This is a genomic window from Enterobacter cloacae complex sp. HYC074_NIDB, from assembly GCF_056673345.1.
Genome location: NZ_CP114214.1, coordinates 4,237,334 through 4,467,236 on the forward strand (window position 1 = coordinate 4,237,334; position 229,903 = coordinate 4,467,236).

The 229,903-nt window shown below is 55.6% G+C and carries 229 protein-coding genes, 2 tRNA genes and 4 rRNA genes (2 of these 235 cut by a window edge); 81 read left to right on the plus strand and 154 right to left on the minus strand.

Features of this window, described 5'->3' with window-relative positions; genetic code table 11:
• A protein-coding gene (locus O1724_RS20600; protein WP_022651917.1) for a dihydroxyacetone kinase subunit DhaK crosses the window boundary here: on the minus strand, positions 1-47 show its 5' portion. It extends 1,600 nt beyond the left edge of the window; the window shows 47 of its 1,647 coding nt (coding positions 1-47); its start codon is at positions 45-47; the stop codon falls past the left edge of the window.
• 137 nt (positions 48-184) lie between these two features.
• Between O1724_RS20600 and O1724_RS20605 the strand changes: the two genes are divergently transcribed.
• Positions 185-1,687: a helicase HerA-like C-terminal domain-containing protein gene (locus O1724_RS20605; protein WP_022651918.1), complete on the plus strand. Its 1,503-nt coding sequence runs from the start codon at positions 185-187 to the stop codon at positions 1,685-1,687.
• Here O1724_RS20605 and mnmL read toward each other — a convergent pair.
• Positions 1,667-2,608, minus strand: coding sequence for a tRNA modification radical SAM protein MnmL/YtqA (gene mnmL, locus O1724_RS20610; RefSeq protein WP_096888951.1), 942 nt, complete (start codon positions 2,606-2,608; stop codon positions 1,667-1,669). The two genes, O1724_RS20605 and mnmL, sit on opposite strands and share 21 nt — an antisense overlap.
• Positions 2,609-3,295: 687 nt before the next feature.
• Here mnmL and gltB point away from each other — a divergent pair.
• Together gltB and gltD are read left to right on the plus strand one after the other, a co-directional pair.
• Positions 3,296-7,756 carry a glutamate synthase large subunit gene (gene gltB, locus O1724_RS20615; RefSeq protein WP_003860454.1) on the plus strand — a complete coding sequence of 1,487 codons (4,461 nt, stop codon included), beginning with the start codon at positions 3,296-3,298 and terminating at the stop codon, positions 7,754-7,756.
• Between the two features lie 9 nt (positions 7,757-7,765).
• Positions 7,766-9,184 carry a glutamate synthase subunit GltD gene (gltD, locus tag O1724_RS20620; protein WP_017382721.1) on the plus strand — a complete coding sequence of 473 codons (1,419 nt, stop codon included), beginning with the start codon at positions 7,766-7,768 and terminating at the stop codon, positions 9,182-9,184.
• Between the two features lie 34 nt (positions 9,185-9,218).
• Here the strand turns inward: gltD and nanQ are convergent, their stop codons facing one another.
• The 10 genes from nanQ to zapE all read right to left on the minus strand — a co-directional run bounded on the left by nanQ (position 9,219) and on the right by zapE (position 17,805).
• On the minus strand, positions 9,219-9,686 hold the full coding sequence (nanQ, locus tag O1724_RS20625) for an N-acetylneuraminate anomerase (RefSeq protein ID WP_047054290.1): 468 nt from the start codon (positions 9,684-9,686) through the stop codon (positions 9,219-9,221).
• Positions 9,683-10,552, minus strand: a complete 870-nt coding sequence (gene nanK, locus O1724_RS20630) for an N-acetylmannosamine kinase (protein WP_126297094.1) — start codon at positions 10,550-10,552, stop codon at positions 9,683-9,685. The genes nanQ and nanK overlap by 4 nt, the downstream gene beginning before the upstream one ends.
• 46 nt (positions 10,553-10,598) lie before the next feature.
• Positions 10,599-12,089 (minus strand): MFS transporter, encoded by a 1,491-nt coding sequence (locus O1724_RS20635; RefSeq protein WP_022651922.1) that lies wholly within the window; start codon positions 12,087-12,089, stop codon positions 10,599-10,601.
• Between the two features lie 112 nt (positions 12,090-12,201).
• Positions 12,202-13,095 carry an N-acetylneuraminate lyase gene (gene nanA, locus O1724_RS20640; RefSeq protein ID WP_022651923.1) on the minus strand — a complete coding sequence of 298 codons (894 nt, stop codon included), beginning with the start codon at positions 13,093-13,095 and terminating at the stop codon, positions 12,202-12,204.
• A 122-nt stretch (positions 13,096-13,217) separates the two neighbouring features.
• Complete coding sequence (gene nanR / locus O1724_RS20645; protein WP_022651924.1) at positions 13,218-14,000, minus strand: transcriptional regulator NanR; 783 nt, start codon at positions 13,998-14,000, stop codon at positions 13,218-13,220.
• Positions 14,001-14,102: 102 nt separating this feature from the next.
• The gene (sspB, locus tag O1724_RS20650) at positions 14,103-14,600 is read right to left on the minus strand and encodes a ClpXP protease specificity-enhancing factor (protein WP_026080566.1); all 498 of its coding nucleotides are present in this window, start codon (positions 14,598-14,600) and stop codon (positions 14,103-14,105) included.
• Between the two features lie 5 nt (positions 14,601-14,605).
• Positions 14,606-15,244 carry a stringent starvation protein SspA gene (sspA, locus tag O1724_RS20655; protein ID WP_003860438.1) on the minus strand — a complete coding sequence of 213 codons (639 nt, stop codon included), beginning with the start codon at positions 15,242-15,244 and terminating at the stop codon, positions 14,606-14,608.
• 307 nt (positions 15,245-15,551) lie between these two features.
• Entirely contained in the window at positions 15,552-15,944 is a 393-nt protein-coding gene (gene rpsI / locus O1724_RS20660; RefSeq protein ID WP_003860436.1) for a 30S ribosomal protein S9, read from the minus strand.
• Between the two features lie 15 nt (positions 15,945-15,959).
• Positions 15,960-16,388 carry a 50S ribosomal protein L13 gene (gene rplM, locus O1724_RS20665; protein ID WP_003860434.1) on the minus strand — a complete coding sequence of 143 codons (429 nt, stop codon included), beginning with the start codon at positions 16,386-16,388 and terminating at the stop codon, positions 15,960-15,962.
• A 292-nt stretch (positions 16,389-16,680) separates the two neighbouring features.
• Positions 16,681-17,805 carry a cell division protein ZapE gene (gene zapE / locus O1724_RS20670; protein WP_022651925.1) on the minus strand — a complete coding sequence of 375 codons (1,125 nt, stop codon included), beginning with the start codon at positions 17,803-17,805 and terminating at the stop codon, positions 16,681-16,683.
• Between the two features lie 189 nt (positions 17,806-17,994).
• Here zapE and zapG point away from each other — a divergent pair, with 189 nt between their 5' ends.
• The 3 genes from zapG to degS all read left to right on the plus strand — a co-directional run bounded on the left by zapG (position 17,995) and on the right by degS (position 21,091).
• Positions 17,995-18,393, plus strand: coding sequence for a Z-ring associated protein ZapG (zapG, locus tag O1724_RS20675; RefSeq protein WP_003860432.1), 399 nt, complete (start codon positions 17,995-17,997; stop codon positions 18,391-18,393).
• Positions 18,394-18,563: 170 nt separating this feature from the next.
• Entirely contained in the window at positions 18,564-19,931 is a 1,368-nt protein-coding gene (gene degQ / locus O1724_RS20680) for a serine endoprotease DegQ (protein WP_006812158.1), read from the plus strand.
• Positions 19,932-20,023: 92 nt separating this feature from the next.
• Positions 20,024-21,091: an outer membrane-stress sensor serine endopeptidase DegS gene (degS, locus tag O1724_RS20685; protein ID WP_003860430.1), complete on the plus strand. Its 1,068-nt coding sequence runs from the start codon at positions 20,024-20,026 to the stop codon at positions 21,089-21,091.
• Positions 21,092-21,142: 51 nt separating this feature from the next.
• Here the strand turns inward: degS and mdh are convergent, their stop codons facing one another.
• Positions 21,143-22,081 carry a malate dehydrogenase gene (gene mdh, locus O1724_RS20690; RefSeq protein ID WP_003860429.1) on the minus strand — a complete coding sequence of 313 codons (939 nt, stop codon included), beginning with the start codon at positions 22,079-22,081 and terminating at the stop codon, positions 21,143-21,145.
• A 397-nt stretch (positions 22,082-22,478) separates the two neighbouring features.
• Between mdh and argR the strand changes: the two genes are divergently transcribed.
• Together argR and yhcN are read left to right on the plus strand one after the other, a co-directional pair.
• On the plus strand, positions 22,479-22,949 hold the full coding sequence (gene argR, locus O1724_RS20695) for a transcriptional regulator ArgR (protein ID WP_003860428.1): 471 nt from the start codon (positions 22,479-22,481) through the stop codon (positions 22,947-22,949).
• 378 nt (positions 22,950-23,327) lie between these two features.
• Positions 23,328-23,591, plus strand: coding sequence for a peroxide/acid stress response protein YhcN (gene yhcN / locus O1724_RS20700; RefSeq protein WP_003860426.1), 264 nt, complete (start codon positions 23,328-23,330; stop codon positions 23,589-23,591).
• 59 nt (positions 23,592-23,650) lie between these two features.
• Here the strand turns inward: yhcN and O1724_RS20705 are convergent, their stop codons facing one another.
• The 5 genes from O1724_RS20705 to aaeX all read right to left on the minus strand — a co-directional run bounded on the left by O1724_RS20705 (position 23,651) and on the right by aaeX (position 28,626).
• Entirely contained in the window at positions 23,651-23,923 is a 273-nt protein-coding gene (locus O1724_RS20705) for a barstar family protein (protein ID WP_003860424.1), read from the minus strand.
• 45 nt (positions 23,924-23,968) lie between these two features.
• The gene (locus O1724_RS20710) at positions 23,969-25,423 is read right to left on the minus strand and encodes an NAD-dependent succinate-semialdehyde dehydrogenase (protein ID WP_003860422.1); all 1,455 of its coding nucleotides are present in this window, start codon (positions 25,421-25,423) and stop codon (positions 23,969-23,971) included.
• An 86-nt stretch (positions 25,424-25,509) separates the two neighbouring features.
• Positions 25,510-27,477 (minus strand): p-hydroxybenzoic acid efflux pump subunit AaeB, encoded by a 1,968-nt coding sequence (gene aaeB, locus O1724_RS20715; protein ID WP_003860418.1) that lies wholly within the window; start codon positions 27,475-27,477, stop codon positions 25,510-25,512.
• Positions 27,478-27,482: 5 nt separating this feature from the next.
• On the minus strand, positions 27,483-28,415 hold the full coding sequence (gene aaeA / locus O1724_RS20720) for a p-hydroxybenzoic acid efflux pump subunit AaeA (RefSeq protein WP_003860417.1): 933 nt from the start codon (positions 28,413-28,415) through the stop codon (positions 27,483-27,485).
• Positions 28,416-28,422: 7 nt separating this feature from the next.
• Positions 28,423-28,626, minus strand: coding sequence for a p-hydroxybenzoic acid efflux pump operon protein AaeX (gene aaeX, locus O1724_RS20725; RefSeq protein ID WP_003860416.1), 204 nt, complete (start codon positions 28,624-28,626; stop codon positions 28,423-28,425).
• 179 nt (positions 28,627-28,805) lie between these two features.
• On the opposite strand from aaeX, the gene aaeR reads away from it, so the two are divergent.
• The gene (aaeR, locus tag O1724_RS20730) at positions 28,806-29,732 is read left to right on the plus strand and encodes an HTH-type transcriptional activator AaeR (RefSeq protein WP_126297093.1); all 927 of its coding nucleotides are present in this window, start codon (positions 28,806-28,808) and stop codon (positions 29,730-29,732) included.
• Positions 29,733-29,781: 49 nt separating this feature from the next.
• Here the strand turns inward: aaeR and tldD are convergent, their stop codons facing one another.
• The 8 genes from tldD to csrD form a co-directional block, all read right to left on the minus strand.
• Positions 29,782-31,227, minus strand: a complete 1,446-nt coding sequence (gene tldD, locus O1724_RS20735; RefSeq protein WP_126297092.1) for a metalloprotease TldD — start codon at positions 31,225-31,227, stop codon at positions 29,782-29,784.
• Between the two features lie 83 nt (positions 31,228-31,310).
• Positions 31,311-35,117, minus strand: coding sequence for an AsmA2 domain-containing protein YhdP (yhdP, locus tag O1724_RS20740; protein ID WP_126297091.1), 3,807 nt, complete (start codon positions 35,115-35,117; stop codon positions 31,311-31,313).
• Positions 35,118-35,159: 42 nt separating this feature from the next.
• The gene (rng, locus tag O1724_RS20745) at positions 35,160-36,629 is read right to left on the minus strand and encodes a ribonuclease G (RefSeq protein WP_003860405.1); all 1,470 of its coding nucleotides are present in this window, start codon (positions 36,627-36,629) and stop codon (positions 35,160-35,162) included.
• On the minus strand, positions 36,619-37,212 hold the full coding sequence (locus O1724_RS20750) for a Maf family protein (RefSeq protein ID WP_003860403.1): 594 nt from the start codon (positions 37,210-37,212) through the stop codon (positions 36,619-36,621). Before O1724_RS20750 ends, rng begins: the two co-directional genes overlap by 11 nt.
• Positions 37,213-37,221: 9 nt before the next feature.
• A complete protein-coding gene (gene mreD, locus O1724_RS20755; RefSeq protein WP_003860402.1) occupies positions 37,222-37,710 on the minus strand; it encodes a rod shape-determining protein MreD in 489 nt (162 codons plus the stop codon).
• Positions 37,710-38,726, minus strand: coding sequence for a rod shape-determining protein MreC (mreC, locus tag O1724_RS20760; protein ID WP_003860400.1), 1,017 nt, complete (start codon positions 38,724-38,726; stop codon positions 37,710-37,712). Before mreC ends, mreD begins: the two co-directional genes overlap by 1 nt.
• 62 nt (positions 38,727-38,788) lie before the next feature.
• A complete protein-coding gene (gene mreB, locus O1724_RS20765) occupies positions 38,789-39,832 on the minus strand; it encodes a rod shape-determining protein MreB (protein ID WP_000913396.1) in 1,044 nt (347 codons plus the stop codon).
• A 282-nt stretch (positions 39,833-40,114) separates the two neighbouring features.
• Positions 40,115-42,055, minus strand: a complete 1,941-nt coding sequence (gene csrD, locus O1724_RS20770) for an RNase E specificity factor CsrD (protein WP_003860399.1) — start codon at positions 42,053-42,055, stop codon at positions 40,115-40,117.
• A gap of 183 nt (positions 42,056-42,238) precedes the next feature.
• On the opposite strand from csrD, the gene acuI reads away from it, so the two are divergent.
• The 14 genes from acuI to O1724_RS20840 all read left to right on the plus strand — a co-directional run bounded on the left by acuI (position 42,239) and on the right by O1724_RS20840 (position 55,171).
• Positions 42,239-43,213, plus strand: a complete 975-nt coding sequence (gene acuI, locus O1724_RS20775) for an acrylyl-CoA reductase (NADPH) (protein WP_063944812.1) — start codon at positions 42,239-42,241, stop codon at positions 43,211-43,213.
• Positions 43,214-43,290: 77 nt separating this feature from the next.
• Positions 43,291-44,292, plus strand: coding sequence for a protein-methionine-sulfoxide reductase catalytic subunit MsrP (gene msrP / locus O1724_RS20780; RefSeq protein ID WP_003860395.1), 1,002 nt, complete (start codon positions 43,291-43,293; stop codon positions 44,290-44,292).
• A complete protein-coding gene (gene msrQ / locus O1724_RS20785; protein ID WP_126297090.1) occupies positions 44,293-44,892 on the plus strand; it encodes a protein-methionine-sulfoxide reductase heme-binding subunit MsrQ in 600 nt (199 codons plus the stop codon). It begins immediately after the preceding gene.
• Positions 44,893-45,126: 234 nt separating this feature from the next.
• Entirely contained in the window at positions 45,127-45,579 is a 453-nt protein-coding gene (aroQ, locus tag O1724_RS20790) for a type II 3-dehydroquinate dehydratase (RefSeq protein ID WP_003860391.1), read from the plus strand.
• A gap of 21 nt (positions 45,580-45,600) precedes the next feature.
• On the plus strand, positions 45,601-46,065 hold the full coding sequence (accB, locus tag O1724_RS20795; RefSeq protein WP_003860389.1) for an acetyl-CoA carboxylase biotin carboxyl carrier protein: 465 nt from the start codon (positions 45,601-45,603) through the stop codon (positions 46,063-46,065).
• Positions 46,066-46,075: 10 nt separating this feature from the next.
• Positions 46,076-47,425, plus strand: a complete 1,350-nt coding sequence (accC, locus tag O1724_RS20800) for an acetyl-CoA carboxylase biotin carboxylase subunit (RefSeq protein ID WP_003860388.1) — start codon at positions 46,076-46,078, stop codon at positions 47,423-47,425.
• Between the two features lie 108 nt (positions 47,426-47,533).
• A complete protein-coding gene (locus O1724_RS20805; protein ID WP_022651933.1) occupies positions 47,534-47,776 on the plus strand; it encodes a YhdT family protein in 243 nt (80 codons plus the stop codon).
• A complete protein-coding gene (gene panF / locus O1724_RS20810) occupies positions 47,766-49,217 on the plus strand; it encodes a sodium/pantothenate symporter (RefSeq protein ID WP_023323805.1) in 1,452 nt (483 codons plus the stop codon). The genes O1724_RS20805 and panF overlap by 11 nt, the downstream gene beginning before the upstream one ends.
• Positions 49,218-49,228: 11 nt before the next feature.
• Positions 49,229-50,110 carry a 50S ribosomal protein L11 methyltransferase gene (prmA, locus tag O1724_RS20815; protein ID WP_017382703.1) on the plus strand — a complete coding sequence of 294 codons (882 nt, stop codon included), beginning with the start codon at positions 49,229-49,231 and terminating at the stop codon, positions 50,108-50,110.
• A 137-nt stretch (positions 50,111-50,247) separates the two neighbouring features.
• Positions 50,248-50,988: a carbonic anhydrase gene (locus O1724_RS20820; RefSeq protein WP_126297107.1), complete on the plus strand. Its 741-nt coding sequence runs from the start codon at positions 50,248-50,250 to the stop codon at positions 50,986-50,988.
• Positions 50,989-51,317: 329 nt separating this feature from the next.
• Positions 51,318-52,283 (plus strand): tRNA dihydrouridine synthase DusB, encoded by a 966-nt coding sequence (dusB, locus tag O1724_RS20825; protein WP_022651936.1) that lies wholly within the window; start codon positions 51,318-51,320, stop codon positions 52,281-52,283.
• 23 nt (positions 52,284-52,306) lie between these two features.
• A complete protein-coding gene (gene fis, locus O1724_RS20830; protein WP_000462905.1) occupies positions 52,307-52,603 on the plus strand; it encodes a DNA-binding transcriptional regulator Fis in 297 nt (98 codons plus the stop codon).
• 178 nt (positions 52,604-52,781) lie between these two features.
• Positions 52,782-52,946, plus strand: a complete 165-nt coding sequence (locus O1724_RS20835; RefSeq protein WP_003860373.1) for a DUF2556 family protein — start codon at positions 52,782-52,784, stop codon at positions 52,944-52,946.
• Positions 52,947-53,086: 140 nt separating this feature from the next.
• A complete protein-coding gene (locus O1724_RS20840) occupies positions 53,087-55,171 on the plus strand; it encodes a putative bifunctional diguanylate cyclase/phosphodiesterase (RefSeq protein ID WP_126297087.1) in 2,085 nt (694 codons plus the stop codon).
• Here the strand turns inward: O1724_RS20840 and envR are convergent.
• Complete coding sequence (envR, locus tag O1724_RS20845; RefSeq protein ID WP_023314924.1) at positions 55,166-55,813, minus strand: acrEF/envCD operon transcriptional regulator; 648 nt, start codon at positions 55,811-55,813, stop codon at positions 55,166-55,168. The two genes, O1724_RS20840 and envR, sit on opposite strands and share 6 nt — an antisense overlap.
• Before the next feature lie 398 nt (positions 55,814-56,211).
• Here envR and O1724_RS20850 point away from each other — a divergent pair, with 398 nt between their 5' ends.
• The 3 genes from O1724_RS20850 (at position 56,212) to O1724_RS20860 (ending at position 60,946) form a co-directional block, all read left to right on the plus strand.
• Complete coding sequence (locus O1724_RS20850; RefSeq protein ID WP_032660585.1) at positions 56,212-57,351, plus strand: efflux RND transporter periplasmic adaptor subunit; 1,140 nt, start codon at positions 56,212-56,214, stop codon at positions 57,349-57,351.
• Positions 57,352-57,362: 11 nt separating this feature from the next.
• Positions 57,363-60,476: an efflux RND transporter permease subunit gene (locus O1724_RS20855; protein ID WP_023314926.1), complete on the plus strand. Its 3,114-nt coding sequence runs from the start codon at positions 57,363-57,365 to the stop codon at positions 60,474-60,476.
• Positions 60,477-60,724: 248 nt separating this feature from the next.
• Positions 60,725-60,946 carry a lipoprotein gene (locus tag O1724_RS20860; protein ID WP_003860364.1) on the plus strand — a complete coding sequence of 74 codons (222 nt, stop codon included), beginning with the start codon at positions 60,725-60,727 and terminating at the stop codon, positions 60,944-60,946.
• Between the two features lie 340 nt (positions 60,947-61,286).
• Here O1724_RS20860 and rrf (O1724_RS20865) read toward each other — a convergent pair.
• The 6 genes from rrf (O1724_RS20865) to O1724_RS20890 form a co-directional block, all read right to left on the minus strand.
• A 5S ribosomal RNA gene (gene rrf, locus O1724_RS20865) occupies positions 61,287-61,402 on the minus strand.
• A gap of 43 nt (positions 61,403-61,445) precedes the next feature.
• A tRNA-Thr gene (locus O1724_RS20870) sits at positions 61,446-61,521 on the minus strand.
• 14 nt (positions 61,522-61,535) lie between these two features.
• A 5S ribosomal RNA gene (gene rrf, locus O1724_RS20875) occupies positions 61,536-61,651 on the minus strand.
• A gap of 69 nt (positions 61,652-61,720) precedes the next feature.
• Positions 61,721-64,623: ribosomal RNA gene (locus O1724_RS20880) — 23S ribosomal RNA — on the minus strand.
• Between the two features lie 182 nt (positions 64,624-64,805).
• Positions 64,806-64,881: transfer RNA gene (locus O1724_RS20885), tRNA-Glu, on the minus strand.
• Positions 64,882-64,965: 84 nt separating this feature from the next.
• A 16S ribosomal RNA gene (locus tag O1724_RS20890) occupies positions 64,966-66,507 on the minus strand.
• The 16S, 23S and 5S rRNA genes sit together here with 2 tRNA genes alongside, the layout of an rRNA operon.
• Positions 66,508-66,984: 477 nt before the next feature.
• Between O1724_RS20890 and O1724_RS20895 the strand changes: the two genes are divergently transcribed.
• Positions 66,985-67,539: a gamma carbonic anhydrase family protein gene (locus O1724_RS20895; RefSeq protein ID WP_003863357.1), complete on the plus strand. Its 555-nt coding sequence runs from the start codon at positions 66,985-66,987 to the stop codon at positions 67,537-67,539.
• Here the strand turns inward: O1724_RS20895 and O1724_RS20900 are convergent.
• The 6 genes from O1724_RS20900 to dprA are packed head-to-tail and all read right to left on the minus strand — an operon-like array spanning position 67,515 to position 71,298.
• On the minus strand, positions 67,515-67,763 hold the full coding sequence (locus tag O1724_RS20900) for a DUF1488 family protein (RefSeq protein WP_126297434.1): 249 nt from the start codon (positions 67,761-67,763) through the stop codon (positions 67,515-67,517). The two genes, O1724_RS20895 and O1724_RS20900, sit on opposite strands and share 25 nt — an antisense overlap.
• Complete coding sequence (gene aroE, locus O1724_RS20905; RefSeq protein WP_022651938.1) at positions 67,760-68,578, minus strand: shikimate dehydrogenase; 819 nt, start codon at positions 68,576-68,578, stop codon at positions 67,760-67,762. Before aroE ends, O1724_RS20900 begins: the two co-directional genes overlap by 4 nt.
• 4 nt (positions 68,579-68,582) lie before the next feature.
• Positions 68,583-69,155: an L-threonylcarbamoyladenylate synthase type 1 TsaC gene (gene tsaC, locus O1724_RS20910; protein ID WP_003863353.1), complete on the minus strand. Its 573-nt coding sequence runs from the start codon at positions 69,153-69,155 to the stop codon at positions 68,583-68,585.
• Positions 69,148-69,702, minus strand: coding sequence for a DNA topoisomerase family protein (locus tag O1724_RS20915; RefSeq protein ID WP_126297435.1), 555 nt, complete (start codon positions 69,700-69,702; stop codon positions 69,148-69,150). The genes tsaC and O1724_RS20915 overlap by 8 nt, the downstream gene beginning before the upstream one ends.
• Before the next feature lie 26 nt (positions 69,703-69,728).
• Entirely contained in the window at positions 69,729-70,202 is a 474-nt protein-coding gene (gene smg / locus O1724_RS20920; protein ID WP_000460665.1) for a DUF494 family protein Smg, read from the minus strand.
• The gene (gene dprA, locus O1724_RS20925) at positions 70,174-71,298 is read right to left on the minus strand and encodes a DNA-protecting protein DprA (RefSeq protein WP_126297436.1); all 1,125 of its coding nucleotides are present in this window, start codon (positions 71,296-71,298) and stop codon (positions 70,174-70,176) included. The genes smg and dprA overlap by 29 nt, the downstream gene beginning before the upstream one ends.
• A gap of 127 nt (positions 71,299-71,425) precedes the next feature.
• Between dprA and def the strand changes: the two genes are divergently transcribed.
• The 5 genes from def to mscL all read left to right on the plus strand — a co-directional run bounded on the left by def (position 71,426) and on the right by mscL (position 76,204).
• Complete coding sequence (gene def / locus O1724_RS20930) at positions 71,426-71,935, plus strand: peptide deformylase (RefSeq protein ID WP_006812188.1); 510 nt, start codon at positions 71,426-71,428, stop codon at positions 71,933-71,935.
• A gap of 24 nt (positions 71,936-71,959) precedes the next feature.
• Positions 71,960-72,907 carry a methionyl-tRNA formyltransferase gene (gene fmt / locus O1724_RS20935; protein WP_022651942.1) on the plus strand — a complete coding sequence of 316 codons (948 nt, stop codon included), beginning with the start codon at positions 71,960-71,962 and terminating at the stop codon, positions 72,905-72,907.
• Between the two features lie 52 nt (positions 72,908-72,959).
• Complete coding sequence (gene rsmB / locus O1724_RS20940) at positions 72,960-74,246, plus strand: 16S rRNA (cytosine(967)-C(5))-methyltransferase RsmB (protein ID WP_032645971.1); 1,287 nt, start codon at positions 72,960-72,962, stop codon at positions 74,244-74,246.
• 22 nt (positions 74,247-74,268) lie between these two features.
• Positions 74,269-75,645, plus strand: a complete 1,377-nt coding sequence (gene trkA / locus O1724_RS20945; protein ID WP_126297437.1) for a Trk system potassium transporter TrkA — start codon at positions 74,269-74,271, stop codon at positions 75,643-75,645.
• 145 nt (positions 75,646-75,790) lie between these two features.
• Positions 75,791-76,204, plus strand: coding sequence for a large-conductance mechanosensitive channel protein MscL (mscL, locus tag O1724_RS20950; RefSeq protein ID WP_003863335.1), 414 nt, complete (start codon positions 75,791-75,793; stop codon positions 76,202-76,204).
• Here the strand turns inward: mscL and O1724_RS20955 are convergent, their stop codons facing one another.
• The 31 genes from O1724_RS20955 to rpsJ form a co-directional block, all read right to left on the minus strand.
• Complete coding sequence (locus tag O1724_RS20955; RefSeq protein WP_003863329.1) at positions 76,205-76,420, minus strand: alternative ribosome-rescue factor A; 216 nt, start codon at positions 76,418-76,420, stop codon at positions 76,205-76,207.
• A 57-nt stretch (positions 76,421-76,477) separates the two neighbouring features.
• Positions 76,478-76,903 carry a Zn(2+)-responsive transcriptional regulator gene (zntR, locus tag O1724_RS20960; protein WP_003863328.1) on the minus strand — a complete coding sequence of 142 codons (426 nt, stop codon included), beginning with the start codon at positions 76,901-76,903 and terminating at the stop codon, positions 76,478-76,480.
• 2 nt (positions 76,904-76,905) lie between these two features.
• On the minus strand, positions 76,906-77,274 hold the full coding sequence (locus O1724_RS20965) for a DnaJ family domain-containing protein (protein ID WP_063855865.1): 369 nt from the start codon (positions 77,272-77,274) through the stop codon (positions 76,906-76,908).
• Positions 77,275-77,381: 107 nt separating this feature from the next.
• The gene (rplQ, locus tag O1724_RS20970) at positions 77,382-77,765 is read right to left on the minus strand and encodes a 50S ribosomal protein L17 (protein WP_001216368.1); all 384 of its coding nucleotides are present in this window, start codon (positions 77,763-77,765) and stop codon (positions 77,382-77,384) included.
• A 40-nt stretch (positions 77,766-77,805) separates the two neighbouring features.
• Positions 77,806-78,795: a DNA-directed RNA polymerase subunit alpha gene (locus O1724_RS20975; RefSeq protein WP_121909172.1), complete on the minus strand. Its 990-nt coding sequence runs from the start codon at positions 78,793-78,795 to the stop codon at positions 77,806-77,808.
• A 25-nt stretch (positions 78,796-78,820) separates the two neighbouring features.
• Positions 78,821-79,441 (minus strand): 30S ribosomal protein S4, encoded by a 621-nt coding sequence (gene rpsD / locus O1724_RS20980; protein ID WP_003863314.1) that lies wholly within the window; start codon positions 79,439-79,441, stop codon positions 78,821-78,823.
• A 32-nt stretch (positions 79,442-79,473) separates the two neighbouring features.
• A complete protein-coding gene (gene rpsK, locus O1724_RS20985; RefSeq protein ID WP_003863312.1) occupies positions 79,474-79,863 on the minus strand; it encodes a 30S ribosomal protein S11 in 390 nt (129 codons plus the stop codon).
• 16 nt (positions 79,864-79,879) lie between these two features.
• Positions 79,880-80,236: a 30S ribosomal protein S13 gene (gene rpsM / locus O1724_RS20990; protein WP_003863308.1), complete on the minus strand. Its 357-nt coding sequence runs from the start codon at positions 80,234-80,236 to the stop codon at positions 79,880-79,882.
• A 146-nt stretch (positions 80,237-80,382) separates the two neighbouring features.
• Positions 80,383-80,499, minus strand: coding sequence for a 50S ribosomal protein L36 (rpmJ, locus tag O1724_RS20995; RefSeq protein ID WP_000868187.1), 117 nt, complete (start codon positions 80,497-80,499; stop codon positions 80,383-80,385).
• A 31-nt stretch (positions 80,500-80,530) separates the two neighbouring features.
• A complete protein-coding gene (secY, locus tag O1724_RS21000) occupies positions 80,531-81,862 on the minus strand; it encodes a preprotein translocase subunit SecY (protein WP_003863305.1) in 1,332 nt (443 codons plus the stop codon).
• 7 nt (positions 81,863-81,869) lie between these two features.
• Positions 81,870-82,304 (minus strand): 50S ribosomal protein L15, encoded by a 435-nt coding sequence (gene rplO, locus O1724_RS21005; RefSeq protein ID WP_003863304.1) that lies wholly within the window; start codon positions 82,302-82,304, stop codon positions 81,870-81,872.
• Between the two features lie 3 nt (positions 82,305-82,307).
• Positions 82,308-82,487: a 50S ribosomal protein L30 gene (gene rpmD, locus O1724_RS21010; protein WP_003863301.1), complete on the minus strand. Its 180-nt coding sequence runs from the start codon at positions 82,485-82,487 to the stop codon at positions 82,308-82,310.
• A 6-nt stretch (positions 82,488-82,493) separates the two neighbouring features.
• Positions 82,494-82,994, minus strand: a complete 501-nt coding sequence (gene rpsE, locus O1724_RS21015; protein WP_003863299.1) for a 30S ribosomal protein S5 — start codon at positions 82,992-82,994, stop codon at positions 82,494-82,496.
• Positions 82,995-83,008: 14 nt separating this feature from the next.
• The gene (rplR, locus tag O1724_RS21020) at positions 83,009-83,362 is read right to left on the minus strand and encodes a 50S ribosomal protein L18 (protein WP_003863297.1); all 354 of its coding nucleotides are present in this window, start codon (positions 83,360-83,362) and stop codon (positions 83,009-83,011) included.
• Positions 83,363-83,371: 9 nt separating this feature from the next.
• Positions 83,372-83,905, minus strand: coding sequence for a 50S ribosomal protein L6 (rplF, locus tag O1724_RS21025; protein WP_003863296.1), 534 nt, complete (start codon positions 83,903-83,905; stop codon positions 83,372-83,374).
• A gap of 12 nt (positions 83,906-83,917) precedes the next feature.
• Positions 83,918-84,310: a 30S ribosomal protein S8 gene (gene rpsH / locus O1724_RS21030; RefSeq protein WP_006178918.1), complete on the minus strand. Its 393-nt coding sequence runs from the start codon at positions 84,308-84,310 to the stop codon at positions 83,918-83,920.
• 30 nt (positions 84,311-84,340) lie between these two features.
• On the minus strand, positions 84,341-84,646 hold the full coding sequence (gene rpsN, locus O1724_RS21035) for a 30S ribosomal protein S14 (protein ID WP_003863291.1): 306 nt from the start codon (positions 84,644-84,646) through the stop codon (positions 84,341-84,343).
• 14 nt (positions 84,647-84,660) lie between these two features.
• Positions 84,661-85,200, minus strand: a complete 540-nt coding sequence (rplE, locus tag O1724_RS21040) for a 50S ribosomal protein L5 (protein WP_003863290.1) — start codon at positions 85,198-85,200, stop codon at positions 84,661-84,663.
• 14 nt (positions 85,201-85,214) lie between these two features.
• Positions 85,215-85,529: a 50S ribosomal protein L24 gene (gene rplX / locus O1724_RS21045; protein WP_003863287.1), complete on the minus strand. Its 315-nt coding sequence runs from the start codon at positions 85,527-85,529 to the stop codon at positions 85,215-85,217.
• 10 nt (positions 85,530-85,539) lie between these two features.
• The gene (rplN, locus tag O1724_RS21050) at positions 85,540-85,911 is read right to left on the minus strand and encodes a 50S ribosomal protein L14 (RefSeq protein WP_002919748.1); all 372 of its coding nucleotides are present in this window, start codon (positions 85,909-85,911) and stop codon (positions 85,540-85,542) included.
• A gap of 166 nt (positions 85,912-86,077) precedes the next feature.
• Positions 86,078-86,332: a 30S ribosomal protein S17 gene (gene rpsQ, locus O1724_RS21055; RefSeq protein WP_002438707.1), complete on the minus strand. Its 255-nt coding sequence runs from the start codon at positions 86,330-86,332 to the stop codon at positions 86,078-86,080.
• Positions 86,332-86,523 carry a 50S ribosomal protein L29 gene (gene rpmC / locus O1724_RS21060; RefSeq protein WP_003863282.1) on the minus strand — a complete coding sequence of 64 codons (192 nt, stop codon included), beginning with the start codon at positions 86,521-86,523 and terminating at the stop codon, positions 86,332-86,334. Before rpmC ends, rpsQ begins: the two co-directional genes overlap by 1 nt.
• Entirely contained in the window at positions 86,523-86,933 is a 411-nt protein-coding gene (gene rplP / locus O1724_RS21065; RefSeq protein WP_002919759.1) for a 50S ribosomal protein L16, read from the minus strand. The genes rpmC and rplP overlap by 1 nt, the downstream gene beginning before the upstream one ends.
• Before the next feature lie 12 nt (positions 86,934-86,945).
• A complete protein-coding gene (gene rpsC / locus O1724_RS21070) occupies positions 86,946-87,647 on the minus strand; it encodes a 30S ribosomal protein S3 (RefSeq protein WP_000529945.1) in 702 nt (233 codons plus the stop codon).
• A 17-nt stretch (positions 87,648-87,664) separates the two neighbouring features.
• The gene (gene rplV, locus O1724_RS21075; RefSeq protein WP_002919773.1) at positions 87,665-87,997 is read right to left on the minus strand and encodes a 50S ribosomal protein L22; all 333 of its coding nucleotides are present in this window, start codon (positions 87,995-87,997) and stop codon (positions 87,665-87,667) included.
• 14 nt (positions 87,998-88,011) lie between these two features.
• Entirely contained in the window at positions 88,012-88,290 is a 279-nt protein-coding gene (gene rpsS, locus O1724_RS21080) for a 30S ribosomal protein S19 (protein WP_001138117.1), read from the minus strand.
• Positions 88,291-88,306: 16 nt separating this feature from the next.
• The gene (rplB, locus tag O1724_RS21085) at positions 88,307-89,128 is read right to left on the minus strand and encodes a 50S ribosomal protein L2 (RefSeq protein WP_000301859.1); all 822 of its coding nucleotides are present in this window, start codon (positions 89,126-89,128) and stop codon (positions 88,307-88,309) included.
• Between the two features lie 17 nt (positions 89,129-89,145).
• Positions 89,146-89,448, minus strand: a complete 303-nt coding sequence (gene rplW / locus O1724_RS21090) for a 50S ribosomal protein L23 (protein WP_000617546.1) — start codon at positions 89,446-89,448, stop codon at positions 89,146-89,148.
• Positions 89,445-90,050 (minus strand): 50S ribosomal protein L4, encoded by a 606-nt coding sequence (gene rplD, locus O1724_RS21095; RefSeq protein WP_000424395.1) that lies wholly within the window; start codon positions 90,048-90,050, stop codon positions 89,445-89,447. Before rplD ends, rplW begins: the two co-directional genes overlap by 4 nt.
• A 10-nt stretch (positions 90,051-90,060) precedes the next feature.
• Complete coding sequence (gene rplC, locus O1724_RS21100; RefSeq protein WP_003863274.1) at positions 90,061-90,690, minus strand: 50S ribosomal protein L3; 630 nt, start codon at positions 90,688-90,690, stop codon at positions 90,061-90,063.
• A 32-nt stretch (positions 90,691-90,722) separates the two neighbouring features.
• Positions 90,723-91,034: a 30S ribosomal protein S10 gene (gene rpsJ / locus O1724_RS21105; protein WP_001181005.1), complete on the minus strand. Its 312-nt coding sequence runs from the start codon at positions 91,032-91,034 to the stop codon at positions 90,723-90,725.
• 380 nt (positions 91,035-91,414) lie between these two features.
• Here rpsJ and O1724_RS21110 point away from each other — a divergent pair, with 380 nt between their 5' ends.
• Positions 91,415-91,888, plus strand: a complete 474-nt coding sequence (locus tag O1724_RS21110; RefSeq protein WP_023323812.1) for a prepilin peptidase — start codon at positions 91,415-91,417, stop codon at positions 91,886-91,888.
• Here the strand turns inward: O1724_RS21110 and bfr are convergent.
• From bfr to fkpA, 11 genes are all read right to left on the minus strand, one after another.
• Positions 91,872-92,348, minus strand: a complete 477-nt coding sequence (gene bfr, locus O1724_RS21115; protein WP_003863270.1) for a bacterioferritin — start codon at positions 92,346-92,348, stop codon at positions 91,872-91,874. The two genes, O1724_RS21110 and bfr, sit on opposite strands and share 17 nt — an antisense overlap.
• Positions 92,349-92,420: 72 nt before the next feature.
• Positions 92,421-92,615, minus strand: coding sequence for a bacterioferritin-associated ferredoxin (bfd, locus tag O1724_RS21120; protein WP_003863268.1), 195 nt, complete (start codon positions 92,613-92,615; stop codon positions 92,421-92,423).
• A 178-nt stretch (positions 92,616-92,793) separates the two neighbouring features.
• Positions 92,794-93,978, minus strand: coding sequence for an elongation factor Tu (tuf, locus tag O1724_RS21125; protein ID WP_022651945.1), 1,185 nt, complete (start codon positions 93,976-93,978; stop codon positions 92,794-92,796).
• A gap of 69 nt (positions 93,979-94,047) precedes the next feature.
• Positions 94,048-96,162, minus strand: coding sequence for an elongation factor G (gene fusA, locus O1724_RS21130; RefSeq protein WP_022651946.1), 2,115 nt, complete (start codon positions 96,160-96,162; stop codon positions 94,048-94,050).
• A gap of 96 nt (positions 96,163-96,258) precedes the next feature.
• Positions 96,259-96,729, minus strand: a complete 471-nt coding sequence (gene rpsG / locus O1724_RS21135) for a 30S ribosomal protein S7 (protein WP_003861706.1) — start codon at positions 96,727-96,729, stop codon at positions 96,259-96,261.
• 96 nt (positions 96,730-96,825) lie between these two features.
• On the minus strand, positions 96,826-97,200 hold the full coding sequence (gene rpsL / locus O1724_RS21140; protein WP_000246815.1) for a 30S ribosomal protein S12: 375 nt from the start codon (positions 97,198-97,200) through the stop codon (positions 96,826-96,828).
• 124 nt (positions 97,201-97,324) lie between these two features.
• A complete protein-coding gene (gene tusB, locus O1724_RS21145) occupies positions 97,325-97,612 on the minus strand; it encodes a sulfurtransferase complex subunit TusB (protein WP_126297455.1) in 288 nt (95 codons plus the stop codon).
• Positions 97,613-97,619: 7 nt separating this feature from the next.
• Positions 97,620-97,979, minus strand: coding sequence for a sulfurtransferase complex subunit TusC (gene tusC, locus O1724_RS21150; RefSeq protein WP_126297454.1), 360 nt, complete (start codon positions 97,977-97,979; stop codon positions 97,620-97,622).
• Entirely contained in the window at positions 97,979-98,365 is a 387-nt protein-coding gene (tusD, locus tag O1724_RS21155) for a sulfurtransferase complex subunit TusD (RefSeq protein ID WP_126297453.1), read from the minus strand. The genes tusC and tusD overlap by 1 nt, the downstream gene beginning before the upstream one ends.
• Positions 98,365-99,087 carry a helix-turn-helix transcriptional regulator gene (locus tag O1724_RS21160; protein ID WP_003861697.1) on the minus strand — a complete coding sequence of 241 codons (723 nt, stop codon included), beginning with the start codon at positions 99,085-99,087 and terminating at the stop codon, positions 98,365-98,367. Before O1724_RS21160 ends, tusD begins: the two co-directional genes overlap by 1 nt.
• Positions 99,088-99,254: 167 nt before the next feature.
• Complete coding sequence (gene fkpA, locus O1724_RS21165) at positions 99,255-100,073, minus strand: FKBP-type peptidyl-prolyl cis-trans isomerase (RefSeq protein WP_003861695.1); 819 nt, start codon at positions 100,071-100,073, stop codon at positions 99,255-99,257.
• Between the two features lie 238 nt (positions 100,074-100,311).
• Between fkpA and O1724_RS21170 the strand changes: the two genes are divergently transcribed.
• On the plus strand, positions 100,312-100,530 hold the full coding sequence (locus tag O1724_RS21170; RefSeq protein WP_003861693.1) for a protein SlyX: 219 nt from the start codon (positions 100,312-100,314) through the stop codon (positions 100,528-100,530).
• A 51-nt stretch (positions 100,531-100,581) separates the two neighbouring features.
• On the opposite strand, the gene slyD is transcribed toward O1724_RS21170, so the two are convergent.
• The 4 genes from slyD to kefG all read right to left on the minus strand — a co-directional run bounded on the left by slyD (position 100,582) and on the right by kefG (position 103,840).
• The gene (slyD, locus tag O1724_RS21175; protein ID WP_003861691.1) at positions 100,582-101,172 is read right to left on the minus strand and encodes a peptidylprolyl isomerase; all 591 of its coding nucleotides are present in this window, start codon (positions 101,170-101,172) and stop codon (positions 100,582-100,584) included.
• A gap of 94 nt (positions 101,173-101,266) precedes the next feature.
• The gene (locus O1724_RS21180; RefSeq protein WP_003861689.1) at positions 101,267-101,467 is read right to left on the minus strand and encodes a YheV family putative zinc ribbon protein; all 201 of its coding nucleotides are present in this window, start codon (positions 101,465-101,467) and stop codon (positions 101,267-101,269) included.
• Positions 101,468-101,480: 13 nt separating this feature from the next.
• Positions 101,481-103,286 carry a glutathione-regulated potassium-efflux system protein KefB gene (gene kefB, locus O1724_RS21185; RefSeq protein WP_126297452.1) on the minus strand — a complete coding sequence of 602 codons (1,806 nt, stop codon included), beginning with the start codon at positions 103,284-103,286 and terminating at the stop codon, positions 101,481-101,483.
• A complete protein-coding gene (gene kefG / locus O1724_RS21190; RefSeq protein WP_059288194.1) occupies positions 103,286-103,840 on the minus strand; it encodes a glutathione-regulated potassium-efflux system ancillary protein KefG in 555 nt (184 codons plus the stop codon). The genes kefB and kefG overlap by 1 nt, the downstream gene beginning before the upstream one ends.
• Positions 103,841-103,969: 129 nt before the next feature.
• On the opposite strand from kefG, the gene O1724_RS21195 reads away from it, so the two are divergent.
• A complete protein-coding gene (locus tag O1724_RS21195) occupies positions 103,970-105,874 on the plus strand; it encodes an ABC transporter ATP-binding protein (protein ID WP_048241731.1) in 1,905 nt (634 codons plus the stop codon).
• Positions 105,875-105,889: 15 nt separating this feature from the next.
• Positions 105,890-106,822 (plus strand): LysR substrate-binding domain-containing protein, encoded by a 933-nt coding sequence (locus O1724_RS21200; protein ID WP_023323815.1) that lies wholly within the window; start codon positions 105,890-105,892, stop codon positions 106,820-106,822.
• Between the two features lie 39 nt (positions 106,823-106,861).
• On the opposite strand, the gene mdcH is transcribed toward O1724_RS21200, so the two are convergent.
• The 8 genes from mdcH to mdcA form a co-directional block, all read right to left on the minus strand.
• A complete protein-coding gene (gene mdcH, locus O1724_RS21205) occupies positions 106,862-107,758 on the minus strand; it encodes a malonate decarboxylase subunit epsilon (protein WP_126297451.1) in 897 nt (298 codons plus the stop codon).
• A complete protein-coding gene (locus O1724_RS21210) occupies positions 107,758-108,375 on the minus strand; it encodes a malonate decarboxylase holo-ACP synthase (RefSeq protein ID WP_126297450.1) in 618 nt (205 codons plus the stop codon). The genes mdcH and O1724_RS21210 overlap by 1 nt, the downstream gene beginning before the upstream one ends.
• Before the next feature lie 2 nt (positions 108,376-108,377).
• Positions 108,378-109,337 carry an AEC family transporter gene (locus tag O1724_RS21215; RefSeq protein WP_032660605.1) on the minus strand — a complete coding sequence of 320 codons (960 nt, stop codon included), beginning with the start codon at positions 109,335-109,337 and terminating at the stop codon, positions 108,378-108,380.
• Positions 109,338-109,460: 123 nt separating this feature from the next.
• Positions 109,461-110,261, minus strand: a complete 801-nt coding sequence (gene mdcE, locus O1724_RS21220) for a biotin-independent malonate decarboxylase subunit gamma (protein WP_003861675.1) — start codon at positions 110,259-110,261, stop codon at positions 109,461-109,463.
• On the minus strand, positions 110,261-111,094 hold the full coding sequence (locus O1724_RS21225) for a biotin-independent malonate decarboxylase subunit beta (RefSeq protein ID WP_003861672.1): 834 nt from the start codon (positions 111,092-111,094) through the stop codon (positions 110,261-110,263). The genes mdcE and O1724_RS21225 overlap by 1 nt, the downstream gene beginning before the upstream one ends.
• Positions 111,087-111,386, minus strand: coding sequence for a malonate decarboxylase acyl carrier protein (mdcC, locus tag O1724_RS21230; protein WP_000411786.1), 300 nt, complete (start codon positions 111,384-111,386; stop codon positions 111,087-111,089). The genes O1724_RS21225 and mdcC overlap by 8 nt, the downstream gene beginning before the upstream one ends.
• Positions 111,387-111,395: 9 nt before the next feature.
• Positions 111,396-112,253: a triphosphoribosyl-dephospho-CoA synthase gene (locus O1724_RS21235; protein ID WP_003861671.1), complete on the minus strand. Its 858-nt coding sequence runs from the start codon at positions 112,251-112,253 to the stop codon at positions 111,396-111,398.
• On the minus strand, positions 112,253-113,908 hold the full coding sequence (gene mdcA, locus O1724_RS21240; RefSeq protein WP_126297449.1) for a malonate decarboxylase subunit alpha: 1,656 nt from the start codon (positions 113,906-113,908) through the stop codon (positions 112,253-112,255). Before mdcA ends, O1724_RS21235 begins: the two co-directional genes overlap by 1 nt.
• 228 nt (positions 113,909-114,136) lie before the next feature.
• Here mdcA and O1724_RS21245 point away from each other — a divergent pair, with 228 nt between their 5' ends.
• From O1724_RS21245 to O1724_RS21260, 4 genes are all read left to right on the plus strand, one after another.
• Positions 114,137-115,159, plus strand: coding sequence for a hydrolase (locus tag O1724_RS21245; protein ID WP_045330091.1), 1,023 nt, complete (start codon positions 114,137-114,139; stop codon positions 115,157-115,159).
• On the plus strand, positions 115,156-115,374 hold the full coding sequence (locus tag O1724_RS21250) for a YheU family protein (RefSeq protein WP_014171926.1): 219 nt from the start codon (positions 115,156-115,158) through the stop codon (positions 115,372-115,374). Before O1724_RS21245 ends, O1724_RS21250 begins: the two co-directional genes overlap by 4 nt.
• Before the next feature lie 30 nt (positions 115,375-115,404).
• Complete coding sequence (locus O1724_RS21255; RefSeq protein WP_003861663.1) at positions 115,405-116,274, plus strand: phosphoribulokinase; 870 nt, start codon at positions 115,405-115,407, stop codon at positions 116,272-116,274.
• A 186-nt stretch (positions 116,275-116,460) separates the two neighbouring features.
• Positions 116,461-117,552, plus strand: coding sequence for an IS4 family transposase (locus tag O1724_RS21260; protein WP_227661289.1), 1,092 nt, complete (start codon positions 116,461-116,463; stop codon positions 117,550-117,552).
• A 76-nt stretch (positions 117,553-117,628) separates the two neighbouring features.
• Here O1724_RS21260 and O1724_RS21265 read toward each other — a convergent pair whose 3' ends face one another.
• Positions 117,629-118,033, minus strand: coding sequence for an OsmC family protein (locus tag O1724_RS21265; protein ID WP_045345632.1), 405 nt, complete (start codon positions 118,031-118,033; stop codon positions 117,629-117,631).
• A 310-nt stretch (positions 118,034-118,343) separates the two neighbouring features.
• Between O1724_RS21265 and crp the strand changes: the two genes are divergently transcribed.
• Positions 118,344-118,976 carry a cAMP-activated global transcriptional regulator CRP gene (gene crp / locus O1724_RS21270; RefSeq protein ID WP_000242758.1) on the plus strand — a complete coding sequence of 211 codons (633 nt, stop codon included), beginning with the start codon at positions 118,344-118,346 and terminating at the stop codon, positions 118,974-118,976.
• Between the two features lie 57 nt (positions 118,977-119,033).
• Positions 119,034-121,121, plus strand: a complete 2,088-nt coding sequence (locus O1724_RS21275) for a YccS/YhfK family putative transporter (protein WP_045345633.1) — start codon at positions 119,034-119,036, stop codon at positions 121,119-121,121.
• Here O1724_RS21275 and argD read toward each other — a convergent pair.
• The 4 genes from argD to ppiA all read right to left on the minus strand — a co-directional run bounded on the left by argD (position 121,118) and on the right by ppiA (position 124,282).
• Positions 121,118-122,338 (minus strand): bifunctional acetylornithine/succinyldiaminopimelate transaminase, encoded by a 1,221-nt coding sequence (gene argD / locus O1724_RS21280; RefSeq protein ID WP_176691014.1) that lies wholly within the window; start codon positions 122,336-122,338, stop codon positions 121,118-121,120. The genes O1724_RS21275 and argD overlap by 4 nt on opposite strands.
• A gap of 87 nt (positions 122,339-122,425) precedes the next feature.
• The gene (pabA, locus tag O1724_RS21285) at positions 122,426-122,989 is read right to left on the minus strand and encodes an aminodeoxychorismate synthase component 2 (protein WP_003861654.1); all 564 of its coding nucleotides are present in this window, start codon (positions 122,987-122,989) and stop codon (positions 122,426-122,428) included.
• A 30-nt stretch (positions 122,990-123,019) separates the two neighbouring features.
• A complete protein-coding gene (locus O1724_RS21290; RefSeq protein WP_003861652.1) occupies positions 123,020-123,604 on the minus strand; it encodes a putative adenosine monophosphate-protein transferase Fic in 585 nt (194 codons plus the stop codon).
• A gap of 105 nt (positions 123,605-123,709) precedes the next feature.
• Positions 123,710-124,282, minus strand: a complete 573-nt coding sequence (gene ppiA / locus O1724_RS21295; RefSeq protein WP_003861649.1) for a peptidylprolyl isomerase A — start codon at positions 124,280-124,282, stop codon at positions 123,710-123,712.
• A gap of 278 nt (positions 124,283-124,560) precedes the next feature.
• Here ppiA and tsgA point away from each other — a divergent pair, with 278 nt between their 5' ends.
• The 5 genes from tsgA (at position 124,561) to O1724_RS21320 (ending at position 130,696) form a co-directional block, all read left to right on the plus strand.
• Entirely contained in the window at positions 124,561-125,745 is a 1,185-nt protein-coding gene (gene tsgA, locus O1724_RS21300) for an MFS transporter TsgA (protein WP_023314943.1), read from the plus strand.
• A gap of 259 nt (positions 125,746-126,004) precedes the next feature.
• Positions 126,005-128,548, plus strand: coding sequence for a nitrite reductase large subunit NirB (gene nirB / locus O1724_RS21305; protein WP_045349836.1), 2,544 nt, complete (start codon positions 126,005-126,007; stop codon positions 128,546-128,548).
• Positions 128,545-128,871: a nitrite reductase small subunit NirD gene (nirD, locus tag O1724_RS21310; RefSeq protein ID WP_015571429.1), complete on the plus strand. Its 327-nt coding sequence runs from the start codon at positions 128,545-128,547 to the stop codon at positions 128,869-128,871. The genes nirB and nirD overlap by 4 nt, the downstream gene beginning before the upstream one ends.
• Before the next feature lie 134 nt (positions 128,872-129,005).
• A complete protein-coding gene (cysG, locus tag O1724_RS21315; RefSeq protein WP_040118178.1) occupies positions 129,006-130,379 on the plus strand; it encodes a siroheme synthase CysG in 1,374 nt (457 codons plus the stop codon).
• Between the two features lie 146 nt (positions 130,380-130,525).
• Entirely contained in the window at positions 130,526-130,696 is a 171-nt protein-coding gene (locus O1724_RS21320; RefSeq protein ID WP_003861638.1) for a YhfL family protein, read from the plus strand.
• 72 nt (positions 130,697-130,768) lie between these two features.
• Here O1724_RS21320 and trpS read toward each other — a convergent pair whose 3' ends face one another.
• The 12 genes from trpS to O1724_RS21380 all read right to left on the minus strand — a co-directional run bounded on the left by trpS (position 130,769) and on the right by O1724_RS21380 (position 140,732).
• Positions 130,769-131,773 carry a tryptophan--tRNA ligase gene (gene trpS / locus O1724_RS21325; protein WP_022651949.1) on the minus strand — a complete coding sequence of 335 codons (1,005 nt, stop codon included), beginning with the start codon at positions 131,771-131,773 and terminating at the stop codon, positions 130,769-130,771.
• Positions 131,766-132,527, minus strand: a complete 762-nt coding sequence (gph, locus tag O1724_RS21330; RefSeq protein ID WP_045345636.1) for a phosphoglycolate phosphatase — start codon at positions 132,525-132,527, stop codon at positions 131,766-131,768. Before gph ends, trpS begins: the two co-directional genes overlap by 8 nt.
• On the minus strand, positions 132,520-133,197 hold the full coding sequence (gene rpe / locus O1724_RS21335) for a ribulose-phosphate 3-epimerase (protein ID WP_003861634.1): 678 nt from the start codon (positions 133,195-133,197) through the stop codon (positions 132,520-132,522). Before rpe ends, gph begins: the two co-directional genes overlap by 8 nt.
• Before the next feature lie 39 nt (positions 133,198-133,236).
• Positions 133,237-134,049, minus strand: coding sequence for an adenine-specific DNA-methyltransferase (gene dam / locus O1724_RS21340; RefSeq protein ID WP_003861633.1), 813 nt, complete (start codon positions 134,047-134,049; stop codon positions 133,237-133,239).
• Positions 134,050-134,116: 67 nt separating this feature from the next.
• Positions 134,117-135,421 carry a cell division protein DamX gene (gene damX / locus O1724_RS21345; RefSeq protein WP_045349841.1) on the minus strand — a complete coding sequence of 435 codons (1,305 nt, stop codon included), beginning with the start codon at positions 135,419-135,421 and terminating at the stop codon, positions 134,117-134,119.
• 92 nt (positions 135,422-135,513) lie between these two features.
• On the minus strand, positions 135,514-136,602 hold the full coding sequence (aroB, locus tag O1724_RS21350) for a 3-dehydroquinate synthase (protein WP_003861631.1): 1,089 nt from the start codon (positions 136,600-136,602) through the stop codon (positions 135,514-135,516).
• Between the two features lie 57 nt (positions 136,603-136,659).
• Complete coding sequence (aroK, locus tag O1724_RS21355; protein WP_003861630.1) at positions 136,660-137,181, minus strand: shikimate kinase AroK; 522 nt, start codon at positions 137,179-137,181, stop codon at positions 136,660-136,662.
• Between the two features lie 286 nt (positions 137,182-137,467).
• Complete coding sequence (hofQ, locus tag O1724_RS21360) at positions 137,468-138,706, minus strand: DNA uptake porin HofQ (RefSeq protein ID WP_126297143.1); 1,239 nt, start codon at positions 138,704-138,706, stop codon at positions 137,468-137,470.
• On the minus strand, positions 138,618-139,022 hold the full coding sequence (locus O1724_RS21365) for a HofP DNA utilization family protein (protein WP_003861627.1): 405 nt from the start codon (positions 139,020-139,022) through the stop codon (positions 138,618-138,620). Before O1724_RS21365 ends, hofQ begins: the two co-directional genes overlap by 89 nt.
• The gene (locus O1724_RS21370) at positions 139,012-139,464 is read right to left on the minus strand and encodes a HofO family protein (protein WP_023314950.1); all 453 of its coding nucleotides are present in this window, start codon (positions 139,462-139,464) and stop codon (positions 139,012-139,014) included. The genes O1724_RS21365 and O1724_RS21370 overlap by 11 nt, the downstream gene beginning before the upstream one ends.
• 3 nt (positions 139,465-139,467) lie before the next feature.
• Positions 139,468-139,959: a PilN domain-containing protein gene (locus O1724_RS21375; RefSeq protein ID WP_072140025.1), complete on the minus strand. Its 492-nt coding sequence runs from the start codon at positions 139,957-139,959 to the stop codon at positions 139,468-139,470.
• Entirely contained in the window at positions 139,959-140,732 is a 774-nt protein-coding gene (locus O1724_RS21380; protein WP_126297144.1) for a type IV pilus biogenesis protein PilM, read from the minus strand. The genes O1724_RS21375 and O1724_RS21380 overlap by 1 nt, the downstream gene beginning before the upstream one ends.
• 120 nt (positions 140,733-140,852) lie before the next feature.
• Between O1724_RS21380 and mrcA the strand changes: the two genes are divergently transcribed.
• Complete coding sequence (gene mrcA, locus O1724_RS21385) at positions 140,853-143,405, plus strand: peptidoglycan glycosyltransferase/peptidoglycan DD-transpeptidase MrcA (RefSeq protein WP_023314953.1); 2,553 nt, start codon at positions 140,853-140,855, stop codon at positions 143,403-143,405.
• Between the two features lie 94 nt (positions 143,406-143,499).
• On the opposite strand, the gene nudE is transcribed toward mrcA, so the two are convergent.
• Entirely contained in the window at positions 143,500-144,060 is a 561-nt protein-coding gene (gene nudE / locus O1724_RS21390) for an ADP compounds hydrolase NudE (RefSeq protein WP_058659679.1), read from the minus strand.
• A 327-nt stretch (positions 144,061-144,387) separates the two neighbouring features.
• On the opposite strand from nudE, the gene O1724_RS21395 reads away from it, so the two are divergent.
• The 4 genes from O1724_RS21395 to hslO all read left to right on the plus strand — a co-directional run bounded on the left by O1724_RS21395 (position 144,388) and on the right by hslO (position 148,575).
• Positions 144,388-146,526, plus strand: coding sequence for an intracellular growth attenuator family protein (locus O1724_RS21395; protein ID WP_003861620.1), 2,139 nt, complete (start codon positions 144,388-144,390; stop codon positions 146,524-146,526).
• 64 nt (positions 146,527-146,590) lie between these two features.
• Entirely contained in the window at positions 146,591-147,274 is a 684-nt protein-coding gene (yrfG, locus tag O1724_RS21400) for a GMP/IMP nucleotidase (protein ID WP_126297146.1), read from the plus strand.
• Positions 147,271-147,672, plus strand: coding sequence for a ribosome-associated heat shock protein Hsp15 (gene hslR, locus O1724_RS21405; RefSeq protein ID WP_003861618.1), 402 nt, complete (start codon positions 147,271-147,273; stop codon positions 147,670-147,672). Before yrfG ends, hslR begins: the two co-directional genes overlap by 4 nt.
• A 24-nt stretch (positions 147,673-147,696) precedes the next feature.
• The gene (gene hslO, locus O1724_RS21410) at positions 147,697-148,575 is read left to right on the plus strand and encodes an Hsp33 family molecular chaperone HslO (RefSeq protein WP_023304550.1); all 879 of its coding nucleotides are present in this window, start codon (positions 147,697-147,699) and stop codon (positions 148,573-148,575) included.
• A 122-nt stretch (positions 148,576-148,697) separates the two neighbouring features.
• On the opposite strand, the gene O1724_RS21415 is transcribed toward hslO, so the two are convergent.
• Entirely contained in the window at positions 148,698-150,455 is a 1,758-nt protein-coding gene (locus tag O1724_RS21415; protein WP_126297147.1) for a DUF4153 domain-containing protein, read from the minus strand.
• Between the two features lie 376 nt (positions 150,456-150,831).
• Here O1724_RS21415 and pckA point away from each other — a divergent pair, with 376 nt between their 5' ends.
• Positions 150,832-152,451 (plus strand): phosphoenolpyruvate carboxykinase (ATP), encoded by a 1,620-nt coding sequence (gene pckA / locus O1724_RS21420; RefSeq protein ID WP_479983906.1) that lies wholly within the window; start codon positions 150,832-150,834, stop codon positions 152,449-152,451.
• Positions 152,452-152,548: 97 nt separating this feature from the next.
• On the opposite strand, the gene envZ is transcribed toward pckA, so the two are convergent.
• Complete coding sequence (gene envZ, locus O1724_RS21425; RefSeq protein WP_003861615.1) at positions 152,549-153,895, minus strand: two-component system sensor histidine kinase EnvZ; 1,347 nt, start codon at positions 153,893-153,895, stop codon at positions 152,549-152,551.
• Positions 153,892-154,611 carry an osmolarity response regulator transcription factor OmpR gene (gene ompR, locus O1724_RS21430; RefSeq protein ID WP_001157751.1) on the minus strand — a complete coding sequence of 240 codons (720 nt, stop codon included), beginning with the start codon at positions 154,609-154,611 and terminating at the stop codon, positions 153,892-153,894. Before ompR ends, envZ begins: the two co-directional genes overlap by 4 nt.
• Before the next feature lie 228 nt (positions 154,612-154,839).
• Here ompR and greB point away from each other — a divergent pair, with 228 nt between their 5' ends.
• From greB to feoC, 5 genes are all read left to right on the plus strand, one after another.
• On the plus strand, positions 154,840-155,313 hold the full coding sequence (greB, locus tag O1724_RS21435) for a transcription elongation factor GreB (RefSeq protein ID WP_045330063.1): 474 nt from the start codon (positions 154,840-154,842) through the stop codon (positions 155,311-155,313).
• 87 nt (positions 155,314-155,400) lie between these two features.
• Positions 155,401-157,731, plus strand: coding sequence for a Tex family protein (locus tag O1724_RS21440; protein ID WP_022651955.1), 2,331 nt, complete (start codon positions 155,401-155,403; stop codon positions 157,729-157,731).
• A gap of 319 nt (positions 157,732-158,050) precedes the next feature.
• Positions 158,051-158,278, plus strand: coding sequence for a ferrous iron transporter A (gene feoA / locus O1724_RS21445; protein ID WP_003861611.1), 228 nt, complete (start codon positions 158,051-158,053; stop codon positions 158,276-158,278).
• A 30-nt stretch (positions 158,279-158,308) separates the two neighbouring features.
• Positions 158,309-160,627, plus strand: a complete 2,319-nt coding sequence (gene feoB, locus O1724_RS21450; protein WP_003861609.1) for a Fe(2+) transporter permease subunit FeoB — start codon at positions 158,309-158,311, stop codon at positions 160,625-160,627.
• A 10-nt stretch (positions 160,628-160,637) separates the two neighbouring features.
• On the plus strand, positions 160,638-160,874 hold the full coding sequence (feoC, locus tag O1724_RS21455; protein ID WP_017384148.1) for a [Fe-S]-dependent transcriptional repressor FeoC: 237 nt from the start codon (positions 160,638-160,640) through the stop codon (positions 160,872-160,874).
• Here feoC and bioH read toward each other — a convergent pair.
• Positions 160,849-161,631: a pimeloyl-ACP methyl ester esterase BioH gene (gene bioH / locus O1724_RS21460; protein ID WP_003861604.1), complete on the minus strand. Its 783-nt coding sequence runs from the start codon at positions 161,629-161,631 to the stop codon at positions 160,849-160,851. The two genes, feoC and bioH, sit on opposite strands and share 26 nt — an antisense overlap.
• A gap of 36 nt (positions 161,632-161,667) precedes the next feature.
• Between bioH and gntX the strand changes: the two genes are divergently transcribed.
• From gntX to gntT, 3 genes are all read left to right on the plus strand, one after another.
• On the plus strand, positions 161,668-162,348 hold the full coding sequence (gene gntX, locus O1724_RS21465) for a DNA utilization protein GntX (RefSeq protein ID WP_126297148.1): 681 nt from the start codon (positions 161,668-161,670) through the stop codon (positions 162,346-162,348).
• Positions 162,349-162,409: 61 nt separating this feature from the next.
• A complete protein-coding gene (nfuA, locus tag O1724_RS21470) occupies positions 162,410-162,985 on the plus strand; it encodes a Fe-S biogenesis protein NfuA (protein WP_003861601.1) in 576 nt (191 codons plus the stop codon).
• Positions 162,986-163,290: 305 nt separating this feature from the next.
• On the plus strand, positions 163,291-164,607 hold the full coding sequence (gntT, locus tag O1724_RS21475; RefSeq protein WP_003861600.1) for a gluconate transporter: 1,317 nt from the start codon (positions 163,291-163,293) through the stop codon (positions 164,605-164,607).
• Positions 164,608-164,693: 86 nt separating this feature from the next.
• On the opposite strand, the gene malQ is transcribed toward gntT, so the two are convergent.
• Positions 164,694-166,775, minus strand: a complete 2,082-nt coding sequence (malQ, locus tag O1724_RS21480; protein WP_023323831.1) for a 4-alpha-glucanotransferase — start codon at positions 166,773-166,775, stop codon at positions 164,694-164,696.
• Between the two features lie 9 nt (positions 166,776-166,784).
• Positions 166,785-169,178: a maltodextrin phosphorylase gene (gene malP, locus O1724_RS21485; protein ID WP_045336140.1), complete on the minus strand. Its 2,394-nt coding sequence runs from the start codon at positions 169,176-169,178 to the stop codon at positions 166,785-166,787.
• A 571-nt stretch (positions 169,179-169,749) separates the two neighbouring features.
• On the opposite strand from malP, the gene malT reads away from it, so the two are divergent.
• Positions 169,750-172,455, plus strand: coding sequence for an HTH-type transcriptional regulator MalT (malT, locus tag O1724_RS21490; RefSeq protein WP_003861595.1), 2,706 nt, complete (start codon positions 169,750-169,752; stop codon positions 172,453-172,455).
• A gap of 68 nt (positions 172,456-172,523) precedes the next feature.
• Here the strand turns inward: malT and O1724_RS21495 are convergent, their stop codons facing one another.
• The 4 genes from O1724_RS21495 to glpE all read right to left on the minus strand — a co-directional run bounded on the left by O1724_RS21495 (position 172,524) and on the right by glpE (position 175,791).
• A complete protein-coding gene (locus O1724_RS21495) occupies positions 172,524-173,615 on the minus strand; it encodes an IS4 family transposase (protein ID WP_411320431.1) in 1,092 nt (363 codons plus the stop codon).
• Between the two features lie 190 nt (positions 173,616-173,805).
• The gene (locus tag O1724_RS21500; protein WP_003861593.1) at positions 173,806-174,564 is read right to left on the minus strand and encodes a DeoR/GlpR family transcriptional regulator; all 759 of its coding nucleotides are present in this window, start codon (positions 174,562-174,564) and stop codon (positions 173,806-173,808) included.
• Positions 174,565-174,580: 16 nt separating this feature from the next.
• On the minus strand, positions 174,581-175,411 hold the full coding sequence (gene glpG, locus O1724_RS21505; RefSeq protein WP_003861592.1) for a rhomboid family intramembrane serine protease GlpG: 831 nt from the start codon (positions 175,409-175,411) through the stop codon (positions 174,581-174,583).
• A 47-nt stretch (positions 175,412-175,458) separates the two neighbouring features.
• On the minus strand, positions 175,459-175,791 hold the full coding sequence (glpE, locus tag O1724_RS21510; protein WP_003861590.1) for a thiosulfate sulfurtransferase GlpE: 333 nt from the start codon (positions 175,789-175,791) through the stop codon (positions 175,459-175,461).
• A 254-nt stretch (positions 175,792-176,045) separates the two neighbouring features.
• Here glpE and glpD point away from each other — a divergent pair, with 254 nt between their 5' ends.
• Positions 176,046-177,554, plus strand: coding sequence for a glycerol-3-phosphate dehydrogenase (glpD, locus tag O1724_RS21515; RefSeq protein WP_023314965.1), 1,509 nt, complete (start codon positions 176,046-176,048; stop codon positions 177,552-177,554).
• A gap of 87 nt (positions 177,555-177,641) precedes the next feature.
• Here the strand turns inward: glpD and glgP are convergent, their stop codons facing one another.
• The 6 genes from glgP to asd form a co-directional block, all read right to left on the minus strand.
• Positions 177,642-180,089, minus strand: coding sequence for a glycogen phosphorylase (gene glgP / locus O1724_RS21520; RefSeq protein ID WP_023314966.1), 2,448 nt, complete (start codon positions 180,087-180,089; stop codon positions 177,642-177,644).
• Positions 180,090-180,107: 18 nt separating this feature from the next.
• Positions 180,108-181,541: a glycogen synthase GlgA gene (glgA, locus tag O1724_RS21525; RefSeq protein ID WP_022649646.1), complete on the minus strand. Its 1,434-nt coding sequence runs from the start codon at positions 181,539-181,541 to the stop codon at positions 180,108-180,110.
• Positions 181,541-182,836 carry a glucose-1-phosphate adenylyltransferase gene (gene glgC, locus O1724_RS21530; protein WP_003861582.1) on the minus strand — a complete coding sequence of 432 codons (1,296 nt, stop codon included), beginning with the start codon at positions 182,834-182,836 and terminating at the stop codon, positions 181,541-181,543. Before glgC ends, glgA begins: the two co-directional genes overlap by 1 nt.
• Before the next feature lie 17 nt (positions 182,837-182,853).
• The gene (glgX, locus tag O1724_RS21535) at positions 182,854-184,827 is read right to left on the minus strand and encodes a glycogen debranching protein GlgX (RefSeq protein ID WP_023323833.1); all 1,974 of its coding nucleotides are present in this window, start codon (positions 184,825-184,827) and stop codon (positions 182,854-182,856) included.
• Positions 184,824-187,010 carry a 1,4-alpha-glucan branching enzyme gene (gene glgB / locus O1724_RS21540; RefSeq protein ID WP_100154389.1) on the minus strand — a complete coding sequence of 729 codons (2,187 nt, stop codon included), beginning with the start codon at positions 187,008-187,010 and terminating at the stop codon, positions 184,824-184,826. Before glgB ends, glgX begins: the two co-directional genes overlap by 4 nt.
• A gap of 239 nt (positions 187,011-187,249) precedes the next feature.
• Positions 187,250-188,353, minus strand: coding sequence for an aspartate-semialdehyde dehydrogenase (gene asd, locus O1724_RS21545; protein ID WP_003861575.1), 1,104 nt, complete (start codon positions 188,351-188,353; stop codon positions 187,250-187,252).
• Between the two features lie 178 nt (positions 188,354-188,531).
• Here asd and yhgN point away from each other — a divergent pair, with 178 nt between their 5' ends.
• Positions 188,532-189,125, plus strand: coding sequence for an NAAT family transporter YhgN (gene yhgN, locus O1724_RS21550; protein ID WP_003861574.1), 594 nt, complete (start codon positions 188,532-188,534; stop codon positions 189,123-189,125).
• A gap of 79 nt (positions 189,126-189,204) precedes the next feature.
• Here yhgN and gntU read toward each other — a convergent pair whose 3' ends face one another.
• From gntU to O1724_RS21575, 5 genes are all read right to left on the minus strand, one after another.
• Positions 189,205-190,545, minus strand: a complete 1,341-nt coding sequence (gntU, locus tag O1724_RS21555; protein ID WP_003861572.1) for a gluconate transporter — start codon at positions 190,543-190,545, stop codon at positions 189,205-189,207.
• A 3-nt stretch (positions 190,546-190,548) separates the two neighbouring features.
• A complete protein-coding gene (gntK, locus tag O1724_RS21560; protein WP_003861569.1) occupies positions 190,549-191,076 on the minus strand; it encodes a gluconokinase in 528 nt (175 codons plus the stop codon).
• 126 nt (positions 191,077-191,202) lie between these two features.
• Entirely contained in the window at positions 191,203-192,198 is a 996-nt protein-coding gene (gene gntR, locus O1724_RS21565) for a gluconate operon transcriptional repressor GntR (RefSeq protein WP_003861567.1), read from the minus strand.
• A gap of 91 nt (positions 192,199-192,289) precedes the next feature.
• On the minus strand, positions 192,290-192,985 hold the full coding sequence (locus O1724_RS21570) for a pirin family protein (RefSeq protein WP_003861565.1): 696 nt from the start codon (positions 192,983-192,985) through the stop codon (positions 192,290-192,292).
• 123 nt (positions 192,986-193,108) lie between these two features.
• Entirely contained in the window at positions 193,109-194,146 is a 1,038-nt protein-coding gene (locus O1724_RS21575) for an oxidoreductase (RefSeq protein WP_045349861.1), read from the minus strand.
• Between the two features lie 258 nt (positions 194,147-194,404).
• Between O1724_RS21575 and yhhY the strand changes: the two genes are divergently transcribed.
• Positions 194,405-194,893 carry an N-acetyltransferase gene (gene yhhY, locus O1724_RS21580; RefSeq protein ID WP_003861561.1) on the plus strand — a complete coding sequence of 163 codons (489 nt, stop codon included), beginning with the start codon at positions 194,405-194,407 and terminating at the stop codon, positions 194,891-194,893.
• Positions 194,894-194,980: 87 nt separating this feature from the next.
• On the opposite strand, the gene ggt is transcribed toward yhhY, so the two are convergent.
• Entirely contained in the window at positions 194,981-196,726 is a 1,746-nt protein-coding gene (gene ggt / locus O1724_RS21585) for a gamma-glutamyltransferase (RefSeq protein WP_479983907.1), read from the minus strand.
• Positions 196,727-196,848: 122 nt separating this feature from the next.
• Here ggt and O1724_RS21590 point away from each other — a divergent pair, with 122 nt between their 5' ends.
• Entirely contained in the window at positions 196,849-197,220 is a 372-nt protein-coding gene (locus O1724_RS21590; RefSeq protein WP_022651960.1) for a DUF2756 family protein, read from the plus strand.
• On the opposite strand, the gene ugpQ is transcribed toward O1724_RS21590, so the two are convergent.
• The 10 genes from ugpQ to livK all read right to left on the minus strand — a co-directional run bounded on the left by ugpQ (position 197,210) and on the right by livK (position 207,221).
• Positions 197,210-197,950 carry a glycerophosphodiester phosphodiesterase gene (gene ugpQ, locus O1724_RS21595; RefSeq protein WP_045336146.1) on the minus strand — a complete coding sequence of 247 codons (741 nt, stop codon included), beginning with the start codon at positions 197,948-197,950 and terminating at the stop codon, positions 197,210-197,212. The genes O1724_RS21590 and ugpQ overlap by 11 nt on opposite strands.
• Positions 197,947-199,017 carry a sn-glycerol-3-phosphate import ATP-binding protein UgpC gene (locus O1724_RS21600; RefSeq protein WP_414539579.1) on the minus strand — a complete coding sequence of 357 codons (1,071 nt, stop codon included), beginning with the start codon at positions 199,015-199,017 and terminating at the stop codon, positions 197,947-197,949. Before O1724_RS21600 ends, ugpQ begins: the two co-directional genes overlap by 4 nt.
• Before the next feature lies 1 nt (position 199,018).
• The gene (ugpE, locus tag O1724_RS21605) at positions 199,019-199,864 is read right to left on the minus strand and encodes a sn-glycerol-3-phosphate ABC transporter permease UgpE (protein WP_479983908.1); all 846 of its coding nucleotides are present in this window, start codon (positions 199,862-199,864) and stop codon (positions 199,019-199,021) included.
• On the minus strand, positions 199,861-200,748 hold the full coding sequence (gene ugpA / locus O1724_RS21610) for a sn-glycerol-3-phosphate ABC transporter permease UgpA (protein ID WP_126297150.1): 888 nt from the start codon (positions 200,746-200,748) through the stop codon (positions 199,861-199,863). The genes ugpE and ugpA overlap by 4 nt, the downstream gene beginning before the upstream one ends.
• Before the next feature lie 72 nt (positions 200,749-200,820).
• Positions 200,821-202,137, minus strand: coding sequence for a sn-glycerol-3-phosphate ABC transporter substrate-binding protein UgpB (ugpB, locus tag O1724_RS21615; RefSeq protein ID WP_022651963.1), 1,317 nt, complete (start codon positions 202,135-202,137; stop codon positions 200,821-200,823).
• 251 nt (positions 202,138-202,388) lie between these two features.
• On the minus strand, positions 202,389-203,102 hold the full coding sequence (gene livF / locus O1724_RS21620) for a high-affinity branched-chain amino acid ABC transporter ATP-binding protein LivF (protein ID WP_022651964.1): 714 nt from the start codon (positions 203,100-203,102) through the stop codon (positions 202,389-202,391).
• A 1-nt stretch (position 203,103) separates the two neighbouring features.
• Positions 203,104-203,868, minus strand: a complete 765-nt coding sequence (gene livG / locus O1724_RS21625) for a high-affinity branched-chain amino acid ABC transporter ATP-binding protein LivG (protein ID WP_003861544.1) — start codon at positions 203,866-203,868, stop codon at positions 203,104-203,106.
• Positions 203,865-205,142 (minus strand): high-affinity branched-chain amino acid ABC transporter permease LivM, encoded by a 1,278-nt coding sequence (locus tag O1724_RS21630; RefSeq protein ID WP_003861542.1) that lies wholly within the window; start codon positions 205,140-205,142, stop codon positions 203,865-203,867. Before O1724_RS21630 ends, livG begins: the two co-directional genes overlap by 4 nt.
• Positions 205,139-206,065, minus strand: coding sequence for a high-affinity branched-chain amino acid ABC transporter permease LivH (gene livH / locus O1724_RS21635; RefSeq protein ID WP_003861540.1), 927 nt, complete (start codon positions 206,063-206,065; stop codon positions 205,139-205,141). The genes O1724_RS21630 and livH overlap by 4 nt, the downstream gene beginning before the upstream one ends.
• Positions 206,066-206,111: 46 nt before the next feature.
• Complete coding sequence (gene livK / locus O1724_RS21640; RefSeq protein ID WP_414539582.1) at positions 206,112-207,221, minus strand: high-affinity branched-chain amino acid ABC transporter substrate-binding protein LivK; 1,110 nt, start codon at positions 207,219-207,221, stop codon at positions 206,112-206,114.
• A 424-nt stretch (positions 207,222-207,645) separates the two neighbouring features.
• On the opposite strand from livK, the gene panM reads away from it, so the two are divergent.
• Positions 207,646-208,029, plus strand: a complete 384-nt coding sequence (gene panM, locus O1724_RS21645) for an aspartate 1-decarboxylase autocleavage activator PanM (RefSeq protein ID WP_023314973.1) — start codon at positions 207,646-207,648, stop codon at positions 208,027-208,029.
• Positions 208,030-208,146: 117 nt separating this feature from the next.
• Here the strand turns inward: panM and livJ are convergent, their stop codons facing one another.
• The 6 genes from livJ to ftsY form a co-directional block, all read right to left on the minus strand.
• Complete coding sequence (gene livJ / locus O1724_RS21650) at positions 208,147-209,247, minus strand: branched chain amino acid ABC transporter substrate-binding protein LivJ (protein ID WP_003861530.1); 1,101 nt, start codon at positions 209,245-209,247, stop codon at positions 208,147-208,149.
• A gap of 197 nt (positions 209,248-209,444) precedes the next feature.
• The gene (locus tag O1724_RS21655) at positions 209,445-210,710 is read right to left on the minus strand and encodes a 4-aminobutyrate--2-oxoglutarate transaminase (protein ID WP_022651967.1); all 1,266 of its coding nucleotides are present in this window, start codon (positions 210,708-210,710) and stop codon (positions 209,445-209,447) included.
• A 136-nt stretch (positions 210,711-210,846) separates the two neighbouring features.
• Positions 210,847-211,704 carry an RNA polymerase sigma factor RpoH gene (gene rpoH / locus O1724_RS21660; RefSeq protein ID WP_000159624.1) on the minus strand — a complete coding sequence of 286 codons (858 nt, stop codon included), beginning with the start codon at positions 211,702-211,704 and terminating at the stop codon, positions 210,847-210,849.
• Positions 211,705-211,954: 250 nt separating this feature from the next.
• The gene (ftsX, locus tag O1724_RS21665; RefSeq protein ID WP_003861527.1) at positions 211,955-213,010 is read right to left on the minus strand and encodes a permease-like cell division protein FtsX; all 1,056 of its coding nucleotides are present in this window, start codon (positions 213,008-213,010) and stop codon (positions 211,955-211,957) included.
• Positions 212,997-213,668: a cell division ATP-binding protein FtsE gene (gene ftsE / locus O1724_RS21670; RefSeq protein ID WP_003861525.1), complete on the minus strand. Its 672-nt coding sequence runs from the start codon at positions 213,666-213,668 to the stop codon at positions 212,997-212,999. The genes ftsX and ftsE overlap by 14 nt, the downstream gene beginning before the upstream one ends.
• A 2-nt stretch (positions 213,669-213,670) precedes the next feature.
• Positions 213,671-215,131 (minus strand): signal recognition particle-docking protein FtsY, encoded by a 1,461-nt coding sequence (gene ftsY / locus O1724_RS21675; RefSeq protein ID WP_214595488.1) that lies wholly within the window; start codon positions 215,129-215,131, stop codon positions 213,671-213,673.
• A 127-nt stretch (positions 215,132-215,258) separates the two neighbouring features.
• On the opposite strand from ftsY, the gene rsmD reads away from it, so the two are divergent.
• Positions 215,259-215,861 (plus strand): 16S rRNA (guanine(966)-N(2))-methyltransferase, encoded by a 603-nt coding sequence (gene rsmD, locus O1724_RS21680; RefSeq protein WP_003861523.1) that lies wholly within the window; start codon positions 215,259-215,261, stop codon positions 215,859-215,861.
• Positions 215,845-216,126 (plus strand): DUF1145 family protein, encoded by a 282-nt coding sequence (locus O1724_RS21685; protein WP_022649670.1) that lies wholly within the window; start codon positions 215,845-215,847, stop codon positions 216,124-216,126. Before rsmD ends, O1724_RS21685 begins: the two co-directional genes overlap by 17 nt.
• A gap of 60 nt (positions 216,127-216,186) precedes the next feature.
• Here the strand turns inward: O1724_RS21685 and O1724_RS21690 are convergent, their stop codons facing one another.
• Positions 216,187-216,543 carry a DUF2500 domain-containing protein gene (locus O1724_RS21690; protein ID WP_003861518.1) on the minus strand — a complete coding sequence of 119 codons (357 nt, stop codon included), beginning with the start codon at positions 216,541-216,543 and terminating at the stop codon, positions 216,187-216,189.
• 129 nt (positions 216,544-216,672) lie between these two features.
• Here O1724_RS21690 and O1724_RS21695 point away from each other — a divergent pair, with 129 nt between their 5' ends.
• On the plus strand, positions 216,673-217,299 hold the full coding sequence (locus tag O1724_RS21695; protein ID WP_003861515.1) for a lysoplasmalogenase: 627 nt from the start codon (positions 216,673-216,675) through the stop codon (positions 217,297-217,299).
• 76 nt (positions 217,300-217,375) lie between these two features.
• Complete coding sequence (gene zntA / locus O1724_RS21700) at positions 217,376-219,547, plus strand: Zn(II)/Cd(II)/Pb(II) translocating P-type ATPase ZntA (protein WP_126297152.1); 2,172 nt, start codon at positions 217,376-217,378, stop codon at positions 219,545-219,547.
• Between the two features lie 89 nt (positions 219,548-219,636).
• On the opposite strand, the gene O1724_RS21705 is transcribed toward zntA, so the two are convergent.
• The 4 genes from O1724_RS21705 to tusA form a co-directional block, all read right to left on the minus strand.
• Complete coding sequence (locus O1724_RS21705; RefSeq protein WP_126297153.1) at positions 219,637-220,923, minus strand: TRAP transporter large permease; 1,287 nt, start codon at positions 220,921-220,923, stop codon at positions 219,637-219,639.
• 10 nt (positions 220,924-220,933) lie between these two features.
• Positions 220,934-221,443: a TRAP transporter small permease gene (locus O1724_RS21710; protein WP_003861278.1), complete on the minus strand. Its 510-nt coding sequence runs from the start codon at positions 221,441-221,443 to the stop codon at positions 220,934-220,936.
• Positions 221,444-221,455: 12 nt separating this feature from the next.
• Positions 221,456-222,427, minus strand: a complete 972-nt coding sequence (locus O1724_RS21715) for a TRAP transporter substrate-binding protein (protein WP_126297154.1) — start codon at positions 222,425-222,427, stop codon at positions 221,456-221,458.
• Positions 222,428-222,661: 234 nt separating this feature from the next.
• The gene (gene tusA, locus O1724_RS21720; protein WP_000130627.1) at positions 222,662-222,904 is read right to left on the minus strand and encodes a sulfurtransferase TusA; all 243 of its coding nucleotides are present in this window, start codon (positions 222,902-222,904) and stop codon (positions 222,662-222,664) included.
• A gap of 169 nt (positions 222,905-223,073) precedes the next feature.
• Between tusA and O1724_RS21725 the strand changes: the two genes are divergently transcribed.
• From O1724_RS21725 to O1724_RS21770, 10 genes are all read left to right on the plus strand, one after another.
• Positions 223,074-223,739 (plus strand): 7-cyano-7-deazaguanine/7-aminomethyl-7-deazaguanine transporter, encoded by a 666-nt coding sequence (locus O1724_RS21725; protein WP_003861274.1) that lies wholly within the window; start codon positions 223,074-223,076, stop codon positions 223,737-223,739.
• A 72-nt stretch (positions 223,740-223,811) separates the two neighbouring features.
• Positions 223,812-224,369 carry a DcrB family lipoprotein gene (locus O1724_RS21730; RefSeq protein WP_003861272.1) on the plus strand — a complete coding sequence of 186 codons (558 nt, stop codon included), beginning with the start codon at positions 223,812-223,814 and terminating at the stop codon, positions 224,367-224,369.
• A gap of 135 nt (positions 224,370-224,504) precedes the next feature.
• Complete coding sequence (locus O1724_RS21735) at positions 224,505-225,554, plus strand: AI-2E family transporter (RefSeq protein ID WP_003861270.1); 1,050 nt, start codon at positions 224,505-224,507, stop codon at positions 225,552-225,554.
• Positions 225,555-225,679: 125 nt separating this feature from the next.
• Positions 225,680-226,402 (plus strand): beta-ketoacyl synthase chain length factor, encoded by a 723-nt coding sequence (locus O1724_RS21740; protein WP_017384119.1) that lies wholly within the window; start codon positions 225,680-225,682, stop codon positions 226,400-226,402.
• Complete coding sequence (locus tag O1724_RS21745; protein ID WP_023314978.1) at positions 226,399-227,214, plus strand: lysophospholipid acyltransferase family protein; 816 nt, start codon at positions 226,399-226,401, stop codon at positions 227,212-227,214. The genes O1724_RS21740 and O1724_RS21745 overlap by 4 nt, the downstream gene beginning before the upstream one ends.
• The gene (locus O1724_RS21750) at positions 227,195-227,452 is read left to right on the plus strand and encodes a phosphopantetheine-binding protein (RefSeq protein WP_003861263.1); all 258 of its coding nucleotides are present in this window, start codon (positions 227,195-227,197) and stop codon (positions 227,450-227,452) included. The genes O1724_RS21745 and O1724_RS21750 overlap by 20 nt, the downstream gene beginning before the upstream one ends.
• 11 nt (positions 227,453-227,463) lie before the next feature.
• On the plus strand, positions 227,464-227,715 hold the full coding sequence (locus tag O1724_RS21755; RefSeq protein ID WP_003861262.1) for an acyl carrier protein: 252 nt from the start codon (positions 227,464-227,466) through the stop codon (positions 227,713-227,715).
• Entirely contained in the window at positions 227,687-228,286 is a 600-nt protein-coding gene (locus O1724_RS21760; RefSeq protein WP_003861260.1) for a COG4648 family protein, read from the plus strand. The genes O1724_RS21755 and O1724_RS21760 overlap by 29 nt, the downstream gene beginning before the upstream one ends.
• Positions 228,279-229,625, plus strand: coding sequence for an AMP-binding protein (locus tag O1724_RS21765; RefSeq protein ID WP_126297155.1), 1,347 nt, complete (start codon positions 228,279-228,281; stop codon positions 229,623-229,625). The genes O1724_RS21760 and O1724_RS21765 overlap by 8 nt, the downstream gene beginning before the upstream one ends.
• Positions 229,612-229,903 carry the 5' portion of an ApeI family dehydratase gene (locus O1724_RS21770; RefSeq protein ID WP_003861256.1) on the plus strand. 59 nt of this gene lie beyond the right edge of the window, so only the first 292 of its 351 coding nucleotides appear in the window; its start codon is at positions 229,612-229,614; its stop codon lies beyond the right edge, outside the window. The genes O1724_RS21765 and O1724_RS21770 overlap by 14 nt, the downstream gene beginning before the upstream one ends.

Below are 229,903 nucleotides of genomic sequence, written 5' to 3' on the forward strand. Positions count from 1 at the left end.
GCATCGTTGACAAGCTGTTTGCGGTCGTTAAAAAAGAATCTGGACATAGTTTCCCAAAATTTTGTTTACCGTATGCAAAAGCATAGTCCGCACTGGATAATGCGCCGCAAAGTGAGGAATTTACGCAGACATTTTGCCGTCAGGTTGCCTATACTCCACCCAGGACTACGAGAGGACGTGCATCATGAGTACACCATTGCTAATCGCCAGGACGCTGGAAAAAGAGCTGTTTTTACTGCCCGCGATGGCGAACCGTCATGGCCTGATCACCGGCGCGACCGGGACGGGAAAAACCGTTACCCTGCAAAAGCTGGCTGAGTCGTTGTCAGAGACTGGCGTGCCGGTTTTTATGGCTGACGTGAAGGGCGATTTAACTGGGGTGGCTCAGGAAGGTGCAGCGTCAGAAAAACTGCTTGAGCGCCTGAAAAATATCGGTATCACGGACTGGACGCCGCACGGTAATCCGGTGGTGGTCTGGGATATCTTCGGCGAAAAAGGGCATCCGGTGCGTGCCACCGTCTCCGACCTCGGCCCGCTGCTGCTGGCTCGTCTGCTTAACCTCAACGACGTGCAGTCCGGGGTACTGAACATTATCTTCCGTATCGCCGACGATCAGGGGCTACTGCTGCTCGACTTCAAAGATCTGCGCGCCATCACCCAGTACATTGGCGATAACGCCAAATCCTTCCAGAACCAGTACGGCAATATTAGCAGCGCCTCAGTGGGCGCCATTCAGCGCGGGCTCCTGACGCTGGAGCAACAGGGCGCCGAACACTTCTTCGGCGAGCCAATGCTGGATATCAAAGACTGGATGCGTACCGACAGCAGCGGCAAAGGCATCATCAACATTCTGAGCGCAGAGAAGCTCTACCAGATGCCGAAGCTTTACGCCGCCAGCCTGCTGTGGATGCTCTCTGAACTGTACGAACAACTGCCGGAAGCAGGCGATCTGGAAAAACCCAAACTGGTGTTCTTCTTTGACGAAGCGCACCTGTTGTTTAACGACGCGCCGCAGGTGCTGCTGGATAAAATTGAACAGGTTATCCGCCTGATCCGCTCCAAAGGCGTCGGGGTCTGGTTTGTGTCGCAAAACCCGTCGGATATTCCGGACAACGTACTGGGGCAGTTGGGTAACCGCGTGCAGCACGCCCTGCGCGCCTTTACGCCGAAAGATCAGAAAGCGGTGAAAGCCGCGGCGCAAACCATGCGTGTCAATCCGGCCTTTGATACCGAAACCGCCATTCAGGCGCTGGGCACCGGTGAAGCGCTGATTTCGTTCCTCGATGCAAAAGGCAGCCCGACAGTTGTCGAGCGCGCGATGGTGATTGCGCCCTGCTCGCGCATGGGTCCGGTAACGGACGATGAACGCAACGGCCTGATTAACCACTCCCCGGTGTACGGAAAGTATGAAGACGAGGTGGATCGCGAATCGGCGTTCGAGATGCTGCAAAAAGGGGTGCAGGCGACTGCCGAATCGCAGGATGCGCCTGCCGCAAAAGGGCAATCTGTTGCCGTGGACGACGGCATTCTCGGCGGGCTGAAAGATATTCTGTTCGGCAGCACCGGGCCACGCGGCGGCAAACGCGATGGCGTGGTTCAGACCATGGCAAAAAGCGCGACGCGTCAGATTACCAACCAGATAGTACGCGGCATGCTGGGAAGTCTGCTAGGCGGCCGTCGCCGGTAGCGGGGGAACCCACGGGCGGCCAAGCGCCGACCCCTGTACGCCGTTCTCCTGTAGATAGCGGTTGATTTCCAGCATCCCCGTCCAGCGGTTCTCACACCATAGCGGTGCCAGAAGCGTTGGACGGCGGGCGCTTGCCGAGATGCGGTGGTAAACAATCTCCGGCGGCGTATGGCGAATCATTTCCCCCGCAGTCACCGTATACTCGTCGAGTTCGATACCACATAACCGCCCCGCTTCCCAGGCTTTCGCCATTATGCTGCCCTTCACGATATGCAGCGGATGCAGCTTAATGCCATCCACGCCGGTCTCAACGACTTTTTCCAGCGTTTCCAGCCCGTGCTGCTGCCCTTCTCCCGGCAAGCCGACAATCAGATGCGAGCAGACTTTTAATCCACGCTCGCGGGCGAGACGCGTGGTGCGCTGATAGCAGGCGAAATCATGCCCGCGATTGATACGGTGCAGGGTTTTGTCATGCGCGGTCTGCAAGCCCAGCTCCAGCCAGATCTCGTAGCCCTTCTCTTTGTACTCGCTAAGTAAATCCAGCACGGCGTCCGGCACGCAGTCCGGACGCGTCCCCACGCACAGCCCGACAATGTTCGCTTGAGCAACCGCCTGCTGATACATCGAGCGCAGCACCTGCACCTCCGCCCACGTGCTGGTATAGGCCTGGAAATAGGCCAGATACTGCTTCGCGCGGTTCACCAGACTCGCCTGATGGGCGAGCTGTTCAGCGATAGATTTATGCTGCTGGGCCTCGTCAGCAAACGAGGCCACGTTACAGAAGGTGCAGCCACCACGCCCGATGGTGCCATCGCGGTTCGGGCAGCTAAAGCCGCCGTGCAGCGTCAGTTTATGAACCTTTTGTCCGTAGCGCTGCAAAAGATCCCCACCAAACATATTGACTAATTTCTGTAACTGCATAATCTGATAGACCGTCCCGAAGAAAGGGGACAAGCCTGCCATTTTTAGCCTCTGTCGGCGATGACCTGGATCAATCGCCCTGGACGGCTTTTATCTATTTGAATAAATAATCACGATTACCGACATTTCATTCACCCTGAACGTAATTACTTTTCCTTATGTTCTGATGGTTTTTTTCATTTATAGCGCCAGGACTGAAAAACAGTGATTTTATGCGGCATTGAATGCAACACCAGATTAATATTCTGCTATAAATCTGCATTTCAGCACGCTGCATCGATAATACCGCTTTCGTATAGTGAGTCAGATCACACTCCCCTGCACCTGCCCGGTGCTTTAAGCGGTTGTAAAAATAGTTAAATACACAATAAAAACAACTAGATAAGCACTCTTTAGCACATTTTTGTATAAATAAGATTGCCATTTGACCTGTGTACCAATTCCCGATAAGTTGGAAATCCGCTGGAAGCTTTCTGGATGAGCGGCCTGCTCATCATATTTATGCAGTAATTGAGATTCCCTCTGAAGCAAGTCCTCAAACTTGTTTACCTGCGCAAAAGGATGAAAAAGAGGGCGAATGCGAGGTCCGCGTATGAAACGCTAACCCCGTCGCCATGCTCTTTCTGCGCCTGTGCGCCACGGTAAAGTTCAGTGGGAAGCCCGACGAGCCTGGGGAGGTTCACTGATATGTTGTACGATAAATCCCTTGAGAAGGATAACTGTGGTTTCGGCCTGATCGCCCACATAGAAGGCGAACCTAGCCACAAGGTAGTGCGTACTGCTATTCACGCACTGGCCCGTATGCAGCACCGTGGCGCCATCCTTGCCGATGGTAAAACCGGCGACGGTTGCGGTCTGCTGCTGCAAAAACCGGATCGTTTCTTCCGCATCGTGGCGGAAGAGCGCGGCTGGCGTTTAGCCAAAAACTACGCTGTCGGTATGCTGTTCCTGAATCAGGATCCAGAAAAAGCTGCCGCGTCACGCCGCATCGTTGAAGAAGAACTTCAGCGTGAAACCCTGTCGATTGTCGGCTGGCGCGATGTGCCAACCAACGAAGGGGTGCTCGGTGAAATCGCCCTCTCCTCGCTGCCTCGTATTGAACAGATTTTCGTCAACGCGCCTGCGGGCTGGCGTCCGCGTGATATGGAACGCCGTCTGTTTATCGCACGCCGCCGCATTGAAAAACGTCTTCAGGATGATAAAGAGTTCTACGTCTGTAGCCTCTCTAACCTGGTGAACATCTATAAAGGTCTGTGTATGCCGGCTGACCTGCCGCGCTTCTATCTGGACCTGGCGGATCTGCGTCTGGAATCGGCCATTTGCCTGTTCCACCAGCGCTTCTCCACCAACACCGTTCCACGCTGGCCGCTGGCTCAGCCGTTCCGCTACCTGGCGCACAACGGTGAGATCAACACCATTACCGGCAACCGCCAGTGGGCCCGCGCCCGTACCTATAAGTTCCAGACCCCGCTGATCCCGGACCTGCACGATGCCGCACCGTTCGTCAACGAAACCGGCTCGGACTCCAGCTCCATGGATAATATGCTGGAGCTGCTGCTGGCGGGCGGGATGGATATCGTGCGCGCCATGCGTCTGCTCGTGCCACCGGCCTGGCAGAACAACCCGGATATGGACCCTGAGCTGCGCGCGTTCTTCGACTTTAACTCCATGCACATGGAGCCGTGGGACGGCCCGGCGGGCATCGTGATGTCCGACGGTCGTTTTGCCGCCTGTAACCTGGACCGTAACGGTCTGCGTCCGGCGCGCTACGTTATCACCAAAGACAAGCTCATCACCTGCGCCTCTGAAGTCGGCATCTGGGATTACCAGCCTGACGAAGTGGTCGAAAAAGGCCGCGTCGGTCCGGGCGAGCTGATGGTGATCGACACCCGCGGTGGGCGTATTCTGCATTCCGCCGAAACCGACAACGATCTGAAGAGCCGCCATCCGTACAAAGAGTGGATGGAGAAAAACGTGCGTCGTCTGGTGCCGTTTGAAGATCTGTCGGACGAAGAAGTGGGCAGCCGCGAGCTGGACGATGACACCCTCGCGAGCTTCCAGAAGCAGTTTAACTACAGCGCGGAAGAACTGGACTCGGTTATTCGCGTTCTCGGCGAAAACGGCCAGGAAGCGGTCGGCTCAATGGGTGACGATACCCCGTTTGCCGTGCTTTCCAGCCAGCCACGCATTATTTACGACTATTTCCGTCAGCAGTTTGCGCAGGTCACTAACCCGCCAATAGACCCGCTGCGCGAAGCCCACGTCATGTCGCTGGCCACCAGCATCGGCCGTGAGATGAACGTATTCTGTGAAGCCGAAGGCCAGGCGCACCGTCTGACCTTTAAATCACCGATCCTGTTGTACTCCGATTTCAAACAGCTCACCACCATGACCGAGGAGCACTATCGCGCCGACACGCTCGATATCACCTTCGACGTGACCGAAACGAGCCTCGAAGAGACGGTGAACGCGCTGTGCGACAAAGCCGAGCAGATGGTACGTAACGGCACCGTTCTGCTGGTGCTGTCTGACCGCAACATCGCGAAAAACCGTCTGCCGGTGCCTGCCCCCATGGCGGTGGGGGCTATCCAGACGCGTCTGGTGGACAAGAGCCTGCGCTGTGATGCCAACATCATCGTTGAAACCGCGAGCGCGCGCGACCCGCACCACTTTGCGGTGCTGTTAGGCTTTGGCGCCACGGCGATTTATCCGTACCTGGCCTACGAAACGCTGGCACGCCTGGTAGATACCCGCGCGATCGATAAAGACTACCGTGCTGTGATGCTGAACTACCGTAACGGCATCAACAAAGGTCTGTACAAGATCATGTCCAAAATGGGCATCTCGACCATCGCCTCTTACCGCTGCTCGAAGCTATTTGAAGCGGTCGGCCTGCATAACGAGGTCGCCAACCTCTGCTTCCAGGGCGTGGTCAGCCGTATCGGTGGCGCCGGTTTTGCTGACTTCCAGCAGGATCTGGTGAACCTGTCGAAACGCGCCTGGCTGGCACGTAAGCCGCTGGAACAGGGCGGCCTGCTGAAATATGTCCACGGGGGTGAGTATCACGCTTATAACCCGGACGTAGTGCGCACGCTGCAACAGGCGGTGCAGAGCGGCGAGTACAGCGATTATCAGCAGTATGCTGAGCTGGTGAACAACCGTCCCGCGGCGACGCTGCGCGATCTCATTGCCCTCAATCCGGGTGAGGAAGCGGTCAGCATTGACGAGGTTGAACCCGCGTCTGAGCTGTTCAAACGCTTCGATACTGCGGCGATGTCCATCGGCGCGCTGAGCCCGGAAGCCCACGAAGCGCTGGCGGAAGCCATGAACAGCATCGGCGGCAACTCCAACTCCGGCGAAGGCGGTGAAGATCCGGCCCGCTACGGCACCAACAAAGTGTCCCGTATCAAGCAGGTGGCGTCCGGTCGCTTTGGCGTAACGCCTGCGTACCTGGTTAACGCCGACGTGATCCAGATTAAGGTCGCTCAGGGGGCAAAACCGGGTGAAGGCGGTCAGCTGCCGGGTGATAAAGTCACCCCGTACATCGCTAAGCTTCGTTATTCAGTGCCGGGCGTGACGCTGATCTCCCCGCCGCCGCACCACGATATCTACTCTATCGAGGATCTGGCGCAGCTGATTTTCGACCTGAAACAGGTAAACCCGAAAGCGATGATCTCCGTGAAGCTGGTTTCCGAACCGGGCGTTGGCACTATCGCCACCGGCGTGGCGAAAGCCTATGCGGATCTAATCACTATCGCCGGTTACGACGGCGGCACCGGCGCAAGCCCGCTCTCCTCCGTGAAATACGCGGGTTGTCCGTGGGAGCTTGGCCTGGTGGAAACCCAGCAGGCGCTGGTCGCTAACGGCCTGCGTCACAAGATCCGTTTGCAGGTGGACGGCGGGCTGAAAACCGGCCTCGACATCATCAAAGCGGCGATTCTGGGAGCGGAAAGCTTCGGCTTTGGTACCGGCCCAATGGTTGCGCTCGGCTGTAAATACCTGCGTATTTGCCACCTGAACAACTGTGCAACGGGCGTGGCTACCCAGGACGAAAAGCTGCGTAAGAATCACTACCACGGCCTGCCGTTCAAAGTGACCAACTACTTTGACTTCATCGCCCGTGAAACCCGCGAGCTGATGGCGCAGCTGGGCGTGAAGCGTCTGGTAGACCTGATTGGCCGTACCGACCTGCTGAAAGAGCTTGAGGGCTTCACGGCCAAGCAGCAGAAGCTGGAGCTGTCTAAGCTGCTGGAAACCGCTCAGCCGCATCCTGGCAAAGCGGTTTACTGTACCGAGAACAACCCGCCGTTCGACAACGGCGTGCTGAACGCACAGCTGCTGCAACAGGCGAAGCCGTACGTGGACGAGAAGCAGAGCAAAACGTTCTGGTTTGATATCCGCAACACCGACCGTTCCGTGGGTGCGTCTCTCTCCGGTTACATCGCGCAAACGCACGGTGATCAGGGTCTGGCGTCGGATCCCATTACCGCGCATTTCAGCGGTACCGCGGGTCAGAGCTTCGGCGTGTGGAACGCGGGTGGCGTTGAGTTATACCTGACCGGTGATGCCAACGACTACGTCGGAAAGGGCATGGCGGGCGGTCTGCTGGCGGTGCGTCCTCCGGTTGGTTCAGCCTTCCGCAGCCATGAAGCAAGCATCATCGGCAATACCTGTCTGTACGGTGCAACCGGCGGTCGTCTGTTTGCCGCGGGCCGTGCGGGCGAGCGTTTTGCGGTGCGTAACTCCGGCGCCATCACCGTGGTGGAAGGCATCGGCGATAACGGCTGTGAATACATGACGGGCGGAATTGTGTGCGTCCTGGGTAAAACCGGCGTGAACTTTGGCGCGGGCATGACGGGCGGTTTTGCCTACGTCCTGGATGAAGACGGTGAGTTCCGCAAACGCGTGAACCCTGAGCTGGTGGAAGTGCTGGACGTTGATACTCTGGCCATCCACGAAGAACACCTGCGCGGCTTAATTACCGAACACGTGCAGCATACCGGTTCTTCGCGCGGCGAAGAGATCCTGGCCAACTGGCCGGCGTTCTCTGCGAAATTCGCGCTGGTTAAGCCGAAGTCCAGCGATGTTAAAGCCCTGTTGGGTCACCGTAGTCGTAGCGCAGCAGAGCTGCGCGTGCAGGCGCAGTAAGGAATTCAGATGAGCCAGAACGTTTACCAGTTTATCGACCTTCAGCGTGTTGATCCGCCAAAGAAACCGCTGAAGATCCGTAAAATTGAATTTGTTGAAATCTATGAGCCGTTTTCAGAAGGCCAGGCCAAAGCACAGGCAGACCGTTGCCTGTCCTGCGGTAACCCTTACTGCGAATGGAAGTGTCCGGTCCATAACTACATCCCGAACTGGCTGAAGCTGGCCAACGAAGGGCGTATTTTTGAAGCCGCCGAGCTGTCTCATCAGACCAACACCCTGCCGGAAGTGTGCGGCCGCGTGTGCCCTCAGGATCGTCTGTGTGAAGGCTCCTGTACGCTGAACGACGAGTTTGGCGCGGTGACCATCGGCAACATCGAACGCTATATCAACGATAAAGCGTTCGAGATGGGCTGGCGTCCGGATATGACCGGTGTGCGTCAAACCGACAAGCGCGTGGCGATTATCGGCGCGGGCCCGGCAGGCCTGGCCTGTGCGGACGTGCTGACCCGTAACGGCGTGAAGGCGGTGGTCTTCGATCGCCACCCAGAGATTGGCGGCCTGCTGACCTTCGGTATCCCGGCCTTCAAGCTGGAGAAAGAGGTCATGACCCGCCGCCGCGAAATCTTCACCGGCATGGGCATTGAGTTCAAACTCAACACCGAAGTAGGCCGCGACGTACAGCTCGACGACCTGCTGAAGGATTACGACGCCGTGTTCCTGGGCGTGGGAACCTATCAGTCCATGCGCGGTGGTCTGGAGAACGAAGATGCGCCAGGCGTGTACGACGCGCTGCCGTTCCTGATTGCGAATACCAAACAGCTAATGGGCTACGGCGAGACCGCCGATGAGCCGTTCGTCAGTATGGAAGGCAAACGCGTGGTGGTGCTGGGCGGCGGTGATACCGCGATGGACTGCGTGCGTACCTCCATTCGTCAGAATGCGGCGCATGTCATCTGTGCCTACCGTCGTGACGAAGAGAACATGCCGGGTTCTAAACGCGAAGTGAAAAACGCGCGTGAAGAGGGCGTCGAGTTCCAGTTCAACATTCAGCCTCTGGGTATTGAAGTGAATGCCAACGGTAAAGTGAGCGGAGTGAAGATGGCGCGCACGGAGATGGGTGCGCCAGATGCGAAAGGCCGTCGTCGCGCGGAGATCGTGGCCGGTTCTGAACACGTGATCCCGGCTGACGCCGTGGTGATGGCGTTTGGTTTCCGTCCTCACAGCATGGAGTGGCTGGCGAAGCACAGCGTAGAGCTGGACTCTCAGGGTCGCATAATTGCGCCAGAAGGCAGCGATAACGCGTTCCAGACCAGCAACCCGAAAATCTTCGCCGGTGGCGACATCGTTCGCGGCTCTGACCTGGTGGTCACGGCGATTGCCGAAGGCCGTAAAGCGGCTGACGGGATCATGAACTTCCTGGAAGTGTAAGAGACAAGCCGGATGGACATCCCATCCGGCTTTTTTATGCGGTTAACAGGCTGGCCCGGACTTTTACCACGGCTTTTTTAATTTCCCCCTCCGATTCAACAAGACATCCCGGCTTATGCGGCTCACCCGGCATAAAGACCACGAACATACCAGGCTTTAATACAATGGATTGTTCATCATTGATGTGGCGACAAAGCTGATAATCTTCTGCGCTATGCATTTCTTCACACGCCCGCGCGGACCCCATAACCCCAAAAAAGATGCGTTCTTCTCCAGCGAGCAGAAGCTGAATATCAATATACTGTGCGTGCAGTTCCGCCTTTTTCTGCTTCGGCTCTTGCGTGGCAAACTGCATCACGTTCATAAAGATATCCGTGCCCTGGAGTTCATAATGACCAGGGCGTTTCTCTTCTGGCCGTGCCGCCACGGCCAGCGTGAGGGCATTGATCAGAACCCCGGTCAGGCCAGATGTCGCCAGCGACTGCAACTCTCCCAGCATCATAACGCGTCTCCATGTGCTAACAACGCCGCACCTAACAGCCCGGCATCGTGGCGATAGTGTGCAGGCCGAAGTGCGGCCTGATAGACGGCGGGCTCCCGCGACAGATACGCCTCCACGAGCCCCAGATACCCCTCTGCCAGCCCCACGCTGCCTCCAATAACTACAATCTGGCAATCAGTCACGGCTTTGACATCGGCAATAAGACGCGCCAGCGTCTGCGCTGAACGCGCAATCAGCGCCTGTGCCTGTGGATTACCTTGCGCTGCAAGGCTGAATATCGCTTTCGAATCCAGCCCGGACAATACGCCTTCTGCCTGAGCAGCGATGCCGCGCCCCGAGGCGATAGCCTCAACGCACCCTCTTCGCCCGCAGCCACAACGCGGACCGGCGGGATCGGCCAGCGTGTGACCCAGATGTCCAGCCAGACCGCCGCTGCCCGTTTGCAGTGTTCGATTGAGGACCACGCCACCACCGACACCGGTTGAGACGGTCAGAAAGACCATATCGTCATCATCCGGCAAGGCGCAGAACTCAGCCCAGGCGGCGGCCTGCGCGTCGTTGATCGCCATCACCGGCAGATCGGTTATTCCCGAGAGAAATTCCACCAGTGGAAATTCCGCCAGCCCGCCCAGATTAGACGGATTAATGGAGGTCAAAATACCGTTGTGAATGATCCCGGTTGATACCACCGCGACCCGCGTTGCCTGCGCCGTAAAGGGTGCAATCAGCGTTTGTAGCGCAGCCTGCAACGCCTCCGGCGTCTGGCTGGCAGGCGTCTGACACTCGCGACGGGCAGTAATGGTCTGCCCCTCCACGCACGCAGCCGCGAGTTTGGTGCCGCCAATATCAATAGCCAGGGTTGTCATTTCACCGCCTCGCGCTGCTGTCTTCTGGTTTAGCAATGACATCAGCTTATCCTTTGTGTTTGATCAGACCGCTTTTACTGGCACCAAAAGGGAGTGCGCCACTCAGCGGTTTACCGTCAATAGCATCATGCGTACGCAGGGCTTCTGGCCTGATCCAGCGCTGAACGCGGGAGGGCATATCCAGACCAATAAGCAAGATCACCACAAACGTCAGGCCAAAGGAGAGCGACCCCAGGGCCGTGCCCAGCGCCATATCCTGCGACAGCAGCGCGCCAATCACCGGGGCAATCGCGCCGCCCAACGCGCCAACGTTGTAGGTAAAACCCAGACCCGCCGCACGCTGGTCGGTATCGAAATAGCCGCCGATGAGTTTGGGTAAGATCCCGGAGATCCCCTGCCCCAGCATCTGCTGGAAAAAGAGTAACAAGCCCAACACCCAGACATTGGCGCCGCCAATCGCAAAGACGGGAACAATCAGGAGCTGTGAGGCCAACAGGCTACAGACATAGGCCTTGCGGGTGCCAAGCCAGTCACCGAGAAAACCACCCACGCAGCAGCCTACCGCCGCGCCGAAGCCGCTAAAGAACAGCACCTTCGCCACCGTTGACGGATCATAGGCCAGGTCGGTTTTCAGATAAGTGGGTAATAGCGCCTGAATCGGCCAGGAGTAGAGAAAGGCGAAGAGCACGACAACCATCAACGTGACGCCCGTCGGCCAGCGTTTGCCGCTGCTTTGCACCATAAAGCTGATAAAGACGATGGCGCACAGCAGGCCGAGAATAACGACCAGCCCCGCGTTGTTGAGTTCGCCTGCAAAACAGAACCACAGCGCCGTACCGGCAAACAGCGTCATCGCCATATTGATGACGCGGTATTTGCCGCGATACAGAATATCAACCATGGTGCGCACCGGGGCTTTGCCTTCGTGCTTCGCTTTCCAGTCCTCAGCTTCCGGAATATTTTTCCGCAGCCACAGGGCAAAGACGATGGGCAGAATGCCGATAAAGAACAGCGCCCGCCAGCCCCAGACGGGCACGACAAGGCTGTAGACCTGGGCCGCAACCACGGCGCCGACGGAGAAACCGGAAATCAGAAAACCACTCGCCTTGTTGCGCAGGTGCTTTGGCCAGCTTTCAATCACATAGGTTGCGCTGGAGCCATATTCCCCCGCCATCCCCATGCCTATCACCATGCGGGCGATAAACAGGGTGACGTAACCCGGCGCAAAACCGCAGGCCAGCGTACCGCAGGAAAAGAGCACGATGCTGGTGATCATCGCCAGCTTGCGGCCATAGCGGTCGCCCATGGCGCCCAGCAGCAGGCCGCCGAACCAGCGCGATATAAAGGCCGCCGAAATCAGGCTCGCCGCTTCCACTGTTGTCAGGGCAAACTCGCTTTTTATTTCTGTCAGGACTAAGGCTATCAATACAAAATCGAAGCCATCAAGCAGATATCCCAGCCAGGCGGCGGAGAAGGCGCGCCACTGAGGACGGGTAAGATGGCGGTACCACGGGATGCTTTGGGTAGACTTACTCATTTCACTCTCCCGACGATTTCTCTGTCGTTTTGCCGGATGGCGGCTGCGCCTTATCCGGCCTACGTAGCATGTTTTTGTAGGCCGGATAAGGCGAAGCGCCCCCGGCTATGCGTTAGCGTTTTTCCGCCATTAGCTGCTCCGCCAGCGCTTTCAGCTCAGGCACGAATTTTTCATCCACAGGGGCAAACGGCTTACGGCACAGCGGCACGGATACCACGTCCATATAGTGCAGAACCGTTTTCAGACCACGGAACACCCCGGCTTTAATAAGCAGATCGATCACCTTGTTGCATTCGCTTTGCAGGCGCTGTGCGGTGGCGTTATCCCCTTCACGAACCGCTTTAGCGATCGCCTGGTAACGCCAGCCCATAATGTTGTAGGTGCTGCCGATCCCCCCGTCCGCGCCGGCCAGCAGGCCGGAGGCGAAGATCTCGTCATAACCGTTGTAGAGCACCAGATCCGGGTGCGCGCGACGGATCTGCTCCATCTGGAAGAGATCGCCGGAGGTTTGCTTCAGCGCGCCGACGCCAGGCAGCGTCACCAGCGTGTTGATCTGATCCAGCGTTAACTTAACGCCGCTCAGCGCCGGGATGTTGTAAACCACCATCGGTAAACCGTCAGCGGAGTCAATAATTGCACGGTAGTGGTCACAATGTTCTTCAAAGCTAAAGGGATAGTAAAACGGTGTGACGGCGGATACAGCGTCAAAACCGACGCGGGCGGCGGCCATGGCTAACTGCTGGCTTTCCGCCGTGCTGACGCAGCCAACATGGGCGATGAGCGTGATTTTCCCTTTCGCCTCTTCCGCCACAATCTCCATCACCTGCTCTCGTTCCGAAAGGCTCTGTACAAAGGCCTCTCCCGTTGAACCGCCGACGTACAGCCCATCGATACCTTGTTCAATATTGAACTGCACCAGACGGCGCAGGCTTTCTTTATCCAGCATCTGCTCAGAGTTAAACGGGGTCAGGAGTGCGGCCATTACGCCGCGTAATTGCGTTGCCATAGTTACCTCAATCGATAGTGTGTTTTTTATAACGACATACCTTTATACCTGTTATACCAGATCAATTAAGCAGCAGTGGAATACAGAACGCTTATATTGCGATCTGCTTCACTAAAGGATCGTTATTTTTTGGCTTTTGAATGCTGGCCGAAAGCGTGCCAGGTGGCGGAGACGCTGTTAAGGTGAGTTTGCAACGCCCGATCCGCTTCATCGGGATCGCGGCGGCGGATCGCATCCACAATTGCGATATGCTGGCGATAGCTGACTTCATTATGCTGATAAAGCTCTGCGTCCGGCACTTTAGGACGCGCCGCAATTAACCAGTCAAGCAGCGCAACGTGGATCGCATTGAAGATCGGATTGCCGGGGATCTCCGCCAGCACGCGGTGAAAATCGACATCGGAACGAATAAATAGCGTGTTGTCATCCAGGGACTGGCTGTTGATCTCCAGGGCTTTTGTGAGCTGCGCAATCTGATCGTCAGTGGCATATTCTGCGGCATAACGAACAAGGCTGGATTCAAAGAACAGGCGAAGCTGCTCGAAATGGGCAATACCGCTGGGCTGGGTCAGAAAGTCTTTCGCCATTCCCGACAATTCACTGATGATGGTATCGGCAGACGGCATGGTTACGCGGGCACGTTCACCGTTGTTAATCTGCACCAGCCCTTTACGCTTTAGCGCCGCCAGCGCTTCGCGCACCGAGGGGCGACCCACGTTGAAGAACTCCATCAGTTCGCGCTCGGAGGGTAACTGCTCTCCCTGGGCAAATTCCTTCCGACGGATCATCTGCTCCAGCTCTTCTTCCACCATATCAGACAGTTTTTTGCGCGCCAGCGGCCGACGGCGCAGGCTGCGGCCAATGGTTTCATCAGAGTTTTCAGCTTTAAGATCAGTCGGTTTCATTGCAGTCCGGTGCCATTGAAGGAAAACAGTTCATCATAACACAGGAAATTAGAGGGGGCGAAAAGGGACGGAAAGCAAAACAGGCCCGTCGGGCCTGTTTGTTTATTTCACAACGCGCAGTGCGGGACGACCACCGCGTGGTGGTGGCTCGTCATCCGGATCGGTGTCGTCATTATGATCGGGTTTATCGCCATCGATGACAGACATTACCGTGTCGCTTTCGCGTTCATCGGATGCCTCATCATCATTCAGGCTGGCAACCTCTTCATCATAAGCCGCTTCCGGCTCAAACATGGTGCCCGCACCGTTTTCACGGGCGTAGATAGCCAGCACAGCTGCCAGCGGCACGGAAACCTGACGCGGCACGCCGCCGAAGCGCGCATTAAAGCGCACTTCGTCGTTCGCCAGCTCCAGGTTACCCACTGCGCGTGGCGCAATATTCAGTACAATCTGTCCGTCGCGCGCGTATTCCATTGGAACCAGCACGCCCGGCAACGTCACATCCACAACCAGGTGCGGCGTGAGCTGGTTATCCAGCAGCCATTCATAGAAGGCGCGCAGCAGATACGGACGGCGTGGTGAAAGTTGTGACATTTCCACAGTCATTAGCCTCGGCCGAGACGCATTTCACGTTCCGGTTCAGTTAAGGATGCCAGGAAAGAGTCGCGTTCAAAGACGCGAGTCATGTAGCCTTTCAGCTCTTTCGCGCCAGGACCGCTGAACTCTACGCCCAGGGTTGGCAGACGCCACAGCAGCGGAGCCAGGTAGCAATCTACCAGGCTGAACTCGTCGCTCAGGAAGAAAGGCTTTTGACCAAATACCGGCGCAATCGCCAGCAGCTCTTCACGCAGCTGTTTACGTGCAGCATCCGCTTCAGAAGAGGAACCGTTGACAATAACGTTCATCAGCGAGTACCAGTCTTTCTCGATACGCTGCATGTACAGGCGGCTTTCACCACGCGCAACAGGATAAACAGGCATCAGCGGCGGATGCGGGAAACGCTCATCCAGGTATTCCATAATGATACGGGATTCCCACAGGGTCAGCTCGCGATCCACCAGCGTCGGTACGCTTTGGCTCGGGTTGAGATCGATCAGATCCTGAGGCGGGTTATCCTTTTCCACATGCTCGATCTCAAAACTGACACCCTTCTCGGCCAGCACGATACGAACCTGATGGCTATAAATGTCAGTAGGACCAGAAAACAGCGTCATTACCGAACGTTTGTTGGCAGCGACAGCCATGAAAACCTCCAGGTATATTCAGAATTTTTACTGCTACCAGCCCAACGGGGCCAGCCAGATGATGTATCGCCCATCCCAGAGAAGACACATTGTTCAAGAATCGAACAAAAATCGAGTATTCACCGATATTTGGGCAGAAAATTGGATGATAGTTTACCAGATTTTGATGGCTTTGTGGTGAGGGGATTCCGGAAATGTGGAAAAAGAGAAGATATATGAAATGTTACTGTGGATAACCTGCGTATTATCCATAAAAAAACCCGCCGAAGCGGGTTTTTCGCCAATCGTTCTGCGTAAGCAGAATGGATTAACGTTTGGAGAACTGTGGACGACGACGTGCTTTACGCAGACCCACTTTCTTACGTTCAACCTGACGCGCGTCACGAGTAACGAAGCCAGCTTTACGCAGTTCAGAACGCAGGGATTCGTCGTACTCCATCAGAGCGCGGGTGATACCGTGACGGATCGCACCTGCCTGACCGGAGATACCACCACCTTTAACGGTGATGTACAGATCCAGTTTTTCTACCATATCAACCAGTTCCAGCGGCTGGCGAACTACCATGCGGGCAGTTTCGCGACCGAAGTATTGTTCCAGAGAACGCTGGTTGATTACGATTTTACCACTGCCCGGTTTGATGAAAACGCGAGCTGCGGAACTTTTGCGGCGACCAGTGCCGTAGTATTGATTTTCAGCCATTGCCTATAATCCCGATTAGATGTCAAGAACTTGCGGTTGCTGTGCCGCGTGGTTGTGCTCGTTGCCTGCGTAAACTTTCAGTTTACGGAACATAGCACGACCCAGCGGGCCTTTTGGCAGCATGCCTTTAACCGCGATTTCAATCACACGCTCAGGACGGCGGGCAATCATCTCTTCAAAGGTCGCTTCTTTGATACCACCGATGTGGCCGGTGTGGTGGTAGTACATTTTGTCAGTACGCTTGTTGCCGGTAACAGCAACTTTGTCAGCGTTCAGAACGATGATGTAATCACCGGTATCAACGTGCGGAGTGTATTCCGCTTTATGCTTACCGCGCAGGCGACGAGCCAGTTCAGTAGCCAGACGGCCCAGAGTTTTACCGGTCGCGTCAACAACATACCAGTCGCGCTGTACGGTTTCTGGTTTAGCTGTAAAAGTTTTCATTAAAAGCTTACCCAAATAATAAGTTACACGTTGGTGAACACCCAAACGTTTAGTCAGTTGAGGTTCACACGACAAAGTCCGGCAAACCTACCCCTTCGAATAGCACATGCCGACACATAGAAAGTTTCGGGAAAAAAACCTTCTCGTAACGTGGGGTCGCAAGATTATAGAGAAGTTGAGGTCAAAGATCGACCCTTAAATGTGATTTGGAATGGGTTTTTCGGGGTTGCGTACTGTGCGGTCTGGTGCCTTCACCCCCAGCCCCTCTCCCACGGGGAGAGGGGCGCATTTATTACGGCATATGCTCACGCTTGAGGTACTCTTCGCTCTGCATCTCTTGCAGGCGCGACAGGCAGCGCTGGAACTCAAACTTCAGGCGCTCGCCCTGATAGATCTCATATAAAGGCACCTCGGCGCTGACCACCAGCTTAACGTGGCGCTCGTAAAACTCATCTACCAGCGCGATGAAGCGGCGCGCTTCGCTCTCCATGAGTGGGGTCATAACGGGCACATCCCACAACATAACGGTATGGAACAGACGTGAAAGCGCAATGTAGTCATGCTGGCTGCGGGCGTCCACGCAGAGCGTTGCAAACGAGACGGCCAGCGTCTGGTTCTCTACGCCAAGCGTCGACAACGGGCGATGATTAATCTCCAGCGCTGGCGCCTTATCCCGCGGCGCCCCTGCCAGCGCCAGCCACAGTTTATCCATCTCGCTGGCTGTGTCGGCGTTCAGCGGTGAAAGCCACAGGTGCGCCTGCGTTAATGTGCGCAGACGATAATCGACGCCGGCATCGACATTCATGATGTCGCAGTGCTGTTTAATGGCATCTATGGCTGGCAGGAAACGCGCCCGCTGAAGACCATTGCGATAAAGCTCATCCGGCGGGATATTTGAGGTCGCCACCAGGGTGATCCCACGCGCAAACAGCGCTTTCATGAGGCCCCCCAGCAGCATGGCATCCGTAATATCGGAAACAAAGAACTCGTCGAAGCAGAGCACGTCCGTTTCCGCCTTGAAGCGATCGGCCACAATCTCCAGCGGGTCGGTTTCGCCCTGGAGCGCCGTCAGCTCTTCATGGACCCGCAGCATAAAACGGTGAAAGTGCAGACGCTGCTTACGCGTGCCGGGCAGGCTCTGGTAGAACATGTCCATCAGCCAGGTCTTACCCCGCCCAACGCCACCCCACATATATAATCCACGAACCGGTGCGTTTACCGTGGGCTCTTTTTTGCCCAGTAAACGGCCGAATGCCGCCTTCAGCCCACTGCTCTGCACCGCATCGGCGGGTTTCGCCAGAATTTCCTGATAAATCGTGTCCAGGCGGTTAACCGCTTCACGCTGGACATCATCCGGCTGGTGTGTGCCCTCGCTCAGGGCCAGTTGGTAACGCGATGAAGGGGACAGGTTTTGCATGATGTTGTTGTTATTCCTTTAGTTAAACCTCACCAGCGCGCGTGGCTGATGAAAAAAAGGCCGTTCTACACTACGCGATGATACGTCAGGATTCCACTTCTGCGGAAATAGCGGTTATAGTGGCATAATCAGGCACAGGCAGGAGCCGAGCCAACACCCTACGGAACAACAAGACAACGGGAGAAGTTCATGACCTGGGAATATGCGCTAATCGGTTTAGTCGTCGGCATCATCATTGGTGCTGTGGCCATGCGTTTCGGTAACCGCAAATTGCGTCAGCAGCAGTCACTGCAATACGAACTGGAAAAGAACAAAGCCGAACTGGAAGAATATCGCGAAGAGCTGGTCAGCCACTTTGCCCGTAGCGCTGAGCTGCTGGACAACATGGCGACAGATTATCGCCAGCTCTACCAGCACATGGCGAAAAGCTCCAGCAGCCTGCTGCCGGAAATGACCGCGGAGACCAACCCCTTCCGCAATCGTCTGGCTGATTCTGAAGCCGGTAACGATCAGGCACCGGTTCAGATGCCACGCGACTATTCAGACGGCGCGTCCGGCCTGCTGCGCGGTGGCGTAAAACGCGATTAATCGCACAACCTGAATAAATTTTACGGGCGCACCTTATGCGCCCGTCCTTTCTTCCCGTCCCCAGCTATTATTTAGTCAAACACCTCATTGTTCAGCGGTTGAAAATTCAATAACATCAAGATGTTTTTGGGGCCGTTCTTTTTCATTCCAGGATACGAGAGTCAGCATCGATGAAGAAAAAAAACCAGCTGTTGAGCGCCTTAGCGTTAAGTGTCGGGTTATCTCTCTCGGCGTCCTTCCCCGCCAGTGCGGCACTGCCTTCGCAGGTGCCTGGACAAGAAGCCATTCCCAGCCTTGCGCCGATGCTTGAAAAAGTCCTGCCTGCGGTAGTCAGCGTTCAGGTGGAAGGGACGGCACGCCAAAGCCAGCGTATTCCCGAAGAGCTGAAGAAATATTTTGGCGAAGACGCGCCGGATCAGCAGGCTCAGCCGTTTGAAGGTCTGGGCTCAGGGGTAATTATCGACGCGGCTAAGGGCTATATCCTGACCAATAACCACGTGATCAGCCAGGCCGATAAAATCAGCGTTCAGCTGAACGATGGCCGGGAGTTTGACGCCAAACTGATCGGCGGTGACGATCAGAGTGATATCGCCCTGCTACAGGTACAAAACCCCAGCAACCTGACCCAGATCGCCATTGCTGATTCCGATAAGCTGCGCGTCGGTGATTTTGCTGTCGCGGTCGGTAACCCGTTCGGCTTAGGCCAGACCGCCACCTCCGGAATTGTCTCCGCCCTGGGGCGCAGCGGCCTGAATCTCGAAGGGCTGGAAAATTTCATCCAGACCGATGCCTCCATCAACCGGGGCAACTCCGGCGGTGCGCTGCTTAATCTGAACGGTGAGCTGATCGGCATCAACACCGCTATCCTCGCGCCAGGCGGCGGCAGCATCGGGATTGGTTTTGCCATTCCGAGCAACATGGCGAAAACTCTGTCTCAACAGCTGATTCAGTTTGGCGAGGTTAAGCGCGGTCTGCTGGGCATCAAAGGCATGGAGATGAGCGCCGATATCGCCAAAGCCTTTAAGCTCAACGTCCAGCGCGGGGCGTTTGTCAGCGAAGTGCTGCCCAACTCAGGCTCTGCGAAAGCGGGCGTGAAATCCGGTGACGTTATTGTCAGCCTGAACGATAAACCGCTGAGCAGCTTCGCTGAATTACGTTCGCGTATTGCCACCACGGAGCCTGGCGCTAAAGTGAAGCTGGGCCTGATCCGCGAGGGCAAACCGCTGACCGTGGAAGTGACGCTGGACAAGAGCACCTCCTCTTCCGCCAGCGCAGAACAGATCTCCCCGGCTCTACAGGGCGCTACGCTGAGCGACGGTCAGCTTAAAAACGGCACGAAAGGCATTTCTGTCACTACCGTTGAGAAGAGCAGCCCGGCCGCGCAGGCAGGTTTGCATCAGGACGACGTGATCGTGGGCGTGAACCGTACTCGCGTGCAGTCTATTGCCGAAATGCGTAAGGTGCTGGAGAGTAAACCGGCGGTCATTGCCCTGCAAATTATCCGTGGCAACGATACCCTCTACATTTTACTGCGTTAACCATTTGCGACTCCGGGCATCGCCGCTGCGTGTGATGTCCGGATAACTCATGTTATGCTGCAAACCGTTCCTTTTTTAACGACACACGCATCATGCTTTTAAAGCTCTTTCGTTCAATTGTCATTGGTTTGATCGTTGCCGGTCTGCTGCTGGTGGCTATGCCATCTTTACGCCAGTTCAACAAACTGTCGGCTCCTCAGTTCGACAGCACGGATGAAACGCCTGCGACGTACAATCAGGCGGTACGCCGTGCCGCCCCCGCCGTGGTTAACGTCTATAACCGCGGGCTTAACAGTTCTGCTCATAACCAGCTGGAGATCCGCACGCTCGGTTCCGGTGTGATCATGGATGACCGGGGCTACATCATCACCAATAAACACGTCATTAACGATGCCGACCAGATTATCGTCGCCTTGCAGGATGGCCGCGTGTTTGAAGCCCTGCTGGTGGGGTCGGACAGCCTGACCGATCTGGCGGTGCTGAAGATCAACGCCACCGGCGGTCTGCCGACTATCCCGATTAATCGCAAACGAACGCCGCATATCGGCGATGTGGTACTGGCGATCGGTAACCCGTACAACCTGGGCCAGACCATCACTCAGGGGATCATCAGCGCGACCGGTCGAATCGGCCTGAACCCGTCAGGGCGGCAGAACTTCCTGCAAACCGATGCCTCTATCAACCACGGTAACTCCGGCGGTGCGCTGGTGAACTCTCTGGGCGAACTGATGGGCATTAACACCCTCTCCTTCGACAAGAGCAACGACGGCGAAACACCGGAAGGGATTGGCTTTGCCATTCCATTCCAGCTGGCGACCAAGATCATGGACAAGCTGATCCGCGATGGCCGCGTGATCCGTGGCTACATCGGTATTGGTGGGCGTGAAATCGCACCGATGCATACGCAGGGCGGTGGTATCGATCAGATCCAGGGGATTGTGGTCAACGAAGTGGCGCCTGGCGGCCCGGCGGCCAATGCAGGTATCCAGGTGAACGACGTTATCCTTTCCGTCAACGGTACGCCAGCGGTCTCTGCGCTGGAAACCATGGACCAGGTGGCTGAGATTCGCCCGGGCTCCATCATCCCTGTTGAAGTCATGCGTAATGACAAGAAGCTGACGATCCAGGTCACCATCCAGGAATACCCGGCCACTAACTGACGGGCATAAAAAAACGGAGCTTAGCGCTCCGTTTTTTTTACCGGGACAAGATCACTTGTTAACGAACTCTTCGCCCAGCGTGATGTCTTTCTTCAGCGTATCCAGCATGCCTTCCATCGCGTTTTGCTCAAACGCGCTCAGCGTGCCGATAGACTTACGCTCTTCAACACCGTTTTTACCCAGCAGCAGCGGCTGAGAGAAGAAGCGCGCGTGTTCACCGTCGCCTTCAACATAGGCGCATTCAACAACGCCTTTTTCGCCCTGCAACGCGCGAACCAGAGACAGGCCGAAACGTGCCGCCGCCTGACCCATAGACAGGGTTGCAGAACCGCCACCCGCCTTCGCTTCCACCACTTCGGTGCCTGCGTTCTGAATGCGTTTAGTCAGGTCAGCCACTTCCTGCTCGGTGAAGCTCACGCCCGGGATCTGCGACAGCAGAGGCAGGATGGTCACGCCAGAGTGACCGCCGATAACCGGCACTTCCACTTCCGTTGGCTGCTTGCCTTTCAGCTCAGCCACGAAGGTGTTGGAGCGGATGATATCCAGCGTAGTTACGCCGAACAGTTTGTTCTTGTCGTAAACGCCTGCTTTCTTCAGTACTTCTGCTGCGATGGCAACGGTGGTGTTCACCGGGTTGGTGATGATACCGATGCACGCTTTCGGGCAGGTTTCAGCGATCTGCTGAACCAGGTTTTTCACGATGCCCGCGTTGACGTTGAACAGGTCTGAACGATCCATACCCGGTTTACGTGCAACACCCGCGGAGATCAGCACCACGTCGGCACCCTGCAACGCAGGACGCGCATCTTCACCGGAGAAGCCTTTGATTTTCACAGCTGTCGGGATGTGGCTCAGGTCAACCGCCACACCTGGGGTTACCGGAGCAATATCGTACAGGGAGAGTTCTGAGCCTGAAGGCAGTTGGGTTTTCAGTAGTAGGGCAAGCGCCTGGCCGATACCACCAGCAGCGCCGAGGACTGCGACTTTCATCCTAAACTCCTTATTATGGTTAACTTAAGTATCTGTAACTCCGTTGCGGCGACCATAATTCAGCACGTCATTAATTACAATTTTCATCGCTAAAGAATTTGAGGTCGCACGTCTTTCACCTTCACCTGAATACTATCGGGCTGTAGGCAACAACGAATTAAGAGGGGGTTACAATACACCCTGCCACGCCACCAAAACAACATCATTTTGATAACATTTAATTTACTTTTAAGGTTATTTGCGCGGCGTGACCCAGGCATGTTTTCCGATAACGAAATCTGATAAAATCTCTCCCTTTCATAACATTATTTCAGCCTGGCGTCAGGTAGATAATTTGCATAAAAATTCATCCACATGCATAATAATGTTGTTTCTATCGTCATATTCCGGGTGACTTATGCGAAGCTCGTCTAAGCAAGAAGAATTAGTGAAGGCGTTTAAAGCGCTACTCAAAGAAGAGAAATTCAGTTCTCAGGGAGAAATTGTTCAGGCGTTGCAGGAACAAGGCTTCGACAACATCAACCAGTCGAAGGTCTCTCGCATGTTAACCAAGTTTGGAGCGGTGCGTACGCGCAACGCCAAAATGGAAATGGTTTATTGCCTGCCTGCTGAACTTGGCGTGCCAACGACCTCCAGCCCGCTGAAAAACCTGGTTCTGGACATCGACTATAACGATGCCGTGGTCGTGATCCACACCAGCCCGGGCGCAGCCCAGCTGATTGCCCGCCTGCTGGACTCGCTGGGTAAAGCAGAGGGGATACTCGGAACCATCGCCGGTGATGACACCATTTTTACCACCCCGGCAAATGGTTTCTCGGTGAAAGACCTCTACGAAGCGATTCTGGTCCTGTTCGAACAGGAGCTGTAATTGTCTGCCCCGTAGCGCCTGACTGCGGGGATCATTCTGCTGCTTCCGCGTTTTACCCTGCTTTTCTCTGCCTGCTGTTTTTGCAAATAGTGCTTTTTACCGCCTGTTAACATTCATTCAGTGAATGATCTGCCGCAAAACCGCACAAAAAATCAAATTGATCTATCCCTTTGATTTAGAAAAGAAAAAACCATAAACCTCGCATTGTGGCGCTCCTTTTTATGCATTCGCGTTATAAAAAATGATTTTTTTAACACGTAATAACAGGGTAAACCATTAGCCTGGTATTAATTTTTAGCGTGATTAGTGTATACTTGATTTTGTGATCGGGGTCACAGAACAAAGACCCCAGTAAAATAATTGACGAGGTAAATAATCATGAAAATTAAAACCACTGTAGCTACCCTGAGCGTACTGTCAGTCCTGTCATTCGGTGCGTTTGCAGCCGACACCATTAATGCCGAACAGGCACAATCCCGTCAGGCTATCGGGACTGTTTCTGTTGGTGCCATCGGTACGTCTCCGATGGACATGCACGAAATGCTGAACAAAAAAGCGGAAGAACAGGGTGCGTCATCTTATCGCATCATCGAAGCGCGCAGTGGCGACCACTGGCACGCTACCGCAGAACTGTACAAATAAACCCTCGTCGTATCTCATCATACGACTTGCCCCTGACCTCCCGGTCAGGGGCTTTTTTATCACTGGCGCACGTTGAAACGCAGTTGCCCTTCCAGCTCCTCCTCCGCTTCATCAAACAATAAAATCAATGCGCCAAAGCGTCTGCGCAGTTTTTCAGGCAGATGGGTAAATTCGATTTCCAGCGGTAACGGCAGCCTGTCGCCGGTAACCACATCCCACAGCATATCAAGATTGCTTACGCTGCCCCGCTCCAGGTCGAACGCCCGAATAAACTCGCGATAGAAGTCTTCCTGACTCTCAATTTCGTCAAAATCAAAGGTATAAATTTTCATTGCCAGCCACCCGGTACAGGCGGGCGGCAAATGCCGCCCTGTCTATTATAATCCCCCGATATGCAGGGTTTTAACTTCCAGAAACTCCTCCAGCCCCAGCACGGACCCCTCGCGGCCCAGCCCGGACTCTTTTACGCCCCCAAACGGACCCAGTTCGGTCGAGACCGCACATTCATTAATTCCGATCATGCCGCTCTCAATGGCCTGTGAGACGCGGAACACGCGCGAAAGATTCTGGGTATAAAAGTAGGCCGCCAGCCCGTAAGGCGTATTGTTAGCGCGCATAACCACTTCGTCTTCCGACGTGAAGCGGAAGCAGGCGGCTACGGGACCAAAGGTCTCCTCTTCTGCCAGCTTCATGCCTTCATGGCAGTCACCGAGTACGGTTGGCATCCAGAAGTTGCCGCCAAGTTCGTGCGGTTTACCCCCAGCCAGCACCGTGGCGCCCTTCGCTACCGCATCTTCGACGTGCTCACGCACTTTCTCGACAGCCGAAGGCTCAATCAGCGGGCCGACAACGACGCCCTCGTCCAGACCGTTACCCACCTTCAGCGCCTTCACCGCATCGGCAAGTTGATTGACGAACTTGTCATAGACCGTCTCCTGAATATAGAAACGGTTTACGCTGACGCAGACCTGCCCGGCGTTACGGAACTTATTGGCGATCGCGCCTTTGACGGCGGCATCAATATCCGCGTCCTCGAAAACGATATACGGCGCATTACCGCCCAGCTCCATCGATACCTTTTTCATGGTCTCTGCGGAATTGCGAACCAGCGTTTTCCCGACGGCGGTTGAACCCGTAAACGAGATTTTGCGCACGTCATGGCTGGCCATAATGGCGTCGCTAATTTCTGAGGTGCTCCCCGCGACCGCATTCAGCACACCATCCGGCACACCGGCCTGCTTCGCCAGCGTCAGCAGCGCAAAGGCGCTCAGCGGCGTGTTGTTTGCAGGTTTGATCACGCCGGTACATCCTGCTGCCAGCGCCGGGCCGAGCTTACGGGTGAGCATAGCCATCGGGAAATTCCATGGCGTGATAGCAGCAACCACCCCGACAGGTTCACGAGTGGCCAGAATACGGGAGCCAGGTTTAACCGGAGGAATGATTTCACCGTTGGCGCGCTTGGCCTGCTCGGCAAACCACTGAATGAAGCTGGCAGCGTAGTCCACCTCACCTTCAGCCTCTTTCAGCGGCTTGCCCTGCTCGGTAGTCATCAGCCGCCCGAGCCAGCTTTTGTTCTCGATAATCAGTTCATACCAGCGATAGAGGATCGCGGAACGCTCTTTTGCCGTTTTTGCGCGCCATGCGGGAAAGGCCTTCGTCGCGGCCACAATGGCCTCTTCGGTTTCGGCTTTTCCTGCTTTCGCCACTTTCGCAATGACCTCGCCCGTGGCCGGGTTTAGCACATCAAACGTGGTGTCGAGTGTTTTCCAGATACCGTTGACCAGATACCCGGTCTGAAAAAGAATACTGTCCTGAAGAGCCTGGGTTGTCATGTGTCCTCCCTTCCTGAATGTTTGAACCTGCAAGAATAAGTATAGCCACAAAAAAACCGACGCTTTTGGCGTCGGTTTTCTCTTCGTTAGCTGTCTGTCAGCGCATTCTGGTAGCGGTGTAGCATAAACACCAGCCGCTCTACCGGCTCGGTAACCTGCGGCGGCGCTTCCCAGATCCGCAGTTTCTCCTGGTAGATATCCAGCTCCTCCAGCAGTTGCTTAAAGTAGCGGCGACGTTTGTCATCACTGGATGCCGATATCACATGGTCCGCCGTGCGCCGTAGCTGGCGGTGGAAGGCGGACAAATCGTCGTTGATCGGCACTGGCGCGTTCCGCAGACGCTGGTGCGCGATAATCATGGTTAACGCCAGGCGGAAGCGGGCGACATCGCCCGGGAATTTATTCAGCAACAGGAACAGCTGCTGATAGAGCGCCGGCAGGTGGTTCTCCTTGCGCCGCGCGGTGTTGGTGGTCAAGGACGATACGGCGGCCGATACAAACTGATTCAGCAGCACGCGCCCTGTCCGCGCCTGAGAGTTATCCCGCACCAGCAGGATCACCATCATTGCCAGGAAACAGCCCACCAGCTGACCTAGTGCGCTATCCAGGAACTGACTGAAATGGAAGGTCATCGGGTTATCCAGCACGATGATGTTAATCGTACTCGCCAGTGCGCCTAACGATCCCAGACGGCGTTTTTGTACCTCAATCCCGATAAAGAACGCCATCACCGCCAGGCTGATGCAGAGCAAAAGCATGCTTTGCTGCGTCGAGGGAATAATCACCAGGAAGTAGAGCGCGCCAATGGGTAACGCCGCAATGGTGCCGTACAGAAAATCGATCGCGACCATGCGCGGGTTGGGCAGACGCATCGCCAGCGCGGTGACGACGGCAATCATCACCATCGCGCCGCTGCCAGACGTCCAGCCGGTCCACAGCCAGAACAGCGTGCCGAGTATACAGGCCAGGGTGGTACGCCAGAAGTTAACCATCGCATGATGGCGCTCGGCGGATTCAGGTTTGATCACCACTTCGCCCTGTAACACCTCTTCTTCCGCCGCACTGATTTTGGTGTTGCTAATCACGCCGCGTTTCAGGAGCAGGTAGCGCGTTGCGGCGCCTACCCAGGTATAAATGGTGACTGGCGTATCCCGTTCTCCTGTCCACGCAATCACACGACGCATGCGTTTAAGCTGTCGATGCACGTCCTGCACCGTCTCCACAGGCTCATCAAACAGTTCGCGGAAAGTATCCGTTACCACTTCGGGGCGGGTGTTCTGAATCAGGTAGGTTTCACACGCTTGGGTGATCAGCGTTAACGAGACGGTATTGATCGCTTTCAGACGACGGTTGGCCCGCTCCCAGCGGGAAGACTCCATATTGAGGTTACTGCGCATCCCTTCCAGCGCCTGCGTGCGGCGCACCAGCGCACTCCAGGCCTTGTCGACCTCTTCGCTGTCGCCGTGCTTAATGCACAGCTGCATGAGCTGGTACTGAGCAACAATCAGCGCGTCCAGCTCACGATCGACTTCCTGCTTGATGGATCGCGGAGAGAAGAGCAGGTCTGCGACAATCGCGCAGACGATACCAATGACAATCTCGCTGCAACGTTCCACGGCGAACTGCGGAGCAAGCAGCGGTTCACTCTGAATGGTGATGATAATAATCAGCGCGGTATATCCCGCCAGACCCCAGGCGTACGAGTTCTCCACCTTCACCAGCGAAGAGACCCAGGTGCAAAAACCCGCCCAGATACAGCATACAATCAGCATCAGCAGCGGCGTGCGGATCATCAGGATGATAATGGTCAGGGCGGCGATACAGCCGATAAAGGTGCCGATAATACGCAGCATCCCGCGATAGCGAATTGCCCCGGAGTAAGGTTCGCCACCCGCCGCGAAGGCAGGACCGGCGGCGACGATCGCGGCGGTCAGAACGGCCCAGCGCGGCGTTTCAAGCTGGAAATGGAAGCCAACAAACAGCGCCAGCACAATGGCGCATGCCAGCTTCACGGCGAAGCGGATGTGCTGGCTGGCGATGGAAAAAATGCCCATAGCGATCAACCAAACTCGCGCAGGCGATGGGCGATTTGACGGAAGATAGAATCCTGGCTGGCATCACGGTCTTTTTCACCCGTGATCACCACCGTCGCCGTGGTGCCTGCGGGCCAGAGGTTGCTCTGCTGCTCATCCAGACGAATGCGTACCGGTACGCGCTGCGCCAGACGAACCCACTCGAGGTTAGAATCGACGGTCGCCATCCCTTTTGAATCATTGGTACTGCTGGAGTTGGTCACCCCCGCGGCCACGCTGTCCACGGTTCCCTTCAGGACCCGGTTGCTGCCGAGCGGCGTGATTTCGGCGCGATAGCCCGGACGCACGCCTTCCAGCTTGGTCTCTTCCATATAGGCGAGGACGTAGAAAGAGTTCTGTTTCACCAGCGCCACGGCCGTAGAGCCGCGCGTGATAAACTCGCCCGCATAGACATTGAGGTTGGTCACCCAGCCATCGGACGGGGCGCGGATAACGGTACGTTCCAGATCGAGCTTCGCCAGATCGCGCGTCGCCTGCGCTTTTGCCAGCTGATGCAGCACGGTTTGCAGCACGTTATTGGACTGGTCAATCTCTTCCCGGGACATGGCCTGGATGCCCAGCTTGTTACGGCGTCCTGCTTCACGGCGTTTTTCAGAGGCCAGCGCGTTGTAATACGCCACGTCTGCTTCCGCTTCTTCCAGCGCTTTTTGATAGCGCGGCTGGTCGATGGTGAACAGCACCTGATCTTTTTTCACCAGTTGGTTATCGTGGACGTTGACTGCCGTAATGAGACCGGCGACATCGGGCGCTATCGCGACCACCTCCGCGCTGAAACGCGCATCGCGCGTCCACGGGGATTCGGTGTAATAAACCCAGGCGCGAAAAATAGCGATGAACGCCAGGATGACCAGCGCCATAGTGATGGCAGTGCGGGAGATTTTTCTTGTTAGCGTTTTCACATCAACCTCAGACAAACATGCGCGATATTAAATAGAACAGGCAGCAATACAGCGCGGTATTGAACAATGCAGGATGCCAGACGAAATCATAAATCCCGGTAGGGACCAGCACCTTGCGCACCAGCCAGAAGATCGCCAGTGATAAAAGAAGCTCGAAAAATATCGGTGGGAACGACAAACCGAACACCACGATAACGGGAAACAGACTCATGTTGACCTTGATTAAAGAGAGTGCAGGTTACTGGATTTTTAAGCTCGCGCCGCCGCAGGAGAGCAAGAATTGCCGGGCGAGAGTGGCGCAGCCGTTATGTAATTAATAATATATTAACGTAACTGTTATGCTGTTATCTATCATATGTGATCTAAATCACTTTTAAGCCAGAGTGAATAATGGGACGTCTAAAACGCATGTCCGTCTTTGCGAAAGTGGTTGAGCAAGGCTCTTTTACCGCCGCAGCACGTCAGCTACAAATGAGCGTCTCATCCATTAGCCAGACAGTGTCAAAACTGGAAGATGAGCTTCAGGTGAAGCTGCTCAACCGCAGCACCCGCAGCATCGGGCTGACGGAAGCGGGTAAAATTTACTATCAGGGCTGCCGTCGAATGCTGCATGAAGTGCAGGACGTTCACGAGCAGCTCTATGCCTTTAACAACACGCCTATCGGCACGCTGCGTATCGGGTGTTCTTCAACTATGGCACAAAATGTTCTCGCTGCCATGACGGCGGAAATGCTGAAAGAGTATCCCGGTTTAACCGTTAATCTGGTTACGGGCATTCCGGCACCGGACCTGATTGCCGATGGGTTAGACGTGGTGATCCGCGTTGGCGCGTTGCAGGACTCTAGCCTGTTCTCGCGTCGACTGGGCAGCATGCCGATGGTGGTCTGCGCTTCGAAAAGCTACCTGGCACAGTATGGCGTGCCGGAGAAACCTGCCGATCTGAGCAACCACTCGTGGCTGGAATACAGCGTTCGGCCAGATAACGAATTTGAACTGATCGCGCCGGAAGGGCTTTCCACTAAACTGCTGCCTGAAGGCCGCTTCGTCACCAACGATCCGATGACCATCTCACGCTGGCTGGTGGCCGGGGCCGGGATCGCCTACGTACCGCTGATGTGGGTGATCAACGAGATCAACAGCGGCGTGCTGGAGATCCTCTTCCCGCGCTACCAGTCCGATCCGCGTCCGGTGTACGCGCTCTATACGGAAAAGGACAAGCTGCCGCTGAAGGTGCAGGTCTGTATTAACTATCTGACGGACTATTTTGTGGAAGTGGCGGAGCTGTTTCAGGGCATGCGGGGCAGAAGGAAAGAGTAGGCTTTTCCCCTCTCCCCGTTGAGGAGAGGGTTAGGGTGCGGGGGAAAATTTACGCCGTGCCGCCCACCGTCAGATTATCTACTTTCAGCGTAGGCTGACCGACGCCCACAGGCAGGCTCTGGCCCTCTTTGCCGCAAACGCCCACGCCGTTATCCAGCTTCAGATCGTTACCCACCATGGAAATCTGCTGCATGGCCTCAATGCCGGAGCCAATCAGGGTTGCGCCCTTCACCGCTTTGGTCACTTTGCCCTTCTCAATCAGATACGCCTCTGAGGTAGAGAAGACAAATTTGCCGGAGGTGATATCCACCTGACCGCCGCCAAAGTTTGGCGCGAAGATCCCGTAATCAACGGATTCGATAATCTCCTGCGGCGTGGATTTGCCCGGCAACATGTAGGTGTTGGTCATGCGCGGCATCGGCAGGTGCGCATAGGATTCGCGACGACCGTTACCCGTTGGCGCTACGCCCATCAGGCGCGCGTTAAGCTTGTCCTGCATGTAGCCTTTCAGTACGCCGTTTTCGATCAGCACGTTGTACTGGCCCGGCGTGCCTTCATCGTCGATAGAAATCGAGCCGCGACGGTCGAGCATGGTGCCATCATCCACCACGGTACACAGTTCGGAGGAGACAAGCTGCCCCATCTGACCGCTGAATACGGACGTCCCGCGACGGTTGAAATCACCCTCAAGGCCGTGACCGACCGCTTCGTGCAGCAGCACGCCAGGCCAGCCTGCGCCCAGAACCACCGGCAGCATACCGGCAGGTGCCGCCACGGCAGACAGGTTGACCAGCGCCATGCGCACGGCTTCTTTTGCCCACGCATCCGCGCGCGCTTCGCCGTCAACGTCGCCGAGGAACCAGTCATAGCCAAAACGACCGCCGCCACCGCTTGAGCCGCGCTCGCGCTTGCCGTCGTCTTCAACCTGCACGCTGATAGAGAGACGCACCAGCGGGCGAACATCCGCCGCCAGGGTACCGTCCGTCGCCGCCACCAGGATCAGTTCATAAACACCGGTCAGGCTGGCAGAGACTTCCTGCACGCGTTTATCCGCCGCGCGAGCCACTTTGTCCACGCGACGCAGGATGTCGAGCTTCTCTTCGCGGCTCATGCTTTGCAGCGGGTCGATGCTGGTATAGAGCGCAGCGTGCTGCACTTCACCCAGCGTTTTCACGCGACCATCTCCAGTATCACGCACAATGGTGCGCGCGGCCTGCGCGCTCTGCTCAAGTGCGGCGAGGCTAATCTGATCGGCATAAGCAAAACCGGTTTTCTCCCCGCTGACGGCGCGCACGCCGACGCCCTGGTCGATGTTGTAAGAGCCATCTTTAATGATGCTGTCTTCTAAAACCCAGGATTCGTGATAGCTCGACTGGAAATAGAGATCGCCGTAGTCGAGGCGGCGTTCGGTCAGTTGACCAAGAATGGAGAACAGGTCCTGATGGCTCAGGCCGTTCGCTGCGAGCAAATGTTCACTTACCAGGTTCAGACTCATCTATTGCTACTCGTTCGTTGCCGCCCGGGGCGGTATAAAGATCGTATTTATTGAGAGTGAGGCAATTACCTGCCCACGTCAAATCATTGCGGTGCTTCTTTGCGCGGCTGGCGCAGCACCTCGTTAATCTGCGGTTTATCGACCGGACCGGTAATGCGATAGCGCAGAATAGAGACCTTGCTCCACAGCGGCCCCAGCACTTTACTGGCGGCAAACACCGCCGCACCGACAATCGGGTTCACCACAAAGGCCGCCGCAACGCCCACGCTTGCGGATATTTCCGGCGCCACCACGGCTTCCATATCCAGTTCGCGACGCACGAGGTTGACCGAGCCTTTCATGGCGATATCCGCTTCCAGGCCATCCACCAGCGTATCGTCCGTATGCAGAACGCCGTCTTTGATCCACGCCGTACTGCGAATGGAATCGTAGTAGAAACCTTCGCTGAAGGTGTCGCTGAAATCGAAGCGCAGCTTGCGCAGCAGCGCATCAAAACTCAGCAGGCGCAGGATCTGCCCGGCGCGCCCCGTGCTCACGTCGGCAATCTCACCCTTACCGAAGTTGGTTTTCAGGATGCCGTTAAGCGAAGCTTCATCGGGTGTCCACGGCGCAGCGCGCCAGTGCAGATCGTAATTCACATCGAAGGACGATCCGCGAAGCGGCGTGCTAATGCCGAAGAAGTTAGCCGCGGCGTCCAGCTTATTGCCTTTAATATCGCCTTTCAGCGAGGTGCGTTGTTCACCCGGTTTGTTCACCCATTCGCCCGCGGCAGTCATGCGGCCAAAGCCGGTATCCACCAGCCCACCAGAGAGGCTCAGCGTATTTCCCTGAATGGCAAAATCACCGTCGATACGGCCATATTTCTGTCCCCACAGCCAGCACTCCGCGCAGCGCAGCTGGAGATCGGGCCAGCCGCTGAAATCCACGCGCGACGTCCCATTGCCACTGACAGGAGAAGTGCTTGTCGACTCTGCTTTAGACGCCGTAAAGGTCGGATTGTAATAGAGATAACGGATAGCCGCCTGCCATGGCGCGTGATCGCGCATGATCAACGAACCGTTGATCTCACGCCCCTGCGCCTCGACCTTTGAGCCGTTTACCGTCGGCCGGGAGACAATACTCAGGTTGTTCCACTGCTGCCCGCCCAGCGTCAGCGCAGGCGTGCGCAAGGTAATGGACTGCGGGAACTGCGCCGTTTGGTCGACGTTTTGCCCGACACCTTTCTGGAACAGTGCCAGCCACTCTGCGCCATCCATCGGCGGGAGATTCAGTTCAACGCCCGCCTGCTCCGGCAGCGGCGGCGTGGTACGGCTGTCCGTCGTCCAGATCGCCCTGTCCAGCGTCAGCTTGCGGTTAAGCAGCCAGCGGCTGTTGAAGTGGTTTGTTCCGCCCGCGTTTCCGGTTAAATCGAAGCTGTTAAGGTTGCCCGCAACCTTAACGTTGACGGGCAATGCTTCACCGCTTTTTTTATTCAGCGGCGCGGGAAGCTGGCTGCTGAGGTTTTTTAGATCGCCCGTAATGTCGACGTTATAGCGCGCACCGGCATGATAAGGCAGGTCGATGGCGACCTTGCCATTCCATGACACCGCACCGTCCACCGCATTCTCAATCGGCTTCGGCAGAACATCCATGCGTGACGGCTGCCAGTTCGCGTCCATATTGACCGCCACCTGGTAGGCTTTATCGCCCTCGGTGGTGGAGAAATCGATATTAACGGGTTGATTGAACCAGGTCACTTTCAGCGGCTCACTTTTCAGCGTGCCGTTAACAAAGCTGAACTGACCGCTGAGGTTTTTCAGGGTGCTGTCCAGCGGCTTGATATAGAGGCTGTTGTTATTAAGGCGAACGTCGCCTTTGGCGGTGGTCAATTCACCGTCCAGCGGGATATCCAGATGTAAGCGAGCATTCACATCGCCATCTAACTGCAACTGCTGAAGGGTGGCTGCCAGGGAGTCATTCAGCGGCGTATCTTCAAAGTACGGGCCAACCGCTTTACCCGGCCCCTTAATATCCGCATCAATCAGCAGCTTCTCTTTGGAATAATCCGGGATGTTTGCCGTCAGGTTGCTTGCCGTTACGCCGCCCAGCGCGACGCTGTCCGTCTTCATCCACAAGCCGTCATTCAGGAAGTTGAGTTCAATATCCAGATTCTTCAGCGCCGGCCAGTCTGGCTGAAAGGCATAGGTGGCGTTGCGTAGCGGCACCAGAACCTGGAACTGGCCTTCGTTGTGCTTATACGGGAACAGGTGCGGGTTGCCGCCGTAGACCAGCGTGGCGTTATCCGCCTGGCCGCCCTGAATAGCGCCGCTGAGATAGTCCACCAGCGCTTTCCCCATCAGGTTTTCCGGGAAGTAGCGCCACGCCTGCGAACCGTCATCCGTGCTGATGCCCGCCAGAATACCCAGCCACGGCTCATCGCCTTCAGGCTGTAGATAACGGAAATTACCGCGGGCATGTACCGCTTTGGCTTTTACATCAATATCGCGGCCATCGAGCTGAAAACCTTTGTCATTCTTCAGCCAGTTGAGAGTGGCATTTCCCTTTTCGATCTCCAGTGGCGCACGGAAGACCGTTTCGTACGGCATTTTCGCGTCCTGCATTTCTGCCGTCAGCCTGCCGTTTTCCACGCTTCCTTCCAGTTTACCGCTGAAGTGCTCGGCACCCGGCAGCAATTTCCACTGTTTCCATGCGAGATTTTTCCATGCCGCCTGAAAACGCGTCTTTTCCGTAGCCTGGAGCGGAATATCCAGCGCCAGCCGGTTTATCTGCCCGCTCGGCTGCGTCGCCAGCCAGATTTCGCCCAGCTCCGGTGAAAGTTTTGCGGCCATTGAACGCAGCCCTTCGATCGCCGTCAGATCCAGGTTACTGGCGCGGATACGCAGCTCGTCGCTGCGTTTACCGTTTATCCCGCCGACGTCCTGTTCCGGCATCCACGCCAGCGTCAGCGCGCCGCGCGGCCAGGGTTTGTTATCCATGGAGATGCGCGTATCCGGAATGGCGAACTGCCAGCCGCCTTTATCCTGCGTCACGTGTGCGGTGAGGTTATCGACGGAAAGTTGATGCTGATGGTTTTCCCCTTTCCAGCTCGCGCCCCCCTGCTTAAGCCAGATATCGCCGCTGGCGAACGCCCCGTTCGTCAGCGTCATCCAGCCTTCCAGGCTGAAGCGCGCGGTCTCCAGCTGCATGTTCTGCTGTAGCCACTCACCGAGCCACGGCTTCACGTCCACGTCGTCCGCCTGTAGCCAGACCCTGCCGTTGTTCAGCAGGCCATTGTCGTCACGCAGATCCATCCGCACCTGCATAACCCCGTGCTGCCCGTTCAGGCTGGAGAGATTCACCTGCCCCTCGGCGCGGTGGCGATCTTTCCCGTTTAACCAGGTCAGCTGAGGGATCGCCAGCTCAGCGCGCTGACCGGAAAGAGTAATAAAGCTCACTTCGCTGTCGCGCAGATCGAAATGATCGAACTGCCGCAGGAACAGATCGCTGATACGGCTGGTTTCCAGCCCTCGATCGCTGTCGCCGCTTTGCAGCGGCGTGTTAGTCATCAGCTGAAGTTGCCAGAAGGTGAGATCGCGAAACTGCCAGCGCAGATGCAGCAGGCTTTGCCAGACATCCAGCGCCAGGGTGACGCGTTTGATTTTGAGGTGGCCGCCATCTTTCAGGCTGGCGTGGATATCCCGCGCATCTAGCGTCGGGCCAAAGTTCTGCCAGCTTGCCTCGATATGACTCACGTCCACCGGCAGGCCGGTGGCGGATTCGATTTTTGCCAGGATCTGCGGACGCCAGCTGTCCAGATGCGGCAAGGCGAGACGCAGCCCGCTCACGAGCAACGCGACAATCACGACCAGCGTTGCCCCTGTAAGCAGTAAAATCCCCGGCAATCGCCTCACGCGTCTCTCCTTGTCAGCCTTAAATCTCGCAGCGAACTGCGTTTACATCATGACGACGTCAAACTGCTCCTGGTTATAGAGCGGCTCAATTTGCACTTTTACCTGTTTGCCGACAAAGATTTCCACTTCCGCCAGCGCGTGCGACTCTTCCCCTTTCAGGGCCTCCGCCACCGCAGGGGAAGCATAGACCAGAAAACGGTCTGAGTCGTAGGCATGATGGACACGGACAATTTCACGCATGATCTCGTAGCAGACCGTCTCCACCGTCTTTACCGTTCCGCGTCCATGGCAGGTTGGACACTCATTACACAGGACATGTTCCACGCTTTCGCGGGTCCGTTTCCGGGTCATTTCCACAAGACCGAGCTGCGAGAAGCCATTGATGCTGGTTTTCACGCGGTCCTTACTCAGCGCCTGCTCCAGAGAGTGCAGCACGCGACGGCGGTGATCTTCATTGTTCATATCGATAAAGTCGATGATGATAATGCCGCCCAGATTACGCAGGCGAAGCTGACGCGCGATGGCCTGCGTCGCTTCGATGTTGGTGTTGAAGATGGTGTCATCGAGGTTGCGATGGCCGACAAACGCGCCGGTGTTGATATCGACGGTGGTCATCGCTTCGGTTTGATCGATGATCAGATAGCCACCCGATTTCAGCTCAACCTTACGCTCCAGCGCACGCTGGATTTCGTTTTCAACGTCATAGAGGTCAAATATCGGCTGGCGTCCGGTGTAATGCTCCAGCAGACCCGGCATTTCCGGGATGTACTCGGCGGTGAACTCCAGTAAGGCTTCGTACGTCAGACGGGAGTCCACGCGGATGCGGTCAAGCTGGGCGTCGGCGAAATCACGTAATACGCGCTGAGCGAGCGCCAGCTCACCGTACAGCCGGTAGCGGGTCTGGTTGCGTTTTTTACGCTCCATCACTTTGGTCCAGACGCGCTTCAGGTAGGCCGCATCCGAGGCGAGATCTTCTTCGCTGATCCCTTCCGCCGCGGTACGGATAATAAACCCGCCCTGCTCGTCGCAGTAGGCGCTGACCACCTTTTTCAGGCGCTCACGCTCGCTTTCGCTCTCAATACGCTGTGACACGCCGACGTGCGACGCCCCCGGCATAAAGACCAGATAGCGTGAAGGCAGGGTGATGTCGGTGGTCAGACGCGCGCCTTTAGTGCCCAGCGGATCTTTTACCACCTGCACCATCAGATCCTGGCCCTGACGCACCAGCTCAGAGATGTCGCGCACGGCAAACTGCTTTTGCTCTTCGCCTGCCACACATTCGGTGTGCGGCATGATATCGGAGGCATGTAAAAACGCCGCCTTATCGAGCCCAATATCTACAAAAGCCGCCTGCATACCCGGCAGGACACGACTGACACGACCTTTGTAGATATTGCCTACGATTCCGCGTCGCGCTTCACGCTCAATATGAATTTCCTGAAGAATGCCACCATCAATGTAGGCCACACGGGTTTCCGATGGCGTTACGTTTACCAACAATTCAGCCGTCATAATTATCCCTTCCCTCACGCAGTGAGTTAAAATTGCTCAGCAACTCATACGTTTCCACCAGCGGTAAGCCGACTACGGCGTGATAGCTGCCATTTATCTTCCTGACAAAACAGCCACCCAACCCTTGAATACCGTATGCACCTGCTTTATCCATAGGTTCACCGCTGGCGATATAGCCGGCGATCTCCTCGTCGGTGAGGACTCTGAACGTCACTTCCGTTACCACAAGGCAATCCAGAACGTACTGGCTGTCTGCCAGCGCTACCGCCGTCATCACCTGATGGGTTTGTCCGGACATGTTACGCAGCATCCGCGCCGCATGGTCTGCGTCGCGGGGTTTCTCAAGCACCTCACCATTGAGAATGACAATGGTATCCGCACCCAGCACCGGTAAGTCACGCGGCACGCATGCCACGCCCGCCTGCGCTTTTTCACGCGCCAGACGAGAGACATACTGCTGAGCGCTTTCACCCTCAGCACGTTTTTCTTCAATACCGGTAACGATGCGTTCGAAGGAGACACCCAACTGCGCGAGCAGTTCCTGGCGACGCGGAGAACCGGAGGCAAGATACAAAGACGTCATAGAAACCTTTTATTGCACGGCAAACTGCTGGCGAATTTTACGCATCAGCAGGAATAGCCACGGCCAGAGCACACCGTTTACTACACTACTCCAGAACACTTCCGGTCGGAAAGAGACGTTGATCACTAAAAACTCTGCCCAGAAAACAACGATATCCGCAGCGAGCGACAACAACATCACCACCAGCGCCTGTTGCCAGAGCGCAAGGTTACGAAAGAGCTGGAATTTGAGTGCGACGAGATACGCAATAATGCTCATGGATAAGGCGCGGACGCCAAGCGTAGAGCCACTGATAAGATCCAGTATGGCACCCATCACAAAACCTGTGCCGACATTTACGCGGTGCGGCAGGGCAAGGATCCAGTAGAGCAAAATGAGCAATACCCAGTTTGGCCGGAAAACAAGAATGTCGTCCGGCCAGGGCATAATTTGCAGCAACAGTGCAACGAGGAATGAGAGCCAGATTACCCAGCGCCCCTGGCTACGATAACTGGCCACTACTGCCCTCCACCCGAGACTTGCGGCGGTGGCGGCGCATCCGGCAGCGGCTGCGTTAACCCCGTCGCCGGAGCCGGTACGGGTGCAGGTGGTCCCATCGCATCCGGCGCAGGCAGTACCTGCGGCATCATCTGCATCAGGCGTTCATTCGCCACGCGATGCACATCTTCCGGGGTCATCGGGTTAGCTCCGTTACGATCGGCGCCCCACAGCAGCAGCAGGTAGCGCAAACGCTGCAAGCCGGCCGTTGGACGCGCCTGAATCACGGTGTAGGCACGCTGAGTGTCGAGCTTCACGGAAGAGACAACCGCAACCGGGTAGCCCTCAGGGAAACGACCGCCCAGACCGGACGTCACTAGCACGTCGCCCACGCGGATATCCGTGTTGGCGGGCAGATGTTCCAGTTGCAGATCGTCCGTGCAGCCGTTACCGGCGGCAATCACGCGAATATCGTTACGCAGCACCTGAATCGGCAGTGCATGGGTGGCATCGCAAATCAGCAGCACGCGGCTGGTCAGTTTGGCAACCGCCACAACCTGGCCCACGACGCCTTTATCGCTGATGACAGGCTGACCTTCGTATACGCCGTTCACGCTGCCTTTATCAATCACCACCTGATCGCTGTACGGATCGTTTACGGTGGAGATCACCTGGGTGACCATTTTCTGTTCATCCTGGCGCAGCGGCGAGCCAAGCAGTTCACGCAGGCGTGCGTTTTCCTGCTTATATTGTCCCAGCATCAGCAGCTCGCTGTTTTTCAGCAGCAGTTCCTGGCGTAACGCACGGTTTTCGAGTTCGAGCTGGTCACGCGATGAGAGCGTTTGCGACACGGAGTCGAGCAGTTCACGGGGACCATTTGAAATAAAGTAGAAAGGACTGACGGCGGTATCCATGTACGTTCGGATCTGGCTGAACGTACCGAGGCGGCTATCGGCAATAATGACCCCGAGCGCAACCAGAACCGCCAGGATCAGGCGAAACTGTAGCGACGGGCCACGGCTAAAAATTGGCTTCATAGGCTATGCGTATTCTCGCGTCAGAGAGAAAGGGTAGCAAATTGCTACCCTCTCACACCCGACTACTCTTCGCTAAACAAGTCGCCGCCGTGCATGTCGATCATTTCCAACGCCTTGCCACCACCACGGGCGACGCAAGTCAGTGGATCTTCTGCAACTACGACAGGAATACCTGTCTCTTCCATTAACAGGCGGTCGAGGTTACGCAGCAGCGCACCACCACCGGTCAGAACCATACCGCGCTCGGAGATATCGGAGGCTAGCTCTGGCGGGCACTGTTCCAGCGCAACCATCACCGCGCTCACGATACCGGTCAGTGGCTCCTGCAACGCTTCCAGGATTTCGTTGGAGTTCAGGGTGAATCCGCGTGGCACGCCTTCCGCCAGGTTACGACCGCGAACTTCGATCTCGCGCACTTCATCACCCGGGTAGGCAGAACCGATTTCGTGCTTGATGCGCTCTGCGGTCGCTTCACCGATCAGAGAGCCGTAGTTACGGCGAACGTAATTGATGATAGCTTCGTCGAAACGGTCGCCGCCGATACGCACGGAAGAGGAGTACACCACGCCGTTCAGGGAGATAACGGCCACTTCAGTGGTACCGCCACCGATATCCACCACCATAGAACCGGTTGCTTCAGAAACCGGCAGACCCGCACCAATTGCCGCAGCCATCGGTTCTTCAATCAGGAAGACTTCACGCGCACCGGCACCCTGAGCAGATTCACGGATTGCACGGCGTTCAACCTGGGTCGCGCCAACCGGCACACACACCAGCACGCGCGGGCTTGGGCGCATGAAGCTGTTGCTGTGAACCTGCTTGATGAAGTGCTGAAGCATTTTTTCGGTCACGAAGAAGTCAGCAATAACGCCGTCTTTCATTGGGCGGATCGCGGCGATGTTGCCCGGCGTACGGCCCAGCATCTGCTTCGCATCATGACCTACTGCGGCCACGCTTTTTGGCGAGCCGGCACGATCCTGACGAATGGCCACAACGGAAGGCTCATTCAATACGATGCCTTGTCCTTTTACATAAATAAGGGTATTCGCGGTACCCAGGTCAATGGACAGGTCATTGGAAAACATGCCACGAAATTTTTTCAACATACTAAGGGATAATCCTGAAAGCTGGGGCGGAAAACAAAATCCGCTTACTTTACCAACCACACGCAGCAGCGACAAGGCGCAAAAATCGTCTGCTACGGTGAAAATTAGTGCAGCACGTTTCCTTTGTTACAAATTCATCCCCTGAATCCCTCAGGGCTGAGTAAACAGCAGCGTCCCTCACTTTCACTTGTAACCCATTAAAGGTCGTTCACTGGCTTTTATGCTCGTCTTACTCAAAGCTACAGGCGCGATATTCTACGTGAAAACAAAGTAAACGGCAGGTCAAACAGAGTATCTTTGCAAATATTTTTTCACATTGGTGTCAAGCGGCTGAGAGGCGGCAAAAAAATCCCCCTGACCGCCCGTCACGCCGCGCTCTGTCAACATCTGCCATTCACTTCGTGAACGTACGCCTGTGGCAAATACTTGCGTTTGCGTTCCTTTGCACGCTTCCACCAGGCTTTGTACCAGCAGCTGGTTTTCCGTGCGTTTTTCAATATTCCTTACCAGACCCGGATGCAGCTTCAATAATTCAACATCCAGCTCTTTGATCCAGCTGGTGCTCACCAGCGTCAGACCCGCCTGGGTTACCGCCACGCGAGCCCCAAGCGCATTGATTAAACGCACCACCGGGCGCAACCGGCTGATGTGTTGACCTACATCTGCCTCTGCAAGTTCAAAAATAATGCGTTTGCGTTGCGATTTTTCGCATTGCATTAACGTGTCACGTAACCAGCGCTGGAAGCGCGGACGGATCAGCGATTCGACGGTCACCTGTAAAGCCAGATTTTCTTCAGGCCAGTACGATAAAAACGGAATGAGGCGGGTGATTTGCTGACGGTCATACTCTTCGGACAATCCGAATTGCAACACCATGGGCAGATATTCCGCGGAGATAACCTCTTCGGTGCCATCAAAAATACGGCACATCAGCTCACGATGATGGACATGACCACTCTTCATGACCGCCGGTTTTTGATAGATGCGCGGTCCGCCCCGGCTCAGCATCTGTTCAATCAGGGTTCGCCAGCGCACGTTGCCGCGCCCTTTCTCCGGCAGCGTATCATCATAGACCGCCCAGCCGTTCGCCCCCTGCAATACGGCGTTACGCGTTGCCGCTTCCGCATGTTCCATCACCTGCTCCGTCGACTGACCGCCGCGCCAGGCACAGATGCCTATATGCACCATGTCGTCTCTGTCGAGCATTTTGCTCTGGGGCAGCGCATCGACGGCTTTCAGCAGCTGACTGGCGATACTCTCGGATTCCTTTAAGGTGCGATGCGGCAGCAAGACGGCAAAATCGCTGCGGTGGTAGCGTGCCAGTAACGCGCCGGGGTAGCGCATAATAAAGGTGGACAGCAGGTTAATCAGCGTAAAGAGGTTCTCTTCCGCCACGCGCTGACCCCAGGTATCACGGAGCAGATCGAAGTCGGGCAGGCGAATCATCATTACCACGCCATGCGTACCCACCTTTTCGGGGTCATCAAGAAGGGTAGCCAGCTGATTATCAAAGAAGAGACGGTTGTTGAGGCCCGTTTTGTTATCCTGCGCGGCATAAGAGCGAATCAACGTGTCCATACGGCTACGCTGATCGCTGGCAAACTGGATTTCGGAGAGCAGCACGTCCAGGGCGCTACTGGTGCGTGATGGCCATTCATAAACCGATCCCCGCACCTGCGGACCCCGCTCGCCATTCAGTATCCGCACGGAGCGTGTTTCCAGCAGTTCCTGACCGGAAAGTTGACGACGCTGCCAGCGAACGGCGAGGAAAATCAGCAGTACGATAAAGGCAACTGCGATGGTTAAGGGCGCGGTGGTCATAAGCGAGCGTAAATAGTTGCTCATCGGATCCTGGTACATCAGATGAATTGTCATACCCGGATGTTTAAGTGAATTAACCGTGACGTCCCGATACTGATCTACCGTGCCGGCAGGACGATAGCTGCCCTGGCGGGTATGGCTGAAAACGGTTTGCTTCCCCTGTTTAATGTCGATCTGCACTATATCCACAGGCACCATTAACTCATCCAGCTCACGCGAAAGCGCCGGGAAGGAGGACGTTATCAGGCGAGTGTCGATAACCGATGCAACCGATTCAACCCGGTTAACCAGCTTATCCTGGATGGCATTGTAAAAGCTCAGCGAGCAGCCGATTAGCGTGACAAATATGGTCAGCCCCGTCAGCAAGGTAATAAAAGCTGAGAACTTCGTCGTTAATCGCATCCTTGAGATTACTCCGTGGGTTGAAGGGGGGGCAAGTGAGCACTAACTTGCATTTTAAATGCGACATACTATCAAACCTGGTGTATCTGGCAATTTATTGCGTTAAATCGGCACTGCGTTTCATTGAGCGAGTATAGTCATCAGGACATATTTTCCCATCATCAAACCTAGTGAGGACCCTGTATGCAGGCTTTGATCTTAGAACAGCAGGACGGCAAAACCGTTGCCTCGGTGCAATCCATTGAGGAGAACCGCCTGCCAGAGGGCGACGTGACCGTAGATATCGACTGGTCCAGCCTGAACTATAAGGATGCACTGGCGATTACGGGAAAAGGTAAAATCATCCGAAATTTCCCGATGGTGCCAGGAATCGACTTTGCAGGCCGCGTGCATACCAGTGAAGACCCGCGTTTTCACGCCGGACAGCAGGTGCTGCTCACCGGCTGGGGCGTAGGTGAAAACCACTGGGGCGGACTGGCAGCACAGGCGCGCGTCAAAGGTGACTGGCTGGTCCCGATGCCGAAAGGCCTGGACGGTCGTAAGGCGATGATCATCGGCACGGCAGGCTTCACCGCCATGCTGTGCGTGATGGCGCTGGAAGAGGCCGGGATTCGTCCTGACTCGGGCGAAATTGTCGTCACCGGCGCCAGCGGCGGCGTGGGCAGCACGGCCGTCACGCTGCTGCACAAGCTGGGGTATCAGGTCGCCGCCGTCTCTGGCCGCGAAAGTACGCATGATTATCTACGTCAGCTGGGCGCAAGCCGTATTCTGAGCCGCGACGAATTCGCCGAGACCCGCCCGCTGGAAAAACAGGTCTGGGCTGGCGCAGTAGATACCGTCGGCGACAAAGTGCTGGCGAAGGTGCTGGCGCAAATGAATTACGGCGGCTGCGTGGCGGCCTGTGGTCTGGCGGGTGGTTTTGCCCTGCCGACGACGGTGATGCCATTTATTCTGCGTAACGTGCGTCTTCAGGGTGTCGATTCGGTCATGAGCCCAGCCGAGCGGCGGGCTGAGGCCTGGGAACGTCTGGTGCAGGATCTGCCAGCCTCATTCTATGAGCAGAGCGCCACTGAGATCACCCTGAGCCAGGCGCCAGAGTTCGCCAATAAAATCATGGACAACCAGTTCCACGGTCGTGCGCTGGTTAAAATCGCCTAATCTTCAAATTTTCGTGACATATTCGCGCTAACCCTCCTCCTCCGTCATGCTTAGAAAAACGCCTGACGGAGGATGCCATGAAAACCCGAAAACTGACGGAAGCCGACGTAACGTCTGAATCTGTCTTTATGCTACAGCGCCGCCAGATCCTGAAAATGCTTGGCATCAGCGCCACTGCCCTGACGCTCACCCCTGCGGCCCATGCCGATCTGCTCGACTGGTTTAAGGGCAACGATCGCCCGAAAGCCCCCTCCGGCGCACCGCTTGACTTCACCAAACCGGCACAGTGGCAGAATAAACTGACGCTGACGCCGGAAGATAAAGTCACCGGCTATAACAACTTCTATGAGTTTGGTCTTGATAAGGCCGATCCTGCCGCCAACGCCGGGAGCATGAAAACCGATCCCTGGACGCTGAAGATAGATGGCGAGGTGGCAAAACCGCTGACGCTGGATCATCATGACCTCACCACCCGCTTCCCCCTTGAAGAACGCATTTACCGTATGCGCTGTGTGGAAGCCTGGTCGATGGTGGTGCCGTGGGTAGGTTTCCCTTTGCATAAACTGCTGGCGCTGGTTGAGCCCACCAGCAACGCGAAGTATGTTTCTTTCCAGACGCGCTATGCCCCGGACGAGATGCCAGGCCAGAAGGATCGGTTTATCGGCGGCGGGCTGGAGTATCCCTACGTTGAAGGTTTACGTCTCGACGAAGCCATGCATCCGCTTACGCTGCTCACCGTCGGGGTTTATGGCAAAGCGCTGCCGCCGCAAAACGGGGCGCCCATTCGCCTGACCGTACCGTGGAAATACGGTTTCAAGGGCATCAAATCGATCGTCAGCATTAAGCTCACCCGTGAACGCCCCCCCACCACCTGGAACCTGGCAGCGCCTGACGAGTATGGTTTTTTTGCCAACGTTAACCCGCACGTTGACCATCCGCGCTGGTCGCAGGCAACAGAACGTTTTATCGGTTCCGGCGGCGCGCTGGATGTTAAACGCCAGCCAACGCTGCTATTTAACGGCTATGCGGATGAGGTGGCATCCCTCTACCGTGGTCTGAACTTACGGGAGAACTTCTAAGTGCGTTTAACGGCAAAGCAGATAACCTGGCTGAAGGTACTCCTGCATTTAGCCGGATTGCTCCCCTTTATCTGGCTCTTCTGGGCAGCCAGCCAGGGACAGTTCAGTGCCGATCCGGCGAAAGATATTCAGCATTTTACGGGTCGGATGGCTCTGAAATTTTTGCTGGCGACCTTGCTCGTCTCACCGCTGGCGCGCTACGCTAAACAGCCATTATTGATACGCACCCGTCGGCTTTTAGGGCTATGGTGTTTCGCCTGGGCAACGCTGCATCTCACCAGCTACGCCCTGCTGGAACTGGGCATTAACAACCTGGCACTCCTTGGCAGCGAACTGGTGACGCGTCCCTATCTGACGCTGGGTATCGTAAGCTGGCTGGTTTTACTGGCGCTGACGCTGACATCCACGCAGTATGCGCAGCAAAAACTGGGTCGACGCTGGCAACTACTGCATAACTTCGTCTATCTTGTCGCGATCCTCGCCCCTATTCATTACCTGTGGTCGGTGAAGATTTTATCCCCTCAGCCGGTCATCTACGCCCTGCTGGCCCTGGCCCTTTTAGCGTGGCGTTACAAGAAGTTCCGCCAGTGGTTGCGATAGTTCACGAAACTGTGCGTTTTCCCGCAGATTATTTATCAACCGTGAATCTTTTTCGGATAGCGGTTGATAATCTTCCCTGATAAGACCAGTATTTAGCTGCCAAATGCTACGAAATCGTTATAATGTGCGACTTCGGTTTTCCGGACAGGGGTTTTAGGCCTCTGAAAGGGTGACAATTGCGCTTTGAGGGTATATGTTGTTTTTTACCCGAAAATCGCAGGAGATAGCGGCATAATGGCTGATAAATTCCAAATTTTAGTTTTAAACGGACCGAACCTGAACATGCTCGGCACCCGTGAGCCAGAGAAGTACGGCACGCTAACATTGAGCGAAATTGTTAACCGTCTGAGTACGGAAGCAGCGTCGCTGAATGTGGATTTGGACCATTTTCAGTCTAACGCGGAGTACGCAATCATCGACCGTATTCATCAGGCTAAAGACACTGTGGACTATATCCTGATCAATCCGGCCGCGTTTACGCACACCAGTGTTGCTATACGCGACGCACTGCTCGCGGTGAGTATCCCGTTTATCGAGATCCACCTGAGTAACGTGCACGCCCGAGAGCCGTTCCGCCACCACTCCTACCTGTCAGATATCGCCGCTGGCGTGATTTGTGGGCTGGGTGCAGACGGCTATTCATACGCTTTACAGACAGCGGTAAAACGCTTGTCACAATCACACTAAACAAGAGTACGGAACCCACTCATGGATATTCGTAAGATTAAAAAACTGATCGAGCTGGTTGAAGAATCAGGCATCTCCGAACTGGAAATTTCTGAAGGCGAAGAGTCTGTACGCATCAGCCGTGCAGCCCCAGCCGCTAGCTTCCCGGTAATGCAGCAAGCTTATGCTGCGCCAGTGCAGCAGCCTGCGCTCTCCGCAGCCGTTGCGCCAGCGGCAGCAGAAGCGGCACCTGCGGCTGCAACAGAAATCAGTGGTCACATCGTACGTTCCCCAATGGTTGGTACTTTCTACCGCACCCCGAGCCCGGACGCGAAGGCGTTCATCGAAGTGGGTCAGAAAGTCAACGTAGGCGATACCCTGTGCATCGTTGAAGCCATGAAAATGATGAACCAGATCGAAGCAGACAAATCAGGTACTGTGAAAGCGATCCTGGTCGAAAGTGGTCAGCCGGTAGAATTTGACGAGCCGCTGGTCGTCATCGAGTAACGAGGCGAACATGCTGGATAAAATTGTTATCGCCAACCGTGGCGAGATTGCACTGCGTATTCTTCGTGCCTGTAAAGAACTGGGCATCAAGACCGTGGCCGTGCATTCAAGCGCGGATCGCGATTTAAAACACGTATTGCTGGCGGATGAGACGGTCTGTATCGGTCCGGCTCCGTCCGTAAAAAGCTATCTGAACATCCCGGCGATCATCAGCGCCGCCGAAATCACTGGCGCGGTCGCGATTCACCCGGGTTATGGTTTCCTCTCTGAGAACGCCAACTTTGCTGAGCAGGTTGAACGCTCTGGCTTTATCTTCATTGGCCCGAAAGCTGACACCATTCGCCTGATGGGTGACAAAGTGTCTGCCATCACCGCGATGAAAAAAGCTGGCGTGCCAACCGTACCGGGCTCTGACGGCCCGCTGACCGACGATATGGATGCTAACCGCGCCCATGCTAAACGCATTGGCTATCCGGTGATCATCAAAGCGTCCGGCGGCGGCGGCGGTCGCGGTATGCGCGTTGTACGCAGCGATGCTGAACTGGCGCAGTCCATCTCCATGACCAAAGCGGAAGCGAAAGCGGCTTTCAGCAATGATATGGTGTACATGGAAAAATACCTGGAAAACCCACGCCACATCGAAATTCAGGTGCTGGCTGACGGTCAGGGTAACGCGATCTATCTGGCAGAACGTGACTGCTCCATGCAGCGTCGTCACCAGAAAGTCGTCGAAGAAGCGCCAGCGCCGGGCATTACGCCGGAACTGCGTCGCTACATCGGTGAGCGTTGCGCCAAAGCGTGTGTCGATATCGGCTATCGCGGGGCGGGTACCTTTGAGTTCCTGTTCGAAAACGGCGAGTTCTACTTCATTGAGATGAACACCCGTATTCAGGTTGAACACCCGGTTACCGAAATGATCACCGGCGTTGACCTGATCAAAGAACAGCTGCGTATCGCAGCCGGTCAGCCGCTGTCCATCAAACAGGAAGAAGTTGTGGTTAAAGGCCATGCGGTAGAGTGCCGTATCAACGCCGAAGACCCGAACACCTTCCTGCCAAGCCCGGGTAAAATCACGCGTTTCCACGCGCCGGGTGGCTTTGGTGTGCGCTGGGAGTCCCATATCTACGCCGGTTACACCGTACCGCCGTACTATGACTCAATGATCGGTAAGCTGATCTGCTACGGCGAAAACCGTGACGTGGCCATTGCCCGCATGAAGAACGCCCTTCAGGAGCTGATCATCGACGGGATCAAAACCAACGTTGATCTCCAGATGCGCATTATGAGCGACGAGCACTTCCAGAATGGTGGGACTAACATCCACTACCTGGAGAAAAAACTCGGTCTGAACGAGAAGTAAGAGATCAGTGTTGCTAAAAGGCCGGATTATCCGGCCTTTTTTATTTCTGGGGATCGCTAAGCCCCATCATGTACAATCCCCGCTTTCTTCATCCACAAGGGACAAAAAATGGACAAACGTTTTGTTCAGGCCCATAAAGAAGCGCGCTGGGCGCTGTGGCTGACCCTTCTCTATCTCGCCGCATGGTTAGTAACTGCTTACTTACCTGATTCGGCGATTGGCATTACCGGCCTCCCGCACTGGTTTGAAATGGCCTGCCTGCTGCTGCCGCTGATGTTTATCCTGCTGTGCTGGGCGATGGTGAAATTCATCTATCGCGATATTTCACTGGAGGACGATGATGCAGCTTGAAGTCATTCTGCCCCTTATCGCTTACCTGTTCCTGGTGTTTGGCCTGTCGGTTTATGCGATGCGTAAACGTTCGACCGGCACCTTTCTGAACGAGTATTTCCTCGGGAGCCGCTCAATGGGTGGCGTCGTGCTGGCCATGACGCTGACCGCTACTTACATCAGCGCCAGCTCGTTTATCGGTGGCCCGGGCGCCGCTTATAAGTACGGGCTGGGCTGGGTACTGCTGGCCATGATCCAGCTGCCTGCCATTTGGCTCTCTCTGGGCATATTGGGTAAAAAGTTTGCCATTCTGGCCCGTCGCTACAATGCCGTAACGCTGAACGATATGCTGTTTGCTCGCTATCAGAGTCGCTTGCTGGTATGGCTGGCAAGCCTGAGTCTGCTGGTGGCGTTTATTGGCGCAATGACGGTGCAGTTTATCGGCGGCGCACGTCTGCTGGAGACGGCAGCCGGTATCCCCTATGAGACGGGCCTGGTCATTTTCGGTGTGAGTATCGCGCTGTATACCGCGTTTGGCGGGTTCCGCGCCAGCGTACTCAACGACACGATGCAGGGGATGGTGATGCTCATTGGCACTCTCGTTCTGCTGGTGGGTATCGTGCATGCCGCAGGGGGCCTGAGCCATGCGGTTGAAACCCTGGAAGCGATCGATCCGAAACTGGTCTCGCCGCAGGGGGCGGATGACATCCTCTCTCCAACCTTTATGACCTCGTTCTGGGTGCTGGTGTGCTTTGGCGTGATTGGCCTGCCGCATACTGCCGTGCGCTGCATCTCATATAAAGACAGCAAAGCGGTGCACCGCGGGATCATTATCGGGACAATTGTGGTGGCGATCCTGATGTTTGGTATGCACCTGGCGGGCGCGCTGGGCCGCGCGGTGATCCCTGACCTTACCGTACCGGATCTGGTCATTCCGACCCTGATGGTGAAAGTGCTTCCGCCGTTTGCCGCCGGGATTTTCCTCGCCGCACCCATGGCGGCCATTATGTCGACCATCAACGCTCAGTTGCTGCAAAGTTCCGCTACGATCATTAAAGATCTCTATCTGAATTTGCGCCCTGAACAGGTCGAAAATGAGCGACGCCTCAAGCGTATGTCGGCGGTGATTACCCTGGTGCTGGGGGCGTTACTGTTGCTGGCCGCGTGGCGTCCACCGGAGATGATCATCTGGCTAAACCTGCTCGCCTTTGGCGGGCTGGAGGCCGTTTTCCTGTGGCCGCTGGTGCTGGGGCTGTACTGGGAACGCGCGAATGCCGCGGGTGCATTAAGCGGCATGATTGTCGGGGGCGTCCTGTATGCCGTTCTCGCCACGTTTAAAATTCAGTATCTGGGCTTCCATCCGATCGTGCCTTCGTTACTGTTAAGTTTACTGGCGTTTGTGGTGGGAAACCGTTTTGGTCGACCGGTGCCACAAACTGCCCTGATTTCTACTGACAAATAAAGAGTTTTGCCATGCCGTGGATCCAATTAAAACTGAACACAACCGGCGCGAACGCCGAAGAACTGAGTGATGCGCTGATGGAGGCCGGTTCGGTCTCTATCACCTTCCAGGACACGCATGACACGCCGGTCTTTGAGCCGCTGCCAGGCGAAACGCGCCTGTGGGGTGATACGGACGTTATCGGCCTGTTCGATGCAGAAACCGATATGAAAGAGGTCGTGGCGATTCTGGAAAACCATCCGCTGCTTGGCGCGGGTTTCGCGCATAAAATTGAACAGCTGGAAGACAAAGACTGGGAACGCGAGTGGATGGACAACTTCCATCCGATGCAGTTTGGTCAGCGTCTGTGGATCTGCCCAAGCTGGCGTGAAGTGCCCGATGAAAACGCCGTCAACGTGATGCTGGATCCGGGTCTGGCGTTCGGCACCGGTACCCACCCGACAACCTCCCTGTGCCTGCAATGGCTGGATGGCCTGGATCTGGAAGGCAAAACCGTGATCGACTTCGGTTGCGGATCCGGGATCCTTGCTATCGCAGCACTGAAACTGGGCGCGGCAAAAGCCATCGGGATCGACATCGATCCGCAGGCGATTCAGGCCAGCCGTGATAACGCCGAGCGTAATGGCGTTTCCGATCGCCTTGAACTGTATCTGCCCGATGCACAGCCAGAGGCGATGAAAGCCGATGTGGTGGTCGCGAATATCCTGGCTGGCCCATTACGCGAGCTGGCGCCATTAATCAGCGTGCTGCCGGTTGAAGGCGGTCTGCTGGGCCTGTCCGGTATCCTTGCCAGCCAGGCAGACAGCGTCTGTGAAGCCTACGCCGATCTCTTTGCGCTCGACCCGGTGGTCGAGAAAGAAGAGTGGTGTCGCATCACCGGTCGTAAAAAATAAGCGTTTGGCGTGGTCGTCTGACCACGCCTTTTCCCTTCGGTTTTTTCTCCCGCCTTCTTCCTTTCTTCGATAAAATAACCCCACAAATCACAATGTTAATTATTGATTTGGATAATAAAATTCACAGGAAGAATATGATGAAACACATTTCAGGCAAGGCAGCGCTGCTGGCGCTGAGCATGATTTCGGCTACGGCTTACGCATCACACTGGAGCTATCAAGGAGAAGGCGCACCGGAACACTGGGGCGAACTGGACGAGGCGTACAAGACGTGTAAAAGCGGAATGTATCAGTCGCCGGTCAACATAGATAACACGGTCAAAGCCCACATCTCTCCGCTGGAAACGCACTATATCGACGGCCCGGTCATTCTGACAAATAACGGCCATACTATCCAGGCGAGTGAAAATGCCGATACACGCGACAGCATCACGCTTGATAAACAGCGCTGGGCGTTACAGCAGTTCCATTTCCATGCACCATCCGAAAACACGGTGCACGGTAAAAAATACGCAATGGAAATGCATCTGGTCCATAAAAACGCTGACGGCGAACTGACGGTCGTTGCCGTTATGTTCGATCAGGGCGCTGCAAACACTGAACTGGATAAACTCTGGGGCGTGATGCCGGGACAGGTTGACCAGAACGTCACGATTAAGCCAACCCTTGATATGAATAAATTACTGCCCGCGGATAAAACTTACTGGCGTTTTAGCGGCTCTCTGACCACCCCACCGTGTTCAGAAGGGGTAACGTGGCTGGTCCTCAAGCATCCGCTGACCGTCTCTGCTGAACAGCTGCAAAAATTTACTCACACTCTGCACCACGAAAACAGCCGCCCGGTTCAGCCGCTTCATGGCCGTCTGGTTGTTGAATAAGTCGATTTTTTACGTTGATATCCTGTGCTGAAATGCGACGCAGATCGCAAAGAAGCGCCATAATCTGCTGCTTATAGCAGCAGATTATCCCGAACAATTGATCCATTTATTCAGAAATGATGAGAAGTTACGGGAAATTGTAAGCGCCCACAAAATGTTCATTTATTCATAACACAATGATTTGAATAGCGAATAATCTTATCCCAAAAGAATGACTGGCGATTCCTTGATCTACAACAGAGGATTGTTCAAAGTTTGGCCTTTCATCTCGTGCAAAAAATGCGTAATATACGCCGCCTTGCAGTCACAGTATGGTCATTTCTTAACTCATGCGCATCGGACACCACCAGCTCAGAAATCGCCTGATCGCAGCCCCAATGGCAGGTATTACCGACCGGCCGTTCAGGACGCTGTGCTACGAGATGGGAGCAGGATTAACCGTTTCCGAGATGATGTCGTCTAACCCGCAGGTTTGGGAAAGCGACAAGTCCCGCCTTCGGATGGTGCACGTGGATGAACCAGGTATCCGCACCGTGCAAATTGCCGGAAGCGTGCCTGAAGAAATGGCAGATGCCGCGCGTATTAACGTGGAAAGTGGCGCCCAGATTATTGATATCAATATGGGTTGCCCGGCCAAAAAGGTGAATCGCAAGCTTGCAGGTTCAGCCCTTCTGCAATACCCCGACCAGGTGAAGTCAATCCTGACGGCGGTTGTCAGCGCAGTGGACGTTCCTGTTACGTTGAAGATTCGCACGGGTTGGTCGCCGGAACACCGTAACTGCGTAGAGATTGCCCAACTGGCCGAAGACTGTGGCATTCAGGCCCTGACCATTCATGGACGCACTCGCGCCTGTTTGTTCAACGGTGAAGCTGAATACGACAGCATTCGGGCAGTTAAGCAGAAAGTTTCCATTCCGGTTATCGCGAATGGCGACATTACTGACCCGCTTAAAGCCAGAGCTGTGCTCGACTATACGGGAGCTGATGCTCTGATGATAGGACGTGCCGCTCAGGGAAGACCCTGGATCTTTCGGGAAATCCAGCATTATCTGGACACTGGGGAGCTGCTTGCCCCGCTGCCTCTGGCAGAGGTCAAGCGCTTGCTTTGTTCGCATGTTCGGGAATTGCATGACCACTACGGCCAGGCAAAAGGGTACCGAATTGCGCGTAAACACGTCTCCTGGTATCTCCAGGAGCACGCTCCAAATGACCAGTTTCGGCGCACATTCAACGCCATTGAGGATGCCAGCGAACAGCTGGAGGCGTTGGAGGCATACTTCGAAAATCTTGCGTAATGAAATAAAGAGCTGACAGAACTATGTTCGAACAACGCGTAAATTCTGACGTACTGACCGTTTCTACCGTTAACTCTCAGGATCAGGTGACTCAAAAGCCCCTGCGTGACTCGGTTAAACAGGCACTGAAGAACTATTTTGCTCAACTGAACGGTCAGGATGTTAATGACCTGTATGAGCTGGTACTGGCTGAAGTTGAACAGCCACTGTTGGACATGGTGATGCAATACACCCGTGGTAATCAAACCCGCGCTGCCCTGATGATGGGCATCAACCGTGGTACCCTGCGTAAGAAACTGAAAAAATACGGCATGAACTAATTTCGATTAGCTAACTGCTTGTTTAAAAAGGCGCTCTTCGGCATGGGGAAGCGCCTTTTTTATCGTTCGGGCGAGCAACCGTCAACGCTTTGTAAACCTTCCCTTTCCCCACTTTTCAACGCCCGCTTTTCGTGTATATTTCCACCAACTTACAGGCTCTCTTTTCGCGGAATGACACATGATTCGTAAATACTGGTGGCTGGTCGTTTTTGCTGTCTCTGTTTTCATTTTCGATGCGCTGCTGATGCAGTGGATTGAACTGATGAGCACTGAAACCGATAAATGTCGCAATATGAATTCCGTGAACCCGCTTAAACTGGTCAACTGCTCAGAGCTGGACTAACCGCTTCCATCCTGTATAAAACCCTGTTAACACCCAATAAAAACAGGGGCTTAAATCACTTTTCGTCATTTCCTGACGATGATAATGTCTGTCCCCTTTCCAACCGCTCTTGCTTAACGTCTCACACGAGTGAACAGACCATGCTGGTTAGCCAATACAACCAAATCCTCGTAGTCATCTCCTTTGTTGTTGCCATTCTTGCCGCCTATACCGCACTGAATATGGCTGCGCGCGTTGCCGGAAGCCAGAGCGTCGCTGCACGCGTCTGGCTGGCAGGTGGCGGTGTTTCGATGGGGATTGGCGTGTGGGCGATGCATTTCATCGGTATGCTGGCGATGGATCTTTCCATGAGCATGAGTTACAACGCGGCCCTGACCGTGCTTTCGATGGTTATCGCCATTAGCTCGTCAATGTTTGCCCTGTGGCTCGTTAGCGGCGAGCAGCTACGTTTGCGCCGGCTGCTGCCTGGCGCCGTCGTGATGGGAACGGGCATTGTTGCCATGCACTACACCGGTATGGCTGCCCTGGAGGTCACACCGGGTATTGTCTGGGATAAAACGTGGGTGGCTATCTCTGTGGTCATAGCCCTTGCCGCTTCACTGGCCGCTCTTTGGCTGACGTTCCGTTTACGTCAGGAAGCCGCACGAATGGCGTTGATGCGGCTGGGGGCGGCGATCACCATGGGCATCGCTATCGCTGGCATGCATTACGCTGGCATGGAAGCAGCACAATTTCCGATGTCGACGATGGTCCACCATCATGGCATTAACGGGAGCTGGCTGGCGATATTGGTTAGCGTGGTCGCGCTCGCTATTCTGGGGATTACGCTGCTGGTGTCGATGTTCGATGCCCGCCTTCAGGCTCGTACCTCGCTGCTGGCCTCATCACTGGCAGAAGCTAATCGTGAACTCGCACAGCTGGCGTTGCATGATACGCTGACGCGATTACCCAATCGTATTCTGCTTGAGGATCGCCTCGATCAGGCCATCAGCAAGGCCGATCGCGAAGGAAGCCCTTTCGCGCTGATGTTTATGGATCTCGACGGCTTTAAAACCGTCAACGATGCCTATGGTCATGATGTCGGTGACAAGCTTCTGGTAGCGGTGACTCAGCGTTTGCTGTTGCAGTTGAAAGGTCAGTACACGCTGGCGCGTATCGGTGGGGATGAATTCGTGCTGCTGGCCGAAACCGCCACCCCGGATGATGCTGCCTCACTGGCAAATTCACTGGTGCGCGTCATTGATAGCCCGTTCCATCTCGATCCTTACGAACTGATGGTCACCCTGAGCATTGGCATTGCGCCCTATCCACACGATGGCAAAACCGATCGTGAACTAATGTTTAACGCTGATGCTGCGATGTACCACACGAAACATATGGGTCGCAACGGCTATCACTTCTTCCAGCCGTCAATGAATACGCTGGCGCAGACGCATCTACAGCTGATGAATGATCTGTGGCAGGCCATCGACCGTGATGAGTTACGCCTGCTTTATCAACCTAAATTCCACGCCCCTGCCGGGCCGGTCATCGGGTTCGAAGCGCTGTTACGCTGGCAGCATCCCAAACAGGGATTACTCTCCCCCGACCTGTTTCTACCGCTGGCAGAGAAAACAGGGCTGATTATTCCGATTGGAAACTGGGTAATCGACGAGGCCTGCCGCCAGCTGCGTGAATGGCATCTTCAGGGCCACACGGACTGGTCAATGGCGGTGAATCTTTCTACGTTGCAGTTCGAACAGCCGTCGCTGGTTAAAACGGTTCTCGATTGTCTGACGCGCCATAGCGTGCCGCCCGGCATGTTGATTCTGGAGGTGACTGAAACCACGGCAATGAGCAATCCGGACGAAAGCGTACGCGTCCTGACAGCGCTGACGGATGCGGGAGTAAAAGCCTCAATAGACGATTTTGGTACAGGTTACTCAAGCCTTCTCTATCTTAAGCGGCTTCCCGCCTGCGAGTTGAAAATCGATCGCGCTTTTGTGAAAGAGTTAAGTGGAGAGAGCGAAGATGCGACAATTGTCTCGGCGATTGTCGCCCTGGCAAAAACGCTGAATCTGAAGGTCGTGGCGGAAGGGGTCGAAACCGCAGCGCAGCAGACCTTCCTGACAGAACTGGGATGCAATACGCTACAGGGTTATCTGCTGGGCAAACCAATTACCGCGCAAGCTATTATGGAACAGTGCCAGCACGGGGAGATGTCGCCACCCCGGGCGCAGTCATAAGGCTGTATCGTAAACCACTGGCGCCACTCGGGTGATATTTAGTGTCGCCAGAATATTATCCACCAGCGCCGGCGCTTGTTTGTACAGATTAAAACTGGTGTTATCCATTAACCAGTTTTTAATGACTCCGCTAAAAAAGGCATGGAAAACAATCAGCGCCAGTTCAATATTAGTTTGCGAAGAGATAATGTTATGAGCAATGCATCGCTTAAGCGTCTTGCGAAGATAATCATCGTTTAAACCGATCCGCTTGCGTATTTCACATTCTGAAATCACATCGTCATGAAATTCACACTTATGATACAGAATTTGTAAAAGCGCATACTGTCGGGGTTCGCTCGCAATATATTGCAGCGCAACAATAAATTGTTCACGAAGCATTAACAAAGGGTCGTCATTTTCGGAAAGCATTAGCCTGTCACGAATGATTTCACGCAGCGGCAATTGCTGTTCCCATATTGCGTTAAATATTTCCGCTTTACTCGAGAAATGCCAGTAAACCGCCCCGCGAGTGAGTTGAGCTGCATCGGCAATGTCGGTAAGCGTGGTGCTGGCCACACCACGCGTCGCGAATAGCCTGATAGCGGCTTCAATCAGCTGCTGGCGGGTCTTTTGAGCCTCTTCTTTCTTTTTGCGCGCCATTACCTGCTACTCGTTACTTACAAGATTGATACGTTATCAAAGGATATTGCCGTGGTCGTGTCAGACAAAGTATTAACCAAAATCCGTGTTAGTTTTGCACAAAAAAAGTCAATTCGTTTAATTTATAAACCTCGTGAATAAATTGAATATATTAAATACATAAAACATATGTATAGCTTTCACCAAAAAGCATTTCGTTGATTATCCTGACAGAAATAGAGTGTCGAATGCACTGGGTCAGATTCCGATTTTTACTTTTTAAAAGCTCCATCAGCACTTATAAATTAAAAAACATTAAATACCCTCATTATTATACGCAGCTACATTTCTTTTTTTGCCTCACACCCTTTCACCGATTCATGACAAATATCGGTTCAGGGGTAGTTTAAGGAACAGTAATGACGAATCACTTCAGATGCTTACCCTTATCCGGTTTCATTGTCTGTGCCGCGCTGCTTACCGGGTGCGATGGGCAAGAAAACCCACAGCAGCATGCGCAAGCTCCTCAGGTCAGTGTTCATATTGTTAAAAGCGCGCCACTGGCCGTAAAGACAGAATTGCCTGGCAGAACTGACGCGTATCGTGTTGCGGAGGTTCGTCCCCAGGTAAGTGGTATCATTCTGCACCGTAATTTTACCGAAGGCAGCGACGTCAAAGCGGGTGAATCCCTTTATCAGATCGATCCGGCCACGTATCAGGCAGCCTACGACAATGCGAAAGGTGAACTGGTAAAAGCACAGGCGGCGGCCAATATCGCTCATCTGACGGTGAAACGTTACGTTCCGCTGGTCGGTACGCAATATGTGAGCAAGCAGGAGTACGATCAGGCGGTGGCAACCGCCCAGCAGGCGGATGCGAGCGTCGTTGCCGCGAAGGCTGGCGTTGAAAGCGCGCGGATCAACCTGGCTTATACCAAAGTCACATCCCCAATCAACGGGCGTATAGGTAAATCCAGCGTCACCGAAGGGGCGTTGGTTACTAATGGTCAGTCGACTGCACTGGCGACGGTTCAGCAGCTCGATCCCATTTATGTCGATGTGACGCAATCCAGCAGCGATTTTATGCGTCTGAAGCAGCAGACGAGCCTGCAAAAGGGAGACACCAGCAGCGTCGAGTTGCTGATGGAAAATGGCCAGCCTTATCCACTGAAAGGAACGCTCCAGTTCTCTGATGTCACGGTAGATGAAAGTACCGGCTCAATCACCCTTCGCGCCCTCTTCCCTAACCCTCAGCATATGCTGTTACCGGGTATGTTTGTCCGTGCACGCATTGACGAAGGTACACAACCTGATGCCATTCTTGTTCCCCAGCAGGGGGTAACCCGTACACCGCGCGGGGATGCCACTGTGCTTGTGGTAAACGATAAAAACCAGGTGGAATCGCGCACTGTCGTTGCACCGCAGGCGATTGGCGATCGCTGGCTGATCACGGAAGGCCTGAAAAACGGCGACCGCGTCATTATCAGCGGCCTGCAAAAAGTTCGCCCTGGCGTTACCGTCGTGGCTATTCCTGATACCGCCGCGACTCCAGCCAGTTAAGGAATAACGACATGGCTAATTTCTTTATTCAACGGCCTGTTTTCGCCTGGGTACTCGCCATCATTCTGATGATTGCGGGCGGGCTGGCCATTTTAAAACTGCCGGTGGCGCAATATCCGACCATTGCGCCGCCAGCGGTGGCGGTGACAGCAACCTACCCTGGCGCTGATGCCCAGACGGTACAGGACACCGTAACTCAGGTTATCGAACAGAACATGAACGGTATCGATAATTTGATGTACATGTCGTCCACCAGTGATTCCGCCGGTAACGTCACCATTACGCTGACGTTCGAGTCGGGTACGGATCCTGATATCGCGCAGGTGCAGGTTCAGAACAAACTCCAGCTCGCCATGCCGCTGCTGCCGCAAGAAGTGCAGCAGCAGGGGATTGGCGTGGAGAAATCCAGCAGCAGCTTCCTGCTGGTTGCAGGCTTTGTGTCGGACAATAAAAATCTCACGCAGGATGATATCTCCGACTATGTCGCTTCTAACGTAAAAGATGCGATCAGCCGTACTTCCGGCGTCGGTGACGTGCAACTGTTCGGTGCCCAGTATGCAATGCGCATCTGGCTGGACAGCAACGCGATGAACAAATATCAGCTCACGCCGCTGGATATCATTAACCAGCTGAAAACACAGAACGACCAGATTGCTGCGGGCCAGTTGGGAGGAACGCCGTCCGTACCAGGGCAGCAACTGAACGCCTCAATTATTGCTCAAACACGCTTGAAATCGCCGGAGGAGTTTGGTCGTGTGACGCTGAAGGTGAACCAGGACGGTTCAATGGTCCACCTGAAAGATGTGGCACGCATTGAGCTGGGTGGCGAAAACTACAACATGGTCACCAAAATCAATGGCCAGGCAGCAACGGGGCTGGGGATCAAGCTGGCGACTGGCGCAAACGCGCTGGATACCGCTGCCGCCATCAAGAGTAAACTGGCGCAGTTGCAGCCCTTCTTCCCTCAGGGTCTGAAAGTCGTGTATCCGTACGACACCACACCTTTCGTGAAGATCTCCATCCATGAAGTGGTGAAGACGCTGTTTGAAGCGATTGTTCTCGTGTTCCTGGTGATGTACCTGTTCCTGCAAAACCTGCGGGCAACGCTTATTCCCACTATCGCCGTTCCCGTGGTGTTACTGGGCACCTTTGCGGTACTGGCTGCGTTCGGGTTCTCCATAAACACCCTGACGATGTTCGGGATGGTATTGGCGATAGGTCTTCTCGTCGATGACGCCATCGTGGTAGTCGAGAACGTAGAACGCGTCATGGTTGAGGACAAGCTGCCGCCAAAAGAGGCGACGCAGAAGTCAATGGAGCAAATCCAGGGCGCTCTGGTGGGCATTGCCATGGTGCTTTCGGCGGTATTTATTCCGATGGCATTCTTTGGTGGTTCAACCGGGGCTATCTATCGCCAGTTCTCGCTGACCATTGTCTCCGCGATGGCCTTGTCGGTACTGGTGGCGTTGATATTAACGCCTGCTCTTTGTGCAACGCTGCTCAAACCGGTTTCCAGCGAACATCATGAAAAGAAAGGTGGTTTCTTCGGCTGGTTTAACGCGCTCTTTGATAAGAGTGTGGAGCACTACAGCAACAGCGTGAGCGGCATTTTACGTAAGACCGGCCGCTATCTGCTGGTTTACGTCATCATCGTCGGCGGCATGGCAGTTCTGTTCCTGCGCCTGCCTTCCTCCTTCCTGCCGGAAGAGGATCAGGGTGTGTTTATGACGATGGTTCAGTTGCCGGCAGGGGCGACGCAGATGCGTACCCAGCAGGTACTCGATCAGGTTCAGGATTATTACCTGACGAAAGAGAAAGCGAACGTTGAATCGGTCTTTACCGTAAACGGGTTTAGTTTTAGCGGACAGGGTCAGAACTCCGGTATCGCTTTCGTCAGCCTGAAGCCATGGGAAGAGCGTCCGGGCAAGGAAAACGGCGTTGAGGCGATTGTCAGCCGCGCGACGAAAGCGTTCAGCCAGATCAAAGACGGCCTTGTATTTCCGTTTAACCTGCCTGCCATTATTGAACTGGGTACCGCAACAGGCTTTGACTTTGAACTGATAGACCAGGCAAACCTGGGACATACGCAGTTAACGCAGGCGCGTAACCAGCTGCTGGGCATGGTGAGAGAACATCCTGACTTACTGGTCCGCGTGCGTCCTAACGGACTGGAAGATACGCCACAGTTCAAGCTGGACGTCGATCAGGAGAAGGCACAGGCGCTGGGTGTGAGCGTGTCTGACGTCAATCAGACTATTTCAACAGCCCTGGGTGGCACCTATGTGAACGACTTTATCGATCACGGACGGGTGAAAAAAGTTTATGTCCAGGCTGATGCTCGCTTCCGTATGCTACCCGGAGACATTAACGGCCTGTATGTGCGTAGCGCTAACGGCGAAATGGTGCCTTTCTCTGCCTTTAGCAGCTCTCACTGGGTGTACGGTTCACCGCGTCTGGAACGTTACAATGGGATGCCATCAATGGAGATCCTCGGTGAGTCTGCACCAGGCAAAAGTACCGGTGAGGCAATGGCGCTGATGGAAAACCTTGCGTCAAAACTGCCGTCCGGCATCGGCTACGACTGGACGGGGATGTCTTATCAGGAACGACTTTCCGGGAATCAGGCTCCGGCGCTGTACGCCATTTCACTTATTGTGGTGTTCCTGTGTCTGGCGGCTCTCTATGAAAGCTGGTCAATTCCATTCTCGGTCATGCTGGTTGTGCCTCTGGGGGTGATCGGTGCGCTTCTGGCTGCATCAATGCGAGGGCTGAACAATGACGTTTACTTCCAGGTTGGTCTGCTTACAACAATTGGTTTATCAGCCAAGAACGCCATACTGATCGTTGAGTTCGCCAAAGATCTCATGGATAAAGAAGGCAAAGGGATTATCGAAGCCACGCTTGAAGCCTCGCGTATGCGTCTGCGTCCTATCCTGATGACTTCCCTGGCATTCATCCTTGGTGTTATGCCTCTGGTCATCAGCAGCGGTGCAGGTAGTGGTGCACAAAATGCGGTCGGGACGGGCGTGATGGGCGGGATGCTCTCAGCCACCCTGTTGGCCATATTCTTTGTTCCTGTTTTCTTTGTGGTTGTCCGGAGACGATTTACAAAGCACAAGGATTAATGAAAATCATAAAGGCACCTCAGGTGCCTTTTTTATTTCCTGAAAACAATGTAAAAACACATCCCCTCTTCACATTTCCTCCATTAATAATTACTGCCCGCGCTTTTTTCTTCATAATTTTTACAATCCACACAAATTGAGATTATTCCACGTGCTGCATGGTATTAGTGCGGTGGTAAAATAATCATCGATTCGTTAATTGCCGCATCGGCTCTTTAGCGAATAGGCGATCATATTGAGGTAACATCATGAAAAGATTCCTTTCCGTTGCACTTCTCGCTGCGCTGCTTGCTGGTTGCGCGCACGATTCCCCATGTGTACCGGTATACGACGATCAGGGGCGACTGGTTCACACCAATACCTGTATGAAGGGCACTACCCAGGATAACTGGGAAACAGCAGGTGCGATTGCTGGTGGCGCCGCGGCAATCGCTGGCCTGACACTCGGTATTGTCGCCCTCACTAAATAAGGCTTCTAAAAGCGCGGCGATGGCCGCGCTTTTATTTTTGCCTGATATAAGAAACGTATATTCCCCATCGCAAATAACATCAGATATTAATTAAATTCAATACGCTACCTTACTCCTCGCTATATCCCTTACCTGTACAGCATTTGGCATAACATTTAATTCATTTAACACTACTGCGAGCCAGCAGAATGCATTTCACAACTACAGTTTCAGTACGGTAAAGCGCTACGTCCGTAGGGTATTAACGGCACCAGTGAGAACATCGAATGAGGGAATTGGTTTAGCTGGAGATATAACGCAAAAAGGCCATCCTTTCGGATGGCCTTTCTACTTGTTTGATGTCTGGCAGTTCCCTACTCTCACATGGGGAGACCCCACACTACCATCGGCGCTACGGCGTTTCACTTCTGAGTTCGGCATGGGGTCAGGTGGGACCACCGCGCTAAAGCCGCCAGACAAATTCTTTTACTTCTTGCCGAACTTTAACCTAAGTATAAAGTGGTGCTGATACCCAGAGTCGAACTGGGGACCTCACCCTTACCAAGGGTGCGCTCTACCAACTGAGCCATATCAGCACGCTAAATTTGATGCCTGGCAGTTCCCTACTCTCACATGGGGAGACCCCACACTACCATCGGCGCTACGGCGTTTCACTTCTGAGTTCGGCATGGGGTCAGGTGGGACCACCGCGCTAAAGCCGCCAGGCAAATTCTGTTAATCTGTATCAGGCTGAAAATCGTGTCTGTCTCTTCGCCAAAACACCTTCGGCGTTGTAAGGTTAAGCCTCACGGTTCATTAGTATCGGTTAGCTCAACGCATCGCTGCGCTTACACACCCGACCTATCAACGTCGTCGTCTTCAACGTTCCTTCAGGAGACTTAAAGTCTCAGGGAGAACTCATCTCGGGGCAAGTTTCGTGCTTAGATGCTTTCAGCACTTATCTCTTCCGCATTTAGCTACCGGGCAGTGCCATTGGCATGACAACCCGAACACCAGTGATGCGTCCACTCCGGTCCTCTCGTACTAGGAGCAGCCCCCCTCAATTCTCCAGCGCCCACGGCAGATAGGGACCGAACTGTCTCACGACGTTCTAAACCCAGCTCGCGTACCACTTTAAATGGCGAACAGCCATACCCTTGGGACCTACTTCAGCCCCAGGATGTGATGAGCCGACATCGAGGTGCCAAACACCGCCGTCGATATGAACTCTTGGGCGGTATCAGCCTGTTATCCCCGGAGTACCTTTTATCCGTTGAGCGATGGCCCTTCCATTCAGAACCACCGGATCACTATGACCTGCTTTCGCACCTGCTCGCGCCGTCACGCTCGCAGTCAAGCTGGCTTATGCCATTGCACTAACCTCCTGATGTCCGACCAGGATTAGCCAACCTTCGTGCTCCTCCGTTACTCTTTGGGAGGAGACCGCCCCAGTCAAACTACCCACCAGACACTGTCCGCAACCCGGATCACGGGTCTACGTTAGAACACCAGCCATTAAAGGGTGGTATTTCAAGGATGGCTCCACGCAGACTGGCGTCCACGCTTCAAAGCCTCCCACCTATCCTACACATCAAGGACCAGTGTTCAGTGTCAAGCTATAGTAAAGGTTCACGGGGTCTTTCCGTCTTGCCGCGGGTACACTGCATCTTCACAGCGAGTTCAATTTCACTGAGTCTCGGGTGGAGACAGCCTGGCCATCATTACGCCATTCGTGCAGGTCGGAACTTACCCGACAAGGAATTTCGCTACCTTAGGACCGTTATAGTTACGGCCGCCGTTTACCGGGGCTTCGATCAAGAGCTTCGCGTTGCCGCTAACCCCATCAATTAACCTTCCGGCACCGGGCAGGCGTCACACCGTATACGTCCACTTTCGTGTTTGCACAGTGCTGTGTTTTTAATAAACAGTTGCAGCCAGCTGGTATCTTCGACTGATTTCAGCTCCGTCCGCAGGGACTTCACCTACCTATCAGCGTGCCTTCTCCCGAAGTTACGGCACCATTTTGCCTAGTTCCTTCACCCGAGTTCTCTCAAGCGCCTTGGTATTCTCTACCTGACCACCTGTGTCGGTTTGGGGTACGATTTCGTGTTACCTGATGCTTAGAGGCTTTTCCTGGAAGCAGGGCATTTATCACTTCAGCACCGTAGTGCCTCGTCATCACACCTCAGCGTTAAAAGGTACCGGATTTACCTGGAACCTCCGCCTACATGCTTAAACCGGGACAACCGTCGCCCGGCTGACATAGCCTTCTCCGTCCCCCCTTCGCAGTAACACCAAGTACAGGAATATTAACCTGTTTCCCATCGACTACGCCTTTCGGCCTCGCCTTAGGGGTCGACTCACCCTGCCCCGATTAACGTTGGACAGGAACCCTTGGTCTTCCGGCGAGCGGGCTTTTCACCCGCTTTATCGTTACTTATGTCAGCATTCGCACTTCTGATACCTCCAGCATGCCTCACAGCACACCTTCAACGGCTTACAGAACGCTCCCCTACCCAACAACACATAGTGTCGCTGCCGCAGCTTCGGTGCATGGTTTAGCCCCGTTACATCTTCCGCGCAGGCCGACTCGACCAGTGAGCTATTACGCTTTCTTTAAATGATGGCTGCTTCTAAGCCAACATCCTGGCTGTCTGTGCCTTCCCACATCGTTTCCCACTTAACCATGACTTTGGGACCTTAGCTGGCGGTCTGGGTTGTTTCCCTCTTCACGACGGACGTTAGCACCCGCCGTGTGTCTCCCGTGATAACATTCTTCGGTATTCGTAGTTTGCATCGGGTTGGTAAGCCGGGATGGCCCCCTAGCCGAAACAGTGCTCTACCCCCGAAGATGAGTTCACGAGGCGCTACCTAAATAGCTTTCGGGGAGAACCAGCTATCTCCCGGTTTGATTGGCCTTTCACCCCCAGCCACAGGTCATCCGCTAATTTTTCAACATTAGTCGGTTCGGTCCTCCAGTTAGTGTTACCCAACCTTCAACCTGCCCATGGCTAGATCACCGGGTTTCGGGTCTATACCCTGCAACTTAACGCCCAGTTAAGACTCGGTTTCCCTTCGGCTCCCCTATACGGTTAACCTTGCTACAGAATATAAGTCGCTGACCCATTATACAAAAGGTACGCAGTCACACCCGAAGGTGCTCCCACTGCTTGTACGTACACGGTTTCAGGTTCTTTTTCACTCCCCTCGCCGGGGTTCTTTTCGCCTTTCCCTCACGGTACTGGTTCACTATCGGTCAGTCAGGAGTATTTAGCCTTGGAGGATGGTCCCCCCATATTCAGACAGGATACCACGTGTCCCGCCCTACTCTTCGAGTTCACAACCTGTGCATTTTCGTGTACGGGACTATCACCCTGTACCGTCGGACTTTCCAGACCGTTCCACTAACACACAAGCTGATTCAGACTCCGGGCTGCTCCCCGTTCGCTCGCCGCTACTGGGGGAATCTCGGTTGATTTCTTTTCCTCGGGGTACTTAGATGTTTCAGTTCCCCCGGTTCGCCTCGTTAACCTATGTATTCAGTTAACGATAGTGTGTCGGAACACACTGGGTTTCCCCATTCGGACATCGCCGGGTCAAGGGTTCATATCACCTCGCCGGCGCTTTTCGCAGATTAGCACGTCCTTCATCGCCTCTGACTGCCAGGGCATCCACCGTGTACGCTTAGTCGCTTAACCTCACAACCCGAAGATGTTTCACTTCTGATTGCGAAAATTTGAGAGACTCGAACACACATGAGCTGTGTGTCGTTTCAATTTTCAGCTTGATCCAGATTTTTAAAGAGCAAATATCTCAAACGTGACTCGCAAGTCAGTTTTGAGATATGACGGCAGGTGACTTTCACTCACGAACCAGCAAGTGGCGTCCCCTAGGGGATTCGAACCCCTGTTACCGCCGTGAAAGGGCGGTGTCCTGGGCCTCTAGACGAAGGGGACGTACAGTCTCAATCGCAAGACGCCTTGCTATTTACTTTTCATCAGACAATCTGTGTGGACACTACAAAGGCAGGTTCTTTAAGGTAAGGAGGTGATCCAACCGCAGGTTCCCCTACGGTTACCTTGTTACGACTTCACCCCAGTCATGAATCACAAAGTGGTAAGCGCCCTCCCGAAGGTTAAGCTACCTACTTCTTTTGCAACCCACTCCCATGGTGTGACGGGCGGTGTGTACAAGGCCCGGGAACGTATTCACCGTGGCATTCTGATCCACGATTACTAGCGATTCCGACTTCATGGAGTCGAGTTGCAGACTCCAATCCGGACTACGACGCACTTTATGAGGTCCGCTTGCTCTCGCGAGGTCGCTTCTCTTTGTATGCGCCATTGTAGCACGTGTGTAGCCCTACTCGTAAGGGCCATGATGACTTGACGTCATCCCCACCTTCCTCCAGTTTATCACTGGCAGTCTCCTTTGAGTTCCCGGCCTAACCGCTGGCAACAAAGGATAAGGGTTGCGCTCGTTGCGGGACTTAACCCAACATTTCACAACACGAGCTGACGACAGCCATGCAGCACCTGTCTCAGAGTTCCCGAAGGCACCAAAGCATCTCTGCTAAGTTCTCTGGATGTCAAGAGTAGGTAAGGTTCTTCGCGTTGCATCGAATTAAACCACATGCTCCACCGCTTGTGCGGGCCCCCGTCAATTCATTTGAGTTTTAACCTTGCGGCCGTACTCCCCAGGCGGTCGACTTAACGCGTTAGCTCCGGAAGCCACGCCTCAAGGGCACAACCTCCAAGTCGACATCGTTTACGGCGTGGACTACCAGGGTATCTAATCCTGTTTGCTCCCCACGCTTTCGCACCTGAGCGTCAGTCTTTGTCCAGGGGGCCGCCTTCGCCACCGGTATTCCTCCAGATCTCTACGCATTTCACCGCTACACCTGGAATTCTACCCCCCTCTACAAGACTCTAGCCTGCCAGTTTCGAATGCAGTTCCCAGGTTGAGCCCGGGGATTTCACATCCGACTTGACAGACCGCCTGCGTGCGCTTTACGCCCAGTAATTCCGATTAACGCTTGCACCCTCCGTATTACCGCGGCTGCTGGCACGGAGTTAGCCGGTGCTTCTTCTGCGGGTAACGTCAATCGCTGTGGTTATTAACCACAACGCCTTCCTCCCCGCTGAAAGTACTTTACAACCCGAAGGCCTTCTTCATACACGCGGCATGGCTGCATCAGGCTTGCGCCCATTGTGCAATATTCCCCACTGCTGCCTCCCGTAGGAGTCTGGACCGTGTCTCAGTTCCAGTGTGGCTGGTCATCCTCTCAGACCAGCTAGGGATCGTCGCCTAGGTGAGCCGTTACCCCACCTACTAGCTAATCCCATCTGGGCACATCCGATGGCAAGAGGCCCGAAGGTCCCCCTCTTTGGTCTTGCGACGTTATGCGGTATTAGCTACCGTTTCCAGTAGTTATCCCCCTCCATCAGGCAGTTTCCCAGACATTACTCACCCGTCCGCCACTCGTCAGCGAAGCAGCAAGCTGCTTCCTGTTACCGTTCGACTTGCATGTGTTAGGCCTGCCGCCAGCGTTCAATCTGAGCCATGATCAAACTCTTCAATTTAAAAGTTTGATGCTCAATGAATTAAACTTCGTAATGAATTACGTGTTCACTCGTTGAGACTTGGTATTCATTTATCGTCCGAGGACGTTAAGAATCCATGTCACTTTGAGTGCCCACACAGATTGTCTGATAAATTGTTAAAGAGCAGTTGCGACGCGCTTCAGCGCTCTGTCGCGAGGTGGCGTATATTACGCTTTCCTCTTTCAGAGTCAACCCTGATTTTCAGGATTTTTTCTCTTCAACCGACCGGGTTGTTTGTGAAGTGATTCACATCCGCCGTGTCGATGGAGGCGCATTATAGGGATCCCAGTTTTTAGCACAAGTATTTTTTAGATCTTTTTTTCCAACTGATGATTTTCCGTGCTTTTCGCTGAAAACCCACCCGATCCGCTTAAAAATTGACGCATTTTGCCTTGCCTCGATCCAGGAATACGATCAAAGTCTTCTTTAATAGCGCTCATCTGTATCGAGGTAGATATGTTTGCAGTATTACGTCCTTATAAAGATCTGTTCCCCCAAAAAGGCGATCGCGTGATGATCGATGCCAGCAGCGTGGTCATTGGTGATGTTCGCATGGCCGATGATGTCAGCATCTGGCCACTCGTCGCGATCCGGGGCGATGTTAACTATGTTGCAATCGGTGCACGCACCAATATTCAGGACGGCAGCGTGCTGCATGTGACTCATAAATCATCTTATAACCCTGAGGGCAATCCGCTCATCATTGGGGAAGATGTTACCGTCGGTCATAAAGTAATGCTCCACGGCTGCACAATCGGTAACAGGGTTCTCGTTGGGATGGGATCGATTTTGCTGGATGGCGTCATAGTAGAAGATGACGTAATGATTGGCGCAGGAAGCCTAGTTCCGCAAAACAAACGCCTGGAAAGTGGCTATCTCTATTTAGGCAGTCCGGTTAAACAGATCCGCCCCCTAAAAGAGGCGGAGATCGAAGGATTGAAATACTCAGCGAACAATTACGTTAAATGGAAGAATGACTATCTGGATCAGGATAACCAGACCCAGCCCTGATCGTCTTCCTGCTGTACGCGGATCAAATCGCTGGCTTCCTCTTCCAGATCCCAGCGATTTTCACAAAAGAGCGCTAACGGATCTGAACCACCAAAGCGCTGAAGCAACGTCTCCCCTTTAATCGCAAAGGTGAGCTGCATTCCATGCACCAGCACCGGGAAACACACCGCTTGCTTGTTTTCATCCCAGATTTCTCTGTCGGGAAAATGAATCGCCTGATTCATGCCATCAGTTCCTGTTTCAGCTTTTCGATCACCGGTTCTACAGCAGGTAACACGCCATGCCAGAGTAGCACCGCATGAGCCGCCTGCCCCACCAGCATGCCCAGACCATCAGCCACATGTTTTGCCCCCTGTTGTTCGCACCAGGTCAGAAATGGCGTTTTCCCTTTTTGATAAAACATGTCATAGGCGTAGATGTGGGAATGAACCAGGGATGCAGGAATCGCCGGGATCTCTCCATTAATACCGCTTGAGGTGGCATTAATCACAAGATCAAATTCGTGACCCGCGAGATCCTCAAGTGCTACCGCAGCTACGCTGCCTGTGTGTGCGAACAACGCCGCCAGCTCTTCTGCTCTGGAGAAAGTACGGTTGGTGATTGTCACCGCACAATCCAGCGAAAGAAGAGGAAGCAATACACCGCGCGACGCGCCACCCGCACCGATCAGCAGGATCCGAAAGCCTGGTTTAATAAACGACAGTCGCTCCAGATCGCTGAGTAAACCAATGCCATCGGTGTTATCGCCAAGAAGGCGACCATCTTCAAGCCGCTTAAGGGTATTGACGGCGCCAGCGAGCGACGCACGCTCGGTCAGCTCATCTGCACGCCCGAAAGCCTCTTCTTTAAAAGGCACCGTGACGTTCGCACCTTTACCACCCGCATCAAAAAAGTTATTCAGCGTCGGTATAAATGCATCAACAGGCGCAAGAACCCGACCATACGGGTGATCTATCTGCAATTGCTCTGCAAACAGCTGATGGATCAGAGGCGACTTGCTGTGCGCGATCGGGTTACCAAAAACAGCATAGGTTTCCATCACATTATCCCTGGCGAAAACGTTCGCCGGTCAAGGCATCGCGAATTTCTGACGGGTTAAGACGGCCACCGGTTTCACCGACGGCTACCGGGAAATCACTCCCGAACTGCGCCAGAACTTCTTCGGTTGTCCGACAGGGGGGAAGCCCGGTCAGGTTGGCGCTGGTTGAAACCAGAGGTTTACCAAATGCCTGGCATAACTCCACCACCAGCGGATGGTCGGTAACGCGTACCGCAAGTGAATCGAAACGCCCGGTTAACCAGCGCGGCGTTGTCGGTTGTGCAGGAAAAACAAACGTCACGGGACCAGGCCACGCAGAGAAAATGGTTTCCCGCTGTGCAGGCGTCAGCATGGAATCATCAATATAAGGCTTAAGCTGCGCGTAGTTCGCAGCGATCAAAATCAATCCTTTTTCGACAGGCCGTTGTTTTAGCGCCAGCAGACGGTTAACGGCGACTTCGCTGTCAGGATCGCACCCGACCCCGAAAACGGCTTCTGTTGGATAGGCGATGACTTCTTCTTTTTTCAGGATTTCCACCGCCTGCGCGATGGAGCCTGATGGCAGGTTATTATTCACTGATTTGATCCGCCGAAACCGGCTTTCCACATTGTTTATTGGCGCAAAAGCGTTTCAAGCCTTGCGCGGTTTTCTTTTCTATAAGTAACGGATAATCGCAATGAGGGCAGACGCCCGCTACTGGTTTGAAATTGATAACGAACTGGCATTCAGGATAGCGATCGCACGAATGGAAGGTCTTGCCATAACGAGAGCGGCGCTGCACCAATTGACCACGCTGGCACTGAGGGCAGGCAATTGCCGTTTCATCTGGTTTATCAATTTGTTCCGTATGATCACATTCCGGGTAGCGGCTGCATCCGATAAACATCCCGAACCGCCCCTGCCGCAGCGCCAGTTCGCCGCCGCAGAGCGGACAAAGCTGTCCCTCCAGAATTTTGACGATATGTCCGTCCGCCTGGCTCTTCAGGGAACGGACATAATCACATTCCGGATAGTGTGAACAACCGAGAAACGGACCGTGTTTCCCGGACCGAATGACAAGTTCAGCCCCACACTGTGGGCAGGGCTCGTTTTTATGCACCGTGAAGAGTGCTGATTTGGCCATAACAACTCTTGTTGCTGCACATAGAATTAATGCAGCATACCTTCATTCACTTCAAAGAGTAATTCTTCCATTTGCTGATAGGCATTTTCACAGCCTGGAATGTTGAACAGCACCATCAGGATCACCCATTTCAGATCTTCCAGTTCAAATTCAGCAGTATCCAGCGCCATGACGCGCTCTATCACCATCTCTCTCGTTTCGAGGTTTAGCACCTGAATCTGCTCGAGGAATAAAATGAATCCCCGGCAGCTGGCATCCAGCCTTTCACACTCTTCAGCTGTATAGATGCGCACAGACAATGGGTCAGAAGCAAGCTGCATCGGTTCGGCGAGGCCGTCCTGATAATCAGCCAACTTATCCAGCCACATCAACGCATTATAAATATCTTCCCGCTCAAAACCTGCGTCGGTCAGATCCCGTGTTAATTTGTCCTGATCCACCTGCATTTCTGCTTCGTTGTGGATGTAAGTCTCAAACAAATACATCAGTACGTCGAACATGGCATGCCCTCCTTAATCGGACATAGCCGCCGGGTACAGCTGCGATCCACCCTGCTAACTCCAGTTCGAGTAGCTGTGCTACCGTTACTGGCACAGGTTGGCCGGCACGTTCAGCGACAACGTCAACAGGTGTTACCTCATCTCCTACGTTAGCCAGGAGCTTGGGAAATGGCAATGCTACGGCCTCCTGATCCGATGAAATATGTCGCTTTTGGAGATCATCCTGCAACCAATGCAATCCATACTGCAAATTTTCCAGGATATCCTCTTTACAGGTCACCAGCGTCGCTCCCTGTTTTATCAGCCAGTGAGGTCCTTCGCAGCCAGGGTTCCCCAACAGGCCGGGCAGCGCAAAAACTTCACGCCCCTGCTCCAGTGCGCACCTTGCGGTAACCAGCGATCCACTTCGAATCGCAGCTTCGACCACCAGCACGCCCTGGCTTAACCCGCTGATGATCCGGTTACGCCGTGGAAAGTTACCCGGTCTGGGCGATGTCGAAAGTGAAAACTCAGATACTATCGCCCCCTCAGAAGCGATAAGTTGCTCAGCCAGAATGTGATGACGACGCGGATAGAGACTAAAAAGACCATTGCCAAGCACGGCGACACTTCGCCCTTTCGCTGACAACGCCGCATGATGTGCCACACCGTCGATGCCGCAAGCCAGGCCACTGGTGATCGTAAAGCCACATTGGGACAGCTGTTCACTGAGCATTTTCCCCCAACGCTCGCCGTACCACGAGGGCGCACGGCTGCCAACAACCGCAAGCTGCATGCTATTAAGTACGTCAACGCGGCCTCGCACAAAGAGCGCCCCGGGAAAATCAGGTATAGAACGCAACAATGGCGGAAAACGAGGATCATCCGCCGTGAGAAGGTGGTTGTCGGTGTGTTCCAGCCATTCCAGACTACGTTCAAGCTCACTCTCGCTGAACGAAAAAAACTTTACGGCATGTTTGGGCGAAAGCCCTGCCGCGTTGACAGCTTCAGCATCGACGGTTGCCTGGCGAAGCAGCCTCTGCGCAATCTCCAGCATCGCGTCACCGTATAACGACCCGATGTTTATAAGCCGTAACCATATCTCTGTGGACGTCATCCTTTTCCCTGCCATAAGCAGCCTCAGCAATCTTTGCGATTGGTCACTGATGCTGTCAATCGACCGGGGATTTGTCTAGAATAGAAGTAATATTCTTATCAACTCCTGAACACGACTCTGGAAATTTATGGCAGTTTTGCAAGTGTTACATATTCCTGACGAGCGTCTTCGCATCGTCGCGGAACCGGTTAAAGAAGTGAATGCAGAAATTCAGCGTATCGTCGATGATATGTTCGATACCATGTACGCAGAAGAAGGCATTGGCCTGGCGGCGACCCAGGTAGACATTCACAAGCGTATTATCGTGATCGACGTTTCTGAAAATCGCGATGAGCGTCTGGTGCTGATCAACCCTGAACTGCTTGAAAAAAGCGGCGAAACAGGCATTGAGGAAGGCTGTCTGTCTATCCCTGAACAGCGCGCTTTGGTGCCACGTGCCGAAAAAGTTAAAATTCGCGCACTGGATCGTGACGGCAATCCGTTTGAGCTGGAAGCCGACGATCTGCTGGCGATTTGCATTCAGCATGAGATGGATCACCTGGTCGGTAAACTGTTCATCGATTACCTCTCACCTCTGAAGCAACAGCGTATTCGTCAGAAAGTTGAGAAACTGGATCGTTTGCGTTCTCGCGCTTAACGCCCCCCGGATACAAGGAATAACGTGTCTACATCACTACGTATAATCTTCGCGGGTACCCCTGATTTTGCAGCGCGTCATCTCGACGCGCTGCTATCGTCTGGTCATCAGATTGTTGGCGTATTTACTCAGCCGGATCGACCGGCTGGCCGCGGTAAAAAACTGATGCCTGGCCCGGTTAAAGTACTGGCAGAAACGCATGGTTTACCGGTATTCCAGCCTGCGTCATTACGACCTGAGGAAAACCAGCAGTTAGTGGCAGACCTGAACGCTGACGTGATGGTAGTTGTGGCTTACGGCCTCATTCTGCCAAAAGCGGTACTCGATATGCCCCGCCTGGGCTGTGTTAACGTTCATGGTTCTTTGCTCCCACGCTGGCGCGGTGCAGCCCCTATTCAGCGCGCTCTGTGGGCAGGCGATGCTGAAACTGGCGTGACAATCATGAAGATGGACGTAGGTTTAGACACGGGCGACATGCTGTATAAACTGGCGTGTCCCATTACCGCAGAAGATACCAGCGCCACGCTGTATGACAAGCTGGCGGATCTCGGTCCGCAGGGGCTGATTGAGACGTTGCAACAGCTTGCTGACAATACAGCGACATCTGAAGTGCAGGATGAGGCACAGGTGACCTATGCTGAAAAACTTAGTAAAGAAGAAGCCCGGATCGACTGGTCCCTGTCAGCAGCTCAACTCGAACGCTGCATCCGCGCCTTTAATCCGTGGCCGATGAGCTGGTTGATGATTGATGAGCAGCCAGTGAAAGTCTGGAAAGCTTCAGTTATTAACGGCAATACATCAGCAGAGCCCGGTACGATTATCGACGCCAGCAAAAACGGTATCCAGGTTGCGACCGGAGAAGGGATCCTGAATCTTGAATCGCTGCAACCGGCCGGTAAAAAGGCAATGAGCGCGCAGGATCTATTAAATTCCCGTCGTGAATGGTTCATCCCTGGCAATCGTCTTGCCTGAACAAATTTACTCTTAAGGCCCGGTGTTTCCGGGCATTTTTATTTTTACGGTTATGAAAAGACAAAATCTACGCACTATGGCGGCTCAGGCCGTTGAGCAGGTTATTGAGCAGGGCCAGTCACTGAGTAATGTCCTGCCTCCACTGCAACAAAAGGTTTCCGATAAAGATAAAGCGCTGCTTCAGGAGCTGTGCTTTGGCGTGCTGCGTACCCTCTCTCAGCTTGAATGGTTAATTAATAAGCTGATGTCACGCCCGATGAGCGGCAAGCAACGTACCGTGCATTATTTGATCATGGTCGGTTTCTACCAGCTTCTTCATACCCGCATTCCACCTCATGCTGCGCTGGCTGAGACAGTGGAAGGTGCCGTTGCGATTAAACGTCCCCAGCTGAAAGGATTGATTAACGGCGTGCTGCGTCAGTTCCAGCGTCAGCAGGACGAACTGCTGGCAGAATTTGCGCAAAGCGAAGCGCGCTTCCTGCATCCAGAATGGCTGCTGAATCGCCTTAAAAAAGCCTACCCACAGCAATGGCAAGACATTGTGGATGCCAATAACCAACGTCCGCCGATGTGGTTACGCGTCAATCGTAACCATCATACCCGCGACGCATGGCTGGCCCTGCTGGAAGAGACCGGAATGAGCGGCTTCACACACGCGGCTTATCCTGATGCGGTTCGTTTAGCCTCCCCTGCACCGGTACATGCATTACCCGGTTTTGAAGAGGGCTGGGTAACGGTACAGGACGCATCCGCTCAGGGGTGCATGGCCTGGCTTGAACCGAAAGACGGGGAGCAGATCCTTGATCTCTGTGCAGCGCCAGGGGGAAAAACAACGCACATTCTGGAAGTGGCGCCGCAGGCCAGCGTGATGGCCGTGGATGTTGATGAGCAGCGTCTTTCACGCGTCTATGACAACCTCAAGCGTCTGGGTATGAAAGCACAGGTTAAGCAAGGCGATGGACGTAAACCCGCAGACTGGTGTGGTGATACCCGGTTCGATCGTATTTTGCTGGACGCCCCCTGCTCTGCAACCGGCGTAATTCGTCGTCATCCCGATATCAAATGGCTGCGTCGCGATCGTGATATCAAGGAGCTTGCCCAGTTGCAATCCGAAATTCTGGATGCCATCTGGCCGCATCTCAAACCCGGCGGAACCCTGGTGTATGCAACCTGCTCTGTTCTTCCGGAAGAAAACAGTCAGCAAATTGCGGCTTTCCTGAAGCGCACCCCGGACGCGACGCTGCATGATACGGGAACACCTGAGCACCCGGGTCTGCAAAACCTGCCGGGCGCAGAAGAGGGTGATGGCTTCTTTTACGCTAAGCTAATCAAAGAGTGATGTTGAGAACAGGTCACGAAAGATGAAAATTATCATTCTGGGCGCAGGGCAAGTTGGCGGAACGCTGGCGGAAAATCTCGTGGGCGAAAACAACGATATCACCATTGTGGATACAAATGGCGATCGCCTGCGCGTTTTGCAGGACAAGTTTGATCTTCGTGTTGTGCAGGGGCACGGCTCTCATCCTCGAGTGCTTCGTGAGGCGGGCGCGGACGATGCCGACATGCTGGTTGCAGTAACCAGTTCTGATGAAACCAACATGGTTGCATGCCAGGTGGCCTACTCGCTGTTCAACACACCGAACCGCATCGCCCGCATTCGCTCCCCGGACTATGTCCGGGATGCGGAAAAGCTGTTTAATTCCGAAGCAGTACCTATCGACCATCTTATTGCCCCTGAGCAGTTGGTTATCGACAGTATTTATCGTCTGATTGAGTACCCGGGCGCGTTGCAGGTTGTGAACTTTGCTGAAGGGAAAGTAAGCCTGGCGGTCGTGAAGGCTTATTACGGCGGCCCGCTGATTGGTAATGCCCTGTCGACAATGCGCGAGCATATGCCACATATCGATACGCGTGTTGCGGCGATTTTCCGTCACGACAGACCTATTCGTCCGCAAGGTTCCACCATTGTCGAAGCCGGGGATGAAGTCTTCTTTATTGCGGCTTCTCAGCATATCCGTGCAGTGATGAGTGAACTTCAGCGTCTCGAAAAACCGTATAAACGTATTATGCTGGTTGGCGGCGGTAATATTGGCGCAGGTCTGGCGAGACGGCTGGAAAAAGACTACAGCGTGAAGCTGATCGAACGAGATCAACAGCGCGCGTCGGAGCTGGCTGAAAAACTTCAGAATACTATCGTGTTTTATGGCGATGCTTCGGATCAGGAATTGCTGGTCGAGGAGCATATCGATCAGGTTGATCTTTTTATTGCCGTCACCAACGACGACGAAGCGAATATTATGTCCGCCATGCTCGCTAAACGTATGGGGGCGAAAAAAGTAATGGTGCTTATCCAGCGTAAGGCTTATGTCGACCTGGTACAGGGTAGCGTAATTGATATTGCTATTTCACCCCAGCAAGCCACCATCTCTGCCCTGCTAAGCCATGTGCGTAAAGCGGATATTGTCGGCGTGTCGTCTCTGCGTCGTGGTGTTGCTGAAGCCATTGAAGCCGTCGCTCACGGGGATGAAACGACGTCGCGCGTTGTTGGTCGCGCGATCGACGAAATTAAACTTCCACCAGGCACCATTATCGGCGCCGTAGTGCGAGGTAACGATGTCATGATCGCCAATGATAATTTACGTATCGAGCAGGGTGACCACGTTATTATGTTCCTGACCGATAAAAAATTTATTACCGACGTCGAGCGTTTATTCCAGCCAAGTCCATTCTTCCTGTAATGATTTGGGTGCTCAGACGAGAGCACCCACATATTAACCTTCTAATTTTCATGCCTTTTATTTTCATAACGATTATTTATCCCCAATGGCAATTAGCTAATCATTTGTTAAACTTATAGGCGTCAGCTGGCACAAGGAGAACATAATGAGTTTTATTAAAGAGTTTCGCGAATTTGCGATGCGCGGGAATGTAGTGGATTTGGCTGTGGGTGTCATTATTGGTGCGGCGTTCGGTAAGATCGTTTCATCATTAGTCGCCGACATTATTATGCCGCCGTTAGGACTGTTGATTGGAGGTATTGATTTCAAACAATTCGCCTTCACCCTTCGGGAAGCTCAGGGCGATATCCCTGCGGTTGTAATGCACTACGGCGTATTCATTCAGAACGTATTTGATTTCGTGATCGTGGCATTTGCCATTTTCATGGCGATCAAACTTATCAACAGACTTAACCGTAAAAAAGAAGAACCGGCTGCTGCCCCGCCAGCACCAACTAAAGAAGAAGTCTTACTGACTGAAATTCGCGATCTGTTAAAAGAGCAGAATAACCGCGTTTAATCAGGCGACAGAAACAGAAAGGCCAGTGGTAAAAAAGCGATTAGCTTGCTTGCCACTGGCCTCCCAGTTACCCCGTTGTGCATGTTTACCTTTACGTAAATAACTCCCTTTTCCTTTCTTGTTCTTCTCAACTCGCTGTCTGAAAAGTGGGTCGTGAAGCAATGCCTCAATGGCGTTATCCTTAATGTGTCCCTTAGTATGCTGATAGCGGCTCATCATCTCTCCTGAGCATAGTTAATGTCGGCGGGAGTCTAGTCCCTGGCTGATAAAAAATCAACAACCCTGAGTTTCACTACTGGCGCCCTGTTCAAGAGCTTCCAGTATTGAGCAATAAACACTGCTATGAGCGGTACCGCAGCACGCGTCATTTAACCTTTGCAGAGATCGCTGCATGGCTTGCAGCTCCTGAATGCGTCCTTCAACTTCATCCAGCCGGGCCTGAACGATGCTTTTAGATTCCTGACACGTATGATGTTCAGGATCGATACGGATCGACAGCAGTTCACGGATCGACTCCAGCGTGAAGCCGAGTTGCCGTGCATAGCGGATAAAACGAAGGCGTTGCAGGTCGTTATCCGTATAAAGGCGAAATCCACCTTCCGTTCTGACCTCATGATCGATCATCTGCTGCTTTTCGTAGTAGCGGATAGTATCCGGCGTTACGTTAGCAAGCTTCGCAAGTTCACCTATGCGGTACATGGCTACTCCTTGTTTATTTTTTGTATTAACCTTTCACTGTACTCACCATGCAAAAAGTCAGTATTCATTCCCGTCTGGCGCAGTTTTAGCTCGATGAGCGCCAACCGACGACTGATTTCAGAGTACCGCGGGTCATTCTTATGAATGCCTTTAAGCAGATCGGCAAGCTCGACGGCTTCATTACGTTGCTGAAGCTCAGGCGGTAAACAACCTGCGTTTTTCAGTAAGCGATAACCGGCCCGTAATTCAGGGGGAATATGTGAATCATCGTCCAGAATCAGCGGCTCACCGCTGCCGGGAAGATTTTCGAACTCGCCTTTGTTTTGGGCATCGCTAATATGGCGTTCAGCCCACTGATCGAGCAACCACATAATGAACTCCAGGGGGTGAGCAGAAAAGATACAGACATTGTAGATAAGTGGAGATTCTGCGGATATAAAAAAACCCGCCGAGGCGGGTTTTTTTACGTTACTACAGATTACTCTGCAGCAGCTTCTGCTTTCTCTGAACGATCAACCAGCTCGATGTAAGCCATCGGCGCGTTGTCGCCTGCACGGAAGCCACACTTCAGAATGCGAGTGTAACCACCGGCACGGCTCGCGAAACGCGGGCCCAGTTCGTTAAACAGTTTTGCCACGATCTCGTTATCACGAGTACGGGCGAATGCCAGACGACGATTAGCAACGCTGTCAGTCTTGGCAAGAGTAATCAGCGGCTCAACTACGCGACGCAGCTCTTTCGCTTTAGGCAGGGTCGTCTTGATGATTTCATGACGAACCAGTGAACCTGCCATGTTGCGGAACATAGCCTGGCGATGGCTGCTGTTGCGGTTCAGTTGACGACCACTCTTACGATGGCGCATGACCTTATCCTTCTCAGTAAAACCTTAACCTGTGATCCGGTTACTCGTCAGCAATGCTTGCCGGTGGCCAGTTTTCCAGGCGCATGCCCAGAGACAGACCACGTGAAGCCAGCACGTCTTTAATCTCGGTAAGAGATTTTTTACCCAGGTTCGGCGTTTTCAGCAACTCAACCTCGGTACGCTGTACCAGATCACCGATATAGTGGATAGCTTCTGCCTTGAGGCAGTTAGCAGAGCGGACAGTCAATTCCAGATCGTCAACAGGGCGCAGCAGGATCGGATCGAATTCTGGTTTCTCTTCTTTCACTTCCGGCTGACGTACATCACGTAAGTCAACGAAAGCTTCCAGTTGTTCTGCCAGGATGGTTGCCGCACGACGAATCGCCTCTTCAGGATCGATTGTGCCATTGGTTTCCATTTCGATGACCAGCTTGTCCAGGTCGGTACGCTGTTCTACACGCGCTGCTTCAACATTGTAGGCAATACGCTCTACAGGGCTGTAGCATGCGTCGACCAGCAGACGGCCGATTGGGCGCTCATCTTCTTCCGAATGAATTCGGGCAGAAGCCGGCACATAACCACGACCGCGCTGAACTTTGATACGCATGCTAATAGCTGCGTTCTCATCGGTCAGGTGGCAGATCACGTGCTGCGGCTTGACGATTTCAACATCACCGTCGTGGGTGATGTCGGCTGCAGTCACAGGGCCAATGCCAGATTTATTCAGAGTAAGAATAATTTCATCTTTACCCTGAACTCTCACCGCCAGCCCTTTCAGGTTGAGCAGGATTTCAAGGATATCTTCCTGAACGCCTTCTTTGGTGCTGTACTCATGAAGTACACCATCAATCTCAACCTCGGTCACCGCGCAACCCGGCATCGATGAGAGCAGAATACGGCGCAGTGCGTTACCCAGAGTATGGCCAAAGCCACGCTCTAAAGGCTCAAGGGTCACCTTGGCGTGCGTCGAACTCACTTGCTCGATATCTACCAGGCGCGGTTTTAGAAACTCTGTCACAGAACCCTGCATTGTGTCCTCTCTTTGGTACTAAGCTTTACTTGGAGTAAAGCTCGACGATCAGGTGTTCGTTAATGTCCGCAGACAGATCAGAACGTTCTGGCTGACGCTTGAACGTACCTTCCATCTTGCCAGCATCAACTTCCAGCCAGGTTGGCTTTTCACGCTGCTCAGCCAGCTCCAGAGCGGCTTTCACGCGAGATTGCTTTTTCGCTTTCTCACGAATGCTAACAACGTCATTCGCTTTAACCTGATAAGAAGCGATGTTAACAACACGACCGTTTACCATGATTGCTTTATGGCTAACCAGCTGGCGTGATTCAGCACGAGTCGCGCCGAAGCCCATACGGTATACAACGTTGTCCAGACGACCTTCCAGCAGAGCCAGCAGGTTTTCACCTGTGTTGCCTTTCAGACGTGCTGCTTCTTTATAGTAGTTACGGAACTGACGCTCCAGCACACCGTAGATACGGCGAACTTTTTGCTTTTCACGCAACTGCACACCATAGTCAGACAGACGCGGTTTACGCGCACCGTGCTGGCCAGGAGCTTGTTCAATTTTACACTTGGTATCGATCGCGCGAACGCCAGACTTAAGGAATAAGTCGGTGCCCTCACGACGGCTCAGCTTGAGCTTAGGACCCAAATATCTTGCCATTTTCTATCTCCAACTAACCTAAAAAACGAGCGTTATACGCGACGTTTTTTCGGCGGACGACAACCGTTATGAGGGATCGGAGTCACATCAGTAATATTCGTGATGCGGAAACCAGCGGCGTTCAGAGCGCGAACAGTAGATTCACGACCCGGACCCGGACCTTTAACCATAACTTCCAGATTCTTGATGCCGTATTCTTTTACGGCTTCAGCGCAACGCTCTGCTGCAACCTGAGCTGCGAACGGAGTGGATTTGCGAGAACCACGGAAACCGGAACCACCGGCTGTTGCCCAACCCAATGCGTTACCCTGACGATCAGTAATAGTAACGATGGTGTTGTTGAAAGAAGCATGGATATGAGCCACGCCGTCAGAGACTTGTTTTCTTACACGTTTACGTGCACGAACTGGTGCCTTTGCCATTATTCAATCACCCCGATTATTTCTTGATCGGTTTGCGCGGACCCTTACGGGTACGTGCGTTGGTCTTAGTACGCTGACCGCGTACTGGCAGACCACGACGATGACGCAAACCGCGATAGCAACCAAGATCCATCAGGCGCTTGATGCTCATGCTGATTTCACGGCGCAGATCACCTTCAACGACAAATTTGGCAACTTCGTCACGCAGCGTGTCGATTTGTTCTTCAGACAGCTCACTGATCTTAACATCTTCAGCGATACCCGCTGCAGCCAGAATGGCTTTAGAACGGGTCTTGCCGACGCCGTAGATCGAAGTTAATGCGATCACAGCATGTTTCTGATCAGGAATGTTAATGCCTGCTATACGGGCCACTATGCACTCCTACTATTTAATATGTACGCACCATGCTGAAAAGCCCGTTTTCAGGATACTCAAATGGAAACGTACAGACATACAAAAGATTGGCTGGCTAATCTAGCCAGCTCAACCCAACTTTGCAAGAAAAATATGCGAAATAATCAGCCTTGGCGCTGTTTATGCTTCGGCTCGGCACTGCAAATCACACGGATGACACCATCACGCTTAACGATTTTGCAGTTACGGCATAATTTCTTGACGGAAGCACGAACTTTCATTTTTACTCTCCGTAACTTCTCAGGCGACCAGTTAGCGGCCGTAGCCTTTCAGGTTCGCCTTCTTCAATGCAGACTCATACTGACTGGACATCATCAGAGTTTGCACTTGAGCCATAAAGTCCATAATCACGACAACAACGATAAGCAGTGAGGTCCCACCGAAGTAGAACGGTACTTTCATTGCATCACGCATGAACTCCGGGATCAGGCAGATAAAAGTAATATAAAGCGCACCAACCAAAGTCAGGCGAGTCATTACTTTATCGATATACTTCGCCGTTTGCTCTCCCGGACGAATTCCTGGTACAAATGCACCGGACTTCTTCAGGTTATCTGCTGTTTCACGCGGGTTGAAGACCAACGCCGTGTAGAAGAAACAGAAGAAGATGATCGCAGACGCATAGAGTAACACATAAAGTGGTTGCCCAGGCTGCAAATACAGCGAAATTGTTGTCAGCCAGTTCCAACCAGTACCGCCCCCGAACCATGACGCGATGGTTGCCGGGAACAGAATAATACTGGAAGCGAAGATAGCCGGGATAACCCCCGCCATATTCACTTTCAGCGGTAAATGTGTGCTCTGTGCAGCATAGACACGACGACCCTGCTGACGTTTAGCGTAGTTCACCACAATGCGGCGTTGACCACGTTCAACGAAGACAACAAAGAACGTCACTGCAAATACTAATACTGCAACCAACAGCAACAGGAGGAAGTGCAGGTCGCCTTGACGCGCTTGCTCGATAGTATGGGCGATGGCCGGCGGGAGACCCGCAACGATACCGGCGAAGATAATGATTGAGATACCGTTACCGATACCTCGTTCAGTAATCTGTTCGCCGAGCCACATCAGGAACATGGTCCCTGTGACCAGACTTACAACAGCGGTGAAATAGAATGCAAAGCCTGGATTTAATACCAGGCCCTGCATACCAGGCATATTCGGAAGACCGGTAGCAATACCGATCGACTGGAATATTGCCAGCACCAGAGTGCCGTAACGGGTGTACTGGCTAATCTTACGACGTCCAGACTCCCCTTCTTTCTTCAACTCTGCCAGGGCCGGATGAACGACCGTCAGCAGCTGGATAATAATTGATGCCGAAATGTACGGCATAATACCCAGTGCGAAAATAGAAGCACGGCTGAGAGCACCACCAGAGAACATGTTGAACATTTCAATGATGGTGCCTCGCTGTTGCTCAAGCAGTTTGGCAAGTACAGCGGCATCAATACCAGGGATCGGAATAAAAGAGCCAATACGGAACACAATCAGCGCGCCGATTACAAACAGCAGTCTGCGTTTCAGCTCGCCAAATCCACCTTTGGCACTTTGAAAATCTAATCCCGGTTGCTTAGCCATCTGCTACTTATTCCTCAATTTTACCGCCAGCAGCTTCGATAGCAGCACGAGCACCTTTAGTAACACGCAGGCCACGAACAGTTACCGGAGTAGAAACTTCACCAGCCAGGATCACTTTCGCGAACTCGATCTGGATACCGATAATGTTAGCCGCTTTCAGCGTGTTCAGGTCTACAACGCCGCCTTCAACTTTCGCCAGGTCAGACAGACGGATTTCCGCTGTGATCGCTGCTTTGCGAGAGGTGAAGCCGAACTTCGGCAGACGACGGTACAGTGGCATCTGGCCACCCTCGAAACCGCGACGTACGCCACCGCCAGAACGAGAGTTCTGACCTTTGTGACCACGACCACCGGTTTTGCCGAGGCCAGAACCGATACCACGACCCAGGCGTTTACCCGCCTTTTTAGAGCCTTCGGCCGGAGACAGAGTATTTAAACGCATCTCTTACTCCTCAACTTTAACCATGAAGTAAACCGCGTTGACCATACCACGAACAGCAGGAGTATCCTCGCGCTCAACGGTATGACCAATACGACGCAGACCCAGGCCAAGCAGCGTTGCCTTGTGTTTCGGCAGACGACCGATTGCACTGCGGGTTTGAGTGATTTTAATAGTCTTTGCCATGGTCAATTACCCCAGAATTTCTTCAACGGATTTACCACGCTTGGCAGCGACCATTTCTGGAGAATTCATATTTTCCAGGCCATCAATAGTTGCACGAACCACGTTGATCGGGTTGGTGGAACCATATGCTTTAGCCAGAACGTTATGAACTCCAGCAACTTCCAGAACGGCGCGCATTGCACCACCGGCGATGATACCGGTACCTTCGGAAGCTGGCTGCATGAATACACGAGAACCCGTGTGAACACCTTTAACTGGGTGTTGCAGGGTACCGTTGTTCAGCGCGACGTTAATCATATTGCGACGGGCTTTTTCCATCGCTTTCTGGATCGCTGCTGGAACTTCACGCGCTTTACCGTAACCAAAACCAACGCGACCGTTGCCATCACCCACTACAGTCAGAGCTGTGAAGGAGAAAATACGACCACCTTTAACGGTTTTAGATACGCGGTTTACCGCGATCAGCTTTTCCTGCAGTTCGCCAGCCTGTTTTTCGATGTGAGCCATCTTACACCTCTACCTTAGAACTGAAGGCCAGCTTCACGGGCAGCATCTGCCAGTGCCTGGACACGACCATGATATTGGAACCCGGAACGGTCAAAGGAAACATTGCTGATGCCTTTTTCCAGAGCGCGTTCAGCGACAGCTTTACCTACAGCTGCTGCGGCGTCTTTGTTACCGGTATACTTCAATTGTTCTGAGATAGCTTTTTCTACAGTAGAAGCAGCTACCAGAACTTCAGAACCGTTCGGTGCAATTACCTGTGCGTAAATATGACGCGGGGTACGATGTACCACCAGGCGAGTTGCACCCAGCTCTTTGAGCTTGCGGCGTGCGCGGGTCGCACGACGGATACGAGCAGATTTCTTATCCATAGTGTTACCTTACTTCTTCTTAGCCTCTTTGGTACGCACGACTTCGTCGGCGTAACGAACACCCTTGCCTTTATAAGGCTCAGGACGACGGTAGGCGCGCAGATCTGCTGCAACCTGACCGATCAGCTGTTTATCAGCGCCTTTCAGCACGATTTCAGTCTGAGTCGGGCATTCTGCAGTGATACCGGCCGGCAGCGGATGCTCAACAGGGTGTGAGAAGCCCAGAGACAGGCCTACTGCATTCCCTTTGATAGCTGCACGATAACCTACACCAACCAGCTGAAGCTTTTTAGTGAAGCCTTCGGTAACACCAACAACCATTGAGTTCAGCAGGGCACGCGCGGTACCAGCCTGAGCCCATCCATCCACGAAACCATCACGTGGACCGAAGGTCAGAGCGTTATCTGCATGTTTAACTTCAACAGCTTTGTTGAGGGTACGAGTCAGCTCGCCGTTTTTACCTTTGATCGTAATAACCTGACCGTCGATTTTTACATCAACGCCGGCAGGAATAACGACCGGTGCTTTAGCAACACGAGACATTCTTTCCTCCGATTAGGCTACGTAGCAGATAATTTCGCCACCAAGACCAGCCTGGCGCGCTGCACGATCAGTCATAACACCTTTAGAGGTAGAAACAACTGCGATACCAAGACCAGCCATTACTTTTGGCAGCTCATCTTTTTTCTTATAGATGCGCAGGCCTGGGCGGCTGACACGCTGAATGCTTTCTACAACAGCTTTACCCTGGAAATACTTGAGAGTAAGTTCCAGTTCCGGCTTGGTGTCGCCTTCAACTTTAAAATCTTCGATAAAACCTTCTTCCTTCAGCACGTTGGCAATTGCCACTTTCAGCTTGGCGGAAGGCATGGTGACCGCAACTTTGTTCGCGGCCTGACCGTTACGGATACGGGTCAGCATATCCGCGATCGGATCTTGCATGCTCATCTGTCTTTACTCCCGTGATTCAATTGGTAATTACCAGCTAGCCTTTTTCAAGCCTGGTACTTCACCGCGCATGGCGGCTTCACGCAGTTTGATACGGCTCAACCCAAACTTGCCCACATAACCATGTGGACGACCTGTTTGACGACAGCGGTTACGCTGACGAGACGGGCTGGAATCACGCGGCAGAGACTGCAGCTTGAGAACCGCATTCCAACGATCTTCGTCGGAAGCGTTCACATCAGAAATGATCGCTTTCAGTTCAGCGCGTTTAGCGAAGAATTTATCAGCTAAAGCTACGCGCTTTACTTCGCGTGCTTTCATTGATTGCTTAGCCATTCAGTAACCCTACCTTACTTGCGGAACGGGAAGTCAAAGGCAGCCAGCAGAGCACGGCCTTCTTCATCAGATTTCGCAGTAGTGGTAATGGTAATATCCAAACCACGCACGCGGTCGACTTTATCGTAGTCGATTTCTGGGAAGATGATCTGCTCACGGACACCCATGCTGTAGTTACCACGACCGTCGAAAGACTTAGCGGACAAGCCACGGAAGTCACGGATACGTGGAACAGCAATAGTGATCAGGCGCTCAAGGAACTCCCACATGCGTTCGCCACGCAGAGTTACTTTACAGCCGATCGGATAGCCCTGACGGATTTTGAAGCCTGCAACAGATTTGCGTGCTTTGGTGATCAGCGGTTTTTGACCGGAGATTGCTGTCAGGTCAGCTGCTGCGTTATCCAGCAGTTTCTTGTCAGCGATCGCTTCACCAACACCCATGTTCAGGGTGATCTTCTCGACCCGAGGGACTTGCATGACAGAATTGTAGTTAAACTCAGTCATGAGTTTGTTAACTACTTCGTCTTTGTAGTAATCATGCAGTTTCGCCATCGTACTACTCCAAATTACTTGATAGTTTCGCTGTTAGACTTGAAGAAACGGACTTTTTTACCGTCTTCGAATCTAAAGCCTACACGGTCAGCCTTACCGGTAGCCGCATTGAAGATTGCAACGTTAGAAACCTGAATAGCAGCTTCTTTTTCAACGATGCCGCCTGGTTGGTTCAGGGCCGGAACCGGCTTCTGATGTTTCTTAACCAGGTTGATACCTTCAACGACGAGTTTGCCGGAAGACAGAACATTTTTTACTTTACCGCGTTTACCTTTATCTTTACCGGTTAACACGATAACTTCGTCATCACGACGGATTTTCGCTGCCATGATTCGCTCCTTAGAGTACTTCTGGTGCCAGAGAGATAATTTTCATGAACTTCTCAGTACGAAGTTCACGAGTTACCGGCCCAAAGATACGCGTGCCGATAGGCTGCTCGCTGTTATTGTTTAAAATAACGCATGCATTACCATCGAAGCGAATGACAGAACCGTCAGGGCGACGAACACCCTTCTTGGTGCGCACCACTACCGCCTTCAGCACATCACCTTTTTTGACCTTACCACGTGGAATTGCTTCCTTGATGGTGATCTTGATGATGTCGCCTACGCCTGCGTAGCGACGGTGCGAGCCACCCAGAACCTTGATACACATTACGCGACGTGCACCGGAGTTGTCGGCGACGTTCAGCATAGTCTGTTCTTGGATCATTTTAGTGCTCCGCTAATGTCAACTACTACCTGAGACTCTAAAATCAGAGCCGTTAAAAAGCCCCATATCGAGGGCGCGGCATTATAACACCGCTTCTGCAATATGGGTAGAAAAAATAAACGGCTCATCGCTGAGCCGTTTATTCGTATTGAGAATGCGTACTCTATTACAGAACCGCTTTCTCTACAACGCGAACCAGCGTCCAGGACTTAGTCTTGGACAGTGGACGGCATTCACGGATTTCAACCTTGTCGCCGATACCACATTCGTTGTTCTCGTCATGTACGTGCAGTTTGGTCGTACGCTTGATGAATTTACCGTAGATCGGGTGTTTCACAAAACGTTCGATAGCTACAACAATGGATTTCTCCATTTTATCGCTAACAACACGACCTTGCAGAGTACGGATTTTATCGGTCATTACGCACCCGCCTTCTGAGTCAGTAAAGTCTTAACGCGCGCAACATTGCGACGCACTTGCTTCAGCAGGTGAGTCTGTTGCAGCTGGCCACTTGCAGCCTGCATACGCAGGTTGAACTGCTCACGCAGCAGGTTCAGCAGCTCAGCGTTCAGCTCTTCAACGCTTTTTTCACGCAGCTCTTTTGCTTTCATTACATCACCGTCTTAGTTACAAAGGTGGTTTTGATAGGCAGTTTCGCTGCTGCCAGGCCGAAGGCTTCACGGGCCAGCTCTTCCGGAACACCGTCCATTTCATAAAGGACTTTGCCCGGTTGGATCAAGGCAACCCAGTACTCCACGTTACCTTTACCTTTACCCATACGAACTTCCAGTGGCTTCTCGGTGATCGGTTTGTCCGGGAATACACGGATCCAGATCTTACCTTGACGCTTAACTGCACGGGTCATTGCACGACGTGCTGCTTCGATCTGACGTGCAGTCAGACGACCACGGCCAACAGCTTTCAGACCGAAAGTGCCGAAGCTAACATCCGTACCCTGCGCCAGACCACGGTTGCGGCCTTTGTGCACTTTACGGAATTTTGTACGCTTTGGTTGTAACATCAGCGACGCTCCTTATTTACGGCCTTTACGCTGCTGCTTTTTAGGTTGAGCAGCCGGTTTTTCCGGTTGTTCAACAGCAGCCATACCACCCAGGATCTCACCTTTGAAGATCCATACCTTAACGCCGATTACACCGTAAGTGGTGTGCGCTTCAGAGGTGTTGTAGTCGATGTCAGCACGCAGAGTGTGCAGCGGTACGCGACCTTCGCGGTACCATTCGGTACGTGCGATTTCCGCGCCGCCCAGACGGCCGCTAACTTCAACTTTGATACCTTTAGCGCCCAGACGCATTGCGTTCTGTACAGCACGCTTCATAGCACGACGGAACATAACACGACGTTCCAGCTGAGAAGTGATGCTGTCAGCAACCAATTTAGCGTCCAGTTCAGGCTTACGAACTTCAGCGATATTGATCTGTGCAGGAACGCCAGCGATATCCGCTACGACCTTGCGCAGTTTTTCTACGTCTTCGCCTTTCTTACCGATAACGATGCCAGGGCGAGCAGTGTGAATAGTCACACGGATGCTCTTAGCTGGACGCTCGATAACGATACGAGATACAGACGCTTTAGCCAGTTCCTTAGTCAGGTACTGACGTACTTTAAAATCGCTGTCCAGGTTGTCAGCGAATTCTTTGGTGTTCGCAAACCAGGTAGAGTTCCATGGTTTTACAATACCCAGGCGAATACCATTAGGATGTACTTTCTGACCCATTGCTAGTCTCCAGAGTCTCAGCGATCGGACACAACCACAGTAATGTGGCTGGTGCGCTTCAGGATGCGATCTGCACGACCTTTCGCACGCGGCATAATGCGCTTCATGCTTGGGCCTTCATCTACGAAAATTTTCGCGACTTTCAGATCGTCGATGTCAGCGCCATCGTTGTGTTCAGCGTTAGCAATGGCAGATTCCAGTACTTTCTTGACCAATACCGCAGCTTTCTTGTTGGTATAGGTCAGGATGTCCAGGGCCTGCGACACTTTCTTACCGCGAATCAGGTCAGCAACAAGGCGAACCTTCTGTGCAGAAGAACGAGCATGGCGATGTTGAGCTAAAGTTTCCATCTCTTCCTCCTACCTTATTTCTTCTTCGCTTTTTTATCAGCAGCGTGGCCGCGATAAGTACGAGTCGGTGCGAATTCACCCAGTTTGTGACCAACCATTTCGTCGGTAACAAAGACTGGAACGTGCTGACGACCATTATGGACAGCGATGGTCAAACCGATCATGTTAGGAAAGATCGTTGAACGACGGGACCAAGTGCGCAGGGGCTTCTTGTCTCCGCTTTCCACCGCTTTCTCTACCTTCTTCAGCAAGTGCAGGTCAATAAAAGGACCTTTCTTGAGAGAACGTGGCATGGCTTATCCTCTAAAATTATTTGCTACGGCGACGTACGATAAATTTATCAGTACGCTTGTTGCTGCGGGTCTTCTTACCTTTGGTCTGAACGCCCCACGGAGTTACCGGGTGCTTACCAAAGTTACGACCTTCACCACCACCATGTGGGTGGTCGACTGGGTTCATCGCAGTACCGCGAACGGTAGGACGAACACCACGCCAGCGTGCAGCACCAGCTTTACCCAGAACGCGCAGCATATGCTCAGCATTGCCAACTTCGCCCAGAGTAGCGCGGCAGTCTGCTTCGACTTTACGCATTTCACCAGAACGCAGACGCAGGGTGACATAAGCACCGTCACGCGCAACGATCTGAACGTAAGTACCCGCGGAACGCGCCAGCTGACCGCCTTTACCTGGTTTCATTTCTACGTTATGAACGGTAGAACCAACCGGGATATTGCGCATCGGCAGGGTGTTGCCTGCTTTGATTGCAGCATCAACGCCAGACTGAATCTGGTCGCCAGCTTTCAGGCCTTTAGGGGCCAGGATGTAACGGCGTTCGCCATCTTTGTACAGAACCAGCGCGATGTTCGCGGAACGGTTCGGATCGTACTCAAGACGCTCAACAACTGCTGGGATACCGTCTTTGTTGCGTTTGAAGTCAACAATACGATAAGCCTGCTTGTGGCCACCACCGATGTGACGAGTGGTGATACGGCCATTGTTGTTACGACCACCGGATTTGCTGTTTTTTTCCAGCAACGGAGCAAAAGGTTTGCCCTTGTGCAGCTCAGGGTTAACCACTTTAACTACGTGGCGACGACCCGGAGATGTCGGTTTACATTTAACAACTGCCATTGTATTACTCCTCCGACTTACTCAGCGCCGCCAACGAAGTCCAGGTTCTGGCCTTCTTTCAGGGTGACGTAAGCTTTTTTCCAGTCGCTACGACGACCGATACGCTGTCCGTGACGTTTAACTTTCCCTTTAACTACCAGGGTGTTAACGACTTCGACTTCGACTTCAAACAGTTTCTGCACAGCAGCTTTGATCTCTGCTTTGGTCGCGTCTTTAGCAACTTTGAGAACGATGGTGTTTGTTTTTTCCATCGCAGTAGACGCTTTTTCAGAAACGTGCGGTGCGCGCAGCACCTTCAGCAGACGTTCTTCACGAATCATGCCAGCATCTCCTCAACTTGCTTAACAGCATCAGCAGTCATTACGACTTTGTCGAAGGCGATCAGGCTAACCGGGTCGATACCAGTCGCGTCGCGTACGTCAACCTTGTGCAGGTTACGCGCGGCCAGGAACAGGTTCTCGTCCAGCTCACCGGTGATGATCAGCACATCTTCCAGAGCCATGTCTTTCAGTTTCTGTGCCAGCAGCTTAGTTTTAGGCGCTTCAACAGAGAACTTCTCGACAACGATCAGACGATCCTGACGTACCAGTTCGGACAGAATGCTTTTCAGCGCGCCGCGGTACATCTTTTTGTTAACTTTTTGACTGTGGTCCTGTGGACGCGCAGCGAAGGTCACGCCACCTGAACGCCAGATCGGGCTCTTGATAGAACCTGAACGCGCACGGCCGGTACCTTTCTGGCGCCATGGCTTTTTGCCTGAACCAGTTACTTCAGCACGAGTCTTCTGAGCACGAGTACCCTGACGAGCACCAGCTGCATAAGCAACAACAACCTGGTGAACCAGCGCTTCGTTGAAATCACGACCGAAGGTAGTTTCGGAAACAGTCAGCGCGCTCTGCGCGTCTTTCAATACTAATTCCATTGCTATCCCCTTACGCCTTCACAGCTGGTTTAACGATCAGGTCGCTACCGGTTGCACCCGGGACCGCACCTTTAACCAGCAGCAGGTTGCGCTCAGCGTCAACACGTACTACGTCCAGGCTCTGAACGGTTACACGTTCGTTGCCCAGCTGACCTGCCATTTTCTTGCCTTTGAACACTTTGCCCGGAGTCTGGTTCTGACCGATAGAACCCGGAACGCGGTGAGACAAGGAGTTACCGTGAGTAGCGTCCTGGGTACGGAAGTTCCAGCGCTTAACGGTACCAGCAAAACCTTTACCTTTAGAGGTACCGGTTACGTCAACTTTTTTAACGTCAGCAAACAGCTCAACGCTAATGTCCTGACCTACGGTGAACTCTTCGCCTTCAGCAAGACGGAATTCCCACAGACCACGGCCAGCTTCAACGCCAGCTTTAGCGAAGTGACCCGCTTCTGGTTTGGTTACACGGTTAGCTTTTTTAGCACCAGTGGTAACCTGAATAGCGCGGTAGCCATCGTTAGCCAGATCTTTAACCTGAGTAACGCGGTTTGCTTCAACTTCGATTACGGTTACTGGGATAGAAACGCCATCTTCAGTGAAGATGCGGGTCATACCCACTTTTTTACCGACTAAACCAATCATTGTTTCAACCTCTCAATCGCTCGATGACCTGATTAACCCAGGCTGATCTGCACGTCTACACCGGCAGCCAGATCCAGACGCATCAGAGCATCAACGGTTTTCTCAGTTGGCTCAACGATGTCAACCAGACGCTTGTGAGTGCGGATTTCGTACTGATCACGCGCATCTTTGTTAACGTGCGGAGAGATCAGAACGGTAAAGCGCTCTTTGCGGGTCGGCAGCGGGATCGGACCACGGACTTGCGCACCAGTGCGCTTAGCAGTCTCGACGATTTCCGCGGTTGATTGATCGATCAGACGATGATCAAACGCTTTAAGGCGGATACGGATTCTTTGGTTCTGCATGAGACCAGAGCTCCAATTATTTTATAAACGAAAATGATTACTCCTCAAACCCATTACGATTGATGGGAGAGTGTAACCGTTCTTACGTAGCTCCCCAATTGGGAGCATTGTTGAGTAACAAAGTGAGCTACTCTGGTTCAGATTGAACCCGCCGTCAATTACGACAAGCCCGCGCATTATACGTAAATCTGGGGAAGACGCAAGTGCCGTTTAGAAATTAAGCGCTAAAGACGTACTCTGCGTAAGGCCTCGCATTTTTTTATGCAAAGTATCCCTTCTCAACTCTTTGTCTGAAGCCGCTACGCAATTGCTGTTTTTGCACATTGCCGGACATGCAGATTATTACGAGTATGCGCTCAAACCGTTTTGAGGCTTTCGCTATGCTACTGTCCCTCCCCTTTCTGGTGATCTATTTTGCGTTATCGGCCTTGCTTGTTCGCACCGATATTCGCACGGGGCTTCTTCCCGACAAATTTCTTTGCCCGCTGCTATGGACCGGCCTGCTTTACCAGCTGTGCCTCCATCCTGATTTTTTGCCGAGCGCGGTGGTGGGTGCGCTGGCAGGATACGCCGGATTCGCCGTTATCTATTGGGGATATCGGCTCATCTGCCGACGTGAAGGTATGGGATATGGCGACATAAAATATCTGGCGGCGCTGGGGGCATGGCATGGCTGGTGTGTACTGCCAGTACTGGCACTCGTAGCCGCGTTAATGGCTCTGCTGTATCTGGTTGCTTTCTCGTTGTTTACTCCTGATAAGCAGGCATTAAAAAACCCACTGCCTTTTGGGCCATTTCTGGCGGCAGCGGGTTTATGCGTTGGCTGGGAAAGCCTGATTAACTTTCCACTTTGATCTGAGACTGAAGGTAGTTCTGTAGGCCAATTTTGCTAATGAGATCCAGTTCGGTCTCAAGCCAGTCGATGTGCCCTTCTTCATCGGCCAGGATCTGGATCATCATATCGCGGCTGACGTAGTCATGTACGCTGTCCGCATAGGCAATGGCTTCACGCAGGTCTTTTGCACCCTCCAGCTCCAGCCGGAGATCAGAACGTAGCATCTCTTCGACATCTTCTCCGATGCCCAGTTTTCCGAGATCCTGTAGGTTAGGAATGCCTTCGAGGAATAAAATACGCTCAATGTATTTATCGGCGTGTTTCATTTCATCAATGGACTCATGGTATTCAACATCGTTGAGGCGAGTCAGTCCCCAGTTTTTGAACATTCTTGCATGGAGAAAATACTGATTGATTGCGACAAGCTCATTTCCCAATAATTTATTGAGATAACTTATGATTTTAACATCACCTTTCATTATATAGTCCCTCCGCTTCCACTCATTGAAGCGTAGATCGGGCTACGGGGATGTCAAAAAAAAGATAGAGGCTTACGCGATCTCTTTGAATTCCGGGATCTGCATCAGTTCGTCCTGCATGATCTCACGCGCTGCGCGAACGCATTTACCGCATTGATTTCCCACCGGAACAAACTTGCGAAGCTGCTGGAAAGATTGTGGTTGAAACTGGCGAACGGCCTGACGAATTTTTTTGTCGCTTACACCATTACATAAACAAACGTACATAAAGACTCCCGTTCAAAATATGCGCAAAGTGTAAGTGAGAATGGTTATGATTACAATAGCACAGGCGCCGGAATACGTGGCGGGAGAAGACAAAAAATGCGAATTTTTATGACAGCGACTTTACGGTAGAAAACAAAAAAGGACGCCGAAGCGTCCTTTTTATTTCAGGGATAATTAATTAGCCCAGAACTTTAGCAACAACGCCCGCGCCAACGGTACGGCCGCCTTCACGGATTGCGAAACGCAGACCGTCGTCCATCGCGATTGGGTGGATCAGAGTCACAACCATCTTGATGTTGTCGCCTGGCATTACCATCTCTACGCCTTCTGGCAGTTCGATGGTACCGGTCACGTCAGTTGTACGGAAGTAGAACTGTGGACGGTAGCCTTTGAAGAACGGAGTATGACGGCCGCCTTCGTCTTTGGACAGAATGTACACTTCAGATTCGAACTTGGTGTGTGGCTTGATTGAGCCTGGCTTCGCCAGAACCTGACCACGTTCGATTTCTTCACGTTTGATACCACGCAGCAGAACACCAACGTTCTCACCAGCACGGCCTTCGTCCAGCAGTTTGCGGAACATTTCAACGCCAGTACAGGTAGACTTCGCAGTCTCTTTGATACCAACGATTTCAACTTCTTCACCAACTTTGATGATACCGCGCTCTACACGACCGGTAACAACGGTACCACGACCGGAGATGGAGAATACGTCTTCGATTGGCAGCAGGAATGGCTTGTCAATCGCACGCTCTGGTTCTGGGATGTAAGAATCCAGGTAGCCAGCCAGTTCGATGATTTTCTCTTCCCACTCTGCTTCGCCTTCCAGCGCTTTCAGCGCGGAACCACGAACGATTGGAGTGTCGTCGCCTGGGAAATCGTACTGAGACAGCAGTTCACGAACTTCCATCTCTACCAGTTCCAGCAGCTCTTCGTCATCAACCATGTCGCACTTGTTCAGGAACACGATGATGTAAGGAACGCCTACCTGACGACCCAGCAGGATGTGCTCACGAGTCTGAGGCATAGGGCCGTCAGTCGCAGCAACAACCAGGATCGCGCCGTCCATCTGCGCAGCACCGGTGATCATGTTTTTAACATAGTCGGCGTGGCCTGGGCAGTCTACGTGTGCGTAGTGGCGAGTCGGGGTGTCATACTCAACGTGAGAAGTGTTGATGGTGATACCACGAGCTTTTTCTTCTGGTGCGTTATCGATCTGATCGAAAGCACGAGCAGCACCGCCGTAGGTTTTAGCCAGTACGGTAGTGATTGCAGCAGTCAGGGTAGTTTTACCATGGTCAACGTGGCCGATAGTACCAACGTTGACGTGCGGTTTTGTACGTTCAAATTTTTCTTTAGACACGGCTATATTCCTTACTATAGTGCTCTCCCCTTCGGAGAGAGCACGGGACTTAGGTTTTAATCCTGTGGATTACTTACCACGGGCTTCGATAACGGCCTGAGCAACGTTGTTCGGCGCATCATCATACTTCAGGAATTCCATAGTGTATGATGCACGACCTTTGGTCAGTGAACGCAGCTGAGTTGCATATCCGAACATTTCAGACAGCGGAACTTCAGCGTGGATCTTAACGCCAGTTACTTCGGATTCCTGACCACGCAGCATACCGCGACGACGGCTCAAGTCACCGATAACGTCACCGGTGTTCTCTTCAGGAGTTTCTACTTCAACCTTCATGATCGGCTCAAGCAGAACTGGTTTTGCTTTCTTAAAGCCTTCTTTAAAGGCAATAGACGCAGCCAGTTTAAACGCCAGTTCAGAGGAGTCAACGTCGTGGTAAGAACCGAAGTGCAGACGAACACCCATGTCTACAACCGGGTAACCAGCCAGAGGGCCAGCTTTCAGCTGCTCCTGGATGCCTTTATCAACGGCAGGGATGTATTCGCCAGGAATTACACCACCTTTGATGTCGTTGATGAACTCGTAACCTTTCGGGTTAGAGCCCGGCTCCAGTGGGTACATGTCGATCACAACGTGACCGTACTGACCGCGACCACCAGACTGCTTAGCGTGTTTACCTTCAACGTCGGTAACTTTCGCGCGAATCGCTTCGCGGTAAGCAACCTGAGGTTTACCCACGTTCGCTTCAACGTTGAATTCACGCTTCATACGGTCAACGATGATGTCCAGGTGCAGTTCACCCATACCAGCGATGATGGTCTGGTTAGATTCTTCATCAGTCCATACACGGAATGATGGGTCTTCTTTCGCCAGACGGCCCAGAGCCAGACCCATTTTTTCCTGGTCAGCTTTGGTTTTTGGTTCAACTGCGATGGAGATTACCGGCTCAGGGAATTCCATACGCTCCAGAATGATCGGGTGATCCGGGTCACACAGAGTGTCACCAGTGGTCACGTCTTTCAGACCGATAGCAGCAGCGATGTCGCCCGCACGAACTTCTTTGATCTCTTCACGTTTGTTAGCGTGCATCTGTACGATACGGCCAAAACGTTCACGCGCCGCTTTCACGGAGTTCAGGATGGTGTCACCGGAGTTAACCACACCAGAGTAAACGCGGAAGAAGGTCAGGTTACCCACGAATGGGTCGGTAGCAATTTTGAACGCCAGTGCAGAGAATGGCTCTTCATCACTTGCGTGACGCTCAGCCGGAGTATCTTTACCGTCGTCCAGGATGCCGTTGATCGCAGGAACGTCAATCGGGGATGGCAGGTAGTCAACTACCGCATCCAGCATCGCCTGAACACCTTTGTTCTTGAACGCAGAACCACAGGTTACCAGGATGATTTCGTTGTTCAGAACGCGCTGACGCAGAGCAGATTTGATCTCTTGCTCAGACAGTTCTTCACCACCCAGGTATTTTTCCATCAGCTCTTCAGAAGCTTCTGCTGCGGATTCGATCAGGTTCTGGTGCCATTCGTCAGCCAGGTCCTGCATCTCTGCCGGGATATCTTCGTATTCGAAGGTAACGCCCGCATCTGCTTCGTTCCAGTTGATGGCTTTCATTTTCACCAGGTCGATAACGCCGGTGAAGCCTTCTTCAGCACCAATTGCCAGCTGAAGCGGAACAGGGTTCGCGCCCAGACGGGTTTTGATCTGGCCAACAACTTTCAGGAAGTTAGCACCCATACGGTCCATTTTGTTAACGAACGCGATGCGTGGAACTTTATATTTGTTTGCCTGACGCCATACGGTTTCAGACTGTGGCTGAACACCACCAACTGCGCAATAAACCATTACCGCGCCGTCAAGAACACGCATGGAACGTTCTACTTCGATGGTGAAGTCAACGTGCCCTGGGGTGTCGATGATGTTTACGCGATGCGGTTCGTACTGCTTAGCCATACCTGACCAGAATGCAGTAGTCGCTGCGGAGGTGATAGTAATACCACGCTCCTGCTCCTGTTCCATCCAGTCCATGGTGGCTGCGCCGTCATGAACTTCACCGATTTTATGGTTTACACCGGTGTAGAACAGAATACGTTCGGTAGTAGTGGTTTTACCGGCGTCGATGTGCGCACTGATACCGATGTTACGGTAGCGTGCGATGGGTGTTGTACGAGCCATTTGATTCCTCGTTTATATCTTTAGGCGTTCAGTTAAGTTACCCAGAGCGGGCGGCTTCTCTGAAGCGCCCGCCTGGTGACTACGACTCCGAAGGGATTACCAACGGTAGTGTGCGAACGCCTTGTTGGCTTCTGCCATACGGTGAACGTCTTCACGTTTCTTAACTGCGGTACCTTTGTTTTCCGCAGCATCAGAAAGTTCGTTCGCCAGACGCAGAGCCATGGATTTATCACCGCGTTTACGAGCAGCTTCAACGATCCAACGCATTGCCAGAGCATTACGACGAACCGGACGAACTTCAACTGGAACCTGATAAGTAGAACCACCAACGCGGCGAGACTTAACTTCTACAGTCGGGCGCACGTTGTCGAGAGCGACTTCGAAGGCTTCCAGTTCATTTTTACCAGAACGCTGAGCCAGGGTCTCCAGCGCGCTGTATACGATTGCTTCTGCGGTAGATTTTTTACCATCTACCATCAGGATATTTACAAATTTTGCCAGCAGTTCTGATCCGAATTTCGGATCTGGAAGAATTTTACGCTGACCAATGACGCGACGACGTGGCATGGGATTACTCCGTTGTTAATTCAGGATTGTCCAAAACTCTACGAGTTTAGTTTGACATTAAGATAAATCAGTTTGGCCTTACTTAACGGAGAACCATTAAGCCTTAGGACGCTTCACGCCGTACTTGGAGCGAGCCTGCTTACGGTCTTTAACACCTGAGCAGTCCAGCGCACCACGAACGGTGTGGTAACGAACACCCGGAAGGTCTTTAACACGACCGCCACGGATCAGGATCACGGAGTGCTCCTGAAGGTTGTGACCTTCACCACCGATGTAGGAAGTCACTTCAAAACCGTTAGTCAAACGCACACGGCATACTTTACGCAGTGCGGAGTTTGGTTTTTTAGGAGTGGTGGTATATACACGAGTACATACGCCACGTTTCTGCGGGCAGGCTTCCAGCGCAGGCACGTTGCTTTTTGCAACTTTGCGTGCACGTGGTTTGCGTACCAGCTGGTTAACTGTTGCCATTAAATAGCTCCTGGTTTTAGCTTTTGCTTCGTAAACACGTAATAAAACGACCTCATACAATATGAGGACGCGAAATTTTAGGGCTACGTCGAAAAGGTGTCAAGAAATATACAGCGATCTCAAATCACCAGTTCATTTGACTGGCGTGCGTCACAGTAAGATTGACGAAATCAGTATAGCCAACCACGTCAATTTTGGCTGAAATTTGACCAGAAAGACCCCGCGCATCCAGATCGTCTTTCAGCGCAGAAACTGTTATGGGGGCATTCGTGAGCATTTCAACGAAGCGGCTGCCTTCAAGCGCCGCGAGCACGCCATCCTGAATCAGCAGCAGATCATCACCTTCGCGCAGCATGCTCAGTAACGTGTCGATATCGCATTGCCACGGTGAACGGCTCAGGGTATGGAGCATGACAGCCTCAGAAAGTCAGAACGGTATCGTAGTGAGAGAGTTGTTCGCGCAGCGCAGCAGATGTCAGGATCGTCAGGTCCAGCACGAACGGTGTTATCTCGTTTAACCCACGCGCGGCCAGCGAGTCGGCGCACACATAGAAGGTTTCAATGTCATAGAGCGGCAGAACTTTAAAGGTCGCAATGTAGTCGCGCGCAAGAATGGCCTGCGGTTGTTGGCCTGCCAGAAGCTGGAATACGCCATCGCCTAAAAAGAAGACGCCGATATCTTCGGTTAATGCCGATGTCGCGAGCAATGCATCCAGCCCTTCCCGGCCTGAAGCGCTGCCATGCGGCGCAGAAGTAAAAACAAACGCTACGCGCTTCATCAAAATTGCACCACTCTGTCGCAGGTCAACGCCGCCTGTGCCAGGGCACCTAGACCACTGAGGGAAAAGCCCGGTTGCAGGTTAGCCCCCGCCAGACCAAGGCGTTCGGCTTCGGTCGCATCCGTCACGCCGCGACGCAGTGCCGCCGCGACGCAGATATGCAGGTCAACGCCCTGCGTTTCGTTTAATTTTTGCCAGGCGCGCACGAGGTCAAACTCATCGCTCGCCGGGGACGTAAACTGGTTCGCGTTATACACGCCTTCGCGATAGAAGAAGATGCTTGCCAGTTCATGACCGGCATCAAGCAGCGCATGGGCAAACTGTAGCGCGCTGCTGGCCTGCTGGGTACCGTACGCCGGGCCCGTCACCATTAACGCAAAACGCATTACTTGTCTTGTCCCAGAAAGTCGCCGCTTTTGAACTGGCGAATATAGAGGTAAACCGTGTGTTTGGAGATATTCAGGCGATCGGCCACCTGGTTGATGGCATCTTTGATATCAAAAATCCCTTTCTCATAGAGGTTCAGGACGATCTGACGATTCTTGGCGTTGTTGGATACGTTGCGATCGGCATTCACCTCTTCAATGGTGAACTCCAGCGTCTGGGTCACGAGATCCTCAACCGAAGAAGCAAAGTTCACCGATGAGCCCACGTCCGGCGTTTCTGGCGGGATGAAGGTGCTCATGATTTGCGAGAATGGCACATCAAGGTTCATGTTGATGCACAGCAAACCGATTACCCGGTGTTCGCGGTTTCGAATCGCGATCGTTTCTGATTTCATCAGCACGCCGCTTTTGGCGCGGGTGAAATAGCATTTTGAGACGCTGCTGTCCGCGCCGGTCATGTCATGCAACATACGCAATGCAAGGTCGGTGATTGGCGAACCAATTTTACGGCCAGTGTGCTCACCATTCGCAATGCGGATAGCGGAACACTTAAGATCTTGCAGGGAATGCAATACGATTTCGCAGTGGGAACCAATGAGCATCGCTAACCCGTCCACTACCGCTTCGTAGGATTTCAGAATATCGAAGTCGGTCTGGTCAAATGGACGTTGATCCAGCAAATCAAGTTCACTGGTTTCGTTGGTTAAAAGCGACCTGGACATGAAAAAAACACTCCTTTTCAGGAGCCTGTCGTTAGGTTTTCAGGGCAGGCTCATTATCTACACGGACAACTAAATTAATACAGCGTGTATAACGCTTTCCAGTGTTAATTATATCTGCCCCACAATAAAAAAACCGCCGCCTGTAAAGGCGGCGGTTTTTTTCAGCATTACTTCTTAGCTGCTGCGGCTTTGTCGTCAGCCGGTGCGTCTGTTTTCGCATCCGCTTTCGGCGCCGGTTTGATGTCCAGCAGTTCTACATCAAATACCAGCGTGGAGTTAGCCGGGATACCCGGAACGCCGGTTTTGCCGTAAGCCAGATCCGGTGGGATGACCAGCTTGATTTTACCGCCTTTCTTGATGTTCTTCAGGCCTTCGGTCCAGCCCGGGATCACACCATCCAGACGGAAGGAGAGAGGCTCACCACGGGTATAAGAGTTATCGAACTCTTTACCGTCGATCAGCGTACCTTTGTAGTTCACCACAACGGTGTCGCTGTCTTTAGGCGCGTCGCCAGTACCTTCTTTCTCAACCTTATAGATCAGGCCAGTAGAAGACGTTTTAACGCCTTTCTCTTTAGCGAACTTGTCGCGGTAGGCTTTGCCTTTCGCTTCGTTATCTTTTGCATCTGCTTCCATCTTGGTCTGAGCGGCGCCTTTCACGCGCGCTTCAAACGCTTGCAGAGTCTGCTCGATTTCCTGGTCAGACAGTTTGCTCTTGTCTGCGAACGCATCCTGGACCCCTGCGATCAGCTGGTTTTTGTCCAGTTTGATGCCCAGTTTCTCTTGTTCTTTCAGAGAGTTTTCCATGTAACGACCCAGAGACGCGCCAAGTGCGTAGGCGGATTTCTGGTCGTCATTTTTGAATGCCGCTTTGCTGTCTGTAGTCGCAGCAGGCTTCGCAGCAGTATCAGCAGCGAAAGACAGCGGCGCATTGAGCGCTACAGCCATAGTGGTCGCCAGCAGCGTAACTTTAAACAGTGATTTCATCCATATCTCCAGGACCTGAGGTCTCTCACCCCAGTGTTAAACGTAAATGAGTGACGTACTATAAAACGTTGTGGAAGAAATCTACAGACAGACTCCCCCGAATGTCGCTTCTTTTCAGACTATTTTTGTTTAAATAAGTTTCTTGTCAGGGAGATGGATACTGTACTTAAGGAAAAAGTCAGCTAAACTTCGCCGCCGCTGGTCCATTATGGCGAACGACAGATAAACGAGGTGAATGATGAAGGATACAACGATCGAAGCGAGACTGGCTGAGCTGGAAAGCCGCCTGGCTTTTCAGGACATCACCATCGAAGAACTGAACCAGACCGTGACGGCCCATGAGCTTGAAATGGCAAAACTGCGCGATCACATGCGCCTGCTGACGGAAAAGCTGAAGGCCACGCAGCCGTCAAACATTGCCTCTCAGTCAGAAGAGACGCCACCACCTCATTATTGAGGCGTAAAAAAAGCGGGATTATCCCGCTTTTTTATTTTCCGGAGTACGGAATCAGTGGCAACCGCAGCCGCCGTTACCGCAACCACCTTTACCGTGGCCGTGGTCATGACCATGGTCGTGGCCGTGACCACCGCAGCAGCCGTCATGGCCGTGATCGTGGTCATGGTCGTGACCGTGCGCACCGTGAACGTGGCCATGAGCCAGCTCTTCTTCGGTCGCTTCACGGATCGCAACAACTTCTACGTTGAACTTCAGGTTCTGACCCGCCAGCATGTGGTTGCCGTCAACCACAACGTGGTCGTCTTCAACTTCAGTGATTTCAACCGGAACCGGACCCTGGTCAGTTTCCGCCAGGAAGCGCATGCCAACCTGCAACTCGTCAACGCCCATGAATACGTCTTTAGGAACGCGCTGAACCAGGTTGTCGTCATACTGACCGTAAGCGTCGTTCGCGCCTACAGCAACGTCGAATTTGTCGCCAACTTCATGGCCTTCCAGCGCCGTTTCCAGGCCGGAAATCAGGGAACCGTGACCATGCAGGTAGTCCAGCGGCGCACTCACCGGAGACTCATCAACCAACACACCGTCTTCTGTACGTACCTGATAGGCCAGGCTGACCACCAGGTCTTTTGCTACTTTCATGATATCTCCTGAGCGTGGGAAAATTGCTGGCGCAGATTGTAGCGGAAATCTGCACCCGTGTACCCTTAAGCTTAAAAAAACTCAGAGCATATCGCTAGTCTGGATGAAAAATGCCGATCACTTGCTCTTCTTTGCGAACATGATCACGGGCTTCTTTGTCGGCCTCACGCATCTGGTGACCGCACTTAACACATTCAACGATATCGATATTATTTTCACGCCACATGGCCAGCGTATCTTGCGCCTGGCAGGATGGGCATTTTGCGCCCGCGATAAAGCGTTTACGTACAGCCATCTTTCGTTACCCTTTATTCAAATTCATCCCAGCCGTCGAGCTGGCGTCGTTCCTGTTGCATCTCACGCTGGAAGATCTCCTCCAGTTCGCGACGCGCTTCCCGCACGCGGGAGATCTGCGCCGTGTCGCTGTGCACGGGCATCAGTTCACGCAGCATTCGCATATCCAGCCTGCGGAAATGCATCTGGGCGCGTTGCGCCTGATGAGGATGCATACCCAGCGAAACCAGCGCCTTGCGTCCCAGCTCCAGCGCGCTGGAGAAGGTTTCGCGGGAGAAGTGTTTCACACCCGCCTGCAAAAGTTCGTGAGCCTCCACACGTCCACGCGCACGCGCCAGAATATGCAGATGCGGGAAATGCTGCTGGCACAGCTCCACCAGCTTCATCGTGTCTTCCGGATCGTTACAGGTGATGACGATGGACTCCGCAGCCTCTGCGCCCGCCGAGCGCAACAGCTCAAGCTGCGTCGCATCGCCGTAGTACACCTTATAACCATATTTGCGCATCAGGTTGACGGCGCTGATATCGCGCTCCAGCACCGTGATGCGCATTTTGTTCGCCATCAACAGGCGACCAATCACCTGTCCGAAGCGACCAAAGCCCACGACGATCACCTGCGGTTTATCATCTTCCACCCACGGCGCTTCGTCTTCATCGTCTGCGGGATTCAGGCGGCGCGACAGCAGTTTGTCCACCAGCTTCATCAGCAGCGGGGTGGTCATCATCGACAGCGTGACCGTCACCAGCAGCAGCGCCATCTGGTCATCTTTGAACAGCTTCTGAGACGACGCCGTGGAAAACAGCACAAACGCAAATTCTCCCCCCTGGCTTAACACGCTGGAAAACTGCATTCTTTCCGAGCTGCGCAGCCCGTAAATCCTCGCGAGGAGATACAGCACCAGCGTTTTGACCGTCACCAGCACGGCGACACTCGCAATAACCCACAGCAGATGGGTATAGAGCACGCCAAGATTAAGCGCCATACCCACCGAGATAAAGAACAGCCCTAGCAGCAGCCCCTTAAACGGATCGATGGCGGTCTCCAGCTCGTGGCGGTACTCGCTTTCCGCAAGCAGCACCCCGGCGATAAACGTCCCAAGCGCCATCGACAACCCCAGCGCATCCATAAACAGCGCTGAGCCAAGCACCAGCAGCAGCGTTGCGGCGGTGAATACCTCGCGCACGCCGGATGCTGCAATAAACCGGAATACCGGACGCAGTAAAAACCGTCCGCCGATCAGCATCCCCGCGAAGGCCAGCACCTTCATGGAGATCTTCATCCAGTCGAAATGATCGTCTCCGGATCCCGCCAGCAGCGGCACCAGCGCCAGCGCCGGGATCACCGCTAAATCCTGGAACAGCAGCACCGAAAAGCCCAGTTGCCCCGCCTCGTTGCGGTTCATCCCTTTGTCGCGCATCAGCTGAAGCGCCATCGCCGTCGACGACATCGCAAGACCGATCCCGCCAATCACCGCGGCCTGCCAGGAAAACTGCGTCAACATCAGCAGTCCCGCGAGAATGGCCGCGCTGAGTAACACCTGCGCCGCCCCGACGCCAAAAATAGATTGCCGCAGCTGCCACAGCTTGGAGGGGTTCAGCTCAAGGCCAATGATGAACATCAGGAAGACCACGCCCAGTTCAGAGAAGTGGAGAATTTCATCCACATCGCTGATAAACCCAAGCCCCCAGGGGCCAATGGCTATCCCCGCCAGCAAATAACCCAGCACCGCGCCAATGCCGAGACGCGCGGCAAGCGGGACCGCGACGACGGCGGCGAACAAAAACAGCACCCCGGCAAGGAGTAAATTCGAACCGTCCATTAGCGTCCTCCCGCCGGAATCGGTGACGCCAGCCATTCGCCATAGGCCCTGGCATGGCTCGCCAGCGCTTTCGGATCCTGCCGCCGTGCCCAGTAGATAATAATCGGGCTCATCCAGTGCATACGGCACATCGCCGCCGTCAGCTCAAACGGCCGCAGAATGTCGCTCATGGGGTAACGGTTCAGCCCGTCGTGACGGTAAGCGCTTTCCGGCTCACCGGTGGTAATGACACTCCGCCAGTACTTTCCCGCCAGCTGGTTGCCCCCCACCCCGCTGGAGAAGCCCCGGCTCAGCACGCGGTCCAGCCACTCTTTCAGCAGTGCCGGACAGCTGTAGGTATAAAGCGGATGCTGGAACACAATCACGTCGTGCTGACGCAGCAGTTCCTGCTCGTAAGGAATATCGATAAAAAAATCGGGATAGTGCGCGTAGAGATCGTGCACCGTTACGTTACTTAGCTGTGTGGCCGGCTTAAGCAGCACCCGGTTCGCCACCGAGTCCTGTGATTCCGGATGGGCATATAGCAGCAGCACTTTCGCTGTCTGAGACATCATTCCCCTCCCGGTTCTGTTTTTGTGTATTGTTGTCGTTTTGGGCTACCATGGCGGCCCGGTGGGGAAAATGGCCCACACCTTACATTATCATAATGACAAATTAACATAGTCGGAACATACGGCGCTTCTATGATTGTTTTCTCCTCGTTACAAATTCGTCGCGGCGTGCGCGTCCTGCTGGATAACGCGACTGCTACCATCAACCCGGGCCAGAAAGTGGGGCTGGTCGGCAAAAACGGCTGCGGTAAATCCACCCTGCTGGCACTGCTGAAAAACGAGATAAGCGCGGATGGCGGTAACTTTACCTTCCCGGGCAACTGGCAGCTCGCCTGGGTGAACCAGGAGACGCCCGCGCTGAGCGAACCCGCGCTCGACTATGTTATCGACGGCGACCGTGAATACCGCAAGCTCGAAGCAGAGCTCAACGCCGCCAACGAACGCAACGACGGCCACGCCATCGCCACCGTCCACGGCAAGCTGGACGCCATCGATGCCTGGACCATTCGCTCCCGCGCCTCCAGCCTGCTGCACGGCCTGGGTTTCAGCAACGAACAGCTTGAACGCCCGGTGAGCGATTTCTCCGGCGGCTGGCGTATGCGCCTTAACCTGGCGCAGGCGCTGATCTGCCGCTCCGACCTCCTGCTGCTCGATGAACCCACCAACCACCTCGATCTTGATGCGGTTATTTGGCTGGAGAAGTGGCTCAAGAGCTATCAGGGCACTCTGATTCTGATCTCCCACGACCGCGACTTCCTCGATCCGGTGGTGGATAAAATCATTCATATCGAACAGCAAAGCATGTTCGAATACACCGGCAACTACAGCTCTTTCGAGCGCCAGCGCGCGACGCGCCTTGCCCAGCAACAGGCGATGTATGAAAGCCAGCAGCAGCGCGTGGCGCACCTGCAAAGCTTTGTGGATCGCTTCAAGGCCAAGGCGTCAAAAGCCAAGCAGGCGCAGAGCCGCATCAAGATGCTGGAACGCATGGAGATGATCGCTCCCGCGCATGTGGATAACCCATTCCACTTCAGTTTCCGCGAGCCGGAGAGCCTGCCGAACCCGCTGCTGAAAATGGAAAAAGTGAGCGCGGGCTATGGCGATCGCATTATCCTCGACTCTATCAAGCTCAACCTGGTGCCAGGTTCACGCATTGGCCTGCTGGGACGTAACGGCGCCGGTAAATCGACGCTGATCAAGCTGCTGGCGGGCGAGCTTAACCCGGTCAGCGGCGAAATCGGCCTGGCGAAAGGCATCAAGCTTGGCTACTTCGCCCAGCATCAGCTGGAATTTTTACGCGCGGATGAATCGCCGATCCAGCACCTGGCGCGCCTGGCGCCGCAGGAAATGGAGCAGAAGCTGCGCGACTACCTCGGCGGCTTTGGCTTCCAGGGCGATAAGGTGACTGAAAATACAGCGCGTTTCTCCGGTGGTGAAAAAGCGCGTCTGGTACTGGCGCTGATCGTCTGGCAGCGTCCAAACCTGCTGCTGCTTGATGAACCAACCAACCACCTCGATCTCGACATGCGTCAGGCGCTGACCGAAGCGCTGATTGAGTTCGAAGGGGCGCTGGTTGTCGTGTCGCACGACCGCCACCTGATCCGCTCCACCACCGACGATCTCTATCTGGTACACGGCGGCAAAGTCGAACCGTTTGACGGCGACCTGGAAGACTACCAGCAGTGGCTGACGGACGTGCAGAAGCAGGAAAACCAGCCGGAAGAGTCAGCGAAAGACAACGCCAACAGCGCCCAGGCGCGTAAAGACCAGAAGCGCCGTGAAGCGGAGCTGCGCACTCAGACACAGCCGCTGCGTAAAGAGATTACCCGCCTCGAAAAAGAGATGGAAAAGCTCAACGCCACGCTTGCTGCCGTCGAAGAGAAGCTGGGCGACAGCGAACTGTACGATCAGAGCCGCAAAGCGGAGCTGACGGACTGTCTGCAAACTCAGGCGAAAACCAAATCCAGCCTCGAAGAGTGCGAAATGGCATGGCTGGACGCGCAGGAACAGCTGGAAGCGATGCTGCAAGCCGACTAACACGCCGGGAGGGTTATGAGCTTCGATACCACGAGCGAGATTACATTCCGTAAGCTCAGCATCTTCATGACGTTCATGGAGAAGGGCAATATCGCACGTACCGCCGAAACGCTCGGCCTGAGCGGTGTCAGCGTGCACCGCGCGCTGCATACCCTCGAAGAGAACGTCCGCTGCCCGCTCTTTGCTCACAAAGGGCGTAACCTGATTGCCCTCCCCTCCGCATGGACGCTGCTGGAGTATTGTCAGGAGGTGATGCAGGTGATGGAGCGCGGGCTGGAAGAGTCGCGCAAGATCGCCGGTATCGGCCAGGGACGGTTGCGCGTCGGCACGCTCTACTCGCTGACTCTGGAAACCGTGCCGCGTCTGATAATGGGCATGAAGCTGCGCCGTCCGGATCTGGAGATGGATCTGACGATGGGCTCGAACGAAACCCTGCTCCATATGCTGGATGAGGGATCGCTGGATGCGATTTTAATCTCTATCTCCGAGAGCGATATCGACCGTAACAGCCTCGAAGTGCTTCCTCTGTTCCATGACGATATTTTCCTTGCCGCACCGGCTTCTGCCACGCTGAATACCAGCGGCCCCGCCGATCTGCGTGATTATAAAGATCAGAAATTTGTCGCCCTCGCGGAAGGGTTCGCCACTTACGCCGGGTTTCAGGAAGCGTTTCATATCGCCGGTTTTGAGCCGGAGATTGTGACGCGCGTGAACGATATCTTTTCGATGCTGAGCCTGGTGCAGGCGGGGGTCGGGTTTACACTGATGCCGGGCAGGATGAAGAAAGTGTACGAAAATTCGGTGCAGCTACTGAAGCTGGCGCAGCCGTACCAGATGCAGCAGCTGATTGCGATCGTCTTTGCCCGCAACCGCGAGCAGGATCCGAGCCTGCGGGCGCTGGCCGCGGAAGGGCGGATGTATGCCAGAAGTTTGCAGGATAGTGCCTGATGTTATTGCCCGGTGGCGCTACGCTTACCGGGCAAAAAGTCACCGCTGAAGCCGACCCGCCAGATGCACCGCCACGTCCACTCCGCTGCGCTCCAGCGAAATGGATTCGCCTTCCCACGCCGCCTGCCGCGTCAGACAGGTCAGAATACCCCCTGGCGGCATCTCAATCGCCAGACGCGCTTCGCGCTCGTTAGCGGAAATCACCGCCTCCTGCCAGCGCACGGTTCGCGCCATATTCATCGCCAGGTCGTCGGCAATTTTCTCCGGCTGCCAAAGCACGCGCCCGGTACTGCCGCTCAGGTACGCGCAGCGGGGGCGTGAAAGCGTGACTGATTCAAACGCCGCGGCCAGCTTCTGCGCCGGTTCCGCCAGCAGTTCACAGTGCGACGGTACGCTTACCGCCAGCCGTTTGGCCTTGTTCGCGCCCTTCGCCAGCGCGCGTTCGGCTACCTGCGCCATGCCGTCATCGGCTCCGGCAATCACGATCTGCGTTTCGGCGTTCAGGTTAGCGATATAGGTTCCTGTCCCCTGAATCAGGTTTTCCACCTGGGGCAGGGTCAACCCCATTATCGCCGTCAGGCCGTAGCCGTGGGGATACGCCTGCTCCATCAGATCGCCGCGCAGCGCCACCAGCTTCAGCGCGTCCGTAAAGTCCAGCACACCGGCGATAACCGCCGCAGGATAAGCGCCAATGGACAGACCGCTGACAATATCCGGCGACACGCCGCGACGTTCCAGCTCGCGCGCCCAGGTCACGCCTGAAATCAGCAGACACAGCTGAACCGCGCGGGTGTGGTTTAACGAGGCTGCACTGTCCAGCGTATTCACTTCGGCGCCAAGCACCTCACGCGCCTGCTCCAGCTCCGTTCCCGGCAGGTTTTGCAGCATACCTTCATGCTGTGTGCCCTGCCCCGGAAAGGTAAACAGTATTTTCATTACTCCTCCCTGTGCCATGGATCCGCCACCAGGCGCGGTCCACGGCGGGTTTTCAGCAGCGTTTTGCCATCACGTAACCATTCCGCCAGCGCGAATCCGCCCTCGGGCGTATCCACCTGCGTATCCGCCCGGCACAGCGCGCGGCCAAGCTGAGCCTGCCAGCTGGTAAACGCGTCAGGTGACACGGCGTGCGGAGCGCGGATGAGCAGATCGAGATCGCTGTCGGCGTGGATCACCGGAATACCGGTCGCCAGCGCGTAACCCGTACTGCCGGTTATCCCCCACGTCCACGGCCACGACTGCTGCGCAAGCTGAAGCGCCACCTGAAGCGGCGGCTGGGTGATAAACGGCGAACGCAGCAGGTCGGCGGCAACGCTCAAATCTTCGGGCGACACCACGCGCAACACGTTCTCAGGCTTCACCCATCCGGCCGCCCGCTGGTCGCGGCGCAATCCCCGCACGCCAACGGGAATACGGCCTTCATTATCAACATCACGCCGCACCACTACCGGCAGCCCGGTATGCCAGGCCGCGTCCACCCAGGATTCAGTAATCCCTTCCAGGGCGTCGCGCGCGGTAAGCCAGATGAGGTCGTGTGGGCGTAATGTTGTGGTCATGATTACATTCCTGAAGTCAGCGAGATAAACAGCGGCAGCGACAGGATACACAGTACGGAGCTTAACAGCAGCACGGCTTCAGCATCCGGCGACTGCACGCCAAAGCGGTTACCGAACACCACGCCAAAGAAGCCCGCGGACAGCGCAATCATCAGGATGGCGGTGATCGCCACGGAGCCGTGCAGACCGAAGATTAAAACGATACCCCAGGCAATCGCTGGCTGGATCAGCAGCTTGGCGATAGTAGAAGTGATCACCATGGTGTTGATCTGAAGCTTACGCGCGGAGAGGATCACGCCGGTCAGGAACAGCGCCGCAGCGGTCGCGGACAGTCCCAGCGGTTTAATCGCCGCCAGCACCAGCTCCGGCATTTTGATGCCGATAGCGGACAGGATCACACCCAGCAGCGGGCCCATCACGATCGGTTTTTTAATGGAGCGCCACATCAGCACCGGCAGCATGGAAAGCGTTGAACCGGAGTTATTGCCTTCGGCGCGGGCTTTCTCACGCTCCAGAATCAGCAGGCAGAACGGGGTCATCAGCACCGAACCACAGGCGATGGAGACCGCCACGGAGAGAGAAGTAGAAGAACTTTCACCCAGCACGCTGCCCAAAATCGGCAGGCCGAGCGCCGCATAGTTTGGCAAGGCGACGGTGAGCGTCAGCACGGCCGCATCCTGCGGGGATTTTTTAAATACGTTTGTCGCGAGGAAGTAGATGACCGCATAGGTGATCCACATCGCCAGAGTGAGAACCAGGATCAGCGGCGACTGCGCCACGATGCCGGTCCACGGGGTTTGCACGGTGGCGCTGAATAGCGCGGCCGGGAGTGCAAAATCCATCACGAAGATATTCAGCAGGGAAACATTTTTGTTATCGACCATCTTTGCCTTACCGGCCCAGAATCCCAGCAGCATGATGACGAAAATCGGTGCAAGAGCATGAACAATTACGTAAGTCATAAATCACCTGTAGTAAAAAAGTTTAAGCACTGGCGCGATGTTTATTATTTTCAGGATGCAGGTTCCCGCGTGGACGCAACGGGCGCGCCCACGGGGTGATGCATCTGGCAGGTCTCTTTTTACTTACCAGCTGGCTCGCATACGTTCACGTACGAGCGCTGAGCTGCGGCGGTTGTCAGCACCCAGACGGTTTTTCAACGTGGTGTCCTGACGAGCGTCACTGATGGCCTGTTGCAGGGTGGTTTTCACCCGCGTCAGATCGCTTTCGGAAGGGGCATCCGGATTGCTGATATCCAGCAGGTCGGAAAGCAGCCCCAGCGTGGCGTAGTTGCTGATGTCGTACGCCATTGGCGGAATGGTTGCCGCCAGTTTTTCCAGCGCCTCAACGGTACGCAGCGTAATGCGCGCCGCAGACTCTTTGCCCATGGCGTGGATCAGCACGCCTTTATCGTTGAAGGCAATCAGACGGTTAGCCTGGTAGCCGTGCGCCAGAAACGCGCCGGACATGGCCTTACCGACGATAAGACCAATCACCGGATGACCTGCCAGCCGCGCATTAGCGTAGGCGGCAGCGGCGCCGGCCAGCGCCTGGTGGATGCCAAACGCCTCTTCGCGACGGCCATAGGCCTGGCTTGGGACGTCGATTACCGCCACAATCGGGCGCTTCACGGCTTTATCTGCATCAGCGGCAACGGTTTCGCTGACCACTTTTGCCAGCGTCCAGCCTTCCAGCAGGCCGACTTCCCCTTGCGCCGCGCGCGGGAAGTGGTTGTTGGCGTCCGGCACCACGGCGACAAAACGCACCGTTTCACCGTTCAGCTCGCCGTCTGCGGCCTGCACGGACGGGCATAACCCCTCCAGACGTTTCGCGTTCGGGGCCAGAGTTTCCAGCCAGAGTTCGCCACGGCTAATTGAGTTAGTCATCATTTCACCTCCCGGGCAAAAAGCGCTTTAATCTGTTCGGCATCGGCCTGTTTGCGGGTGTCGAAATTCGTCAGACGGTTCAGGTAATCGTCGTAGTTATCGGTGCGATGTTTCGCCGGTACGCCTTTGGCGATGGCTTCGTTCATCGCGGCTTTCACCGCGTTCACGCCGTCGCCCACCAGCGCGTCCACCAGCCCGCTTTCATAGCGCACTTCGCCGCCGGTCATGCTCCAGATAAACGGACGATCGCGGGAGTCATACTCTTCAATGCCCGCTTCCTGCTCGATAACCTGCGGACCGTTGAGGCCGAGCCGCGCTTCGCGGGTCACAATCAGGTAGCTGCACAGCGCCGCGGCGATAGACATCCCACCGAAGCAGCCCACGGTCCCGGCGACAATCCCGACGACCGGGGTATAGCGACGCAGGTCAACGATCGCGGCGTGGATATCGGCAATCGCCGCCAGGCCGAGGTTGGCTTCCTGCAAACGTACGCCGCCGGTTTCGAGGCACAGTACCGCCTGAGTCGGAATGCCGTTGCGGTTATCTTCCGCCGCCAGCTCCAGCGCTGCCGCCATTTTGGCGCCGGACACTTCGCCCATGCTGCCGCCCTGGAAGGTGCCTTCAATCGCCACCACCACCGCAGGCTGGCCGTTGATGGTCCCTTTCGCGACCACCATGCCGTCATCGGCCTGAGGAACAATCCCCTGTGGCCCAAGCCACGGAGAGATAATGCCTTCAAACGGATCCAGCAGTTCGCGGTAGCTGCCGTCGTCGAGCAGCGCCTGCGCACGCTGGCGCGCTTTTAATTCGATAAAGCTGCTGTCATCACGCATGGTTCACCCCTTCAAAAACCTGTTCGATACGAATGCGTGCCACGCCCGGCGTCGCGCCGAAGTCGTGGATGGTCAGCTTACCTGCGGGCAGGCTGCTGACGGTTTGCAGGCGGTTGAACAACGCCTCCCAGCGCCCGCGGCTGTTGTCGACGGAGGTGGTGATATCAATGGTTAAGGTCTGGCCCGGTTCGGCGGTGAAAAGCACCTCCATATCCCCGGAACCGACTACCCCTGCCAGCGCCCTGCCGCTTACTTCGCGGCTGGCGGGCACGGTCAATGTGATTTTTTCCATAACATCCTCTTAATGCTTTGAATAGGGCGTTTCGACGCGGTCAAGAAACAGCGTGGCGGCAAGCAGGTCTGCGGCTCCGCCCGGCGAGGCGTTAAGCGCCAGCATCTGACGGTCTAACCGCGCCAGCGCCTGCTGCCCGGCGAGCGTTGCGCATCCTCCGGCGTTCAGCACTGCACGGGCGCCGTTCTGCATGGCGTCCAGCCCCTCCATGCCGGCGCGCGACAGCACGCAGGTGTCGGTGAGCGAGGTCATGATCGCCATCAGCGCGTCGAGTCTGGCCTGCGTTTCGCTGCTGCCGTTGAGACGGCTGAGGCGAAGCTGCGGCAGCGCGCGCTGCATGATGTGCGGAAACGCCTGCTGAGCCTCTTCACGCGCACCCGGTACACGGTAGCGGTGCGTGACGCGTAACCCCTTGCTGAACACTTTCGGCGCCACGTCATCCGGCAGCTTCGCCAGCTGAGCGGCGGTGTTCGCGACGGTTTGCGCCCGGGCATCGCCGCCCAGCATCGCCACCGCGCTCACCAGCAATCCCAGCGCCCAGATCGCGCCACGGTGCGTGTTCACGCCGTCGGTAGCGGCCATCATCTGCCGTTCACCTTCGCGACCCAGGCGGCCAACGGTTTGCCGGAGGGCAATATCCGCCGGACGCTGCCAGCTCTGCTGTGCCAGCGCCTGAAACGTGGGGGTCAGGCTGCGAGCGGAGCGCTCCATCAGCGCAAGCGATAAATCGTGGTGCGCGCCGTTCCCCCGGCTGTCCACCAGACCGGGTTTCGGGCTTAAACGTGCTTCGTCAATCAGACACTGCGTGGCGGTTCGCGCCAGCCATTCGGCACCGCCTTCAACCTGGATCTGGGGCAGAAGTTTCATTACCAGCTCCGGAATTTCGCAGGTGGGTTATACAGACCACCGGACCACTCAACGAGGTCAGCCACGCTGCCCGCAGCCAGCAGAGAGCGAGTGGCATCGGTACGACGAATGCCCATATCTTCCGGATACACAACCTTGCCGCTCTGGCGCAGTTCCGCCACGCGTTTGGCGTCAACGCCCAGACCGATATCGGTGATACCCGCCACGGCGGCGACCATGGCGCGACGCTCTTCCAGATTTTTCGCCCGGTAGAGGTAAGCAATCCCCTCTTCCGTCAGCACGTGGGTGACGTCATCGCCGTAAATCATGACCGGCGCCAGCGGCATACCGGAGGCTTTCGCGACGTCAACAGCGTCGAGTTTTTCCACGAAGGTTGGCTTCACGCCCGCCTGGAAGGTTTCCACCATCTGTACAACCAGCTTTTTACCGCGCTGCATCGGGTCAGGCTCGGTGATCATGTTCAGCCAGGCCGGTGTGGCGTGGCGACGACCGTGCGGATCGTGGCCCATGTTTGGCGCGCCGCCGAAGCCGGAAAGACGGCCGCGGGTCACGGTTGAGGAGTTAGCGTAACCGTCGACCTGTAGCGTGGAACCGATAAACATATCGACCGCGTACTGACCAGCCAGCTGACAGAAGGCGCGGTTAGAGCGCATGGAGCCGTCAGCACCGGTAAAGAACACGTCCGGACGAGCGCGGATGTACTCTTCCATCCCCAGCTCGCCGCCGAAGCAGTGGACGCTCTCCACCCAGCCGCTTTCGATGGCCGGGATCAGCGTTGGATGCGGGTTCAAAGTCCAGTGTTTACAGATTTTGCCTTTGAGTCCGAGCTGTTCGCCGTAGGTTGGCAGCAGCAGCTCGATCGCTGCGGTGTTAAAGCCAATCCCGTGGTTCAGGGACTGCACCTGGTGTTCGGCGTAGATGCCTTTAATCGCCATCATCGCCATCAGGATGTGTTCCTGTTTGATCAGGCGTGGGTCGCGGGTGAAAAGCGGTTCGATAAAGAACGGCTTATCGGCAACCACCACAAAATCAATCCACGAGCCCGGAATATCCACACGCGGAAGGTCGCACTCGTCATCCACCAGCTCGTTCACCTGCGCGATGACGATGCCGTCGTGGAACGCGGCGGCTTCCACCAGCGCCGGGGTATCTTCGGTACTCGCCCCGGTATAGAGGTTGCCTTTGCGGTCCGCTTTAAAACCGGCAATCAGCGCCACGTTTGGCGAAAGGTCGACGTATAAACGTGAGTAGAGTTCGATGTAGGTGTGAATCGCCCCGATTTCGAGCTGACCATCCTCCAGCAGCTGCGAAATGCGCAGGCTTTGCGTACCGGAGAAGGAGAAGTCGAGCTTGCGGGCGATGCCTTTCTCAAAGATGTCCAGATGTTCGCTGCGGCCCACGCTCGGCATGATCATATGCAGATCGTGCACGATTTGCGGGTTCACTTCCGCCAGTGAACGGGAAAGGAAATCCGCCTGCTTCTGGTTGTTGCCTTCCAGAACGACTTTGTCGCCTGGTGCGATCAGTTTTTCCAGCATGGCGACAAGATCGCCGGTTGGCAGTACCTTGCCCTGCACCGGTACGGACGCCAGACGACGCGCTTTCTCACTGCGTCGGGTGTTCCATTGCCGGGTGGGTGTTTGCCCAGATAACATTATTAACCTCCTGATTCAGCACATCATTCTGATTTGCTTAACGTTGAGTAAAGTGTGCGCTCTGGTGAGAAAGGCATCAATTAAGCGTAGAGGCAAATCATTAGCCTGAGAGTAATAATCGAGGTAAATATTTGTGATCGGGATCAGTTCATGTTTCGGAAAAACGGGCTAAACGGGGTACAATTCGGAAGGTATAGTTAATTTCTGACAAGAATCAGCATCGCCCTTATGACCCAAATCATTCCCTCAGACTTCGACATTGCAGCCGAAGAGAGCGCAGAGTTCGTGCCCATGCGCGGTGTGGCTAACCCTCACCTGCAAACCATGCTGCCGCGCCTGATCCGCCGCAAGGTACAGTTCACCCCGCACTGGCAACGCCTGGATTTGCCGGATGGCGACTTTTTGGATCTCGCCTGGAGCGAAGATCCGGATCGGGCCAGACATAAACCCCGTCTGGTAGTGTTTCACGGTCTGGAAGGCAGCCTGCACAGCCCTTACGCACACGGACTCATTGAGGCGGCGAAAGCCCGCGGCTGGCTTGGGGTGGTGATGCATTTTCGCGGATGCAGCGGCGAGCCTAATCGTCAGAAACGCATTTATCACTCGGGTGAAACCGAGGACGGCACCTGGTTCCTGCGCTGGCTAAGAGACAATTTCGGCGAGGCGCCAACGGCAGCGGTGGGGTATTCGCTGGGCGGCAATATGCTGGCCTGTCTGCTGGCGAAGGAGAGCGACGCCGTACCGCTGGATGCGGCGGTGATTGTCTCTGCGCCGTTTATGCTGGAGCAGTGCAGCTATCATATGGAAAAGGGCTTTTCGCGAGTGTACCAGCGCTACCTGCTCAACCTGCTGAAAGCCAACGCCGCGCGCAAGCTGAAGGCCTATCCGGATACGCTGCCTGTGACGCTGCAACAGCTCAAACGCGTGAAGCGCCTGCGCGAGTTTGATGATTTGATCACCTCGAAAATTCACGGTTTTGCCGATGCGATTGACTATTACCGTCAGTGCAGCGCCATGCCTTTACTGAATCAAATCACGAAACCCACGCTGATTATCCACGCCAAAGATGATCCGTTTATGGATCATCACTCGATCCCGGCGCCCGATCATCTGCCGGCCAACGTGGAGTATCAGCTCACCCAATTCGGGGGACACGTCGGTTTTGTCGGCGGCACGCTGCGTCGGCCAAAAATGTGGCTTGAGACGCGTATTCCCGACTGGTTAACGGCCTATCTGGACGGTAAAAAATGATTATTCCCTGGCAGGATCTCTCTCCCGACACGCTCGATAATCTGATTGAAAGCTTTGTCTTGCGCGAAGGCACCGATTATGGTGAACATGAACGTTCGCTTGAACAAAAGGTCAACGATGTTAAGCGCCAGCTTAAAAGCGGCGACGTGGTGCTGGTATGGTCCGAACTGCATGAGACGGTCAATATCATGCCCCGCAACGCGTTTCATGGCTGATCTTTACACTTTTCCAGTCAGGGAGTTGCTATGTCTGCCAGACATCCGGTTATTGCCGTTACGGGTTCGAGTGGGGCGGGAACCACTACCACCAGCCTCGCCTTCCGCAAGATCTTCGCCCAGCTTAACTTACGGGCGGCCGAGGTAGAAGGCGACAGCTTTCACCGCTACACGCGCCCGGAGATGGATATGGCCATCCGCAAGGCGCGCGATCTGGGTAAACACATCAGCTACTTCGGCCCGGAGGCCAATGACTTCGGCCTGCTGGAGCAAACCTTCCGTGAATACGGGCAAAGCGGTACCGGGCAGTCCCGCAAGTATCTCCACACCTACGATGAAGCCGTGCCCTGGAACCAGGTCCCCGGCACGTTCACGCCCTGGCAGCCGCTGCCGGAACCGACTGACGTGCTGTTTTACGAAGGATTGCACGGCGGCGTGGTGACGCCTCAGCACGACGTGGCGCGCCACGTGGATTTGCTGGTGGGGGTGGTGCCGATTGTTAACCTTGAGTGGATCCAGAAGCTGACGCGTGACATGAGCGAGCGCGGCCATTCGCGAGAGGCGGTCATGGACTCGGTGGTGCGCTCCATGGAAGATTACATCAACTTCCTGACGCCGCAGTTCTCCCGAACCCACATTAACTTCCAGCGCGTCCCCACCGTGGACACCTCCAACCCGTTCGCCGCAAAAAGCATCCCTTCCCTGGACGAGAGCTTTGTGGTGATCCACTTCCGCAACCTGGAAGGCATTGATTACCCCTGGCTGCTGGCGATGCTACAAGGTTCGTTTATTTCGCACATGAATACGTTAGTGGTGCCCGGGGGAAAAATGGGGCTGGCAATGGAACTTATCATGACACCGCTGGTGCAGCGGCTGATGGAAGGAAAGCAAATCGCGTGAACATGTTCCCTCTCCCCGTGGGCTGAGGGTTCCCCAGAAAAATGAAAAGCACGATGAAGTGTGATCTACTGGTTGCGCTAACAAATCAGAAGAGACCTCATCGTGCCTTTACAGACAGTCTGCCAGAAATTTTTCTCCGCGTCTTTACCGGACATTCACAGCTTTCGGGTTAATGTCCTTGTTTCCATGGCTGTTGCCCTCACCCACGGCGCCAGACTGACCCTGACCAGCCTGGGACGAACCCTGCCCGGCAGGGCGCACGTCAAAAATAAAATTAAACGGGTTGACCGTGCCCTGGGCAATACCGCTCTCCAGCGTGATATTCCCCGTATTCAGCACCACCTCACACATGCCATCACCTCCGTGATGCCCTTCTGTGTTATCGCTGTCGACTGGACAGGCTGGCATGACAGGAACTGGCATCTTCTGCGGGCAAGCCTGCTCTGTAATGGTCGTTCACTTCCTCTTATGAGTGAGGTGGTTCCCGCAGAGCTGGCGCAGAACAGCGATGTACAGTGTCGCTTCCTTGACCGCCTCCATGATGCCATCCCGAAAGATAAAGCCGTCACCGTCATTACGGATGCCGGCTTCAGAACAGACTGGTTCCGGCATGTCAGCCAGCTGGGCTGGAGCTTTACCGGCAGGGTCAGGGGCTGCATCAGCTTCCGGCTGGACGGAGAAAAAAAGTGGATGAAAATCAGCGAGCTTGAGGCCTCCGGGCAACCGGTCTGCGTGGGGCACGGTGTCCTGTCCCGTAAACCACGTACGCCCTGTTACGGACGGTTTTATCTGCACAGGCGCCCGGAAGCAGGGCGTCATGGAAAGGGCGGAATGCCAAAAACACAGCGGGAACACCGCAGCAGCGCACGGGAGCCGTGGCTGCTGTTCAGTAATGCAGAAGGTCTGGAGCCACACCAGATAATGGCGCTGTACAGCCGCAGAATGCAGATAGAACAAAACTTCCGGGACGACAAGAGTCCACGCTTCGGGTTCGGTCTGAGGCTGAGCCGGAGCCAGGGAAAAGGACGACTGGAAGTACTGAATATGGTGGCGGCGATGGCAAGTCTGGTGATGTGGCTGGCAGGCTACAGGGCCGAAAGACAGTGCTTACACAGGCACTATCAGGCAAGCAGCGTCAGGCATAAACGGGTTCTGTCCTACCTGAGTCTGGCAGAAGAAGTGATCCGGCATGAGCCTGATAAAGTAAGGCGACTGAATATAGGTAACGAGATGAAAAAGCTGGGAAAAGAGTACAGTAATATGGTCATGGTGGCATGACCATATTACTGGGGATCCCTCAGCCCCGTGGGAGAGGGTTAGGGTGAGGGCATCAACACGCACGATGCCCCAATAATTAAGCCTCTATCACTTCATACGAATGGGTGATGTTTACCGCTTTCTCCAGCATTAACGCCACAGAGCAGTATTTCTCCGCAGACAGGTCAACCGCACGCGAGACCGCCGCATCCTTCAGTTCTTTGCCGGTGACGATAAAGTGCAGATTAATATGCGTGAACAGGCGTGGCGCCTCTTCGCGACGTTCTGACGTCAGCTTCACTTCACAATCGGTCACGCCATGACGGCCTTTTTGCAGGATCGACACCACGTCGATCGCGCTGCATCCGCCCGCCGCCATCAGCACCATCTCCATCGGGCTTGGCGCTTTATCGCCGGAGTTGCCATCCATCAAAACCTGATGCCCGGAAGCAGACTCGCCCAGGAACGTTAACCCTTCAACCCATTTCACACGCGCTTGCATATTCACTCACTCCAACGTTGCATTTTTTATGACAGATTACGTGTACGTTACATTTCTCGCAACGGAAGGCGACCTGCGTCATGCTGAAGCGAGACACCAGGAGACACGCGGCGAAAGCTATGCTAAAACACTCTGGATGCTACAGTAATACATTGACGTTACACATGTATGCAGAGGACATCAAACTTTACTGGCTGCGAAACGTTACGACAGCCGACTTCCCAGGTATGGGTAAGAATTCGATTGCAACCCCAGAGTCCGGATGCATCTTATGACTCTGGTGACAGCTTATAACAGAGGATAACAGCGCATGGTGCTTGGCAAACCGCAAACAGACCCGACTCTCGAATGGTTCTTGTCTCATTGCCACATTCATAAGTACCCATCAAAGAGCACGCTGATTCACCAGGGTGAAAAAGCGGAAACGTTGTATTACATCGTTAAAGGCTCGGTGGCCGTGCTGATCAAAGATGAAGAAGGGAAAGAGATGATCCTTTCTTATCTGAACCAGGGCGATTTTATCGGTGAACTGGGCCTGTTTGAAGAAGGCCAGGAACGTAGCGCCTGGGTTCGTGCAAAAACAGCATGTGAAGTGGCTGAAATTTCTTATAAGAAATTCCGTCAGCTGATTCAGGTCAACCCTGACATCCTGATGCGTCTCTCTTCCCAGATGGCACGCCGTCTGCAAGTGACCTCTGAGAAGGTAGGTAACCTCGCCTTCCTGGACGTAACCGGTCGTATCGCGCAGACGCTGCTGAACCTGGCGAAACAACCAGACGCCATGACTCACCCTGACGGTATGCAAATTAAAATTACCCGCCAGGAAATCGGTCAGATCGTCGGCTGCTCCCGTGAAACAGTGGGCCGTATCCTGAAGATGCTGGAAGATCAGAACCTGATCTCCGCCCACGGTAAAACCATCGTGGTTTACGGGACCCGTTAATTCCGGTCAAACGGCGTGCCGCCGCAGGGTGGCACGCCGTTTTTGTCTCTACTCCTCATGTGGCGCAGGCTGATCTATCACCCGGAAGTTAACTACGCACTGCGACAAACGCTGGTGTTGTGTCTTCCCGTGGCCGTGGGCCTGATCCTCGGACATCTTCAGCAAGGCCTGCTGTTTTCCCTCGTGCCCGCCTGCTGCAACATTGCCGGTCTGGATACGCCCCATAAACGCTTTTTTAAACGTCTGATTATTGGCGGCTGCCTGTTTGCCGGCTGTAGCCTTGCCGTACAGCTCTTACTGGCCCGCGACATTCCTCTGCCTCTGATCCTGACCGTGCTGGCGATGACGCTCGGCGTCACCGCCGAAATCAGCTCGCTACACGCCCGCCTGCTTCCCGCGTCGCTGATTGCCGCCATCTTCACCTTAAGCCTTGCAGGCAACATGCCGGTGTGGGAGCCATTGCTGATCTACGCCCTCGGCACGCTGTGGTACGGGCTGTTTAACTGGTTCTGGTTCTGGCTGTGGCGGGAACAGCCGCTGCGCGAATCCCTGAGCCTGCTCTACGTGCAGCTTGCTGAATACTGCGAAGCAAAATACACCCTGCTCACTCAACATACCGACCCGGAAAAATCCCTGCCGCCGCTACTGGCGCGCCAGCAAAAAGTGGTGGATCTGATCAGCCAGTGCTATCAGCAGCTGCACATGCTTGCCGCCAACAAAAATCATGAATACAAGCGGCTGCTGCGAATCTTCCAGGTCGGGCTGGATTTGCAGGAGCATATCTCCGTCAGCCTTCATAATCCGGAAGAGGTGCAAAAGCTGGTGGAGCGCAGCCATGCAGAAGCGGTGATCCGCTGGAACGCGCAGACCGTCGCGGCCCGCCTGCGAGTGCTGGCTGACGATATCCTCTATCACCGCTACCCGACGCGCTTTAACATGGACAAACAGCTCGGCGCGCTGGAAAAGATTGCGCGTCAGCACGCGGATAACCCGGTCGGGCAATTTGCTGCCTGGCATTTCAGCCGCATCGCCCGGGTGTTACGCACCCAGCGCCCGCTTTATGCCCGCGACCTGATGGCCGATAAGCAAAAACGGCTGCCGCTGCTGCCCGCGCTCAAAAGCTATCTTTCACTGAAATCTTCTGCCCTGCGCAATGCCGCACGGATCAGTGTGATGCTGAGCATCGCCAGCCTGATGGGAATGGCCCTGCACCTGCCGAAACCCTACTGGATCTTAATGACCGTACTGTTTGTTACCCAGAACGGCTATGGCGCCACGCGGGTGCGCATTCTGCATCGGGCGGGCGGCACGATGGCGGGGCTGATTATCGCGGGCGTGACGCTGCACTTCCACGTGCCGGAGGGCTATACCCTGGCCGGTATGCTGGCAATCACGCTGGTGAGCTATCTGATTATCCGCAAAAACTACGGCTGGGCGATGGTGGGCTTTACGGTGACGGCGGTGTATACCCTTCAACTGCTCACGCTTAACGGGGAACAGTTTATTATTGCCCGTCTGGTCGATACGCTGATTGGCTGCCTGATCGCCTTTGGCGGCATGGTCTGGCTGTGGCCGCAGTGGCAGAGTGGGCTGTTGAGGCAGAACGCCCACGACGCGCTGGAAGCTGACCAGCAGGCCATTCGTCTGATCCTGAGCGATGACCCACAACCCTCTCCGCTGGCCTACGAGCGCATGAAGGTCAACCAGGCGCATAACGCCCTGTTTAACTCCCTTAACCAGGCCATGCAGGAGCCGGGCTTTAACGCGCACTATCTGGCTGACATGAAGCTGTGGGTCACGCACAGCCAGTTTATCGTCGAGCATATCAATGCCATGACGACGCTGGCGCGGGAGCACACGATGCTGACGCCGGATCTGGCGCAGCGCTATTTGCAGTCGTGTGAAATTGCGTTGCAGCGCTGTCAGCAGCGCCTGGAGTATGATGCACCGGGCGAGTCAGGGGATTCGAACATTCTGGAAGCGCCGGAGACGCTGACCCATGGGCCGATGAGCACCCTTGAGCAGCATTTACAGCGCGTTCTCGGCCACCTGAACACCATGCACACCATTTCGTCGGTGGCATGGCGTCAGCGCCCGCATCACGGAATTTGGTTAACGCGCCGGTTAAAACGAACCGCGTATTAGCCGCTGACGATCTTCGCGACCGCCGCGGCAAAACGGGTTAATCCGTCTTCGATGTCTTTGTCTTCCACCACAAGCGATGGCGCAAAGCGCATCACGTCCGGCCCGGCATTGAGCACCATGACGCCTTCGTGCGCGGCGGCGTGCAGGAAATCGCGCGCGCGGCCTTTATACTGAGGCTTCAACTCGGCGCCAATCAGCAGCCCCATTCCGCGGATTTCGCTGAGGACATCAAACTGTTCGTCAATCTGCTGAAGATGTTTCACAAACAAATCGCGTTTCGCATTCACGCCATTCAGGACGTCCGGCGTATTAATGATATCGAACGCCGCACCCGCCACGGCACACGCCAGCGGATTACCGCCGTAGGTGGAGCCGTGTGAGCCCACATGAAATGCGGAAGCGATATCCTGGGTAGTGAGTACCGCACTGACCGGGAAACCGCCGCCGAGCGCTTTCGCGCTGGTCAGAATATCCGGCGTTACGCCGTAGTGCATATAAGCGAACAGATCCCCGGTACGACCCATCCCACACTGCACTTCATCAAACACCAGCAGCGCCTGGTGCTCGTCGCACAGTTCGCGCAGCCCTTGCAGAAATTCCGGGGTGGCCGCCGTGACGCCGCCTTCCCCCTGAATGGGCTCGACCACCACGGCACAGGTGTGATCGTCCATCACCGCTTTAACGGCGTGCAGATCGTTAAACGGCACGTGGATGATATCCGCAGGTTTCGGACCAAAGCCGTCGGAATACTTCGGCTGGCCGCCCACGGAAACGGTAAAGAACGAGCGACCGTGGAAGGCGTTATGGAAGGCGATGATTTTGGTTTTGTACGGACTATGACGCGTGGTTGCGTAGTAGCGCGCCAGCTTAAAGGCGGTTTCGTTGGCTTCGGTGCCGGAGTTCATAAACAGCACGCGTTCGGCGAAGGTGGCATCGATGATCTTACGCCCCAGACGCAGCGCCGGTTCGTTGGTGAACACGTTGCTGGTGTGCCACAGCGTTTCGCCCTGCGTTTTCAGCGCGTCCACCAGCGCAGGATGGCAATGGCCCAGTGCCGTCACCGCAATACCGCCTGCGAAATCAACATACTCGTTGCCCTGCTGATCCCAGACGCGGCTGCCTCTCCCTTTCACCGGGATAAACTCAGCCGGTGCATAAATCGGCAGGATCACTTCATCGAATGTCGCGCGGGTAATTGCTGGTTGTTCGGTTGCCATGTCATGACCATCCATTTTTATGTCACAGTTATTGTGAAAATATAATCACAAAATATGCATAAAAAATCACAGCAAGGCAACCGATATTCAGCGATTAAGGAAATTGGCCAGCAGCGCGTGCCCCTGTTCGCTGAGAATGCTTTCCGGGTGGAACTGCACACCTTCCAGATCGTACTCGCGGTGGCGAATGCCCATGATCTCCTGCGTCTCGCTCCAGGCGGTAACCTCAAAGCAGGCCGGCAGGGTCGGCGGATCAATAATCAGAGAATGGTAGCGCGTCACGGTTAACGGATTGTTTAGCCCCAGGAATGCGCCGGTACCGGTGTGTGTGATCGGTGAGGTTTTGCCATGCATGACTTTCGCGGCACGGACAATGGTGGCGCCAAAGACCTGCGCAATGGCCTGGTGACCCAGGCAGACGCCCAGAATCGGCAGTTTGCCCGCATAGTGTTGGATTACCGCCAGCGAGATGCCGGACTCCGACGGGGTACACGGCCCGGGCGAAATCACGATTTTCTGAGGTGCCAGCGCGTCAATGTCATCCAGCGCGATCTCATCGTTACGGCGGACAACCACCTCTGCCCCCAGCTCGCAAAAATACTGGTAGAGGTTCCAGGTAAAGGAATCATAGTTATCAATCAGCAGAATCATGGCGGCTCCTGAAAAAATGGCCGCCCTATTTTACGCAGATTCCCGCGCTTCGCTCACAACTTTGGCGAAGATGACGTTCAGGGCGGTCAAATCCCCCATCGCCCCGCTCTGGTTGGCGGCAGCCCAGTCGTCCGGGTCGATCCCCTGCCAGTTCAGCACGTAGCCCGCATGAATAGCCAGTTGTTCAAAGAAGATCCGCTGGGCCACGCCATTACCGCTCATAAACGGATGTAGCATGTTGATTTCACAGTAGTAATGACTAATTCTGTCTGTAAACTCTTCTTTCTGAAGGCCTACCAGATATTTATCACTTTCCAGCGAAGCCATCAGCTCATTACCCACTTTCTCGATGTACTCGAAATGGCAAAAAGGAATGTCGCCCTTGGAAATATCGGCGGTGCGCAGCTCGCCCGCGCCTTTCATTTCGTTGCGGAATAAATGGCGGTGAATAAGACACAGATGGGGTAAACCCGGTGCGGAAGGCCCCAGTTCCAGCGTCTCGATATCGGGTTCAGCGGGCCCCTTACCTTTTTCAAGGAGGCAGCTGGCCTGAAAATTGACACTACGTTGTTGCTCCCAGAGACGGGATTTTTGCTTGTCGGTGAGTTTTTTCACTACGCCTCCCTGAATAGTCCGTTTGCCACAAGTATAAGCAGCAAAACGCGCTTTCGCAGGGAGGGCGGAAAGACACGGGCAGGATATGCCCGTGTGGACGAACGATTACGGCAGCACTTTCGCGGAGAGAATGACGACAGGCTTAGTCGGCACATTCTGGTATGGACCGACATCGTGAGTCTGAACCTGAGAGATCTTATCCGCCACGTCCATGCCTTTCACCACTTTGCCAAACACCGCGTAGCCAAAGTCGCGCTGACCGTGGTCCAGGAAGGCGTTATCAGCCACGTTGAGGAAGAACTGGCTGGTGGCGCTGTCTTTGTCCGCCGTACGCGCCATCGAGATGGTGCCGCGCTTGTTCAGCAGGCCGTTGTCAGCTTCATTTTTGATGGGCGGGTTAGGCTGTTTCTGCTGCATCTGCTCGTTAAAACCGCCACCCTGAATCATAAAGCCCGGGATCACGCGGTGGAATGTGGTGTTGTTATAAAAACCACTGTTCACGTAGTCGAGGAAGTTTTTCACCGAAACAGGGGCTTTCTGGCTATCCAGCTCCAGCTCAATATTCCCCGCAGAGGTAGTCAGCAGGACGTGAGGGTCTCCTTTGGCTGCCAGCGCAGCAGGGGAAACGGCAGAAAGAGCAAACACAGCTGCAACAGCCGCCAGTGTTGATTTGAGCATGAGAATTCCTTAACAAAGCGCAGTATAAAAAGCGAATGGCTTGATTCTAAAGAGCAGTATGAACCCAGACCAGTCTTTTACCTAATTTTACCAAATTGAAACAATTATTACCGCGCAAACGATTGTTCATCCCGCAACATAATGTGATCTGCATCACGTTAAAACCTGCAATTGTGCTCAAAATTTTCTGAAAAGATTTAATTAGATCACTTTCGCGACTAAAATCTGCCCGCTCAAACGCAGTCATTGCGTTTTTCTTTACTTTTAACAGGCCAGACATGACTAACAGCAATCGCATCAAGCTCACATGGATCAGCTTCTTCTCTTACGCCCTGACCGGCGCGTTGGTGATCGTCACCGGGATGGTGATGGGAAATATCGCAGACTACTTCCAGCTGCCCGTTTCCAGCATGAGTAACACCTTCACCTTCCTGAACGCGGGGATCCTGATCTCTATTTTCCTTAATGCATGGCTGATGGAAATCGTGCCGCTGAAAACGCAGCTGCGTTTTGGCTTCGTGCTGATGGTTGCCGCCGTGGCGGGCCTGATGTTGAGCCACAGCATCGCCCTCTTCTCTGCCGCCATGTTCGTACTGGGCCTGGTGAGCGGGATCACCATGTCGATCGGTACGTTTCTGATTACGCACATGTATGAAGGCCGCCAGCGCGGCGCACGTCTGCTGTTCACCGACTCCTTCTTCAGCATGGCCGGGATGATTTTCCCGATGGTCGCCGCGTATCTTCTGGCGCGCAGCATTGAGTGGTACTGGGTATATGCCTGCATTGGTCTGGTCTATGTCGCGATCTTTATTCTCACCTTCGGCTGCGAGTTCCCGGTGCTGGGCAAAAAAGCGCAGACTACATCCGAGCCGGTTGCGAAAGAAAAATGGGGTATCGGCGTACTGTTCCTCTCCATCGCCGCGCTGTGTTACATCCTCGGCCAGCTGGGCTTTATCTCCTGGGTTCCAGAGTATGCTAAAGGTCTGGGCATGAGCCTGAACGACGCGGGTAAACTGGTGAGCGATTTCTGGATGTCTTACATGTTCGGCATGTGGGCATTTAGCTTTATCCTGCGCTTCTTCGACCTGCAACGGATCCTGACCGTTCTGGCGGGTCTGGCGACCGTGCTGATGTATCTGTTCATCAACGGTTCCCCGGAGCATATGCCGTGGTTCATCCTGACCCTGGGCTTCTTCTCCAGCGCGATTTATACCTCGATCATCACCCTTGGCTCTCTTCAGACCAAAGTGGCCTCGCCAAAGCTGGTGAACTTTGTGCTGACCTGCGGCACCATCGGCACCATGCTGACCTTCGTGGTCACGGGCCCGATTGTTGCGCACAGCGGCCCGCTGGCGGCGCTGCATACCGCTAACGGTCTATACGCCGTGGTGTTTATCATGTGCTTCGTGCTGGGCTTTGTGACCCGTCACCGTCAACACAACCCGTCAACAGCTACCCACTAATCGCCATAACCCCTTTGCGTGCTGCAAAGGGGTTTCCCCCTGCTCACCCGCCCTGCCCGCCGATGGGTAAAAACCCCATTAATTTTGTGCGAAAAACGAACAAGCACAAAAATCAAACAATATCCGTCACTTATAAAAATCCTGACAAATCATAGATATACCCCCTAAGGGGTAGGTGAAGGCGTATTTGATTTGCATCAATAAGTGCCCCTGCTGAATCGTTAAGGTAGGCAGTAATAGAAAAGAAATCGAGGCAAAAATGAGCAAAGTCAGACTCGCTATCATCGGTAACGGCATGGTCGGCCACCGCTTTATTGAGGATCTTCTCGATAAAGCCGATGCTGAGCAGTTCGATATTACCGTGTTCTGTGAAGAACCCCGCAAGGCGTACGACCGTGTGCACTTGTCTTCCTACTTCTCCCATCATACCGCCGAAGAGCTCTCTCTGGTGCGTGAAGGTTTCTACGAGAAGCATGGCGTAAAAGTGCTGGTGGGCGAACGCGCTATCACCATCAACCGTCAGGAAAAAGTGATCCACTCCAGCGCCGGCCGTACGGTTTTTTACGATAAGCTGATCATGGCGACGGGCTCGTATCCGTGGATCCCGCCGATTAAAGGCTCGGAAACGCAGGATTGCTTCGTTTACCGTACCATTGAAGATCTCAACGCCATCGAATCCTGTGCGCGTCGAAGCAAACGCGGCGCGGTTGTTGGCGGTGGCCTGCTGGGTCTGGAAGCGGCAGGCGCGCTGAAAAACCTCGGCGTTGAAACCCACGTTATCGAATTTGCCCCGATGCTGATGGCCGAACAGCTCGACCACATGGGTGGCGATCAGCTGCGCCGTAAGATCGAAAGCATGGGCGTGAAAGTTCACACCAGCAAAAACACCAAAGAGATCGTTCAGGAAGGGACTGAAGCACGCAAAACCATGCGCTTTGCCGACGGCAGCGAGCTGGAAGTGGACTTCATCGTCTTCTCCACCGGTATCCGCCCGCGCGACAAGCTGGCAACGCAATGCGGTCTGGCCGTCGCGCAGCGCGGTGGGATCATGATTAACGACACCTGCCAGACCTCCGACCCGGATATTTACGCCATCGGCGAATGCGCCAGCTGGAACAACCGCGTATTCGGCCTGGTCGCGCCTGGGTACAAAATGGCGCAGGTCGCCGTTGACCATATCCTCGGCAGCGAAAACGCCTTCACCGGCGCAGACATGAGCGCCAAGCTGAAGCTGCTGGGCGTGGACGTGGGCGGTATTGGCGATGCGCATGGTCGCACCCCGAACTCCCGCAGCTATGTTTATCTGGACGAAAGCAAAGAAGTCTACAAACGTCTTATCGTCAGCCAGGACAACAAAACCCTGCTCGGGGCGGTGCTGGTGGGCGACACCAGCGACTTCGGCAACCTGCTCCAGCTGGTATTGAACGCCATTGAGCTGCCGGAAAACCCGGACGCGCTGATCCTCCCGGCGCACGCCTCCAGCGGTAAGCCGTCCATCGGTGTGGATAAACTGCCGGACAGCGCGCAAATCTGTTCCTGCTTCGACGTCACCAAAGGCATGCTGATCTCCGCCATTAACAAAGGCTGCCACACCGTTGCGGCGCTGAAGGCGGAAACCAAAGCCGGGACCGGCTGCGGCGGCTGTATCCCGCTGGTCACCCAGGTGCTGAACGCCGAGCTGGCAAAACAGGGCATTGAAGTGAACAACAACCTGTGCGAGCACTTCGCTTACTCTCGCCAGGAGCTGTACCACCTGATCCGCGTGGAAGGCATTAAGTCCTTTGACGAACTGCTGGAGAAACACGGCCAGGGCTATGGCTGTGAAGTATGTAAGCCTACTGTTGGTTCGCTACTTGCGTCCTGCTGGAACGAATATGTGCTCAAACCAGAACACACTCCGCTTCAGGACACCAACGATAACTTCCTGGCCAATATTCAGAAAGACGGGACTTACTCGGTGATCCCGCGTTCTGCCGGGGGGGAAATCACCCCTGAAGGGCTGGTCGCCGTGGGCCGTATCGCCCGTGAGTTTAACCTGTACACCAAAATCACCGGTTCCCAGCGTATCGGCCTGTTCGGCGCGCAGAAAGATGACCTGCCGGAAATCTGGCGTCAGCTGATTGAAGCGGGCTTTGAAACCGGTCACGCGTACGCCAAGGCGCTGCGCATGGCGAAAACCTGCGTGGGCAGCACCTGGTGCCGCTACGGCGTGGGCGACAGCGTGGGCTTCGGCGTAGAGCTGGAAAACCGCTACAAAGGCATCCGTACGCCGCACAAAATGAAGTTCGGCGTCTCAGGGTGTACCCGCGAATGTGCGGAAGCGCAGGGTAAAGACGTGGGTATTATTGCCACCGAGAAAGGCTGGAACCTGTACGTGTGCGGCAACGGCGGGATGAAACCGCGCCACGCGGACCTGCTGGCGGCGGATCTCGATCGCGACACGCTGATTCAGTATCTCGACCGCTTCATGATGTTCTACATCCGTACCGCCGATAAGCTGACCCGTACCGCCTCCTGGCTCGATAACCTCGAAGGCGGCATCGACTACCTGAAGTCGGTCATTATCGACGACAAGCTGGGCCTGAATGAACAGCTGGAATCCGAGATGACTCGACTGCGCGAGGCGGTGATCTGCGAGTGGACCGAAACCGTGAACACGCCAGCGGCGCAGACGCGCTTCAAACACTTTATCAACAGCACCCAGCGCGACCCGAACGTGCAGGTGGTGCCGGAGCGTGAACAGCATCGTCCAGCGACCCCGTATGAACGTATTCCGGTGATGCTGGTGGAGGAAAACGCATGAGCCAGTGGGTAAACATCTGCAATATTAACGACATTCTGCCAGCAACCGGCGTCTGTGCCCTGCTGGGCAACGAGCAGGTGGCGATTTTCCGTCCTCGCCACGATGAACAGGTCTATGCCATCAGCAATATCGACCCGTTCTTCGAGGCCAGCGTGCTCTCCCGCGGTCTGATTGCGGAGCACCAGGGCGAGCTGTGGGTTGCCAGCCCGCTGAAAAAGCAGCGCTTCCGCTTAACCGACGGACTCTGCATGGAAGATGAAAGCTTCTCGGTCAAACACTACGACGTCCGCGTGAAGGACGGCGAGGTGCAGCTGAAAGCGTAACCTCTCGCCTTTTCAATAGGAAAGGCTTATGACCCCTTATGGGTAACGGCAGGAAAAACCGTATGTTCTGTACGATTCCTGCTGTTATCCTGACGTCAATTCTTCCCCCGCCATGAATGCTGTGAGGTAACGTCGTGGATCACCTGCCGATTTTTTGTCAATTACGCAACCGCGACTGCCTGCTCGTGGGCGGCGGCGATGTGGCTGAACGCAAGGCGCGCCTGCTGTTAGAGGCGGGCGCCCGACTGACCGTTAACGCCCTCACCTTCGCCCCACAGTTTGACGTCTGGGCGCAGGAAGGGATGCTCACCCAGGTGCAGGGCGAATTTGATGAATCCCTGCTGGATACCTGCTGGCTGACCATCGCCGCAACGGATAACGATGACGTTAACCAGCGCGTCAGCGACGCCTGCGAAGCGCGCCGCATCTTCTGTAACGTGGTGGATGCGCCGAAAGAGGCGAGCTTTATCATGCCGTCGATTATTGACCGTTCACCGCTGATGATTGCGGTGTCGTCCGGTGGCCGCTCGCCCGTTCTTGCCCGTCTGCTGCGGGAAAAACTGGAAGCCGTGCTGCCGCAGCATCTTGGTCAGATTGCCCAATACGCCGGAGAGCTGCGCTCCCGCGTGAAGCAAACCTTCGCAACCGTGGGCGAACGCCGTCGCTTCTGGGAGAAGTTCTTTGTCAACGACAGGCTGGCGCAGTCCCTTGCCAATCAGGACACCAAAGCCGTTGAAGAGACGACCGAACAGCTCCTGAGCGAGCCGCTGGACCATCGCGGTGAAGTGGTACTGGTGGGCGCAGGTCCCGGCGATGCGGGCCTGCTGACGCTGAAGGGTCTCCAGCAGATCCAGCAGGCGGACATCGTGGTGTATGACCGTCTGGTCTCTGATGACATCATGAATCTGGTACGCCGCGATGCTGACCGCGTGTTCGTCGGCAAACGGGCAGGTTATCACTGCGTACCGCAGGAGGAGATCAACCAGATCCTGCTGCGGGAAGCGCAGAAAGGTAAGCGTGTGGTGCGTCTGAAAGGGGGCGATCCCTTTATCTTTGGTCGCGGCGGCGAGGAGCTGGAAACTCTCTGCAACGCGGGCATTCCATTCTCCGTGGTGCCGGGTATTACGGCGGCATCCGGCTGTTCTGCCTATTCCGGCATTCCGTTAACCCATCGCGACTATGCCCAGAGCGTGCGCCTGGTGACGGGCCACCTGAAAACCGGCAGCGAGCTGGACTGGCATAATCTGGCCGCTGAAAAGCAGACGCTGGTCTTCTACATGGGGCTAAATCAGGCAGCCACGATTCAGGCGAAACTGCTGGAGCACGGCATGGAAGCAGATATGCCGGTCGCACTGGTGGAAAACGGCACCGCCATTACGCAGCGCGTGGTCGATGGCGTGCTGACGCAGCTGGGTGAGCTGGCGCAGCAGGTTGAAAGCCCGGCGCTGATCGTGGTGGGCCGCGTGGTAGCACTGCGTGAAAAACTGAACTGGTTCTCCAGCCACTAACGCACAATCTCTCTCCCGGGAGTAGTCTTGAAGCGGACTACTCCCTTCTTACCTCAATCGATAACATACCGCCCGCGTAATGGAACTTTTCCATTTATTCCCTCGTGTTACATCCAATTTTTTGATTTTATTGACAAGGAATGCGTATGTTCAAACTGGCTAAAGCTGCCGTACTGGTCGGCCTGTTAACAACTCTGACGGCCTGCACCGGTCACGTTCAAAATACTAAAAATAATTGCAGCTACGATTACCTGCTGCATCCGGCGATCTCCATTTCGAAGATCATCGGCGGTTGCGGCCCGGCGGCACAGCAGTAAGCGTTTTTCAGGCGTAAAAAAACCGGGAATTTCCCGGTTTTTTTATTGAGTCCGTATTTGTCGGGTGGCGGCTTAAGGTTTCGCCACAAACCCAATCGCCTCGTACACCGCTGTCAGGGTTTCCGACGCGCGCGCGCTGGCTTTTTCTGCGCCCTCTTTCATCACTTTTTGCAGGAAAGCTTCGTCGTTACGGTAACGGTGATAGCGCTCCTGCAACTCGGTCAGCATGCCGGAAACGGCGTCTGCCACTTCGCCTTTCAGGTGGCCGTACATCTTGCCTTCAAAGTGTTTTTCCAGCTCAGGGATGCTCTGTCCGGTCACACCGGAGAGAATGTCCAGCAGGTTGGATACGCCCGCTTTGTTCTGCACGTCGTAGCGCACCACTGGCGGCTCATCGGAGTCGGTCACCGCACGCTTGAGCTTTTTCACCACCGATTTCGGATCTTCCAGCAGGCCGATAACGTTGTTGCGGTTATCGTCAGACTTGGACATCTTTTTGGTCGGCTCCAGCAGCGACATCACGCGCGCGCCGGATTTCGGAATAAACGGCTCAGGCACTTTGAACACGTCGCCGTAAAGCGCATTGAAGCGCTGGGCAATATCGCGGCTCAGCTCCAGGTGCTGCTTCTGGTCTTCACCCACTGGCACCTGGTTGGTCTGGTACAGCAGAATGTCGGCCGCCATCAGCACCGGATAGTCAAACAGACCGGCGTTGATGTTCTCAGAGTAGCGCGCAGACTTATCCTTGAACTGGGTCATGCGACTCAGCTCGCCGAAATAGGTGTAGCAGTTCAGCGCCCAGCCCAGCTGCGCGTGCTCTGGCACGTGAGACTGAACGAAAATGGTGCTCTTCTCGGGATCGATACCGCACGCCAGGTACAGCGCCAGCGTATCGAGCGTTGCTTTGCGAAGCTTCTCGGGATCCTGACGCGCGGTGATAGCATGCAAATCCACGATGCAGTAAATGCAGTGGTAGTCATCCTGCATGCTCACCCACTGACGTAACGCACCCATGTAGTTACCAATGGTCAGTTCACCTGAAGGCTGTGCGCCACTAAAAACGATGGGCTTAGTCATTATTCAATTCCTGATGTTCACTGTGCGAGAGCCCGAGTGCGGGCAACAAATCTTTGAAGTGGTCGAACACAACGTCCGGCTCACTCAGCGTAATGGCTTCACCGTAGTTGTAGCCGTAGGTCAACCCAACCGACGGGCAACCTGCCGCTCTGGCAGCCAGAATATCATTGCGGGAATCGCCGACAAAGAGCAGCTCCGCAGGCGTTAAGGATAATTTTCCTGCCACCAGCAATAGCGGTTCCGGATGCGGCTTTTTATTCTGCACGTCATCGCCGCCCACAATTACGGAGAAGTATTTCGCGATATCCAGCGCTTCCAGCAGAGGCGCAACGAACGGTGTCGGCTTGTTAGTCACCAGCCCCAGCGGGATGCCTTTAGCATATAGCGCGCTCAGCGTTTCAGCGACATCCGGGAACAGGAAGCTGCCCTCTTCGACGGTCTCTTCGTAGAAACGGTCGAACAGTTTGCGCAGAATACGCTGCTGCTCATCCTGGGGAATATCCGCGTGGTCAACACTCGGTTTACCTTGCGCGGAACGCTGAGAGGCACGCTCCTGACGAGCCCAGGTCAGCGCGCGCTCCATCAGCACGTCTGCACCGTTACCAATCCACGTCACGACGCGCTCTTCGCCTGCAACGGGGAGTTCAAGGGCATACAGCGCCTGATCGACGGCGCTGGTTAATCCTGGCGCGCTGTCGACCAGCGTGCCGTCGAGGTCAAATGCTACACCCCGAATAGCCTGCAATTTATCCATGACTTACCTTCGCCAGTTCACGGCGCATTTCATCAATGACTTTTTTGTAATCCGGTTGATCGAAGATGGCGGAGCCTGCGACGAACATATCCGCCCCTGCCGCCGCAATCTCACCGATGTTATTGACCTTCACGCCGCCGTCCACTTCCAGACGAATATCATAGCCAGACTCATCGATACGGCGGCGCACTTCACGCAGTTTGTCAAGGGTCTGAGGGATAAATGACTGACCACCAAAGCCCGGGTTGACGGACATCAGCAGGATCACGTCCAGCTTGTCCATCACGTAGTCGAGATAGCTCAGCGGGGTCGCCGGGTTAAAGACCAGCCCCGCCTTACAGCCGTTCTCTTTGATCAGCTGTAGCGTGCGGTCAACGTGTTCGGAGGCTTCCGGGTGGAAAGTGATGATGCTGGCACCCGCCGCGGCGAAATCGGGTACGATGCGGTCAACCGGTTTCACCATCAGATGCACGTCAATGGGCGCGGTGATCCCGTAGTTACGCAGCGCTTTAAGCACCATCGGACCGATGGTCAGGTTGGGAACGTAGTGGTTATCCATAACGTCGAAATGGACGACATCCGCGCCAGCCGCGAGAGCTTTGGCAGTGTCTTCACCCAGGCGGGCAAAATCGGCCGACAGAATTGAGGGGGCAATCAAAAACTGTTTCATCCGCATCTCCTTGAAATGTGTTTACCGGCGGGCAAAGGCTCAGGGTCGATAAAGCGCCAGAAGTTCGTCCACCTTTTTACGTGTGCCGCCGTTGCTGCTAATGCTACGCCGCACTTTTACCTGAAAATGCTTCGCGGCTTTGTACCATTCGCGCGTATCAGGCGTGTCGTGATTCGAAATTAACACCGGAATTCTTTTGCTGACCAGCTTTTCCGCCATCTCAGCCAGACGAGCCTGCTCGGCCGGGCTGAAGCTATTGGTGTGGTAGGCGGTGAAATTTGCCGTGGCAGACAGCGGCGCGTAAGGCGGGTCACAGTAGACCACCGAGTTTACGCCCGCCAGCTCCATGCACTCTTCATATGAGAGACAGTAGAACTCGGCATTCTGCGCTTTTTCAGCAAAGTGATACAGCTCGTCCTGCGGGAAATAGGGACGCTTATAGCGGCCAAACGGCACGTTAAACTCGCCACGCAGATTATACCGGCACAGACCGTTGTAGCCATGGCGGTTGAGATAAAGAAACAACAGCGCGCGACGGAACGGATCCTGGCTTTGATTAAACTCAGCGCGGAACTGATAGTAGACGTCCGGGTTGTTGTTCTCTGGCGTAAACAGCTTCCGTGCCTCTTCCACATACTCATCGGTACGCAGTTTGACGATGTTATAGAGGCTAATAAGGTCGCTGTTGATATCCGCCAGGATATAACGAGAAAAATCGGTATTCAGGAACACCGATCCAGCGCCCACGAAGGGCTCGATAAGACACTCGCCTTTCGGCAGGTGCTTTTTAATATCGTCGAGCAGGGGGTATTTCCCCCCTGCCCATTTCAGAAAAGCGCGATTTTTTTTCATGCTGACTAACTGATTACACCTTCTCCGGCTGTGGAGAAAGCTCCGACAGCATCCTGCGCTTTAAACATTACTTCAGATCGGCCTGCACCTGATGAATCGGCTTCGCCCACGGGTTTTTCGCCTGCACGTCGGCTGGCAGCGTGGAAACGGCACGTTTTGCTTCATCTTTGGAAGCATAAATACCACTCACCAGCACATACCACGGTTGACCGTTACGGGTCGTCTGATAAACCACGTAGTTTTTCAGATTCGATTTCTTCGCCCAGGCGTTGAGGTTGTCATAGTTAGACGAACTGCTCAGCTGAAGGGTGTAGTTGCTGGAAGAGGCCGACTGCAAAGAACCCACGTTGCCCGTCGTTTTACCTGGCGAAGCGCCCGTTTTGGCTGCGGGAGCCGCAGGTGTTGTTGCAGCAGGTGTTGTTGCAGCAGGTGCGGTTGTGGTCGCCGTTGCTTTCGGTGCAGCGGTTGCCGCAGGCGTTGGCGCTTTAACCGGCTGGCTCACCGCAGGTTTTGTCTGCGCTGGCGCTTTCGTTTCTGGCGCTTTTGCCACGGCCTGTGGTTTCGTCTCACGCTTCGGCTCAATCACAGCCTGCTTACGCTCCTGGCGTGGTGCAGTCTGCGTCTGGCGCGGTTTGGTTTCCGTTGCCGCCGTCTGCTGCTGGGCATTGCTGCCATGAACTGGCGCAACGGTGGCTGGTTCAGTTGGCAGCGTGGAGTTCACCACGGCAGCGTTAACCTGTTCCTGATTCTGCGGCTGCATCAGCGCGTTGTTCAGATCGCCCTGAACCTCAACACGCTGCTGGCCTTCAGGCGTAGCTGGCGCCTGGCCCTGAGTCGGGGTAGAAGAGACAGGCGGCAGAGAGATATCCTGACCGGCGCTGGTATTGCCTGCGGTCTGCTCTGCGGAAGTGGTGCCCGGCGCAGGCTGAGCGCCATTCGCCTGGTTGCTCGCATCGTTACCAGACAGGTCGATGCTCTTCTCGGCAGACGCGGTCTGCTCGGTAGAATGGGTAGAAGGGGCTTTTAGCGCGGAACCAATGCCGACAATAAGCAATACCAGCACCAGAACGCCAAGGCCCATCATGATGTACTGACGGGAGGCCGGTTTTGCCGCTACCGCTTTTTTACGCTTGCGCGGTCGACGTTCAACAGGCTGTTCATCCATTAACTCTTCTTCGGATTCAAACTCCTCGTCTTCACGCTCATTGCGCGCGTTGCGGCTACGCGAAGGGCGACGATCGTCTGCATCCAGATCGACATCGTCAAAGTTGATCTGCGGCTCGTTATCACGTTCTGAAGATTGACGAGAACGACCAGTACGACGATCGCTGGGATCGGGTTTCAGCTCGTCTTCTGGTTTGAATTCATCCATTTAACACCCCACTCAAAGGCTTCTGCCAACGACTCTGCATTAACCTGAAGCTAAAACGACCACCTGTTACAGCGGTCTGACCTTTCTAGTTGTTACGCTTGCTGACAATCAGCAATAGCGCCAAGTACGACTTCGTGCGGCACTCCGCCGCGCACTTCACTTTTCCCTATTGCAAGCGGGAGTACCAGACGCATCTCACCTGCTAATACTTTTTTATCGCGCATCATGTGGGGAAGGTACGCCTGCGCAGACATTTCCTGCGGACCACTTACCGGCAAGCCAGCACGTTTAAGCAACGCGATGATACGTGCTGTCTCTTCCGGCCTGAACTGCCCCAGACGTTCAGAGGCACGCGCCGCCATAACCATTCCGGCAGCGACAGCTTCACCGTGAAGCCAGTTACCGTAGCCCATTTCGGCTTCGATCGCATGACCAAACGTATGCCCCAGATTCAGTAAAGCACGTAAGCCGGTTTCACGCTCATCTGCGGCAACGACTTCTGCTTTCAGCTCACAACAACGGCGAATACAGTAGGCCATTGCCTGCCCGTCGAGGCGCAGCAGCGCATCCATATTCTCTTCCAGCCAGGTGAAGAACTCCCCGTCAAGAATAATGCCGTATTTGATCACTTCTGCAAGGCCGGACGCCAGTTCGCGCGCTGGCAAGGTTTTCAGACAGTCGAGATCCACCACCACCGATGCAGGCTGGTAGAACGCGCCAATCATGTTTTTGCCGAGCGGATGGTTAACCGCCGTTTTACCGCCCACAGAAGAATCGACCTGTGAGAGCAACGTGGTTGGAATTTGAATAAAGCGCACGCCGCGCTGGTAGCTGGCGGCTGCAAAACCGGTCAGATCGCCCACAACGCCGCCGCCCAGGGCAAGCAGTGTTGTATCACGACCGTGCGGTTTTTGCAGAAGTGCGGTAAAGACGGTATCCAGTACCGTCAGGCTTTTGTACTGCTCGCCATCGGGCAGAATCACACTGTCGACCTTCACGCCCGCCTGCTCAAGCAGGTGACGTACACGGTCGAGATAAAGCGGAGCCAGCGTCTCGTTGGTGACCAGCATCGCCTGATCACCCGCTTTCAGTGGTAAGAAGGAAGCTGGGTCGTTAAACAAACCAGCCGCGATGGTGATAGGGTAACTACGTTCCCCGAGAGTAACTGTAATCCTCTCCATGACGCGACATCCACCTTAAATGCTTTTACCCGCAGGCGAGTGTATATATAGCCAGAATCAGTTGCTTTCCAGCATATGAATAATCTGGTTTGCAACCACTTTAGCGCTTTGATCGTCAGTACGAATGGTCACATCAGCAATCTCTTCGTACAGAGGATTGCGTTCATCGGCCAAAGCTTCCAGAACTTCACGTGGCGGTGTTTCAACCTGCAACAACGGGCGCTTTTTATCACGCTGCGTGCGTGCCAGCTGTTTTTCGATGGTCGTCTCAAGATAGACCACTACGCCACGGGCGGAGAGACGGTTGCGGGTTTCGCGAGATTTTACAGAGCCGCCGCCAGTTGCCAGCACAATGCCCTGTTTTTCCGTGAGTTCGTTGATCACTTTTTCTTCTCGGTCACGGAAACCTTCTTCGCCTTCTACGTCGAAGACCCAGCCCACATCCGCTCCGGTTCGTTTCTCAATCTCTTGATCAGAATCGTAAAATTCCATATTGAGTTGTTGAGCTAACTGACGCCCAATAGTGCTTTTGCCGGCACCCATAGGCCCAACCAGAAAGATATTGCGTTTCTCTGCCATTTTTTCGGTACTACTAAGACTATTCGTTAATGGTAATCCCCGCTGCGCAGACACCCGGCGTAGCAGGACATGAACTGAAACCTCATTTGCAATAGAGCGAGAGTCAGACGAAAAATTATCTCAATACTCCGGCTTGTTTGGCAACTGATTAAATCACCGTTCCCGGCGCATAAGGAAATAAGACGTAAGTCCAACTCAAATCGGTACTCCTTGTATGCTAATTCATGCCCCACGTCAAACATCTGCAACAAACTGAATGCAAAATCATTGCGGGGATCGTTACCCATTACTGAATACTGACCAGACGTGGCGTGATAAACACCACTAACTCGCGCCGTTCGTTATCTTTTCCGTCATGGCGGAACAGCTGACCCAGCCACGGAATGTTGCCCAGCACGGGCACGCTGTCGCGTCCGGTTTTATTCTTTTGCGAAAAGATCCCGCCCAGCGCGAGCGTTTCCCCACTTTTTACCTCTACCTGCGTTTCGATCTCCTGCTTATCGATCGCCAGCGTTTCGCCGTCTGCCTGTTGTAGCACCTGGCCAGGCATATTTTCACTGATATGCAATTTCAGGCGCACGCGACCGCCCGGCAGAACCACCGGCGTGACCTCCATGCCTAATACCGCCTCTTTAAATTCAACGGATGTCGCCCCGCTCTCGCCGCTGGAAACCTGATACGGAATTTCGCTGCCCTGCTTGATGCTGGCCGGCTGCATGTGCGATGCCAGCAGTCGCGGGCTGGCGATGATATCCACCTGCTGCTTTTGCTCAAGCGCCGACAACTCAAGATCCAGCATCCTGCCGTTGATGCGTCCAATGTTAAACCCTGCGTGGGTGGTCGCACTGGCCACCGACAGGTCCGCACCCAGCGTCGTGACCTGACCCACCTTACTGGCCTCCGTTGCGTCAGCGAGGTTCCATTTCACCCCCAGTTCACGCAGGCTTTTTTCACTGATGGTCACAATCTGCGCCGCCAGTTCCACCTGCTCGACGGGCAGATCCATCTGCACAGCCCAGCGCTGTAGCATATCCACCACCGTCTGGTTATCCCTGACCAGAAAACGGTTGGTGCGCTTGTCGACGGAGAGACTGCCTTTCGGGCTTAAGAGCTTTTCCGCCGCTTTTTGCAATTCGGCCGCATCCGCATAAGCAAACGGAATGCTGTGAGAGTGCAGCGGGGCGTCGAGCAGACGCTGGGCCCGCTCCTGCTCTTTACGCGTCTGTTGCTCCCGTTGCCAGGCCGCCGTATGCACATAAAAAATGCCGCCCTCTTCCCGCAATACCAGCCCGGCGCTGTTCACTACCGTCTGAAGCGCCTGCCTCCAGGGCACCCGCGTTAAATTCAGCAAAAGCGAACCGCTGACATCCGGCGACACCACCAGATTGCGATCCTCCTGCGCTACCAGCGCCTGTAATATTTGCACCACCGGGACATCATCCACCAGCAGGGTGACCGGTTTTGGCGTCGCGGCCCACAGGGGCTGGCTGAGTACCGCCAGTAACAGCCCTATCCTTATCTTCACTTTTTTTCGTTCCTTCTCGTTGCCATGTCCATCGCTTCGGCTCGCACATATCGCCGACATCAACGGTCAGTTGTTGTCTATCTATCGCGCTCACCCGCCAGCCTGTCGGTAACCGCATCTGCGTTTTTACCCGGTGCCAGCGTTTCTGCCCGTCCTGCATAAGGCCGATATCCCTGCTGCCGCTGACTATCCCCTGATACCGCCACTGGCTGAGCTGCCCGGCTGCGCAACGCTCTTCCGGCACAGAGAAGGGATCCCGCATCCCGGTCAGGAAAAGCGGAGAAAGCAGGATGACTAAACGGGCTTTACTGCGCATGACCGATCTCCAGTTGCAGGCTGAGGCGTAACTGTTTGCCCTGTGGGATGATGGAAAACGCACTCACCCGCACGTTCTCAAGCGCCAGCCGGGAAAAGAGCGCCGGAACCGCGCCCCATGAGGCATCCAGCGCCAGCTCTCCCCCACTCTGCTGCGGCTTCCAGTACACCAGCCTTGCGTCCTCACGCTGAAATGCCAGGGGAGAAAAGGGCCGCGAGGGCGTCACTTGCGTAAACACTGCTTGCCGTCCGGCCTCTGGCCACAGCGAGGCGTTGATTCGCTTCGCACTGATGGCCTGCGCCTGAACATCGGCGTAACGCAGAGCAGCGGGCCTGAGCAGTAGTCCCCAAATTGCCCACGCAACAAGCCCCGACGCGATCAACCAGCAAAGGACGCGCCGGGAAGGACGAGCATCAGCCCAGCGTTGATACCAGATACCCACCGGCTACCTCCGGCTATGCAGTTTAAAAGAGAACATCCATCGCCCCAGACTATCCTGTTGCAGTTCGCCTGCCGGTCCGGGGTTAAATCCCGTCACCCTTTTCAGCGCATCGGTCATGGCTGCGAGCGCTGGCAGTGAAGTGGTATAGCCGGTCAGGGTCAGCGAGGGTGGCTGATAACGCAGCGCCGTCAGCCACGCCTGCCGGGGCATTGCGCTGGCAAGCGATTCCAGCGCGGGTTGCCAGGCCGGATCAGACGGCGGCGAAGGGGTTTTCAGCCCCGCTGACTGCGGCTGACGGGCTCTCAATACTTTCTGCACCGCCCGTGTCCCCGCCAGTTCGCGCTGCAACGCCTGTAACGCGAGAGACTGCGTCGCCCGCAGGCTGATACCACCCGCCAGCATCACCAGCAATGAGGCGGCAAACAGCATCCCCCAGAAACGCAGGCGCTGATTACGTTGCTGCCGACGCCAGGGTAAAAGATTGGGCATGCTCATTACGGCGCCTCGCTCATGGCCAGCGCCAGGGCGACGGTGTAATCAGCACCGCATTCCGGCAGCGGCGGCTGGCACAGCGTCACCGCTTCCCAGGGCTCGCGGGCAGCATCAAACACGGCGATATCAGAAGAAGAAAGCGCAAGCAGCGCCGCCAGTTCATTCACCGTCGCCGCTTCTGTGGTGTAGCGCCGCCCCCACTGGTGACGCATCGCCCATAGCCACTGGTGTTGATCTCTCCAGGCGACGCACCGGGCGGGGGCAACAGCAGAGAGAAGATTAGCCAGCGCGCCGGCATCCGGGGCGATTGCTGCCAGACGCAAACGCAGCGCGTTCGCCAGCGTCAACAGGGTATCGACCTCTCTGTTTTGCGCTGCGGTAACCTGAAAAGTGTTGCTGAACGTATCCTGCGCGTAGTCAAAGCAGAGCGTATCGGCGGGCATCTCCAGCTCACGCGCTAATGCGGCGCCTACCCAGGTGAGCTGTTCGCTGTCACGCAAGGTAACGGATGGACGGGGCAACGCGCGTTGCAGAACGCGCGTTGCCGGAAATGAGAGGAATACCCGATGCGAGTGCGGCAATGTTTTTCGCCAGCCACGTAATGCGTTAACCAGCTGTTCTGGCTTAAGTATTTTGCCTTCCCCGATAACGCCGTCCGACAGCGGCACCGCCCACCAGCGCCGTAAACGCCATCCGGCCCGCTCTCTGGTCAGCGCCACCGCAACCACCTTATCCTGTTGAATATGAACACCTGTTTGCCACGTTTTAAAAGCCATGCTTCACGATCTCCTTATCGCCCGTCGGAGTGACGGCTATATCAATGAATCAGGCTTGCCTTTATACTACCGCGCGATTGTTTAGAAACTGCCCAGGCTAAACCAAATGGGAAATCTCCGGTGAAGTTCGTAAAGTATTTATTGATCCTTGCAGTCTGTTGCATTCTGCTGGGAGCAGGCTCGATTATTGGTTTGTACAAATATGTCGAGCCGCAACTCCCTGATGTCGCCACGCTTCGTGATGTGCGGCTTCAGATCCCTATGCAGGTCTATAGCGCCGATGGTGAACTGATGGCGCAATACGGCGAGAAACGTCGTATCCCTTTGACCTTAAATCAAATCCCACCCGTGATGGTGAAAGCTTTTATCGCCACCGAGGACAGCCGTTTTTACGAGCACCACGGTGTCGATCCGGTCGGTATTTTCCGTGCGGCAAGCGTGGCGCTGTTCTCCGGTCATGCCTCTCAGGGGGCAAGTACCATTACCCAGCAGCTGGCGCGTAACTTCTTCCTCAGCCCGGAAAAGACGCTGATGCGTAAGATCAAAGAGGTGTTCCTCGCGATCCGCATTGAGCAACTGCTGAGCAAAGACGAGATCCTTGAGCTTTACCTCAACAAGATCTATCTGGGCTACCGCGCCTATGGCGTAGGGGCTGCGGCTCAGGTCTATTTTGGTAAGCCGATCGATCAGCTCACGCTGAGCGAAATGGCGACCATTGCCGGCCTGCCAAAAGCGCCATCCACCTTTAACCCGCTCTACTCGCAGGACCGCGCCACCGCGCGCCGTAACGTGGTGCTGTCGCGTATGTTGAGCGAAGGCTATATCAGTCAGTCTGAGTACGATAAGGCGCGCAGCGACGTTATTGACGCCAATTACCATGCGCCGGAAATCGCCTTCTCTGCACCGTATCTCACTGAAATGGTTCGCCAGGAGATGGTGAGTCGCTACGGTGATAAAGCGTATGAAGATGGTTATCGCGTCTATACCACCGTGACCCGCAAAGTGCAGCAGGCTGCCCAGCAGGCGGTGCGTAATAACGTGATGGATTACGATATGCGTCACGGCTATCGCGGCCCGTCCAACGTGCTGTGGAAAGTGGGGGAAGGCGCATGGGACAGTAAAAAAATCACTGATTCCCTGAAAGCGCTGCCGACCTATGGCCCGCTGCGTCCGGCTGTGGTCACCCAGGCCGATCCGCAGGAAGCGGTGGCGATGATGGCCGATGGTACATCCGTTTCGCTGCGCATGGAGGGTGTCCGCTGGGCGCGTCCGTACCGCTCTGACACTCTTCAGGGCCCGACGCCACGTAAAGTGACCGATGTGGTACAAACCGGACAACAAATCTGGGTCCGTCAGGTCGGTGATGCCTGGTGGCTGGCGCAGGTGCCGGACGTCAACTCTGCGCTGGTCTCCATCAATCCGCAGAACGGTGCCGTGATGGCGCTGGTTGGCGGGTTCGATTTCAACCAGAGCAAATTTAACCGCGCGACCCAGGCGCTGCGTCAGGTTGGTTCGAACATCAAACCGTTCCTGTATACCGCGGCGATGGATAAGGGGCTGACGCTCGCCAGCATTCTCAACGACGTGCCAATTTCCCGCTGGGATGCCGGTGCGGGCTCTGACTGGCAGCCGAAGAACTCTCCGGCGCAATACGCTGGCCCTATCCGTCTGCGTCAGGGCCTTGGCCAGTCGAAGAACGTGGTCATGGTTCGCGCGATGCGTGCGATGGGCGTTGATTATGCGGCAGAGTATCTGCAACGCTTCGGCTTCCCGGCGCAAAACATTGTTCATACCGAATCTCTGGCGCTCGGCTCCGCGTCCTTTACGCCGCTCCAGGTCGCTCGTGGCTACTCGGTGATGGCGAACGGGGGATTCCTGGTCGATCCGTATTTCATCAGCAAAATCGAGAACGATCAGGGCGGCGTACTGTTTGAAGCGAAACCGAAAATTGCCTGCCCTGAATGCGATATTCCGGTGATTTACGGCGACACGCCAAAATCCAATGTCCTGGAAAACAAGGATATGGAAGATGTGGCGATCTCTCAGGAACGTCAGAATCTGGCGGTGCCGCAGCCTCAGCTGGAACAGGCCAATCAGGCGCTGGTCGCCCAGAGTGGCGCGCAGGAGTACGCCCCGCACGTGATCAGCACGCCGCTGTCGTTCCTGATTAAGAGCGCACTGAACACCAACATCTTTGGCGAACCGGGCTGGCAAGGCACCGGCTGGCGAGCGGGCCGCGATTTGCAGCGCCACGACATCGGCGGCAAAACCGGGACAACCAACAGTTCAAAAGATGCCTGGTTCTCAGGTTATGGCCCGGGCGTTGTCACCTCGGTCTGGATTGGTTTTGACGATCACCGCCGCACTCTGGGGCGCACAACCGCTTCTGGCGCGATTAAAGATCAGATTTCCGGTTACGAGGGTGGGGCTAAGAGTGCGCAACCGGCCTGGGATGCTTACATGAAGGCCGCTCTCGAGGGCGTGCCGGAGCAGCCGCTAACGCCTCCGCCGGGCATTGTCACGATCAATATTGACCGCAGCACTGGACAGCTCGCGAATGGCGGTAATAGCCGTGCCGAGTATTTCATCGAGGGTACGCAGCCAACCACGCAGGCGGTGCATGAGGTGGGTACAGAGATCATTGATAACGGCGAGACGCACGAACTGTTCTGACGCCAACTAAAAAGCCGGGTGGCGACTACGCCTGACCCGGCCTACAACATCAATGCAAAACGGCAACCTTCGGTTGCCGTTTTTAATGGTGGCGCTACAAACGATCCTGCCCCTTCAGCCACTCTCGTACCAGGAACAGTGCGCTCACGTTGCGTGCCTCGTTAAAGTCAGGATCTTCCAGCAAATCCATCAGATGAGCCAGCGGCCAGCGAACCTGCGGCAGCGGTTCCGGCTCGTCTCCTTCCAGCGATTCAGGATAGAGATCTTCCGCGACAACGATGTTCATTTTGCTGGAGAAATAGGACGGCGCCATGCTCAGCTTTTTCAGGAACGTCAGCTCTTTCGCGCCAAAACCGACCTCTTCTTTCAGCTCCCGGTTTGCCGCTTCAAACACCGTTTCGCCCGGATCGATCAGTCCTTTGGAGAAGCCCAGCTCGTAGGATTCAGTGCCCACGGCGTATTCACGAATGAGGATCAGGTGCTCGTCGACGATAGGCACTATCATCACCGCTTCACGCGAGGAGGGGCGCATACGCTCATAAACACGACGCACACCGTTGCTGAACTCCAGATCCACGCTTTCGACATTAAACAGACGCGATTTCGCGACGGTTTCAACATTCAGAATGGTGGGCTTTTGTAAGGGTTTGGTCATCTTGACGGGTCTTTGCTGGGTGAACTGGCTTTATTGTGCGATACGCCGCACGGTTTCGGCAATGTCATTTGCTCTTTATTTACATTTATGCAACGTAATTGAATGCGATTCTCATTTCAAAACAAATGTCAAGAGGTTGAAATGTTTCCAGGAATTTGCTGATATCGCGCCGGAACAGGCTTTGTTATCATTACCGGTCACTGGGATGCGCGTCAACATGCTCAAGTTAGACTCCATACTTGCCGATAGCCGACCACAGAATCTCATTCATTGTACAAAAGGTGCGACTGACAACACCTGTAAGAAGATAAGTAAGATGGGGAAAGCATGAGCACCATTTTGATTTTTCTCGCTGCTGTGCTGGCCTGCGCGTCGATTGCGGTGTGGGTATTCAGGCGCCGCGTACATCGCCGTTATCGGCTGCCCTTTTTAAACGCGTTCGCCGGGGCAAACACGCGCAAGCTTTCGCCAGAGGAACGCAGCACCGTTGAGCAGTATCTCGACACGCTGAACCGATCCCGGCTTTCGCCTGGCCCTACCGGCGCCAGCGCCGCCCCCGTATCGCTCAACCTTAACGCACAAAGCGACACCGTTCTGTGCGTGACGCGCTCCATTACCCGCTACGGCATCACAACCGACGATCCCAACAAATGGCGTTACTATCTCGACTCTGTTGAAGTACACCTGCCTCCCTTCTGGGAACAGTATATTAACGACGAAAACAGCGTCGAGCTCATCCATACCGATACGCTGCCGCTGGTTATCTCCCTTAATGGTCATACTCTGAGCGAATATGTTCAGGAAGCGCCACGCTTTGCGCTGGAACGCGCGAGCGGAACGCAGGCCTCTATTCGTGGTGAAGAGACAGAGCAGATTGAACTGCTCAACATCCGCCAGGAAACGCATGAAGAGTACGTCCTGAGCCGCCCGGATGGCATTCGCGAAGCGGTGCTGATTGTCGTCTCGTTCCTGCTCTTTTTCATCTGCCTGCTGACGCCGGACGTGTTTGTTCCGTGGCTCGCGGGTGGCGCAGTACTGCTTCTGGCCGCCGGGCTGTGGGGCATATTTGCCCCGCCGGCAAAAACGTCATTACGCGAAATTCACTGCCTGCGCGGAACCCCAAAACGCTGGGGACTGTTCGGTGAGAACGATCAGGAACATATCAACAATATCTCGCTCGGGATCATCGATCTTATCTATCCACGCCACTGGCAGCCGTGGATTGCGCAGGACCTGGGCCACAAAACGGATATTGATATCTATCTCGACCGCCACGTTGTACGCCAGGGACGTTACTTATCCCTGCACGACGAAGTAAAAAACTTCCCGCTTCAGCACTGGCTTCGCAGCGCGGTGATTGCCGGTGGCGCCGCGTTAATCTTCCTCATGCTGCTGCTTTTCGTGCCGCTGGATATGCCAATTAAATTTACCCTGTCATGGATTAAAGGGGCGCAAACCGTGGAAGCCACCAGCGTACAGCAGCTCGAAGAAGCGGGTGTACGCGTGGGGGATACGTTGCGCCTCAAAGGCACCGGGATGTGTAATATCCACTCACCGGGTGCCTGGAACACGCGCCAGAACTCGCCGTTCGCGCCGTTCGACTGCTCTCAGATCATCTGGAATGACGCCTCTCCGCTGCCGCTGCCGGAATCGGATGTGGTCAATAAGGCCACTGCGCTCACCCAGACGATTAATCGCCAGCTCCATCCGAAACCGGATGATGATTCTCGCGTCAGCCCTGCCCTGCGTTCGGCTATTCAGAAGTCGGGCATGGTACTGCTGGATGACTTTGGCGAAATCGTCCTGAAAACCGAGGATCTCTGTTCCGCCCAGGATGACTGTATCCGGCTGAAGAACGCGCTGGTCAACCTCGGCAACAGCAAAGACTGGGACGCGCTGGTGAAACGCGCCGAAGCGGGACGCCTGGACGGTGTGAACGTGCTTCTGCGTCCGGTCAGCGCCGAGTCGCTGGATAATCTGGTAGCGACCTCTACTGCCCCCTTCGTGATGCGTGAAACCACCCGTGCCGCCCAGGCGCTTAACAGCCCGGCGCCGGGCGGTTTTGTGATTGCCAGCGATGAAGGCAGCGACCTGGTGGATCAACCTTATCCGCAGGTTTCGCTGTATGACTATCCGGCACAGGAGCAGTGGAGCGAATTCCAGCGTCTGGCGCAGATGCTGATGCAGACGCCATTCAGCGCGGAAGGGATCGTCACCACCCTCTTTACCGACGCCAACGGCACGCGTCATATTGGCCTGCACCGTATGCCGGATAGCGCTGGCCTGTGGCGCTATATAGGGACATCCCTGCTGCTGATTGCGATGCTGGCGTGCATCGTCTGGAACGGTTATCAGGCCGTACGCCGCTATCAGCGTTCCCGCACGCGGCTGGCAGAAATCCAGGCCTACTACGAAAATTGCCTTAACCCGAAACTGATCTCCTCTTCTGAGAGCCTGATCGGATAACGTCCCTGCGCGACAAGTTGTGCTACCCTGTCGCGCACGTTTCTTCTGGCTGGAGTTCCCCCTTATGCATCTTGATATCGACTGGCAGGTGGTCGATACCGTCCTGCTTGATATGGACGGCACGCTGCTTGATCTCGCCTTTGATAACTATTTCTGGCAAAAGCTGGTCCCGGAAACTTACGGTGAACAGCAGGGGATCTCCCCGGCAGAAGCGCAGGAATTCATTCGTTCGCAATATAGCGCGGTGCAGCATACGCTAAACTGGTACTGTCTTGACTACTGGAGCGAGCGACTCGGTTTGGATATTTGTGCCATGACCACCGCCCAGGGCGCACGCGCCGTACTGCGCGAAGATACGGTCCCGTTCCTGGACGCGCTGAAGGCCTGCGGTAAGCGCCGTATTTTGCTGACAAATGCGCATCCCCATAACCTGGCCGTGAAGCTGGAACATACCGGGCTTGCTTCACACCTTGATTTATTGCTTTCCACCCACACATTTGGTTATCCGAAAGAGGATCAGCGGTTGTGGCATGCCGTGGTGGAAGAGACCGGTTTACAGCCGGAACGCACGCTGTTCATTGACGACAGCGAGCCGATTCTGGATTCTGCGGCCGCTTTTGGCATTCGCTATTGTCTGGGCGTGACCAATCCGGATTCCGGCCTGGCTGAAAAAAGCTATCTGCGACATCCGGGGCTGAACGACTATCGCCGGATGATCCCCTCACTCACCGTGAAGGAGACGCCATGAAAGAAAAACCCTCTGATGGGGTAAGACTGGATAAATGGCTGTGGGCCGCCCGTTTTTACAAAACGCGCGCCCTTGCCCGTGAAATGGTTGACGGCGGAAAGGTGCATTACAACGGTCAGCGCAGCAAACCGAGCAAGCTGGTTGAACTGAATGCCACGTTAACGCTTCGCCAGGGCAACGATGAGAAAACGGTGGTGGTGAAAGCCATTACCGAACAACGGCGGCCCGCAACCGAAGCCGTTTTGCTGTATGAAGAGACGGCCGAAAGCATAGAGAAGCGCGAGAAAACCGCGCTGGCGCGCAAAATGAACGCGCTAACTATGCCTCACCCGGACCGGCGACCGGATAAAAAAGAGCGCCGCGATCTGATGAAATTTAAACACGGTGAGAGCGAGTAACCCTCACCTGCACGAGAGATGAAAATGGCCCAACACGACCAATTACACCGCTATCTGTTTGAACAATTCGCCGTGCGCGGCGAGCTGGTCACCGTATCCGAAACCTGGAAACAGATTCTGGAAAACCACAACTACCCGCTGCCGGTGAAAACCCTGTTGGGCGAACTGCTGGTTGCCACCAGCCTGCTGACCGCCACGCTGAAGTTCGCTGGCGATATTACCGTTCAGTTGCAGGGTGATGGCCCGATGTCGCTGGCGGTGATCAACGGTAATAACCAGCAGCAAATGCGCGGCGTGGCGCGCGTTCAGGGCGATATCCCTGAAAATGCGGATCTGAAAACGCTGGTCGGAAATGGCTACCTGGTTATCACGATTTCGCCTGAAGAGGGTGAGCGCTATCAGGGCGTTGTCGGTCTGGAAGGCGATACGCTTGCCGCCTGCCTGGAAGATTACTTCATGCGTTCCGAACAGCTGCCAACCCGTCTGTTCATCCGCACCGGTGAAGTGGATGGTCAGCCTGCTGCCGGTGGTATGCTGCTTCAGGTTCTGCCTGCGCAGGATGCGCAGACCAATGATTTCGAGCATCTGGCAACGCTGACGGAAACCATCAAAGCGGAAGAGCTGTTCACCCTGTCGGCGACCGACGTGCTGTGGCGTCTGTACCACGAAGAAGAAGTGACGGTTTACGATCCGCAGGATGTGGAATTTAAGTGCACCTGCTCCCGCGAGCGTTGTGCCGGCGCCCTGAAAACGCTGCCGGATGAAGAGATCGACAGCATCATGGCGGAAGACGGTGAAATCGATATGCACTGTGACTACTGCGGTACGCACTACGTGTTCAATTCGATGGATATCGCGGAGATCCGCAATAACGCCTCTCCGGCGGATCCGCAGGTTCACTAAGCTCTGAGCCTGATGCCCGGCGGCGCTATGCTCGCACGGGCCTACAATGAATTGTGCAATTTTTTGATATGATTGCTAATTGTAGGCCGGGTAAGCGTAGCGCCACCCGGCAAGAAAAAGCACTAACGCCACTGCGCATTATTGTAACTGTCGTAGCTCATATCGACACGCTCCCCAAAAATCTCAATATCCGCCCAGGGCTTCACGACAGATTTCACTTTCCTCTGCCTTAATGCGCGGTCAAGTTCTCCTCTGGTCAATGCCTCCGGCATTTTCCACGCGTCCCCGGCGATCCTCCAGCCCGTGTTAGTTTGTGTGTAAGCCACGATCGTGCGATCGGTAAATTGAAATAGCACGGCTTCCGGCTTGCCGTCGCTGTTAAGATCCAGCGGCATAAGTAAACAGTTACTCTGGGCGCTATCGCAGCTCTCGAAGCGATACTGATTGCTGAGCATGGCTTGCCACAATGTCTTATCAGGATGAGCCATTCCCGGTGCGAGCTGGACCTGTTTTTCCAGCATCGCGGCGGTCATCTTACCTGCTCCGCCAGCATTCCTGGAGAGAAGACCATTTATTTCACGCTGGCGTTTTGGGTTAGAGATAAACTGCGGATCGTTTTGCAGCGTGAGCATCGCCTCCCGCCCCTTTCGTCCAGCGTTACTGAGCATATACAGGCTGACTTGATCCGCAGTTATTCTGCCGTCCTGATAGCGGGCCATATGGCTTGCAACACTTATTCGCCACGGATCCAGCACGGGGGTATGGACCAACGCCAGGAAAATGAGGGAAAGCAGCCCGGTCGCCGGGATGACGTACGCATGGATCTTCTGCGGTTCACGGCGCTGAATCAGAGCGCTGGCGCAAAAACCGATCGCCCAGACCAGCGCCACGATGGTTATCAATACCCCGTACAGACGCTCGGGTGACCAGCCGTATTGCGAAATGCGTAGCCACAGCGCCCACCCCGCCAGAACCGGATACGCGGGTACGATAGCCACAGCGAGGCGAATCATCCCTCGCAGCGGGGCATAGTAAGGCAGTGTTTGACGCTGTGGATGCCACACTATCGTCACCAGGAATAACAGCAGCAGCGCTAAGGTGGTCAGCAAGCCCGCGGCGGATATTCTGGCTGAAATGGATTCAAAGCCGACAAAAGGCAACGCGCCAATAAAGAGCAGCGCCAGCGCCGCCATCAGGGGAAGCAGACCGGTGGCGATGAGGGTCAGCAGATTTTGCAGGGCATGGATTAACCTTACCTGCATACGCGTGAGCACGGCCGCACTGGCTGAAACCACGCCAATCGCCACTGAAATAAACCCGTCAGAATGAAAGAAAAGACGATCAAAAAAGCCGATGCCGATAAGTTCGAAAAGCTCGGCCCAGAGGAAAAGCACCAGCCAGAAGAGACCATTCGAAACAAAAATAATGAGCAGTGTCAGCGCGTTATGCCAGTTTCGTTGATAAAAGTCGCTGTAGAACGAGGTAGTCGGGACGGGATCCAGACGCCGCTGAAGCCATGGCAACACGAACAGCGTCATCAGCAGCAGATGAAAGCCGAAAACGAGCATCTCATCTCTGAGATTCCAGCTTTCGAGTCCTGCAACGCTCCACTTAAGCCAGCCGCCCATACCCGCGACTGCCGCGCCGATCATCCCGAGTGACAGCCACAAAAATGGCTTTCTGAATGACGTCATGGCAAGAGACAACGTGGTTGTCATTACCACGGTGGCAGGTACTACACACATCAGCCACAGCGTATCCGATGGCAATTTTGCGTACTCGATATACCACATGATTACATAGCAAATTACGCCCTGTAGAGCCCCCGCCAGCACGACGGCTACGCGCGTTAAAGCGGATAACGTCTCACGGTTTTCCATTTCTCATCCCTTGTTCATGAAAAATCTATTGTCTCATCAAAGCAAAACTCTGGCCCCCACCTCAAACTCTGAAAATAGCTGACCCAGGAGACCTGAATCGTTTTCCCAGTGTAACCCTTACGTAATTTTCTTACATGTATGCGATTACATTCACATTCTTCTGGATAAATTCACCAGAGATTAACCTTTTAAGAACATTTTCCCCATCCAAAAAGCGATTCCTGCGATAATCTGCCCGCCCTGTGACTGGAGTCGCAGCGTTTTCCGTTAGTAAGGGTTTTGACCAGATACGTAAATCTATGAGCCCCGTCGCGGTTAACATCCCCAGAAAAACCCTACAATTTCAGGCAGTACATATTGGCTAAGGAGCAGTGATATGCGTGTTAATGGTTTAACCCCGCAAGATCTCAAGGCTTATGGTATTCACGACGTCCAGGAAGTGGTCTACAACCCCGATTACGATACGCTGTATCAGGAAGAGCTCAATCCGGCACTGGAAGGATACGAGCGTGGTGTGTTGACGAACCTGGGTGCTATCGCCGTCGATACGGGTATTTTTACCGGTCGTTCGCCGAAAGATAAGTATATCGTCCGAGACGACACCACCCGCGATACGCTGTGGTGGGCTGATAAGGGCAAAGGGAAGAACGATAACAAACCGCTCTCCCCGGAAACCTGGCAGCATCTGAAAGGACTTGTCACCCATCAGCTTTCCGGCAAGCGTCTGTTTATTATTGATGCGTTCTGCGGCGCTAACGCCGACACCCGTCTCTCCGTACGATTTATCACCGAAGTGGCCTGGCAGGCGCATTTTGTGAAGAACATGTTCATTCGTCCAACTGATGAAGAACTGCAAGACTTCACCCCTGACTTTATCGTGATGAACGGCGCGAAATGCACCAACCCACAGTGGAAAGAGCAGGGTCTGAACTCCGAAAACTTTATCGCCTTCAACCTGACCGAGCGTATCCAGCTGATCGGCGGTACCTGGTACGGCGGCGAAATGAAGAAAGGGATGTTCTCGGTCATGACCTACCTGCTGCCGTTGCGCGGTATCGCCTCCATGCACTGCTCGGCGAACGTCGGGGAAAAAGGCGATGTAGCAGTGTTCTTCGGCCTTTCCGGCACCGGTAAAACAACGCTGTCCACCGATCCAAAACGTCGTCTGATTGGCGACGATGAACATGGCTGGGATGATGACGGCGTGTTTAACTTTGAAGGCGGCTGCTACGCGAAGACCATTCGCCTGTCGGAAGAGGCAGAGCCGGATATCTACCACGCGATTCGCCGCGATGCGCTGCTGGAAAACGTCACCGTGCGTGCCGATGGCTCTATCGACTTCGACGATGCGTCTAAAACCGAAAACACCCGCGTCTCTTACCCGATCTACCACATCGAGAACATCGTCAAGCCGGTATCGAAGGCGGGTCACGCCACGAAGGTGATTTTCCTGACCGCAGATGCATTCGGCGTGCTGCCACCGGTTTCCCGCCTGACCGCCAGCCAGACGCAGTACCATTTCCTCTCCGGCTTTACCGCTAAACTGGCGGGTACCGAGCGCGGTGTGACCGAGCCAACCCCAACCTTCTCCGCCTGCTTCGGCGCGGCGTTCCTGTCGCTGCACCCAACGCAGTACGCGGAAGTGCTGGTGAAACGCATGCAGGCATCCGGCGCCCAGGCATACCTGGTAAACACCGGCTGGAACGGTACGGGCAAACGTATCTCCATCAAAGATACACGCGCCATCATCGACGCGATTCTGGATGGTTCGCTGGATAACGCCGAGACCTTTACGCTGCCGATGTTCGATCTGGCGATCCCAACAGCGCTGCCGGGCGTGGATACGCGTATCCTGGATCCGCGTAACACCTACGGTTCACCGGAACAGTGGCGTGAGAAGGCTGAATCGCTGGCGAAACTGTTTATCGAAAACTTCGAGAAGTATACCGACACCCCGGCGGGTGCTGCGCTGGTGAGTGCTGGACCGAAGCTGTAGGTAAAAGCAAAAAGGCAACGAAAGTTGCCTTTTTTAATGTTTTTTCCCTCTCCCCATGGGAGAGGGCCGGGGTGAGGGCATCAGGCCCCACCCTTTTTTAACTCTCTTTCACCTGACCCCGTAAAACCGGCACCGGTAACCACGCACGAATGCTCAAACCACCCCGCTCGCTGGTGCCAATTTCCAGCAGTCCGTTATGGTTATCCACAATACGCTGCACAATCGCCAGGCCTAAGCCGGTTCCGCTGGTGCTGCGCGCGCTGTCGCCGCGCACAAATGGCTGGAACAGGTGCTTACGCTGCTCAGGCTTGATGCCCGGGCCATCGTCTTCCACCTGGAACCAGGCGCGGTTGAGTTCCGTACCGCTGCTGACTTTGATCCAGCCGTTGCCGTAGCGCGCCGCGTTGACCACCATATTCGCCACCGCGCGTTTAATGGAGAGCGGGTGCATACGTACCTGAATCTCACCTGCCTGAAGGTCGGTCGCAATTTCACGTTCGTAGCCGCTTTCGGCAGCAACCACTTCGCCCAGAACCGCATTCAGATCCGCCATCTCCATCGGCATCTCCTGCCCGGTGCGCAGGTAATCGATAAACTGCTCGATGATGGCGTTACACTCTTCGATATCCTTGTTGATGGACTCTGCAAGATAACCATCCTGCTCGCCCATCATCTCCGTCGCCAGCCGGATACGCGTCAGGGGCGTGCGAAGGTCATGGCTGACCCCGGCCATCAGCAGCGTACGGTCGTCCGCCAGCTGTTTAACGCCTGCCGCCATGTGGTTAAACGCACGCGTTACCGAGCGCACTTCCGATGCGCCATACTCGCGCAGCGGCGGTGGGATAATACCTTTACCGACCTGTAATGCCGCATGCTCCAGGTCGACCAGCGGTCGGTTCTGGATACGAATAAACAGCCATGCGCCGCCGATGGCCAGCAGCATGATCGCCAGGGTGTATCGGAACAGCGGTGAGAAGTCGCCCTGATGAATCTCGGTGAGCGGAACACGCACCCAGATGTTGGGTGACAGCCAGGTTTTCAGCCAGACAACCGGCGAGCTTTTATTGACCTCAACGCGCACTTCCGTCGGGCCGCCAAGCTGCTGCGCCATCTGCTGGCTGAGGAATTCATAGTGCTGCGCCCAGCGCAGGCCGGCATCTTCCGCCGCTTCGTTCGAGTAGAGAGAAATGCCCAGCTCACGGTAGATTTCCCGACGGAACGCCGGGGGAACAACCAACTGCGTGCCGTCCTCCAGTTGCAGTTTGTCGGTCATCAGCATACGCACTTCGTATGCCAGCACCTTATTAAACTGCTGGAGGCTCGGCAGGATTGCAAAGTTCAGCACCACCAGGTAGGTCGTCACCAGACTGACAAACAGCAGGGTGACGATCAATAACAGCGTGCGGGCAAACGAACTTCGCGGCGAGAAGCGCATTCGCCTCATGCTTTAGAGCCGTCCGGGACAAACACGTAGCCCAGACCCCAAACGGTCTGAATATAACGAGGATGCGCCGGATCTTCTTCCACCATACGACGCAGACGAGAGATTTGCACGTCGATAGAACGCTCCATCGCGGAGTATTCACGACCACGCGCCAGGTTCATCAGCTTGTCACGGGAGAGCGGCTCACGCGGGTGGCTGACCAGCGCTTTCAGCACCGCGAACTCACCGCTGGTGAGCGGCATTGGCTCATCTTCACGGAACATCTCACGGGTGCCGAGGTTCAGCTTAAACTTACCGAATGCAATGACGGCCTCTTCCTGAGATGGCGCGCCCGGCAGTTCGTTCGCCTGACGACGCAGCACGGCGCGAATACGCGCCAGCAGTTCACGCGGGTTAAACGGCTTTGGAATGTAGTCATCAGCGCCAATCTCAAGGCCGACAATACGGTCGACTTCTTCACCCTTCGCCGTCACCATGATGATCGGCATCGGGTTGCTCTGGCTGCGCAGACGGCGGCAAATAGAGAGCCCGTCTTCGCCAGGCAGCATCAGGTCCAACACCATCAGGTGGAAAGATTCACGCGTCAGCAGACGATCCATCTGTTCCGCGTTCGCGACGCTACGAACCTGGAAGCCCTGCTCGGTCAGATAACGTTCCAGCAGCGCACGCAGGCGCATGTCGTCATCTACGACCAGAATTTTGTAGTTCTCTTGCATTGTGTGTACTCCCAAAGGTTCGGATAAGCCTGGAACAGCGTATTCTAAAAAAGTGCACGGGTTCGACCAGCAAATTCTGGTATAAATTCTAGACGAAATTGTTACAAAGCATATTTAACAGCAGCTTATCTGTTCATTTCATCACATAAATCATTATTAATCTTGTCTGTTACACTGTGCGCTACGTATTGTGCGCAAAGACAGTTAACCGGCATTAAAGGCTGCACCATGAAAACGCCTCTAATCACCCGCGAAGGGTACGAGAAACTCAAAAAAGAGATGGATTACCTGTGGCGCGAAGAGCGTCCGGAAGTGACCAAAAAAGTCACCTGGGCCGCAAGTCTGGGCGACCGCAGCGAGAATGCGGACTATCAGTACAATAAAAAGCGACTGCGCGAAATCGATCGCCGGGTACGCTACCTGACGAAGTGTCTCGAGAATCTCAAAATTGTCGATTACTCCCCGCAGCAGGAAGGTAAAGTGTTCTTCGGCGCGTGGGTCGAAATTGAAAACGACAACGGCGACGCCCTGCGTTTTCGTATCGTCGGCTATGATGAAATTTTCGGTCGTAAGGATTACATTTCTATCGATTCACCCATGGCCCGCGCCCTGCTGAAAAAAGAGGTGGGCGATTTAGCCGTTGTCCAGACGCCCGCGGGTGAAGCAAGCTGGTACGTCAACGAAATCGTGTATGTTAAATAGTCCGAGAGCGCCCTCCCCGGCTGGCATTTTTTGGTGTCAGCCCGTATAACTATCCCCCTGATTTTCGATCCACAAGATGAACTGACCATGATGAAAGAGTCGCTCTGCCGCATTATTGCGGGTGAACTTCAGGCCAGAGCCGAACAGGTAGAAGCTGCCGTTCGCCTGCTTGATGAAGGGAACACCGTGCCGTTTATTGCACGTTATCGTAAGGAAGTCACCGGCGGTCTGGATGACACGCAGCTGCGAAACCTTGAGACTCGTCTGGGCTATCTGCGCGAGCTGGAAGACCGACGTCAGGCGATCCTCAAATCTATCGGCGAGCAGGGCAAGCTGACCAGTGACCTGGAAAAAGCCATTAACGGTACCCTGAGTAAAACCGAACTCGAAGACCTCTATCTGCCGTATAAACCGAAGCGCCGCACGCGCGGGCAGATTGCGATCGAAGCCGGCCTTGAGCCACTGGCCGATCTGCTGTGGAACGAGCCGTCTCACGATCCGGAAACCGAAGCCGCCAAGTTTATCGACGCCGATAAAAGCGTAGCAGACACCAAAGCCGCGCTGGACGGTGCTCGCTATATTCTGATGGAGCGCTTCGCCGAAGACGCGGCGCTGCTGGCCAAAGTGCGTGATTACCTGTGGAAGAACGCGCATATCGTCTCCACCGTGGTGTCCGGCAAAGAGGAAGAAGGCGCGAAATTCCGCGACTATTTCGATCACCACGAACCCATTTCTACCGCGCCGTCTCACCGCGCGCTGGCGATGTTCCGCGGCCGTAACGAAGGCGTGCTGCAACTCTCCCTGAATGCCGATCCGCAGTTTGACGAGCCGCCAAAAGAGAGCCACTGCGAGCAGATCATTATGGATCATCTGGGCCTGCGCCTGAACAACGCCCCGGCGGACAGCTGGCGCAAAGGCGTGGTGAGCTGGACCTGGCGCATCAAGGTGCTGATGCACCTCGAAACCGAGCTGATGGGCACCGTGCGCGAGCGCGCCGAAGACGAAGCGATCAACGTCTTCGCCCGTAACCTGCACGACCTGCTGATGGCTGCGCCAGCTGGCCTGCGCGCCACCATGGGTCTCGATCCGGGTCTGCGTACCGGCGTGAAGGTGGCCGTGGTTGACGGCACCGGCAAGCTCGTTGCCACCGACACCATTTACCCGCACACCGGTCAGGCAGCGAAAGCGGCTGTCGTCGTCGCCGCGCTGTGCGAGAAGTACAACGTTGAGCTGGTTGCCATCGGTAACGGTACGGCGTCCCGCGAAACCGAACGTTTCTATCTCGACGTGCAGAAGCAGTTCCCGAAAGTGACGGCGCAGAAAGTGATCGTCAGCGAAGCGGGGGCATCAGTCTACTCCGCCTCTGAGCTGGCAGCGCAGGAGTTCCCGGATCTGGACGTTTCCCTGCGCGGCGCGGTCTCTATCGCCCGTCGTTTGCAGGATCCGCTGGCGGAGCTGGTGAAGATCGACCCGAAATCCATCGGTGTGGGCCAGTATCAGCACGACGTGAGCCAGACGCAGCTGGCGCGCAAGCTGGATGCGGTAGTGGAAGACTGTGTTAACGCCGTCGGCGTGGACCTGAACACCGCTTCCGTTCCCCTGCTGACCCGCGTGGCGGGCCTGACCCGTATGATGGCACAGAATATCGTCGCCTGGCGTGATGAGAACGGTCAGTTCCAGAACCGCCAGCAGCTGCTGAAGGTGAGCCGTCTGGGGCCGAAAGCATTTGAGCAGTGCGCGGGCTTCCTGCGCATCAACCACGGCGATAACCCGCTGGATGCCTCTACCGTTCACCCGGAAGCGTACCCTGTTGTTGAGCGCATCCTGGCCGCGACTCAGCAGGCGCTTAAAGACCTGATGGGCGACAGCAGCGCGCTGCGTAACCTGAAAGCGGTGGATTTCACCGACGAACAGTTCGGTGTGCCGACGGTCACTGACATCATCAAAGAGCTGGAAAAACCGGGCCGCGATCCGCGTCCTGAGTTTAAAACCGCGACCTTTGCTGACGGCGTGGAAACCATGAACGACCTGCTGCCGGGCATGGTGCTGGAGGGGGCGGTAACCAACGTCACCAACTTTGGCGCGTTTGTGGATATCGGTGTGCATCAGGACGGTCTGGTGCATATCTCTTCCCTCGCCGACAAGTTCGTTGAAGATCCGCACACCGTGGTCAAAGCGGGCGACATCGTGAAGGTGAAAGTGCTGGAAGTGGATCTCCAGCGCAAGCGTATTGCCCTGACCATGCGTCTGGACGAGCAGCCGGGCGACACTAACGCGCGCCGTGGCGGTAATGGCGGTGGCCGTGAACAGCAGCGTCCGGCAGCGAAAGCCGCGAAGCCACGCGGACGTGACGCACAGCCAGCAGGCAACAGCGCGATGATGGATGCGCTGGCAGCGGCGATGGGTAAGAAACGCTAATGCTGTAAATGCCCGGTGGCGCGACGCTTACCGGGCCTACGGTTTTGTAGGCCGGGCAAACGCAGTGCCGCCCGGCAAGCAGGCCGCAGGGAATTAAAATAAATAAGTTGTATCCATATTTAAACCACGAATTATCACCTCATTAACAAATAGCCTTCTTTTTATTTTCACCTCAATTTCGCAAATATTGAGCAAGGTCAAGCAGACCGCAAATTAATACGATTAACAACATCCCGTCACATTTTTATTATTGCTGATAAAAACTATTCTCATTATCATCGCAGTGTAGATTATTTAACCTCTCGTGGAATCAGGCGCTATGCAATTCACTCCAGACAGTGCGTGGAAAATTATCGGTTTTACCCGTGAGATAAGCCCGGCCTATCGGCAGAAGCTGCTGTCCCTGGGCATGCTACCCGGCTCATCGTTCCAGGTGGTGCGCGTTGCGCCGTTGGGCGATCCTGTTCATATCGAAACCCGACGCGTTAATCTGGTTCTGCGTAAAAAAGACCTCGCATTAATTGAAGTTGAATCTTTATCCCGTTAACAAGCCAGCGGTTTCAGTGAGTCTATTACAATGAAAAAATTAACTATTGGCTTAATTGGCAATCCTAATTCCGGCAAGACAACCTTATTTAATCAGTTAACCGGCGCACGCCAGCGTGTGGGAAATTGGGCAGGCGTAACGGTTGAACGCAAAGAGGGCCAGTTCACTACAACAGATAATCAGGTCACGCTGGTTGATTTACCGGGGACCTATTCACTCACCACGATTTCATCCCAGACCTCACTCGATGAGCAAATTGCCTGCCACTATATTCTGAGCGGCGACGCGGATCTGCTCATCAATGTGGTGGATGCCTCTAATCTCGAACGAAATCTGTACCTCACGCTACAGCTGCTGGAGCTGGGGATCCCCTGCATCGTAGCGCTTAACATGCTCGACATCGCCGAGAAGCAAAAGCTGCGCATCGACGTCGACGCCCTCTCCGCCCGTCTGGGCTGCCCGGTGGTTCCGCTGGTTTCTACCCGCGCACGCGGCATTGACGCCCTGAAGCTGGCGATTGACCGCCACACGGGCAATGCCGACGTCGAACTGGTGCACTACGCCCAACCCCTGCTGCGCGAAGCCGGGCAACTGGCGCAGGAGATGGACAACAGCATGCCCGCCAGACAACGTCTGTGGCTTGGCCTGCAAATGCTGGAAGGCGATATCTACAGCCGCGCCTACGCAGGCGATGCGGCGGATAAGCTGGGCGTCGCGCAGGCTCGCCTGAGCGACGAGCTGGACGATCCCGCTCTGCATATTGCGGATGCGCGCTATCAGGCCATCGCCGCTATCTGTGACGTGGTCAGCAATGCATTAACCGCTGAACCCAGCCGCTTCACCGCCGCCGTGGATAAGATTGTGCTCAACCGCTTCCTCGGTTTGCCGATCTTTTTACTGGTGATGTACGTGATGTTCCTGCTCGCCATTAACATCGGCGGTGCATTACAACCTATCTTTGATGGCGGCTCTGTCGCTATCTTCGTGCACGGTATTCAGTGGCTGGGCTACACCCTCCACTTCCCGGAATGGTTGACCATCTTCCTTGCGCAGGGGATCGGCGGCGGGATTAATACCGTCCTGCCACTAGTACCGCAGATCGGCATGATGTACCTGTTCCTCTCCTTCCTTGAGGATTCCGGCTACATGGCGCGCGCGGCCTTCGTAATGGACCGCCTGATGCAGGCGCTGGGGCTGCCGGGTAAATCCTTCGTGCCGCTGATTGTCGGTTTTGGCTGTAACGTGCCGTCAGTCATGGGCGCGCGTACGCTGGATGCCCCGCGCGAACGCCTGATGACCATCATGATGGCGCCGTTCATGTCCTGCGGCGCGCGTCTGGCGATCTTCGCGGTCTTTGCCGCGGCGTTCTTTGGTCAGGAAGGGGCGCTGGCCGTCTTCTCCCTGTATGTGCTGGGTATCGTGATGGCTATTCTCACCGGCCTGATGCTGAAGCACACCATCATGCGTGGCGAAGCGTCGCCGTTCGTGATGGAACTGCCGGTTTATCACGTTCCGCATCTGAAAAGCCTGATTATTCAGACATGGCAGCGCCTGAAGGGCTTCGTTCTGCGCGCCGGTAAGGTGATTGTGGTGGTCAGCATTTTCCTGAGCGCCCTGAACAGCTTCACCCTGAGCGGCCAGGCCGCGGACAACATTAATGACTCTGCCCTGGCCTCCGTCAGCCGGATCATTACGCCGGTCTTCAAACCGATTGGCGTTCAGGAAGACAACTGGCAGGCAACCGTGGGCCTGTTCACCGGCGCGATGGCAAAAGAGGTAGTTGTCGGCACCCTGAACACGCTTTACACCGCGGAAAACATCCAGGAAGAGGAGTTTAATCCGGCAGCGTTCAACCTCGGCGATGAACTGCTTGGCGCGGTGGAAGAGACCTGGCAGAGCCTCAAAGACACCTTCAGCCTGAGCGTACTGGCGAACCCGATTGAAGCCAGCAAAGGCGACGGCGAAATGGCGACCGGAGCAATGGGCGTGATGGGCCAGAAATTTGGCAGCGCGTCGGCGGCCTACAGCTACCTGATCTTCGTCCTGCTCTATATTCCATGCATCTCGGTCATGGGCGCCATTGCCCGTGAGTCCAGCCGCGGCTGGATGGGCTTCTCCATTCTGTGGGGGCTGAACATTGCCTACTCGCTGGCGACCGTGTTTTATCAGGCCGTCAATTACAGCCAGCATCCGCGCTACAGCCTGGTCTGTATCCTCGCGGTGATCCTGTTTAACGTAATGGTGATTGGCCTGCTGCGCCGGGCGCGTAGCCGCGTTGACGTTAACCTGCTGGCAACGCGCAAAACCCCAACGACCTGCTGTAACAGCCCAGCAGGCGACTGTCACTGAGGGGAAAAAGATGGCATCGTTGATTCAGGTTCGTGACTTACTGGCGTTACAGGGACGAATGGAGGCGAAGCAGCTCAGCCTCAGCCTGCATACGCCGCAGCCGATGATCGATGCCATGCTGGAAAGGCTGGAGGCGATGGGGAAAGCCGTGCGCATTCAGGAAGAGCCGGACGGTTGTCTGTCCGGCAGTTGCAAGAGTTGTCCTGAAGGTAAAGCCTGTCTCAGGGAGTGGTGGACGCTTCGCTGATAAAACCGGACAGCGCCGAACAAAACTCAGCAGGATGAGAGATGAACGGCGCATGTGCCGCTTTGGCAACCACCATTGATTTACTCTCCGGCCACAGCGCATCCAGCAGCGGAACCACCTTGCGCGGAACCAGTCCATCCAGATAGCCATAAATACGCAGATGCGGCACCGTTAACGACGCCAGCGGCTCGCGCAGATCGGCCGTTTTCAGGATCTCCAGTCCACCGTTCAGCACCTCAACCTCCGGCATCGGCAGAGAAAGCACCGTCTGCTTCAACGTCCGTGCGTCCTGACGGGCGGTTTCTGTTCCCATGGTTTGTAGCGCCAGAAAACGCTCCACCGTCCGCTGGAAGTCTTCGCTCAGCTGATGCTGGAACCCGGCCAGCACCTCGGGTTTAATGCCCGGCCACGCCTCGCGGGCGCTGAAACAGGGTGATGAGGCAACGGTGATCAGCGCCTGGACCCGCTCAGGATGGCGTAGCGCAATCTGGCTTACCACCAGCCCGCCCAGGCTCCAGCCGAGCCAGACGGCTTTTTGCGGCGCCGCTTCCAGAACCTGCTCCGCCATGTCGTCAAGCGTCATCGCGCCATAGCCGTGGCTACGGCCATAGCCCGGTAGATCCACCAGGTGTACCGTAAATTGCGAGGCCAGTTCCTCACTTATGCAACGCCACACTTCGGCGTTCAGTCCCCATCCGTGCAGCAGCACAAGATGACAATTTCCCGTCCCAACGGTCTGCCACCACAGCGTCTTCATCAGTTAACGTTCTCTTTTTTCACATGGAGGTTGCGTATGCTAACAGTGCCCGGCTTGTGCTGGCTATGCCGAATGCCACTTGCGCTGAGCGCGTGGGGCGTCTGTTCCGTTTGCACGCGAGCGCTGGGTTACCTGAAGGGCTGTCCGCAATGCGGCTTGCCTGCCGTCAGCCAGACGCTTCCCTGCGGCCGATGCCTGAAAAAAGCGCCGCCGTGGAGCGCGCTGGTGGCGGTGGATGATTATATATTGCCGCTGAGTCGTCTGGTTCATCAGTTCAAGTTTTCCAGCCAGATCGCGCTGGCGCAGCCGCTGGCACGCCTGTTATTACTGGCGGTATTGCAGGCGCGAAGAACGCGAGGACTGCCGCCGGTCGACACGCTTGTGAACGTGCCACTGTTTCAGCGCCGCCACTGGCGGCGGGGATACAATCAGAGCGACCTGCTGTGCCGTCCGCTCGCCCGCTGGCTGGGTTGCCGGTACCCCGCCTCTGCGCTGAAACGTATTCATGCCACTGCCGTTCAGCACCGGCTCAACGCCCGGTCGCGCAAAAGGAACCTGAAAAACGCCTTTCGCCTTGAATTGCCGGTCAACGGTCTCCATATCGCGATTGTGGATGATGTCGTCACCACGGGCAGTACCGTGGCTGAACTTTCCCGACTGCTTTTGCAAAGCGGCGCCGCGTCAGTTCAGGTATGGTGTCTGTGCCGTACCTTGTAGCCCTTCTTCAATGGGCGTATGATTATACCCAGGTAATTTAGTCAACTATTAGGCCAAAGCTATGATCCGTATTTCCGATTCTGCACAAGCGCACTTTGCCAAACTGCTGGCAAATCAGGAAGAAGGGACGCAGATCCGCGTGTTTGTGATCAATCCAGGCACTCCGAATGCAGAATGTGGTGTCTCTTATTGTCCTCCGGATGCAGTGGAAGCAACTGACACTGCCCTTAAATTTGAACAGCTCACCGCGTACGTTGATGAGCTGAGCGCGCCGTATCTTGAAGATGCGGAGATTGATTTCGTCACCGACCAGCTGGGTTCTCAGCTGACGCTGAAGGCACCGAACGCGAAAATGCGTAAAGTCTCTGACGATGCCCCGCTGATGGAGCGTGTGGAATATCTGCTGCAATCGCAGATCAACCCGCAGCTGGCCGGCCACGGGGGGCGTGTTTCCCTGATGGAAATCACCGAAGATGGTCTGGCAATCCTGCAATTCGGCGGCGGCTGTAACGGCTGCTCCATGGTCGATGTCACCCTGAAAGAAGGGATCGAGAAGCAGCTGCTGAACGAATTCCCGGAACTGAAAGGCGTGCGCGATCTGACAGAGCACCAGCGCGGCGAGCACTCCTACTACTGATTCAGTGCCCGTCTGTATTGCCCGGTGGCGCTGCGCTTACCGGGCCTACATTTTCTTGCCTCCCCCTCTATATGTTGACCTGCGTCTCATAATTCAAATTTTGCCTCCCTGGGTGATTCTCAATCACATCATGTTACCCGTATCATTCTCGTGGGCACTCAACACCCTTATAACAGCCGACTAAACTTAACGTTTTCGCAGGCATCAGTATGAGTGCCGTTAACACTCTGTTCCCAGTTGGGACAACCGGAATTTGTCGTTGAAACAATGACGTTACCCATAACAATTCAAAGGCCAGGTCAATCATGCCATTAGTCATCGTCGCTATCGGTGTTGTGTTATTACTGCTCTTGATGATCCGCTTCAAAATGAACGGATTTATCGCTCTGGTTCTGGTGGCACTTGCAGTCGGTCTGATGCAGGGAATGCCGCTGGTTAAAGTTATCAGCTCCATTAAAGCCGGTGTCGGCGGTACGCTCGGCAGCCTGGCGCTGATCATGGGCTTCGGCGCTATGCTCGGTAAAATGCTCGCGGACTGCGGTGGCGCGCAGCGTATTGCCACTACCCTTATCGATAAATTTGGCAAGCAGCACATCCAGTGGGCGGTGGTGTTAACCGGTTTTACCGTCGGTTTCGCACTGTTCTATGAAGTGGGCTTCGTCCTGATGCTGCCGCTGGTGTTCACCATCGCCGCTGCCGCCAACATCCCGCTGCTGTTCGTGGGCGTGCCGATGGCTGCGGCGCTGTCCGTCACCCACGGTTTCCTGCCGCCGCACCCGGGTCCAACGGCTATCGCCACCATCTTCCACGCCGATATGGGTAAAACCCTGCTGTTCGGTACGATTCTGGCGATCCCGACGGTGATTCTGGCAGGCCCGGTGTATGCGCGCTTCCTGAAAGGCATCGATAAGCCTATCCCGGAAGGGCTGTACAGCGCCAAAACCTTTACTGAAGAAGAGATGCCAGGCTTTGGCGTCAGCGTCTGGACCTCACTGGTACCGGTGATCCTGATGGCGATGCGTGCCATAGCAGAGATGGTTCTGCCGAAAGGTCACGCGTTCCTGTCCGTTGCGGAGTTCCTGGGCGACCCGGTAATGGCAACGCTGATTGCGGTATTGATTGCGATGTTTACCTTCGGTCTTAACCGCGGTCGCTCCATGGATCAGATCAACGACACGCTGACCTCTTCCATCAAAATCATCGCCATGATGCTGCTGATCATCGGCGGCGGCGGCGCGTTCAAGCAGGTGCTGGTCGACAGCGGCGTGGATAAATACATCGCTGCCATGATGCATGAAACCAACGTATCGCCGCTGCTGATGGCGTGGTCTATCGCCGCCGTTCTGCGTATTGCGCTGGGCTCTGCGACCGTTGCGGCGATTACCGCAGGCGGCATCGTGGCACCGCTGATTGCCACGACGGGCGTCAGCCCTGAACTGATGGTTATCGCGGTCGGTTCGGGCAGCGTGATTTTCTCCCACGTGAACGATCCGGGCTTCTGGCTGTTCAAGGAGTACTTCAACCTGACCATCGGTGAAACCATCAAGTCCTGGTCCGCGCTGGAAACCATTATTTCGGTGTGCGGTCTGGTCGGTGTGCTGCTGTTGAATATGGTGGTTTGATGTAAAAAAGCCGGGTAGCGCTGACGCTTACCCGGCCTACATTCTATTCCCTCTCCCTCTGGGAGAGGGTTAGGGTGAGGGTGAAACTACCGCTTATTACCCACCGCTCTTCTGCGCTTGTCCAAATCCTTAATCAACCTGTTCACCCCGTCATCGGCAAACATCGCCTCAAGCGTGGTGGACAGTTTGCGTCGCCAGTTTTTGTATTGATAGCTGGTGCCGGGGATGTTTACCGGCTCCGCCATATCAATCCAGTCTTCCGGTTGCAGACCGAGCAATGCGCTGTTGCTGTCGGCAATATAGCGCTGTAAGCCACGATTAAGCGTTGGCGTCATCGACATCAGCGACGCCTTATGCCCGGCGCGCTTCGGCAGACAGCCATGCTTATGCAGCGCGTCCAGCAGCCCCTGTTTCGCCAGCTCGCGATCCTGATACAACCCGCGCAGCACCTCTTCATCCGGGTAGAGACCTAACGTTTTGCCGAGCGTCAGGTCGCCGCTTTCCCAGTAGCCTCTGAGCGTAGGAAGATCATGCGTCGTCGCGACTGCCATTGACTGTTCAGGGTACGCTTTCGGCGCGCGGAAGGTTTTCTCATGGTCGTTTTCAAAATACAGCACTTTGTAGGAGTAGACGCCGCTGTCGCGGAGCTTACTGACAATTTCCACCGGCACGGTTCCGAGATCTTCGCCAATCACCATGCACTGATGACGTTTACTCTCCAGCGCGAGGATTGAGAGCAAATCGTCCACCGGATATTGCACGTACGCCCCGTGGTCAGCCGTTTCACCGTACGGGATCCACCACAGGCGCAGCACGGACATCACGTGGTCGATACGCAACGCGCCGCAGTTCTGCATGTTAGCGCGCAGCAGGTCGATAAACGGCTCGTAGGCACGCGCCGCCATCACGTGCGGATCCATTGGCGGTAAGCCCCAGTTCTGACCAAGCGGGCCCAGAATATCCGGCGGCGCACCGACGGAGGCTTTCAGACAGTAAAGTTCACGGTCACACCAGGTCTCCGCCCCACCTTCCGCCACGCCGACGGCCAGATCGCGATACAGACCGATCGGCATGTTATAGCCCTGGCTCACCTGCCAGCAGGCAGCAAACTGGCTGTACGCCAGCCACTGCAACCAGAGATAGAAATCCACCTCGTCGGCATGCGTCTCACAGAACGCCTTCACTTCCGGGGTATCCACGGACTGATACGCTTCCGGCCATACCGGCCAGCCCCAGCGCATCTCATCCTCCTGGACCTGATACGCATGCAACGCATCAAACGCTGCCTGCCAGTAAAGGCTCTCACCTTCCTGCATCACAAACTGGCGGAAGGCTGCCATCTGCTCGTCGTCACGCTTCGCAAAGCCCTTCCATGCCAGACGCAGCGCCGCCATTTTCAGCGCGGTCACGGAGGCATAATCGACCCAGTCCGCATCGCGGGCCTGTTTCAGCATCTGTTGGGTGGTCTCAAGCTTCCACCACGCCTGCGCCTCTTTGCTGTTTTTGAAATCGTCTAACGCGTTAACGTCGATATAAATCACGTTCAGCCAACGACGGGACGACGGGCTGTACGGGCTGGCGCTTTCCGGGTTGGCCGGATAGAGGGCGTGGATCGGGTTGAGGCCGATGAACGCGCCGCCGCGCTCGCCCACGGATGCCAGCATCTTTTTCAGGTCGCCAAAATCGCCAATGCCCCAGTTGCTGTCCGAACGCAGGGTATAGAGCTGCACGCAGGCGCCCCACAGCTTTTTGCCTTCAAGCAGCGCCTGCGGCTCATAGCAACGCTTTGGCGCCACGATCACCCGACAATGAAAACGCTGGTCGTCCCGGGTAAGCGTAAGCGTGTGGTAGCCCTCCGGCAGCTTCGCCGGAAGGTTAAGGGTTTTGCCGCCTGTGGCATGGCCTTTGTGCTGATGCCCCTCTTCGGTGGTGAGCAGCCAGCTGAACTCGCCGCGCCCTTCCACCGCCAGCGGCATCTTTTTGCCCGCGGTAAAGACCTTCACGTTCGGCACCGGCGCACCCGACGCTTTCGCGTCGGTTTTGTGCATGGCATCCAGCAAACGTCTTTTGGTGTCCGCACCAATAGACTGCGGTTTGCCGTGCGCATTGATGTAACTGAGGCTAATTCCCGCCGCCTGCGCGGCACTGTCCAGACGTTTACTCTCCATCGCGCTTCCTTAGCGTTTTGCCTGCCAGATACGAGCCTGATAATCACGGATTGAGCGGTCAGAACTGAACATACCGCAGCGCGCGGTGTTCAGGATACACGCGCGGGTCCAGGCATCCGGGTCGCGATACAGCACGTCGACCTGCTTCTGCGCTTCAACATAAGCCGAGAAGTCAGCCATCACCAGGTACGGGTCGCCGCCCTGTTTGTCCATGCTGTGCAGCATCTGGTCAAACGCGTGCTTGTCGCCGTCGCTGTACTTCCCGCTTTCCAGCTCTTTGAGCACCGCATCCAGCACTTTGTCTTTTTTACGCCATTTCACCGGGTCGTACCCTTTGGCTTTGATGGCTTTCACTTCTTCAACAGTATGGCCGAAGATAAAGATGTTCTCTTCGCCGACCTTCTCGGCAATTTCGACGTTCGCACCGTCCAGCGTGCCGACGGTCAGCGCACCGTTCAGGGCCAGCTTCATGTTGCCGGTACCGGACGCTTCTTTACCGGCGGTAGAGATCTGCTCGGAAATATCCGCCGCCGGGATCAGCATTTCAGCCGCAGAAACGCAGTAGTCCGGCAGGAACACCACCTTCAGCTTGTCGCCCACTTTCGGATCGTTGTTGATCGCCGCCGCCACTTTATTAATGGCGAGGATAATGTTTTTCGCCAGGTAGTAGCCCGGCGCCGCTTTCGCACCGAACAGGAACACGCGCGGAACGCGGTCGGCCTGTGGATTCTCGCGGATCTCTTTATACAGCGCCAGAATGTGCAGCAGGTTCAGGTGCTGACGTTTGTACTCGTGCAGGCGTTTGATCTGGATATCGAAAATCGCATTTGGGTTGATCTCAATTCCGGTGCGCATTTTCACGAACTCAGCCAGACGAACCTTGTTCTCCAGCTTAATGGCGCGGTACTGCTCGCGGAACTTCGCGTTGTCGGCCTGTTTTTCCAGGTTGATGAGCTGGTCCAGGTCGTTGGCCCACTCTTTCTTCAGGGTTTTGTCCAGCAGGCCGGCCAGCAGCGGGTTGCACTGCTTGATCCAGCGACGCGGCGTGATGCCGTTGGTCACGTTGTGGAACTTGGTCGGCCACAGCTGGTGATATTCCGGGAACAGATCTTTGACCACCAGATCCGAGTGCAGCGCCGCCACGCCGTTAACGGCAAAGCCGCTCACCACGCACATGTTCGCCATACGCACCTGTTTGTCGTGCACCACCGCCAGCTTCGCCCAGACGGCTTTGTCGCCCGGCCAGGTTTTCTCCACCAGCGTTTTGAACTGGTCGTTAATCTTATTGATGATCTGCATATGGCGCGGCAGCAGCGTTTTCACCAGCTTCTCATCCCAGCACTCCAGCGCTTCCGGCATCAGGGTGTGGTTGGTGTAGGCGAAGGTGCGGCTGGTGATGGCCCAGGCGTCGTCCCAGCTCAGCTGATGCTCGTCGATCAGCACGCGCAGCAGTTCCGGGATGGCAATGGTCGGATGCGTATCGTTAAGCTGAATAACTTCGAAGTCCGGCAGTTGAGCCAGCTTGCGGCCCGCCAGGTGGTGTCGACGCAGAATGTCCGCCACGGAGCAGGCGCACTGGAAGTACTGCTGCATCAGACGCAGCTTTTTACCCGCCAGATGATTATCGTTCGGATAGAGGACTTTAGTCAGCTTCTCGGCGTCGATCCCCTGCTGCTCGGCGCGCAGGAAGTCACCGTCGTTGAATTTGGTCAGGTTAAACGGATGCGCGTGCTTCGCCTGCCACAGACGCAGCGGCTGCGCCACGCCGTTACGGTAGCCGAGTACCGGCAGGTCCCAGGCTTCACCGGTAATGGTGAACGCCGGTTCCCAGAGTCCCTGCTTCGTGACTTTCCCGCCAATCCCGACCTGCACATCCAGCTGCGCGTTGTGGCGGAACCACGGATAGGTATTGCGGTGCCAGTCGTCCGGCGCTTCCATCTGATGGCCGTCGGCAAATGACTGACGGAACAGGCCGTACTGATAGTTCAGGCCATAGCCAATCGCCGACTGGCCCACCGTTGCCATGGAATCCAGGAAGCAGGCTGCCAGACGTCCCAGACCGCCGTTACCCAGCGCCGGGTCAACCTCTTCTTCCAGCAGATCGGTCAGGTTGATGTCGTGTTCTTTCAGCACGTCACCGACCTCCTGATACCAGCCAAGGTTCAGCAGATTGTTACCCGTCAGACGGCCAATGAGGAACTCCATCGAAATGTAGTTGACGTGACGCTGGCCTTTCACAGGCTTCGCCACAGGCTGAGCGTCCAGCTGTTCTGCGAGCGCCCCGCTCACCGCCTGCCACCACTGGTGAGGCGTCATCTCGTTTGCAGCATGAAGGCCAAAACGCTGCCACTGACGCGTCAGGGCAGCCTGAAATTGAGCTTTGTTGAAAGTAGGCTGTGACATAGGGAATCGGCATCCTGTAGAGAGAAAACACATTTGGCGCTAGTGTGCCTGGCTCATTGCGCCTCTTCCTCCTCCTGTCGGGGATTAGGCAGGGAGGAGTAGCGGGGATGAGCATAAAAGTGTGATCGAGGCCACTGTGTAAGTGTGCGCTTCGCGGAAAAAGCGATCCCGGAAGAACGTCAAAGAAATGAAATGCAGTTTCGGAAGAAATTAATCATCGCTGAAATGATTACTTACGTAGAATAATATTTCCGCGCGTCGGGATTATTCAGCACCACTATTAAGCCCATGCAACTTTCCCCAAAGTTAATTAACTTCACCGTCATTATCTCTTTCTGAAACCAGTTTCAGCGCAACCGAGCGTCATGCAGACAAGCCAGAAGCAGCGCGGCATCCAGCCATTTACGGAAAGTTCCATCAGTGATGAGAATGTTTTGTGACAGAGTGCAAATTCAGAGCCTCCAAACCCAGACATAACTTGCAATAGTTCCTCTATTGGCCGAACTTATAGATATTAATTACGAAGCGCAAAAAAATAAATTCTCTCGTTCCCCACAGTGAAGTGAAAACTATGTTGATTCCGTCCAAATTAAGTCGCCCGGTTCGTCTTGACCATACTGTGGTCCGCGAGCGCCTGCTGGCTAAACTTTCCGGTGCGCATAATTTCCGACTGGCGCTGGTTACGAGTCCTGCGGGTTATGGAAAAACAACGCTCATTTCGCAATGGGCGGCAGGTAAAAGCGATCTTGGCTGGTACTCCCTGGATGAAGGTGATAACCAGCAGGAGCGTTTTGCCAGCTATTTAATTGCCGCGATTCAGCAGGCGACCAACGGACACTGCGTCACCAGCGAGGTGATGGTGCAAAAGCGCCAGTACGCCAGCCTGTCCTCTCTTTTCTCTCAGCTGTTTATCGAGCTGGCCGAATGGCATCGCCCGCTGTATGTGGTGATTGATGATTATCATCTGATCACCAACCCGGTTATTCACGAGTCCATGCGTTTCTTCCTGCGCCATCAGCCGGAAAACCTGACGCTGGTTGTCCTGTCGCGTAACCTTCCGCAGTTGGGCATTGCCAACCTGCGGGTGCGCGATCAGCTTCTGGAAATCGGCAGTCAGCAACTGGCCTTTACTCATCAGGAAGCGAAGCAGTTCTTTGACTGCCGTCTGACGTCTCCGATTGAGGCGTCTGAAAGCAGCCGCCTGTGCGATGACGTTGCCGGCTGGGCCACGGCGCTTCAGCTGATTGCCCTCTCCGCGCGGCAAAACAACAGCCCGACGCATCAGTCCGCACGCCGCCTGGCGGGCATCAACGCCAGCCACCTGTCGGATTATCTGGTGGATGAGGTACTCGACAGCGTTGACCTCTCCACCCGCCATTTCCTGCTGAAAAGCTCCCTGCTGCGTTCCATGAACGATGCGCTGATTGTGCGCGTCACCGGTATTGAAAACGGGCAGCTCCAGCTCGAAGAGATTGAACGTCAGGGTCTGTTCCTGACGCGCATGGACGATCACGGCGAATGGTTTAGCTACCATCCGCTGTTTGGCAGCTTCCTGCGCCAGCGTTGCCAGTGGGAACTGGCCGCAGAGCTGCCTGACATTCACCGCGCCGCCGCCGAAAGCTGGATGGCGCAAGGTTTCCCGAGCGAGGCTATCCACCATGCGCTGGCCGCCGGGGATGCCGGTATGCTGCGCGATATTCTGCTCAACCACGCGTGGGGACTGTTCAACCACAGCGAACTGACGCTGCTGGAAGAGTCGTTAAAAGCGCTGCCGTGGGAAAGCCTGCTGGAGAATCCGCGTCTGGTGCTGCTCCAGGCCTGGCTGATGCAGAGCCAGCATCGCTACAGCGAAGTGAACACCCTACTGGCGCGCGCCGAGCAGGAGATGGAAAGCGAGATGGATACCACCCTGCACGGCGAATTTAACGCCCTGCGCGCACAGGTGGCGATTAACGACGGGGACCCGGATGAAGCTGAACGGCTGGCGATGGTCGCGCTGGATGAGCTGCCGCTGGCGAATTTTTACAGCCGTATTGTGGCCACCTCGGTACACGGCGAAGTGCTGCACTGTAAGGGCGATCTCACGCGTTCGCTTTCACTCATGCAGCAAACCGAACAGATGGCGCGCCGCCACGATGTCTGGCATTACGCCCTGTGGAGCCTGATTCAGCAAAGCGAGATTTTATTTGCTCAGGGGTTTCTGCAAGCAGCCTGGGAAAACCAGGAGAAAGCGTTCCAGCTGATCCGTGAACAACATCTGGAACAGCTGCCGATGCACGAGTTCCTGTTGCGTATTCGCGCTCAGCTGCTGTGGGCATGGTCGCGTCTGGATGAAGCAGAAAGCTGCGCCCGCCAGGGTCTGAATGTCCTTTCGAGCTTCCAGCCGCAGCAGCAGCTCCAGTGTCTGGCTCTGCTGGTGCAGTGCTCGCTGGCACGCGGCGACCTGGATAATGCCCGTAACCACCTTAACCGCCTGGAAAATCTGCTCGGCAACGGACAGTACCATAGCGACTGGGTCTCCAACGCCGATAAGGTCAGGGTGATTTACTGGCAGATGACCGGCGATAAAAAGTCCGCCGCCAACTGGCTGCGTCACACGCCTAAACCGGAATTTGCCAATAACCACTTCCTGCAAAGCCAGTGGCGCAATATTGCCCGCGTGCAGATCCTGCTGGGTGACTTTGAGCCTGCCGAGATCGTGCTGGAAGAGTTAAACGAAAACGCCCGCAGCCTGCGCCTGATGAGCGATTTAAACCGCAACCTGCTGCTGTTAAACCAGCTTTACTGGCAGGCAGGACGTAAAAACGATGCCCAGCGCGTACTGCTGGAAGCGTTGCAGCTGGCGAACCGCACCGGGTTTATCAGCCACTTTGTGATTGAGGGTGAAGTGATGGCCCAGCAGCTGCGCCAGCTGATTCAACTCAACACACTGCCGGAACTCGATCAGCATCGCGCCCAGCGCATTCTGCGCGAGATTAACCAGCATCATCGCCACAAGTTTGCGCACTTCGATGAGAACTTTGTTGAACGTCTGCTGAACCATCCGGAAGTGCCGGAGCTTATCCGTACCAGCCCGCTCACCCAGCGTGAATGGCAGGTGCTGGGGCTGATCTATTCAGGCTACAGCAACGAGCAGATTGCCGGTGAGCTGGCGGTGGCGGCGACCACCATCAAAACGCACATTCGCAATCTGTATCAGAAGCTGGGCGTGGCGCACCGTCAGGATGCGGTGCAGCATGCGCAGCAGCTGTTGAAGATGATGGGGTACGGAGTGTAAATCCTTTGCGGTCTGATGCCCTCACCCCGGCCCTCTCCCACAGGGCTGAGGGATCCCCAGTAATATGGTCATGCCACCATGACCATATTACTGTACTCTTTTCCCAGCTTTTTCATCTCGTTACCTATATTCAGTCGCCTTACTTTATCAGGCTCATGCCGGATCACTTCTTCTGCCAGACTCAGGTAGGACAGAACCCGTTTATGCCTGACGCTGCTTGCCTGATAGTGCCTGTGTAAGCACTGTCTTTCGGCCCTGTAGCCTGCCAGCCACATCACCAGACTTGCCATCGCCGCCACCATATTCAGTACTTCCAGTCGTCCTTTTCCCTGGCTCCGGCTCAGCCTCAGACCGAACCCGAAGCGCGGACTCTTGTCGTCCCGGAAGTTTTGTTCTATCTGCATTCTGCGGCTGTACAGCGCCATTATCTGGTGTGGCTCCAGACTTTCTGCATTACTGAACAGCAGCCACGGCTCCCGTGCGCTGCTGCGGTGTTCCCGCTGTGTTTTTGGCATTCCGCCCTTTCCATGACGCCCTGCTTCCGGGCGCCTGTGCAGATAAAACCGTCCGTAACAGGGCGTACGTGGTTTACGGGACAGGACACCGTGCCCCACGCAGACCGGTTGCCCGGAGGCCTCAAGCTCGCTGATTTTCATCCACTTTTTTTCTCCGTCCAGCCGGAAGCTGATGCAGCCCCTGACCCTGCCGGTAAAGCTCCAGCCCAGCTGGCTGACATGCCGGAACCAGTCTGTTCTGAAGCCGGCATCCGTAATGACGGTGACGGCTTTATCTTTCGGGATGGCATCATGGAGGCGGTCAAGGAAGCGACACTGTACATCGCTGTTCTGCGCCAGCTCTGCGGGAACCACCTCACTCATAAGAGGAAGTGAACGACCATTACAGAGCAGGCTTGCCCGCAGAAGATGCCAGTTCCTGTCATGCCAGCCTGTCCAGTCGACAGCGATAACACAGAAGGGCATCACGGAGGTGATGGCATGTGTGAGGTGGTGCTGAATACGGGGAATATCACGCTGGAGAGCGGTATTGCCCAGGGCACGGTCAACCCGTTTAATTTTATTTTTGACGTGCGCCCTGCCGGGCAGGGTTCGTCCCAGGCTGGTCAGGGTCAGTCTGGCGCCGTGGGTGAGGGCAACAGCCATGGAAACAAGGACATTAACCCGAAAGCTGTGAATGTCCGGTAAAGACGCGGAGAAAAATTTCTGGCAGACTGTCTGTAAAGGCACGATGAGGTCTCTTCTGATTTGTTAGCGCAACCAGTAGATCACACTTCATCGTGCTTTTCATTTTTCTGGGGAACCCTCAGCCCACAGGGAGAGGGAGAATGGCATCTCAACATAACTCTAACTGCAAATTATTATCTTTAATCACCTGCATCACGCCCGCCGGTGGCATCACATCAGTATAAACCGCATCCACCATGCTGATGCTGCCCATGTTCACCATCGCGTTACGACCAAACTTGGAGTGATCCACCACCAGCATTACGTGGCGTGAGTTCTCAATGATCGCGCGCTTGGTGCGCACCTCGTGGTAATCAAACTCCAGCAGCGAGCCGTCGGTGTCGATGCCGCTGATCCCCAGAATGCCGAAATCGAGGCGAAACTGAGAGATAAAATCGAGCGTCGCTTCGCCGATAATGCCCCCGTCGCGGCTGCGCAGTTCGCCGCCCGCGAGGATGATGCGGAAATCGTCTTTCTGCATCAACGTGTTGGCCACGTTCAGGTTGTTGGTCACCACGCGGAGGTTCTCGTGGTTCAGCAGCGCATGGGCGACCGCTTCCGGCGTGGTACCGATATCAATAAACAGCGTCGCGCCGTTCGGGATCTGGCTCGCCACTTTACGGGCGATACGCTCTTTCTCTGCCGTTTGCGTCGCCTTACGGTCATGCCATGAGGTGTTCACCGAGCTGGACGGCAGCGCGGCGCCGCCGTGGTGACGCAGAATACGGTTCTGATCGGCCAGGTCGTTGAGGTCACGACGGATGGTTTGCGGGCTAACGGCAAACTGCTCCACCAGCTCTTCAGTACTGACGTATCCCTGTTTTTTTACCAGTTCGATAATGGCGTCATGACGTTGTGTTTGTTTCATGAAATATCCCTGGGAATTATGTTCGCTTTCGCGCATGGAGCGTATCGGCCAACGCCATCGCCAGCCCGACCGCCAGGCCGGTAACGTGCGCACCATTGGCGATAGACATACCAAACAGATCAAACCATCCGGCAATAAGCCATATTAACGCAAAGGTTATTAATCCACGTTGTAAATAGATGCCGCTATCCGGGTCGCGCTCGCCTCTGAGCCAGGCGTAACCCATCAGGGCGTACACCACGCCGGATAACCCGCCGAACCATGGACCGCTGAATTTATGCTGCACGTAGCCGCTTAACAGGGCGCTGATAAGGGTGATCACAATCAGCTTGCCGCTGCCGAGCCGCTTCTCCACCGCCCCGCCGAGATACCACCACCACAGCAGGTTAAAGAGGATATGCATCACCGAGAAGTGCATCAGCGCATGCGTGAAGTAGCGCCAGACGTCAAATTGCAGGGAGGGATCGTACGGCCATGCGAGGGCAATCATCACGCTCTGGTCACCCACCACGCTCATAATAATGAAGACGATGATGCAGGCTACCATTAAAAGCAGCGTAAACGGTCCTGCGCGCTCGCGGAGGGTGGCGAGAAACGGAAAACGTTGATAGTGCAGGCCACTGCCGGTCTGGCCGGATTGCCAGCTTGCCGCCAGATAACGCGGGTCGCCCGGGTTTTCCAGGAAACGCGCCAGCTCGGCGTTCACGCGCCCAGCCTGGCTTTCGTCTGCCAGCCAGACATCCGTCTGTGTATGCTGCTGAATAGTCAGGATAATGCCCTGCGTCGCCATATAGTCGACAAACGCCTGGGCGACGCGCGGGTTGCTAAAAGAGGTGATCATCAACATGGGCAGCGGTCGCTTATTTCCACACAAAAGGGGACAGTATAGCGGGATCAGCGCTCAAACGCGTATTCAACTTCTGCCGGGAAATGACGATGCCAGGCATCGAAGCCGCCATCGACGCTGTATACCGCCTCGTAACCCTGCTGGAGCAGATACTGCGCCGCGCCTTTACTGCTGTTGCCGTGATAGCACATCACCATCACCGGGGTATCGAAGTCGTTATCGCGCATAAACGCGCCCAGCGTGTCGTTGGTGAGATGGAACGCGCCCGGCGTGTGGCCCATCGCAAAGCTCTGCGGATCGCGGATATCCACCAGCACCGCTTTTCCCTGGTGCATCTTCTGGTGGGCTTCTTCTACGTTAATACATTCAAACTGATCCATGGTGTTCTCATCTTATATTCAGGTGTGGTGCGGTTTTCCCCTCACCCTACCCTCTCCTGGAGGGAGAGGGCTGGGGTGAGGGCATCAGACCGCACGATTTTACCCCGTAGTGTACGTCCTGGCGGCGGGTAAACGCCATTATGTTATCCATATCACTCTAAATTGTTTTTTTGATGTTACCAAAAGCGCGTTCCTTTGCTATTATGAGCGATATCGAACATTTTTGAGCTTTAACGAAAGTGCATGAGGGTGTTATGGAAACCAAAGATCTGATTGTGATAGGCGGTGGCATCAACGGTGCCGGTATTGCGGTTGATGCCGCAGGACGCGGTTTATCCGTGCTGATGCTGGAAGCTAACGATCTCGCCTGCGCGACGTCGTCCGCCAGCTCCAAGCTGATCCACGGTGGCCTGCGCTACCTGGAACACTACGAATTCCGCCTGGTCAGCGAAGCGCTGGCCGAACGCGAAGTGCTGCTGAAAATGGCCCCGCATCTGGCGATCCCGATGCGCTTCCGCCTGCCCCATCGCCCGCATCTGCGTCCGGCGTGGATGATCCGCATCGGTCTGTTTATGTACGATCATCTGGGTAAACGCACCAGCCTGCCGGGTTCAACCGGTTTGCGTTTTGGCTCAGAATCGGTCCTTAAGCCTGAAATCGTGCGCGGTTTCGAATATTCCGACTGCTGGGTGGACGATGCGCGTCTGGTACTGGCTAACGCGCAGATGGTCGAGAAGAAAGGCGGCGAGGTGAAAACCCGCACCCGCGCCACCGCCGCACGCCGCGAAAACGGCCTGTGGATTGTGGAAGCGGAAGACGTGGATACCGGCGAGAAGTTTAGCTGGAAAGCGCGCGGCCTGGTGAATGCCACCGGCCCGTGGGTGAAACAGTTCTTCGACGACGGCATGCACCTGCCTTCACCGTACGGCATCCGCCTGATTAAGGGCAGCCACATCGTGGTGCCGCGCGTGCATACCCAGAAACAGGCTTATATCCTGCAAAATGAAGACAAGCGCATTGTGTTTGTGATCCCGTGGATGGACGAGTTCTCCATCATCGGCACCACCGACGTGGAGTACAAAGGCGATCCGAAAAACGTTGAGATCGACGAGAGTGAAGTCAGCTACCTGTTGAAAGTGTACAACGCGCATTTTAAGAAACAGCTGGCGCGCGATGACGTGGTCTGGACCTACTCCGGCGTGCGTCCGCTGTGTGATGACGAGTCTGACTCACCGCAGGCCATCACCCGTGACTATACGCTTGATATTCACGACGTTGACGGTCAGGCGCCGCTGCTCTCCGTGTTTGGCGGTAAGCTCACCACCTACCGTAAACTGGCGGAGCACGCGCTGGAGAAACTGGCACCGTATTACAAAGGCATCGGCCCGGCGTGGACGAAAGGCGCCGTGCTGCCTGGCGGCGATATCGGCGATAACCGCGACGATTACGCCGCGAAGCTGCGTCGCCGCTTCCCGTTCATTACCGAAGGCATGGCGCGCCACTACGCCCGCACCTACGGCAGCAACACCGAACTATTCCTCGGCGACGCGAAAGAGATTGCCGATCTGGGCGAGCATTTTGGCCATGAGCTATACGAAGCCGAGCTGCGCTACCTGGTGGAACACGAGTGGGTGCGCCGTCTGGACGATGCCATCTGGCGTCGTACTAAAGAAGGGATGTGGCTGAATGCCGAGCAGCAGTCTCGCGTGGCGCAGTGGCTGGCGCAACATGCGGGAAAGCGTGAATTGTCGCTGGCGTCGTAATTGAAAAAAAGCCGGGTGTCGGCTCCGCCTTACCCGGCCTACTCGATCCCGTAGGCCCGGTAAGCGCAGCGCCACCGGGCTTTGTTTTTACAACCGCACCGGATCAATATGCCAGATATTCTCGGCATACTCTTTGATGGTCCTGTCTGACGAGAAGTAGCCCATGTTGGCGATGTTATGCATCGCGGTGCTGGTCCACTTCTCCTGCTGACGGTACAGTTCGTCCACCTTATCCTGACAATCCACGTAGCTGCGGTAATCCGCCAGCACCTGATAGTGATCGCCAAAGTTAATCAGCGAGTCCACCAGGTCACGATAGCGCCCAGGCTCCTCAGGGTTAAACACTCCGGTTGCGATTTGCGTCAGCACCTGGCGTAACTCTTCATCCTCTTCATAATACTCACGCGGCGAGTAGCCCTGCTTGCGTAGCGCCTCCACCTCTTCCGCCGTATTCCCGAAGATAAAGATATTCTCCGCGCCCACATGCTCCAGCATTTCGACATTTGCGCCGTCCAGCGTGCCGATAGTCAGCGCGCCGTTCAGGGCAAACTTCATGTTGCTGGTGCCGGATGCTTCCGTCCCCGCCGTGGAAATCTGCTCAGAGAGATCCGCCGCCGGAATAATCAGCTGCGCCAGGCTTACGCTGTAGTTCGGGATAAACACTACCTTCAGCTTATCGCCAATGTCCGGATCGTGGTTCACCACCTTCGCCACATCGTTGATGAGATGAATGATGTGCTTCGCCATGTAATACGCGGAGGCCGCCTTACCGGCAAAGATTTTCACACGCGGCACCCACTCCGCCGTCGGGTCAGCCTTAATGCGGTTGTAGTGGGTAATGACGTGCAGGACATTCATCAGCTGACGCTTGTACTCGTGGATACGTTTGATCTGCACGTCGAACAGCGCTTTCGGGTTCGCCACCACGTTCAGATGCATCGCCAGCCAGACCGCCAGACGCTTCTTGTTCAGCAGCTTGGCTTCCCGTACCGCTTTGTTCACCGTCGGGAAATCGATGTGCTGCTCAAGCTCGCTCAGCTGGCTCAAATCGGTGCGCCAGGTGCGGCCAATGTTCTCATCCAGAACGTCGGAGAGCGGCTGGTTCGCCAGCGCCAGCCAGCGGCGCGGGGTGACGCCGTTGGTCACGTTGCAGAAACGCGTCGGGAAGATCTTCGCGAAGTCCGCAAACAGCGACTGCACCATCAGGTTCGAATGCAGCTCTGATACGCCGTTGACCTTGTGGCTGATCACCACCGCCAGCCAGGCCATGCGTACGCGACGCCCGTTGGATTCATCAATGATCGAGGCGCGGCTCAGCAGACCGGTATCGTTCGGGTACTGCTCCTGCAAGGTCTTGAGGAAGTAGTCGTTGATCTCGAAGATGATTTGCAGATGGCGCGGCAGAATTTTGCCGAGCATATCCACCGGCCACGTCTCCAGCGCTTCACTCATCAGCGTATGGTTAGTGTACGAGAACACCTGGCAGGTTACTTCAAACGCGTCATCCCAGCTGAACTTATGCTCGTCAATCAGCAGGCGCATCAGCTCAGGGATCGACAGCACCGGATGGGTATCGTTGAGGTGAATAGCGGTTTTTTCCGCCAGATTCGCATAGGTTTTGTGCAGCTGATAGTGACGGCTAAGGATATCCTGAATCGTTGCCGAGACGAGGAAATACTCCTGACGCAGGCGCAGCTCGCGGCCTGAGTAGGTCGAGTCATCCGGATACAGGACGCGGGACACGTTCTCAGAGTGGTTTTTATCTTCCACCGCCGCGAAGTAGTCGCCCTGGTTGAATTTACCCAGGTTGATCTCGCTACTGGCCTGCGCGTTCCACAGGCGCAGCGTATTGGTCGCATCGGTGTCGTAGCCGGGGATGATCTGGTCGTAGGCCACGGCCAGGATCTCCTCGGTTTCCACCCAGCGGGATTTTTTACCTTCCTGCTGAATACGCCCGCCAAAACGCACCTTGTAGCGCGTGTTGTGGCGCTTGAACTCCCACGGGTTACCGTACTCCAGCCAGTAGTCCGGGGACTCTTTCTGACGGCCATCCACGATGTTCTGCTTGAACATGCCATAGTCGTAGCGAATACCGTAGCCGCGCCCGGGCAGCGCCAGCGTCGCCAGTGAATCGAGGAAGCAGGCGGCAAGACGCCCGAGACCACCGTTACCCAGCCCCGGGTCGTTCTCTTCGTCAATCAGCTCTTCTAAATCCAGCCCCATCTCTTCCAGTGCGTTTTTGACGTCGTCATAAATCCCGAGCGATAACAGCGCATTGGAGAGGGTGCGACCAATCAGAAACTCCATCGACAGGTAATACACCTGTCGCGTCTCCTGCGAAAGCTGGGCGCGGTTGGAGCGCAGCCAGCGTTCGACCATACGGTCGCGCACCGCAAACAGCGTGGCGTTCAGCCACTCATGTTTGTTGGCAATAACGGGATCTTTCCCAATGGTAAACATCAGCTTATAGGCGATGGAGTGTTTCAACGCCTCAACGCTGAGCGTGGGGGAAGAGTAGCTAAATGGAGCATTCATATCAGTAACTTCGCCTCGTTACATCAAGCGTTGATAAAGGTCGCGGTAGGACTGCGCCGCAACGTGCCAGCCAAAGTCCATGGACATCGCCTGACGTTGTACGTAACGCCACAGGGATGGACGGGACCACAAGACGAAAGCACGCCGGATCGCCCGAAGCAGCGACCAGGCATTACTGTCCTCGAAAACAAACCCGCTGGCGATACCATCCGCCAGGTTTTCCAGGGAGCTGTCAGACACCGTATCCGCCAGCCCGCCCGTGCGGCGTACCAGCGGCAACGTGCCGTATTTCAGACCATAGAGCTGCGTCAGGCCGCAGGGCTCGAAACGGCTCGGCACCAGAATCACGTCCGCGCCGCCCATGATGCGGTGCGAGAACGCTTCGTGATAGCCAATCTGCACGCCCACCTGCCCCGGATGTTCCGCCGCGGCCGCAAGGAAACCTTCCTGCAATACCGGGTCGCCCGCGCCGAGCAGCGCCAGTTGCCCACCCTGCTCCAGTAATCCCGGCAGCGCTTCCAGCACCAGATCCAGCCCTTTCTGGCTGGTCAGGCGGCTGACCACCGCAAACAGCGGTACCTTGTCGTTGACCTTCAGCCCCATCGCAATCTGTAGCTGGCGCTTGTTCTCCGCTTTGTCCTCCACGGAGTCGCGTCCATAGCGCGCCGCCAGCAGGAGGTCCGTTTCCGGATTCCAGATCTGTTCATCTACGCCGTTCAGAATGCCCGACAGACGACCTTCACGGTGGCGCTGTTGCAGCAGCCCTTCCATACCGTAACCGAACTCCGGCTGGGTAATTTCACGCGCGTAGGTTGGGCTGACCGCCGTGATATGGTCGGCGTAGTACAGACCCGCCTTCAGAAACGAAATCTGTCCGTTAAACTCCAGCCCGTGCATGTTAAAGAACGACCATGGCAGATCGATGTCATTCATATGATGCGCGTAATACATGCCCTGATACGCCAGGTTGTGCACCGTAAACACCGATTTGGCCGGGTGCCCCTTCGCCGCCAGATACGCAGGAGCCAGCCCCGCGTGCCAGTCGTGCGCGTGCACCACGTTCGGACGCCAGAACGGATCCAGCCCGACGGCCATCTCCGCCCCCACCCAGCCGAGCAGGGCAAAGCGCAGCACGTTATCGGTATAGGCGTACAGGTTGGTATCGTGATACGGGCTGCCGGGTCGATCGTATAAATGCGGGGCATCAATCAGGTAAATCCCTACGCCATTGTAATGTCCAAACAGCAGGGTGATACGTCCCGCGAAGGTCTCGCGACGGGTAACAACCTTTGCATCGGGAATACCACGCCGGATATCCGGAAAAGCGGGCAACAACACGCGGGTATCCACCCCTCCGGCAATTTGCGCCGCCGGTAGTGCACCAAGAACATCCGCCAGTCCGCCCGTTTTTAACAACGGGAACATCTCAGAACATACGTGTAAAACCTGCATCATCGCTCCTGTTTGATTTGCAGCTTCCGCAACATTTCCCGTGTTACTAACACGATCCCCTCTTCCGAACGGTAGAAACGACGCGCATCTTCTTCCGCGTTTTCCCCAATCACCATCCCTTCGGGAATGACGCAGGCACGGTCGATAACGCAGCGACGCAGACGACATGAGCGCCCTACCCAGACATCCGGCAGCAGGACTGCCGAATCGATATTACAGAATGAGTTTATACGCACGCGCGGGAACAGCACGGACTGCACCACCACCGAACCGGAGATAATGCACCCGCCAGAGACCAGCGAGTTGAGCGTCATACCGTGGCTGCCGGAGCGGTCCTGGACGAACTTCGCCGGCGGCAGCGATTCCATATGGGTGCGAATCGGCCAGTTCTGGTCGTACATATCCAGCTCAGGCGTGACGGACGCAAGATCGAGGTTGGCTTTCCAGTACGCTTCCAGCGTTCCCACATCGCGCCAGTAAGGTTCCGCATTCGGATCGGACTGCACGCAGGACAGCGGGAAGGGGTGTGCATACGCCATGCCAGCTTTGGTAATTTTCGGGATAATGTCTTTGCCGAAGTCGTGACTGGAGTTCTCGTCTTTGTCGTCCTCTTCCAGCAGTTCATAAAGATAATCGGCGTCAAAGACATAGATCCCCATGCTGGCGAGGGATTTGGTGTCGTCTCCCGGCATGGTTGGCGGGTTCGCCGGTTTTTCGACAAAGTCGATAATCTTGTCGTCGCCATCTACATGCATCACGCCAAACGCGGTTGCTTCCGCAACAGGCACCGGCAGGCACGCCACGGTGCAGCGCGCCCCTTTTTCGACGTGGTCGATCAGCATGTGGGAGTAATCTTGCTTGTAGATGTGGTCCCCGGCGAGGATAACGATGTATTCCGCGTTGTAGCGGCGAATGATGTCGAGGTTTTGGGTCACGGCATCCGCCGTGCCGCGGTACCAGTTCTCCCCGTGAACGCGCTGCTGCGCCGGGAGCAGATCGACAAACTCGTTCATCTCTTCGCTGAAGAATGACCAGCCGCGCTGAATGTGCTGCACCAGCGTGTGCGACTGATATTGGGTAATGACGCCAATACGGCGAATGCCTGAGTTCAGGCAGTTTGACAGTGCAAAATCGATAATACGGAACTTACCACCAAAGTGAACGGCCGGTTTAGCGCGCTTGATGGTCAAATCTTTCAGACGGGTACCACGCCCGCCCGCGAGTATCAGGGCAACTGTTTTTAATGGTAGCTGGCGCGCCAACATTAACGGATCGTTCTTCTCTAATCTAACCATGACTAACTCCTTTTTTATCATCTTTGGAATACGCACACTCCGTGCGCAGGCCCGTGCCAGACAGCCATAACAACCGGATTATCCGCTCCGGCAAAGGGAGGAATGGCTCGCCACTCCCCGTCAGGTAAAACAATCTCTGCGACGTCATCCGTCGCGTTCAGCGTCACCAGCCACGCATCCGAAAGCAGGATTTGCAGACAGGGTATGCCGTGTTGCCACTCTTGCGCGCTTAACGGTTGCGCGTCTTTATTCAGCCAGCGAACGTTGCCGTCGCCCTCTTCCCACCAGCGGTCGGCGGTGAGCGCGGGGATGCGCTGGCGAAGATGGATCAGCGCCGCGGTGAAATGGGTCAGCCCGCTGTTCGCTTCTCCCCAGTCGAGCCAGGTCAGGGTGTTGTCCTGGCAATAGGCGTTGTTGTTGCCGTGCTGGCTGTGGCCGTGCTCATCGCCCGCCAGCAGCATCGGCGTGCCCTGCGACAACAAAAGCGTCGTCAGCAGCGCATGAACGCTGGCGCGTCGCCGCTCGATCACATCCAGACTTCCGCCTAACCCTTCTATACCATGGTTAAAGCTATGGTTATTGTTAGTCCCATCGCGATTCTCCTCGCCGTTTGCCTCATTGTGTTTCTGATTGAAACAAACGCAGTCGCGCAGCGTAAAACCGTCGTGCGCCGTCACCAGGTTAATGGTGGCCGACGGACGTTTGCCGTCACGCTTAAAGAGATCGCTGGAGCCGGCAAAGCGACCGGCAAACTCCCCCAGCGACAGATCGCGCGTCAGCCAGAAGCGGCGGACAGCATCGCGAAAGTGGTCGTTCCACTCGGCAAACAGCGGCGGGAAGTTCCCCACCTGATAACCGCCCTCGCCGATGTCCCAGGGCTCCGCAATCAGCTTCACCTTTGAAAGCACCGGGCAGTTTTTGATGGCCTCAAACAGCGGCGCCTGCTGGCTGAACGCCGGGGTGCGCCCCATCACTGGCGCCAGGTCGAAGCGAAAACCGTCCACGTGGAACGTCTCAACCCAGTATTTCAGGCACTCGTACGCGTAATGCGTAACGGCCGGATGACTGAGGTTGAGGGTGTTACCGCACCCGGTCCAGTTCTCGTAATCGCCGTCGTCCCTGATCCAATAATAGCTACGGTTATCGATTCCGCGCTGTGAGAGCGTCGGGCCGTCAAGATCGCTTTCCGCACTGTGGTTCAACACCACGTCCAGAATGACCTCGATACCCGCCGCGTGAAGCGCCTTCACCGCATCGCGAAACTCATCCCGCGCCTTCTCAGGATTCACCGCATAACGCGGATCGAGGGCGAACAACGCCAGCGGGTTGTAGCCCCAGTAGTTGCTTAACCCGAGACGCTGTAGCCGCGGCTCGCTGGCGAAATGCGCCACGGGCAACAGCTCCAGCGCGGTGATCCCTAAGTGCTTCAGGTACGCGACCATCGTCGGATGCCCAAGCGCTTTGTAGGTGCCGCGCATCTCTTTGGGAATTGACGGGTGCAGATACGTCAGCCCTTTGACGTGGGCTTCATAAATAACGGTGTTGCCCCAAGGCGTACGCGGCGGGGCATCGTCTTCCCAGTCGTAGAGATCGTGCATCACCACGCTTTTGGGCGCGACGGGCGCGCTGTCGCGGTGGTCAGGTTCGCCGTAGCCAACGTGGAACAGCGGGTCATCTTTAAACTCACCGTCCACCCGGTGCGCACACGGGTCAATCAGCAGCTTCGCCGGGTTAAACCAGTGCCCCTGAGAGGGCTCCCAGGGGCCGTGTACGCGAAAACCGTAGTGCATCCCCGGCCGTCCTCCGGCCAGGTAGCCATGCCAGGTATCCCCCGTGCGCGCCGGTAAATCGTAACGGTGCTCGTTACCTTCCCCGTCAAACACACAGAGTTCCACCCGCTCCGCATGGGCGGAAAAGAGCGTGAAGTTCACTCCCTTTCCGTCAAAACTCGCCCCGAGCGGTTCGGGTTTACCTGCCGTAAGCTGCGTCATTCTCCCTCCCGCACCAGCCAGATTGTGCCAAGCGGCGGCAGCGTCAGGCTCAGGGAGTTCGGACGGCCATGGCTTTCAATGGCATCGCTCTGCACCAGCCCGCCGTTACCCGCATTGCTGCCGTGGTAGTGCATGGAGTCGGTATTGAGAATTTCGCGCCATTTGCCCGGCTGGTTAATGCCGAAGCGGTAGTGTTCACGCGGCACTGGCGTGAAGTTGCTGGCGACGATGATCTCGTTACCCGCCTTGTCGCGGCGCGCAAAGACAAACACCGAGCGCTCGTGGTCGTCCACCACCAGCCACTCAAAGCCGTACGGGTCGAAGTCCAGCTCGTGCAGCGCTTTGTGGTGGCGATAGGTCAGGTTCAGGTCACGGACCAGACGCTGTACGCCGTGGTGCCAGTTGTCCGCGCCTTCCAGCAGATGCCAGTCAAGGCTGGTATCGTGGTTCCATTCGCGCCCCTGCGCAAATTCGTTGCCCATAAACAGCAGCTTTTTGCCCGGGAAGGCGAACATCCAGCCGTAGTAGGCGCGCAGGTTGGCAAACTTCTGCCACGCGTCCCCCGGCATGCGGTCGAGAATGGATTTCTTGCCGTGCACCACTTCATCGTGCGACAGCGGCAGCATGAAGTTTTCGGTGTAGTTGTAGAGCAGCCCGAAAGTGAGCTTGTCGTGGTGATACTGACGATAAACCGGGTCGAGCTTCATGTAGTCGAGCGTGTCGTGCATCCAGCCGAGGTTCCACTTGTACCAGAAGCCCAGTCCGCCCATTGACGGTGGACGGGAAACGCCCGGGAAGTCGGTGGACTCTTCCGCCATGGTCACGGCACCTTCCACCTGCTCCCCGATGATGCGGTTGGTGTTGCGCAGAAACTCAATCGCTTCGAGGTTTTCACGCCCGCCATACTCGTTCGGGATCCACTCACCCTCTTTGCGGCTGTAGTCGCGGTAAATCATCGACGCCACCGCATCGACGCGCAGGGCATCAATGCCGAAACGCTCGATCCAGTACAGCGCGTTCCCGACCAGGTAGTTCGATACTTCACGGCGACCGTAGTTGTAGATCAGCGTGTTCCAGTCCTGGTGATAGCCTTCGCGCGGGTCGCTGTGCTCGTAAAGCTTTGTGCCGTCGAACTCTGCCAGCGCAAAATCATCCGCCGGGAAGTGGCCCGGCACCCAGTCGAGGATGACGTTCAGCCCGGCGGCGTGCGCGGCATCGATGAAATAGCGGAAGTCATCGCGCGTGCCGAAGCGGCGCGTAGGCGCATACAGCCCGGTTGGCTGATAGCCCCAGCTGCCGTCGAACGGGTGCTCGTTGATCGGCAGCAGCTCCAGGTGCGTAAAGCCCATCCATTTGGCGTACGGCACCAGCTGGTCCGCCAGCTCGCGATAGCTCAGCCAGAAGTTGTTATCGGTGTGGCGACGCCACGAGCCGAGATGCACTTCATAGACGGAGATCGGCGCATCAAAGCGGTTAGCCTGCTTGCGCTCTTCCGTCTGGACAACCTTCTCCGGCAGGCCGCAAATCAGCGAGGCGGTATTCGGGCGCAGTTCGGCCTCAAAGGCGTACGGGTCAGATTTAATGCGCAGCTTGCCGTTGGCATCGATCATCTCGAATTTGTAGAGCTGACCGTTGTGCGCGCCGGGGATAAACAGCTCCCAGATGCCGGTTTCCCGGCGCAGGCGCATGGGGTGACGACGACCGTCCCAGTAGTTGAACTGCCCGACAACGGAGACGCGCTGGGCGTTTGGCGCCCATACGGCAAAACGCGTGCCGGTGATACCGTCCATGGTATCCGCATGGGCACCCAGCGTTTCGTAAGGGCGTAAATGGGTCCCTTCGGACAGCAGCCAGGCGTCCATCTCTTTTAAAAGCGGGCCGAAGCTATAGGGATCGTCAATCAGGTTTTGCTGACCGTGCCAGATAACGGCAAGCTGATAACGAAAAGGATTTTTACGGCGGGGCATGACGCCCGAGAAGAAGCCACGCGAGTCGAGGCATTCCAGATTACCCACCTTGCGGCCGGTTTTGGGTTCGATAACCCACACTTCTGTTGCATCCGGTAACAGCGCACGAACTTCCAGTCCGGCCTCTGTACGGTGCATCCCTAGCACAGAAAAGGGGTCGGCAAAGTGACCCGCAATAAGCGCATTAATCACGTCTCTCGAAATACGATCGGACATGGTATTCATCCTGTTTTTTTATGTCGCCCTTTTTACGCGCTCCGGGACGACTTTTAATGTGACCTAAACGGTGCAGTTAATCCTCTCTGCTCCGCCCTACCCTCAGGTGAGAAATAAATCTTCCTTAAAGCATAGCCAACGTCGTGGGTCCTCCTGATAAAAAATAAGACATCTGCGTTTTACTCCATGTAGTACGCAAAAAAAGGGGGTGACAATCACCCCCCGTGTTTAACAAATTATTACGCCAGCTGGCGCAGCATGCGGCGCAGCGGCTCGGCGGCACCCCACAGAAGCTGGTCGCCAACGGTGAACGCGGAGAGGTACTCAGGCCCCATGTTCAGCTTGCGCAGGCGGCCAACCGGGGTGGTCAGCGTGCCGGTGACGGCTGCCGGGGTCAGTTCGCGCATGGTGATATCGCGATCGTTTGGCACCACTTTCGCCCACGGGTTATGCGCGGCCAGCAGCTCTTCCACGGTCGGAATAGACACATCTTTTTTCAGTTTAATGGTGAAGGCCTGGCTGTGGCAGCGCAGCGCGCCGATACGCACGCACAGACCGTCAACCGGAATGGTGTTCGCGGTGCCGAGGATTTTGTTGGTCTCAGCCTGGCCCTTCCACTCTTCGCGGGTCTGGCCGTTATCCAGCTGTTTGTCTATCCACGGGATCAGGCCGCCGGCCAGCGGTACGCCGAAGTTATCCACCGGCAGCTCGCCGCTGCGGGTGAGCTGAGTGACTTTACGCTCGATATCGAGGATCGCGGACGCCGGGTCTGCCAGCTCGGCAGCGACGCTCTGGTGCAGCTGGCCCATCTGGGTCAGCAGCTCGCGCATATGACGCGCGCCACCGCCGGACGCCGCCTGGTAGGTCGCCACGGAGACCCACTCCACCAGATCCTGTGCGAACAGACCGCCGAGGGACATCAGCATCAGGCTGACGGTGCAGTTACCGCCAACAAAGGTTTTCACGCCGTTGTTCAGGCCGTCGGTGATGACGCCCTGGTTAACCGGGTCAAGAATAATGATGGCATCGTCTTTCATGCGAAGCGAAGAGGCCGCGTCAATCCAGTAGCCCTGCCAGCCGCTTTCACGCAGCTTCGGATAGATTTCGTTGGTATAATCGCCGCCCTGGCAGGTCACAATAATGTCGAGTGCCTTCAGCGCCTCCAGGTCGTAAGCATCCTGCAACGTGCCTGTGGTACCCCCAAAGGACGGTGCAGCCTGGCCGAGCTGGGAAGTGGAGAAGAAGACCGGGCGGATGGCGTCGAAATCGCGCTCTTCAACCATGCGTTGCATGAGTACAGAGCCGACCATACCGCGCCAGCCGATAAAACCAACGTTTTTCATAGCATTTTTTTCCTGCAAGGGGTGTGTGCTGATTGTGCAAGCCAGTATTGAACTGGGATATGCTTCACATTACAAAATGCTGCCAAAGTCGCAAGCGAAATTAATCGATGATTGCCCGGCAATCAGAAAAAGTGCTAATCATCGCAATGACCACAATAAGTATCAGGGATAATTTAAGATGAGTGAAATCATTTCCGCAGCGGTTTTATTGATCCTGATTATGGATCCGCTCGGTAATCTGCCGATCTTCATGTCGGTGCTGAAGCACACCGAGCCGAAGCGCCGTCGGGCGATCATGATCCGCGAGCTGCTCATCGCCCTGCTGGTGATGTTTATCTTCCTGTTCGCCGGTGAAAAAATTCTCGCTTTCCTGAACTTACGCGCCGAAACGGTCTCCATTTCCGGCGGGATCATTTTGTTCCTGATTGCCATTAAGATGATTTTCCCGAGCGCGGAGGGCAGCAGCAGCGGCCTGCCTGCGGGTGAAGAGCCGTTTATCGTGCCGCTGGCGATTCCGCTGGTCGCCGGGCCAACGATTCTGGCCACGCTGATGCTGCTGTCGCATCAGTATCCGAATCAGATGAGCCATCTGGTGATTGCCCTGCTGATCGCCTGGGGCGGGACGTTTATTATCCTGTTGCAGTCGTCGCTGTTCCTGCGCCTGCTGGGTGAGAAAGGGGTGAACGCGCTGGAGCGCCTGATGGGGCTGATTCTGGTGATGATGGCAACGCAGATGTTCCTGGACGGGATCCGAGCGTGGATGAAAGGATAGGTAAAAGCAAAACGGCAATCCTTGATTGCCGTTATTAGTGTTTGCTCCCTCTCCCCGTGGGAGAGGGAGAACACCGGGATCAGCTCAGCAGCGTAAACGCAATCATCCCGACAACCGCACCCGTCGTGCCGAGGATGGTTTCCATCAGCGTCCAGGTTTTCAGGGTTTGCGCTTCGGTTGCGCCGGTAAATTTACCGAACAGCCAGAAGCCTGCATCGTTCACGTGAGACACCACAATCGAACCACCCGCGATACAGATAGAGAGCGCCGCCATCTGCGCGCCGGAGTAGTTCAGCTGTTCAATCACCGGCATTACCAGACCCACGGCGGTTAAGCACGCCACGGTCGCGGAGCCCTGAATGATACGCACCGCCGCGGCCAGCACAAAGCAGGTGACCGCAATCGGCAGGCCCATTCCGGTCAGCGCTTCGCCCAGCGCCGGGCCAACGCCGGAATCCACCAGCACCTGCTTGAACACGCCGCCCGCCCCGATCACCAGCAGGATAATCCCCGCCGGTTGCAGCGCGGCACCACAGATCTCCATCACGCGGTCTTTCGGCATGCCCTGACGCATTGCCAGGCCGTAAATCGCGACCAGACACGCCACCAGAATCGCAGTGAACGGATGACCAATAAATTCGAACCATTCGTAAGCGGTTGACCCCACCGGCACAAAGCGTGCAGCGATGGTTTTCAGGCCCACCAGCACCAGCGGCAGCAGGATCAGCGACAGACTGAAGCCGAAGGACGGCATTTTACCCTCGCCCAGGTGCGGCTCGGTGATGTCGTCCGGAATGTGCAGCTCAACGTAACGGCTGATAAAGTTTCCCCACAGCGGACCGGCGATAATCATCCCCGGGATCGCCGCACACAGGCCAATCAGGATCATCCAGCCAAAGTCAGCATGCATCTGGGAGGCCAGCAGCATCGGCGCAGGCCCCGGCAGCAGGAACGCCGCCGCCGCCGCCACGCCCGCAAACAGCGGAATGACCAGCTTCACGAGGTTAGTACCGGTATGGCGCGCCATGGAGAATGCGACGCTTATCAGCAGCACAACGGCCACTTCAAAGAACAGCGGCAGCGCGCAAATCAGACCGGCCAGACCAATCGCGTAGTGCGCACGGCTGTGCCCGAAGGATTTCAGCATCTTGACCGCAATCTGATCGACCGCGCCCGTCTCGTGCAAAATCTTGCCAAACATCGCGCCCAGTGCCACCACAATGGCCAGGAAGCCGAGCGTGCCGCCCATCCCTTTTTCCATCGTCGCCGCGATTTTGTCGAGCGGCATGCCGGAAAAGAGACCAGCACCAATAGAAACCACCATCAAAGCAACGAAGGCGTGCATACGTGCCTTCATCACTAAAAACAGCAGCAGCAATACGGAACCCACTGCTGTCAAAACTAGCGTTAATGTACTCAAAACTTACTGCCTTTTATTAATAACCTCGATGGTGCTGGCAACAACACCTTCCAGCGGCTGATCGATATCAACCACTAAGACATCCTGCTCGTCAGCACCCGGCTCCTGCAACGCTTCGAACTGCGTTACCAGCATCTGGGTTTTGAAGAAGTGGCCTTTACGCGCCTTCAGGCGGCTTTCAATCACCCCGAAATCGCCTTTCAGGTAGATGAAAGAGAGGTTCGGGTTGCCGTCGCGCAGCAGGTCGCGATAGGTTTTTTTCAGCGCGGAACAGACGATCAGGGAGACTTTATTGGTGCGCTGCATCGCGAACGCGGCGTCATTCAGCGCCTGCAACCACGGTTTGCGGTCGTCGTCGTTCAGCGGCTCGCCGGAAGCCATTTTCATGATGTTGCTACGCGGATGGAGGAAGTCACCATCAAGAAACGCAGCCTGGAGTTGATGCGCCACTTCGCTCGCCACGGCAGATTTACCGCTACCGGACACGCCCATCAGGACGTAAACGTGGTGATCGTGATTAGTCGTGCTCAAAGGGTGTCCCTCAGTCAATTGTTACGGGTAACAGTTATCGGTAACATTGTCCTGCCGGGGCATAAGAGAAGCAATATCCAAACGTGCGCGAAGTGAATAAGTGTGAGCTACTTCAAATTTGTCGGATTAAATAGATCCACCCGGTGACAAGGTGAAACCTAAATCTAACATTTTAGGGGTAACTGCCTCACCACGAATGCGCGCCAGCAGGCGTTCTGCACCAATGCGGCCCATGCGTTCACGCGGGGTCAGGACGCTCGCCAGACGCGGCTCCATCACCTGGCCAATGTCGTGGCCGTGGAAACCGGCAATCGCCATATCATCCGGGATTTTTAAACCCAGACGCTGGCACTCAAACGCCGCGCCGACCGCAAGGTCATCGTTGGTACAGAAAATACCGTCCAGTTGCGGATACTCGCGTCGCGCCTGACGCATCAGCTCAATACCCGACGTGTAAGAAGAAGATTGCTCCACCATCACGCTGTACGGGGTTAAACCGGCGTCGAGCATCGCCTGCTCGTATCCCTTCTGTTTGATGATAGTACGTTCATCCAGACGCGCACCCAGATAGGCCACATGGCGATGACCGCGGGCGATGATCGCCGCCGTCATCTGACGCGCCGCTTCAAAGTTATCGAACCCCACGGCGATGTCGAGGCACGGCGACTGGCTGTCCATCAGCTCCACCACCGGAATGCCTGCCACTTCAATCATTTTCAGCGTGCGCGGGGTGTGAGTACGTTCCGTTAAAATCAGGCCGTCGATGTTCCAGGAAAGCATCGATTCAAGACGTTCCTCTTCCAGTTCCGGCTTGTACCCGTAGTGGGCGAGCATGGTCTGATAGCCAAACGCATCGGTGACGCTTTCGATGCCACGCAGCACTTCGGCGAATACCTGGTTGGTTAAGGAAGGAAGCAGGACACCCACCGCACGGCTGGTCGCATTGGAGAGAATATCGGGCGCGCGGTTGGGGATATAACCCAGTTCATCAAGGGCGGCGGCAATCTTGCCACGCAACGCCACGGAAACCTGTTCCGGGTTACGTAAAAAACGGCTGACCGTCATTTTGGTCACACCGACGCGATCGGCGACATCCTGAAGTACGGGGCGTTTCTTTTTCATCGTCCTGAGAAATCTTGAAGTGAGAGATTTGCTCAGTTTATCACGGACAAAGCTCAACCTTCCCCGTTTAAAGGGAAGGTTGAGAAATTATTTAGACCGGCGGCAGGTCAAACAGCAGAATTTCACTTTCGCTGTCGGCATGCACGGAGAGCGCCTGCTCATCCCAGACGGCCAGACCATCGGCGGTTGTCGCTTTGGTGCCATTGATGGACACCTCCCCTTTCACCACCTGGATCCACACGCGGCGGTTGGCGGCGATCTGGTGCACAGACTGTTCATCTTTCGCCAGCGCCCAGCGGTACAGCTCCATATCCTGATGCACTTTCAGGGAACCTTCACGCGCATCCGGCGAGAGCACCAGCTGTTTGCCCTGTTTCGCGTCGAAGCGGCGCTGCTCGTAGCGTGGCGTGATGCCGGTCTCTTCTGGAATGATCCAGATTTGATACAGGTGCAGTTTTTCCGTTTTGCTCGGGTTGTACTCAGAGTGACGCACCCCGGTCCCCGCGCTCATAATCTGGAACTCGCCCGCCGGAACCTGCTCTTTGTTGCCCATGCTGTCCTGGTGCTCAACCGCCCCTTCCAGCACATAGGTCAGGATTTCCATGTCTTTGTGCGGGTGGGTACCGAAGCCCTGGCCTGCATCAATCACGTCATCGTTAATCACGCGCAGTGCGGAGAAGCCCATGAAGTTCGGGTCGTAGTAGTCGGCAAACGAGAATGAATGCCATGAGTCCAGCCAGCCATGATTCGCGTGACCACGTTCGTTTGCTTTGCGTAAGTAGATCATTGTTTTCACCCTCAGTTCGTTTCGATGGAGTAAGTGTGGACGCAAACGCCCTGGGATCATAGAGGGTGAAAATTGACTCCTCTGTTCAAAAATTGTGAACAAGCGCAGAGGAGCCGTTTTTGCTTATTTCGCGAGGGTTACCGTGGCAGGAGAAGCCTGTTCGAAGGCCCGTTCGAGGATTTCCAGGTTGGTCAGAACGTCAGATTCCTTGACGTAATTCGCCGTGCCGTTTGTGAGGGTCTCAAACAGCGCATCATAGACGCGTCCATAGTCGCCCGTTTCCGGCTTCAGCTCTTCCCTGACCGTCACGCCCTCGTCGTTCACGTACTCCATCACGCCCACGGAATCATCTGCCGCAAAGCCCGGTTCACCCGGCATGATATTGGCCTTCAGGCTGGTCTCCTGCTGGTCAATGCCGTACTTGATAAAGGAGCCTTTCTTGCCGTGAACGATAAATTTCGGGTAGTCGATTTTCACCAGATGGCTGGTTTTCACGATGGCTTTGAGATCGCCGTAGAACAGCTGTGCTTCAAAGGTATCGTCCGGGTTGGCCTTATTGCGCAGGCTGCGGATGTCATACGCCACGTGGTCCGGGCGGCCAAACAGGGAAATAATCTGGTCCATGGTGTGCACGCCCAGACCGTAGAACGACCCGTCCTGCGGCAGTCCGGGCTGGGTTTCCGCCACCGGGCGGTAGTAATCGAAGTGGCTTTCGATTTCCACGATCTCGCCGAGTTTGCCGCTCTCAATCGCCTTTTTCGCCGTCAGGAAGCAGCTGTCAAAGCGTCGGTTCTGGTACGGCGTGACGGTCAGGCCTTTGCTTTTCGCCAGCGCAAAGAGTTCCTTCGCTTCGGCGATGGTCGGAGTGAACGGTTTTTCCACCAGCACGTTTTTACCTGCTTCCAGCGCGCGTTTCGCGTAGTCAAAGTGGCTGTCGGCGTGGGTACAGACCACCACCAGCTTCACCTGCGGATCATTTAACACTTCATCAAGATCGCTGGTGAAATGAATATGGGAATACTGCGGAGACTGTTCTTCCGGCTTCGCGCTGCGGCGGTAGATATGAGCGACGTGCCAGGTCTCTTTACGGTTGAGAACATACGGAAGGTGGTAACGCGTGGTGCTTTTGCCAAATCCAATAAATGCGCAGTGTAGTGTCATGGCTCAGTCCTTTTTCGAAGGTTGCTGAGTCTAACCATAACAAAAAAAAAGCCAGCTAAAAGCTGGCTAAAGTAATACTGGAAGCAATGTGAGCAATGTCGTGCTTTCAGGTTCCCGTAGAAGGTCTTCCTGAACGCAGAGCAATAATAATCATTCTCATTCGCACTTGTCCAACACTTTTTGCAAAAAATAGCGATTGACTCAACTTTTAAAGTCACTGATGTTGGAGGGGACTTTTAACTGACTGAGGAACAAGGAATGAGTGAGATAGTGATACGCCACGCTGAACCGAAAGATTACGACGCCATTCGTCAGATCCACGCCCAGCCGGAGGTGTACCACAACACGCTACAGGTTCCTCATCCTTCAATGGAAATGTGGCAAATGCGGCTAGGCGAACAGCCGGGCATTAAACAGCTGGTTGCCTGCATTGATGATATCGTGGTCGGCCACCTCACCATTGATGTCGCCCAGCGACCACGCCGCAGCCACGTTGCCGATTTCGGTATATGCGTTGGCGCAGAGTGGCATAACCGCGGCGTGGCCAGCGCGCTGATTCGCACCATGATCGATATGTGCGACAACTGGCTGCGCGTCGACCGCATCGAGTTAACGGTGTTTGTGGATAACGAACCGGCAATCGCGGTGTACAAAAAGCACGGGTTTGAGATTGAAGGCACCGGCAGGCGCTATGCCCTGCGCAACGGCGAGTATGTGGATGCGTATTATATGGCGAGGATGAAGTAATGAGTTGCCGGGTGGCGGCTTCGCCTTACCCGGCCTACGTCCGTGCCGTTGTAGGCCCGGTAAGCGCAGCGCCACCGGGCAACAAAATCAATACCCCGCCGTTAAATCATCCACCGAACGCGGGTCCGACGCGCCAAACAGCGCGCCATCCGGTCCGACCATAATGCTCTGGGTGCTGCCCATCGCCTCCTTCACCGCCACCTTCTGCCCGCGCTGCTCAAGCAGCTTGAGGGTGTCCGGGCTAAAGCCCTTCTCCACGCGCAACTCGTCCGGCAGCCACTGGTGATGGAAACGCGGCGCATTGGTCGCTTCGGCGACGTTCATCCCAAAGTCGATGCTGTTCACCACCATTTGCAGTACGGTGGTGATAATCCGGCTCCCGCCAGGGCTGCCGGTCACCAGCCAGGTTTTGCCGTCTTTCACCACAATGGTGGGCGACATGGATGATAGCGGGCGCTTCTTCGGCCCTACCGCATTCGCATCGCCGCCGACCAGGCCGTAGACATTCGGCACGCCCGGCTTGGCAGAAAAATCATCCATCTCGTTGTTCAGCAAAATACCACTATTGCCCGCCACAATCCCGGTGCCAAAGGTGGTGTTAAGCGTGTAGGTCACCGCCACCGCGTTTCCGTCTTTGTCCACGACCGAGAAGTGGGTGGTCTGGTTACTTTCATACGGCGCCAGCTTGCCCGGGCGGATCTCGCTCGACGGTTTAGCCTTGTTGATGTCGATCTCATCGGCAATCGATTTGGCATAGGCTTTGTTGGTCAGCGCCTGCCACGGCACCTTTACGAAGTCCGGGTCGCCGAGGTATTCCGAGCGGTCAGCGTAGGCGCGCTTTTCCGCCTCGGCCATCACCTGCATGGCATCGGCGCTACCGAAGCCATACTTGTGCATATCGAAGTTTTCCAGAATATTGAGGATCTGCACGATGTGAATGCCCCCGGAAGACGGCGGCGGCATGGAGAAGACCTCGTAGCCGCGATAGGTGCCACTAATCGGCTCGCGCTCCACCGCCTTATATTCCGCCAGATCCGCTTTGGTGATCAGCCCGCCGTTCTTCTGCATCTCATCCGCAATCTGATCGGCAATCGGCCCCTTATAGAAGGCATCCGGACCGTTTTCGGCAATCAGTTCGAGACTTTTTGCGATGTTCTTCTGCACCAGCTTATCGCCCTTCTTCAGCGGCTCGCCGTCTTTCCAGAAGATAGCCTTGCTGTTCTCATGATTGGGAATAACTTCGCTGCCGTAGGTTTTGAGGTCGTCCGCCAGCGCGTCGTTGACGACGAAGACGTCGCGCGCCAGCCTGATGGCAGGCTGCACCACTTTATTCAGCGGCAGCGTGCCGTATTTTTCCAGCGCCAGCGAGAACCCCGCAACGGTGCCCGGCGTGCCGGAGGCAAGGTGCGAGGTCAGGGATTTTTTACTGTCCGGATTGCCCTGATCGTCGAGGAACATATCGCGGGAGGCCTGGTTCGGCGCCATCTCACGGAAGTCGATGGCCGTGGTTTTACCGTCTTTGGTGCGCAGCATCATAAACCCGCCGCCGCCCAGGTTCCCCGCCTGTGGATGCGTCACCGCCAGCGCATATCCCACCGCGACCGCCGCATCCACCGCGTTACCGCCCTGTTTAAGAATATCGACGCCCACCTGCGTTGCCAGCGCATCAACCGAGGCCACCATGCCGTGCGTCGCCCGCACGGGGTGAAAAACATCCTCCTCCACGCCGTAAGAGACCGGTGGAGCGGCGGGCGGGTTGGCCGCCACGGTAAATGTGCCGCCTGCCATCAGCGCAGCGATGGCGACCCAGCGCAAAAAGGTTGGTTTCATCATTATTGTTCTCCAGGTGAAGGGGCCCATATTCCCCGCTTAAGCCTGGTTCACAACTCTTAAAAAATCATCGTTATGCCGGAATGAGGGTAAACTTAAGAGAAGCCTCAAAGGAGGAGATAACCATGAAACGATTACTGATCCTGACCGCGCTGCTTCCGTTCGCCGCGCTCGCACAGCCAATCAACACCCTGAACAACCCGAACCAGCCGGGCTACGTCATTCCGAGCCAGCAGCGTATGCAGACGGAGATGATGAGCCAGCAACAGCAGCAGAAAGGGATGCTCAATCAGCAGTTAAAGACGCAGACCCAGGTGCAGCAGCAGCACCTGCAAAACCAGATGAATACCAACACCCAGCGCGTACAGCAGGGCCAGATGCTTGAACAGCCGCTGCCTAATGCAAACGGTGGGATGTTAGGAGGCGGAGTATCGCAAAGCAGCGGTCAGCAGCACATGCTGCCGACCCAGCAGAACGGCAGTATGCTTAATAAATAAAGTTCGGCCCGATCTGGTCAATCGCATCGGTACAGATGCTGTCCACGCCCCAGCGCAGCAGCTCGGCTGCACGCTGGGGTTTGTTGACGGTATACACCAGGATATGCAGACCGGCCTCCTTCAACAGCGTCACGCGCGCTTCATCCAGCAGCTTATGGTTGAGGTGGATCGACACGCAGCCTAAGCGGGTCGTCAGCGCGCGCCAGTCTTCTCGCCACGCATCCAGCAGCAGCCCGCGCGGCAACTCCGGAACGGCGGCCTGTGCGGCTTCCAGCGCGTCGATATCAAACGACGACAGCAGCGGCGCGGTCATCCCTTCCCACAGCTCACGCGCGGCAAGGGCAATCACTTTACCCGTCAGCGGCCCGGTGCCGGTGGTCGGTTTGATTTCAATATTGGCCATCATGCCGTGTTGACGACAGCGGTCCGCCACTTCCGCCAGCAGCGGCAGCGGTTCGCCTTTGAATTCGCCGCTGAACCAGCTTCCGGCGTCCACCTTCAGCAGGTCACGCCACGGCAGTTCACCCGCCACGCCCCAGCCGTTGCTGGTGCGTTCGAGGTTGTCGTCGTGCAGCAGGAAAATTTCGCCGTCCTTCGATAGCTTGGCGTCGAACTCGATCATCGTGTGGCCGTAGCGTGCGCCAACGTCAATTGCCGCCAGGGTGTTTTCCGGCGCCAGTTTACCGCCACCACGGTGGGCGACGATGTGGGGGTAAGGCCAGTTGCTCATACTCGTTGTCCTGTTTCACCGTCAAATAAGTGCAGGTGATTTTCCGGCATATGCAGCCACAGCGTGCTGCCTGCTTTCGGGCGCTCCTGATGCGGCAGACGCACTACCAGCTTTTGCTCGCCCCAGCGTCCGTGCGCCAGGTTGTCTGCGCCCAGCATCTCCAGCGTGTCCATCACCAGCGGCACGCCGCCGTCCGCCTGAGACGTCAAACCAATATGCTCGGGGCGGATACCAAGCGTCATCTTACGCCCGGCGTAGCCACGATAGTACCAGTTGATCGGCAACGCCATCCCGCTTTCCAGCTCGAAGTGGGTTCCCGCCGCATTGATCCGCCCGTCCAGCAGGTTCATCGCCGGGCTGCCGATAAAGCTCGCCACAAAACGGCTGGCCGGTTTCTCGTAGACTTCCACTGGGGTGCCAATCTGCTCGGCGATGCCTTTGTTCATCACCATCACGCGCTGGGCGAGGGTCATGGCTTCAACCTGATCGTGGGTCACATAGAGGGACGTGGTTCCCAGCCGCCGATGCAGCTGCTGTAGCTCAAGACGCATCTGCACGCGCAGTTTGGCGTCGAGGTTTGACAGCGGTTCGTCGAACAGAAATACCGCCGGATCGCGCACGATGGCGCGCCCCATCGCCACGCGCTGGCGCTGGCCGCCGGAGAGCTCGCGCGGGCGACGCTTGAGCAGGCCGTCCAGCTCCAGAATGCGCGCGGCCTCTTTCACGCGCTCCTCGATATGGCCTTTGCCCATACCGCGAATTTTCAGCCCCCAGGCCATGTTCTCTTCCACGCTCATGTGCGGATAGAGGGCGTAGTTCTGGAATACCATCGCGATGCCGCGATCTTTGGGTTCCATCTCGGTAACGCGCTGGCGGTCAATCCAGATATCCCCGGTCGTCACACGCTCCAGCCCGGCCACCATACGCAGCAGGGTGGATTTTCCGCAGCCGGACGGGCCGACCATCACGATAAATTCCCCGTCCGCCACGTCGAGCGTCAGCGGCTGAATGACCTGGGTTTTGCCGTCCCAGCTTTTGGTTACTGCCTGTAATTTTAAACCTGCCATCTTATTTCTCGCTATCGACCAGGCCGCGGACAAACGCGCGCTGCATGGCTAAAACAATGACTACGGGTGGGATAAGGGTGAGCAGCATCGCCGCCATCACCTGGTTCCAGAGGGTGGTGCCTTCGCCGGTGGCGATCATGCCTTTGATGCCTGCCACGGCGGTGCCGAGGTTGACGTCCTGAACGATCAGCAGCGGCCACAGATACTGGTTCCAGCCGTAGATAAAGGTGATCACAAACAGCGCCGCGAGATTGGTTTTCGACAGCGGCAGCACGATGTCGCGGAAGAAGCGCATCGGCGAGGCCCCGTCAATGCGCGCGGCTTCAATCAGCTCATCCGGCAGGGTCATAAAGAACTGGCGAAACAGGAAGGTGGCGGTCGCCGAGGCCATCAGCGGCAGGGTCAAGCCCGCGTAGCTGTCGAGCATCTTCAGGTTGGCGATCACCTCCACCGTCGGGAAGATACGCACCTCCACCGGCAGCATCAGGGTGATGTAAATCATCCAGAAAAACAGGTTACGCAACGGAAAGCGGAACCAGACGATGGCGAAGGCCGAAAGCATCGACACGGTGATTTTGCCGACGGTGATGCCGAACGCCATGATGAAACTGTTGAGCATCATCAGCCAGAACGGCGCGCTGTTAGCGCCCACGCCCTGCGTCCAGATAGTCTTCATGTTCTCGAAAAGATGCGTGCCTGGGATCAGCGTCATTGGCGTGTCGAACACCGCTTTGGTGTCCAGCGTGGCGGCGACAAAGGCCACGTACAGTGGGAACAGGATGACGAGGATGCCCAGGATTAGCAGGGTATGGCTGAAAATCGTCAGCCCGCGACGGTTCTCAATCATTGGTAGCGCACCTTACTTTCGACATAGCGGAACTGCACCACCGTGAGGATGATGACGAGGAACATCAGCACGACCGACTGTGCAGCAGAGGCTGAGAGATCAAGCCCGGCAAAGCCCTCGCGGTAGATCTTGTAAATCAGCGTGGTGGTTGCCTGCACCGGGCCGCCCGCGGTGGCGGCGTCGATCACCGGGAAGGTGTCGAAGAAGGCGTACACCAGGTTCACCACCAGCAGGAAGAAACTCACCGGGGCGATCAGCGGCAGCGACAGCCGGAAGAAGCGGCGCACCGGCCCTGCGCCGTCGATGGCGGCGGCCTCCACCAGCGAACGCGGGATAGACTGTAGCGCGGCAAAGAAAAACAGGAAGTTATAGCTGATCTGCTTCCACACCGAGGCGAACACCACCAGGAACATCGCCTGACCGCTATTCTGGGCGTGGTTCCAGTCATAGCCAAACTCACCCAGGAAGTGGGTAATCAGCCCGCGGCCCGGGTTAAACAGGAAGATCCACAGCACGGCGGCCACGGCGGGAGCCACGGCGTAGGGCAGCAGCATCAGGGTCTGATACAGACGGCTGCACCGTACTACGTAATCCACCAGCGCGGCGAAAAACAGCGACGCGACAAGACCGCTGACGGTGACCAGCGCGCTGAATTTGATCGTCGTCCAGAAGGAATCCAGGTAGTAGCTGTCGTGGAACAGCGCGGTAAAGTTGTCCAGCCCGACAAACTGGCTGGAAAGCCCGAACGGATCGACGCTTTGTACCGAGTACCACAGCGCTTCGCCCGCAGGCCAGATAAAGAAGATGACGGTGATGACCAGCTGCGGCGCGACCAGCAGATACGGCAGCCAGCGGGAACGGAACACCGGACGGGATGATGACATAGGTTAGCTCAGGTTGGTTTCCCCTCACCCCGTCCCTCTCCCAAAGGGAGAGGGTTAGTGAGGGCAAAAAGATTAAGACTTCGTCGACTGCTCAAAGCGGCGCAGCAGCTGATTCCCGCGCTCTACCGCGGAATCCAGCGCCTGCTGTGGCGTTTTCTTCCCGGTCCAGACGCTTTCCAGCTCTTCATCGACGATGGTGCGGATCTGCGGCATGTTGCCCAGACGCAGGCCTTTGGTGAACGGCAACGGCGGCTTGTTCAGCATCTGACGCGTCGCGATATCCGCGCCCGGGTTCTTGCTGTAGAAGCCCTGCTCGCGGGTCAGGTCGTACGCGGCTTTGGTGATCGGCAGGTAGCCGGTCTTCTGGTGCCACTCGGCGGCGTTTTCCGGCTTAGCCAGGAAGTCGAGGAACTCGGCCACGCCTTTGTAGGTGCCGTTGTCTTTACCCTGCATCACCCACAGGCTCGCCCCGCCGATGATGGCATTCTGCGGCGCGCCTTTGACGTCAGCGTCGTACGGCATCATGCCCACGCCGTAATTGAATTTGGCGTAGTGACGGATGTCTGCCAGCGAGCCAGATGAGGCGGTGGTAATGGCGCAATCGCCGTTGTAGAACTTCTCGGTGGATTCGTCTTTACGCCCGAAGTAGCTGAAGTCGCCCTTCTTATTGAGTGCTTCCAGCAGCGCGATGTGCTTCACCTGCTCCGGCTTGTTGAACTCCAGCACCGCGTCGGTACCGTCGAAGCCGTTGTTTTTGGTGGCAACCGGCAGGCCGTGCCAGGCGCTGAAGTTTTCAATCTGGATCCAGCCCTGCCAGCCGCTGGCGTAGCCGCACTTCATCCCCGCCGCTTTCAGCTTCGCGGTGTATTCGGCCAGGTCCTGCCAGGTTTTTGGCGGCTGCTCCGGATCTAAACCGGCTTTCCTGAAGGCGTCTTTGTTGTAGTACAGCACCGGCGTGGAGCTGTTAAACGGCTGGGACAGCAGATGCCCGCTTTTGGAATCCGTGTAGTATCCCGCCACGGTTGGCACGAACTGGGACTCGTCAAAGTTAATGCCCGCCTCTTTGAACACCTCGTACACCGGCTTGATGGCTTTGGAGGCCATCATGGTCGCGGTGCCCACTTCATAAACCTGTAACAGCGCAGGCGCGTTACCGGTACGGAAGGCGGCGATGCCCGCGCTAAGGCTCTGCTCGTAGTTGCCTTTGTACACCGGCACAATTTTGTAATCCGGGTGGGTGTCGTTGAAACGTTGCGCCAGGGAGTCAACCTCTTTACCCAACTCCCCTTCCATGGAATGCCAGAACGGAATGGTCGTCACAGCCATTGCGTTCGTCGCAAAAGCCAGACCCAGTGCCAGACCCAAAGCTGTGTGTCGTAACGATGTCATTGTCATCTCTCTTATTGTGCCGGATGCGCGATATCACGCGTTTTATGCTCGCGAGGTAACATGACATGCTCGAATGACAGAAAAATAACTGTTTGTTTACAGACAGGTGACAGCCAGGCGTCAGAGGGATGATGGTTGTGTGAAGGGGTTTAGATGTTGGGTGCGGTCTGGTGCCCTCACCCCGGCCCTCTCCCACAGGGAGAGGGAGAAAACACTAAAAAAGGCAACTTGCGTTGCCTTTTTGCTTTTACCTATCCGCCCAGGTACGCGCTCCGCACCGCTTCGTTCGCCAGCAGCGCATCGCCGGTATCGGAGAGCACCACGCGCCCGTTCTCCAGCACATAGCCGCGGTCAGCGAGCTTCAGCGCCTGGTTGGCGTTCTGTTCGACGAGGAAGATGGTCATCCCCTCTTTGCGCAGCTGCTCAATGGTGTCGAAAATCTGCTGGATGATGATTGGCGCAAGACCGAGCGACGGTTCATCCAGCAACAGCAGACGCGGCTGGCTCATCAGCGCGCGGCCAATCGCCAGCATCTGTTGCTCGCCGCCGGACATGGTGCCCGCGCGCTGAATACGACGCTCCCACAGGCGCGGGAAGAGTTCGTACACCCACTTGATGCGGGTCTGGTATTCATCCCGGTGGGCGAAGAAACCGCCCATCGCCAGATTCTCTTCCACCGTCATGCGGGAGAATACGCGACGCCCTTCCGGGACAATCGCCACCGCTTCACGCATGATTCTGGCGGTCTGCCAGTCGGTGATGTCTTTACCATCAAACACAATCCGCCCGCTGGTGGCGCGCGGGTCGCCGCACAGGGTGCCGAGCAGCGTGGTTTTGCCCGCGCCGTTAGCCCCAATCAGGGTGACGATTTCGCCCTGATTGATATGCAGGCTGACATCGTGCAGCGCCTGAATTTTGCCGTAGTGCGCGTTGACCTTGTCGAACGTTAACATCGCTTTTTCCATCTTATGCCTCACCAAGGTATGCGCGGATCACGTCCGGGTTGTTGCGGATCTCTTCCGGCGTGCCGTTTGCCAGCGGCGTGCCCTGGTTTACCACGTAGATACGGTCCGAAATGCCCATCACCAGCTTCATGTCATGCTCAATCAGCAGGATGGTGGTGTCGTGATGGTCGCGCAGCTCGGCAATCAGCTCGTCCAGCTCTTTGGTCTCTTTCGGATTGAGACCTGCCGCTGGTTCGTCGAGCATCAGGATCTCCGGCTGCGTCACCATGCAGCGCACAATCTCCAGGCGACGCTGATCCCCGTAAGCGAGGTTGCTCGCCTGACGGTTGGCGTGCTGGAGCAGGCCGATACGGTCGAGCCAGGTCGCGGCGCGATCGAGCGCCTCTTCCTGCGTGCGGCGGAAGGCCGGGGTTTTCAGCAGGCCGGAGAAGAGGCCGGTTTTCAGCTGCTGATGTTGCGCCACCAGCAGGTTCTCAATCACCGTCATCTCGCGGAACAGACGCACGTGCTGGAAGGTACGCACCACGCCCATGCGGGCAATCTGCTGGCCCGGCAGCCCTTCAAGATGCTGATCGCGCAGCATGATGGTGCCGCCCGTCGGCTTGTAGAAGCCGGTCAGGCAGTTGAAGACCGTGGTTTTTCCCGCGCCGTTCGGGCCAATCAGGGAGACAATCTCTTTCTTGTGCAGATCCAGATTCACATTGTTGACCGCCAGCAGGCCGCCAAAACGCATCATCAGGCCGTTAACGGATAATAAAGGCTTCATGCCTGCTCTCCTTTCGCCTGTGTGCGTTTCAGCTTCAGCTGTGGACGGGTCATCGGCAGGAGACCCTGCGGACGCCAGATCATCATCAGCACCATCAAACCACCCAGCATTAACATGCTGTATTCGTTAAAGTCGCGCATCAGCTCGCGGGAGACCACCAGCAGGATAGCCGCGAGGATCACGGCGAACTGCGAGCCCATTCCGCCGAGCACCACAATCGCCAGCACGAAGGCCGATTCGGCAAAGGTGAACGATTCCGGGCTGACGAAGCCCTGACGCGCGGCAAACAGCGTTCCGGCGAAACCGGCAAACGCGGCGCTGATGGTAAATGCGGTCAGCTTGATGCGGGTCGGGTTCAGGCCCAGGGAGCGGCAGGCGATCTCATCTTCGCGCAGCGCTTCCCACGCGCGACCCAGCGGCATGCGCAGCAGACGGTTGATCACAAACAGCGTAATCACCACCAGCAGCAGCGCCACCAGATAGAGCCAGATCACGCGGTCGGACGGATCGTATTTGATGCCAAAGAAGTTGCTGAAGGTATCCCAGCCGCCTTCGCGGGCGGTACGGCTGAACTCCAGGCCGAAGAAGGTCGGTTTCGGGATCTGGCTGATGCCGTTCGGACCGCCGGTCACCTCGGTATTGTTGAGCAGCAGGATACGGACGATTTCGCCGAAGCCTAAGGTCACAATCGCCAGGTAGTCACCGCGCAGGCGCAGCACCGGGAAGCCGAGCAGGAAGCCCGCCGCGGCAGAGACCAGCCCCGCCAGCGGCAGACAGGTCCAGAAGCCGAGGCCGTAATAGTGGTTCAGCAGCGCGAAGGTGTACGCGCCGATGGCGTAGAACCCGCCGTAGCCCAGCACCAGCAGGCCAGACAGCCCCACCACCACGTTCAGACCCAGCCCCAGAATCACGTAGATCATGGTCAGGGTGGCAATATCCACCGTCCCGCGCGATACCATAAACGGCCACGCCACGGCAGCCACCAGCAGCGCCACAAGGAACAGCTTCTGTTTCACGGTTGTACCGTCGATCGCCGGCAGGACGAATTTCGGCCCGGAGACGTTTTTCAGCGTCTTCTGGAACAGCGGACGCAGCAGCTGGAACAGGAACACCACAGCGGTGCCGATAAACACCCACTGCCAGCGGATGTCGGGGGCGGTATCCACCACCAGCTTCGTGCCGTCCAGCCCTAACTGGACGCCCATAAAGACGCCCGCCAGGACGAAGAACATGGCGGCAGAGAGCAGCGCCATCGCAAAATGCATCGGTTTCATACTTTCTCTACCTCCGGACGGCCCAGAATACCGGTAGGCATCACCAGCAGAACCAGAATTAGCAGGGCAAACGACACCACATCTTTATATTCGGTGCTCAGATACGCAGAGGAGAGCGCTTCGGCCACGCCCAAAATCAGGCCGCCGATCATCGCGCCCGGAATGCTGCCGATGCCGCCCAGTACCGCCGCGGTGAAGGCTTTCATCCCGGCCATAAAGCCGATGTACGGGTTGATTACGCCGTAGAACTGACCGAGCAACACGCCAGCCACCGCCGCCATCGCTGCGCCGATCACGAAGGTCAGGGCAATCACGCGGTCGGTGTTAATCCCGAGCAGGCTCGCCATCTTCAGATCTTCCGCGCAGGCGCGGCAGGCGCGTCCCATGCGGGAGTAGCGGATGAACAGGGTCAGGGCCAGCATCGCAATAAAGGTCACAACCCAGATTACCAGCTGCATGGTGGTGACAGAGGCGGAGAAGTTTTCGCTGGCCCCCACAATCCACTGGCCGTTAAACAGGCTTGGCAGCGCCACGTCGCGTGAACCTTCAGTCAGGCTGACGTAGTTTTGCAGGAAAATGGACATCCCGATGGCGGAGATCAGCGCGATCAGGCGCTTGGAGCTGCGCACCGGTCGGTAGGCTACCCGTTCGATACTCCAGCCGTAGGCGCTGGCGATCACAATCGCGCCGACAAACCCTGCGGCCACCAGCAGCCAGCTGCTGTCGATGCCCATCATCATCAGCGCGGCGATGATCATAAAGGAGACGTAGCTACCGATCATGTACACCTCGCCGTGGGCGAAGTTAATCATGCCGATAATGCCGTAAACCATCGTGTAGCCGATGGCGATCAGCGCGTAGGTGCTTCCCAGCGTGACGCCGTTAAACATCTGCTGCAAAAAGTAGAGAAACTGCTCGGACATATGCAAACCTTTTTATACCCGCCCGGTGAGCCGGGCGGTGGGATGATTATCTGGCGACCGAGGACGAACCGTCGGCGTGCCACTTAAAGACACCAAATTCAAATCCCTTCAGATCGCCTTTCTCATCCCAGTTCAGCGGCCCAATCACGGTGTTCGCCCCGTGCGCTTTTATATCTTTCACCAGATCCAGCGGTTCTTTGCTGCCGGTACGGTCCAGCGCGGTGGCCAGAGACTGCACGGCCGCGTAGGTGATCCAGACGTACGGACCACTTGGATCTTTCTTCTGCGCCTTGAGCGCATCCACGATAACCTTATTCGCCGGATCCTGGTCATAGCGTTTTGGCATCGTCACCAGCATGCCTTCGGCAGAATCCCCCGCGATGTTGGACAGGGAGGCATTGCCCACGCCCTCTGGCCCCATGAACTGGGTTTTCAGGCCGGTGGCGCGCGCCTGGCGCAGCATCTGCCCCATTTCCGGGTAGTAGCCGCCGTAGTAAACGAAGTCGATATTCTCTTTTTGCAGGCGGGCGATCAGCGCGGAGAAGTCTTTTTCACCGGCGGTAATGCCGTCGAAGAAGACGATGTTCGCCCCGCCTTTTTTCAGGCCGTCCTGTACGGAACGCGCCAGGCCTTCGCCGTACTGCTGTTTATCATGAATGATGGCGATACGCTGCGGCTTAACGGTTTCGAGGATGTATTTGGCGGCGGTTGGCCCCTGAGAGGAGTCCAGACCGGCGGTACGCATGATGTGCTGGTAGCCGCGCTGGGTCAGTTCCGGGTTGGTGGCGCCCGGGGTGATCATCAGAATGCCTTCGTCTTCGTAGATATCAGACGCAGGCTGCGTGGAAGAGGAACACAGGTGCCCTATGACGTACTGGATACCGTCGTTAACAATTTTGTTGGCGACCGCGACGGCCTGTTTTGGATCGCAGGCGTCGTCATACTCCACGCCCACCAGCTTGTCGCCTTTGATCCCGCCTTTGGCGTTGATATCTTTGATGGCCTGACGCGCGCCGTTGAACTCCATGTCACCCCACTGGGCAACAGGGCCGGACATCGCCCCCACTACCGCAACTTTAATGTCGTCTGCCATAGCGGCATGCGAGATCGACAGTGCGACCATCCCCGCGATTAACGTCTTCGCGTTCCTTTTCATCTCTGAATCCCCATTCGTGATGTCGTGTTTATATTTTGTTTTATTATGGTTAAAAAGCATTCTGTACTTTTAATGAACAACGCTATTTTTACCAGTGCCTTTAATGGTTTAGCGCAGTTTTTTGTCAAAAACCAGACTAATATCTCTATTTTTCAGGCGATTAAGCAAAGATAATATTCTGAAATCAGGCGGAGATAAACAAATAAAAGCGCAGTTGGCAGCATAAAATAACGGTACAAAGCGCCGAATAAATCACTGCCCTTCAGGTTAAAATTCTGCTTATTTTTCGATCCATGTGTTTTCAAACTGCGCATTACGCTGTCAAAAAACTAATCACCTGGTAAATGGGAAGAAAAAGAGAAAGCGCCTGAGCAAATAAATTGAGTACACTGGCCCTACTCTTTTTGATTTGGACAAGCAGCTAATGAAACTGACTATCGTGCGTCTGGTGACCTTTAGCGACCAGGATCATATCGACCTGGGCAAGATCTGGCCGGAATATTCCCCTTCATCGCTGGCCGTCGATGAAAACCACCGCATCTATGCCGCGCGTTTTAATGAACGTCTGCTGGCCGCCGTCCGCGTAACGCTGAGCGGCACGGAAGGGGCGCTGGACTCCCTGCGCGTGCGCGACGTGACCCGTCGTCGCGGGGTCGGGCAGTATTTGATTGAAGAGGTGATCCGCGAAAACCCGAGCGTAACCTCCTGGTGGATGGCCGACGTGGGCGTGGAGGATCGCGGCGTGATGGCAGCGTTTATGCAGGCGTTAGGGTTTACGGCGCAGTCGAACGGGTGGGAGAAGCGCTAGATCTGTGCGGCCTGATACCCTCACCCCGGCCCTCTCCCTAAGGGAGAGGGAGAAAACCGGGTAATCCCCTCTCCCCGTGGGAGAGGGTTAGGGTGAGGGCATCAACCCGCACCAGCATTATTTGGCATCAGTAGCAGTGCCATTGGCATGCCAGTCAAACACGCCGAACTCGAAGCCCTTCAGGTCGCCCTTCTCATCCCAGGACAGCGGTCCCATCACGGTTTCCACCGAGTTCGCTTTCAGCCAGGTGGCAATCTCCGCCGGATCGGCTGACTGGTTCAGGCCCGCTTGCAGAGACTGCAACGCTGCGTAGGTGGTCCAGACGAACGCACCGCTTGGATCCTGTTTCTTCGCCTTGATGGCATCGACAACAGGTTTGTTCGCAGGCACCTGGTCGTAGTTCTTCGGCTTGGTCACCAGCAGACCTTCAGCGGATTCACCCGCGATGTTAGACAGGGAAACGTTCGCGACACCTTCTGGCCCCATGAACTGCGTCTTCAGACCCGCCGCACGCGCCTGACGCAGGATCTGCCCCATTTCCGGGTGGTAGCCGCCGTAGTAAACGAAATCGATGTTTTCTTTCTTCAGACGCGCGACCAGGGTCGAGAAGTCTTTCTCACCGGCGGTGATACCGTCAAAGAACACCACGTTGGCGTTCGCTTTTTTCAGGTTATCCTGCACCGCACGGGCCAGGCCTTCGCCGTACTGCTGTTTGTCATGAACAATCGCGATGCGCTGCGGCTTCACTTTTTCCACGATGTATTTCGCGGCGGTTGGCCCCTGATCGGAGTCCAGACCGGTGGTACGCAGGATCAGCTTATAGCCGCGCGCGGTCAGCTCTGGCGCCGTCGCGGCCGGCGTGATCATCAGAATGCCTTCGTCTTCGTAGATGTCAGACGCGGGCTGGGTGGAAGAGGAGCACAGGTGACCAATAACGTATTTGATCCCGTCGTTTACCACTTTGTTCGCCACCGCGACCGCCTGTTTCGGGTCACAGGCATCGTCATATTTTACGATTTGCAGCTTTTCGCCCTTGATGCCGCCCTTAGCATTAATGTCTGCAACCGCCTGTTCCGCGCCCGTAAATTCCTGGTCGCCGTACTGTGCTACCGGACCGGACATTGCGCCCACCACGGCCACTTTAATATCGGCCTGCGCCATGGCGCTGAATGCCAACGCGATACATCCTGCCAGTAACGCTTTACCCTTCATGTTCATCCTGAGATTCCCCATTATTATGGTTATAACGATTGTTGTGATGTTGTTGTGTAGCGCTTTATTTCAGTTATAGGCGTGCTGTTCGCGCTTTTTCAGCATACTCTGCTAAAACATACCCCATTTTTATGATTTTGGAATAGCTAATTTGAAATGAAAATATGATAAGCCCGGCCTTCATTTCAGCCGGGCTTTTGGCTTTATCGTGTCAGCGAGGCGGAAATAATATCCAGCGCTTTACGAAACTGCGCTTCGGGGATGGTGAGTGGGTAGAGGAAGCGAATAACGTTGCCGTAAACGCCGCAGCTCAAAAGCAGCAGCCCTTCGTTCAACGCGCGCTCCTGAACCTGACGGGTAAATTCCGGCGACGGCTGTCCGGTTTGCGGATCGGTAAATTCCACCGCCACCATCGACCCCTGCCCACGGATATCGGCGATATACGGACAGCCATCCTTCGCTTTATTCAGCACCTCGACCAGATGATGCCCGAGATGCGCCGCGCGGGTGCAGAGATCGTCCTCGTCAATCACATCCAGCACCGCATGGGCCGCCGCAATCGCCAGCGGGTTACCTGCGTAGGTTCCGCCAAGTCCACCCGGCGCGGGCGCATCCATCACCTCCGCCCGGCCAGAGACGGCAGAAAGCGGCATCCCGCCCGCCAGGCTTTTCGCCATAGTGATCAGATCGGGCTTCACGCAGTGGTTTTCCATGGAGAACAGCTTGCCGGTACGGGCGAAGCCGGTTTGCACTTCGTCGGCAATCAGTAAAATCCCGTGGGTATCGCACAGGGCACGCAGCGCCTGCATAAAATCAGCGGGCGCGACGTTGAATCCGCCCTCGCCCTGAACCGGTTCAATAATGATTGCCGCCACCTGATCGGGCGCGATATCGGCTTTGAAGATGCGCTCCAGGCTTTTTAACGCTTCGGCGGTACTGACGCCGTGCAAGCTGTTAGGGAATTGCGCGTGGTACACCGAGCCAGGGAACGGGCCGAAGCCGAGCTTATAGGGCGCCACTTTGCCGGTCAGCGCCATGGTCATAAAGGTACGGCCGTGGAACGCGCCGCCGAAGGTGATAAGGCCGGGACGTCTGGTGTACGCGCGGGCAATTTTCACCGCGTTTTCGACCGCTTCTGCACCGGTTGAGAAAAAGGCGGTTTTGGCTGGCCCCTCTATGGGTACGCGCTGGTTGATGCGCTCGGCAAGCGCCACATAACCTTCATAGGGGACGATCTGATAAGCGGTATGGGTAAAGGCGTGAAGCTGTTTTTCGATGGCGGCGATAACTTTAGGATGGCGATGCCCGGTATTCAGCACGGCGATCCCTGCGGCAAAATCAATATACTCGTTACCTTCCACGTCCCACACCGTGGCGTTTTCGGCTTTATCGGCATAGAAGTTACACATGACGCCGATACCGCGCGGCGTCGCCTGTAAACGCCGGTCGTTCAGTTCGTTATTTTTCACCCTGTCACCCTCTGAAAGTCGCCTGCTTAGCGCATCAGTAAGTGTTTGCCAGGGGGAAGAAATTCGCCAGAGCGGGCGCTAAAAAAACAAAACCCCCAGACTCTCATCCAGGGGTTCTCGGTGTACTTCGCGAAAATTACGCTTCGATAGCGGCGCGAAGTTTTTTCATGGCGTTCTTTTCAAGCTGACGCACACGTTCAGCGGAGACGCCGTAGCGGTCGGCCAGTTCCTGCAACGTGGACTTGTTATCTTCGTCCAGCCAGCGGGCACGGATGATATCCTGGCTACGCTCGTCTAGGCCTTCCATCGCGAAGGTCAGCTTGTTCGCCGCCTGGTCTTCCCAGTTATCCTCTTCAATGCCGTCAGCAAAGTTAGAGGTTTTATCCTGTAGATACAGAACCGGGGCCATCGGCTGGCTGTCGGACGCGTCATCGTCGGCAGACATATCAAACGTCATGTCCTGAGCGGCCATACGGGATTCCATCTCGCGGACGTCTTTGCTGGAAACGCCCAGCTCGCGCGCCACCATTTCCACTTCATCCTGATTGAACCAGCCCAGACGCTGCTTGGTTTTACGCAGGTTGAAGAACAGTTTGCGCTGCGCTTTCGTCGTGGCGACTTTCACAATACGCCAGTTACGCAGGACGTATTCGTGAATTTCCGCTTTGATCCAGTGCACGGCGAAGGAGACGAGTCGCACACCCACTTCCGGGTTAAAGCGACGTACCGCCTTCATCAGGCCAATATTACCTTCCTGAATCAGGTCCGCCTGCGGCAGGCCGTAGCCCGCATAATTACGAGCAACGTGAACAACAAAGCGCAGGTGAGACAGGATCAGCGTTTTAGCTGCTTCCAGATCGCCCTGGTAATGCAGCTTTTCAGCAAGCTCCTTTTCTTCCTCAGCCGTTAACATCGGCCAGGTGTTCGCAGCCCGGATGTAAGATTCCAGGTTACCAACAGGGGCTAAAGCTAAAGTTTGCATTTCTTTGGTCATTCATTCCTCTCAATGTTTCTTCTGGTCCAGGTTGTCCCCGTCAGGCAACAACCATGCCAAAGCGTTTGAGCAACGAGATTAGCATTCACTCTTTTATCAGACAGTGATTTTATCCACAAGTTCCAGGTGGAACAGTGAATAAATTACGCACAAAATGTGACATGAAGATGATTACAGGGGAAGAGACAACAGGGACGCTTTCCCTGCAAGCGAACATCTCGGTGCAGGGAAAGATTATATCACGCTTTTATTAGTCGGGAGTAAAGTGGCGTAAATGTTGAACCGTTGCCAGCCATGCCGCCACCCAGCCGATCATGGAGCACACCAGCAGTAACAGCAGGCACTCATCGAAACCTAAACCACTGATATCAAACTTAGTTCCGAAAACCTGCGCCACCTCGGTGACGGCTGACGACAGCCGCATCACCAAAATTTCTGACAAAATCAATGAAAGAAATGCACCAGAAAAACCTAATAACGCGCCGCCGTAAAGGAACGGGCGGAGGATGAAACCATCCGTTGCGCCAATCAGTTTCTGCACGTTGATGGTATCGCGACGGGCGAAGATGCTCAGGCGCACGCTATTACCGATGACGAGGAACACCGCCGCCACCATCAGCACGCCGATCATCGCCGACACGCGTCCTACCAGCCCGGTCAGGGCGGCAAGACGGGCAAACCAGCTGTCGTCCATGCGCACTTCATCAATCCCGTTAATGCGGGTAATGCGGTCGCGCAGGGTGTTGAGCGAATCCGTGCCCTGGAAATCGAGTTTCGGGATCACCACCGCCACCGCGGGCAGCGGGTTCTCTTCAAGCATATCCAGCGCGCCGCCGAATCCGGACCAGTTGCGGAACTCACCCAGCGCTTCATCGCGGGAAAGATAGTTCACCTTCTCCACGCCCTGCTCGGCCTGAATCTGCCCCACCACCTGAGCCGCCGCGTTATCGTCGAGGGCTTTATCCAGATAAACGGTGATCTGCGGCGACGGATAGTACTGGGACGCCGCCTGGTTTACGTTTTTGTAAACCATATAGCAGACGCTGGGCAGCGTCAGGGAGATGGCAATCACCATCACCGTCAGGAACGTCGCCAGCGGTTTGCTTTTCAGATCCTGCAACGCGCCCTGGAAGGCATACCGCACCTGCTCGTTAAAGACGTTGGTTTTGCGGGAGTTCGGTTTCGGTGTCGCTTTGGCACGCTTAGGCGCATTGCGATTGCCGTCACCACCGCCCTGAGGCTTGCGGAAACGGTCAAACCGGTTGCTGAACTGCCGAATCTGGTTCATTGCATCACGCTTGTTCACCGTGGCCTCCGTGCAAATGCCCATCGCTCAGGGTCAGCATACGGTACGAACGGCGGGAGATCAGCCCCATGTCGTGCGTCGCCATCAGTACCGTGACCCCCACGCGGTTAAATTCCTCAAACAGACGCAGGATCCCTTCAGAGAGGGCATCGTCCAGGTTACCGGTCGGTTCATCCGCCAGCAAAACGGCAGGCTTGTTCACCACCGCACGGGCGATACCCACGCGCTGCTGCTCACCGCCTGAGAGCTGGATTGGGAAGTTCTTCGCTTTGTCCAGCAGCCCGACCTTATCCAGCGCCGCCGAAACGCGACGGCGGATATCATCGTAACTGGCGCCGGCAATAATCAGCGGGATCGCGACGTTATCGAAAACCGTGCGATCCATCAGCAGGTGGTGATCCTGAAAAATCATGCCAATTTGACGACGCAGGAACGGCACTTCACGGTTCTTAAGACGGCTAATTTCATGGCCGCTGAACCAGATTTTCCCGGCGCTTGGCCGCTCGATCCCACAGATCAGCTTGAGCAGGGTACTTTTCCCCGCGCCGGAATGGCCGGTCAGGAATGCCATCTCGCCTGGCTGGAGGTGGAATGTCACCCCCTGTAGCGCTTGTCTCCCGCCGAGATAGGCCTTGCTGACGTGTTCAAAGCGAATCATTGTTAGTCCTCTCGGGCAAATAGTGCCTCAATAAAGTCGTCCGCTTTAAACGGACGTAAATCCTCAATACGCTCGCCCACACCGATGTAACGGATAGGAATGCCGAACTGGTCGGCCACGGAGAAGATCACCCCGCCTTTCGCGGTGCCGTCCAGCTTGGTCAGCGTGATCCCGGTCAGTCCTACCGCTTCATGGAACAGCTTCGCCTGGCTGATGGCGTTCTGTCCGGTGCTGGCGTCGATAGTCAGCATAATTTCATGCGGTGCATCTTCGTCCAGCTTCTTCATGACGCGAACGATTTTCTTCAGCTCTTCCATCAGGTGCGATTTGTTCTGCAAACGCCCCGCGGTATCCGCAATCAGCACGTCCACGTTACGCGACTTCGCCGCCTGGATGGCATCGAAAATCACGGACGCGGAATCCGCGCCGGTGTGCTGAGCAATGACCGGAATATTGTTGCGCTGGCCCCACACCTGGAGCTGTTCCACCGCTGCCGCACGGAAGGTATCGCCCGCCGCCAGCATCACCGATTTGCCCTGCTGCTCAAACTGGCGCGCCAGCTTGCCGATGGTGGTGGTTTTACCCACGCCGTTGACGCCAACCATCAGGATAACAAACGGCATTTTGCCTTCAATATTAAGCGGTTCGTCAACTTTTGCGAGAATTTCACCCATCTCGTCTTTCAGCAGGCCGTACAGCGCCTCGGCGTCACGCAGCTGTTTGCGGCTCGCCCCTTCGGTCAGGTTGGCGATGATCTTCCGGGTGGTTTCCACGCCCACGTCCGCAATCAGCAGCTGCTCTTCCAGCTCCTCAAACAGATCGTCGTCGATCTTTTTGCCGCGGAACAGACTGATAAATCCGGAACCTAAGTTTTCTTTGGTTTTGAGCAGGCTGCGCTTCAGGCGCGCGAAGAAACCTTCTTTGGTCGGTTTTTCCTGCTCCTGAACGATCTCTTCTTCGGCCAGCTCTTCCACCGGCACGACGATTACCGCTTCTTCAGCCGCTTCCGCCGCCAGCGCCTGAGCTTCCAGCTCTTCGTCGGTCAGCTCTGGCTCAAGTGCCGCCTCTTCTTCCACCGCCTCAACGATTTCAACGGTTTCCGCTTCGGCCTGCCACTCTTCGGCAGAAACCTCTTCAGCTTTCACCTCTTCCGGCAGCGGCAGCGCTTCGTGTTCGATAGCGGCCTGCGGCGCTTCGGTAAGGGTTTCAACGATAACCGGCTCTGGTTTTTCGCTCTCCTGAACCTGTTCAGTAACCTCAACCACCTCTTCAGCAAAGGATTCAATCTCTTCTTTGCTGTGCGCTGGCTCTTCCGCTTCGACAACCGCAGCGGTTTCGACAGGCGTTTCAGGCTGTGACTGCTCTTCTACAACCTGCTGTTCTTCGGTTTTCTGTTCTGTTTCTTGCTCTTTTTCACCGAAACCCAACCAGGAAAAGAAGCCACGTTTTTTTTGTTTTGCCATCTGCGACTACACTCCTCGCGGCGCTATATACAGGGAAGCTAAAAAAATGATGAAATAGTCTAACACTTTACTTAATTGACATCACCGCCCGCAATCGCAGGGCTATGGTTAACAGAGCTTTCCTGAGATGAAGAAACCCACCCGCGCCCCGGCCGGTCAAATTCGCATTATCGGCGGTCAGTGGCGAGGCCGGAAATTACCGGTGCCGGACAGCCCCGGTTTACGCCCCACCACGGACCGCGTTCGCGAGACGCTGTTTAACTGGCTCGCCCCGTCTATGGTAGACGCCAACTGCCTGGACTGCTTCGCCGGAAGCGGTGCATTAGGGCTGGAAGCGCTGTCGCGCTATGCTGCCAGCGCCACGCTGCTGGAGATGGAGCGCGGCGTCGCGCAGACGTTGCAGCAAAATTTGGCTACGCTGAAGGCAACCAACGCCAAAGTGGTGAATACCAACACGCTGAGCTTCCTCGCCCAACAGGGGACGCCGTACAACGTGGTGTTTGTTGACCCGCCGTTCCGTAAAGGGCTGCTGGAAGAGACGCTATCCCTGCTGGAGCAAAATGGTTGGCTGGCGGATGACGCGCTGATTTACGTTGAAAGCGAAGTGGAAAATGGTCTGCCGCCCGTTCCCGTTCACTGGGATCTGCACCGCGAGAAGGTCGCCGGCCAGGTGGCTTATCGTCTGTATCACCGTCAGGCACAAGGAGGATCCGATGCCAGTACTGATTAACGTAGGGCGCTTGCTGATGCTGGGCGTCTGGGCATTTTTGATTTTGAATCTGGTGCACCCGTTCCCGCGTCCGCTGAATATCTTCATTAACGTGGCGCTGATTTTTACCGCGTTCATGCATGCCTTACAGATGGTGATGCTGAAAAACGGACTGCCGAAAGATAGCCCACCGATGACCGGCTGGCAGCAGCTGCGGGTGTTTATTTTCGGCGTATTTGAGCTGCTGGTGTGGATGAAGAAGTTTAAGGCGCAGGTGAAGAAGTAAGGTGCGGTGTGATGCCCTCACCCTAACCCTCTCCCACTGGGAGAGGGGACCGATCGTGCATTATTCAGCCCTAAAACCTACAAAACGCGACCCTTTATAGCTCAACGTGCCTTTCTCTCCCACCGTCAGCTGATGGTACTGCTGCGCCTCCAGGCGGAAGGTCATCTCCAGCCCGCCGGTTTCCGGCTTAAAGCTCGCTTCATAGCGCATCGTTGTGCCCGCAGGCGTCACCTGCTGCTGGCGGGAGCGGCGGTCGTTAAGCGGCTTCTCACGCTTGTTCGTCACCACCACGCGCTTTTGCATCAGCGGCGCGGCGTCATTGTCGGCTTTCTCACGGCGCTGCTGCACGAAGCGAAACGAGGCGGCAATGACGATAATCGCCACTACGATAATGAAAAACAGCGGCATCTTGCTCATTGAAAAATCCCATCAGATTATGCGGAATTCAGGATACCTCGCCTGCCCCGGCATTGCCAAACGACCGCTCGCGTCACTACACTGGATCAGGAACTGATCATTCAGCCTCAACAGTTACAGGGAGTTAATATGCTTTGGTCATTTATCGCTGTCTGTTTTTCCGCATGGCTTTACGTCGATGCGTCCTACCGTGGCCCAGCCTGGCAGCGCTGGTTATTTAAACCCGTCACGCTATTACTCCTGCTGTTGCTTGCCTGGCAGGCCCCGATGTTTAACGCCGTTAGCTATCTTGTCCTCGCGGGGCTGTGTGCTTCCCTGATTGGCGATGCCTTAACCTTGCTGCCGCGTCAGCGCCTGCTGTACGCCGTGGGGGCGTTCTTCCTGTCACATCTGCTCTATACCATCTACTTTGCCAGCCAGATGACGCTCTCCTTCTTCTGGCCGCTGCCGCTGGTGCTGCTGGTGATTGGCGCCCTGCTGATCGCGGTGATCTGGTCGCGTCTGGAAGAGATGCGTCTGCCGGTCTGTACGTTTATCGCTATGACGCTGGTGATGGTGTGGCTGGCGGGCGAGCTGTGGTTCTTCCGTCCGACGGCGCCTGCAATGTCTGCGTTCTTCGGTGCCGCACTGTTGCTGTTGGGTAATATCGTCTGGCTGGGCAGCCACTATCGTCGCCGCTTCCGTGCGGATAATGCGATTTCCGCCGCCTGTTACTTTGCCGGACACTTCCTGATTGTGCGTTCGCTGTATATCTAAATAACGCTTGACTCTGGAGTCGACTCCAGAGTGTATGCTGCGGTTAATGAGAAAATTATCATTACCGGAGACTGCCATGTCGACTCCAGAAACACCTAAAAAAGTTCCCCAATTCTCGGCACTTAAGCTCAGCCCGGTTCCGCCAAAAGAGGACTGCTGCTGCGAGGGCGCGTGCGAAACCCAGACCGAAGCGCTGCCTGAAAGCGGCAACCGCTACAGTTGGGTGGTCAACGGCATGGACTGCGCGGCCTGCGCCCGCAAAGTGGAAAATGCGGTGAAGCAGGTGCCAGGCGTGAATCACGTTCAGGTGCTGTTCGCTACCGAAAAGCTGCTGGTCAGCGCCGAAAACGACGTCAGCAGACAGGTTGAAGCCGCCGTCAGCAAAGCGGGTTATACCCTGCGCAGCGAAACGGCGCCCGCAGAAAAAACGTCCCCGCTAAAAGAAAATCTGCCCCTTATCACCCTCATCATCATGATGGCCCTGAGCTGGGGGCTGGAGCAGATCAACCACCCATTCGGCAACCTGGCGTTTATCGCCACCACGCTGGTTGGCCTGTTCCCGATTGCGCGTCAGGCGCTGCGTCTGATGAGAAGCGGCAGCTGGTTTGCCATCGAAACGCTGATGAGCGTGGCGGCTATCGGGGCGCTGTTTATTGGCGCGACGGCGGAAGCGGCGATGGTGCTGCTGCTGTTCTTAATTGGCGAACGCCTTGAGGGCTGGGCGGCGAGCCGGGCGCGTAAAGGGGTGAGCGCGCTGATGGCGCTGAAGCCGGAAACCGCCACGCGGGTTATTGATGGTCAGCGTGAAACGGTCGCCATCAACACCCTGCGCCCGGGCGACGTGATTGAAGTGCCCGCAGGCGGACGCCTGCCAGCCGATGGGGCCCTCGTTACTGCCACCGCAAGTTTTGACGAAAGTGCCCTGACCGGAGAATCCATCCCGGTAGCGCGCGCGGCGGGTGAAAAGGTGCCTGCGGGCGCCACCAGCGTCGACCGACTGGTGCAGTTGACGGTCCTTTCCGAACCGGGCGACAGCGCCATCGACCGCATCCTCAGGCTGATTGAAGAGGCCGAGGAGCGCCGCGCGCCGGTAGAACGCTTTATCGATCGCTTCAGCCGGATTTACACCCCCGCCATCATGCTGGTGGCGCTGCTGGTCACCGTCGTCCCGCCGCTGTGCTTCGGCGCGCCGTGGGAGGGCTGGATTTACAAAGGGCTGACGCTGCTGCTGATCGGCTGTCCGTGTGCGCTGGTGATCTCCACCCCGGCGGCGATTACCTCAGGGCTGGCGGCGGCGGCACGTCGCGGGGCGCTGATTAAGGGCGGCGCGGCGCTGGAACAGCTGAGCCAGGTTCAGCACATCGCCTTCGATAAAACCGGCACGCTGACCGTCGGCAAGCCGCAGGTGACCGGCGTGTATCCGCAGGACATCAGTGAAGACGCCCTGCTGACGCTGGCCGCTGCCGTGGAGCAGGGCTCCACTCACCCGCTGGCGCAGGCGATTGTGCGAGAAGCGCAGTCGCGCGGGCTGAACATCCCTCCGGCAACCGCCCAGCGAGCGCTGGTCGGGTCAGGGATTGAGGCTGTGGTCGAAGGCAAAAAAGTGCTGATCGCCGCGGCAGGCGCGTTCCCGAATCCACAGGTTGAGGCATTAGAGCAGGCCGGGCAGACGGTCGTTGCCGTGATGCAGGACGGTGTACCGATGGGCATGCTGGCGCTGCGCGACACCCTGCGTGACGATGCGAAAGACGCCGTCGACGCGCTGCACAGGCTGGGAGTACAGGGCGTGATCCTGACCGGCGATAATCCGCGCGCGGCGGCGGCGATTGCCGGTGAGCTGGGGCTGGAGTTTAAGGCCGGATTGTTGCCTGCGGATAAAGTCAGCGCGGTAACCGAGCTGAACAGCAACGCCCCGCTGGCGATGGTCGGGGACGGGATAAACGATGCCCCGGCAATGAAAGCTTCCACCATCGGCATTGCGATGGGCAGCGGCACCGACGTGGCGCTGGAGACCGCCGACGCGGCGCTGACGCACAACCGCCTGACCGGGCTGGCGCAGATGATAGATCTTGCGCGGGCGACGCGCGCCAATATTCGGCAGAACATCGGCATTGCGCTGGGTCTGAAGGGGATTTTCCTGGTCACCACGCTGCTCGGCATGACCGGACTGTGGCTGGCGGTACTGGCGGATACGGGGGCGACGGTGCTGGTTACGGCGAACGCGTTGCGGCTGTTGCGCCAAAGGTAAAAGTGAAACGGCAACCGGGTTGCCGTTTCTCGTGTTTGCCCCCTCTCCCCGCGGGAGAGGGCCGGGGTGAGGGCATCAGGCCGCACGCATCACTGCATCCCTAGCAGCCCCGGCAACCACAATGAAATCGCCGGGATGTACGTCACCATCCCCAGCACCACCAGCAACATACCGTAAAACGGCAGCATCGCCCGCACCACGTGCTCGATCTTCTGCTTACTCACCGCGCTCGCCACGAACAGCACCGATCCGACCGGCGGCGTGATCAGCCCAATCCCCAGGTTTACCATCATGATCATCCCGAAATGCACCGGGTCGATCCCCAGCGAATTGGTCACCGGCAGCAGCACCGGGGTCAGGATCAGGATGATCGGCGCCATGTCCATCAGCGTGCCAATCAGCAGCAGCATGATATTGAGGTACATCAGGATCACGTATTTGTTATCGGAGAGCGACGTGAAGAATTCGGTGATGCGCATCGGCAGCTGCATGTAGGTCATTACCGCGCCAAACGCCGCGGCAAAGCCAATCAAAATCATCACGATGGTGACGGTTTTCACCGTGCGGCACATCAGCTTCGGCAGTTCGCTCCATTTATAGTCGCGGTAGATAAACATAGTGACGAAAAACGCCCACAGGCAGGCCACGGCGGCAGATTCGGTCGCCGTGAATATCCCGGACAAGATCCCGCCGAGGATAATCACCACCGTCATCAGCCCCCACAGGGCATCGAGCATGATTTTCAGCGCCTGCCTGAACGGGATTTTGTCCCCCTTCGGATAGCCGCGCTTGCGGGCGAAGCACAGGCAGAGCACCATCAGGCTCACGCCCATCAGCAGGCCCGGCAGCACGCCCGCGATAAACAGCGTGGCGATGGAAACCGTTCCCCCTGCCGCCAGGGAGTAAATCACCGAGTTGTGGCTGGGCGGGATCAGGATCGCCTGCACCGACCCGCTGGCCGTCACCGCCGCCGCGTATTCGCGCGGATAGCCCTTCTTCTCCATCTCCGGGATCATCACGCTGCCGATAGACGCCGTATCCGCCACCGACGAGCCGGAAATCGCGCCGAAGAACGTTGATGCCACGATGTTCACCAGCGACAGCCCGCCGCGAATAAAGCCGACAAAAACGTACGCGAAGTTAACCAGCCGTCGGGCAATACCCCCTTCCGCCATGATCGCCCCGGCAAGAATGAAGAACGGGATCGCCAGCAGGGTAAATTTATTCACTCCACTGGTGATCTGGATCATCAGCGCCTCCAGCGGCAGGTCAATCCACAGCGCGCCCGCCACGGCGCTTAAGCCGACGGCGAAGGCCACCGGCATCCCCAGCGCCAGCAAAATGGCGAGGGTGAATAACAAAACAAACGCATCCATTGTTCACCCCTTAACTGTGATTGCCGATCAGCACGACCGGACGGTTTTCCTGCGAGCCAAACAGCAGGCGTTCAAGCACAAACAGGATCAAAATGGCCGACCCGACAGGCAGCGGCAGATAGCTTTCGCCGGAGGTCAGGAGCGGAAACTCCGCCACCGGCTGCTCCCACAGCTCGACGCACAGCCAGTAGCTGTACCAGCACATCAGGCCGGAGATGAGCAGCATCAGCAGATCTACCACTCGCGCGCACACTCTTTGCAGCGACGCGGGCAGGCGGTCGGTGAGCATGTTGACCGCGATATGCGACCCGGCGCGATAGCTCACCGCCGCGCCGATAAAGGTAAACGTCACCATGCAGATAATGGCGATCGGCTCCGGCCAGGATTCGCCGCGATTGAGCACATAGCGAGAGAAGATGCCAATGGGGATCACAATCGTCATCACCAGTAGCGAGAGACCCGCCACCACCATGGCGAGCAGGTACAGACGGTCCATCCACTTCAGGTAGAGTTCGGACATACGTACTCCGGCTTACTGAACGTCAGCGATGGCTTTCATCAGATCCTGATGCTTATCGCCATACTGCGCGCGCACCGGCTCTGTCGCCTTGATAAACACCGTTTTATCGATGTCGTGGAACTGCACGCCGCCGGCCTTCATTTTCGCCAGCGCCTGGTCGTTATACGCATTCCACAGCTTGCGCTGCTCGAACTGCGCTTCGCGGGCCAGCGTCAGGATCTTTTGCTGTTCGTCAGCGCTGAGCTTCTCCCATTTCACTTTGGAGTAGAGCAGCATTTCCGGGGTGATAAAGTGGCCGCTCAGCGTGTAGTTTTTGGCGACCGGCATATAGTTATGGGCGATAAAGGTTGGCGGGTTGTTCTCCGCGCCGTCGATCACCCCGGTCTGCATGCCGCTATAAACCTCGCTGACGCCCATCGCCACCGAGTTCGCTCCCATCGCTTTCAGCGTGGCCAGCGCCACCGGGCTGCCCTGCACGCGGATTTTCTTCCCTTTCAGATCGTCCGGTTTGACGATCGGCTCTTTGGTGATCAGGTTGCGGGTGCCGGAATCCATCCAGCCAAGGAAGACCAGACGCGATTTCGGGTTGGCGGTGAGTTTGTCGCCGATCTGCTTGCCGATATCCCCGTCAATCACCTTGTGCATGTGGTCTTCATCGCGGAATACGTAGGGCAGGGTAAACACTTCGATATCCGGCAGGATGGCAGCCACCGGTGCCATGGAGACGCGGATCATGTCGATCGCCCCCATCTGCGCCTGCTCAATCATCTGCTTTTCATCCCCCAGCACGCCGCCGGGGAAGACCTTAATCTCCAGCTTGCCATCGGTTTGTTGTTTGAGTTTTTCACCCATGTGCTGGACCGCCACCACGTTCGGGTAGCCTTCGGGATGCACATCGGCGGCTTTAATGGTCTGGGCAGAAACGGTGCAGGCGAAAGCAGTCAGACACAGCGCGGCCAGTAACGGCTTGAGGGTCGTTTTCATTAAGTCAACTCCAGGGTAGTGAGATAAGCGTTAAAACGATGTTTTAATTTTTGACGCTTAAAAATTAGACTACGGCTGGAAAAGGGAGGGTGAAGCGCCTCACAAAAAGCGCGAAATTTTGAAACGATGGTTCGAAATTGTGATGAGTACTTGTCGGGTGGCGGCTGCGCCTTACCCGACCTACTACACCCGTAGGCCCGTGCAAGCGAAGCGCCGCCGGGCGTCAGGCCGCACTTACCCCTTACGAATCAAATACCGGTACGGCAAGGTCTCGGTTTGCTGCGCCACCAGCTCATGTTCCATAAAGGTACAAAAGCCGGGGATATCACGGGTGGTAGCCGGGTCATCGGCGACGATCAGCAGCGTTTCGCCACTCTGCATGTTACGGACGGTTTTACGCACCATCATTACCGGCTCCGGGCAACGGAGGCCCTGAGCATCAAGCGTGTGGTCTGGGCTGGAAAACAGGTCGGTCATTTTCTTCTCGTTCAGGTAAAAACGGCTGTAGTTTACGCCCCGCTATCGCCAATGCAAACCAGGTTAACGATTGCGTGAAAATTAGCCATTGCAAAGTGTCGTCAAAGCAGTATCATGCGGCGGCTTTATTGGGTTCCCTCACCCCAAATATTAATCAAAAAGGTACAATATGAACTCCTTTACACAATCGCAGCGCGTCAAGGCGTTGTTCTGGCTTTCGCTATTTCATCTGCTGGTGATCATCTCCAGTAACTATCTGGTACAGCTCCCCATCTCCATTTTTGGTTTCCATACCACCTGGGGCGCGTTCAGTTTCCCGTTTATTTTCCTTGCGACGGATTTAACCGTGCGTATTTTTGGCGCACCGCTGGCGCGGCGGATTATTTTTGCGGTGATGATCCCGGCACTGTTTGTCTCCTACGCCATCTCCTCGCTGTTTTACATGGGAAGCTGGCAGGGCTTCGAAGCGCTGACGCACTTCAACCTGTTCGTCGCGCGTATTGCCACCGCCAGCTTTATGGCCTACGCCCTGGGGCAGATCCTCGATGTCCACGTGTTTAACCGCCTGCGTCAAAACCATCGCTGGTGGATGGCGCCAACGGCCTCCACGCTGTTCGGTAACGTGAGCGATACGCTGGCCTTCTTCTTCATCGCCTTCTGGCGCAGCCCGGACGCCTTCATGGCAGAACACTGGATGGAAATCGCTCTGGTGGACTACGCCTTTAAGGTGCTTATCAGCCTGGTCTTCTTCCTGCCGATGTACGGCGTACTGTTGAATATGCTGCTGAAAAGGCTGGCAGATAAATCTGAAATCTCCGCATTGCAGGCAGGTTAAGGGTTCGCTTTATCAGTTGTGATAAGATGAACGAATGAGCCGTTATGGCCGTTTATCGAAAGGAAGAAGTCAATGCGCAATCTGGTTAAATATGTCGGGATTGGCCTGCTGGTTGTTGGCCTTGCAGCCTGTGATAACAGCGACACCAAAACGCCTGCTCAGGGCGCGTCAGCAGAAAGCAACGCCACCGGTCAGCCGGTGAGCCTGATGGATGGCAAACTCAGTTTCTCTCTGCCCGCGGACATGACCGACCAGAGCGGTAAGCTGGGTACCCAGGCGAACAATATGCACGTCTATTCCGATGCCACCGGCCAAAAAGCGGTGATTGTGATCGTCGGTGACGATACCAGCGAAGATCTGGGCGTGCTGGCCAAACGCCTGGAAGATCAGCAGCGCAGCCGCGACCCGCAGCTTCAGGTGGTCACCAACAAGTCTGTTGAACTGAAAGGCCACACGCTGCAACAGCTGGACAGCATCATCTCTGCCAAAGGCCAGACCGCGTACTCCTCCGTGGTGCTCGGCAAGGTGGACAATAAACTGCTGACCATGCAGATCACCCTGCCGGCAGATAATCAGCAGAAAGCGCAGACCGCCGCTGAAAACATCATTAACACCCTCGTGATCCAGTAATCGTTCACCGGGATGCCGTGGCCTCCGTCGCTTGCGCCGGGGGCCATTTTTTTGCCACGACTTTCAGACTAACGCTCCAGACGAAGCCCATCCGGCGCACTACAATTAACACGCCCCCCGGAAAAAGGAATTCTTATGACTGCCAGCCCGCCCGACAAAGCCGGACTTCATATTTTATTAAAACTTGCCTGCCTGGTGGTTATCCTTGCGGGTATCCACGCGGCGGCGGATATCATTGTTCAGCTTCTGCTGGCGCTGTTTTTCGCCATTGTGCTCAACCCGCTGGTGACATGGTTTTTACGCCGGGGCATCAGCCGCCCGGTCGCGATTACCATTGTGGTGATGGTGATGCTGGTTGTCCTGACGGCGCTGTTCGGCGTGCTCGCCGCCTCGCTGAGCGAATTTTCCACCATGCTGCCGCAGTACAATAAAGAGCTGACGCGCAAGCTGGTCGATCTTCAGCGCATGTTGCCGTTCGTGAATCTGCATATCTCACCGGAACGGATGCTGCGCCGGATGGATTCCGAGAAGGTGATGACCTACGCCACCACGTTGATGACCGGGCTTTCCGGGGCAATGGCCAGCATTCTGCTGCTGGTGATGACAGTGGTGTTTATGCTGTTCGAAGTGCGCCACGTGCCGTATAAGCTGCGTTTTGCCCTGAACAATCCGCAGATCCACATTGCCGGCTTGCACCGCGCGCTGAAGGGCGTGTCCAAATATCTGGCGCTGAAAACATTGTTAAGCCTGTGGACCGGCGTGATTGTCTGGCTGGGGCTGGTACTGCTGGACGTGCAGTTCGCGCTGATGTGGGGCGTGCTGGCGTTTTTACTGAACTACGTACCCAATATCGGCGCGGTGCTTTCCGCCGTTCCGCCGATGATCCAGGCGTTCCTGTTTAACGGTTTTTATGAGTGCATGCTGGTAGGGGCGCTGTTCCTCGTCGTGCATATGGTGCTGGGTAACATTCTTGAGCCACGCATGATGGGCCACCGTCTGGGCATGTCGACGATGGTGGTGTTTTTATCGTTACTGATCTGGGGATGGCTGCTGGGTCCGGTGGGCATGCTGCTCTCCGTGCCGCTCACCAGCGTCTGTAAAATCTGGATGGAAACCACGAAAGGAGGCAGTAAACTCGCCATTCTTCTGGGTCCGGGTCGGCCAAAAAGCCGTTTGCCGGGATAACCGGGTGGAAAGGGTCAAAAGTGACGTTTATTCGCCAGCGCGACGACAACATTGTACGATGTGCGCAGTAAATCGCGCTGGCGAAGAAAAAGTCACAGAAACAGGTTTATCGCGGACGCGCGTAGATGAAATTTACACTTACCCTTATCGACTGGCAGGCAAGAGCGCCAGGACTCAGCGATGCCGACGAATGGCAGGCATGGTCACGCCGGTCTGACGCCATCGATCCCGCTGCACCGCTGGCGAAACTGACCGATCTGCCGATGATGACCGCCCGCCGCCTGAATTCAGGCAGCAGGCTGGCCGTCGATCTTGGCCTGATGATGCTGCGCAAACACCGCATCGATGCCGTCGTCTACAGCAGCCGTCATGGGGAGCTGGAGCGCAATTTCCGTATTCTCCAGGCCCTGGCGGCAGAACAGCCCGTTTCCCCCACCGATTTTGCCATGTCGGTACACAACTCGGCGGTCGGCAATCTCACTATCGCCGCGCGTCAGCCTGTTGTCTCTTCGTCGGTTTCCGCCGGTATGGATACCTTCCAGCAGAGCTTGTGCGACGTGCTGAGCCTGCTGCATGCGGGCTACTCCCGCGTATTGCTGGTGGATTTCGACGGTCTGCTGCCTGATTTTTATCACGCCGGGTTGCCACCGCAGATGCCCGTCTGGCCCTACGCGCTGGCGCTGGTGATTGAAGCCGGAAATACGCTCAGCTGTGAAACGCACGTCAACCGCACGCCTGAAGAGCCCGCGCTGCCGCAAAGCCTCCAGTTCCTGCGCCATTACCTGCGGGACGAGCGCCAGTTCACCCTGCCGGGCGAGCGCCTGCTGTGGCAATGGACGCGCCAATGAGAGGGTTACGTTCCCGCCTCGATCGGTTATGGCGGATGCTGATGACCGGATTGTGCTTCGCCCTGTTCGGCCTCGGCGGACTGACGCTGTCGCTGGTATGGTTTAACCTGCTGCTGATTTTCCAGCGCGACCGCACCCAACGTCGCCGCCTGGCACGCCGTACTATTTCTGCCAGTTTTCGCCTGTTCCTCGCGGTGGTACGCGGTGTAGGAGTACTGGATTACCGTTTCAACAACCTGGACGTTCTACGCGCCGAGCGGGGCTGTCTGGTGATTGCGAATCATCCCTCGCTGCTGGACTACGTTCTGCTGGCGTCGGTGATGAACGAAACCGACTGTCTGGTGAAAAGCGCGTTGCTGCGTAACCCGTTCGTCAGCGGCGTGATCCGCGCGGCTGACTATCTGATTAACAGCGAAGCCGACACGCTGCTTGCCGCAAGCCAGCAGCGTCTGTCCCAGGGCGACACCCTGCTTATCTTCCCTGAAGGCACCCGCACCCGGGTGGGGGAAGTCATGACCCTGCAACGTGGGGCGGCGAATATCGCCGTTCGCTGCAACAGCGCCGTGCGCGTGGTGGTGATCCACTGTAGCGAACGGATGCTGGATAAACAGAGCAGCTGGTATAACGTGCCCCCCAACAAACCTGTTTTCACCGTGGATGTTCGCGAACGCATCAACATTCATGATTTTTATGATGCGAGTCAGCACGAACCCGCGCTGGCAGCAAGGCAGTTAAACCGGCATATGCAGCATCAGTTAACAACCGGTCTTCAATCTTTGTCAGGAACGAAAGATGCAAGCGCTCTATCTTGAAATTAAGAATCTCATTATCTCTACGCTGAATCTGGAAGAACTTACCCCAGAGGATATTGATACAGACGCCGCGCTCTTTGGCGACGGCCTCGGTCTGGACTCAATCGACGCCCTTGAGCTGGGGCTGGCGGTAAAAAATCAGTACGGCGTAGTGCTTTCTGCCGAAAGTGATGAGATGCGTCAGCACTTTTATTCCGTTGCCACGCTCGCGGCTTTTATCCATCAACAACGCGCCTGAGAATGACCGCTATGACAGAACAACAAACGATTTATCAGGAAGTCTCTGCGCTTCTTATTACGCTGTTTGAAATCGCCCCGGAGGATATTACCCCTGAGGCACGTCTTTACGAGGATCTGGACCTCGACAGCATTGATGCCGTCGATATGGTGGTGCACCTGCAAAAGAAAACGGGCCATAAAATCAAGCCTGAAACCTTCAAAGCGGTGCGCACGGTGCAGGACGTCGTGGACGTTGTGGAACAGCTTCAGCGCGACGCGTAACGTGCGTTCGATTCCAGTTCTTCCCGCCCTGACGGGGCTGATGCTGCTGGCATGGCCGTTTTTGATCGGCTTCGGGCTGGCGAATAATAGCCTGCACGGGATACTGCCCGTGATGGCGCTGGTGCTGCTGATGCGCGTCTGCCAGGCCCGTCGGCAGGGCGGCCCCCTGCGTTATCTGTTCGTAAGCGTGGCGCTGGCCGGCATAGCGCTTTGCGCGGCGAGCTACGTCCTGCACGCGCACCAGTGGGTGCTGTTATATCCGGTGGTGGTGAATCTGGTGATGCTGGTGGTGTTTGGCGGTTCGCTGTGGACGGCAATGCCCGTCGTCGAGCGGCTGGCGCGCCTGCGTGAACCGGACCTCTCCCCCGTCGGGGTACGTTACACGCGCCGGGTTACCCAGGTCTGGTGCGGCTTTTTTATTATCAACGGGGCGATCGCGCTGTTTACCGTATTACACGCCGATATCCGTCTGTGGACGCTGTGGAACGGGATGATTGCCTATCTCCTGATGGGCACGCTGATGGCTGGCGAGTGGCTGGTGCGACAACGGGTGAAGAAAAACGATGCTTAACCCTCTTCCGCTTAGCCAGTGGCTCAGTGCGCCCCGCCCTGACGACACCCCTGTCGCCTGGCAGGACGACCATCTCTGGACGCTTGGCGATCTGCGCCACGACGTCACTCAGCTGGTCGACACGCTGCGTCGTGAAGATGGCGAGCGCTGGGCGCTGTGCATCGAAAACGGCTATCTGTTTATTGTCGCGCTGCTGGCGACGCTGCATGCGGGTAAAACGCCGGTCCTCCCCGGGCACAGCCGGGCGGCGCAGCTTAACGAACAGCGGGCGCTGTTCAGCGGTGTCCTGAGCGACACCACGCTCGATTTTCAGGGGCAACAGCTGCGGGTGGCTTCCGCTCAGCGGGCAGGCCATCCCTTTTCACCGCTGCCTGCCATCGGTGAGATGCGCACGATCGAGCTTTACACCTCCGGCTCGACCGGCACGCCGCAGCGGGTGAGTAAGCCGGTGGTCAGCCTGGATCGTGAGGCTCGTCTTCTGGCGGCGCATTTTGGCGAGCGTCTGGCGGGCTGTCACGTCGTGGCTTCCGTGGTGCTGCACCACCTGTATGGCCTGACGTTTCGTGTCGTCTTACCCATGGCGCTCGGCCTGCCGCTGCACGCCAGCCTGCTTAACTATGCCGAGCAGCTCTCTGCCCTTCCCGACGATAAACGCTATCTTTTCATCAGCAGTCCGGCGTTTCTCAAGCGGCTGGACGCGTCACTGACGCCGCCCCCCGTCAACCTGCTCTTCTCCGCTGGCGGCGCGCTGCCCTGGCAGGAGGTCGCCGCGGTTCAGGCCTGGCTCAACGTCTGGCCGGATGAAATATACGGCAGCACGGAAACAGGCGTAATGGCCTGGCGCTACCGTCAGGAGGAAAGCACCCGCTGGCAGCCTTTCCCCGGCGTGACGTTTCACGGCGATCGCGTGATGTCGCCGCTGATCCCCGAGGTGGAGGGGGTCGTGCTGGATGATATCCTGCACTTCACGGCTGACGGGCAGTTCAGCCTCGTCGGGCGCCGCGGTCGGGTGGTCAAAATTGAAGATAAACGCATTTCACTCGATGACATTGAGCGCCGCCTGCTGGCGCTGGACGGCATCTACGAGGCCGCCGCGCTGACGGTGACGCGCGGCGGGCGTCAGGGCATTGGCGTATTGCTGGTGCTGAATGAAGCGGTGCGTCAGCAACACGAACAGGGCAAAAAAGCGCAGGAGCTCGCCTGGCGACGCGCCCTTCGCCCCTGGCTTGAACCGGTTGCCGTGCCGCGCTACTGGCGGATCGTTGATGAAATCCCGGTCAACAGCATGAACAAGCGCGTGACTGCGCAGCTACAGGAGTTGTTTCATGAAGATCCCTGAAATCGGGCGCCTCCAGCCCGATCCACAGCATCTGGAGATAACCTTTTATCTTGATCCTGACCTGCTCTGGTTTAAGGGACATTTCGCCGTACAGCCGCTGCTGCCGGGCGTGGCCCAGCTCGACTGGGTAATGCATTACGCTGCCGCGCTGGCGCCGGGCTACCGTTTTCACAGTATTCAGAACGTGAAGTTCGCCGCCCCGCTGTTGCCGGAGAATACGGTCACGCTGCTCCTTGCCTGGCAGCCCGAACGCGAGATGCTGACCTTTAGCTACCAGC

Bases quoted from the DNA above. Each gene is read 5' to 3' on its own strand.
- O1724_RS20605 (WP_022651918.1), top strand. From the start codon at position 185: ATGAGTACACCATTGCTAATCGCCAGGACGCTGGAAAAAGAGCTGTTT.
- mnmL (WP_096888951.1), bottom strand. From the start codon at position 2,608: ATGCAGTTACAGAAATTAGTCAATATGTTTGGTGGGGATCTTTTGCAG.
- gltB (WP_003860454.1), top strand. From the start codon at position 3,296: ATGTTGTACGATAAATCCCTTGAGAAGGATAACTGTGGTTTCGGCCTG.
- gltD (WP_017382721.1), top strand. From the start codon at position 7,766: ATGAGCCAGAACGTTTACCAGTTTATCGACCTTCAGCGTGTTGATCCG.
- nanQ (WP_047054290.1), bottom strand. From the start codon at position 9,686: ATGATGCTGGGAGAGTTGCAGTCGCTGGCGACATCTGGCCTGACCGGG.
- nanK (WP_126297094.1), bottom strand. From the start codon at position 10,552: ATGACAACCCTGGCTATTGATATTGGCGGCACCAAACTCGCGGCTGCG.
- O1724_RS20635 (WP_022651922.1), bottom strand. From the start codon at position 12,089: ATGAGTAAGTCTACCCAAAGCATCCCGTGGTACCGCCATCTTACCCGT.
- nanA (WP_022651923.1), bottom strand. From the start codon at position 13,095: ATGGCAACGCAATTACGCGGCGTAATGGCCGCACTCCTGACCCCGTTT.
- nanR (WP_022651924.1), bottom strand. From the start codon at position 14,000: ATGAAACCGACTGATCTTAAAGCTGAAAACTCTGATGAAACCATTGGC.
- sspA (WP_003860438.1), bottom strand. From the start codon at position 15,244: ATGGCTGTCGCTGCCAACAAACGTTCGGTAATGACGCTGTTTTCTGGT.
- rpsI (WP_003860436.1), bottom strand. From the start codon at position 15,944: ATGGCTGAAAATCAATACTACGGCACTGGTCGCCGCAAAAGTTCCGCA.
- rplM (WP_003860434.1), bottom strand. From the start codon at position 16,388: ATGAAAACTTTTACAGCTAAACCAGAAACCGTACAGCGCGACTGGTAT.
- zapE (WP_022651925.1), bottom strand. From the start codon at position 17,805: ATGCAAAACCTGTCCCCTTCATCGCGTTACCAACTGGCCCTGAGCGAG.
- zapG (WP_003860432.1), top strand. From the start codon at position 17,995: ATGACCTGGGAATATGCGCTAATCGGTTTAGTCGTCGGCATCATCATT.
- degQ (WP_006812158.1), top strand. From the start codon at position 18,564: ATGAAGAAAAAAAACCAGCTGTTGAGCGCCTTAGCGTTAAGTGTCGGG.
- degS (WP_003860430.1), top strand. From the start codon at position 20,024: ATGCTTTTAAAGCTCTTTCGTTCAATTGTCATTGGTTTGATCGTTGCC.
- mdh (WP_003860429.1), bottom strand. From the start codon at position 22,081: ATGAAAGTCGCAGTCCTCGGCGCTGCTGGTGGTATCGGCCAGGCGCTT.
- argR (WP_003860428.1), top strand. From the start codon at position 22,479: ATGCGAAGCTCGTCTAAGCAAGAAGAATTAGTGAAGGCGTTTAAAGCG.
- yhcN (WP_003860426.1), top strand. From the start codon at position 23,328: ATGAAAATTAAAACCACTGTAGCTACCCTGAGCGTACTGTCAGTCCTG.
- O1724_RS20705 (WP_003860424.1), bottom strand. From the start codon at position 23,923: ATGAAAATTTATACCTTTGATTTTGACGAAATTGAGAGTCAGGAAGAC.
- O1724_RS20710 (WP_003860422.1), bottom strand. From the start codon at position 25,423: ATGACAACCCAGGCTCTTCAGGACAGTATTCTTTTTCAGACCGGGTAT.
- aaeB (WP_003860418.1), bottom strand. From the start codon at position 27,477: ATGGGCATTTTTTCCATCGCCAGCCAGCACATCCGCTTCGCCGTGAAG.
- aaeX (WP_003860416.1), bottom strand. From the start codon at position 28,626: ATGAGTCTGTTTCCCGTTATCGTGGTGTTCGGTTTGTCGTTCCCACCG.
- aaeR (WP_126297093.1), top strand. From the start codon at position 28,806: ATGGGACGTCTAAAACGCATGTCCGTCTTTGCGAAAGTGGTTGAGCAA.
- tldD (WP_126297092.1), bottom strand. From the start codon at position 31,227: ATGAGTCTGAACCTGGTAAGTGAACATTTGCTCGCAGCGAACGGCCTG.
- rng (WP_003860405.1), bottom strand. From the start codon at position 36,629: ATGACGGCTGAATTGTTGGTAAACGTAACGCCATCGGAAACCCGTGTG.
- O1724_RS20750 (WP_003860403.1), bottom strand. From the start codon at position 37,212: ATGACGTCTTTGTATCTTGCCTCCGGTTCTCCGCGTCGCCAGGAACTG.
- mreC (WP_003860400.1), bottom strand. From the start codon at position 38,726: ATGAAGCCAATTTTTAGCCGTGGCCCGTCGCTACAGTTTCGCCTGATC.
- mreB (WP_000913396.1), bottom strand. From the start codon at position 39,832: ATGTTGAAAAAATTTCGTGGCATGTTTTCCAATGACCTGTCCATTGAC.
- csrD (WP_003860399.1), bottom strand. From the start codon at position 42,055: ATGCGATTAACGACGAAGTTCTCAGCTTTTATTACCTTGCTGACGGGG.
- acuI (WP_063944812.1), top strand. From the start codon at position 42,239: ATGCAGGCTTTGATCTTAGAACAGCAGGACGGCAAAACCGTTGCCTCG.
- msrP (WP_003860395.1), top strand. From the start codon at position 43,291: ATGAAAACCCGAAAACTGACGGAAGCCGACGTAACGTCTGAATCTGTC.
- aroQ (WP_003860391.1), top strand. From the start codon at position 45,127: ATGGCTGATAAATTCCAAATTTTAGTTTTAAACGGACCGAACCTGAAC.
- accB (WP_003860389.1), top strand. From the start codon at position 45,601: ATGGATATTCGTAAGATTAAAAAACTGATCGAGCTGGTTGAAGAATCA.
- accC (WP_003860388.1), top strand. From the start codon at position 46,076: ATGCTGGATAAAATTGTTATCGCCAACCGTGGCGAGATTGCACTGCGT.
- O1724_RS20805 (WP_022651933.1), top strand. From the start codon at position 47,534: ATGGACAAACGTTTTGTTCAGGCCCATAAAGAAGCGCGCTGGGCGCTG.
- panF (WP_023323805.1), top strand. From the start codon at position 47,766: ATGCAGCTTGAAGTCATTCTGCCCCTTATCGCTTACCTGTTCCTGGTG.
- prmA (WP_017382703.1), top strand. From the start codon at position 49,229: ATGCCGTGGATCCAATTAAAACTGAACACAACCGGCGCGAACGCCGAA.
- O1724_RS20820 (WP_126297107.1), top strand. From the start codon at position 50,248: ATGAAACACATTTCAGGCAAGGCAGCGCTGCTGGCGCTGAGCATGATT.
- dusB (WP_022651936.1), top strand. From the start codon at position 51,318: ATGCGCATCGGACACCACCAGCTCAGAAATCGCCTGATCGCAGCCCCA.
- fis (WP_000462905.1), top strand. From the start codon at position 52,307: ATGTTCGAACAACGCGTAAATTCTGACGTACTGACCGTTTCTACCGTT.
- O1724_RS20835 (WP_003860373.1), top strand. From the start codon at position 52,782: ATGATTCGTAAATACTGGTGGCTGGTCGTTTTTGCTGTCTCTGTTTTC.
- O1724_RS20840 (WP_126297087.1), top strand. From the start codon at position 53,087: ATGCTGGTTAGCCAATACAACCAAATCCTCGTAGTCATCTCCTTTGTT.
- envR (WP_023314924.1), bottom strand. From the start codon at position 55,813: ATGGCGCGCAAAAAGAAAGAAGAGGCTCAAAAGACCCGCCAGCAGCTG.
- O1724_RS20850 (WP_032660585.1), top strand. From the start codon at position 56,212: ATGACGAATCACTTCAGATGCTTACCCTTATCCGGTTTCATTGTCTGT.
- O1724_RS20855 (WP_023314926.1), top strand. From the start codon at position 57,363: ATGGCTAATTTCTTTATTCAACGGCCTGTTTTCGCCTGGGTACTCGCC.
- O1724_RS20860 (WP_003860364.1), top strand. From the start codon at position 60,725: ATGAAAAGATTCCTTTCCGTTGCACTTCTCGCTGCGCTGCTTGCTGGT.
- O1724_RS20895 (WP_003863357.1), top strand. From the start codon at position 66,985: ATGTTTGCAGTATTACGTCCTTATAAAGATCTGTTCCCCCAAAAAGGC.
- O1724_RS20900 (WP_126297434.1), bottom strand. From the start codon at position 67,763: ATGAATCAGGCGATTCATTTTCCCGACAGAGAAATCTGGGATGAAAAC.
- aroE (WP_022651938.1), bottom strand. From the start codon at position 68,578: ATGGAAACCTATGCTGTTTTTGGTAACCCGATCGCGCACAGCAAGTCG.
- O1724_RS20915 (WP_126297435.1), bottom strand. From the start codon at position 69,702: ATGGCCAAATCAGCACTCTTCACGGTGCATAAAAACGAGCCCTGCCCA.
- smg (WP_000460665.1), bottom strand. From the start codon at position 70,202: ATGTTCGACGTACTGATGTATTTGTTTGAGACTTACATCCACAACGAA.
- dprA (WP_126297436.1), bottom strand. From the start codon at position 71,298: ATGACGTCCACAGAGATATGGTTACGGCTTATAAACATCGGGTCGTTA.
- def (WP_006812188.1), top strand. From the start codon at position 71,426: ATGGCAGTTTTGCAAGTGTTACATATTCCTGACGAGCGTCTTCGCATC.
- rsmB (WP_032645971.1), top strand. From the start codon at position 72,960: ATGAAAAGACAAAATCTACGCACTATGGCGGCTCAGGCCGTTGAGCAG.
- trkA (WP_126297437.1), top strand. From the start codon at position 74,269: ATGAAAATTATCATTCTGGGCGCAGGGCAAGTTGGCGGAACGCTGGCG.
- mscL (WP_003863335.1), top strand. From the start codon at position 75,791: ATGAGTTTTATTAAAGAGTTTCGCGAATTTGCGATGCGCGGGAATGTA.
- O1724_RS20955 (WP_003863329.1), bottom strand. From the start codon at position 76,420: ATGAGCCGCTATCAGCATACTAAGGGACACATTAAGGATAACGCCATT.
- zntR (WP_003863328.1), bottom strand. From the start codon at position 76,903: ATGTACCGCATAGGTGAACTTGCGAAGCTTGCTAACGTAACGCCGGAT.
- O1724_RS20965 (WP_063855865.1), bottom strand. From the start codon at position 77,274: ATGTGGTTGCTCGATCAGTGGGCTGAACGCCATATTAGCGATGCCCAA.
- rplQ (WP_001216368.1), bottom strand. From the start codon at position 77,765: ATGCGCCATCGTAAGAGTGGTCGTCAACTGAACCGCAACAGCAGCCAT.
- O1724_RS20975 (WP_121909172.1), bottom strand. From the start codon at position 78,795: ATGCAGGGTTCTGTGACAGAGTTTCTAAAACCGCGCCTGGTAGATATC.
- rpsD (WP_003863314.1), bottom strand. From the start codon at position 79,441: ATGGCAAGATATTTGGGTCCTAAGCTCAAGCTGAGCCGTCGTGAGGGC.
- rpsK (WP_003863312.1), bottom strand. From the start codon at position 79,863: ATGGCAAAGGCACCAGTTCGTGCACGTAAACGTGTAAGAAAACAAGTC.
- rpmJ (WP_000868187.1), bottom strand. From the start codon at position 80,499: ATGAAAGTTCGTGCTTCCGTCAAGAAATTATGCCGTAACTGCAAAATC.
- secY (WP_003863305.1), bottom strand. From the start codon at position 81,862: ATGGCTAAGCAACCGGGATTAGATTTTCAAAGTGCCAAAGGTGGATTT.
- rplO (WP_003863304.1), bottom strand. From the start codon at position 82,304: ATGCGTTTAAATACTCTGTCTCCGGCCGAAGGCTCTAAAAAGGCGGGT.
- rpmD (WP_003863301.1), bottom strand. From the start codon at position 82,487: ATGGCAAAGACTATTAAAATCACTCAAACCCGCAGTGCAATCGGTCGT.
- rpsE (WP_003863299.1), bottom strand. From the start codon at position 82,994: ATGGCTCACATCGAAAAACAGGCTGGCGAACTGCAGGAAAAGCTGATC.
- rplR (WP_003863297.1), bottom strand. From the start codon at position 83,362: ATGGATAAGAAATCTGCTCGTATCCGTCGTGCGACCCGCGCACGCCGC.
- rplF (WP_003863296.1), bottom strand. From the start codon at position 83,905: ATGTCTCGTGTTGCTAAAGCACCGGTCGTTATTCCTGCCGGCGTTGAT.
- rpsH (WP_006178918.1), bottom strand. From the start codon at position 84,310: ATGAGCATGCAAGATCCGATCGCGGATATGCTGACCCGTATCCGTAAC.
- rpsN (WP_003863291.1), bottom strand. From the start codon at position 84,646: ATGGCTAAGCAATCAATGAAAGCACGCGAAGTAAAGCGCGTAGCTTTA.
- rplE (WP_003863290.1), bottom strand. From the start codon at position 85,200: ATGGCGAAACTGCATGATTACTACAAAGACGAAGTAGTTAACAAACTC.
- rplX (WP_003863287.1), bottom strand. From the start codon at position 85,529: ATGGCAGCGAAAATCCGTCGTGATGACGAAGTTATCGTGTTAACCGGT.
- rplN (WP_002919748.1), bottom strand. From the start codon at position 85,911: ATGATCCAAGAACAGACTATGCTGAACGTCGCCGACAACTCCGGTGCA.
- rpsQ (WP_002438707.1), bottom strand. From the start codon at position 86,332: ATGACCGATAAAATCCGTACTCTGCAAGGTCGTGTTGTTAGCGATAAA.
- rpmC (WP_003863282.1), bottom strand. From the start codon at position 86,523: ATGAAAGCAAAAGAGCTGCGTGAAAAAAGCGTTGAAGAGCTGAACGCT.
- rplP (WP_002919759.1), bottom strand. From the start codon at position 86,933: ATGTTACAACCAAAGCGTACAAAATTCCGTAAAGTGCACAAAGGCCGC.
- rpsC (WP_000529945.1), bottom strand. From the start codon at position 87,647: ATGGGTCAGAAAGTACATCCTAATGGTATTCGCCTGGGTATTGTAAAA.
- rplV (WP_002919773.1), bottom strand. From the start codon at position 87,997: ATGGAAACTTTAGCTCAACATCGCCATGCTCGTTCTTCTGCACAGAAG.
- rpsS (WP_001138117.1), bottom strand. From the start codon at position 88,290: ATGCCACGTTCTCTCAAGAAAGGTCCTTTTATTGACCTGCACTTGCTG.
- rplB (WP_000301859.1), bottom strand. From the start codon at position 89,128: ATGGCAGTTGTTAAATGTAAACCGACATCTCCGGGTCGTCGCCACGTA.
- rplW (WP_000617546.1), bottom strand. From the start codon at position 89,448: ATGATTCGTGAAGAACGTCTGCTGAAGGTGCTGCGCGCACCGCACGTT.
- rplD (WP_000424395.1), bottom strand. From the start codon at position 90,050: ATGGAATTAGTATTGAAAGACGCGCAGAGCGCGCTGACTGTTTCCGAA.
- rplC (WP_003863274.1), bottom strand. From the start codon at position 90,690: ATGATTGGTTTAGTCGGTAAAAAAGTGGGTATGACCCGCATCTTCACT.
- rpsJ (WP_001181005.1), bottom strand. From the start codon at position 91,034: ATGCAGAACCAAAGAATCCGTATCCGCCTTAAAGCGTTTGATCATCGT.
- O1724_RS21110 (WP_023323812.1), top strand. From the start codon at position 91,415: ATGCTACTGTCCCTCCCCTTTCTGGTGATCTATTTTGCGTTATCGGCC.
- bfr (WP_003863270.1), bottom strand. From the start codon at position 92,348: ATGAAAGGTGATGTTAAAATCATAAGTTATCTCAATAAATTATTGGGA.
- bfd (WP_003863268.1), bottom strand. From the start codon at position 92,615: ATGTACGTTTGTTTATGTAATGGTGTAAGCGACAAAAAAATTCGTCAG.
- fusA (WP_022651946.1), bottom strand. From the start codon at position 96,162: ATGGCTCGTACAACACCCATCGCACGCTACCGTAACATCGGTATCAGT.
- rpsG (WP_003861706.1), bottom strand. From the start codon at position 96,729: ATGCCACGTCGTCGCGTCATTGGTCAGCGTAAAATTCTTCCAGATCCG.
- rpsL (WP_000246815.1), bottom strand. From the start codon at position 97,200: ATGGCAACAGTTAACCAGCTGGTACGCAAACCACGTGCACGCAAAGTT.
- tusB (WP_126297455.1), bottom strand. From the start codon at position 97,612: ATGCTCCATACCCTGAGCCGTTCACCGTGGCAATGCGATATCGACACG.
- tusC (WP_126297454.1), bottom strand. From the start codon at position 97,979: ATGAAGCGCGTAGCGTTTGTTTTTACTTCTGCGCCGCATGGCAGCGCT.
- tusD (WP_126297453.1), bottom strand. From the start codon at position 98,365: ATGCGTTTTGCGTTAATGGTGACGGGCCCGGCGTACGGTACCCAGCAG.
- O1724_RS21160 (WP_003861697.1), bottom strand. From the start codon at position 99,087: ATGTCCAGGTCGCTTTTAACCAACGAAACCAGTGAACTTGATTTGCTG.
- fkpA (WP_003861695.1), bottom strand. From the start codon at position 100,073: ATGAAATCACTGTTTAAAGTTACGCTGCTGGCGACCACTATGGCTGTA.
- O1724_RS21170 (WP_003861693.1), top strand. From the start codon at position 100,312: ATGAAGGATACAACGATCGAAGCGAGACTGGCTGAGCTGGAAAGCCGC.
- slyD (WP_003861691.1), bottom strand. From the start codon at position 101,172: ATGAAAGTAGCAAAAGACCTGGTGGTCAGCCTGGCCTATCAGGTACGT.
- O1724_RS21180 (WP_003861689.1), bottom strand. From the start codon at position 101,467: ATGGCTGTACGTAAACGCTTTATCGCGGGCGCAAAATGCCCATCCTGC.
- kefB (WP_126297452.1), bottom strand. From the start codon at position 103,286: ATGGACGGTTCGAATTTACTCCTTGCCGGGGTGCTGTTTTTGTTCGCC.
- kefG (WP_059288194.1), bottom strand. From the start codon at position 103,840: ATGATGTCTCAGACAGCGAAAGTGCTGCTGCTATATGCCCATCCGGAA.
- O1724_RS21195 (WP_048241731.1), top strand. From the start codon at position 103,970: ATGATTGTTTTCTCCTCGTTACAAATTCGTCGCGGCGTGCGCGTCCTG.
- O1724_RS21200 (WP_023323815.1), top strand. From the start codon at position 105,890: ATGAGCTTCGATACCACGAGCGAGATTACATTCCGTAAGCTCAGCATC.
- mdcH (WP_126297451.1), bottom strand. From the start codon at position 107,758: ATGAAAATACTGTTTACCTTTCCGGGGCAGGGCACACAGCATGAAGGT.
- O1724_RS21210 (WP_126297450.1), bottom strand. From the start codon at position 108,375: ATGACCACAACATTACGCCCACACGACCTCATCTGGCTTACCGCGCGC.
- O1724_RS21215 (WP_032660605.1), bottom strand. From the start codon at position 109,337: ATGACTTACGTAATTGTTCATGCTCTTGCACCGATTTTCGTCATCATG.
- mdcE (WP_003861675.1), bottom strand. From the start codon at position 110,261: ATGACTAACTCAATTAGCCGTGGCGAACTCTGGCTGGAAACTCTGGCC.
- O1724_RS21225 (WP_003861672.1), bottom strand. From the start codon at position 111,094: ATGCGTGATGACAGCAGCTTTATCGAATTAAAAGCGCGCCAGCGTGCG.
- mdcC (WP_000411786.1), bottom strand. From the start codon at position 111,386: ATGGAAAAAATCACATTGACCGTGCCCGCCAGCCGCGAAGTAAGCGGC.
- O1724_RS21235 (WP_003861671.1), bottom strand. From the start codon at position 112,253: ATGAAACTTCTGCCCCAGATCCAGGTTGAAGGCGGTGCCGAATGGCTG.
- mdcA (WP_126297449.1), bottom strand. From the start codon at position 113,908: ATGTTATCTGGGCAAACACCCACCCGGCAATGGAACACCCGACGCAGT.
- O1724_RS21245 (WP_045330091.1), top strand. From the start codon at position 114,137: ATGACCCAAATCATTCCCTCAGACTTCGACATTGCAGCCGAAGAGAGC.
- O1724_RS21250 (WP_014171926.1), top strand. From the start codon at position 115,156: ATGATTATTCCCTGGCAGGATCTCTCTCCCGACACGCTCGATAATCTG.
- O1724_RS21255 (WP_003861663.1), top strand. From the start codon at position 115,405: ATGTCTGCCAGACATCCGGTTATTGCCGTTACGGGTTCGAGTGGGGCG.
- O1724_RS21260 (WP_227661289.1), top strand. From the start codon at position 116,461: ATGGCTGTTGCCCTCACCCACGGCGCCAGACTGACCCTGACCAGCCTG.
- O1724_RS21265 (WP_045345632.1), bottom strand. From the start codon at position 118,033: ATGCAAGCGCGTGTGAAATGGGTTGAAGGGTTAACGTTCCTGGGCGAG.
- crp (WP_000242758.1), top strand. From the start codon at position 118,344: ATGGTGCTTGGCAAACCGCAAACAGACCCGACTCTCGAATGGTTCTTG.
- O1724_RS21275 (WP_045345633.1), top strand. From the start codon at position 119,034: ATGTGGCGCAGGCTGATCTATCACCCGGAAGTTAACTACGCACTGCGA.
- argD (WP_176691014.1), bottom strand. From the start codon at position 122,338: ATGGCAACCGAACAACCAGCAATTACCCGCGCGACATTCGATGAAGTG.
- pabA (WP_003861654.1), bottom strand. From the start codon at position 122,989: ATGATTCTGCTGATTGATAACTATGATTCCTTTACCTGGAACCTCTAC.
- ppiA (WP_003861649.1), bottom strand. From the start codon at position 124,282: ATGCTCAAATCAACACTGGCGGCTGTTGCAGCTGTGTTTGCTCTTTCT.
- tsgA (WP_023314943.1), top strand. From the start codon at position 124,561: ATGACTAACAGCAATCGCATCAAGCTCACATGGATCAGCTTCTTCTCT.
- nirB (WP_045349836.1), top strand. From the start codon at position 126,005: ATGAGCAAAGTCAGACTCGCTATCATCGGTAACGGCATGGTCGGCCAC.
- nirD (WP_015571429.1), top strand. From the start codon at position 128,545: ATGAGCCAGTGGGTAAACATCTGCAATATTAACGACATTCTGCCAGCA.
- O1724_RS21320 (WP_003861638.1), top strand. From the start codon at position 130,526: ATGTTCAAACTGGCTAAAGCTGCCGTACTGGTCGGCCTGTTAACAACT.
- trpS (WP_022651949.1), bottom strand. From the start codon at position 131,773: ATGACTAAGCCCATCGTTTTTAGTGGCGCACAGCCTTCAGGTGAACTG.
- gph (WP_045345636.1), bottom strand. From the start codon at position 132,527: ATGGATAAATTGCAGGCTATTCGGGGTGTAGCATTTGACCTCGACGGC.
- rpe (WP_003861634.1), bottom strand. From the start codon at position 133,197: ATGAAACAGTTTTTGATTGCCCCCTCAATTCTGTCGGCCGATTTTGCC.
- dam (WP_003861633.1), bottom strand. From the start codon at position 134,049: ATGAAAAAAAATCGCGCTTTTCTGAAATGGGCAGGGGGGAAATACCCC.
- damX (WP_045349841.1), bottom strand. From the start codon at position 135,421: ATGGATGAATTCAAACCAGAAGACGAGCTGAAACCCGATCCCAGCGAT.
- aroB (WP_003861631.1), bottom strand. From the start codon at position 136,602: ATGGAGAGGATTACAGTTACTCTCGGGGAACGTAGTTACCCTATCACC.
- aroK (WP_003861630.1), bottom strand. From the start codon at position 137,181: ATGGCAGAGAAACGCAATATCTTTCTGGTTGGGCCTATGGGTGCCGGC.
- O1724_RS21365 (WP_003861627.1), bottom strand. From the start codon at position 139,022: ATGCGCAGTAAAGCCCGTTTAGTCATCCTGCTTTCTCCGCTTTTCCTG.
- O1724_RS21375 (WP_072140025.1), bottom strand. From the start codon at position 139,959: ATGAGCATGCCCAATCTTTTACCCTGGCGTCGGCAGCAACGTAATCAG.
- O1724_RS21380 (WP_126297144.1), bottom strand. From the start codon at position 140,732: ATGGCTTTTAAAACGTGGCAAACAGGTGTTCATATTCAACAGGATAAG.
- nudE (WP_058659679.1), bottom strand. From the start codon at position 144,060: ATGACCAAACCCTTACAAAAGCCCACCATTCTGAATGTTGAAACCGTC.
- O1724_RS21395 (WP_003861620.1), top strand. From the start codon at position 144,388: ATGAGCACCATTTTGATTTTTCTCGCTGCTGTGCTGGCCTGCGCGTCG.
- yrfG (WP_126297146.1), top strand. From the start codon at position 146,591: ATGCATCTTGATATCGACTGGCAGGTGGTCGATACCGTCCTGCTTGAT.
- hslR (WP_003861618.1), top strand. From the start codon at position 147,271: ATGAAAGAAAAACCCTCTGATGGGGTAAGACTGGATAAATGGCTGTGG.
- hslO (WP_023304550.1), top strand. From the start codon at position 147,697: ATGGCCCAACACGACCAATTACACCGCTATCTGTTTGAACAATTCGCC.
- O1724_RS21415 (WP_126297147.1), bottom strand. From the start codon at position 150,455: ATGGAAAACCGTGAGACGTTATCCGCTTTAACGCGCGTAGCCGTCGTG.
- pckA (WP_479983906.1), top strand. From the start codon at position 150,832: ATGCGTGTTAATGGTTTAACCCCGCAAGATCTCAAGGCTTATGGTATT.
- envZ (WP_003861615.1), bottom strand. From the start codon at position 153,895: ATGAGGCGAATGCGCTTCTCGCCGCGAAGTTCGTTTGCCCGCACGCTG.
- ompR (WP_001157751.1), bottom strand. From the start codon at position 154,611: ATGCAAGAGAACTACAAAATTCTGGTCGTAGATGACGACATGCGCCTG.
- greB (WP_045330063.1), top strand. From the start codon at position 154,840: ATGAAAACGCCTCTAATCACCCGCGAAGGGTACGAGAAACTCAAAAAA.
- O1724_RS21440 (WP_022651955.1), top strand. From the start codon at position 155,401: ATGATGAAAGAGTCGCTCTGCCGCATTATTGCGGGTGAACTTCAGGCC.
- feoA (WP_003861611.1), top strand. From the start codon at position 158,051: ATGCAATTCACTCCAGACAGTGCGTGGAAAATTATCGGTTTTACCCGT.
- feoB (WP_003861609.1), top strand. From the start codon at position 158,309: ATGAAAAAATTAACTATTGGCTTAATTGGCAATCCTAATTCCGGCAAG.
- feoC (WP_017384148.1), top strand. From the start codon at position 160,638: ATGGCATCGTTGATTCAGGTTCGTGACTTACTGGCGTTACAGGGACGA.
- bioH (WP_003861604.1), bottom strand. From the start codon at position 161,631: ATGAAGACGCTGTGGTGGCAGACCGTTGGGACGGGAAATTGTCATCTT.
- gntX (WP_126297148.1), top strand. From the start codon at position 161,668: ATGCTAACAGTGCCCGGCTTGTGCTGGCTATGCCGAATGCCACTTGCG.
- nfuA (WP_003861601.1), top strand. From the start codon at position 162,410: ATGATCCGTATTTCCGATTCTGCACAAGCGCACTTTGCCAAACTGCTG.
- gntT (WP_003861600.1), top strand. From the start codon at position 163,291: ATGCCATTAGTCATCGTCGCTATCGGTGTTGTGTTATTACTGCTCTTG.
- malQ (WP_023323831.1), bottom strand. From the start codon at position 166,775: ATGGAGAGTAAACGTCTGGACAGTGCCGCGCAGGCGGCGGGAATTAGC.
- malP (WP_045336140.1), bottom strand. From the start codon at position 169,178: ATGTCACAGCCTACTTTCAACAAAGCTCAATTTCAGGCTGCCCTGACG.
- malT (WP_003861595.1), top strand. From the start codon at position 169,750: ATGTTGATTCCGTCCAAATTAAGTCGCCCGGTTCGTCTTGACCATACT.
- O1724_RS21495 (WP_411320431.1), bottom strand. From the start codon at position 173,615: ATGGCTGTTGCCCTCACCCACGGCGCCAGACTGACCCTGACCAGCCTG.
- O1724_RS21500 (WP_003861593.1), bottom strand. From the start codon at position 174,564: ATGAAACAAACACAACGTCATGACGCCATTATCGAACTGGTAAAAAAA.
- glpG (WP_003861592.1), bottom strand. From the start codon at position 175,411: ATGTTGATGATCACCTCTTTTAGCAACCCGCGCGTCGCCCAGGCGTTT.
- glpE (WP_003861590.1), bottom strand. From the start codon at position 175,791: ATGGATCAGTTTGAATGTATTAACGTAGAAGAAGCCCACCAGAAGATG.
- glpD (WP_023314965.1), top strand. From the start codon at position 176,046: ATGGAAACCAAAGATCTGATTGTGATAGGCGGTGGCATCAACGGTGCC.
- glgP (WP_023314966.1), bottom strand. From the start codon at position 180,089: ATGAATGCTCCATTTAGCTACTCTTCCCCCACGCTCAGCGTTGAGGCG.
- glgA (WP_022649646.1), bottom strand. From the start codon at position 181,541: ATGCAGGTTTTACACGTATGTTCTGAGATGTTCCCGTTGTTAAAAACG.
- glgC (WP_003861582.1), bottom strand. From the start codon at position 182,836: ATGGTTAGATTAGAGAAGAACGATCCGTTAATGTTGGCGCGCCAGCTA.
- glgX (WP_023323833.1), bottom strand. From the start codon at position 184,827: ATGACGCAGCTTACGGCAGGTAAACCCGAACCGCTCGGGGCGAGTTTT.
- glgB (WP_100154389.1), bottom strand. From the start codon at position 187,010: ATGTCCGATCGTATTTCGAGAGACGTGATTAATGCGCTTATTGCGGGT.
- asd (WP_003861575.1), bottom strand. From the start codon at position 188,353: ATGAAAAACGTTGGTTTTATCGGCTGGCGCGGTATGGTCGGCTCTGTA.
- yhgN (WP_003861574.1), top strand. From the start codon at position 188,532: ATGAGTGAAATCATTTCCGCAGCGGTTTTATTGATCCTGATTATGGAT.
- gntR (WP_003861567.1), bottom strand. From the start codon at position 192,198: ATGAAAAAGAAACGCCCCGTACTTCAGGATGTCGCCGATCGCGTCGGT.
- O1724_RS21570 (WP_003861565.1), bottom strand. From the start codon at position 192,985: ATGATCTACTTACGCAAAGCAAACGAACGTGGTCACGCGAATCATGGC.
- O1724_RS21575 (WP_045349861.1), bottom strand. From the start codon at position 194,146: ATGACACTACACTGCGCATTTATTGGATTTGGCAAAAGCACCACGCGT.
- yhhY (WP_003861561.1), top strand. From the start codon at position 194,405: ATGAGTGAGATAGTGATACGCCACGCTGAACCGAAAGATTACGACGCC.
- ggt (WP_479983907.1), bottom strand. From the start codon at position 196,726: ATGATGAAACCAACCTTTTTGCGCTGGGTCGCCATCGCTGCGCTGATG.
- O1724_RS21590 (WP_022651960.1), top strand. From the start codon at position 196,849: ATGAAACGATTACTGATCCTGACCGCGCTGCTTCCGTTCGCCGCGCTC.
- ugpQ (WP_045336146.1), bottom strand. From the start codon at position 197,950: ATGAGCAACTGGCCTTACCCCCACATCGTCGCCCACCGTGGTGGCGGT.
- O1724_RS21600 (WP_414539579.1), bottom strand. From the start codon at position 199,017: ATGGCAGGTTTAAAATTACAGGCAGTAACCAAAAGCTGGGACGGCAAA.
- ugpE (WP_479983908.1), bottom strand. From the start codon at position 199,864: ATGATTGAGAACCGTCGCGGGCTGACGATTTTCAGCCATACCCTGCTA.
- ugpA (WP_126297150.1), bottom strand. From the start codon at position 200,748: ATGTCATCATCCCGTCCGGTGTTCCGTTCCCGCTGGCTGCCGTATCTG.
- ugpB (WP_022651963.1), bottom strand. From the start codon at position 202,137: ATGACATCGTTACGACACACAGCTTTGGGTCTGGCACTGGGTCTGGCT.
- livF (WP_022651964.1), bottom strand. From the start codon at position 203,102: ATGGAAAAAGCGATGTTAACGTTCGACAAGGTCAACGCGCACTACGGC.
- livG (WP_003861544.1), bottom strand. From the start codon at position 203,868: ATGAAGCCTTTATTATCCGTTAACGGCCTGATGATGCGTTTTGGCGGC.
- O1724_RS21630 (WP_003861542.1), bottom strand. From the start codon at position 205,142: ATGAAACCGATGCATTTTGCGATGGCGCTGCTCTCTGCCGCCATGTTC.
- livH (WP_003861540.1), bottom strand. From the start codon at position 206,065: ATGTCCGAGCAGTTTCTCTACTTTTTGCAGCAGATGTTTAACGGCGTC.
- livK (WP_414539582.1), bottom strand. From the start codon at position 207,221: ATGAAAAGGAACGCGAAGACGTTAATCGCGGGGATGGTCGCACTGTCG.
- panM (WP_023314973.1), top strand. From the start codon at position 207,646: ATGAAACTGACTATCGTGCGTCTGGTGACCTTTAGCGACCAGGATCAT.
- livJ (WP_003861530.1), bottom strand. From the start codon at position 209,247: ATGAACATGAAGGGTAAAGCGTTACTGGCAGGATGTATCGCGTTGGCA.
- rpoH (WP_000159624.1), bottom strand. From the start codon at position 211,704: ATGACCAAAGAAATGCAAACTTTAGCTTTAGCCCCTGTTGGTAACCTG.
- ftsE (WP_003861525.1), bottom strand. From the start codon at position 213,668: ATGATTCGCTTTGAACACGTCAGCAAGGCCTATCTCGGCGGGAGACAA.
- ftsY (WP_214595488.1), bottom strand. From the start codon at position 215,131: ATGGCAAAACAAAAAAAACGTGGCTTCTTTTCCTGGTTGGGTTTCGGT.
- rsmD (WP_003861523.1), top strand. From the start codon at position 215,259: ATGAAGAAACCCACCCGCGCCCCGGCCGGTCAAATTCGCATTATCGGC.
- O1724_RS21685 (WP_022649670.1), top strand. From the start codon at position 215,845: ATGCCAGTACTGATTAACGTAGGGCGCTTGCTGATGCTGGGCGTCTGG.
- O1724_RS21690 (WP_003861518.1), bottom strand. From the start codon at position 216,543: ATGAGCAAGATGCCGCTGTTTTTCATTATCGTAGTGGCGATTATCGTC.
- O1724_RS21695 (WP_003861515.1), top strand. From the start codon at position 216,673: ATGCTTTGGTCATTTATCGCTGTCTGTTTTTCCGCATGGCTTTACGTC.
- zntA (WP_126297152.1), top strand. From the start codon at position 217,376: ATGTCGACTCCAGAAACACCTAAAAAAGTTCCCCAATTCTCGGCACTT.
- O1724_RS21705 (WP_126297153.1), bottom strand. From the start codon at position 220,923: ATGGATGCGTTTGTTTTGTTATTCACCCTCGCCATTTTGCTGGCGCTG.
- O1724_RS21710 (WP_003861278.1), bottom strand. From the start codon at position 221,443: ATGTCCGAACTCTACCTGAAGTGGATGGACCGTCTGTACCTGCTCGCC.
- O1724_RS21715 (WP_126297154.1), bottom strand. From the start codon at position 222,427: ATGAAAACGACCCTCAAGCCGTTACTGGCCGCGCTGTGTCTGACTGCT.
- tusA (WP_000130627.1), bottom strand. From the start codon at position 222,904: ATGACCGACCTGTTTTCCAGCCCAGACCACACGCTTGATGCTCAGGGC.
- O1724_RS21725 (WP_003861274.1), top strand. From the start codon at position 223,074: ATGAACTCCTTTACACAATCGCAGCGCGTCAAGGCGTTGTTCTGGCTT.
- O1724_RS21730 (WP_003861272.1), top strand. From the start codon at position 223,812: ATGCGCAATCTGGTTAAATATGTCGGGATTGGCCTGCTGGTTGTTGGC.
- O1724_RS21735 (WP_003861270.1), top strand. From the start codon at position 224,505: ATGACTGCCAGCCCGCCCGACAAAGCCGGACTTCATATTTTATTAAAA.
- O1724_RS21740 (WP_017384119.1), top strand. From the start codon at position 225,680: ATGAAATTTACACTTACCCTTATCGACTGGCAGGCAAGAGCGCCAGGA.
- O1724_RS21745 (WP_023314978.1), top strand. From the start codon at position 226,399: ATGAGAGGGTTACGTTCCCGCCTCGATCGGTTATGGCGGATGCTGATG.
- O1724_RS21750 (WP_003861263.1), top strand. From the start codon at position 227,195: ATGCAAGCGCTCTATCTTGAAATTAAGAATCTCATTATCTCTACGCTG.
- O1724_RS21755 (WP_003861262.1), top strand. From the start codon at position 227,464: ATGACAGAACAACAAACGATTTATCAGGAAGTCTCTGCGCTTCTTATT.
- O1724_RS21765 (WP_126297155.1), top strand. From the start codon at position 228,279: ATGCTTAACCCTCTTCCGCTTAGCCAGTGGCTCAGTGCGCCCCGCCCT.